This window comes from Acinetobacter colistiniresistens, from assembly GCF_000413935.1.
Lineage (GTDB): Bacteria > Pseudomonadota > Gammaproteobacteria > Pseudomonadales > Moraxellaceae > Acinetobacter > Acinetobacter colistiniresistens.
In genome coordinates, this window is record NZ_KE340381.1 from 1 (window position 1) to 199,143 (window position 199,143).

Sequence of the window (199,143 nt, forward strand, 5' to 3'; positions counted from 1 at the left end):
TTTGAGGGAGACGTTGTGCAGTCTGGACAAAAATATCGGTTAAAACTTCTTCCTGCAAAAACTCTGGGTGGTGTTTACCACGAATAATATTTTTTGCGCTCATCACACATTGATTCATTGTTATACTCTCTTTAATGCTCTGATTCAGCTAAAAGCGAATAGACTATTCGTATGAGCTGTAACTTAAAGAGAACAACTTAAAACAATATTAAAGCTCCAGATGGATATAAAAATTAAAACGTTAAGTGAACAGGTATGATCCGTTTTAACCATATTTCATCTAAATTATGAACAAATAACCCCATTTACGTTGGCCTGAGCTTTTGAATCTGATGCCACAATAGATTGTGCAATCGCATCGACAACTTTGTTCAATGATCCGCTTGCCGCACTGACAATATGCTGTATCTGATTTTGACCTGACAATATCGGTTGACTAAAACTCATACGACAAGCCAACTGCTGATTTTGATTTGAATTTGTATCTAGAGTGATATTAGGATCATTGCGCTTAATGATCCATGCCACCGAGACTTCCACATTTTTATTCGCCGCATCAGAAGCATTCACAATGTCAAAGTGGGAAAAGTCAGTCGCCACACGATAGGACACCTTCCCCCCCGTCATACCACTATTATAGCGATCAACTGCCCCTAGCTTTTGCTGTAAACCTGCTGATAAGTTATCTCTAAGCTCAGCACCGAGGGTCGAAGTCCATCGCTCGTTCTCTAAAATTCTCGATTTGCCCGCAGCGTCCTGCACCACGATTGACACCCGATCAATACGATCAGGTAGACCGACAGGTAGCACCTCAATCACACGAACCTTAGAGCTTGCCAAAGGTGAAACTTTACTTGCCAAAGTATAATAATTGGGTGTGGGCGTACTTGAACATGCGACAACGCCAATCATCGTCAGTACCACAGCTGAGGACTGTATCAATAATGGAAAACAGAACACACCTTTATTTTTTTTAATCATCATTTATTTGCCTCTGCTTTTTTGCCACGAATCAGTGACTCAGGATGTTGCTCAATATAATCTGCCATAAGCTGTAACGATGCTGCTGCTCGAGTCATTTGCTGTAAGGCTTTACGAACATCCTGCTGCATCGGTGCATCGCTAGAGAGAATCGACTCACTGGATTGCATGGTTTTACGCACATCATTCAAGGTTGCTTGCAAGTTTGGAGCAACCTTATCATCAAGCTGTTTCACCAACTTATCCGTAGACTCAATCGTTTTATTCATATTATTAAATGTCTTACGGATATCCTGACCGATTTCTTCTAATGGGAACTTACTGACTTTATCGGCGATCTGTGACACTTGTGCCTGTAAGCCGCTCAGCTCAGTTGCTGTAGTTGGAACTTCTGCACGTCCATCTGCTCGTATTTTTAAAGTCGCGAATTGTGCTTTTGGAAACTTATCAAAGGCAATGTAGTTTTGCCCAGTTAACAGATTTCCTGTGCGCATTTGTGCTCGCCATCCTTTAGTAATAAAGTATTTAAAAATTTCACCATCGGGATCTAACTCTTTGCCATGTGCCAAACGGGATGGATAAATAACCGCATCGACCCGCATACGTAGCTGCGTATAAGACCGATCAAATTCAACATTGATTGCTTTTACATTTCCAATCTCGATGCCCATGAAATCAATTGGTGCACCTGCACTAAGTCCGCGCAGTGATTGATCAAAGTACATGATAATTTGACGTGGTTTACCATCAGGCTCTTTCATAGCCTCTTTGCGAGAATCCGACAAGGTAAAATAACTATGATCTGGAGCGATACTACCCATTGAGTTGTCTGGATAGCCAAATGCAATTCCCCCTGCAACAATACTGGCAAGTGATTGAGTATCTAGGTTAAATCCAGAAGCATTTAAAGTCACATCTACCCCACTGGCTTGCCAGAACCGCGCATCTGTTGTTACGAACTTATCATATGGAGACTGGATAAAAGTTTGAAGTTCAACACTTTTCCCATCAGCAGCCAATTTATAGGCCGTAATCTGCCCAACATTAATTTTTCGATAGTAGATTGGTGCGCCAATATCCAGTGAACCCAGATCTTGAGCCTTCAAGAAAAAAACTTTACCAGGAATATCAGAAGACACTACGGGAGGAACTTCAAGCCCAGTAAACACTTCCTGTTTTTCCTCAGATTTGCCACCATCAACATCAATATATGCACCAGACAATAAGGTATCAATTCCGGAAATCCCACCAGTCCCAACCCGAGGTCTGACCACCCAGAAACGAGAATCTTTTGCTGCAAAATTACTGGCATCTTTACGTAATTCAATTTTAGCAATGATATGAGAACGATCATCAGAAAGGTCAATCTGGCGAACTAGACCAATATCCACCTGTTTATAGCGGACTGTGGTTTTACCTGCGACCAGACCTTCTGCAGTGCGGAAAGACACTTCAATGGTGGGTCCCGTGTCCAACACGGCTTTTGCTGCAAGCGAAAGTGCAATCAACAAGGCAATGAATGGAACCAGCCAAATCAGCGCAGGTCTTAAGCGCCCTTTCTTTTTTTCAGGTTCGGCAAAGACTGTATCATTCTGAGTTGACTCAGTTGCAGTCTGTTCCGAATCTTGGCTATTTTGCGTATTTTCTGACATAGTGATCATTCTTTTATGGGTCAAAAACAGGACTTTGTGCAATCTTAACTGTTCAATTGATGAATTGCCGTTCCTTTTGAGTGATGTACGGGTTGCTCATTGGTATGATGTGTCTTGAAGTAATTATCCCAGATAATTCTAGGATCAAAACTTAGTGATGCAAACATGGTTAAGACCACTACAGCGCCAAAAGCAACAGCGCCTGGTCCTGCCAAAATCGTCGCAAGTGACTGAATCTGGATCAGTGCCGTCAGTAGCGCGACAACAAATACATCGATCATCGACCAACGTCCAATAAATTCCACAATGCGATAGAGCAAGGCGCAATGTTCTGGAGAGAAATGCACTCTGGAAGCCGATTGCATATACACCGCGACGAGTAAAAACATCAGAATCAGCAACTTTAAAATTGGGATAAAAATACTGGCCATAAAAATCACCACCGAGACCAGATAATCCCCGTTTTGCCAGAAATAAATCACCCCACTAATAATGGTATCTTGCTGACGACCCAATAATGAATCCGTCACCGTCATCGGTAATACATTGGCTGGAATGTATAAAATTGCAGCGGCTATCACCAGCGCGAAAGTCCGGTTTAAACTTTGTGGTTTACGTGAATGTAAGGCACTACCACAGCGTACACAATGTGGATGTTCCCGAGCTTCTTGCTGTGCGGAGACTTGATTCAGCCGACCACAACAATGACATTGGATGAGCCCTAGATCTTTTGCTCTTTGATAGTTTTTAACCTGTAAATCTTGCGCTGGAAGATGCGGTGCAATAATCCCGATCTGATCGTCATTCGTGCTCATCCAAGACTCCTATCTACTTCATCCCAGAGATCTTTGATCTTGATCGAAGCAATATAGACCAAAAGTACGCTTAACAAGGTAAAGGCCCAGAGTGCGATGCCAGGAATAACCGTCACCATTCCTACCAGTTTAACCAAGGTCACCAAAACACCGATTAAGAAAACCTCAACCATTCCCCAGATTCGAAACAAGAATAGCGCTCTTAGCGCTAACCTCAGATATTGCGGACGTCGTTTCAATAAACCAATGAAGAACAGAACATAACTCAGTAATAACAGCTCAACCAAGGGAACAATAAATGTGGTGATCAAAATCAAGACCCCGACCAGAGCACGATCAATATGAAACATGGTCCATGCAGCGCCAATCAAGGTCGTTTGCGATGTATTACCTTGCAATTCAACAATCACGATCGGAAAGCTGTTCGCAATCACAAAAACAATCAATGCAGTCAATACCAAGGCCAGCAAAGATGAAAATGAGCGGCTTCGTCGATACAACTCTGCCCCACAACAGGTACAGTAAGCTCGCTCATTGGGTAAAAGATCGATCTTACGATAAATTGCGTCACATTCTTCACAGCCCGCCAATTCAGTTAAGATGACTTTTTGGCCCATTGCTAAAGGCTGATTATTTTTATTCGCCATGCAGTCATGCCCATTTCAAAGACTCGCTATGATTTTAAAAAAACCGACTTAAGTTCTGTTATACCGCTTATTTTTGTAAGCACAACGCATCATGGTCATTCTTACACAATATGTAAACAAATTATCTAAATCAATTCAGTGATCTAATCACACAAGTTTACTGATGAACACGATATTGTGCATCTCTGCGTACAATAAAAAAAACGAATAAAATTGCAAAATTGCCGCAATCTTACTCGTCTAGTTTTTTTTATATAATATTATGATTTAACTAATTTTTTCTTTATAAAACATATAATAGCTTGCATAGCAGGCGATAATGAACAAAATACAGCAGATAAAGCCAACCTGCATCGAAGGGTCTGTCACCATACTAATACAGGTAATCACACAAAATAGGCCACCTAAAATCGGTGTTAATGGAAATAATGGTGCAGCAAATTTAAGATCTTTCACCGTTTTGCCTGATTTAATCCACTGTCTGCGAAAATTAAATTGGCATACACAAATCGAAATCCACACCACCACCATCGTAAAGGCAGCAACCCCCAATAAATTCTTAAAAATTGTTTCAGGTGCAAAATGTTCCGATAATAGTCCCGGAATTGCGCCAAACATGGTCACCATAATCGCAACAATCGGTGTTCCAGAACGGGTTAATTTGGAGAAAACTTTCGGTAACTGATTCTTTGCCGAGAGTGACCACATCATACGTGATGCAGCAAATAAACCCGAGTTCGCTGCGGATAAAAGTGCCGTAATAATAACAAACCGAATGATATCTTCTGCATATGCGATGCCAATATAATTAAATACCGTAACGAATGGACTATTACTCACGCTATTTGAATTAAGGCCAGCCATTTCAAAAGGAAGTAGTGCACAGATCACCACTATGGTACCGACAAAGAAAATCAATAAACGCCAAATTGCAGCATTGATTGCCTTAGGTACCGTTTTCGCTGGCTCTTCGGCCTCACCCGCTGCAACCCCAATCAATTCAGTCCCCGAAAAGGCAAAATTGACAATCAACATAGTCGCAAAAATTGGAAAAATACCATGAGGAAACCAGCCATGTTCGGTGAGCTTACTAAATAATGGTGCTGACTCATGACCATGATAGGAAATAAAGCCAAAGATCGCAGCTAAGCCTAAACCAATAAAACAGATAATGGTCAGCACTTTGACCAAGGACAACCAGAATTCAGACTCAGCAAATAACCGAGTAGAACTGACATTCAAACTAAAGACCAAACCAGCAAACAGCAAAGTCCATGTCCACATGGAAACGGAAGGAAACCATTCCTGCATCAGCAATGCGGCAGCAGTAAATTCAGTCCCCAAAGTTGCCGTCCAAGTCAGCCAATACAACCAAGTAATCATATAGCCTGTGCCTGGTCCAATATAAGTTCTGGCATATTCACCGAATGAGCCTGAAACAGGCATATGTACGGCTAATTCACCCAAACATAACATGACCATATAGGCAATTACGCCACCCAGAAAATAGGAAATAATTGCACCAATGGGGCCCGCCTGAGAAATGACATCACCAGAACCTAAAAACAATCCGGTTCCAATTGCCCCACCCAATGAAATCATGACCAAATGACGTTTGGTCATGGCACGTTTTAAGGGTTTTCCAACCTCGGTCTCTGCACTGGAAATGCCCGATGCGCTGGTTACCTCTTGCTGCGGTACATATGATCCACTCAGGATTTCTCCTGATGAAAATGTCTTTTCATTATTGTTACTCATACACGGTCACTCCAAGTGTATATATGACAACCTATCCTTGCTATTTCACTTTGATAAAAAATGAATATCTAAACGATCTTATTTGACGCGTTTTGTTTTACTGAACATCCATATTCAAACTCCATTTATGTCGATTCCCTGTTGACCTCCACGCAGTGACCCTGCCGAGGTTTATACCATTTCTGTTAAAACTAACCCTGCCCGAAGCCCTGCTTTTACCTTCGGATTAGGAAATAAGATCCAGACCTGCTGATTGTGTGCCACATAATCGCCTGCCTGTTGCGTCGCAATCACTTGGTCTTTCTGAAAAGTTGAGAAATTCGGTGCATCAGCACTGAGGTGCAACTGAAAATCGTCACTTTGCTTTAAAATTGAATCCACCACCTTAAATTGGCGAATCGGACCTTTTTGCCGAACAGGCAATGCTTGATCCGACAACACGGCACGCAACATCTGATCAGTACTGGAAAATTCAGATAAATCATTGGCACCAAAGGGTTTCGCTTTCCCTAACTCCAAAGTACTACTCGCAGCCTGAAAGCGTTCAGTCGTAAAATGGGTAAAGGTTTTGCCTGCTGCATTGTGATAGACCAATGCATCCAGATCAGCAGCCTTAAGAGTTTGAATCAAAAAATCATCATAAGAATGTGTTTGGTAAGGGAATAAGGCAAATACTGGCAATAACGATGCGCGAATCGCAGTATGCAAATCATAATGATAGCGCTGTGCAACTGGATTGCTCTGCTGAAAAAACTGTGCTGTGACTTGCTCTAAATGTGCTGCTCGCTCAGTTTCCTGATCCTGAATTAAATGCTGATATGCACCACAGAACATGCGGTTCATATCATTCTCCAGATAACGTACCCCATGACGGATCGCCTCAGGATTACCCAAAACGAAAAGTACCTGTACCGCAAGTACTAAACGCTCAGCAAATAAGTCGTGAATGATCTGATCCAATAGCTCGATGGGTGCAGTTTCATTGCCATGAATGCCTGCCGAAAGTACGATGGTTTTTCCATAGCCAGTCTTGGGTGTACATTGCAATAGCCCTTCACCTAGCCACTGCCATGTAAATCCTGCTGTTTCACCTTGCATCTGCACAGGCATTTTCTGCGCGAGTGTCAACGCCAATAGATCAACCATGTACTTTCATCCTTAAAAGCTGTTATTTAATGTTTTATCTCTGGAAGTGATAAACCGAACCTAATGCCAAAATTTTTGTGAGCTCATCCAGTGCCGTACGGCTCTCAATCAATAAACTTGGATCAGCCAGATCATCCTGCGTTAACTCATCACGATAATGCTGATCCACCCACTGATTTAAGGTTTTGAACAAAGCATCATTCATAAACAAGTTCGGATTTACGGCATTCAGTTCAGCTTCATTCACAGCAACCCGCAATCTCAAACATGCTGGCCCACCGCCATTACGCATACTTTCACGCAAATCAAACACCTTGATGTCATCAATTGGCGTTCCCATTTGAATCATGTCAGTCAAATAGCTCCACACAGCTTGGTTGTGACGTGATTCTTCTGGTACCACAATGCTCATGCCACCATCAGCACGCGTTAAAATCTGGCTATTAAATAAATACGTTGAGACTGCATCTTCAACCGTCACACGATTGTCTGGCACTTCAATCGAAATAAACTCTTGCTCGATCCCTGCCATTTTTCTACGGATGTCATCCAAGGCCGCAGCCTGATTCAAAAATGCCTGTTGATGATGGAATAACACCTGCTGATTACTCACGGCGATCACATCGTTATGAAATACACCTTGATCAATCACATCTGGATTCTGCTGTATGAACACTGTGCGTTTCGCATCTAAACGATGTAAACGTGCAATTGCTTCACTTGCCTCACGGGTTTGACGCGCAGGAAATTTCTGCGGTGCAACCGTTCCACCTAGTTGCTGTTGTCCATAGACAAAAACCTGTACACCTGCCTGATCGTATGCGCCACCAAGACGGTTATGATTGGCTGCACCTTCATCCCCAAATAAAGCTGCTTCTGGCAAGGCTTCATGGTGCGCGAAATATACATCATTATTGAACATGGCTTGAAGAATACGGGTGGTCGTATGATGCTCAATTGATCGATGAAACTTATTATTTAAGTTTGCCGCAGTAAAATGCATACGCCCATCAGCACTATCTGCCGATGGAGACACCGTACATGAGTTGGCGGTCCACATCGATGATGCTGAACTCAGTGATGACAATAAGGCTGGCGCAGTACGCATGGCTTGGGTAATGACATCAATATCACTGCCCGTAAAGCCCAAACGGCGGAGCGTTGGCACATGTGGGCGCTCTTGCGGTGCGAACACACCTTGCTTGAGACCTAAATCCGCAAGCGCCTTCATTTTTTTCAAGCCTTGTTTTGCGGCTAATTTCGGATTTGATGCATTATTACGGTTTTTAGTCGATGCAACATTACCGAATGATAAGCCTGCATAATGGTGCGTCGGCCCAACCAAACCATCAAAATTGATTTCATAACCTGACATGTTCTTCTCCCTGTGTCCCGATACCCGCTGACTTACAGCACAATGCCCGGTGATAATTTTGAAGGTAAGCTAACGCCCTCACTTTCCAGTGATGCCATTGGCCACGCGCTATAATCTGCGGCATAGAAGGCACTGGCACGGTGGTTACCCGAAGCACCGACCCCACCAAAAGGTGCTGCACTTGAAGCACCTGTCAATGGCTTATTCCAGTTCACAATCCCCGCACGTGCCTCAATCAGTACACGCTCAAACAAATCACGATCAGATGAAACCAAACCTACGGCCAAACCAAAACGGGTGTTATTGGCAATATTCAAGGCTTCATCGAAACTGTTGTAGCGATAGATCGTAGTAAGTGGTCCAAAGTATTCATCATCAGGAATGGCATTGACTTGCGTTACATCTAAAATGCCAGCAGTGAGTAATGAGCTGTCTGCTTGTGGACGTGTCATTTCTAAGAGAGGTTTGGCACCCAGAGCAATCAATTTGCTTTGTGCCGCTAACATTTTTTCAGCCGCATGTGCAGAAATGACCCCACCCATAAACGGTTGTGGTTCAGCATTCCACGCACCCACCACCAGATTTTTAGCCACATCCACAAAACGTTGAATGAAGGCATCTCCATTGGCACCTTGCTTGACAATAATACGGCGCGCACAAGTACAACGTTGCCCCGCAGAAACAAAGGCGGACTGGATTGCTAAGTTCACTACGGCATCGATATCGCTGGCTTCATCAATGATCAGGGCATTATTACCGCCCATTTCCAAAGCAAGAATTTTTTCAGGCGCACCAGCCATTTGCTTATGCAAGTGATAACCCGTATTGGCACTGCCGGTAAACAGTAAACCATCAATGTGCTCAGCAGCCGCTAATGCCTCTCCGGTACTGCGTCCACCTTGTACAATATTCAGCACACCTTTTGGTAGACCTGCCTGTTGCCATAATTTTGCAGTTTCTTCAGCCGTCCAAGGGGTCAGTTCACTTGGCTTAAATACCACCGTATTACCCGCAATCAGTGCAGGAACAATATGACCATTGGGCAAATGACCCGGAAAGTTATAAGGACCAAATACCGCAAGTACACCGTGTGGACGATGACGTAAAGAAGCAATCCCGTCTGGCATTTCAGTTTCACTAAAACCCGTACGTTGATGATAGGCGCGAATCGAAATCGCCACTTTACCAACCATCGATTGCACTTCAGTCAAAGTTTCCCAAAGCGGTTTACTGGTTTCCTGACTAATCACTTCAGCCAATTGGGTTTTATTCTGTTCAAGTAAAGCAGCAAAACGTTCAATAATCGCAATACGATCTTCCAGTGCTAACCGAGCCCATGCCGGGAAAGCCTGTCTTGCTGCATCACATGCCTGATTCACATCAGCTTGGCTTGCTTCATGTCCCGCCCAAATTTGCTGATTGTTAACTGGGTTGGTTTTTTGAAATGCGGCTCCTTGTCCTTGGACCCAAGCACCATCAATCAATAATGTACCTTGTGACATTAGTTGTTCTCCATTTTTTCTAATGCTAAAACGCGCACTTCATCCTGTTCATTGACATTCAGAGCTTGAGCTTGTGCAACTGTTAATTGCAAAGTATCGCTCTCGCTGACTTTGTTCATAATCAGCAACACGCAGTAATCTTTATATTGGTCGTTGGCAACCAAGTAATGTGTTTCTGTCGTTTCAACTTGCTCAACAATGCTAACTTTGAGCAAACGGCTTTCATTCACTGCCCGTAAATCGGCAGTATTGGCTTCCAAGGTTGGACCTGCATCAAAAATATCGACATAGCCTTGATATTTAAGACCTTCTGACATCAACACCTTTGCTGCTGGCAGCGTATGTGGATGTACTTCTGCAATCACCCGACGAGCCTCTAAGCTCAGCAAGTCTACGTAGACGGGAAATCTTGGCATCAGTTCCGCAATAAAGACTTTCTGTCCAGTTCCACTTAAATAATCCGCAGCCGCAAAATCCATATTAAAAAATAGGTTGCCTAATGAATCCCAAAATGGTGAATGCCCATTTTGATCGGAAAAGCCCCGCATTTCGGCAATCAGTCTTTCTTCAAAAAAACTACGGAATGCTGCAATAAACAGAAAACGAATTTTAGATAAAAACTTACCGTTCTGATTTTTGCGATATTCAGGGTCAAGGAACAAAGTACACAGTTCACTACAGCCCGTATGGTCATTACTTAAAAACAAGGTGTCAAAAGCCTTATATACATTTAAAGCTTTAGAGGCGTGCACCTGCTTTGCCACACGAAAGTTGTAAAATGGCTCATTCAATCCAACAGCGACTTCAATTGCACTAACACCCACAATTTTGTGAATGCTGGTGTCTTCCAATACAAACAGATAACTTGCCTCACACTTTTCGGCTAAGCCATCCAAAGTGCGAGTGGTACGTGTAATACGTTCAGCCAAGATGTCTTTATTTGGGGGTAAGGAAGTCAGGCCAATGCCAGACTCCCCCGCTCGTTGCGCTAAACGATAAATATCATCTAAGTCCCGATGCGCTGCATGTCGAACAATCATCATGGGCAGATGCTCACGGCAGACTTAGAGACGTGCTAATGCACGGGTAAAACGGTTTAGACCTTCATCAATATCCTGTTGTGGAATGATCAGTGAAGGAGTAAAACGAACCACATCAGCACCCGCCACCAAAGCCAGTAATCCTTCTTCACCCGCCAGTGTGACGATATTTTTTGCTTTGCCTGCATGCTCATCTTTCAGCACACAGCCAATCAATAGACCTTGTCCACGGATTTCTTTGAACAACCCATATTCCGCATTGATTTTGTTTAGGGCATCAATGAAATATTGATGACGTTGCTTTACACCATCTAAAACTTCAGGCGTATTGATCAATTCAAATACCGCACCTGCCACCGCACAAGCCAATGGGTTACCACCATAGGTGGTCCCGTGATCGCCTACTGCATACATGTTGGCATAATGGTCTGTGGTGATCATTGCACCAATTGGAAAACCACCGCCCAATGCTTTTGCCGTAGTCAAAATGTCAGGAGTAACACCCGTGTTCATGTAGGCATATAAGGAACCTGTACGACCCACACCGGTTTGTACTTCATCAAAAATCAGTACCGCACCTTTTTCATCACAGAGTGCACGTAAACCTTTTAAGAACTCAATATCTGCTGGAAGAACACCACCTTCACCTTGAATCGGTTCTACAATCACCGCACAGGTATTGTCAGTAATCACGGCTTTCGCAGCTTCAAGATCATTAAAAGCAGTATGTTCAATGCCACCTGGTAATGGTGCAAAATCTTGAGAATATTTTGGCTGACCGCCCGCTGTTACGGTAAATAAGGTACGACCATGAAAGGCATTTTTAAAAGCTACGATCTGGTTCTTATTTGCATTGCCACTGAGTAAACCTACTTTACGCGCCAGTTTTAATGCGGCTTCATTGGCTTCGGCACCAGAATTACAGAAAAAGACCTTATCGGCAAAAGTGCTATCGACCAATTGCTTGGCAAGGCGTAATACTGGTTCATTGGTATAACCATTGCCGATATGCCATAATTTTTGCGCTTGCTCAGTCAGGGCTTTTACTGCAACAGGATGTGCATGGCCTAAAGCATTTACCGCGATCCCACCTGCAAAATCAATATATTCTTTATCGTTTTGATCCCACAGACGTGAACCTTCGCCACGCACTAAAATGAAATTTGCCGGGGCAAAAACGGGAACCATCCACTCATTAAAGTTGCTACGTGTAATTGCGACTTCGCTCATTTTATTTACTCACTTCCTGTTTAATCTTCAGGCTTATTGAATGCTCAACAAGCCCTTTACTTTCATTTTTTGAATTGCTTAACCTGGGAAAATACCGCGCTCTTTGCGCGCTTTCAGAATACGCTCACAGGCCAAGATATATGCTGCCGTCCGCAAGCTACATTCTTTCTGTGCTGCGGTATTCCATACATCAGCAATGGCTTGGATCATCAGTTTGTCTAGACGCTCATTGATCTCGTCTTCGCTCCAGAAGTAACTCGCCATATCTTGAACCCATTCAAAATAACTGACGGTTACACCACCTGCGTTACAGATCACATCAGGTACAACGGTAATGTCACGACTGACAAACACGTCATCGGCTTCTGGATAGGTTGGGCCGTTGGCACCTTCAAGTACGATTTTGGCTGTTAGTTTTTGTGCGCGTTCAACGGTAATCTGGCTTTCCAATGCTGCTGGAATCAGGATGTCCATCTCAACCGTCCAGAACTCTTCATCTGAAATCACGGTTGAATCCGCAAAGCCCATCACACCGCCTGTTTCAAGCACATGTTTTTGCAACGCTTTAACATCCAAACCTTCTGGATTAAAAATCGTGCCTGTATGGTCTTGTACCGCAACAATTTTTGCACCTGCATGGCTAAACAAATAAGCTGCTTCATTGCCCACGTTACCAAAGCCTTGTACAGCGACTTTGCTGCCTTCAACAGGTAATTTAATACGCTCTGCAACTTGCATACCGGTCACGAATACACCACGACCTGTGGCACGAACACGACCAAGTGAACCACCTAAATGTACTGGCTTTCCAGTCACTACACCTGTGACGGTATGACCTTTGATACTTGAATAGGTATCCATCATCCAGCCCATGATGTTGGCATTGGTGCCGACATCTGGCGCAGGAATATCAATTTGTGGACCAATAATTGGGCTGATTTCACTGGTAAAACGGCGGGTTAAACGCTCTAATTCACGTGGTGAAAGCTCTTTAGGATTCACGCGAATACCACCTTTAGCCCCACCAAATGGCAAGTTAAGCACCGCAGTTTTAATGGTCATCCATGCAGACAATGCCATGACTTCGTTTAATTCAACATCTTGGTGATAACGAATACCGCCTTTACCTGGACCACGTGATAAATTGTGTTGTACGCGGTAACCTTCAAAATGACGGATTGAGCCATCATCCATCACGATTGGTACATCGACAATCAGGGTACGTTTTGGCGTTTTCAGTGTGTTGACAAAGTTGCTGAGGTCGGCATCCAAATAAGGTGCCACTCGATCGACCTGAGTGAGAAAAGTTTGCCAAGCACTGCCATTTTGAGCCGCATATGATAAAGACATCATCTATTCCTTAATTAATCCATTGTCCCTGTTATTCACAGATTCCCTTTATTTCAGGGCATCCTACCCCATTCTCCCTGGTGTGCATTTTTGTGCTTTTTTGCAAAAGTAAAAATGCTTGGGGTGCTGTATAGTCATTATTATTAAGAATCAAATTGATTCACAAAATTTGTTATAATGATTAAAATGAATTATTTTTTATCACTTTGCTAATAGTAAATATCAAAATGAACAATATCGATCATATTATATTAGGATTACTCAAAGACAATGCACGGATGTCGATTACCGACTTAGCAGCAAAAACACGTGTGTCGCGTGCCACGGTACAAAAGCGAATTGAATACATGGAATCAACCGGTGTCATCACGGGTTATACGGTACGTTTCCGTCCAAATACCGAGAAGAATATTATCCGGGCCTGGATGAATATTATGGTGGAAGGTACACGGGCTCAGGCTGTTATTCGGGAGTTGCGCCTAGAGTCCGCTGTGGAACGTCTACATACCACCAATGGCAAGTGGGATCTGTTGGTGGAACTACAATCCGACAGCTTAGAGAATTTCGATAAAGCGTTGGAGCGAATCCGAAATATTTCAGGCATTTATAATAGTGAAACCAGCATTTTACTCTCCACCTACAAAACCTAAAAAAGGGACTCTATTCAGAGTCCCTTTTTTGCATCAGCTCATGGCTTAATAACCGACACGGCGATAACTACGATATTCAGGCGTCCAGAAATTATCTTCAATCGCTTGTTTCAGGACGTCATTGCTCAATGGCACTGCCAAACCATCAGCCATAGCCGCTTTTGCTACTTTAAAAGCAATAAATTTTGACACTTGTTGAATATCGTTGATATTCGGCAATAAGTCTGCTGCTGCATTGTTCAAACGTGGTGAACAATCGGCCAAGGCAGTACTTGCAGCCATCAACATCGAGTCACTGATATGGGTTGCGCCACATGCAATCACGCCTAAACCAATCCCTGGGAAAATATAGGAGTTATTACATTGGGCAATGCTATACACCTTGCCTTGGTAATAGACGGGTGCAAATGGACTGCCTGTTGCCACAATTGCAGCACCTTGAGTCCACTCAATGATATCTTTGGGTTGTGCTTCAACCTGTGAGGTCGGGTTCGACAATGGCAAGACAATCGGATGTTTATAATATTTGGCTAAGGTTTTAATCACATCTTCACTAAACAGGCCTGCCTGACCAGAAACGCCAATCAAGATACTCGGTTTGGCATTTTTCACCACATCCAATAAAGCGACATTGTCACCGCTATATTCCCAAGTCGCAATTGCATCGACAGGTGTTGCAAGTTTTTGTTGGAAGTCGAGTAAATTCGGTTGCTGATCTGTCATTAAGCCAAAACGATCCACCATAAAGATACGTGAACGTGCTTCATGATCACTCAGGCCTTCATCCATCATTTGTCTGACGATCTGTTCGGCAATCCCGCAACCTGCTGAACCTGCACCGACAAAAGTAACGGTTTGGTCTTTCAGTTGTTTGCCTTGCGCGCGTGATGCGGCAATCAAGGTCGCAACAGTCACTGCCGCAGTGCCCTGAATGTCATCATTGAAACAGCAAATTTTATCGCGGTATTGAGTCAATAAAGGCATGGCATTGGTTTGTGCAAAATCTTCGAACTGAATCAACACATCCGGCCAGCGTTGACGCACTGCCGTAATAATTTGCTCAACAAATTCATAATATTGCTCGCCACGAATACGTGGCTGTTTCCAACCCATATAGATTGGGTCATCCAGCAATTCTTGGTTATTGGTTCCGACATCAATGGTAATCGGCAAGGTATAGGCAGGACTAATCCCCCCACATGCGGTATAGAGCGACAATTTACCAATTGGAATGCCCATGCCACCAATACCCTGATCGCCAAGACCTAAAATACGCTCACCATCGGTAATCACAATCACCTTAACGTTTTTCTTATTCACATTATGGATAATTTGATCGATGTATTGACGTTCTGGATAGGAAATAAAAATACCACGATGGCGACGGTAGATATCCGAAAAGCGCTGACAAGCCTCACCAACGGTAGGCGTATAAATGATCGGCAGCATTTCATCTAAATGCTGACTCAATAAATTATAGAACAGCGTTTCATTGGTATCTTGAATATTTCGCAAATAAATATGCTTATTCAAGTCGCTATCGAATGAAAGGTACTGTTGATATGAACGTTGGGTCTGCTCTTCAATATTCTCAATATTGTAGGGAACGAGTCCATGTAAGTTAAAATTCTCGCGTTCTTCTTCAGAAAATGCAGAGCCTTTATTTAGCAGAGGGAGTTCTAAAAGAGCATTTCCAGCATAGTGAATATATAAAGGTTTTTTGGTTTTACTCGGGTTCACAGACATACCTGACTCTTTAGACTCTCTCTCAAATGTACGAAAAATGGATTGGCTGAAGCACTTTAAAAAAAGGCTTTGGCATGGGCAATAATTTACACCAATCGAAGCCCGAAGCCGAATAATCTGACGGTATGTAAAGTGATTCAACATTTAGTAAATAAATAGTAGTGCCTATTTTGGATCATTTTTTAATCTTCCATGCAACATTTTGAATTATTTTTGCGACATTGAGACTTTAGAATTGTAGTGAAATCGTTTGATACATGGTTTAACACAAATGAAAGCCTGACCCTCAGCCAGCATAGCCATTTATCCAACTTACTGTTTTGCTCTCTCCTGCTTTGTTATTATGCCCGCTTGTGTAATGAGCAAAATGATAGACCGATCAATAAAACAAGGTTCACAGCCATTAAACCCTCTAAAACACTACAAAATGGGACAATTTTTCTCAATCTCTTGCAAATAAGCCTCAATTTTATATGATTTTGAGTGAAAGCATTGCTCTCCCAATAACCTCCTTGTTTAACAGTGGGCAATGCCTTCACCCATAAAAATCAAACAGAGACGGAAATAACATTTACACCACCCAGATCAATTTCATACAACTGAGAAAGCAATAGGTTGTTAAAATATAAGGTTTTTATATAAAAAAATAAGCGTTATTCTTTTTCTAATATTCTTTATCTCAGCTTGTTCAGAAAAAATACCTGAGGTTAATGTTGAAAACTGCAAACGTGAAAACATTGTAAAGATCAAGAAAGAAGGTTGAGCTTAACCTTCTTTTATGCACCTTAAAGCCATGAAGTTACCTTCTTTTGAATACAGCCTCAATGATTGAGAGAGCAGCTCAAGCATTTTAAGCTTTCTTTTTTTTACTTTTCTTGCTAAAAAAACTCAAAGCATACGAATAATGGGTCGGGGTAATACGCTGAATCAAATCCAGAACTTTGGCATCATTACCAATCAAGATCCGCGCTTTATCCGCTTTCACTGCATCTAGAATGACTTTAGCCGCCTGCTCTGGTGGGGTTTTTAAGACTTTATTAAATGCCTGACTGGCCTTAGCTGGATTCATGCCTAAACTGCGAATACTGTCACTCATGCGGGCACTGTTGGCAATATTGGTGCGGATACCGCCTGGATGCACACAGGTTGCACTGAGGCCCTCATTTTGAAGTTTCAGCTCTTGTCTTAAAGATTCCGTAAAACCACGAACAGCAAATTTGGTCGCATTATAAGCGCTTTGCGTTGGCTGTGCGGTTAAACCAAACAGACTGGAAATGTTAATGATATGCCCTTCGCCACTTTGCTTGAGATAAGGCAAGAACTCTTTAGTGCCATAAACGACACCCCAAAAATTAATCTTGAAAATCCATTCCAGTTCTTCATAGCTCATGCCTTCCACCGTGCTGGCTAAGGCCACGCCTGCGTTATTGAAAATCAGGTTGATCTTGCCATGTGCCTTGAAGCTGTCTGCTGCCCAATGACGAACGGCCTGCTGATCTGATACATCCAACTGAGTCAAGCTAACTTTGACTGGATATTGCTGTACTAAAGCCTGTGTTTCTGCCAATCCTTTTTCATTGACATCACTTAAGGCTAAATGTGCCCCTTGCTGCGCCAATAAAATCGCCAGTTGTTGCCCAATTCCTGACCCTGCACCCGTAATTGCAGCGACTTTTTGATTAAAATTTTTCATGTGATGACTCTATTTTAAGTTGATAAAAATGAGCAGCGTTTTGTCTAAACATGGCATGTAAAGCCTGCTCACCGTAAGGACTTAACATTTGGATATAAGCTTGAATTAAGTCAACCAAAGCAACGTTGGGTTTATCCATCGGAAAATTAGAAGCAAACATAATGCGATTGATTCCAAAAACCTGAATCGCATGTTGCAGCATTGGATTTAGTAAATTGACAATTTCAGAGATTGTTGCCGTTCGCTGTTGCTGATAAAAGCGATGTCCAAGTACAGGCATCATCAAGCCTGATATTTTGGCATAGACATTTTTCTGCTCGGCGAGGCGTGCCAAATCCTGTTGCCATTGCTGAAAAATCGCCATCCGTTGTGCTGGCGTTTTTCCTGTACGTTTACCCACGGCGCCAAATAGTCCCGCAGGTGTTGCCAAATGGTCGACCACAATCCGTGTTTGAGGGAATTGCCGAGCCAAGGCTGTTATCTCGGATAATTGTGTTGAGTAGCCCCATGCATCAAAGGACAAATCCAGTCGTGCCAGTTGTTCAAAGCCTTTGAGAAATTTTTTGTGCTGATATAAATGCGGCCGATCACACCAACGATAAATACCAGTGTCCTCATGCCACGCTGCCATTTTTCGAATACCACGAAATAGCGGACTTGCCTCTTGATGTGCGTTAAGAATGTCTTTGAATTTCCGGTCTCGGGGATCCGCTGTTGCAACAATGGCACCGAGCTTTAAGCCTTGCGCTTTAAAGTCTAATTGCTGAATCCACTGGGTTTCTTCCACTACCCCAAAGCCTTTGTGATGATGCCAATTGGCTTCAACATGCACCACACGTTCCACTGAGAATGGCGCGCTGTCGGCGTGATAATTTTCAGGCAAATAAGGACTTAAAGCATATTGTGTGATTCCTAAACTTTCCAACAAGGGTTTAGGTTTGACCCAGCGAATGACTCGATCCATCGCAGCAGGATATTTCCCTAAAACTTTGACCAATAATGCTGCTGAATGAGGGGTGTGATAAGGGTCCCACTGATGAATATGAGGATCAATTATTGCAAAATCTAATCTTTTCATTTTTAGACTCTATGTCATTTTAAATATTGTACTTTGAGTTTTATGCATCCATGCTTCATCTTACTTATGTTCTCACTCATCCCGATCATTTAAGCCTACTGAACAAGTCATTATGCATAAAATGATTTATTTAAATATTGAACTATGAATGACATTCATTGCCATGTTCCGACAAAGCATAAATAATGAAATAATTATAATAAATTTTATAAGCTTACGAATATGTTCTTTTCAATAACGGCCCTCTTTTTTTCTTGAGTAAAAATAAAATCATTTTTTAAAAATAATGAACGCATTATCAATTGTTTAATTTTTTTCATTGCCTTACTGCGGCTTAAGTTCTTGTAAATGATTCTTATTTAAATATACTTAAGCACTTTCTATGGCCTTGCATATGTCGCCGTCTGCTTAAATGGCCATGCCTCTCCTGCCTCAACTTCATGTTCTGTATCGCTCAGGTATGCTTATGTCTGCTTTCTCCCCACGTAAAAATCTCATTACTGTTGAAATTTTAAAACATAGCAGTCCTTTGCTGTTATCTCTCCTTCCAGTTGCGTCATGGGCAGAAACGGCAGTGGTTCAACCCACGCAACTAGAGACCATTAGCGTGCAGGCTGAATCCAGCACAGGTTATATTGGATCACAATCAACATCGACCTTGAGAGGCAATCAAAAAAATCTGGAAAGTCCACAAACAGTCAACGTGGTGTCTAAGCAGTATGTGAAGGATTATATGCCTGCAAACTTAGACAATGCACTGACTCAAGTGAGTGGTATTACCCAAGGCAATACATTAGGGGGCACTCAAGATACCGTGATGAAACGCGGATTCGGCGATAATCGTGACGGTTCAATTACCGTCAATGGTATGCCGATTGTACAAGGTCGCACCATGAATGCCGCCGTTGAACAAGTTGAAGTGTTAAAAGGCCCAGCTTCTTTACTTTATGGCATCATGGACCCAGGGGGTGTGGTCAATGTTATTACTAAAAAACCTGAACGTACACAAAAAACCGAGCTTTCAGTTTATGGGTCAAGTTTTGCTGCCGGTAAAAATGGTTTAGGTGCCAGTCTGGATACCACGGGTGCAATTAATGACAGTAACTTTGCCTACCGCTTTATTGCAGATCATTCAGATGCGGACTACTGGCGTAATTTTGGCAATCTAAAGCAGACCTTGATCGCCCCATCCTTAGCTTGGGATAATGGCCAAACCAAAGTCAATCTCAGCTATCAGTATCGTGACTTTGATGTGCCCTTTGATCGTTCCACTATTTTTGATCCTAACACCAAGAAAGCCTTGCCGATCTCAAAATATCAACGCCTAGATGAAGCCTTTAACCAAATGAAAGGCGAAGCTCATCTGGCACAATTGCTGGTTGACCATCAAATTAATGATACTTGGTCAGCGCATTTGGGCTATAGCTATAACTATGAAACCTATGATGCCAACCAGTTACGTGTAACCAAGTTAAATACAGCCAATCATACGGTGACACGTCGTACCGATGCGACCTTAAATGCAGAAAGTGTCGATAGTAATGCCCAAGCCTATCTTAATGGCTCAGTCAATTTACTTGGCTTAAAGCATGATCTTCAAATTGGTTCAGATATCGAATACCGTAAATATTTCCGTCCAGATATGGTCCGTGGTGATACTTCAACTTTAGATTATTTAAATCCAAAGTTTGGTACTGTTGAAGCCTCTCGGAATATCGTGGCATCCGATAGCGACCAAACTGATAAACTACATACCTATGGTTTTTATCTACAAGATGCAATTCACTTAAATGATCAATGGATTGCAGTATTGGGTGGCCGTTACCTCAATTATCAACAGACTGCTGGGCGTGGCCGACCGTTTAAGGAAAACACCAACAGCAAAGATGATGCTTGGCTGCCCCATGCAGGTTTAGTTTACCAATGGAATGACCAGCTTTCCTTCTATGGCAGTTATACCGAATCACTTAAGCCATCGTCTTCTATCGCGCCTTTAGGTGGCAATGCAGTCATTGATGCAAACGTGAGTCCTGAACAAGCAAAATCCTATGAAATCGGTGCAAAATACCAACTCAATGATCGTATCAAAGCCAATTTTGCGCTCTATGATATAAAAAAACGTAATGTGCTCGCCAAAATAACCAACGCCGCAAAAGAAGTCGAACTGCACACCACAGGTGCCGTACGTTCTAAAGGTGCTGAACTCGACCTTACCGGCCGTCTGACCGATCAGCTTGATGCAACCCTGACCTATGCCTATACCGATGCCAAAGTCACTGAAGATGAAATTGGTCTACAAGGCAATCGTTTGAGTAATGTCGCACGAGATACTGCGTCGCTTGCTCTGGCCTATAATTATGGTGAACTTTATCAAGGCAACTTACGTTTAGGTCTCAGTGGTAATTATGTGGGTAAACGCGCAGGTGATTCAGAAAATACCTTTGATTTGCCTGAGTATACATTGGCGAATGCCTTTATCAGCTATGACACCACTATTGCCAAACAAGCAGTCAACTTCCAATTTAATTTAAATAATCTCTTTGACAAAACCTATTACACCGCCAGCGTCAATAATCTGGCCGTATCTCAAGGTGATTCTCGCCAAGCAGTATTGCGTGCAACCTTTAAATTCTAAAACATGACCTCAGCGCAGCAAATTCATTACTGCGCTTTTGAGATTAATATGAAAAAGCTAATTTCTATCATGGCGGTGATCATTGCATTCTGTGTATGGACATCCTCTATTTATGCCCAAACCCGAATTGCACTGGTTTCTCAGATCAATGGCGCATCCTCAGCCACAGATGTTGCGATTCAAAAATACTTACAGCACCAAGGCTATCAGGTTGAAATATTCGATCAATCGATTTCCCCTGACCGTTTAAAAAACACCGATCTGGTGCTGATCTCCTCAACGGTGGCTTCCAAAAATCTGCAATCAGGTTGGCGACAACTGCCGATTCCCCTGATGACATGGGAAAATGATTATCTGGATGATCTGGCCATGACTGGCAAACGAATCCATACCGATTTTGGCGAGGTTGAAAAAGAACGTTACTTATGGCTGGTCAATGCCCCACACCCCTTGTCTGCACAACTCTCGGCAGGGACGCATAATGTATACAAAGCACAAGCGCCAATGAGTTGGGGGAAACCTGGATTAGGTGCCACCATTATCGCGACCATTTATGGGCAACCTGAAAAAGTGGCAATCTGGGGCTATGAAAAAGGTGCAACCATGGACTATGAATCACTTGCCCCAGCAAAACGGCTAATGTTTTTTCTCAACAATGATACCTTTACCAATCTATCAGCAGAGGGTTTAAAACTGTTTGATGCCGCGATCCAATGGTCACTGAGGAAGTAAAAGCCCTGCTTAGATTTCAGTTTGCCAGAACTGGTGCAGTTAAACAGGCATCAGTTCAATCCGCTCCAAACCATAGATTTCACCAAAGATATCAATCCATCGGTCACTATCAAAAAAAGATATCGGTTAATCCCCGTTTATCATGTTCTGCTCTCATTCCATACCTTTGTCCTTAAAAGTATTTCTGCAAAAACTTTGGCATTTCATTTATTGTGAATACAAAACACCAATAATCTTTTGAGAAGATTTAGATAGTATAAAAAACACCCACCACCTAGCTCTTCATACCCTAAGACGTCCACGATTAAACACTGAAAATTCAATAAAATAGCATTTAGTTAGGAGATAAGTATGAGTACTCAACCCACCATTATTTTGGTACACGGTTTTTGGGGCGGTGCTGCCCACTGGACCAAAGTGATTACTGAATTGTCCCATCAAGGCTATCGTGCCTTACGTGCAGTCGAACTGCCACTCACCTCTCTTGCAGATGATGTTGAACGAACGCGAAAAATGATCGCCCAAGTTGAGGGTGATGTACTTCTGGTCGGCCATTCTTATGGGGGTGCCGTGATTACAGAAGCAGGCAACCACCCCAATGTCGTAGGTCTGGTTTATATAGCCGCTTTTGCACCAGATTATAATGAAAGTCCTGGCGCAATTACACAGCAACATTTACCCGTTGCTGCACCGAATTTAGCACCTGATAGCGATGGTTATCTCTGGTTAAAAGTGGATAAGTTTCACGAAAGTTTCTGTCAGGATTTAACTCAAGATGAAGGCTTTGCAATGGGGGTGACTCAAAAAGCGCCTTTAGCCAGTACCTTTGGCGATAACATTAGCAACCCAGCCTGGAAAACCAAGCCATCCTGGTATCAAATCTCTACACAAGATCGAATGATCAGCCCTGAAAATCAAGCCGTCATGTCCGATCGATTGAATGCAAAAAAAGTCATTTCGCTCAATGCCAGCCATGCTTCATTAGCTTCACAACCGAAAGAGGTCTCCGCCTTGATTACAGAAGCTGTGGCATTTCTAAGCAAATAAATGATCTGTGACAGAGGGAATAACAATTCCCGCTGTCATCTCTTCATTCAATTCTGTTTCAATAAGGCAGCACAGTCACGGTTACAGTAAATATTCCCAGATGATGTAGCCTAATCCGAATCCAATGAATGCATACAGTGTGATAATGAAGAACACAAAACTGGCATTATTCTTTTTTTTCAAAAAACTCATATCGGCACCTTTGGCTTTGCTCAACTCATATTGTTATAGTGCAATAAGATACAGAACAAAGAAAGACACAGAATTTTCTAAAAAAAATATAACAGATCAGCATAAAAATTTAGAATTGTTATGAAAAACAGCCCAGAATATGATTAAAGTATGAGTGATCTCACCCCTAATATATTGAGGACTGTTCTCGGTTGATCTCAACAGCTTAACAAATCAGCTGTTAAGGTGCGGATTTTCAAGTGGTAAATCATGCTCTAAATGTGCATCAAAAATATCGGTCAGCATGCTGTCATAACGTTTGGCATTGTATTGTAAAAGCCATTCTGCCTCTGCCTCTGTAATAAATCCAATTTCAACCGCATTGCTGATTCGCTCCTCAAAAGTCAGGCCGCTGAACTGATCTTTCGACTCGGCTTTTTTGAATTTATTCCACAGTGGTTGTCGCTGCAATAACATCTGAAAGGTCGATTCCATACGTCCCATCACATCATTGGCATCGGTATTATAGTAAACGTGTTGTTTCAATTGCTCACGGAATGCATGTTCTTGCATAATCAACTGAGCAACCTCCTGCTTTAATTGATCCGATGGTGCTGCAATTGGGCGGCCAAATGGAAAACAGATGAATCTCACCATGCAGGCAGCAAGTTTCATCGGGAAATTAGTATAAAAACCAAAGAAGGCTTCTTGCACTTGATATAACGCTTTATTTAACGCCAATTCGGCATGCTTCTGTTCAGCCTCAGTTCGTTGACCATGCTCATAGTATTTTAAGATTGCCGTTGCGATAAATAAATGTGCATGGATATCCGCCAAACGCCCAGACAGCATTTCTTTACGTTTTAAATCACCCGCTAGTATGCCCAGCGCCATGTCTGCCGTTAAGGCAAAATTAGCACTGAAACGGTTGATCTTGCTGTAATAAGGTTTAGAAAAATCATCAGCCTGTTGAGAGCCTGCATTGGAACCACCACTCATACCATAAACCAATGCTTTGGCAGCACGATTAAAAGTATACGCAAGATGTTTAAACAATAGGGGCGAAAATTGCTTGAACGCAGCGGCTTTCTCTTCAGATTGCAAGAGCTGTAATTCTTCAAATAAATAAGGGTGGCAGCGCATCGAGCCTTGACCAAAAATCATCAAAGAACGGGTCAGAATATTTGCCCCTTCCACTGTAATCGCCACCGGAATAGATTGATAAGTCAGCGCGAGGAAATTACGGGGGCCTAACTGAATTGCGCGACCACCAACCACATCCATGCCATGATTCACCACTTTGCGCATGGTTTCAGTCGCATAGTATTTGGCCATCGCCGTCATCACCGCAGGCGTTCCACCTTGGTTTAAACCACAAGTAACAAGATAGCGGAAGGACTCCAACATATAGGCATCACTGGCGATATCACTGGTTGCCTCTTGCACCCCTTCAAAATGCCCGACTGAGATTTTGAATTGTTGACGCACACTGGCAAATGCACCGACCAGTAAATAACTCATTTCCGCTCCTGCCGTTGCCAGAGCAGGCAATGAAATCCCCCGACCCACACCGAGACATTCCATCAGCATCCGCCAGCCTTTACCCGCATTTTGCTGTCCACCAATAATCCAGTCCAGTGGAATAAAAATATCACTGCCCTCAACCGTACCATTCATAAACGGCGCACCCGGATTATGGCGAGGCCCGATCTTGATTCCGTCATGATCCGCAGGAATCAGGGCGCAGGTAATGCCATATTCCACTTTAGCTTTATCCCCTAACAACCCATCTGGATCATACAGTTTAAACGCCAAACCAATGACAGTGGCAATCGGTGCAAGCGTAATCCAGCGCTTGGAGAAATTCATTTTTAAGCCTAATACTTCTTGCCCCTGATACTGTCCATAACAGACCACGCCAGTATCAGGAATTGCACCTGCATCCGAACCCGCTTCAGGGCTAGTCAAGCCAAAACAAGGGACTTCCGTCCCCTTTGCCAGCCCCGGTAAATAACGTTGTTTTTGCTCTTCTGTCCCATAGTGCAGCAGTAATTCACCCGGACCAAGTGAATTCGGTACCATACAGCTGACTGCTGCGGTGAGCGAGCGAGAAGCAATTTTGCTCATAATTCGACTTTGTGCAAAGGGCGTAAATTGCTTCCCACCAAATGACTTTGGAATAATCAGCCCTAAAAAACCTTGGTCTTTAATAAATTGCCAAACCTCAGGCGGCAGATCTTTTTCTTGATGATGGATCTGCCATTCATCCAACATTGAACAGAGTTGTTGGACCTCATTGTCCAAAAAGGCTTGTTCTTCTGTTGATAACATCGGATACGGATACTGATCAAACTTTTCCCAATCTGGCGCCCCCATAAAGAGCTCTTTTTCCCACCAGCTAGTGCCCGCCTCTAAAGCTTCTCTTTCTGTCGTACTCATACTCGGCATGGCTTTTGAGAGAATATTAAAGGCAGGTCGACTCACAAGTGCATCACGTAACGGCGCAATCAATATAATCACACTAGCGAGAATAATCGGCACACCCAATAACAGACTCCACGGTGTAATCAACACACTGCAGAGAACGGCGGCAACAATGGAAACAAGACAACCCACACTCCGATTGACTTCAAAATAAAAAACAGCCCATACCACAACGAGCTGAATCAATAGGCCAAGCAATATCAATAATACAATCATATTTGCTCCTTTATCTCAGACTGGGATGAAGATGAAATGAGAAAGATCTGAGTTGATTTATGAAAAAGTAATCGCTTAATAAAATAATAATGGTTGTTTTTTATTCTACATATCGACAATCTATTTGCTTGATTAACTACTAAAATTTACACAAAGGCATTCAGATGACACTGAAAATGAAAATCATTCACTCAATGAATCTATGACGAACGAACATGGGCAACAGAGCCATTATTAAGCCATGATCAATCAGCAGCGATGACCCGTTAAAGATGCCCCAACATCCTCGCGGTTGACTATCCATAAAATAAAAAAGGAGGAAACCCTGTTTCCCCCTTTTATTTAAGTACACTTCGATCTACTGACTTTAGATCAAGCTGATAATCAACAACAATCCGAACAACGTACTCACAATCATATTGGCCTGTAACAGCTTTTTAGGCTGATAGGTCAATAATAACCCCACCACTAAAGCAGCAAAGCTGATACAGCCTAACCATTCCGACAAGCCAACTGAAGCACCTTTAGCACAGATAATCAGCACCGCAGAAACAAGGAGAATAAGCCACCCTGCAACCTCAAACCGCCGACTGTTTTGAGCTGAAATCTGAGAACTAAAAATATCACGCTGATGCTTACTCATTGCACACGCCAGACTGGATAAACCTACCACTGCAATACACCACAACATCAATGCTGTCACTCTGCTTGCTCCTGTACAGGTTGAATCTTGGATTGTTTTTTCTGCTTGAGCGGCAAGCCTTGGTAACGCTTTAATTTATAGTATGCATAGATAAAAATCAGACCTAGCACGATGCACACCAGATCAAAACTGGCAATCATCCACTGCCCATGATAAATACTCATCCAAAGCGCCTGCCCACCTGTGAAGCCATTCAGGATCGGCATAAACAGGAACATTGCTGCAACCAAGGCCAATTGTTCCAGCCATGCTGAACGATGCGGCCGAATCACTGCATGAATAAGGCACAATAACCATGAAATAAAGAACACATTAATTTCGAGTGGCGAACGTTCTGCAAGTTGAGCAGGGATAAAACGGTTAGCAACAAAATAGGCTGCACAAGCAATCGGCAGGCCTGTGATTGCGGTAATATTCAGTACTTCAACCACGCGATGTCCGAACGGTTTATAACCGAGTTTTTGTACATCTGGAACGCGTTTCACCACCCATAAGATCAACCCCGAAGCGACCATCATCGTCCCGAGCACGCCAGATAAAAATAACAACCAACGTAAAACTGAATCCACACCACGTGCCATATGTAGCCATGTCACTAAGGTATAAATTGCTTTTGATACCGATTGGGCTGGCTTGGCTTCATCGATGAGCTGGCCTGTTACTGCATTAAACTTGAGTGAAGGAATACTTTCCCGATCCAGCAAAGTGCGGGTGTGGGTCGCGTTAAATTGAACATCCGCCTCAATAGTATTGGGCTGATTAATCCGAATCGATGCAATTGGATTTTTCCCCCAGTCTTGCTGAACCTGTTGGCTGAGTGTAATCAAATTAATCATTGGTGCAGTTGCAAGGACTGGCGCCGCTTGTCCAGAATCACGACGGCTGCCCTCTCGAGTCCCACGCTCATCTGCTAAAGCCTGTTTTTGTTTTTGTAACTCGAGTAAGCGTGCCTGCTCAAGTGTTTTAGCCACAGGTTCGTTTAAAACCCGATAAAAGCTTTGACTATTGCCATAATGACTGTTCATCGCCCATGGCATAAACAGAAACATCAGCAGTAACAGGCCACTGAAGGTAATCATCAGGTGAAAAGGTAAGGCAAAAACTGCCGTCGCATTATGTGCATCTAACCATGAACGCTGGCCTTTGGCCGGACGGAAGGTAAAGAAATCTTTGAAAATTTTTTTATGCGTGATAATCCCGCTGATAATGGCAACAAACATGAACAAAGTTGCAATACCGACGATCCAACGTCCCCAAATTCGTGGCATACCATAGAGTTCAAAATGGAAGCGGTATAAGAAACCTCCACCACGTGTTTCGCGGGCTTTAATTTCCTGTCCCGTTTGCGCATCTAAATAAATTTCCCCGCCACGACGGCGCCCCTCACCAGGCTTACGTACATTCAACATAATGGCAGGCTGTCGTTCATTGGCAAAACGAATATTCCAACTCTCGGCAGGTTGTCCCTTTTGATTTAAATAGTTCAGCGCATAACTCAATTGTTGCTGCTGTGAAGTGCTATTCACTGACTGATGCAGTTCAGGTTTCATCCAGACCGTGATTTCATTTTGAAAAAAACTGAGTGTTCCTGTCAGAAAAACAGCATACAACAACCATCCCAACAATAGGCTGGTCCACGTATGTAACCATGACATGGATTGGCGTGGGCCTTCATTTTTACCATCAACACGCATTACATCACCCTTTTAGAAACCAATACACCAATGTCATGACCAGACTTGGAATGATGACGCCCATCCAGACTTTCAAAGTCGAGCTCACCATAAACACCCAAATGAACACGGCACAATGGACTAAAAAAGCCACCATGGTTGCAGCAAAGACCGCATTGGCTTTTGATGGCTCTGTTGAAAACAACACACCGAGCAACATGGCGGTTATTGCTGCAAAGTAATAACCGCCAAAAATTGCGAGCACAAAACGTGAAAAAATCATCAATCGGTATTTAACCAATGATGATTGTCCAAGCTGCTTTTTTACGACCCTTTTAGTGGAAACCAAGGGCACAGATGCTTCAATAGCCATAGAAAAAATACCACGTAAGAGAATGATATAAACTGATCATCACCTCTTTTTAAGGAAGATAGAAAACAACGTTTAAGATTTTGGACAGTAGCGAACAGAGATACGCTCAGAGCGAATATGGGAAAATACTTAAAATCCCCCTTTAAACATATGGAAGACGCTTCAATTTAGTATTCGATGCCAGTCAGCTTAGTTTTCGCCTGCACTTATTTCCAAATGCATAAAAACCTTAAACAAATCTTAAAAACAGAAAATCATACAGATTACATAACAAAAATACAATGAAAGTGATAATTATTATCATTAATTTATTTTGGTTCTAATTCCCGAAGCCTTTACCGTCTAACGTTCTATTTTTAAATCTACTCAAGATAAGATTTTTTTCTTCACTTTGGACTTTGCAACTGCCTTGCTTGCTCCTCTCAAAAGGCCAATCCTATTCAAGAGCTGGAATAAGATTGACTCTCCGTTCTCTATAGAGATCTCAGGGTTAAAATTTATGTGTATACGTTGTCATGATTCGATTTTCAACAAAATCTGTGCCTGGATTGTTGCCCGCACCATATTGAATATCGGCTCGGATATGTCGCCATTCAAAGCCTAAGCCTTTTAGTTTACCTTCGGGTACGGTGTAATTGATGATCACATTCTTCTCAGTTTCTTTATTATCCTTAAAGCCTTCCCGATAGATTTCACTGCCATTTAAATAGCGTAAAGTCAGTTTTAACCCGGGGAGACCTTGCTCTTTAAAGTCATAACTATATAAAACATGCCAAGTGAACTCTTTGGCTTTGTAGAAAGCAATTGCAGACCAACTCTGTAAATAGGCTTGTGGAACATAACCATTCAACAAAGGAATATTATTCTCACCCATATGCTTTTGCAGACCAGTCAAAATGGTATGCGGTCCATTTTGCACACTGGCTTGCAGACCAATTGACTGGACATCAATATCACCAAAATAAGCCTCACCATCTTGTTTATAGTTAAAGTAGCGGGCATCCACTTTAAGCTTGCTTTTGTTGACCGTTTCCGTAAAGGCCGCACTCAAATATTGTTGTTGGTAAATATCTTCAAGCTGCCCAAACCAATATGAACCCGTCAACTGAGGGGTAAAATTATAATCTAGACCCAGAAAATTCAGCCCGTCACTTCTTTTGTTTGGGTCTGTCGAGTTGCCTAAGGTGAATTTTCGATATTCATCATCATCTCGGGCATTCACATGGGTAAAACGCCCTGCCGATACTTTTAAATTTTTGATGTCTTTGCTTTCTAGCATGGCACCTGCATAAGTAGTGACCAATTGCCGAGAATCATCAATAAACAGTACCGGTGTTTTTGGGAAAAGCTCACCGACTTTCAGTTCAGTATCGTGATATTTAAATTTCAAAGTCGCACCTAATTTTAAATAATCACGCTCCTGTCGACCTTGGTACTGATCATATTTAAATACGGTATCCAGACGTTCGTCATAGCGATCCGTTAAACGCAGCGCATATTGAAACCCCAGATCTAAACCGACTTGAATCGGGGTATCGGTATAACCAGATTCAAAGCGTCCTGTCATCGCCTGAGACCAACTGCCTAGATCTTTATTGGTTCCTTCAAAATCGCGTTCTAAATAAAAGTTGCGTAGATAAATGCTTTTTTCACTGTCTTCTAAAAAATCCGCATAAGCCGCATTGATATTAAGACAGCCAAACAGTGCGTACAGTGCCACGCGCTGTGCTTTATACAGCGTATCTGGTTTTAACATGGGAAATCCTTTCCTAAGTATTTGAAATTCTTATTCGTTCACGTCATGGGTACATCTGCACTCATCACCTCGACCACGCTTCCCGATACCTTTTAAAAACCTGCATAAATTCAGAAAGATATATTTGAGCAAATATTGGTCATGCTTTTATTATTTGAATTATTAATGTAATTTTCCATAGATAATGAAGTATATAGTTATACCTTTTAAGTCTGGTTTTAAGCCATTTTCACAAACATTAAAAAGCGATCATGATGACCGCTGATAAGTAAACTGAGTACTTCGAGTGGCTTAATCACCCTCTAGTTGGATCGGAATACCTTCCTCTTCAAATACCTGCTTAATGCATTCTAAAATCTGAGGTAGGTATGGACTCTGATCCATATTGCGCACCGCCAATGAGATCGGGGTATAAGCCTCCAAATCCAGAATGGGGATATACACCAGATTTTTCATGCCGATATCACTGGCACTTTCTGGAATCAGGCAAATGCCCTCACCTGAGGATACCAAACCAAGCGCCATATGAATTTCACGTACCTCAACCATGTCTTTAGGCACTAGACCTAAGTCGGTAAAAATCGACTGAATCAAAGTGGAAAAATTCGGTTTTTGGGTCGCGGGATAAGAAAAAATAGGTTCATCAATAATCTGGGACAGATAAATCCCCTGATCGATAAAACGGGTCAAATGATGGTTTTTATGAATGGCTAATTTAAGTTTTTCTTTACGCAATAAAATCCGTTTAATCGCAGGATCACTAATTCTTAAACGTCCAAAACCTAAATCGATTTTACCTAACTTTAATGCTTCGATCTGATCTTTGGTGCCATGTTCAATCAATTCCACCTGAATATCAGGATGATTTTGACGGAATAGATAAATCACTTGGGGTAACAGCGCATAAAGCAATGAGCTAACATAACCAATACGCACGATCTTGTTCACCGTGCTAATGCGTTTTGCCATGGAAGCCGCTTGAGCGGTATGGGTTAAAATCTGCACCGCATGCTGATAAAAGAACTGCCCCGCTTCTGTGGTTTTCACAGGTCGAGAACCACGTTCAAATAACAGAATCCCCAGTTCTTCTTCCAGCTTTTGGATCTGACGGCTTAATGGCGGTTGTGCAATGCATAACTTTTCTGCCGCTTTGGTAATGCTCTGTTCCTCAACCACCGTCACGAAATAACGAAGATGTCTTAATTCCATTTAATATACCTTTTAAGTATCTAAAAATACCAAATTCAGTCTAGTTCTAAATATTACATTAATTTAGGGTATGTAAATAGCTCAGGATCAAAGAAATACCCAAGATGTATAAATCCATAGAAACCCTACTTGTCGAGATTCCAACCATCCGTCCACATAAGATGGCGGTTGCAACCATGCAAACCCAAACCTTGGTCCTCATCAAAGTGACAACAGAGGATGGTTTGATTGGTTGGGGTGAAGCAACGACCATTGGTGGCTTGGGTTATGGCGATGAAAGTCCTGAAAGTGTCAAAACCAATATCGAGCATTACTTTTCGCCATTGTTAAAAACTTTGGACAGTTTTAATGTGGCTCAGACACTTCAGGCCATTCAAAATAGCATCAATGGTAACCGTTTTGCCAAATGCGCCATTCAAACGGCGCTACTGGATATTCAGGCGCAACGTTTAGGTTTACCGCTCAGTGAAGTATTAGGTGGACGCCTACGTGATAGTGTCTCTGTACTTTGGGTTTTGGCCTCTGGCAATACTGAAAAGGACATTGCTGAAGCAGAAAAGATGATTGCGTTAAAACGCCACAATGTGTTCAAGCTCAAAATCGGTTCCCGCCCAGTTGAGCAGGATGTTGAACATGTACTGGCAATTAAACAGGCATTGGGCGCAGATGTTTCGATTCGTGTTGACGTTAACCGTGCATGGTCTGAATTAAACGCGATTAAAGGGATTCAAATGCTTCAGGATGGTGGTATTGATCTGATCGAGCAACCGTGTGCAATTCACAATATTGACGCCATGCAACGCCTGACGCGCAAGTTCGATATTGCCATTATGGCGGATGAATCGTTAACCGGTCCGCAAAGTGCGTATCAACTGGCAAAAAGTAATGCCGCCTCAGTGTTTGCAGTAAAAATTGCCCAATCAGGTGGTCTGATTGAAGCCTGTGAAGTCGGAAAAATTGCCAATCTGGCAGGTATCGATCTTTACGGTGGCACCATGTTAGAAGGTCCAGTTGGCACCATCGCTTCCGCACATGCCTTCTCTACCTTTAGCAATTTAGCCGCTGGCACGGAACTGTTTGGTCCACTGTTGCTCACGGAAGAAATTTTAAAAACACCGCTTCAATATGGCAATTTTGAACTCAAAATTCCAACTGGCCCTGGTCTCGGTATTGAACTGGATGAAGACAAAATCGACAAGCTGCGTCGTCAATAATTCAAGGAGTTGCCATGCTTTTTCATGTACGAATGGATGTGAATATCCCGCTCGATATGCCAGTTGAACAGGCCAATCAAATTAAAGCTGTTGAAAAAGCCTATTCACAAGATTTACAGCGTCAGGGTAAATGGCGTCATATCTGGCGCATCACGGGGCAATACTCAAACATCAGTATCTTTGATGTGGACAGCAATGAAGAGCTGCACAATATTTTACAGGGTCTGCCGCTATATCCCTACATGAATATTGAAGTGATGGCGATGAATCGTCATCCATCAGCCATCCGCGAAGACGATAGCTAAAGATCACAACAGAATTTAAACAAGGAATGTGGCAAGCCAAGCAAGCAGCAAAACAGCAAGTCCGCGAGCCACCAAAAATTATCATACTTCAGGAGATTATGTATGAACCGTCAAGAAATCGATGCACTGGTTAAAAAAATGAATGTGGATACCGCGACAGGTGAAGTCAATCCACGTGTACAACAAATTGTGGTTCGTCTGCTCGGTGATCTGTTTCAGGCGATTGAAGATTTGGACATCTCGCAAAGCGAACTGTGGAAAGGTCTGGAATACTTTACCGATGCAGGCCAAGCCAATGAACTCGGTTTATTGGCAGCAGGCTTAGGTCTTGAGCATTATCTGGATTTACGTGCTGATGAAGCTGATGCCAAAGCAGGCATTACAGGTGGAACACCGCGTACCATTGAAGGTCCACTCTATGTGGCTGGTGCTCCTGAATCTGTCGGTTTTGCCCGTATGGATGACGGTTCTGAATCGGACAAAGTCGATACCTTATTCATCGAAGGTACAGTGACTGATCCTGAAGGTAATATAATCGAAGGCGCTAAAGTCGAAATTTGGCATGCCAACAGCCTAGGTAACTATTCATTCTTTGATAAGTCCCAATCTGACTTTAACTTACGCTGTACCATTTTATCGGATGCCGATGGTCACTATGTGGCACAGACTACTATGCCTGTCGGTTATGGCTGCCCGCCAGAAGGGACCACACAAGCAGTGCTGAACTTGCTCGGCCGTCATGGTAACCGCCCTTCTCATGTGCACTATTTTGTTTCTGCACCGGGTTATCGCAAATTAACCACGCAGTTCAATATCGAAGGTGATCAATACCTGTGGGATGATTTTGCATTTGCAACACGTGAAGGCTTGGTCGCAACTGCTGTTGATGTGACTGATGAAGCTGAACTTGCTCGTCGTGGTGTGAATAAGCCATTCAAACACATTACATTTAATGTGGAATTGGTAGCAGAAAAAACAGGTGCACCAAGCACTGAAGTTGACCGTCGTCGTGTCGGTGCTTAACTTCCCAAAATCACTGTGAGCTAGACCTTAGCTCACAGTTTTTAAATTTCTATGCATACCCGTTTATACAGCAATCTGTATGTATAGAAATTTAAAAACATGGATAAAAGGTTGGCCTTATGATTGATAAAAGTAAGCTCTCATTGACTGAGGTGCTGTCACAGATCAAGGATGGCGCCACCATCATGATTGGTGGCTTTGGCACCGCAGGACAACCCGCTGAATTGATTGATGGATTAATCGAACTTGGCATCAAGGACTTGGTCATCGTCAATAATAATGCCGGTAATGGCGATTATGGCTTGGCCAAACTGCTTAAAACAGGTGCGGTACGGAAAATCATCTGTTCCTTCCCGCGTCAGTCTGACTCTTGGGTCTTTGATGAGCTGTATCGTGCTGGCAAGATTGAACTGGAACTGGTGCCGCAAGGCAATCTGGCGTGCCGTATTCAAACTGCGGGGATGGGCTTAGGTGCGGTCTTCACGCCAACAGGCTTTGGTACCTTATTGGCGGAAGGCAAAGAAACCCGTCATATCGAGGGCAAAGACTATGTACTGGAATATCCGATCAAAGCCGACTTTGCCTTAATCAAAGCACACAAAGGCGACCGTTGGGGCAATCTGGTCTATAACAAATCTGCGCGTAACTTTGGTCCAATCATGGCGATGGCGGCGGATGTCACTATTGCTCAAGTGTCTGAATTAGTCGAACTCGGTCAACTTGATCCTGAACATATCATTACCCCAGGGATTTTTGTACAGCATGTGGTCGCTGTCGATGCAGCCAATGGCGCAGGAGCATAAACATGAGCTATCAAAAACTAAGTCGTGACCAGATTGCTGAACGTGTCGCACAAGACATTCCCGATGGGGCTTATGTCAATCTCGGCATTGGCCTGCCAACCAAGATTTCAAATTATCTTTCTGCGGATAAAGATGTATTCCTGCATTCGGAAAATGGCTTGCTGGCTTTCGGTCCACCGCCTGTCAAAGGTGAAGAAGATCCTGAGCTGATCAATGCAGGTAAAGAATATGTCACCATGCTGACGGGTGGTAGCTTTTTTCATCATGGTGATTCCTTTGCCATGATGCGTGGCGGTCATTTGGATATTGCAGTACTCGGTGCTTTCCAAGTGGCAGCTAATGGTGATCTGGCCAACTGGCATACTGGTGCAGCAGATGCCATTCCTGCGGTGGGTGGTGCGATGGATCTCGCTGTCGGTGCCAAGAAAGTATTTATCACCACCGATCACAACACCAAGCAAGGTGAACCGAAGATTGTTGAAACTCTTTCATATCCTGCAACAGGCTTGAAATGTGTCGATCGTATTTATACCGACCTGTGTGTGATTGATGTGACTGCTGACGGTTTAAAAGTGATTGAGAAAGTAGACGGTTTGAGCTTTGAGGAATTGCAAGCTTTGACGGGTGCGCAGTTGATTGATGCGACGTAAGGATAATGAATCCCTCCCAACCTCCCTTTAAAAAAGGGAGGAGTTCCCCTCTTTACAAAGAGGGGTTAGGGGGAGATTTTTAAGGATAAAAAGTAACAAAAATCCTTTGTTAGACTGATGGTATATCCATATACCACAGTCTAACGGGCGGCATCCATGCCGCCACCGCGAAACATTGAATGCTAAGGTTTAAATACAGCTTCTGCTTAGGAAGATTTAGACTTTTCACCTCATTGACTATCGTGACAGGCGACAGGGATGTCGCCCGTTGAACAGGGAGGCAAGGAAGCCTCCTCTGTTCAACAAAGGGTTTTGTCACTTTTGACAGGGCAAAAGTGAGGCGTTGCCTACACGAAATAAGAATGACTAAACCTGTAATTTGTGGCAGTGATCACAATAGCTTTAGAAATGGAAATGTAAGACTATGAAAAACGCTTATATCATCGATGCTATCCGTACCCCATTCGGTCGTTATGCGGGTGGATTAGCCCCTATACGTGCCGACGACTTGGGAGCGATTCCGATTCAGGCTTTGATACAACGTAACCCAAGTGTCGATTGGCAACACGTCGATGATGTGATCTATGGCTGTGCCAATCAGGCGGGTGAAGACAACCGCAATGTTGGACGTATGTCAGCGTTATTGGCAGGTTTGCCTTATCAAGTACCCGCCACCACAGTGAACCGTTTATGTGGTTCATCACTGGATGCGATTGCCATGGCTGCACGTGCCATTAAAGCCAATGAAGCTGATTTAATCATTGCGGGTGGTGTGGAAAGCATGAGCCGTGCACCCTATGTGATGGGCAAATCGGATAGTGCCTTTGGCCGTAGTCAAAAGATTGAAGACACCACCATGGGTTGGCGTTTTATCAATCCAAGACTGAAACAACTGTATGGTGTGGATAGCATGCCGCAAACCGCAGAAAACGTGGCGGAACAGTTCAACATTAATCGTGCCGATCAAGACCTGTTTGCGCTCAACAGCCAACAACGTACTGCAACGGCGCAAGCCAAAGGCTTCTTCAGCAATGAAATCGTGCCTGTGACGATTCCACAGCGTAAGGGTGATGCGATTGTGGTGGATCGCGATGAGCATCCACGTGCATCAACCACTTTGGAAGCCCTAACCAAACTTAAAGCTGTGGTGAAAGCCGAAGGGACTGTGACAGCAGGTAATGCCTCAGGGATTAATGATGGTGCTGCTGCCGTATTGATTGCTTCAGATGAAGCGGTGGAAAAATACCAGCTCAAACCCCGTGCCAAAATCATTGCTGCGACTACCGTTGGTGTTGAACCACGGATTATGGGTTTTGCGCCTGCACCTGCCATCAAGAAATTACTGAAACAGGCCAATCTCACGCTAGAACAAATGGACGTGATTGAACTGAATGAAGCTTTTGCAGCACAAGCTTTAGCAGTGACTCGTGATTTAGGCTTGAGTGATGATGATGCACGAATCAACCCGAATGGCGGTGCGATTGCTTTAGGTCATCCTTTGGGTGCTTCAGGTGCGCGTTTGGTGACAACGGCCTTGAATCAGCTTGAACAGATCAAGGGACGTTATGCTTTATGTTCAATGTGCATTGGTGTTGGTCAAGGCATTGCGCTGATTATTGAACGTATCGAACAGAATTAAGGAAGACACCTCATGCCCACTTTTCAATCCGCTGATGCGCAAATTAATTATCAAACCTTTGGCGATCCCAGCTCCCCTGCACTGCTGTTTTCCAACTCTTTGGGCACCAACTATGGCATGTGGCAAAAGCAGTTCAATGATTTTAAAGAACGATTTTATGTGATTTGTTATGACACACGCGGTCATGGTTCATCTTCGACGCCAACAGGCCCATATACCCTGCAGCAACTGGGTGAAGATGTGATTCGCCTACTTGATCATTTAAAGATTGAAAAAGCCAATTTCTGCGGTATTTCCATGGGGGGAATAACGGGGCAATGGCTAGCGATCCATTACCCAGAGCGTTTTCAGCGTGTGGTTGCGAGTAATACCGCTGCAAAAATTGGACAGGAACAAGCATGGCTGGATCGTGCCCAACTGGTTCGAAAGCAAGGTTTAGTTCCAATCGCTACCACAGCAGCTTCACGCTGGTTTACAGATCCCTTTATCCAAAGCCATCCTGCAATTGTCAATAACCTGTGTAACGACTTAAGTGCTGGCAGCGCGGACGGTTATGCTAATTGTTGTGAGGCTTTGGCTAAGGCGGATGTCCGTGATCAACTCAAAGACATCCACATTCCTGTTTTGATCATCGCTGGTGCACAAGACCCTGTGACTACCGTTGCCGATGGACAGTTTATGCAACAACAGATACCACAATCGCAACTGGTCGAAATCAATGCCTCACATATTTCAAATATTGAGCAAGCAGAAAGCTTCAATCATATTTTAAAAGACTTTCTGACTGACTAGCGGATAAATTGAAGCATTAAAAAAATGGCCATTTCAGGCCATTTTTTAGATCTGAGATAAAGTTAGTATCGAATCATCACTGATTTAAGTTCAGTATAATCTTCGATAAATGCATCAGAAAATTCACGGCCCAGACCTGACGCTTTCACCCCGCCAAAAGGCACAGATGGATCAAGGAAGGTATGCATATTGACCCAGACCGAACCCGCTTCAATTTGCGGGATCAGACGCAAAGCTTTGGCCAAATCATTGGTCCAGACACTTGCTGTTAAACCAAAACGGGAGTGATTCATCATCTGAATTAACTCGTCATCATTTTCAAAAGCAATCACATCCACCACAGGACCAAAAGTTTCTTCAATAAATAAAGGATCATCCACACCATGTACCTTTAATAATGTCGGCTCAACAAAATAACCCGTTCCTTGCAGAGCCTTACCGCCACAAATCACTTGCTTATTTTGATTGGCAAGGTCGAGATAATGTTTGACCTTGTCAAAGTGTGGCTTATTGGAAAGTGGTCCAAACATGCTCGACTCATCCAGTGGCGAACCAATTTTTATCTGTTGAATTGCTCCTGTCAGCTTTTCTACAAATTCATCATATTTGGACTGATGTATAAAGAAACGCTCAGGAGCTGCACAGACTTGCCCCTGATGTACGAAGGTTGCCTGTAACAAAGTTGGTAGGATTTCATCCAGATTAGCATCCGCAAGAATTGCTGCGGCATTTTTTCCACCGAGCTCCAGACTGACCCGAGTGAGGTCATTCTTCATCGCTTGTTGCCCAATCGCAATACCTGTAGGAACTGAACCCGTAAACGAGACTTTTTTTACTAAAGGCGAATTTATTAAGTGTTGTCCAGTCGCCCCTTTACCTGTGACTACATTAATCACCCCTGCTGGAATGCCTGCTTCAATTGCAAGTTCAGCCAAACGCAATAATGACAAAGTGGTAAATTCACTTGGTTTTAATACAATAGTACAACCCGTAGTTAATGCTGAACCTATTTTCCAGCATCCAATCATCAGAGAAAAATTCCATGGCACAATCCCGGCCACCACACCAACAGGTTGGCGCATGCTATAAGCGGTATATTTTTCACCCTGCATGGAGGGAATTGACGGTTGCATAGTCTGACCATTGATCTTGGTCGCCCAGCCTGCAAAATACCTTAAAAACACAACCGTTTGTGCCACTTCCAAATGTCGAGCCAGATGAATCAATTTGCCCGTAGTTAAGGTTTCCAGTTGCGCTAATTCTTCAGCATGTAATTCCACTAAATCGGCTAATTTATTCAGCCGCAGACCACGTTCATAGGGTGATGTATTGGCCCACGCATTTCGAAAAGCATCATCGGCACTCTGGACGGCCTTGGCAACTTCATTTTGAGTCGCCATCGCAATGCTTGATACAACTTGTTCAGTGGCTGGATTGACCAGCTCAATCCGTTCAGCTGTTTCTGCGACAGTCATTTTACCGCCAATAAAATGGCCATGTTGAAGTGCCATAAATTGCTGTACGCTAGCTAGAATTTGTACTTCACTCATTTTATCCTCCTCTTTTAATACCTACAGACAGCAATTAAGCAACTTGATTTAAAATAAAATCGGCACCACGCTCACCAATCATGATGGCAATAGCATTGGTATTTCCACTTGGCACCTGCGGACAGATTGAACAGTCGATGACGCGTAAATTTTGAAAGCCATGTACTTTAAGGGTCTGGTCTGTGACTGAATCTTTTGGTGTATTGCCCATTTTGCAGCTGCCTGCCGGGTGGTAAACGGTTTTAATGTTCTGGCACATCCAGGCCTCAATCGCTTCAATATCGTCAGGATCGGTATTTGCAGGTTCAATGACCGCTTGAACAATCGCTTTTAATGCAGGTTGCTGCAATAGACGTAATCCCGCCTGCACGGCGCGAATATTGGCATCAACATCCTCTGGATGACCTAAATAGTTAGGATCAATGATTGGTAAGGCATTCGGATCTTTGCTACTCAAGCGGACGCTACCACGTGCTTTGGGTTGTACATGTCCCACCTTAATCGTTAGACCATGTGCGTGTGCGGCTGCCTTCTCCCCAGGGGTATTATCAAAATTATCCAGTACAGGCAGAAAATGGAACTGTACATCTGGTCGACCATTGTCATGAGTATCGATAAAACCACCACCCTCTAGAACATTTGAAGTCAACACACCTGAGCAAGTGAATTGCCATTGCAAAAAGTTCCGCACCGCTTTTAAGCCCTGATCTTCTCCAAGCAAACTATTCTGGGTAGTGACTGTTGCATTCACAGACATGTGCAAATGATCATGGAAATTTTCACCCACAGGGAGGTCTTGAATACATTCAATCCCGAGTTCATCTAAATGTTGCTTCGGCCCAATCCCTGACAGTAATAAAACCTTAGGGCTGCCAATCGCCCCCGCACTGACAATCACTTCTTTACGTGCTTTTACAGTCACTGGGGCTTTGCCTGCAATGCTAAAAGTCACACCCGTGACTTGATCCGCGTGAATTTCGATTTTATGCACCAGTGCATTGGTCATAACCCTAAGATCTGGATGATGCTCAACGGATTTTAAATAGGTTTTTGAGGTACTGGCTCTTTCGCCATTCTGTGTGGTGGTCTGATAAAATCCAACACCGGCTTGGTTCCAACCATTGAAATCGTTGACATAGTGCAGGCCCATTTGCTGCCCTGCCTGAATACAAGCAAGGGTTAAAGGATGTCGGTAACGATTTTCACTGACCGCTAAGATGCCATTTTGACCATGATATTCATCGGCAAGACTTTCATTTTTTTCTGCTTTTTTAAAGAATGGCAGCACATCTTGATAGGACCAATTGCTGCATCCCCATTCCGATGCCCATAAATCATAGTCCTGACGCTGTCCACGGCAGTACACCATACCATTGACTGAGCTGCCACCACCCAAGACTTTGCCTTGTGCAAGAATCATTTCTCGCTGGTTGCAATGTTGTTGTGGAACCGTCATGTACGGCCACGATTTTTGTTGAAAGACTTTGATCACTGTTGCAGGAATAGTATGGAACAGGCTGCTATCCTTGCTCCCTGCTTCAAGCACCAATACTCGGCCTGCATTGGCTTGTAATAAACGTGCTGCAACCACACAACCGGCTGAACCCGCCCCAATAATGATATAGTCATATTCTGTGTTCATCATGCTTCCCTATGCTGCAAACTCCATGCCTAGGATTTGATCATCACTTACTGGTCTTGTTCTTGTTTAAACGTGACAGATATGATGCACAATTGTGACATGTGCAGCGTATTTAAAATAAATACCGTATTTAAATTTTCAGACGATATTGTTTAGGCGTCAGTCCAATCATCTTACGGAACAGTTTGGAAAAATGCGCACTATCACCAAAACCCCATTTCAAAGCAATTTCAGTAATCGACAGACTTTTATTTTTGTTATCTTTTAATTCATACTGAATTTTTTTGATGCGATGTGTTTGAATAAATTGATGTACAGACTGCTGCTGATGCTCAAATAAGCGATGTAACTGCCGCAGCGAAATGCCTAAATGATCCGCAATCATGGCGGCATTTAAGCTTTGTTTGCTTAGGTGTTCAAAGATAAATCGTTCTGCTTTTATCTTGAGATGATCGGCAATTTCAACATTTTTATAATTAATGGTTGGCTTAATCAGGGCAATCAAAGCATCTTCAAAAGCATTCTCATCCTCTTTTGCATACCAGAGTTCAATCTTTTCAGGTGACAGATTCTGCAGCATGCACTTCAATAAATGTCCACTCATATTCGAAGTAATCAATTTGCCAAAATGATCAACCGTAATACCTTGTCTGAACAATTTCTCCCGTGACAAATGAACCGATACATGGCTAAACAAGCCTTGTGGATACATATCAATCGTTTCGTCCGGATCAAGTAATGCAACGTCCCCTTCATTTAGCTGAATGCTTTGGTCTTTATATGCAATGCGCATCTTGCCTGTGTATTGGATCAGTAAGAAACATAAACGGTCTTGGACTCGATCAGGCATTCCACTTTTTCTAGAAATATGGCTGGCTGAACCGTACCGGGTTTGTCGGAGACTTTTTTATTTAAGTTAAGCCACCTGACCTAACGGGTTAATCTTATCATAGTACATTGCTTCAAACTCAAAAGGCGATACATAACCCAGTGCACTGTGTACACGCTTTTTATTGAACCAATCTACCCAGTTTAGTGTCGCAAGTTGTACATCTGCTAAACCTTGCCAATCTGCTTTTAAATATTCAATCACCTCTGTTTTGTATAAGCCATTCACCGTTTCAGCCAGAGCATTATCGTATGAATCACCCGTTGTACCGACTGATGCTCGTAAATTTGCTGCTTCTAAACGATTGGTATAGCGAATGGAAAGATATTGCACACCTCTGTCGGAATGATGAATCACATTCTTTGGCATGCCTCGATCATGCAATGCTTGCTCTAATGCATCAAGCACCATATCTGTATTCATCCGTGTAGATACTTTCCATCCAACAATTGCTCGTGAGAACACATCAATAACAAATGCGGTATATACCCAGCCTGAATGAGTTTGAATATACGTAAAGTCACCCACCCATAGTTGGTTTGGATGATCAGCATTAAAATTACGTTTCACTAAATCATCTGCCCGTTTTTGGTCATCTCGGTTACGGGTGGTTTGTTTATTCTTACCACGCCAAACACCTTGTATACCTAGCTTTTGCATCAATCGAGCAACTGTACAACGTGCAATAACATAACCCTCACGTTTCAATTTTTGCCAAACTTTACGTACACCATATCGACCTGAACTTTCTTTCCAAATTCGTTTAATTTGTTCAGCATGATACTCATCATGTAGATCTCGTTTCGCTCGATGTTCTGGATTGTCAGTGAGATCTAAAGTTCGGTAATAGGTTGAAGGTGCAATCGGTAAAATTCTACAAATCGCTTCAACACCATATCGATCTTTATTGTTATGGATAAAATCCACCATTATTTGTGTGGGCGGTCGAGCTCCGCCTGGGCGAAAAAAGCGGCTGCTTTACGTAGAATTTCATTGGCACGTTTTAATTCTTTAATTTCACGTTCCATTTGCTTCATTTTTTCTTGGTCAGATATCTGTTGTACTTTGGCAGGATTTAGTTGATCCAGATGCTTTAAATACCAAACACGCAATGTTTCAGGAGTACAACCGATTTTAGGAGCAATAGCTGTGATTGCTGCCCAAGTAGAAGGATAATCTTTTTCAGATTCAATTAGTAATTGAACCGCTCTTTCTCTAATTTCGGGGGTATAGTTTGGTTTTGTCATCGGGATAGTCTCTCAGAATATTGACTCTCCGACAAACCCGGTACGGTTCAGGCATTACTTTTGATAAATGCCACCTCAGTCTCGCCCAGTAAAAAAGACTTTACCTCGCCAATAAATAAATTACCGTGTTTGTCAAAAGTCGTCTCAAAATCACCACAAACCTTTTGAATACATTCGGTCCACTGCAACATTTCATTTTTTTGGTCTTGATTCATATCCATTTCCCTCGGATAGATCGATTTAATCCTTTGCGTAATTACACTGATCTCACTTTTCGTTCAGTTAAAATATAAGGGCCCCCCCCCAACAGCGACCGACAAATTCATGTACAAATTTGCCGGTAACTGGAAGCTTAGATAATCCCTGCAATATCCTTCAAAATTTTAATGAAAATCTCTTTTTCTTGTTCAGGATATTTTTCAAACACCTCATTTTGATGGCTATCCGCGATATCAAAGAGATAATGTGCGGTTTTCTTACCCTTTTCAGTGAGTTTAAAAAAGCCATCAGTTTCGATCAGCAAACCATCTTTTTTCAGAATCGATGCAGCCTGCTCCACTTCCCGCATTGGCATGGCAATATCACGCGGTAAATCTGCTTTATTAGATGCAGTACCACTCCCCAGTACCAGTAATAAACGCGCTTCACTGGTGCGGAATCCTGTCACTAGCTGCTTTGGAATATAATCAGTTTGATAGAACTTAAATGCACGACTCATCAAATAACAGACATTGCTATATAAATGGCCCTGATGCATTTCACCAATATCTTCAGTTTGCACCGTGTCTTTTAACTGCAATAACGGATGTGGAATCACCCCCGAATAGGCCCCTTGGTGATACACCAGCGGACTACGCCCTTCATCACGGAAGCGCACCACTTTACCAATAATGATCCAGTGATCACCGCCTTCAATCACCTCATGGCGTTCACATTCAAATACTGCTGAACAGTGGTCTAAAATCGGGGCTTGTCCTGAACCTGTTTGATAACTGGTGCCTTCATATTTATCAATATTACGGCGTGAAAATTTATTGGATAGCTCAATTTGTGAGCCTGATAAGATGTTGACTGCAAAATGCGTCGCTTGCTCAAACACAGGGAAACTGGACGAATTCTTATCAATACTCCATAAGATCAACGGTGGATCTAGAGACACTGAATTAAAACTATTGGCGGTCACCCCGACCTTTTCACCCTGTTCATTTTGCGCAGTCACAATGGTGACACCTGTGGCAAAATTGCCCAAAGCACGTCTGAACTGCATTGGATCTATTGTGATTTCATCCATTGATTTTAGTGAATTCATTCTTCTCTCCTGAATCTTTTATCCTGTTTCTGGCCGATATTGGATAGCGATTTATCCTGATTAAATCGCTTAAATATCCAGTACCAATCGTGCTGACTTAGAACGTGAACAGCACACCAATATCTGCTCATTACTGGCTTTTTCTTCATCGGTAAAATACACATCACGATGATCAGGTTCGCCTTCGATCACATCGCACATACAGGTACCGCAAACGCCTTGTTCACAGGACATTTCAATCTCAATGCCTTCACGTGCCAACGCCTGTAAAATGGTTTCTTCGACATCAACCAAAATGATCTTGCCACTTTGCTGAGCCACCACCTCAAAAGCATCGCCGCCAGTTTCCACCTCAACCTGAAAATATTCCTTATGAATCTGCTGTTCAGAGAAGTTCTGTGTCAGGGCTAAATTGATCACCCAATCCATAAAACCATTGGGGCCACAGGTATAAATATGGCTGTCTGGATCAATGTCCTGGATGGCGGATTGGAAAAACTCGCGGTGACTGGCCCCTTCCGATTTAAAATGGAAAGTGGTGAAAGGCGCTAAGATGCCATGTTTAATTTCATCGACAAAAGCACAACGTTCTGGACTTGCACCGCAGTAATGCAGTTCAAAAGAAGCCCCTTCCTGCGCCAATTGATAGGCCATGCTAATCAGTGGAGTAATCCCGATCCCCCCACCTACTAATACCGCATGTTTGGATTTGACCAGTGGAAACAGATTTTTCGGTTCGCTGACCTGAATCTGCATGCCATCTTTTAAATCATCAAATGCCGACACTGAACCACCACGTGATTCAGGATCGCGTAAAATCCCAAGTCGGAACGTCCCGACATCATTTGGGTTCTGACACAATGAGTACTGCCGCACCATGCCATTGGGCAGGTGCACGTCGATATGCGCACCTGCTTCAATTTTGGGTAATACGGTCGAATTTGCAGATTCAAACTCCATGACTGCAACATTCCCACCTTCGATATGACGGTTTTTTACCACCACATTATAAAGTATCGTCATGATTTCTCTCCCTGATATGCATCTCGCCGAAGGCTTAACGCATAAATAATCCACCGTTAATATCCCATGTTGCCCCAGTCACGAAAGCTGCACTTGGGCTGGCCAATAGCGCACAGGTTTCCGCAATAAATTCCATGCTGCCTAATGCTTTGACGGGGATATTTTGAATAAATTGCGCCATTTTCTCGTCAGAGACCACGCTATGTACAATCGATGATTCCATCGGTCCTGGGGCAATCGCATTCACCGTCACGCCTTTGGCTGCAAACTCCTTGGCAAAGATTTTGGTCAGGGTAATAATTGCGCCTTTGGTGGACGCATAATGTGCACCCGTTGCAGTCCCACCATTTTGTCCAGCCAAAGACGCCATATTGACGATACGGCCATAGCCTTGATCGGCCATATATTTGCCAATAATCTGGCAAGACTGGAACGTGCCACGCTGATTCACTTGCGTGATCATGTCAAAATCCGCAGCACTAATCTCTAAAACAGGGGTTGCCTTGGTCATGGTGGCATTGTTAATCAACACATCCAGTTTTGAGAATGTCTGCTGAATCCACTGCACTGCAGCATGAAAATCGGCTTCAACCGAAATATCTAGTTTTAAAGCAGACATATTCTGTGCATGTGGACTACGTGCTTTGGCCTGCTCAGCCTTTTCCAAAGTACTGGCAGACAGGATCACCTGATGTCCCTGTGCTGCAAAATACTCAGCAATGACATTCCCTAAACCCGAAGCGGCACCTGTGACTAATACAACCTGTTTCATTTTTTGCTCCTAGAGAATGTAGCTGATACCCGCCAAGGTATCGGTTGAGTTAACTAAATTGATAATTTTACGATTGATCTTAAAGCCTTGTTCCGCATCACGAACCAAATGGAAAGTTACATCAGCGGTATAGTGTTTTAGATTTTCTTTACGGAATTCACGCAAGTTCTGTGCACAACGTAGAATGATTTCACCATCTTGATCTTTGACAATACGAATACGCGAAACACTGCGTACCGTATTGGCTTTGGGCGCAGTTGAAATCGCTTCGCCATTTTCCAGACGCTGTACCCGTAACTTACGCATATGATGGTCGTCATAGGCATAGTTCAAATTATTTTCATAATCAGTCAGTTTTGGATCAATCGGAATGATATACACCCCTTTTTCATTCCACAGATCCAGCCAAGTATCATGCTCAGAATGGTCCAGCATATCGGCTTCTGCCCAGATAAAAGCGGTCACTTCATTCAGTAAATTTAAATCGATTTTCATGGCGCTCTCCTTAAGCCGTCATCATCTTTTTCCACTGCTGATAGGCAGCGCGCATCCCCGTTTCGGCACTGACATCGCTCTTTAAGCCATCTTCAGTTTTGACTTCGCCTGGCAAGCCGCGATTGAGCATGATCCACAGATCATTGCCCGCATTGGCACCGTGTTGCACACGCTCCCACGCTTCCGAATCATCTGGCGTACCAAAACCAAATGGGCCTTGGAAATGTTCATGCAGACGCAAGCGATATTGGTTGGCAATTTGTGGACCGCCATCCATCGTAATGACGGAATGGTGAATCTCAGTTTCATTGACGGAAATCGGTTGCATCACACGGAAAAACGCCATTGAACAGGCAATGTTCGGGAACAGATTCAGGTTGAAACCAGAACCACCGACTGCACGGACGATACGACGTACTTCCAGTTCTTCATGTCCTTCATCACGTAAGGCTTGTGCCAAGTCTTCAAAACGTTCCTGAATCGGACGCTCCATTAATTCTTCATCCAGATCAACCAGTTCAGGAATCATCACCATGACACTGTGACCATTGCCGAGGTCTTCGACATAGCCTGGCTGATTTTCAAAGTTAAACAGTTCTTCGGTTTTTTCATCGACTGAACTTAAGAATGACTTGTGTACCAATGGGAAATGATAAGCATCGGTGGTATTTTCCAACTGGATTTTCCAGTTACCTGGAAAGCGGAAACGGTGCTCACCCAAGACTTTAATGGGATAACCCGCGCCTTGTTTCATAAACAAGTCGATCCATTTTTTCGCAGCACCCAAGAAATCATCTAAAGGCTCAATATCCTGTTTAAAGGTGGCGAAAATCATGCCGTTGTATTCTTCTACCCGTAGGCTAATCAATGGAAACTCTGATTTATCCAGACATTCGCCATAGCTTTCAGGTGAAGGCACACCACGTAATGAACCATCTAATGCATAGCTCCAGCCATGATAGGGACAGACAAAACTGTTGGTTTTACCTTTTTTATGTTCACACACTGTTGCCGCACGATGGCGACAACGATTCAACAAGACATGCACTTTCTTCTTGCGATCACGTACCACCACCACAGGTTGCTTACCAATATTGATGGTTTTATAGCTGCCTGCATCTGGGATTTCACTGGCATGTGCCACCCACACCCATGTGCTGTAATAAATCTTTTCCATCTCATCTTCAAAGATTTTTTCATCTTTATACAGTGAGGTATGCGCACGATCACTTTGCACTAAGCTACTGTAATCCATCTCAATATTCTGCATTGGAATAATACTGCTGTTCATATCCACGATCCTTTTCGGTCTATCCATTGGTTATTGCTGAGACGGCACTGGCAATACGGCTGTGCTGTCCCAGTGAGATACAGGGCGACTAAAAATATTTTCAGTCTGAAAATGTTTGATCTTCCAACGTCCATCCTGTTGCTGTTTAAACTGCACTGTGAGTTTGGCGGCATTTAAATGGCTACGCCCATCACGGAAAGTTGAGGTCTGCAACATCATCCAACTGGCATTGGCTTGATCGGCTTCGATATACATTTGTTCTGAACTGACAAAATGCGCATTCATGACAAAATGTGATTGCTGTTGGGTATAACTTTTGAACATGTCATAAATGGCTTGCCAAGACGCATAACGGCCAAAAGACTGGGCATATTTCTTGCCAATGCCTTCCCAAATGCTGTCTTGATCAAATAAATCCATCAATTCATTCAGGTCGGTATCAGCATTCAAGGCATCACAAATTTCCATATAACGATTGATGCAGTTACGGATCGCATTTTGAGCTTCAAGCTGTTGCAAGCGTTGTAACAGTTCCGTTATATCCATTGGCGCATTCATGTCATTCATCCTTGTTGCCGCACGAGTTGATAAAATCTGGCTTATAAATAACCGGGTGCCGGCTTCATACCGAAGCTGACCAGTCCAGCATTTTGCAAAGTGGCATCGCCCATAAAGGCATGCTGGGTCACTACATTGGTATCATTCACAAAACGGCTAAACGGGTTTTGGGTATAAATCGCGGTCATCCCTGCCAACATCTGGATTTTACGGGTGACACGTGCACAAACCCGTGCCACATGGGTACAAGACAAACGCATATCACTGATCTGTTCTGCTGTTGGCGTACGTCCTGCCAGTACTTCATTCCAGACGATCTGCATGGTGTCATAGAACCAGACACGAGCAGCCTTAAACTCGGCTTCAGCTTGGGCAAATTCATATTGGGTCACTGGACGGTTGGCAATTTCCGCGCCACCCGTAATTGAAGACTTGCCCGGTGCCAGTTTTTGAAATTCCTCGATCGCTGCGGCTGCGACACCAATCCCCACCACAGTTAAGACCTGAGTTGCTAAAGACAGTGATGGGTATTTAAAAAATGGCTCAGGCAGTTTTGAAGGTTCACCACGAACAAAAGTCCATTCCTTCGCTACCAGCACCTCTTTCACCACCAGATCATGACTGCCTGTACCCTTCAGACCAACCGTATCCCAAGTCATATCAATCTGTGCTTTATTGGCTGGCATCACCGCCATGCGCGGCAAGCCTTGGGCTTCATTGTCTTTTTGCGGGGAAATCCCGACACCGACAATATCTGCACCCATACAGCCACTGGAAAATTTCCAGCGTCCGCTCACCACCACGCCATCATCAGTAATTTCGGCAGGTTGTGGTGGGAAAATCCCGCCTGCAAACACGATGTCTGGACTGTCTTTATACAGTTGCGCAAGCGTTGCTTCTGGCAAACTGCCTAAATAGGCTGGACTCATACCAAAACTTGCGACCCAACCCACGGAACCATCAGCTTTGGACAGTTGCTCGATCAATTCACAAAACTGTTTCGGTGACCATTCATTGCCACCAAAACGCTTAGGTACCAAAGCTCGATAGACGCCAACCTGTTTCAGCTTTTCAATCATGTCTTGACTGACATATGCTTGGTTATCGAACTCTCCCGTACAGGCACGTTCACGAATTTCCTGACATAAGCTCTCTAAGTCGATTGTGTTGCTGTCCATTACACATTCCTTTATCGCTAAATGATTCATTCCCTAATTCCTTGTCATTTATTTATTGCGCTGCACTCACGATATATGTCGCAACAGCACACAGATATTCATCGGCATTGTGTTTTGCCACGATTTGTAAACCCACAGGTAAACCTTCATTGGTTTGCAGTGGGATTGAAATCGCAGGGTGTCCAGAAAGATTAAAAGGCCGAACCAGACCGGTGAGATTTAAAAAAGCCACCGTATTTTCAGCCTCTGCGACCTTAGGCGGTAACTGCGGTAAAGTCGGTAAAATCAAAGCGTCGTATTGATCGAGCAAGGCATCAATCTCAGCAGTGAAACTTGCTTTTACCTGCTCAGCCTGCTCGACTTGCGCCAAAGTGGTAGCAGCGGCCTTGAGTAAACGGGCATTAACATCTGTGCCAAGTAAGCCTGTTTGGGTTAACTCGCCATAGGCCTGCCAGTTTTCGTAATTGATGATCTGCATGCCTGCATCAAACGCAGCGTCAAAACCTTTAACCGTCACATGGGTGGGTTGTAAATCAGCCTGAGCAAGATAGTGTTGGATGCACTTAGCCACAGTAGAATCCGCTTGCACATCCAGCCAAGCCAGTTTCGGTGCCTGAGTCAATGCGGCATGTTGCTGGAACGTTGGATCGATGATCTGCATTGCGGTTTCAATCATCTCGATTGAATTTGCAAAAGGACCAACACAGTCAAGTGAACTGGTTGCTGGGTGTACGCCTGCACGGCTGACACGCCCAAAGGTCGGCTTTAAACCGTAAATACCACAACAGGCTGCGGGCATACGAATAGAACCACCGGTATCGGTGCCTAATGTGAAATCCGCCAGACCTGCTGCAACTGCCGCTGCCGAACCACTCGAAGAACCACCCGGAATCAGTTCCGGATATTTCGGATTCGTGGCCGTACCAAACACATGGTTAATGCCTGTGATGCCAAAAGCCAGTTCATGCAGATTGGTCTTGGCGGTAATTTGGCAATCCGCAGCGAGAATTCGATCCACCACGTCCGCATTTGTGCTTGCAGGTTGGCTTTGCATCAAAGCTTTACTGCCTGCCATGGTCTGCATGCCTTGAATATCGATAGAATCCTTGACCATGACTTTCAAAGCACCTGCACCTTTTTGTACCTCTTGTACAATAATATTCATTCACTTTTCCATGTATTTTTATACTTAATATAAATATCGGAAAAAGTAATGTAATTGTCAAGTATTTTTAGATACGAAGAATCAAGAAAATGTTTCTAATTTTTGTATAATGCTGAATGTCCATTTTTATAAAAGTAATGACTTGGCTATGCTTACTCATTTAGAACAATTTCTACCCAACAATGAACCGAGCAGCTTACAAAGCTATCCTTTTTTCTGGATCTCGCAAGTGAATGGGAAATACACGCAGCTTATTGAAAAATCAATTAAAAAATTAGGCATCGACAATACTCGTCGTAAAATTATTTTAAGTACCAATGCGCTGCAACAAGCCAGTATTACCGAGATTGCCAACCTCTCTACCCTCAAGCTGACCACGGCAACCAAAGCCATTTATCGTCTGGTTGAAGATGATATCGTGCAGGTGTTCTCCTCAGAGTCAGATGAACGCATCTCAATGGTGAAACTCACTGACAAAGGTAAAGAGATGGTTGAGCAAATTAACCAGATCAGTCAGGTGACCTTATCTGGGATTCTGAATGCCTTTGACGATGCTGAACTGCACCAGCTCAACGGTCAATTGAAAAAGCTATTTGATTTAATGCCCTCAAGTTAAGGCAACAACAAAAGCCCATGTCTATGCAGAGATGGGCAAAACTTCGGATCGAGCCGGTTGCTGATTTAAAATATTGGCTTTAAGGAAGAAGTAACAGTGAACGAAGAAGTTATCGAGAGAATCTCAACCACACAGCATTCAGTCTCATCACAAGTAATCAAAGCTCAACAGAATTTGCTCGAAACAACTGAATTCTTGAAGCGGATATCATCCAAAAAGAACGGAAAAAGGAAATGCAACAGCCCCAACCTAAGCAGGATCGGGGTATAAATTTTGGCTGGTAATTATGTATGGCTATCGCCCTGTGTTCAGATCATATAAGAAAATACCAGATTCGGTTTGAGCCAGTAAATGCTATTTTATAATTTCTCTGACTTTTTCACAGTCTGTTTCATATCCGTTAAGGGGTAAACTATTTAGCATCGTTTCAAACTGTTTCTTTTTCTGTTGATCATTTGAGTTGATCATTGATTTTGATTGATTAGAAAGAGAAGCTAGTGCTTCTGAATAACATAAATTCAAGCCGAAAGAATTGAATATACTTCCTAAATAGGCTGCCATAATAATCAAAAAAAGAAAAATAGTTGCAAATAAAAAAACTCTTAAATACTTCATATTTATAAACCTTATCTTAAAAATCCGAATAGAACCTGTAAAAAAGTCATTGTAAATATAAATGATAATTTCATGGATTAAACTCCAGTAGGCTATTTGGAGTTTTACTACCTTGAGGAATATCTATTGATTTTGCTCTATTCCGCCACATAATAATTTCAGTATCAATAGGAAAAGGCGAAATTGAAGGGATTAGTGCTGATCTGACATTACCTTTATCTAATGCCTTTTGAGTCCTCGTTGCACATGTGTCTTTAAGTGCATTTATTGGATCCTTTAATGGATTAGGTAATTTACTTGGATCATATTTTAATAATTCTTTAATCATCTCAGCTTCTTGCTGTGGTGTTGTATTTAAAATATAAATTGTTGAATTTCTATAAGATGATTGTTTTGAAATGTAGTCAGTGAAGCTCTCTCTATAATTATTTTGAGTCCCTGAACTAAATATCCCCTGCCCAGTAAAGCCAATAGCAACATGACCAAATGGATTTGAACCAGTAGCATGTCCAACTACTACAGCCGTTCTTAACCCCATAGGATCCACATTATTAATCGGATTATTACCCGATATGCATAGGTATTTAAACCGCCAGCCAGCCCAATCGGATCACTTTGAGTGTATCGCCCTATGTTTGGATCATAGTAACGATTCCAGTTGTACCATAGCGAACTTTCCTCATCAAAATATTGGCCTGGGAAGCCGAGGTTGAACGCACCTATCGTCTCATTGGTTATGGTTCGCCCGAAACTATTATTTTGGGCTTTCCATACGATGGCTTGATATGGATTTGTGATGAATTCAGCACGACCGAGATGGTCATTGTGAATAAAATTCACTGTACTATTTCTAACCACACCGACAGGTTCACCGTTAAACCAAATATAGACACTGCCAAGACTACCAACTTGCCATGTTTCTGCTATTAAACGATGGAGTTGCAGTCACAGTAATTGTTGGTAATGTACCTGAGTTGAAAGACCTTTTACCCGCTTCACAGGCCCCCATAGTGATAGAACTGCTGCACATACCGACAATAATTTTTTTAGGATATAAGATTGGGACAAGGGAAGATCTCTAGGTATTCCGCAGAGCCAAAATATTAAACGGAGGTTTAAGCTGATTTACAGCAATCCGATCTGAAAAGGTCTGCAAAACCTGTTGCTTATAAGCAGCGATATCAACTTGCTGATAATTATAAAAACCCTGCTTTTCACGCAAGCCATTGCGTTGCTGTCGCATATTCTCGGCAATAATTTCAGGGGTTCGATAACGTTCGCCTAACTCTTTTTGTAAATATTGCGAGGCATAGTACAGGATATCGCCACCACCCCAATCAATAAATTCCAGTAAGCCCAATACCGAAAAGCGCAAACCAAAACCTGTCCGAATCGCGATATCAATATCCTCAGCCGAGGCTACACCTTCTTCCACCATCCGTGCCGCTTCGTTCATTGCCAAGGCCTGAATCCGTGGCACGATATAGCCCGCTTTGGCATGACACACCACAGGGACTTTCCCGATCAACTGTAAAAAGCTTTTCAGTTGCGCAACCACGCGCTCTGAAGTTTGCTCAGAACGACTTAATTCCACCAGTGGAATGAGATAGGCAGGATTGAGCCAGTGCGCATTCAACACCCGTTCTGGATGAGAAATCATGTGCGCAATATCCGTAACCAGAAAAGTAGAGGTGGTCGATGCCACAATACAGCGAGATGAAATGAATTGATCCAGCCAAGCAAATACGCCCTGTTTGACTGGTTTCACTTCTGGGACGGCTTCCATTACAAGCTCACAGCCCGCTAAGCGCTGTACAGAGCCAGCCCGACTCAGAATCGTAATCTGATCCAGAATAAAAAGCTGTTGTTCAGGCTGAATAAATTGAATCTGTTCAAGTAACCCTAACTCCTGCTGCAAATCAGCTTGAATCTGGCTCTGATATTGCCCGAACTCAACTTCACTGCGCTCTCTGGCATCAATCAAATTGAACCGTACCGGGTTTGTCGGAGACTTTTTTATTTAAGTTAAGCCACCTGACCTAACGGGTTAATCTTATCATAGTACATTGCTTCAAACTCAAAAGGCGATACATAACCCAGTGCACTGTGTACACGCTTTTTATTGAACCAATCTACCCAGTTTAGTGTCGCAAGTTGTACATCTGCTAAACCTTGCCAATCTGCTTTTAAATATTCAATCACCTCTGTTTTGTATAAGCCATTCACCGTTTCAGCCAGAGCATTATCGTATGAATCACCCGTTGTACCGACTGATGCTCGTAAATTTGCTGCTTCTAAACGATTGGTATAGCGAATGGAAAGATATTGCACACCTCTGTCGGAATGATGAATCACATTCTTTGGCATGCCTCGATCATGCAATGCTTGCTCTAATGCATCAAGCACCATATCTGTATTCATCCGTGTAGATACTTTCCATCCAACAATTGCTCGTGAGAACACATCAATAACAAATGCGGTATATACCCAGCCTGAATGAGTTTGAATATACGTAAAGTCACCCACCCATAGTTGGTTTGGATGATCAGCATTAAAATTACGTTTCACTAAATCATCTGCCCGTTTTTGGTCATCTCGGTTACGGGTGGTTTGTTTATTCTTACCACGCCAAACACCTTGTATACCTAGCTTTTGCATCAATCGAGCAACTGTACAACGTGCAATAACATAACCCTCACGTTTCAATTTTTGCCAAACTTTACGTACACCATATCGACCTGAACTTTCTTTCCAAATTCGTTTAATTTGTTCAGCATGATACTCATCATGTAGATCTCGTTTCGCTCGATGTTCTGGATTGTCAGTGAGATCTAAAGTTCGGTAATAGGTTGAAGGTGCAATCGGTAAAATTCTACAAATCGCTTCAACACCATATCGATCTTTATTGTTATGGATAAAATCCACCATTATTTGTGTGGGCGGTCGAGCTCCGCCTGGGCGAAAAAAGCGGCTGCTTTACGTAGAATTTCATTGGCACGTTTTAATTCTTTAATTTCACGTTCCATTTGCTTCATTTTTTCTTGGTCAGATATCTGTTGTACTTTGGCAGGATTTAGTTGATCCAGATGCTTTAAATACCAAACACGCAATGTTTCAGGAGTACAACCGATTTTAGGAGCAATAGCTGTGATTGCTGCCCAAGTAGAAGGATAATCTTTTTCAGATTCAATTAGTAATTGAACCGCTCTTTCTCTAATTTCGGGGGTATAGTTTGGTTTTGTCATCGGGATAGTCTCTCAGAATATTGACTCTCCGACAAACCCGGTACGGTTCAAATCAACTTTCAGTCCTGCATAGGCAAAGGCTATCGCAATCGCTTTGCCCATTCGCCCAGCACCCAATACCGCAACCTGTTTAATTGTGCTCATCCTAGACCCCTTGCTGCAAAATCACGTGCAACTCGGCTTTGCTTTTATTGGCAAGCCCTAGACTTTCAAAAGTCCGACCCTGCTGATATAAGTCTTTGTCAGTCACCGCAGAAGCAATATTTAATAATCCTTCCGCTACAGGGGTCGCGACACCCACCCAGCGCCCGACCGAAACCAGAAAGGATAGACCCAGTCGAGTATCTTCCAGCATATAACGATGTGTCTGTAAGTTGATGTCCTCACGCCAGTCACCACTATCAGTTAATTTGCCATGTGCACCGCGTCCATACATCCATTCCTCACCTTCACCTTCTTTGTTGTAGTGATCGGCTAAAGGGAAATGCGGTGCAGCATAGCCAAGTGCTTCCCGAACTTGCATACGTTCTGAATCCAACTGATTGGTGACACGGCGGATTGAGGGCTGTGTACCCTCATGATGAATATCCCAAGCTTCAAAATGCTCTAGCGGTCCAGCATTCATTAGAATCAACGGTGGATGAATAATTGGCCCTGCATTCATCAAAGCACCGCTGAGGCTGTCTTCAATCGGTTCTACACTTGGATAAGCCTGTTTGATAACTTGAAATGCATGTTCAGACAAGGCACTTGGAAAAACCCCTGTCGGTAAACGGGTCGCATAACCACTGACCACAATCTGATTGACCCCATGCTTACGCACCAAATAAGGTAAGGTTCCAGTTTCGGCAAAAGCCATTTTGGCATTGTTACCTGCCTCGCGCATGGCTTTGGCAAAGATAAAGCTGCCAAAGGTTGCAGGTGGTAAATACACCACTTGCCCTGCTTGAAAAAACGGCGCCGCCTGCTTGGCCAAGTCCTGATGCGTGGTGGCAGGCAAAGGAATAATGACCAGCTCCGCATGCTGAATGGCTTTTTCTAAATGATCTGATAGCTTGATCTGGCTGTTTTCAAAGCCAACACTCACTGAGCGCTCACCCTGATAATCTTTGATCTTGAGTTCACCTGTTGCAGCTAATTGTTGCAAGGCTTCACGGTCACGACGCCATAACACCACGTCGTGACCTTTTTCTGCCATTTCGACTGCTGCGGCATAACATCCGTGCCCACCACCGAGTACTGTAATTTTCATGTGCGTTCCTGCTGATTGATTTTCAATTCAGCATAAAAGAGACCACAGCTTGTAGCTTATCCAAATACGCAAGCATTATTCCATTTACGCACGCATTTGGCTGACTGGCACAGCATCTTTTTTTAGGGTGTACGATGGCAAGCAACCAAAGCGCTTTTTATACAGCGTCGAGAAATGCCCAAAACTTTGGATACCATGATCCAGTAAAATATCGGTGACCGTTTCATGAGATGATGCGTGCTGCAAAGCCAAATGTACCCGTTCCAAGCGCTGCTCACGGATATATTCCACTGGGGTTTGCTGTAAATACTGACTAAAGCCTTTTTGCAAAGTTCGTACCGACACATCGCAATACTGACCTAGGTCAGACAATGAAATGGCCTGTTGTACATGTTCCCGAATATATTGCTGTGCCTTTTGAAGATAACTTGGTAGCAGTTGTTGCCGCTGTGCATTCAAGCGTTCGGTATAATTATTTGGAATTTTCAGCAAAATGAGCTCAATCAAATACTGGCTAAAACTGGCTGAAATAAAACTCCAGTTCTGAATATGATAATAGGCATGACACAGATAATTCAGCGTTTCAATGATCGCATCCATCCCTTCCGCACTACATGACAAAGATGGATCAAAACGCAGGGGGTCTTGGCTACAATGCCCCAACATGTTAAACAACTGGGTTTCGATATCCTGCTGTGCCAATTTTAAAATAATATTGCGGCAATGCTGATTAGTAATGATCTGCTGTCGCGTATGTGGATGGGTCACTGACATCACCCCAACCGATTGCAGGATTTTGTGCTGATCGAATCCAATCTGGCATTGTCCTTCCAGTGTGATTCGAAATAAATAAAAGTCGGCACCATCTTCAATATTGATCATGACGGGCGCACTATATTTCAAGTCATACAATGCACCACGACCAAAACTAAAACCGTTTAATCGGGTATTTAATGGCTCATGTGTCTCGACATCAAAGCGATGCGGGCAGAGGTAATGACTGATTCGATCTTTAATGGTTTGATAATCATTAGATTTAAATAACAACAACTCATCCAGATAATGCAGATGATCCAATTTCAAAGTTGTTTGCATCATTTCACTCCCTTGTGATGAATCAATCAAAGTAAGCACAAAGCCCATTACAATGAATGGGCCTGTGATCTACTCATTGCAGCATCAAATCAAGATGCATGTTCCTGCTGCATACTGTCACTAAATGCCTGACAGCCTTTTTTCAATAGAATAAAGGCCAGCACACAGGAAATCGTGCCCACAATCGACAGTGACATCCCGACCATGAGTGGATTTTCAAACACCTTATCGGTAATGAGTGCTACTAATGTGGTGCCAATTCCAACGGCAACCAGATTACTGATCAGTAAAAACACTGCAGAGATTTGTGCACGTAACTGGTTCGGTGCCAACATTTGCATAGCCGTGGTTGAAATCGGCATCGGGAATGAAGCAAAGAACATCGCAGGTACGAGGAAAACCACTGATAGCCATAGTTCATTGACTTGAGTAAAGATCATGATTGGTAAAATTAACCCGATAATGCCAATCACACCTGTAATCATCGGCGCATCCTTACGGCCTTTTTGAATAAACCAGTCATTCAGCCAGCCTGCACAAAACACACCCAGAATATTAGCCACCAATAACACGCTACCCAGCATATAACCCGCTTCGGTCGGTGTTAAACCAAACTTACGCATATAGAACGCAGGCGACCAGCTGATCAGGCAATACAACGCCATCGCGTAAAAAGTAAAACCTAAGTAGTGACATTTGAAGGTGCGACCATGTTTTTTAATAAACTTGAAGGCATCCTTCATACTGGTCTTTTCTACTTGCCCCTGTGCATTGAGACGCTGACCTTTACGTTGTGGTTCTCTCACGGTGAGTAAAACCAATAGACCAATAAAGACACCCGGTAGACCCACAATAATAAAGGCCGCTTGCCATGCCTTAAGCGCACCAAAAACCGGAACCATGATGCTATCCATATTTTTCAGTAAGCCAATCACATAACCACCGACCAGAAAAGCAATCCCGCCGCCGACAAAAGAACCAATTGAATACACCGCGACAGCACGCCCAAGCTTATCCTTACTAAACATATCGCTGAACATAGAATAGGCGGCTGGAGATAAAGCAGCTTCACCTACTCCCACTCCCATGCGACTTAAAAACAGTTGGATAAAATTCTTACTCAGACCACAGAATGCTGTTGCAATACTCCAAAACACCACCCCGATGGCAATAATTTTTGGACGTGAAAAACGATCAGCCAAATAAGCCAGAGGTAAGCCCATAAAGGCATAAAACAGTGAGAAAGCCAAACCGTGTAATAAACTAAACTGCGTGTCTGAAAGCCCGAGATCTGCTTTAATTGGCTCAATCATCAGCGCCAGTATTTGCCGATCAATAAATGAAAAGATATAAGCCAGCATGCAGAGCAAAACCACATACCATGCATAGAGATTTGATTGAGCTTGTTTCGGCTCAGTTGAATGCGTATCCATTGTTCTTCCTTGTCCATGCCATTTTTCTAATGCGTCTTCTTATTGGAGACAACATGACCAGAATCCATTTCTGCTCTGTCTTCAACAAGGTAAATCATCCCTCTCTATATTTATTATTTTTACATGTAATTTTCCATAATATTTAAGGTATATAGTCATACCTTTTTTGAGCTATGGTTTTTGGCTATTATTTTCTGGCACTCAAAATACAATTTAAGCCTATGATAAAACAAATATTTCTTATATTATCTCGCTAAACTCAACTTTAGTTCTAGCCATTCAGTAAATAATTTAATTTAAAATTATATTGAATTTTACATTTATTTTTGGTTTAAAATAAACTCAGTATATTCTTAATGGAAATGAATATGGCCCTTGTAAAAGAACAAGCAATCGAAAGCATTCATAGCATGCACGTGCTGATTGAAAACATTTTTAGTGGCAAACATGCTGAACAAGACCTACCCCGACTGATCGCCTATTTTGCTGATCATTTTGAAATGGTCGGTGCGGCAGGCAAGCGTATTTCACTCGAACAAGTAAAAGGCTTATTTGCCAATAATCAGGGCAAAATGCCCGATATCCAGATTGAAATCTATGACGAACAGGTCTTGATGCAAAAGCCCGATACAATTGTTTTGACCTATACAGAAAAGCATACCAAAGCCTCTGGTGTTCTGATTCGACGCTCATGCGCACTCATTGAAGAGATTGATGGCAAAATGCTGTGGAGTTATCTGCAAGAAACCTTCTTGCCATAAAACCACGCCCTGCTTGTCGCAGCTGACTCAATATGACATCCAAACGCCGTACTGAGTCTTCAGCTCGATTATTGATTTAATTTTTGCGCTAGCCATGCAATAAAATCATTCATTTTTTGATGGTGAATATGTTCTTTATTCGGGATGTAATAGCAGAGATCAGATTGAATTGACTGGGTCTGACATTGCTGGATCTGTTGCTGTTTCAGTAATCGGTTCATCAAGGTACTAGAAGCAAATACCCAGCCATTTCCTGCCAATGCCTCCTGAATGCCAAATAGCTCTTGATCAAAGCTTTTCACCACAATCTTCGATAAGGCGATACCATTTTGCCTACACCATTGTTCTAAGGGTGGTGCGGCCAAAGCTTTATTTTTCCAAGCCGTGGTAAAAACAACAAGTGGCGCATCATTCGCGTTTAACAGATCGATCTGCTGTCTGCCGTATAGATTAAATGTTTCGTAGCGAATAATTTCAGACGCTGGAACAGCCGCGATATTGCCCAACCGAATCGATAAATGATAGAGCTGATTGTCTAATGCTTCCCCTGTGGAAACTTCAACCGAAAGCTCTGGACGGTGTTCTGAAAATTCATGCAATGCCGGAATTAAAATCAGTGCTGCCAATGAAGAGGTAGTACTTATGCGAATCGCATGGCTGACCCGCCCCAGCTCATCTACAGCATCCTCAATTGTCCTGAATCCTGCAGAAATTTGCTTTGCTAATCTCTCTCCGACTTCTGTGAGTACAATTTTTCTGACTTCTCTGTGGAATAAATCCACATTGAACCGCGCTTCAAGATTCGCAATATGATGCGAAATTGCTGTCGGTGTCAGAGCAAGTTCTTCAGCCGCCAATTTAAAACTGCCTAAACGGGCAGCTGATTCAAATGCTTTTAATGCTGGTAATGAAACTTGCATTGTTCACTCCCCAAAACATATAGATGAAATAAAATCATCTATAACTGTAATTTACTCGTTTGTCGAGGGTGATTTTTAATTTCAAAATGAGTGCTTGTTTAACGCCTAAAGGTCATTTTAAATGAGCACAATATTACATATCGATGCCAGTATTCGTAACATAACCAATCCAAACCCAAGTCATAATTCTATTTCAAAGAATATTGCCCATCGCTTTATCCAGACTTTGGAAAAACATTCCCTTATAGATGAATATATCTATCGTGATATCGGTATTAATCCACCACCTTTTATTACTCAAGCCTGGATGGGAGCAGTATTTACACCAGAAGAAAAAAGAACCACTGAACAAAAGGAACTCTTAACGCTTTCAGATCAACTGATTGCTGAAATTGTCGTGGCTGACCTGATTGTCATTTCCTCACCGATGTACAACTATGGCATGCCTGCTCAGTTAAAAGCATGGTTTGATCAAATCGCCCGAGTGAATAAGACCTTTGATTTTGATCTTTCGCGGGGCGATTTCCCATTACAACCGCTTTTATCAGGCAAAACGCTGGTCATTATTAGCTCTAGTGGGGAATTCGGTTTTGAAAAAGGTGGGATTAGAGAACAAATGAGTCATCTGATTCCACACCTATATACGCTCAGCAAATATTTAGGTGTAGAAAAAATCTATGAAATTGCAGCTGAATATCAGGAATTTGCCGATGATCGGCATCTAAAGTCCGTAGCAGATGCTTATCTAAAGGCTGAAGAGCTGGCTTTGCAACTCAGCCATTTTTCACATAAAACAGTCGAATTGAAGAAAGCCATTCATACTTAATCTGCTTAATGCTTCCTCATAAGGATTTGATCTTGAAGAATAAGCAATCCCATTCCACCTTATTCTTCTTAACTCAATTAAGCTCAACTACAGCAGACGCTAATGATAGAAAAATTCATCATCTGGATCGCAGAGCAACGCAAAAAGCATTTACATGAACTATAAATACTTATGTCATTGTTCCGCTAAAATCGAAACTGAAAAGCGATGTCTCAAATTTATCTCCTCGAAAGCATCGCTGCTTCCAAAAGCTGATATGGGCTCATGCTTCCGCTTGAGCACAGTCAACTGGGTTACTCAATAAAGAAAGACAGGATAGATCGTTTTATGGAAAAACCAATCGAATGCCCTAAATGTGGTTCGACTGAAATTGAAACACGTAATCATGACAAATTACTGAGAACAACAGGTGGCGTGTTACTGATGGCCGCAGGAACAACAGCTGGGACTGTTGGTGGTGCAGCAAGTGGTGCTTCTGTTGGCGCAGCGATTGGCACCGTTGCTGGTCCTTTAGGTGTAATTGTTGGTGGAACAGTTGGAACCTTTGTCGGTGCGATCAGCGCAGGAATTACTGGTGGTGTTGTGGGTAATATTTTTGGGAAAAAGGCAGGCGTCATGGTCGACAAGAATATTTTTCAGGATTACCGCTGCCTGAAATGTAACTATCGTTTTAAACAAAAAAAATAATCCCCCACTGTTCAATTCAGGTCTGGAAAATACGTTTTTCAGGCCTTTTCCAAAATCTAAGCAAACCATATCTTCCCTAAATCAAAAGCAATCAGAGCACGTAAAATTGATGGTTCAAGCATTCTCGAGAGCAAAAAAAAATCCCAAACTCTTGGGGAAGAGTATGGGACTACGATATTACTATCGTGAATAGTGTTATTTATATCACACATCCAATTAAAAAACATAGAACAAATCACAAAAACAATACATAACTGTCTATCCAACAGTTCAAGAAGAGTAAGCCAAACTCCGTCTAACGCTAGAATTTGAATCTTTAATGTGATTTTAAAGCATTGGTTTTGTGTTCCTGCATCGGGCTTTCATAAGTGGTTTGAGCAATCGGTGATACACGCCAAACCGTATTCCCAACATCATCAGCCACTAAAAGCGCACCCGAAAAATCGATTGCAACACCAACTGGTCGTCCATAGGCTTGTCCTTTGTCACTTAAAAAACCTGTCAACACATCTTGCGGTTCACCATCAGGTTGACCACTTCTAAACGGCACAAAAATCACCTTATAGCCACTATGCGGTTTACGGTTCCATGAACCATGTTGACCAATGAATGCCCCACCTCGATACTGTGGCATCAATTCAGTCGCATAAAATGCTAAACCTAAAGATGCGGTATGATTGCCCAATGCATAGTCAGGTTTAAGTGCGCGAGCCACCCTTTCAGGATTTTGTGGTTTTACCCGTGTATCGATATGCTGTCCATAATAACTATAGGGCCAGCCATAAAATCCACCATCCTTAACTGAAGTCATATAGTCAGGTACTAAGTCATTGCCCAATTCATCACGCTCATTCACAACCGTCCAAAGCTGGCCGCCTTGAGGTTGCCAGCCCATACCATTCGGGTTACGCAAACCTGTAGCAAAAGGTCGAGCTTTAGCTGTCGCAATATCAAACTCCAGAATCTGTGCCCTGCCAACCTCTTTGTCTAATCCGTTCTCAGCCACGTTACTATTTGAACCCACCGAAATATATAGCTTTGTCCCTGCTGGATTTACAATTACATTTTTGGTCCAATGATGATTGAGTTTGCCTGCAGGAAGATCCAAAACTTTTGTGCCCTGCGCCGTAATCTTAGTTACACCATCCTGATAAGGAAAACGCAGGAGTACATCTGTATTCGCCACGTAAAGTGCATTGCCGACCAAAGCCATCCCAAAAGGAGAATTCAAATTCTCCAGAAAGATGCTATTGGTATCTGCAATCCCATCACCATTGGTATCACGCAGTAAACGAATACGATTGGCGCTTGGAAAAGATGCCCCTGCGCGTTGCATCACCTTTTTCGCAATTTTGCCACGAATCCCTTTGCTATCATCAGGCTTAGGCGGTGCATCGGTTTCAGCTACCAACACATCACCATTTGGTAATACATAGAGCCAACGTGGATGATCTAGCCCTTGGGCGTATGCCTGAACTTTTAAACCTTCTGCTGGCGTCGGCATCACACCCTTCGGCCAACCTGCAGCTGGGGCAATATTGACAGTCGGCACTAAACTCGATTGAGGTTCTGGCAATACCGGTTGAGGGCCATAACTTGCTGTAATGGGATACTGAGATGATGCGGTACACCCCGAAAAAGTCAGCACAAGACTTGAAGCTAAAATAGAATAGATAAATCGAATCAACATCATGAATCGCCCTTTATTTTTATCACGCGTACCAGAATAATTCGATGTAAGATAGATAAATAGTAGATTTGCTTAACAGATTGTCTCTTGGGTAAATCAACTATGTTCTGTACCTTCATGTACTCCTCCCAATTTACCATCATCAGATGATAGAGGAAAAAATATCAATATTATTTTAAGGCCACTGCAATATTCTGAAATTGACCTGATCTGGCAACAGATTAGCCGGCGCGAACTGATCACACAAAACTATATAAAGCAGTCTTTGCAATTAGAAGACTGTTTTTATGACGTACAACAATGGGATGATTACCATCTCCAATACGATCCGCCTAAATTAAAACAACTCTATCAGCAAAAAGCCGAATTGATAGGCGCCTTTGATTTAAATGGACAAATGCTGGGGATCTCTGCAGTCTCGAATCAAATCATTCACGACTATCCAGATGCCAAACTATTGCATTACTTTTATGTCGATGCCGATCATCAAGGTCAAGGGATCGGTACACAGTTAATGCAAGCTGCAAAAACATCTGCAAATTGCCTCGGGGCAAAGCAGTTATATATTTCAGCGACACCCAGCAAGAGAACCGTCGATTTTTATATGAAATACGGCGCTCGACTGTTAGACCATCCAGATCAGCAGTTGTGGCAATTGGAGCCCGAAGATATTCATTTACTTTGTGAAATTTAAGCCGAATAAAACTCAATAAATAGCCCCCTATTCATTGAGTTTTCATATTTTATTAAGTCTTTAAGGCACGCGCTTCTGCAATATTATGCTGCTCTACCAACGTCCGAATGGTATATTCATGATTGGTTTTCTGGTCACAGGCAAACTCACATTTTTGATCCAACGGCAATGCACTGCCACCAAGTAGTGGACAGCCTGCAAACAGCTCCGCTACCCAATCAACAAAGACTCTGACTTTTTGAGATAAATGACGACTCTGTAAATACACCACAGAAATCGGCATTGGTGCAGGCGTCCATTTTGGCAACACTTCTTTTAAGGTTCCTGCCTCGAAATGATTGGTCAACATATAACGTGGGCCTTGAATCAAACCAAAGCCTTGCAAGGCCAAGTCGATATAAGCATCGCCATCATTGACCGAAACCTGTCCGTTAACACTAACACTTTGGATCAGGTCATCGACCACAAAATCCCAGTCAAAGTTGCGCCCCGTACGACTGGAAAAGAAATGAATGGCTTGATGATTTTTTTGTAGATCCTCAAGCGTCTTCGGTTCACCATATTTTTCTAAATAGCATGCCGATGCCGCTGTTGCACACTGAAACGTACCAATACGGCGGGCAATTAAGCTCGAGTCCTGTAGTTCTCCCACCCGAATCGCGCAATCTACCGCCTCACCGACCAAGTCCACAGGACGATCATTCATGCCTATGACCAAATCAATATCGGGATAGCGGTTATGAAACTCTCTTAACCTTGGAATTAAAATCAAACGACCAATCGACACAGGCACATCAATGCGTAAACGCCCTCGTGGACCTCGTTCCTCATCATGAAAGGATGCCTCAATATCTTCAACGTCCGCCAGAATTCTCAGGCTACGGTCATAATAGACGGCACCATCTGGCGTTAAACTGAGCTTACGGGTGGTTCGATTCAGTAAGCGAACCTGTAAATGTTTTTCTAAACCCTGAATAGTCGTAGTCACCGAAGCACGCGGTAGTCCCAGACTATCAGCAGCCAAGCTAAAGCTGTTGGTTTCAACCACTTTATTAAAGACTCTCATTGCATGAAATAGATCCACAGGCCCACTCCTGAATTGATGTGTTTTTTCAGTTCGACACAACAATTATTATAAAAATACGAATAGTGTTATCAAATTTAGTATATTTATTCGTAATTGACAAACTTTTATGCTCCTTTCATCCCATAAACCTGTTTCTCCCATACAGACCACAACAAAAAGTCTGAAAACAGGGATTCAAATAACCAGGAGCATCCCATGTCACTTTCTCGCAAACAGCTGACGCTGTCTGCCGTCATTCTTGCTATTTTTGCAACGGGTGGCTGTTTTATTCTCTTCCAAGAAAATGCAGATGCCAAAGCCACCCCAACAGCAGCTGCACCTTCTGCCGCAACCGTTGATGTCGCCAGTGTCATCAGTCAGACCATTACCGACTGGCAAGAATATTCAGGACGGCTTGAAGCCATTGATCAAGTTGATGTTCGACCCCAAGTTTCAGGCAAACTCATTGCCGTTCACTTCAAAGATGGTAGCTTGGTCAACAAAGGAGATTTATTATTCACCATTGACCCGCGTCCTTTTGAGGCAGAGCTGAATCGAGCCAAAGCGCAATTGGCTTCTGCTGAAGCACAAGTCACTTACTCTTCAGCAAACTTAGGCCGTAACCAGCGCTTAATTCAAAGTAACGCGATTGCCCATCAAGAGCTTGATCAAGCGGAAAATGAAGCACGCTCAGCCAATGCCAACTTGCAAGCCGCTAAAGCTGCAGTGGAAACTGCCCGTTTAAATCTGGAATACACTCGTATTACCGCCCCTGTCAGTGGCCGTATTTCCCGTGCCGAAGTCACGGTGGGTAACGTGGTTTCAGCAGGCAATGGCGCACAGGTACTGACCAGTTTGGTTTCGGTGTCACGTCTGTATGCATCTTTCGATGTTGATGAACAAACCTATCTAAAATACATCAGCAATCAACGCAATTCAGCTCAAGTTCCTGTCTATTTAGGTCTTGCCAATGAATCTGGTTTTAGCCGGGAAGGTTATATCAGTTCGATCGACAATAATTTAAATACCACCTCAGGCACCATCCGTGTCCGCGCCACCTTTGATAATCCCAAAGGGGTGATGCTCCCTGGGCTGTATGCCCGCATTCGTCTTGGCGGTGGGCAACCTCGCTCAGCAATTCTGATCACCCCAACGGCGATTGGTGTCGATCAGGACAAACGTTTTGTTGTGGTGGTCGATGCGAAAAACCAAACCGCATATCGTGAAGTAAAATTGGGCGCACAACAAGACGGTCTACAAATCATCAATAGCGGTCTGCAAGTGGGTGACCGCATCGTGGTCAATGGGTTGCAACGTATTCGTCCGGGTGATCCAGTCAGTCCACATCTCGTGCCTATGCCGAATCCTCAAATCATCACCGATAACACAGCACAACAACCTCAGCCTACAGAAAAAACCCCAACTTCGGCAAAAGGTTAATCCGCATGAATATTTCTAAATTTTTTATTGATCGCCCGATCTTTGCTGGGGTGCTGTCCGTCCTGATTCTATTGGCGGGCTTACTCTCTGTTTTCCAACTGCCCATTTCTGAATATCCAGAGGTGGTGCCTCCCTCTGTCGTGGTACGTGCCCAATATCCGGGTGCTAACCCTAAAGTGATCGCTGAAACCGTTGCCTCTCCATTGGAAGAATCCATCAATGGTGTAGAGAACATGCTGTATATGCAGTCTCAAGCCAATAGCGATGGCAACCTGACCATTACCGTCAATTTCAAGCTCGGCATTGATCCCGACAAAGCACAGCAACTGGTTCAAAACCGAGTTTCTCAAGCTTTGCCGCGTTTGCCCGAAGATGTACAACGTCTCGGTGTGACCACGCTAAAAAGCTCACCAACCTTGACCATGGTGGTGCACCTCACCTCACCCGATAATCGTTATGACATGACTTACTTGCGTAACTATGCCGTACTCAATGTCAAAGACCGTCTGGCACGCCTGCAAGGTGTGGGTGAAGTCGGCCTGTTCGGTTCAGGCGATTACGCCATGCGGGTATGGTTAGATCCACAAAAAGTGGCTCAACGCAATCTCACTGCGACTGAAATTGTCAATGCGATTCGTGAACAGAATATTCAAGTTGCCGCAGGAACCATCGGTGCTGCGCCAAACAATTCACCCTTACAGCTCTCGGTGAATGCGCAAGGTCGTTTAAGTACCGAACAGGAATTTGCCGATATTATTTTAAAAACGGCAGCAGATGGTGCGGTGACGCGACTCGGTGATGTCGCGCGTGTTGAACTGGCCGCTTCGCAATATGGTTTACGTTCATTACTGGACAATAAACAGGCCGTGGCGATTCCAATTTTCCAAGCACCGGGGGCCAATGCCTTACAGGTCTCTGACCAAGTGCGTAGCACCATGGCGGAACTGTCCAAAGATTTCCCAGCATCCATTAAATACGACATCGTTTACGACCCGACCCAATTCGTACGCTCAAGTATCAAAGCGGTGATTCATACCCTGCTTGAAGCGATTGCACTGGTGGTTGTGGTGGTGATCCTGTTCTTACAAACATGGCGCGCCTCAATTATTCCGTTACTAGCCGTGCCTGTTTCAATCATTGGCACCTTCGCCTTGATGCTGGCCTTTGGTTATTCCATCAATGCCCTGTCACTGTTCGGGATGGTGCTCGCCATCGGGATCGTGGTCGATGATGCCATCGTGGTGGTGGAAAATGTCGAGCGAAATATTGAAGCAGGACTTAGTCCACGAGATGCGACTTACCGTGCCATGCGTGAAGTCAGTGGACCGATCATTGCCATTGCCTTGACCTTGGTTGCTGTGTTCGTCCCGCTGGCCTTTATGACAGGCTTAACAGGGCAATTCTATAAGCAATTCGCCATGACCATTGCCATCTCCACCGTGATTTCAGCCTTCAACTCACTCACTTTGTCACCTGCTTTGGCCGCCATGTTGCTAAAAGGTCATGATGCCAAACCTGACTTCCTAACCCGCGTAATGAACCGTGTTTTCGGACGCTTCTTCGCCCTGTTTAACCGCGTATTCTCACGTGCATCGGATCAATATGGTCGTGGCGTCAGTCGGGTGATTTCCCATAAAGCTTCAGCGATGGGTGTTTATGCAGCTTTACTTGGGCTAACGATTGGTATTTCTTATATCGTTCCGGGTGGCTTTGTGCCCGCACAAGATAAGCAATACCTGATCAGCTTTGCCCAATTACCGAATGGTGCCTCACTGGATCGAACCGAAACCGTGATTCGTAAAATGAGTGATGCGGCACTGAAACAACCCGGCGTAGAAAGTGCGGTGGCCTTCCCGGGTTTATCGATTAATGGCTTTACTAACAGTTCCAGCGCAGGGATTGTCTTTGTCACCTTAAAACCATTTGCGGAACGTAAAGCTGCCGATCTTTCTGCCAATGCCATTGCAGGTGCTTTGAATCAGAAATACGCCGCGATTCAAGATGCTTATATTGCAGTATTTCCACCACCACCGGTAATGGGTCTCGGCACCATGGGCGGCTTTAAACTGCAGCTCGAAGATCGTGGTGCTTTAGGCTATGCCGAGTTAAATAATGCAGCACAATCCTTTATGAAAGCGGCACAATCTGCACCTGAATTGGGGCCGATGTTCTCCAGCTATCAAATCAATGTACCGCAATTGAATGTTGATCTGGATCGGGTCAAAGCCAAGCAGCAAGGCGTTGCGGTGACCGATGTATTTAATACCATGCAGATTTACCTCGGTTCACAATATGTGAATGACTTTAACCGCTTTGGCCGTGTCTATCAGGTACGTGCTCAAGCTGATGCACCGTTCCGCGCCAATCCTGAAGATATTCTACAGCTTAAAACCCGTAACAATGCAGGGCAAATGGTGCCACTGTCTTCTCTGGTTAATGTCACTCAAACCTATGGCCCAGAGATGGTGGTGCGCTATAACGGTTATACCGCTGCCGATATTAACGGTGGTCCTGCACCGGGTTATTCATCTAGCCAAGCCGAAGCTGCGGTTGAACGCATTGCCGCTGAAACCTTACCACGTGGCGTGAAGTTCGAATGGACCGATCTGACCTATCAAAAAATCTTGGCAGGTAATGCAGGATTGTGGGTGTTCCCGATCAGTGTATTGTTAGTATTCTTGGTTTTAGCCGCACAATATGAAAGCCTGACCTTGCCATTGGCTGTGATTCTGATTGTCCCGATGGGTATCTTGGCTGCACTAACTGGGGTTTGGCTCACAGGCGGCGATAACAACATCTTTACCCAAATCGGCTTGATGGTACTGGTCGGGCTGGCCTGTAAGAATGCCATCTTGATCGTCGAATTTGCCCGAGAACTGGAAATGCAAGGTGCGACCGCATTCAATGCTGCGGTTGAAGCTAGCCGACTACGTTTACGTCCGATCCTAATGACTTCCATCGCCTTCATTATGGGGGTGGTTCCACTGGTCACATCAACAGGTGCGGGTGCTGAAATGCGTCATGCCATGGGGGTTGCGGTGTTCTTTGGCATGATTGGGGTTACCTTCTTTGGTTTATTCCTGACCCCTGCCTTCTATGTGTTGATTCGTACCCTGAACAGCAAACATAAACTGCATTCGGCAGCTGTGCATGAAGCACCACTGCACAGTTCACACGATCACTGAGGAGCAGGATATGACAGGATTCAAACCACACTGGATACTCTCCTCTCTGATGGGAAGCCTGCTGCTTGCAGGCTGCTCATTGGCACCTGAATATCAGCCTGCCAAGGTGGTTATTCCACTGCAATTTAAGGAAGCGGATACCCAATTGAATGATCCCAACTGGAGCGTCGCACAACCTGCCGATGCGCAGTCTCGCGGTGAATGGTGGCGGATTTTTAATGATCCGCAATTGAATGATCTGGAACAACAAGCCATTGCGGGGAACCAGAATTTAAAGGCCGCAGCAGCCAATATTCAGGCCTCACGCGCTTTAAGGTCTGCTGCACAAGCTGAACGCTTACCCAGTATTGGGGCAGGTTTTGGGCCCACCCGTCAGAAGCCCTCACCCGCTTCTTTAGGACTTGATTCGGATGCATCCACATCTGCACGTACCTTATGGCGGGCACAAGCCAATGTCTCTTATGAACTGGACCTATTTGGACGGATTGCCAGTAGTGTCAATGCGGCAACCGCAGATGTACAGCAACAGGAAGCCTTGTATCATTCTGCACTGTTAGCCTTGCAAGCTGATGTGGCACAGGCTTACTTTCTGATTCGTCAATTCGATGCTGAGCAAGCCATCTATGCACAAAACATCAAGTTACTGACTGATAATCAAAATTTGATTCAAGCACGTTATCGCAATGGTCTCGTCAGTGATCTAGATGTTTCTCGTGCGCAAACGGAACTCTCGACCGCCCAAAGCACTGCACTCAGCATTACACGGAATCGTGCCAGTACCGAACATGCATTGGCCGTATTACTCGGCAAACCACCTGCTGAATTTAGCTTAGCGATTCAACCATTGTCTGCTACTGCGATTCGCCTGCCTGCGGGTTTGCCTTCGAGCTTGCTTGAACGTCGTCCTGATATCGCTGCCGCAGAACGCGCTATGGCCGCCGATAATGCACGCATCGGTATTGCACGTGCTGCCTTTATCCCAAAACTTGATCTCACAGGTGCGCTGGGTTATGAATCTGCAAGTTTAGGAGATTTGGGTAAATGGTCGAGTCGAACTTTTTTACTCGGCCCTGTTGCGGGCACAATTTTATCCTTACCGCTATTTGACGGTGGGCAACGTAAAGCAGGCGTAGCTCAAGCGCGTGCAGGCTATGAACAAAGTGTCGCCAATTATCGGCAGACCGTGCTGAATGCTTTCCGTGAGGTTGAAAATGGTTTGTCTGATCAGCGTATTCTGGATCAGCAAATACAGGCTCAGGGCCAAGCACTTGCTTCATCCCGACATGCCAATCAGCTCTCACATTTGCGTTATCGTGAAGGCAGCATTAGTTATCTGGATGTGATTGATTCGGATCGGAGTATCTTGCAACAAGAGCAATTGGCTGCACAGCTTCATGGCAGTCGGATGATTGCCAGTGTAGATCTTATTCGGGCTTTAGGTGGTGGATGGCATACAGGGCAAGTGGAACTTGTAAGGCAATAAAGTAGATTTAAAAAAGACTTAGTTAGAGCAATAAATTAAAGCCTCATCCAGTATGGGGCTTTAATTCAATTGTTATTTTTCAATATGTCTAATCCATTGCACGATATCTTTTGGATAAAATAAATACTTATGTAAAGAAGTATCATCCAAGTCAAACATGTACACTAAAAAAGCGGCCTCAAATGCCCAATATCCTACATATGAAAAACCATTATCTAAATCTAAGTGACTATTATACCAAAGCTTATTTTTATGAATCCCATACCAATCTGATAAATAATTATCTAGTACTTCAAGAGCATGCGCTTTATCATCTTTATCTAAAACATTATCTATCACATCGCATAAATGAGAGTAATCATAACTGTAAACTCCATCTTTATTTGTATCGGGATGCTTAAAGTCTAAAATTTTGAAAAATTTATTTATTACCTTATCCTCTCCTGATTGGTCTTCATTTCCTCCATTGATTCGCTCTTTTATAGTTGGCAGCATTTTTTTCTGATTAAGTAAAACAGCCAAACTAATCATTGATAATGCAATAAAACCACCTTCACCATTAATAACTGATGGCTTTACTGTTCCTTTAAAAACTGCTAATGCTTCTGCTTGTTTCGTATAACCAGCTACTATATCTTCAAATGAAGAAATAAGCTCTTCTATAGGTTCTCCAGACGTATACCTTAAAAGAAGTAAATCCCAATATGTAAGTGTAATGGATTGCCATCTAGATGCCTCGCCAGAATTATATTCATCATCTTCATATGCATCACTTTCTAGATATAAAGGAATTCCTTCCTCATGATATTCCTTCGATTTTATAAAATATCTCTCTGTTATAAAAAGCTGTCTTTTCTTATTTTCAAAATCCATATTTATTCCAAACAAATAATGCCCCATAGGGCACTATTCTTATTCCACTAAATACCAAATCGTCAATCCCCATGAATTGTTTTTAATCTCAGGCATCGTTTCGCCTTGCTTAAAATGACGCTTTTCCATATTATTAGCGGGACTATACCAGTCGCCTGTTTTTGGGCAATTTTCACCAGCTTCACATCTAAGCTGATTTCCTTGCTTATTGCTTACATCATTTGCTAATGGTACAAAAGTCCTCGCAAATTGAACTAAATCTTTAGGATAATATAAATATTGATGAAGACTGCTATCGTCTTCAATTTCTAATAAGTAGACTGCTGCACCCGCTTCGAAAGCCCAATACCCAAAATATCCGTCATCACTTAAATGACTATCATGCCAAGGAGCTGCTGATAAATCCTTATACCATTTTTTTAGAAAACCATTTAATAAGTTTAATGCTTGTATTTTATTAGGTTCACTTAATGCATCAGCAAAAAGACCGTAACATCCAGAAACACAATCATCAGTTTCATACCGCTCTAACTCTTTAGAGTAATTAAGAAGCTCTTCTATATTGAAATCAATACCTGCATTTTCCTCATCCTCACCATCAACTAAACGAGCAACTCTTGGTAATAAATCCTGTCGATGCAATAAATAACATAAGCTTATTAGCCATAAATAAGGACAATACCCATCAAAAGATCTTATTGGAAATGCCATTTCATTTGGATCACCGCTATTTTGTAATAATTCCTTTAAATAATTTTCATAAGCAACAACTACATTTTCTAATGCATAGCGTAAACTTTCAATAGACTCACCAGCGGTATATGACAATATAAAATTATTAAATGTCCCTTCAGCTATACCAAACCACATTGATAAATGCCATCCAACATCAGCACCTTCTGATTTACTCAAATTATCTTTTTGCCTTTGCATTACACGCAAAGTTAAATCCCTAGTGCCATGAAAATTTGCTTCCGTCAAAAACTGTTGTCTTCTTTCAGTCAAAAAACTCATAAAAAATACCTTTATCTAATTATTTTATCGCGTGATTTGTCAAAAACTTTTGCCTTATTGTCTGCCTCTTTTGCTATGACAATATGTCTACATTCCTTTTACTTAGATGCTTATGAATATTCATTTGTTAACTAATTGAACTGGTTCCTCCACCATATTCTTAGATTACTTAGTAGAATTAAAAAAACCATCCAAATGAGGATGGCTTTTTCTCAAATGATTCAATCATTGCTCTCTATATCTAAATACCAAATGGTTTCACCCCAAGGATTATTCGGAATTTCAGGCATTGTTTCACCTTGATCAAAATGACGTTTTTCCATATTAATTGCTGGACTCCACCAATCTCCTGACCTAGGGCAGATTTCTCCAACTCTACATTTTAATTGCCCATATTGTATTTCATCATTATCTGGATGATTAATTCTATCCCATGTTTTTCCATCAAATCGAATCAATTGCTTATAGCTAAGTACCCAAAGAACTCCATCTTTTTCCTCAACAGAGATGACCCCTTGTATATCACTTAACTCAGGAACGATGGAATAATCAGAATCTGCATATACATATAGTCCCTGCTCTGAAGCTATATATAGCCTCTTGATAAAATGCTGCATTATAAAAAGTTGAATTTATACTTATATTTTTTAGATTTTTAAATCCATCGTCTATATTGCCTTTCAAAAGTGTGCCGTATTGGCCGGAAATTAAGATATTTTTTCCATCAGGACATAATGTAATTCGGTGTAAAGAGGACGGAGTAATTCTTTTTACTTCCAGCCATTCAAAACCATTAAAGAATGCGATAAAGCCATCATCACCCTGTGTACCACACACATATAAGTTACTGTTATTAAAACCATTTATATCATAAAAACATCTATTAAAAGATAAATCATTTTCATATTCTAAAAAGGATAAATCTGGATTTTTCAATTCAATTGGGTCTTCTTCTAATCCTACTCCAATAGATTTCCATTCATTTTGGTTATTCTTATAAACTTGACTTCCATCTCCACAAGCATAAAGATCACCATTGATTACACGAATATGATTAAATTGCCCATAAATTTTTTCCTCTAATTTATATCTAATTTCTTGATGCTCATTATTATTTTGTTGAAATATCCCTACATCCCCCTCTTGATCAAGCGAAATAATGGAAGGTTCACCCTCTCTATTTTGGTAAGCAACTGAAATAACTTTCCATCCTTCCAAATTCAAACATGACCAGTTTTGCTGTTCTAAATGTTTATAAATAATTGTTTTACTAAACCGATCCCATGTATCCAATTCATCAATATTTGCTGATAAACAGAATCTATGGGCACTAATAGCGCATCCAGAAATAAAAGTAATAGGATTTTTCATGTATTTTATCTATTAATTATGATCATTACTCACAATCAAACTGCCAATATACTTCGCCCCAATCCTGATTTTTAATTTCAGGCAACACATCTCCTTGTTTAAAGTATCGGCGAGAATTTTCCTGAGAAACAGTAAACCAATATCCTGATTTTGGACAAATTTCCCCTGCTTTTACCGATTCCTGCTTTATAGAATCTTGACTTACTAATTCGTCAACATTGTATGAAACGCCATAGAGTGCAGTAGAAAGATCTCCAAAATCTCTTAGATGAAGTGGCGTTACCTGCTTTAATAATTTCATGTGGACTGGTAAATTAACTTTTGCCAAATGGCTTAAAGACTCTTCACCACCTAAAGCAAGTGCAGGCTCAAAAGTATACATTTCATCTGCCTTTAAAACACCAAGTTTTTTCACCGCACGATCAAATAACTTTTTCCCATTTTTATCAATATGATCTAATGAGTCTTTATCTGAATAGAAAAAAAATAGATCCCCATAGAATTCTGCGGTTTCCGTTTTTTCCTCGGTATCATGTAAAATACCTTCAATCGGCTTTATATAATATCTATAAAAATTATTTTCGCCCCAGAGTAATAATTCACCAAAAGCTGAGCGTGCCAATACATAATAAACATCATCATCGACTAAAGGTGTATCTTCCAACCAATCATAAATGACTTCTTCATAATCATCAGGATTTGTAATCCAATAGAGTCCATTTAAATACCCAGCAAAACCAATAACTCGCCACTGCTCCAAGATACTTTCAGGTAGTTTGCCACGATATTTTTTTATAAGCTCATCTGTTACCTCAACTTTATCAATTGGCTCACCAAACATCTCTCTAAAATCTTTTTCATAATCAGGGTGTAACATATTATTAAGCTCTCTTATTTACAACGCTTTAATTCAACATCCATAGCATCTTTACCCATTCCTTTGGCTTTAGCTTGTGCCGCAGCAGCATCCATGCTTGCTAGACGCTTATGAGCATTCATTTGCGATCCAATTGAACGGTTTACACCTCCATATCCAAAATCGTCCAGTGTTGGTGGATTTTTCGGGTCATATTTGACATCAAAACCGCCTAATTGCATATCTGGATTATGTAATACATCCAATCCCTCAAGAGTCTTATTAGCATTATCTTCTGCTAAGGTTCTCATTTTTGCAGGAGATAATCCAGGTTGTTCTTTTGCTAATTTACCCATTTCAGAGGCCCTTAATTGTCTACGCATATCCTCACGGATTTTCTGCTGTTCTGGACCTGTACCCGCCCTTTTATACTTTTTATAAATATCACGATTTTTTTCATATTCATCTACTGTAAGTCGATTTAATCCTTCTTCTTGCCGTTTTAATTGACGATCAAACTCAGCATCTAATTCTGTTTGTGATTTACCAGTCTTTTTCCCCCAACTATTTTTCAACCCTTTTTTAGGCTCCAAACATGGTTCTACTACATGCTTAGGTTTCATTTTTCTTGGAGGCGGTGGTGCTTCTTTCTTTTGTCGATGAGTTGTTTCCGTTTTCTTACCTGAACCAACATTCGTCTCATAACGCCCTGTTGGAGTATTATGTCTACCTGCATTTCCAGCCCCTGCCATCGCTAGTGGTGGCTGAGGTAAGATACTTGCCATTGCTCTTTCTACTTCATCACATAGCTTATCAATATACTGCTTAATCGTTTTAAGAATGTGGTTCAGGGTTGCTTGGAATCGAACCAAGGCATTTCTTAAAGCACCATTAAATTTCTTTAAGCACTCATTAATCACGGTCAAAATACGATTGATATTATTTTTTAATGCATTGTAGGCTCTAGTTGCCATCGCCTTCCAAGGCTTAGATCTTAACCATGCCTCTGGTGCTTTGCCCCAAGGACAATTCACCTTAAATTTACTAAGTAGCTCTTCATAGTGCTCCATAGTTTTAAATAACTTTATTTTGGAGAAATCCTTTGCTTTCCTTAACTGAACAACAGACTTAATAGCAGAACCTACCTCTGGAATCACTCCAATAGAAGTAAGTGCAAGTGCCATATAGTTCTCAGTGTTTCTACTTTTTTCATCAGATAAGGTAATACTATTCGCAATTAAATCACGAACATCACATACCTGATCAACAACAGGAATTAAACTGATTAAGCCACCAACTATTAACTGAGACATCGACGGACTTTTATTAAAATCCCCTTGTAACATCCCCCATAGCCAACTACTCTTTTCTAAAATAATTTGGCTACTATTGTAACTTGTCACGCTCTGGTTATATTGAGACTGTCCAATATAAAATAACGCTGTTTTCCACCAAGGCCACTTAGGATCAGGTTTACTAGTGTCATATGCCATATAGCGACTATATTGAGCAGGATTATCGTTCAAGTATTTGGCTAATTTTTCTGCTCCATACCAAAATTCTTTCTGAATTTCAGTAGAACGTTTAGCTATTTGATTCCAGAATTGTTGGTTTTGAGGATTTGGCATTTTCTTCTCTCGTTTTTATTCTTTACTACTATCTGAATCAGAATCTAAAAACCAATCATCAACTTCTGCAGACGGATATTCATCCTTACTTTGGTCTTCTCCATACTGTATTTTGGCTTTACCTGCTGGAACGCCACTCACCACAGCTTTACCTAATGCATCTAATTTTCCTTTTCGTATAGATCCATCTGAAAGTAAAACTTCAAAATCAGCACCTTTAACAGGTGAACCATCACTATGTAAATATTCCAGAACTAAATCATCAGGTTTTAGATTCATCATAGGTAAATGAGGCAATACTGAATTAGCTTTCGCCCCCCCCATAAATAAATGCTGCCCCGCTTTCACCTCAAACTTTCCACCTGTGGTCGGAAAAATCCCTGAACCATTCAGCTTGAGTTGCGAACCTTGCGCGGTAAATACAATTTCTTTAGGGCTGGTGATCTCAATGCGATCTTCGGTCGAAATGAACCGTACCGGGTTTGTCGGAGACTTTTTTATTTAAGTTAAGCCACCTGACCTAACGGGTTAATCTTATCATAGTACATTGCTTCAAACTCAAAAGGCGATACATAACCCAGTGCACTGTGTACACGCTTTTTATTGAACCAATCTACCCAGTTTAGTGTCGCAAGTTGTACATCTGCTAAACCTTGCCAATCTGCTTTTAAATATTCAATCACCTCTGTTTTGTATAAGCCATTCACCGTTTCAGCCAGAGCATTATCGTATGAATCACCCGTTGTACCGACTGATGCTCGTAAATTTGCTGCTTCTAAACGATTGGTATAGCGAATGGAAAGATATTGCACACCTCTGTCGGAATGATGAATCACATTCTTTGGCATGCCTCGATCATGCAATGCTTGCTCTAATGCATCAAGCACCATATCTGTATTCATCCGTGTAGATACTTTCCATCCAACAATTGCTCGTGAGAACACATCAATAACAAATGCGGTATATACCCAGCCTGAATGAGTTTGAATATACGTAAAGTCACCCACCCATAGTTGGTTTGGATGATCAGCATTAAAATTACGTTTCACTAAATCATCTGCCCGTTTTTGGTCATCTCGGTTACGGGTGGTTTGTTTATTCTTACCACGCCAAACACCTTGTATACCTAGCTTTTGCATCAATCGAGCAACTGTACAACGTGCAATAACATAACCCTCACGTTTCAATTTTTGCCAAACTTTACGTACACCATATCGACCTGAACTTTCTTTCCAAATTCGTTTAATTTGTTCAGCATGATACTCATCATGTAGATCTCGTTTCGCTCGATGTTCTGGATTGTCAGTGAGATCTAAAGTTCGGTAATAGGTTGAAGGTGCAATCGGTAAAATTCTACAAATCGCTTCAACACCATATCGATCTTTATTGTTATGGATAAAATCCACCATTATTTGTGTGGGCGGTCGAGCTCCGCCTGGGCGAAAAAAGCGGCTGCTTTACGTAGAATTTCATTGGCACGTTTTAATTCTTTAATTTCACGTTCCATTTGCTTCATTTTTTCTTGGTCAGATATCTGTTGTACTTTGGCAGGATTTAGTTGATCCAGATGCTTTAAATACCAAACACGCAATGTTTCAGGAGTACAACCGATTTTAGGAGCAATAGCTGTGATTGCTGCCCAAGTAGAAGGATAATCTTTTTCAGATTCAATTAGTAATTGAACCGCTCTTTCTCTAATTTCGGGGGTATAGTTTGGTTTTGTCATCGGGATAGTCTCTCAGAATATTGACTCTCCGACAAACCCGGTACGGTTCAAAATGATCTGAATCCCTTGCTTGGCGAGCAAATCTATTCCATCCGATTGAGCATGCACTTCAAACTTACCTTTGGCAGCCACCTGCTTGATGCCATTCTGTGCTGCAAACAGGCTGACCCTGTTCTGTACATGGGCAACTAGATTCTTTTGCGTACTCAGGTTAATACTATCGCCTGCAATCTGATTGATTTGCCCATCTGCAGACACATGAATATCTTCATTACTGCTTAAACCAATGCCTGCAGGCGAATGAAGTAACAACAACGCTTTATTAAATTTGGCAATCTTTGCCTCAATCTGTTCTGCAAATTGTTTTAACTGTTCTAAAGATTCAATTTCATCCGTTTGTTGATTCTTGGCAACTTCACTTAAAGCCTTGGCATTGTTCTGATTGCATTCTAGCTGTTGCTTGGCGGGTTCTGCATCAAGATGCTCACCTTGCGCCTGATCCTGCTTTTGTGTACTAAGCAATAAGCCTTGCCCTGCACGCACTGCACCCCATTGGTCTGTGCGCAATTCAAAACCTTCACCACGATCTTCACTTTCAGCTTTATCTTTGGGATGGCTGAGTTTACCAAGATTCAGTTGAGTGGCAGCATGGCTGCTTTGTAGTTGTGCACTGATCTGCCCCGTAGTGTCATCAAAACGAAGTTGGTTAAAGCCTTCACCTTGATATTCTTTGGATTTGATGCCTGCCAGTTTTTTGGTATCAGGCAACATACCTGCATGGTCAAACTTGGTCGGGCTGCGCTGTGCTTCATGAATCCGCCCAAGCACATAAGGACGGTCAATATCGCCATCAAAGAAATCAATCACCACGATTTCACCAATCCTAGGCAAGAATCGTGCACCGTAGCCCTCACCTGCCCACGGCGTTAATACATCGACCCAAGCAGAATCGGTATCGTTGTCATTAGCACCTGCACCACCATCATGACTGTGGTCATCTGCTCGGGTAAACAGGAAGCGAACTTTAATCCGTCCCCATTCATCCACATAAATTTCGTCACCGCTTGGCCCCACCACTTTGGCGCGTTGCGGATGTGCCGCAGGTCGATGTTGTAACGGGTTATATTCAGGCACCAGACCAATATTGCGTCGTTGTAATATCAATTGATTGGCTTGGCGTTCATCCGAAACCGCATGCTGAAAAGGGCTGCTTTGCCAATTGCTTTGTTGAAGCAAAGCTGCGACTTGATCCGTTAAATCTTTAGGTAGATTATTTTGGTTATAGAACGTTTTTGAACTGATTAGAAACTCTTTATCTGCACCATCATGCTGATCAATTTCAGGATGTTCATTCAGTTCAAACCAATAGCCCACTGGAGTATCGCGAACAGTCGATGTCGCAACAAACTGCTTGGCTTGCGAATCATAATACTGGCTCAGGTTCTGATTCAGTTTTTCAATTTGAGCATTGCCCGCTTTGGTCGCGCCATCCTCGCCTTTTAAATCCTGAATCCAGGCAGGTGAAAAATGCCACGCCTGTTCTAAAGCAAGCTGTTGGTTATCGTGTTGATCGCTCTGATAATGTTTACTCTGAACACTGCCAGCCCCTTCTTCTTGTTCTAAAGCATCCGCTTGCCAACGCTGTACATGTACCGCACTTGGTTGCAGGGAACGCTGTGCCACAAATGCAGTGATGCTATCTTGTATTTCAGTCGCACTACTACGATGAAAACGAATATTACGGCGCTCTAGGGCCTGATATTGATTATTGTCATCAATGAGTCTGAGTTTCTGCGGCTGAATCTGTTCACTTGAACTGGATACTTTCAGCTGTGCTTCATCAATTAAAGTGCTAATGCCTTCCGAAGCCAAAAGCCTTTGAATAAAGTCGAAATCCCGTTCATTATGTTGCATGATGAACGGCCTGACATCGTAGTCCTGAGTAAGTCCGCTTTTATCGAGAGTCAGACTGGAAGCAAATAAGGGACTCCGTTGCTGCCATTCAGAAAAAATAGTCTGCACAACATCCACGACAGATTTCGCCATAAAAACACGGCTGTTACGACGATGCTTCCACAAGGCGGTCGGGTCTTGTACACCTAAACGATAAATGGTCAGCGAACCATCACTGGCCCCAATATCAGCGTGGGTAATAATACCTGAGATACGTGTCAGCTCCGCTTTATCGGTCACGATATCAATGGCCACCTGACTGCCAATAAAACTTTTTAAAGGAATGACCGCATTGGTCGAAAGACAGAGTAATTGTAGATCAATACCATGATTGAGCTGATGCAGACCATCAATACGTTGTAAGAAAACTTGATTATTTAAAGATGTGTTGGAAAATTGGGCGTGAATCGCACGCTTTTGCGCTGTCAGGCCCAAACTCTCTAGAGCTTGAAAGATATTATTCGCCATCTTTTTTTATAGATTATCTACTTAAATTTAGCGCATTTTACTCAAAATATCGTGTTACTGTCCATACAGAACCGTCTTTTTATGACAATTTACGTCACATTTCTTGTTGGATTTATTTCATCTAATCCTATTAAATCCAGTGATGTATTTAAGTGCTATCCGATTTAGGCGAATAATCAATCTCATTCCCGCTCTAAAATACGCGGACCCGAACCCTCTTCTGCCAGAATATCTTCTGGATTACGCAAACGACATTGCTCCAGAGACAAACAACCACAGCCAATGCACCAATCCATTTCATCCCTTAAACGAGTCAACTTCTGAATCCGCTCATCCAAGTCCTTACGCCAACAGGTCGATAATTCTGCCCACTGCTCAGCCGTTAACTTACTGCCTATCGGGTAGACACTCAACGCTTTTTTAATCTCCTCCAATGAAATGCCAACTTTTTGCGCGACTTTAATAATTCCGATATAGCGCAGCACAGCCAAAGGATAACGACGTTGATTGCCATTGGTGCGAATACTTTTAATCAGTCCTTTGGCTTCATAAAAATGTAGGGTAGAAACCGCGATACCACTCCGTTTGGCCACTTCCCCAACGGTTAGCATTCGATTGATATCAATTTTTCGTTCGAGTGTCATGGATGAATATCTCAAGATTACTTTAGGTTTTATAGTTCACAGCAACGTGATTTGTCAATTTGATCCCGAACATTATGCTAAAAGAGTAAGAATAAAAATTAAAAAAAACAAATAAATAAATCCACATCAATTACGCGCGATCTCATTTTCAACATCTCCTTTTCCACGTTTTAATTTTCCAATACAACCCATTGACCTCAATATAACTTGAGGTTTTAGACTGCTTGGCACTGCATTACTCAATGCAATTAAGCAATTCATTTTTAATGTTTTTCAGCAGTCAGTCTGAATCTATTCAGGAAATACGCCTATGCCGTACTTCATTAAATCAAGTTTGGAAAGCCAATGGTTATGGCGCATTAGTCGGTGTTGTATGGCACTGTTATTTTTTAGCTCAGGGCTTAGCAAAGTGCTTGATGTCAACGCAGGCTTTCAAGAAATGCAAGCGGCAGGTTTAGAACCTGCATGGCTGTTTAATTATGCATCTGCACTGATTTTACTGGCGGGTGCTTATAGCATTTTGTTTGATCGTCATCTTTGGTTAGGCGCAGCACTACTGTCTATCTTTTTAGCACTGACCATCGTGATTGTGCATACGTTTTGGAATATGTCAGGGGCACAGGCAAACATCTCGCTGTATTTTGCACTTGAACATATTTCGGTGATTGGGGGCTTAATCGGTATTGCGATTGCCAGCCATTTTCGTCAACAGCTTCAAGACGTTGGAGTAATCGCATGAAAACCAAACTGCGTATCGTGCTGATCACCAGCATTTTAATCGTTATTGCTGTAGCTGCTTATTTTTATTTTAAATCCCGCACAGCAGAAAATGCTTCCAGCTATCGCTATCCACCGGTCAAGGTCGCGCTGACTACCGTCAAACAACAACTCACGCCCCGTATTCTATCCAGTATTGGTGAGTTAGAAGCAGTACGGCAAGTACAAGTGTCTGCAGAAACCACAGGCGTGACTGAACAGATTTATTTTCAATCAGGACAATACGTCAAAAAGGGACAATTACTGGTTCAACTAAAAACCAATGTCGAGCAAGGCAATTTAGGGCGGCTACAAGCCAAACTCAAACAGGCCGAAATGGCCTATCACCGCACCCAACAACTGATTGATAGCAATGCCATTTCACGTGCGGAAATGGATACGGCATTGGCCGATCGAGATATGACCCGTGCTGAAATCCAGCAACTGCAAGCCCTGATCCAACAAAAATCCATTCGCGCGCCCTTTTCTGGTGTGATCGGAATTCGCCAAGTACATCAAGGGCAATATCTGGAAGCAGGTAGTAGTATTGCCAATCTGGTCGACACCCAACAACTGCTTGCCAATTTCACATTGGATGAACAACTGGTGGCACGATTAAAAGTAGGCCAAGCGGTACAACTGAAAATAGATGCCTTTCCTGAACAAAGTTTTTCTGCCGTGGTGAGTGCGATTGATCCGATGGTGAGTAAATCCAGAACCATGATGGGACAGGCACTGCTCAATAATCAGCATCAACAGCTAAAACCAGGCATGTACGCAAAACTGGAAATACAGGAAGCCAATTTACCGAGTCTGGTGATCCCTGAAACAGCGATTACTTATACCGCCTATGGCAATACCGTGTTTCTGGTTAAAAATGACCATAACAGTTTGACAGTTCAGCGTGTTGCGGTCGAACTCGGTGAACGCCATCAAGGTTGGGTTGAAGTGCAGTCTGGTCTAAAAGCAGGTGACCAAGTGGTGGTTTCAGGTCAAGTTCGACTCAGTGATGGTATGCAGGTTGAACCCACAGAAAATACCTTGCAGCAGTCGCCCTCCTCCCCAAGCAAAGCCAAAGTGTAAGGGGACGTACAGATGAAATTTACCGATCTTTTTGTAAAACGCCCAGTACTGGCACTGGTGGTCAGTACCCTAATTTTGTTGGCGGGTCTATTCTCCCTGAATAAATTGCCAATTCGCCAGTATCCCTTACTGGAAAGTTCAACCATCAGTATCAGCACCGAATATCCGGGTGCTTCGGCTGAGCTGATGCAAGGTTTTGTCACACAACCGATTGCCCAAGCAGTCTCTTCGGTTGAAGGCATTGATTACCTCAGTTCGTCCTCAGTACAAGGTCGCAGCGTGATTACCTTGCGTATGCAACTCAACCGAGATTCCACTCAAGCCCTGACCGAGGTCATGGCTAAGGTCAATCAAGTTCGCTACAAATTGCCCGAACAGGCATTCGACCCTGTGATTGAACGCTCCTCTGGTGAGTCAACCGATGTGGCCTATATCGGCTTTTCCAGTGAACAGCTGTCTATGCCCGAGCTGACGGACTATCTGTCCCGAGTGGTTGAACCGATGCTATCCACCATTGAAGGTGTGGCAAAAGTACAAACCTACGGCAGCCAGCGTCTGGCGATGCGGATCTGGCTAGATGCAGACCGCTTGGCCAGTCGGGGGGTCACTGCGGCCGATGTCGCCAATGCGATTCGTCAAAATAATTACCAAGCCGCGCCTGGTCAAATCAAAGGTGAATTGGTGGTTTCCAATGTCAATGTGTCAACCGAGCTGACCAGTATTCAGGATTTTAAAAATCTGGTCATTCGCAATGATGGTCAGAACCTGATTCGTTTGCAGGATGTCGCCACGGTAGAACTTGGTGCAGCATCCACCGAAACCAGTGCCTCTATGGATGGTCAAGCTGCAATTTTCATTGGTTTACAGGCCACCCCAACAGGCAATCCACTGGTGATTGTACAAGGCATCAAAGATAAATTACCTGAGATCCAGAAAACCTTACCCCCTAGTGTCAAAGCCAATCTGGCTTATGAAACGGCACGTTTTATTGATGCTTCGATTGATGAAGTGCTGCATACCTTTATCGAAGCCCTGATTATTGTCATTGCTGTGATCTATCTCTGTCTTGGTTCGCTGCGTAGTGTCTTGATTCCTGTGGTGACAATTCCACTGTCAATGCTTGGCGCTTTAGGCTTGATGCTGATTTTTGGCTTTAGTATTAACTTACTGACCTTATTGGCGATGGTACTGGCAATTGGATTGGTGGTGGATGATGCGATTGTGGTGGTGGAGAATGTACACCGTCATATTGAAGAAGGCTTGTCACCTATTGCTGCCGCACTGGTGGGTGCACGCGAAGTGGCAGGTCCCGTGATCGCCATGACCATTACTCTTGCTGCCGTCTATGCACCAATTGGTCTGATGGGCGGACTAACGGGTTCATTATTTAAGGAGTTTGCCTTAACACTCGCAGGTGCTGTTCTGGTTTCTGGACTTATTGCCCTGACGCTCTCCCCAGTCATGAGTTCCTATCTGCTGCAATCCAAGCAGGACGAAGGCCGCATGGCCAAAGCCGCAGAATGGTTTTTTGAACGCTTGACCCACGCGTACCATAACCTATTGCAATTTTCATTGCAGCATCGCTGGATTACCGTGGTCTTTGCCGTTGCTGTTTTTGCCAGCCTGCCTCTGCTCTACCAACTGCCACAGAAAGAGTTGGCGCCACTGGAAGATCAAGCCAGTGTCCTCACTGCAATTAAAGCACCTCAGCATGCCAACCTGAACTACGCCGAACATTTCAATGCTGAATTGGATAAAGTGTTCTGGACGCTACCTGAAACCAGTACCACTTGGATTATTAATGGAACCGATGGCCCAGCAGCCAGTTTTGGCGGCACGACCTTATCCACTTGGGCTGAACGTAACCGTTCTGCAGATGAGATTCAACAGGAACTACAAAGCAAGGTGGGCGCTGTAGAAGGAAGCAGTATTTTTGTCTTCCAAAATCCAGCCTTGCCCGGTTCAACAGGTGGGCTGCCTATTCAGATGGTGCTGCGTAGTGCGCAAGACTATGCCACCATTTATCAAACCATGGAAAATATCAAACAAAAAGCCCGTGAAAGTGGTCTGTTTGTGGTGGTAGACAGTGATCTGGATTTCAATAATCCGATGCTGAAAATTGAAGTCGATCGTGCCAAGGCCAATAGCTTGGGCATTCGGATGCAGGATATTGGCGAAGCGCTCGCCACGCTCGTGGGTGAAAACTATGTCAATCGTTTCAGTATGCTGGGCCGTGCTTATGACGTGATTCCGCAAAGTATCAAAAACCAGCGTCTGACTGCGCAAGCATTGACCCAGCAATTTGTACGCACCGATCAAGGAATACTGATTCCCCTATCTACAGTTGTACATTTAAATGAAACCGTTGAACCGAATAAGCTGACCCAGTTTAACCAACAAAATGCAGCAACCTTCCAAGCCATTCCTGCACCTGGGGTTTCACTCGGTCAAGCCTTGGCCTTCCTTGAACAAGTCACAGCCGAGTTGCCCACAGGTTTCAGTCATGACTGGCAAGCCGATGCCCGTCAATATATGCAGGAAGGCAATACCTTGTTATTTGCATTTTTGGCTGCATTGGTGGTGATTTATCTGGTCTTGGCCGCGCAATATGAAAGTCTGGTCGACCCGTTCATTATCTTAATTACCGTGCCCCTGTCGATTTGCGGTGCTTTGATTCCTTTGGCTTTAGGTTATGCCACTGTCAATATCTACACCCAAATTGGTCTGGTGACCCTGATTGGTCTGATTAGTAAACATGGCATTCTCATGGTTGAATTTGCCAATGAATTGCAACTACATGAAGGGTTGGATAAACGTGCCGCCATTCTCAAAGCAGCACAAATTCGCTTACGCCCGATTCTGATGACCACGGCAGCGATGGTATTTGGTCTTGTTCCACTGCTGTTTGCCACTGGTGCAGGTGCACATAGCCGTTTTGGTCTTGGTGTCGTGATCGTGTGCGGCATGTTGATTGGTACCTTCTTTACCCTGTTTGTATTGCCCACCATTTATAGCCTACTGGCACGTCAACATAATCAAAGTTCTGCCCGTGTACAGGAACTGCAGAAAATTGATGCGATGGAGTCTCAAGCATGAATAACAATCAAGCCTTAGCCAGAACCTCTCAGCATCATTCATCTAAGCCGATGATAAGCACTGGACTCATCATGGCGGCTTTGGCTCTGTCACTCAGTGGTTGCCAAAACCTTCAACCACCACCACCCATCGTCAGTGCCGATATTCCGAACAGTTATGACTATTCGATTCAAGGCAATTCCATTGCATCCCAAGGCTATCAACAGTTTCTTGCCGATCCACGTTTAGTGCACGTGATTGAACTAGCCCTCAGTCATAATCGTGATTTACGTAGCGCAAGCCTGAATATTCAACGGGCACAGCAATACTATCAGATCAGGAAAAATGATCAGTTTCCGATGATTGCTGGTCGTGCAGAGCTACTTCGCCAAGTCTCCCCGACACTTAACCCCAACAATCCCAGTTCAAGCATTCAAGTCGGCTTAGGCCTTACCGCTTATGAACTGGATTTTTGGGGACGGGTTCGCAATCTGAAAGAAGCAGCACTGGATCGTTATTTAGCAACCCAAAGTGCGCGTGATGCCATGCAAATCAGTTTGGTCAGTCAAGTCAGCCAAGCATGGTTAGATTATGCCTTTAGCAATGCGCAGCTCAAACTTGCTCAACAAACCCTTGCGGCACAATTGAATGCTTACCAGCTCAATCAAAAGCGTTTCAATGCTGGCACGGACAGTGAAATTCCCTTGCGTCAGGCACAGATATCGGTCGAAACTGCACGTCATGATGTGGCCAACTCTCAAACTCAGCTTGCACAGGCACAGAACTTACTTAACTTGTTGGTCGGTCAGCCGCTTCCAGTGCATCTCTTGCCACAACAACCGGTTCAAAACATCAGCACTAACGCAGTTTTAAGCACAGGTTTAAGCAGTGATTTACTGAATAACCGCCCTGACCTCAAACTGGCTGAATATCAATTGCACGAAGCAGGTGCCAATATTTCGGTTGCCAAAGCGGCACTATTTCCCAGCATTCGTTTAACGGGTTCAGCAGGCTATGCATCGACTCAACTCAGTGATCTGTTTAAATCAGGTCATGCGGTTTGGTCGATTAGCCCTAGTCTGGATCTGCCAATCTTTGACTGGGGCACCCGTCAGGCCAATCTTAAAATTTCAAAAATCGAGCAGCAAATTGCGCTGTCGAATTATGAAAAATCCATTCAATCGGCATTTAGAGAAGTCAATGACAGCCTTGCCACACATGCCTATATGGATGAACGGATTTCAGCACAACGGCGTTTGGTCAATGCGACACAAACCACCTATCGGCTCTCAAACACCCGTTTTCGTGCAGGGATTGATAGCTATTTAAGTGTCTTGGATGCACAACGCGCTCATTATGCGGCTGAGCAAAGTTTACTAGTGCTAGAACAGGCACGGCTCAACAATCAGATTGAACTCTATAAAGTCTTGGGTGGAGGTCTCGCACAACAATAACGATAGGATGTTTCAAGGGTAGCTTAGGCTATTCTTGAAACACTATATATGTTCTCAAATAAGCAACATGTTTAAGCGTTGGCCTGAATAAAAATGTGCAGTAAAGTGATGCGTTTTAAATCTGTTCGAGTGACATGCTTGTTTTTATTTTTAAAATGATGATGGCTTTAATCTCAATCAAAAATATAGGCTTTAAAATTAAAATGAACCGTTGTTAAAAATTTAAGTTAAAAGCTAAACCATTATTTCTCCTTGATTAAGACCTTCTGAATAAAGCTCCCAATTTCATCTAGGGCCTGTTCAGACTTGTGAATAAAGCGATTAAACATCTGGAAGTTATGCCACATATTTTCATAAACATGCAGACTCACCTGCACACCCGATTGCTGGGCACGCTCAGCTAAATGGCTCGCATCATCGACCAAGATTTCCTCACTGCCGGCTTGAATCAACATCGGTGGAAGACCGCTTAAATCAGCAAAAATAGGCGAAATACGTGGATCATTACATGCTAATTGCCCGCGATATCCATCCCCACCACGTTTTAAGGCATAGGCGCGAATCATTGGATCTCGTTTGGCATTGTTATAAACAGAAGCCGAACTTAAGCTGATATCGACATAAGGCGAGATCATCACAATTCCAGCAGGTAAAGCATCTCCTACCGATTTCAGTTCAACGGCTAAAGCTAAGGCCAAAGCACAACCACCAGAGTCTCCGCCTAAAATAATCTGTTCAGGTTTCCAGCCATCATTCAATAAATGTTGATAGACCGACTTCACATCCTCCAATGCCGCTGGGTAAGGATGTTCAGGCGCACGTCGATAATCCAGCATATACACTTTTACCCCGCCCCGTGCAGCGAACTCGGTCGATAAAGCGCGATGTGTTCGAGACGAACCTGCAAAGAATGCCCCACCATGACAGTGTAAGAGTACCCCTTGTGCTTCATTTTCAGGTGTTGCCACTTCGGCGAACACAATACGTTGGTCCAGTGCATCTCTCAATTTAATCTGTTTGACCCAAACATCGGCTCTAGGTTTAAAAATAGTTGAGCCGACTTCCATGGCAGTACGCAAAACTGGAAAAGGCAAAGCCAAACCACTGGCCAGTTTAAAACTCAGTCGTAAACCTATTTTCAGACCTGTTTCCATTATTTTTTGCTGCATCATGTGCTCCTATTCATGACATCATCGATGTCATCATTTAACTGGCTTTTTGATCAGTTTCAGACTCAGCAAAGCCAAGTACATAATCATTAAGATCACAATGCGCTAAGCGAGATCGCATTTCAAAAGTCGTCCACGGCCATAAAGTACTGTTACGTCCATTACGATCGATAAAATAGCTGCTGCATCCACCAGTATTCCAGACCGTATTTTTTAATGCTGCTTGGATTTCATCATTGTACTGTTCCAATACCTCAGCACGAATTTCAATGGTTTCAATCTGCTGCGTCTGTACCTTCTTCAGCATGTCCAAGATATACGCCAATTGCGCCTCAATGATAATCAGTGCAGATGAACTCACGGCAATATTAGGACCAAACATCACAAAGGCATTTGGACAGCCTTCAACCACGGTGCCGAGATAACCTTTAGCACTGCCCTGCCAGACTTCGTCCATACTTTTGCCATGCTTATTGCGAATCTGCTTGGCAATCGGTGGATTACTCACTTCAAAACCTGTACCAAAAATAATCGCATCGACCTCATGTTGCGATCCATCACTGGCGATTAGCGTATTGCCACGCACTTCTTCTACCCCACAGCGCAACACCTCGACATTCGGCTTTGCCAATGCGGGATACCATTGATTAGACTGTAAGACGCGTTTGCAGCCAATGGTAAAATCAGGCAGCAGTTTTGCTCGTAACTCGGGATCTTTCACCCCTAAACGAATATTCAATTTGGCTAAGCGTTCAATCTGGCTGACCAATTTTGGATGGTGCATACTGGAATTTAACGATTCAAATACGCCATAAACCCCATAACGGGTTAAACGCTGTGTGATGGGAAGTACTTTAAACAGTGCCTGCGCAAGCTTGGGTAGGCTTTGATCCATTTTTGGCAATACCCATTGTGGGGTACGCTGCAATAAAGTGAGTTTCTCCACTTGAGCTTGAATCTCAGGTACAAACTGAATTGCCGAAGCGCCTGCACCGACAACGGCAACTTTTTTTCCATTTAAGTCAACATCATGATTCCATTCTGCCGAGTGGAACTGAACCCCTTTAAAGGTCTCCAAACCTTTAATTTTCGGCAATACAGGCTGATGCATTGGCCCACCCGCCATAATTGCAAAACGGGCGTGGATGAAACCTTGATTGGTTTTCACCACCCAATATTTGGCCTGATCATCCCAAGCACTTTCCAGCATTTCATAGCCAAAACGTACATACTTTTTCACATCAAATTGCTGTGCAACATTTTGTATATAGGTCTTAATTTCTTGCTGCTGTGCAAACACCCGACTCCATTGTGGATTCGGTGCAAAAGAATAGGAATACAACGCTGATGGCACATCACAAGCACACCCCGGATAGGTATTGGCACGCCAGACACCACCAATTTCATCGGCTTTTTCCAAGACCACAAAATCCGTGAAACCCGCTTGTTGTAATTTGATCGCGGCGCCAATCCCTGCAAAGCCAGCCCCGATAATCACCACATGAAATTTTTCTATTTGAGCCATAAGTGCTTATCCTTATTTTGATTGCGCCAATTGGTTTAAACGCTGGGTATAGGACTTTCGATCATTCTGATCAAGACCTTTTAAAATTCGATCATCCCCGATGAATTTACGAAACCCTGTATTCAACCAATGCGGTACTAATCCATAGGCTTTCGGACTATGGGTTAAATAATTCGGCACCGCAACTTCAGCCAGATTATGCGCTACTACTTTGATAATCGCATTCGCTACATCTTGCGGTTCTACGGTCGGAATCGGCAAACTGTCTCCTGTTCCAGAGGACAATTCAGTTAAGACCTTGGACGGTAACACTGCTGATAAACCAATCGGCGTGTCTCTGAGTTCCTGTTGCATTGAAGCAGTGAGCCCAACCACTGCAAATTTAGTTGCACAATAAATACTGGCACCCGGAATCGGATATTTACCTGCCAGAGAAGCGACATTGACGATATGCCCCGTTTGTCGCTCCAGCATTTTGGGCAATACCGCTTTCATGCCATGAATCACACCACGTAAGTTGATATCAATTTGCGCATCAGTGATGGCTTGGCTTTCCTCGACCATCGCCCCCATTGGCATAATGCCAGCGTTATTGACCAAGATATCTACGGGGCCCAATTGCTTTTCAATCTGCACAATCAAGTCATGAAATGAGTTCTGTGACCGTACATCCAAATAGCCGCCAAAGCCTTGCACTTTGATGGCGGCTTGTTGCGCCAACTCTAGATCAATATCACCAATCGCCACTTTGGCACCGAGTTTTCTAAAGGCAACGGCTGTGGCTAAGCCAATCCCTCGTCCACCACCTGTGATGAGTACAACTTTGTTTAAAAAACTGTATTTTATTCCCATGTGCAGTTCCTTTTATTAGTCAAAAAATCACCAATTCGGAACATAATGTCATTTACGGAATGATGTGTCAATTTTCTTAAATTTTGTTTTATCGTATTTCCGATAAAGTTCTGATAAAATTTTTAGCATGAATGATCAAACAACTCTCTCGCGTGCTGAACGCCAACGTATTCAATTACAAGCAGAAATTATTGAAGCTGCTTTTTTGGAATTTTCTGAACGCGGTTATCATCAAACTGCGATCTCTGACATTGCCAAAAGACTGGGGATTGGTCATGGCACTTTCTATCGTCATTTTGAGAATAAAAGAGATATTCTGGACAAAGTCATTGTCGATACCATGTTTAAAATTACAGCTTTATTGGCCGATGAAAATGCGCCAGATGCAGTATCGACCTTAGACGCCTATCGAACGCAATGTGAAAGGATTTCCAGTAAATTTCAGGAATTTGCCAAAGATAATCCACGCGCTGTGCGCTTAATTCTGCTCGAAGCCACTTCAATTGATAAAGAAATGACAGCACAGGTGCATAACCTGCTACACCTCGGTGGCTTACTTACCGCAGACTATTTAAAAAATGGCGTGAAATGCGGTTATTTAAAAGCGGATCTGGATACCGAAATGACCGGACATGCCATCGTCGGGATGATTATCGCGGGTGCATTTAAGTTCTTATCCGCACCTGCTGATTCTGATGTGCTCAAAAAATATAGCGATGCCGCGATTCAAATGATGATGGCAGGCATCGCCTAAATTGAAATAAGATTTATCGGCTAAGTCAGCTTAAACTCAGGCATATTGTTTAAATAAGCCAGTGCTTGTGCTGTTGAGCCTTCATTTAATGGACTATGCTTCGGGTTAAAATAGCGTAAACAGGCACGCACAATATAGCTTGCTTGAGGTACACGATCCTGTCTCGCCGCACGGAAATAATCTTTATAGCGAAAACGATGCGGTAATTGAGGATCTTTTGCGACGAGGGTTTCCACAGCAATATAGGCCAAGACAATAAATAAAGGAAAAGTAAAAACCGCCGCGCCTGCTCTTAATACAAGATTATTACTCAAGTGCCGAAACATCGCGTCGGCCACTTCACGATGTTCGACTTCTTCTGCACCATGCCATTGCAATAAACGCAACATTTGTTGATCAACAGGTGCTTGCTGTAGTCCCTCAGCATTGAGTACCCAATGCCCCAGCACACCGGTTAAATGCTCTGCCGCTGCGACCATGGCAAGGCGTGTGTTTAGCCACATGGATTTTAATCGAGCTTGCTTTAATTCATAACCCAAGGGTTTAGAGCCAAGTAGGTCATTAAAGATCCAGCTCATCATTTTGCTATACTGGCTTAAATCAATCCCTAATGCTTCGATATGCCGCGTGCCCAAGGTATGTCCATAACTATGTGCCCCTTCCTGTTTAATAAAAGCCATCACAGCTGCTTTTAATTGTTGATCTTGAACGAAAGGCAGCGCATCTCTGAAGGTCTGACAGAACCAGCGTTCTGGTGCAGGTGTAATCGGATTAATCACATTGAGCATCTGCGATGCCAAAGGATCGTCATAAATCCAGTGGCTCGGTGTTGCTGCAAAATCAAATACAGGGCGTCGAGGAATAATTGAATGGGTTTCCTTAATTAAACCGTTCATAAGTTAGCTCCTTGTCCAAAAGACTTTGATCACTAATCCTGTGTCAAAATATTGAATCCCATACGCGGACCAAAAGCCAATACGGTTCGGATCAGCCCTTTAATCGCTTTCGGTTTTTGTCCATTACTGATACGACGGAATTGAGCGGCATGCCAAGCCAGTTGAAGATAGGCATCGACGGGCTTATAGCCAAGTGCTGGAATTTTTGCAGCTTCTGCAACTGATTTTCCTGCCAAGAGCTGCTTGGCTAGATCAGGCTGTAAAGCAAATGGTCGAGCAAGTCCCACTACATCTACAGTGCCATCAGCCACAATACGATTCATCAGCTCGACATTGCGTAGCCCACCCGTGAGCATCAAGGGTAATCTGCTGTGTTGGCGCAAAGCGCTGGCATAATCAAGAAAGTAGGCATCACGCTGAGCCTGACGCTCAGGTGCATATCCCAGTTGAGCGGGTGACTCATAATTCCCACCTGACACTTCCAGTAAATCAATCCCTTCAGCTTCCAAGGCCAAGGCAATCTGCACAGATTCTTCCTGACTCAAGCCCCCTTTTTGGAAATCGGCAGAATTCAGTTTGACACTGATAATTTTATTTTTACCAATGACTTGACGCACAGCCAGAACCGTTTCAATCAAAATACGGCGGCGATTTTCTGGGCTTCCACCCCATTGATCGCTACGGGTATTCGCCAAAGGGGATAAGAATTGCGACAACAAATAGCCATGGGCGGCATGGACTTGTACCCCATCAAAACCTGCTTTCACAGCAAGTGCTGCCGTCGTTGCAAAACGCTGAATTTGTTCCAGTATTTCTGTTTCAGACATCGCACGTGGCACGCGAATCAGATTCATTGCAGGCAAATCCAGCCCCACCGCTGAGGGTGCGATCGGCTTTTTTAATAAGGGTAAAACCGCAACACGACCGGGGTGGTTAATTTGCATAATAATCTTGCTGCCATTGGCCTGTGCTGCTTGGGCCCAAAGTTTATGCGCTTGCAAGAATTGCTCGTCTTCCAACACCACATTTCGTGGCTCAACAAAGGCACGATGATCAATCATCACATTGCCAGTGATTAACAGACCTGTTCCACCTCTGGCCCATGCGGCATAAAGCTGCTGTATATCTGTGGTGGGCGAGCCATGTCGATCTGCCAATTGTTCACTCATGGCCGACTTTGCAATTCGGTTTGGGACACTGATGCCACATGCCAACTGCAATGGTTGTTGTAAAGCAGAATTTGAGGATACTGATACTGTCATTTTCATTGTTCCTAAATTATTAATCTATAGCTAAGCAGTACGATGCTGGTCTGACCCAGTGCGCTGCCAGAAGCTCATGCTAAATATTGCTGTTTAAGCCGATTCACTTGATCACGGTTGTCATGCTGCCAAGGATGAAAATCTGCTGAGAAAAAGTCGAGGTATGGCCTGCTTATCCTTCTGATTAAACCTTTTCGTCCAAACAGATAATGAAGCCCTTGATATAGCCCTTTTAAATCGCCTTGTTTGCCTGAATGTTGCAACAGCTCGATGGTTCCGCGGGTGGTGATCATCACAAAAGAAAGTGTTGTTTCCAGCATCACCAACCTTAGGAAATAAGGTCGATTGACCAAACTTTGATACACATCAAAGGCCACCGCTTTGTGTTCGGTTTCTTCAATGGCATGCCATGCCCAGATTTTTCTCACCTGCGCATTAAATAAAGCCAAATCTTCAGGTGCAGTCGCGATAAAATAATCTGCAAGAATTGCCGTTAGATGCTCCATGCATACCGTACACGCCAACTGATGCGCAGGAGAAAATTGTGTTTGCATCAAACGATTCATCTTTTTAAATCGCTTATAAATTCGATCGACTGGATAACCCTTTTTCAACATCATGGCATTCAATCCATCATGTTCTTTACCGTGATGTGCTTCTTGACCAATAAAGGCACGCACTTGTTTCAGTAAGACAGGATCTTTGATCTGTGATTGATAAAGCCGCACGCTATGAATAAACTGCTGCTCTCCATCAGGAAATGCACTGGATAAAGCAGTCAGTAACAGGGTGAGTAAAGGATTCTGGTGAAACCAAAATTCTGGAATTTCATCTGAAAAAGAAAAATCCATGTTACGTACTTGGATCTCAATCGAAGCAGAAACCTGACGATAGTCAACAACCATCGGCATTGAAGAAACAGCAACAAAACTCATCACGTCGCCCTCAGCTATAAAACACGCGGATTAAATTGGCGCAGTAAAAATAATGGGGTGCGTAACCGTGGAATCTGAATCGGTGGAATAAGACCACCTGATAAGTCCACCCGATGTAAGCGTGCATCCACCACCGTGCCTAAGCCCATTTCATGCAAAGGATCATTCACCGTACCGGTAAAGCGTAATTTCATTTCAACACGACGTACTTCAACAGGATGTTCTTTAGGAGTGAATCGTACTTCTCGGGGTAAACCTAAGCCTAAACCGCCTGTAATATTGCGATGCGGTAAACCTAAAATGGGGGGTGCGTCCTTTATTAGCTCACCCAGTTTGGCTTCCATTTCAATCAAGACCGTTCCACGGCGTGATGCTTGGCTGATAATCCGTGAACCATCATTGTCCCAACTGATTTCCCCGATTTTTTTCGGATAGCCCAGCAATTCCCGCCCTATAATCATGGCGCGATCATCATCCAAAATCATCCACGGGCAAAAGATGCCTGTTTTATTGCCGATCTGAATATGCACAAATAAACCTGCCTCGTGGTACGCCCCCGTATAGACATTTTCTGGAAAATAGGCACAAAACAAATCCGCTCTGGCGGGTTTGGCCAGCTTCATGCCAGCAGGTAACCAACGGGCCATCGCCTTTTCATTCACCTCGACCACCGCAGTTAAATATTGCGCATTGTGATAGAGCTTATTGCCTAAATTGGCGAGACCAATAGGTGTGCGTAGGTCATTTATCAACTGTCTCATGCTTTTAACCTCGAAAAGACCTGCTTTAATATCGGTAATAGGATGATGCGCGGGGTATAGCGTCCTCCAAGAGTCTGGGCTTGGGCAAGCCATCCAGGAATCACAATTCGACGATTGCAAGCCATGCCTTGAATCGCTTCTTTGGCAACACGTTCTGCCGACACCCAGACTAGATTGCCTCCAATGCCGTCAATTTTGCTGATGCCTGCCACTTCATTGAACCCTGTTTTGGTTGGACCCGGTGCCAATAAGGTACAGCTCACGCCCGTGCCGCTCAGCTCACTATGCAGTGATTCGGCAAAAGAGTTGGCAAAAGCTTTGCTTGCGGCATAAGTTGCGTTGGCTGGTGTCGGTTGATGACCCGAGGTCGAACCCACAATCAGAATTGCACCTGTTCGACGCTGAATCATTCTCGGCAATACCGCTAAAGTCAGATCCTGCACCGCCACCGTATTCACTTCGGTCTGTTCACGCTCCCGATCCGCATCCAACTCATGCAAACGCCCGAAAGTGGCAAAGCCTGCGTTATTGCATAACACCGCCACATTGATCTGCTCTAACTCTTTGCGGAAAGTGGTTCTATCTTGGCGATCCGCAAGATCACAAGGACGTAAACCAACCTCTACTCCATGTTTTTCACGTAGATGACTGGCAAGTGCTTCTAATTTATCGACACGTCGGGCAACCAAAATAAGTGAATAGCCTCGTGCTGCAAATTGTTTTGCCAGTGCTTCTCCAATACCCGAAGAAGCACCGGTAATCACAACTGGGGAATCTTTTAAAGGGGGCGCTAAACTCATCATCCATACTCAGTTCAATACAATGTCCTCAGTATTGAGCAGCGAGAACTTGAGCGTGAGCGGTAATTCAGCCATACTGCTAATCATTTTCGGCCAAATTAAAACAAGAAATGAAAGATCCCTATGGCTTATCCAAAGCGACTATCCCGATTTCTTATGCGCATTTATTATTAGAAATCATGGTCGAAAAAGGTTGTTCTGCCTCGGAAATACTGCATCAAAGCAAAATCCCAGCCGCGCTTCTGCATCATGTCGATGCCCGTATCACCCCGATTCAGTGGTCAAAATTGGCATGGGTCAGCTTAAACTTGGCTCAGGATTGTGGGCTTGGATATGAATATGGTCTCAAACTCCGCCTGACCGCGCATGGCGCCATGGGCTTTGCACTGATGAGTAGCCCAACCTTGGGCCATGCAATTAGCTTAGCTACTCAGTTTTTTAATATGCGGCTCAAAGATTACCGAATTGATTGTTATGAACAAGCCCCGCAGTCCATTATTCAAATTCAGCAGACCCATCCCGTGGTCAGTCAGCACCCTACACAGGCAGAGATCCTAAGACGTTTTTTTTATGAATGTTTGATGATTGGTATTATCCAAACAGGCCGAAGCTTAACAGATCACCGTTTTGCCGATGTTGAACTGTGGGTAGATTGGCCCGAACCATCCTATCATGCCAGATTTCAAGCGCAACTTCCCCCGATCCACTTTAATCAGGCGCAAAATCAAGTGCGCTATCCAAGCTCAGTACTCAACCATGCCACCAAAATGGCAGATTCCACTGCTTTTCAACAGGCTTTAGCGCAATGTGAAGCTGAACAAATCCTCTTTTCCGAAACCATTCAAGATATTGGCTTACGTGTTAAAACAGAATTAGTTCTCACGCCACAAAAAGGTTATCCAAGTCTAGATCAAGTTGCGGAACGTATGCATATGTCGAGTCGCACCTTACGACGACATCTGGATGAAGCTGGTTATTCTTATCTGGGCCTATTAGATGAAATGAGATATCAGGAAGCACAAAAACTTCTACATAACAATCATATGGAAATACAGGATATTGCGCTGTACTTAGGCTATCTACAGCCTGCCAACTTTGCCCGTGCCTTTAAAAAATGGAGTGGTGTAACACCGAGCCAATTTCGTCAAACCCAACTATAGAACACCAACAAGTGCAGTCAGGTCGATCAATCTCGACCTGACTTGAACATAGTTATTTTACAGCCGCTTGTATCAAGCCTTTTAACTGCTCAATTTCAGCCCCTGTTGCACTTTGCAAAGGCGGTCTTGGTGAACCAACCGAGAAGCCCAGTAAATTGAGTCCCGATTTCACTGTTTTCGGTAAGCCCCCTTTGACAATGAAGCTCAGAACAGGTAATTGCTGATAAAATATCGCCTGCGCCTTTGACAGATCACCCTGTTGAATCGCTTGATATAATTGCTTTGGCAGATCGCCGAGTAAATTCGGCGCTGCCGTACACCATCCTGCCGCCCCAGCGCAAAAGGCTTCCAATGCTAAGGGATTAGAACCGTTATAAAATGGCAACTGACCCTGCGTTAAAGCATGAAATTTATGCATGCGCTGAATATCACCTGTACTATCTTTGACCATGCAAATATTATCGATCTCGTTAAACATCTTCACAATCAATTCAGGTGACATATCAATCCCACTGGTGGCTGGATTGTTATAGACCATAATCGGCAACTTTACGGATGCAGCAATCTGCTGATAATAATCATAGATTTCTTGATCAGTGAGTTTCCAATAAGACACTGGAATCACCATAATCACATCTGCACCCAATTCCTCTGCTTTCTTGGCTTTTTGGATCGCCATTGCAGTGGTCAGTTCAGAAATTCCAACAATCACGGGAACACGCTGATTCACCACCTCAATGGTAGTTTGCGCCACCTGTTGCCACTCTTGCCACGACAAATAAGCACTTTCACCTGCACTGCCCAAAGGTGCAATTGCATCACATTGTGATTCAAGCAATGCATTTAGACTGATCGTTAGGGCCTCAAGATCAAGTTGTTGCCCGTCCGCTTTAAATGGCGTGACGGGATAAGCAATAATGCCTTCAATTTTCATGTGATTTACTCCTCAATACAATCTTGATGGTTTTTCAACGCCTTACGTGCGTAGTAGGCAAAATTGACTTTGTTGCGCTTATCAGTAGACAACCAGTCATGTGCTTCTTTTGCCAGTTCATGTGGAATCGGCTGGATTTGACCTGCTGACATCGCTAATAGTTGCAAACGTGCAGCACGTTCAATCAGCAGAGCTAAATTACAGGCTTCTTCAATGCTCTTGCCGGCCACCAATTGACCATGATGAGACAACAATACCGCCCGATTTTTTCCTAAAGCTTCGGAAATAAAAATGCCTTCCTCATTGCCGACTGGCACCCCCGGCCATTCACCGACAAAAGAGCAATCCTCATACAAGGCACAGGTATCCATTTGCGAAATGGCCAGTGGCACACGTAGCATCGATAAGGCTGCAATATGAGTAGGATGAGTATGGATGATGCAATTCACTTCAGGATGTTGCTGATAAATCCAAGTATGAAAACGGTTGGCTGGGTTGGCCATGCCTTGCTGATCTAAAGGTTTGAGGTCTTGATCGACCACCAATAAATTGGCTGCGGTAATTTCGTCAAAGCCCAAACCAAAACGCTGTGTGATAAAGGTATTTTCTTGTTCGGCACGACAGGTAATTTGCCCCGCCAAGCCTGCATCATGGCCATGATCAAATAAAATACGACAAGTTAAAGCCAACTTCTGTCGATCCGTATAACTGACCTCTTGGATCAAATTCATATTCTGCTGCGCAGTTTGCATCAATTGCTGTTTGCTGAGTAATGCGGTTTGCATAAGACCACCTCGCTACGGTTGATTTGTGGATGGGACAGATGCAGAATACGAAGTCAGTGGGTGAGTTAAAATATCCAGTTTATAAAACTTATATGGTCCAGATCAGCATGCAGCAGCCATGGAAGATTCGTCTTCATCTTGAAGAGCGAGAAGAAAAAACCATCTTTCTCAAGTTGGCCAATCAGATTATTGAAGAGATTCTGTCTGGACGGCTCAGCTCAGGTTCACGTCTGTCTGGCTCCCGCTCGCTTGCGGATGAATTAAAGATTAATCGTAAAACCGTACAGTCGGTTTATGAAGATTTAGAAGCACAAGGTTGGCTGATCTCAAAACCAAGACAAGGCACCTTTGTGGCAGAGAATTTGCCTGAGTTAAAACATAAAAAGAGCAATGCTGCGCTAGAACTTAATCCGCCACCGAGTACAGCAAGCCCAATACCAATCAAAAATGATGGCATTCCAGATACGCGTCTGATTCCTTATGAATTATTTTCCCGTGCCTATCGGCATGCCTTGATTCAAGTGACCCGTTCTCAAATCATGGGCTATGGCGACCCACAAGGCAGTATTGAGTTACGTCAGGCATTGCTGCAAATGCTGTCGATGGAACGCTTTATTAAAACCAGCATCGACAATATTGGTGTGGTTCGCGGCAGCCAAATGGGGATTTTTTTAGCGGCTCGTGTTCTGGCTGGGCAATCTGCTCAACGCAAGGTGATTGTGGTCGAGCAATGGTCTTATCCACCTGCGATTGAAACTTTTTTATCGTATCATTATCACATCGTTCGAGTTGGGCTGGATCAACATGGTCTTGATATTGCGCATCTTGAAGAACTACTAAAAAAATATGATGTGGCTGCAATCTATACCACCCCTCATCATCAATATCCAACCACCGTGACCATGGCGATGGATCGGCGCTTAAAATTATTGGAACTCTCCAAAAGCTTTGATTTTTATATTATTGAAGATGACTACGATCACGAGTTTCATTATGACAGCCGTCCGATTCCACCGCTGATCAGTTTGCCGCATGCAGAAAAAGTCATTCATATTGGTTCACTGTCCAAAGTGTTTGCGCCGAGTTTAAGGATTGGCTATGTGGTCGCCAATCGAGACATCATCCAAGCCATGAATCAGGAGATTCTGTTGATTGATAAACAAGGCAATATCATCACTGAATTGGCGATGGCAGAACTGATGCAACAAGGTGAAATTAAGCGTCATATCCGCAAGATGCGCAAAATTTATCAACTACGGCGTGATTTTGCGGTGAATCGCTTCCAAGCGGTATTTAAAGATCAAGTAGACATTAGCCCTCCTCAGGGAGGCATGGCGCTATGGGTCAAATTCAAATTTCCCTATCGCGCTGAATATAATGAGCTTCTGAATCAGTTGCATATTGATGCTGAAGCGCATTTTGCGGCTGAAGGCAAAGCATCAAATCAGCATTTTCATATCCGTTTTGGCTATGCCGCCATCAATGAAACTGAAATTTCAAACATCATCAGCCTGCTCTATACTGCATTTCAGCCCCAAGATTGAATGCGCATGATTTTATAATCCTAAGCGTAACTCCTGACTCCATGTCGATTTGGGTTGTTGATACAGATGCCAACAGGTCTGTTGTAGCGATTGCATCAACGCATGGTTGGTACTTTGCCAATGTGACAGCGCACAATAGACCACGTGAATTCCCTTCGGCTGAAACTCTCGCGCCAAGGATTGAGCCAAGGCTCGAATACTGGCAGATAGGCTTTGACTAAATAAATCCCGCTCAGATTGAACAGGCTGCTGTTGCCCTAAAAAAATCAAAGTCCCTTGCTGTTTAGGCAGCATCTGTCGAATCACAGCTTGGGCAATACTCACCGCGGTTAAGCCCGTGTTTTGCCAATAGGACTCAAGCTGTGCAGCGGACAATGCATGGCTATTTTCAGGCAGCACAAAGTCAGGTTGGAAAATACATAAATCGACAAAATGCCCTGTTGTTTGAATCTGTTGCATGCATTTTTTTAGCGCACTCGCATCCAGTAAATTCAGTCGTACACGAATCCACTTCTGTGCTTGAACCTCAAGCTGTGGCTGTGTTTGGGTCACATCATGCTGAAGTTGATAAACAGGTATCTCAGGGCTAAAAAGCGGGCTTAACGCCTGCACATCATTGCCCACGATCACCGCACAGCCCTGCATTTTTTGTTGGGCTTTCAACCAGTGTGGCAGCAACTTACTCATCTTAGAATTTCTCCTGATAAGGACGTAAATCCAGTTCATGCGTCCATAAATCAACATTTTGCTGATAGAGCATCCAGTAATTTTCAGCAATTGCCTCAATATTTAAACCACCCGTACCACGAGTTAACCGCACCAGCCGTCCCAAGCCCCATAAGGCTTTATTGACACGATCACCATCGACCATGCCATCCACGACCACATGCGCCACATGGATATTTTGCGGGCGATAGAGTTCAGCCAAATTCAAGGCATAGCTTCTCAGCGCAGACTTGCCCATGGTAAATGCTGCAAAAAACGGTTTCCCCCGCAATGAGGCACTGGCACCCGTAAAAATCAAGGTGCCCTGCTGCTGCTTTTGAAAGATGGCCAAACTACGCTGCGCCACCAACACCGCAGATAAAAAGGTGGAACGCCACATTTGGCTAAAAAACTTCAGGCTACTCTGTAAAAAGATCGAAGGAATATTACCACCCACATTATGAATCACCGCGGCCAATGCTTCTGGCTGATCGTTTAAATGATCAAATAAGGTCTGCAGCTGCTGCTCGTTTTCAGCATCCAGCGCATAAGCCACCGCCTGCCCACCTTGACGATGAATTGCCGCTGCCACCTTTTCAACCTTATTTAAGCTTCGTCCCACCACATAAACTTTGAATTGTTCCTGAGCAAAACGGCGACAGACAGCTGCACCAATCCCTTGCTCGGCACCCACGCCAACCACCGCAACAATCGCTGTCGGCTGCACTATATCTTGATTCGACCGATTCATAATTGCTGTATCCAATGCTGAATATGCGGATAACTGTTAATTTTAGGTCCCCAGATTTTATTGGTACGTACTACCTCTAACAGTTGTGAACCTACTGCAATATCGGCAATGGTTTTGCTCTCACCGACGAGCCAGCCCGTTTGGCCCAATACCAACTCAATGCGCTCTAAATGCCGAGTAAATTCTGCCTCGATATCCGCCTTCGCCATTCGTCCTGTGCCTTGCATCTTCACTTGCAGATTCAGCGCGGCTTTAAGCAAAGGTTTCATTAATACAATCTCATGCTTGGGACGACCTTCCGCACTAATCGCGACCGCATGATTCAAGGCATCGGCATCACTAACACGGAAATACACCTCATAGAAATATAACAATTCGTCCGACCAGTCTTCCCACAATTCCACATAGGCTTTTTGCAGCGGATCCGTAGGATATAAACGGAGCAACTCTGGATAAGTATCATCTAGATAACGAGCAATTTTAGTACTGTCCTGAATACGTTGTCCGTTGATATCCAGCACAGGAACTTTGCCGACTTTACTGAGTCCTGGGACTTTAGCCCCCAATACGCCGTTATAATTCACGGTTTCAAATGTAATGCCTTTAAACTGCAGCATCCGCGCAACTTTCTTGCAGAACGGTGAAATTTCCCATTGATGTAAGACCACTGTACTCATTGTTATATTTCCATCTTTTATTGAATTGATCTGGATGATAAGCCAGCAACGCAAAGCCAGCTCAACTTATCTTACAGATATTTATCCCTTTGGTGATGTGTAAGCCCGGGTGATTTTTTTCGCGCCGATTAATGAATAAAAGTCGATTGTTCTGGCGATAAACCAATTTTGATTTTGGTTTTTGCCACAATATCTGACTCATCGGTATCATTGGGATGGAAGTCACGACGATAATAAGAGAAAAATTGTGGCACCAGTTTGCGATAGGCCTGCACGGTAAAGCCTGCAAATTTAGCCCACGATTTCAGATTGAGTAATTGCTTATCTCTGGACATCAACACCACTTGGTAAACATTCGAAAAGGTTGTAATGAGGACCAAACTCAAACTAAAAATTGCGACGCGTGGGATATAGGCATCCAAACCTTTGCCATAGAGATATTCATACATATCATAGGCAACCGCTTTGTGTTCGGTTTCTTCCACACTGTGCCACAGCCATAAATTGCGAATGGTGGTATCAGTCATTAATTCATTGACGTTTTTCATCATCTCCACCACCAGCACGGCGGTGTAATGTTCCAAGCCAACCGTCACCAAGAGATTCCACTTTTTCGGGAAAGTTCGTTCAATCGCTTTGAGGATGATACCTGTCACTTTTTCCAGTGATTCAGGATCTAGGCCATATTGTTGTGCGCTGACATGAAAGGCATGATGTTCTTTGGAATGCATCGCTTCCTGACCAATAAATGCGCCAATATCACGATCCAGTTGCGGGTTACTTTTGACTTGATCACGTAAAGCCCTGACTGAACGCACAAAGTAAGACTCTCCTTCTGGAAATAGGGTGGAAAGACCTGTGAAATAATGGGTAAAACTTGGCTCATTATTAAACCAGTATTTAGGCATATCCTGAAATTCATAATCCATACGGCGGACTGGAAATGATGCAGGTATCTTTTGCTTTGATTTTTCTTTTAACGCTGACGCAGACATAACTCACCTCAAGAATAGATCTCAGAATATTAAGTTCTAAAAAAGAACTTAATTGGAAAATATAGCTGCTATGATAAGTTGTCAATAAAGCGGATATCTTAATCGTTCAAGTTGTCCTAAAATGACAGCCTGCTTCCTGTAAAGACATATAGATGGTATTGCGATGAAATGGCATGAACTCGGTGAAATGAATTGTCCAATTGCACGGACTTTATCAATTTTTGGTGACCGTTGGACCCTGCTGATTATTCGTAATGCCTTTATGAAAACGCGTCGTTTTGATGATTTTCAAAAACAGTTGGGCATCACCCGTCATTTGCTGACCGAGCGTATTAACCGTTTGGTAGAGCACAAGATTTTTGAAAAGGTGCTCTATCATGAAGCTCCAAAGCGCTATGAATATAAGCTGACTGAAAAAGGCTTAGCGCTGTACCCGATTATTGTCACTATGAGTACATGGGGCAATATCTGGCAGAATGAAAATAAGCAATTTCCTGAGTTGCGCTATCTGCATAAAAGCTGTGGGCAACTGACCAGTCCAAGTCTAACCTGTGATTGCTGCAAGCAGCCTCTTGATGCCAGACAGATGTCGCCTGTTTATGTTACGGGTGAGGATGGGGAATAACATATTCCCCTTCACTTTATATTGAAACTCAGCTCTAATAAGTTCTCAGCTCAATCAAATATATAATTTCTGCAAAGCCCTTTACTGGATATTTCCTAAAACTAGCTAATTTAAAAAGTTCAAATCATGACGTTTTTATTTCAATAGTTTTTTTAACAATATAACCACCTATGAGTCTATAAACTATAAGAAGAAAATCCCACATAATTTTAGCCTTTAAAAATCAACCATATTTAATATACAATATGACCAGCATTTAAAAACCATGCCTTTATCACCTCTATCAGAATAGAATCTTTAGATTTCAAATTCTTTGTAAGCTTTCACTTTATAGTTATTAATAATTCTTGAAGCGGTTCAAAAGTAATTTCAATCACGAGGGAAAAGTAGTATTTAGTTTTTCATGTCACTGTATTATTTTCATTTTATTACTTATAATTCTTTGAATGTTTTTTTACTACCATTTATTGATGCAGTAGCTATGTGATTACCTTTATTTTATAACAGATTAGATTATAAGATCGCTGAGGACCCACACTCCAGAAGCTAAAAAAATTTCCAGCTAACCATTATAAATAATGATATTTTAATTTAAAAAAATTTCAAACCCATTTTTATTGAGTTTTTTCAAATTGTATCACAAACACAATAATTAATCAAAAAATTTATATTTTCAAACAAAATAAGATATTTTTTAATTTATAAAAAAATCTCTAGACAATTTTAAATCACTCAGTTAAGGTGTGGCATTTTAAATATTAGAGAATGGGGAAATATGAAAAAATTATTAACAATTGGATTAATTCTTGTTTTGGCCGGTTGTAGCAAAACAATTACACCAGAAAAAACTACGGCTGATGCAGAAGTACAGATGCCAACCGGAAACCCAACTCCATTCCCAATTGAAGGAGCTGATAAACTTGCAGAAGATTGTAATGAAGTGGCAAGTTTAGCTAAATCAATAATGCAATTACGTCAAGAGAATAAGAATTCTAAGGCAGCATATAAAACGGCTAATGATCAAGGATATGCTAATGGTAAACTAAGCCAACTTGAACATGAATATGTTAATCAGATGTTGGAGTTCGCTTGGGAAAGTTCAGTAGGTGAAACGGAAAAGATTAAGGAAGAACGTGCCAAAACATTTGGTCAATTGAACTTAATGATGTGCGAAGCGGCTAGAAAATAGTACAACGTATGAATTTAATTAAAATTTTATTATCTGTCCTGTTTTACTTTGCAGTGACAACGGTTCAGGCAGCTAATCAAGCATGTTTAGAACATGCAAACGTGGCTGGAGAAGTTATGGGATGGCGGACTACAGGTAAAACATTGAAGGAAAGTCGGGAAAATCTAGACATTGTATATGGAATGGGGCGACTTTCTGCACAAAATTACCGCTATTATAACTCATTGTTAACAATGGCTTACCAGGAGAAAATGGGTAAAAGCAAAGCCGAAAAGAAAGAGCTTATTAAAAGCTTTGTGAAAAAGCATTATGATATTTGTATGACTATTAACTCTTAGATAGGTAAACAAAGGAATTCATTAAATAACACCAAGTAAATGGTTTTGGCTTAAGTTATATGAAGCCAGATTTTTATCTTACTCTTAGATAATAGTATCTGTTGCGCTGAATAGCCCTACAAAAAATTTTAGGGGCAATTAATACAAGGAGCGTACACAGAAATCAACACTATACTTAGGCATATTATAAAGTTATGTATAGGTATAAAAAAGCCCTAACTATTGCCGTTAGGGCTTTCCATTTTATATGCTGACATATAAATTTAAATAGTTGGTGGAGATGGCGTCAGTTGAACTAGATCAACAACATACTGTTTTATTTAAATTTTATTTTTATACAACTTAAATTTACCCAATTTTGACCCTTTGCCTTTCAGACTAGCCTGAGTATTGGGTAAGTCGGGGGTATCCTAATTGGGCTCTGATCTTGTCTCATCCATATTAGGCTCTTATCAATCCTATTTTAAAGTTAGCATTGCCATATCTCTGTTCTGATATACATGAGCTTACGCTTTTTGATACCCCCTTCGCCTTTATGTGTATCAATCTGTTGGGTCGATCTACTTAATTCCTGCAGGATGATACCTTTTCATAAAATTAATTCATTATTGTAGAATGAGGCATAGTTGCTTTGGGTAGGCTGATGTTCCCCAAGGTAAATTAATGGTAGATATAAAAAATTTACTTTGAAAAAATAGTGTAGATGAATTCCTTTCTTTAAATTGAGTTCATAATTATTATAAAAACCAATAGTTGTAGGGCAGCTAGCCCACCCTACAACTGTTTAAATATTAATAAATAATTGCCTGATTCAGCGTTAAATCTGCTATCGACAATGAATCAGCTTGGTTAGTAAATATTAGAAGATCTTTCGAAATTTCAGCTGGCTGATTACGGGCACTCAATGTATTAGTTTTTGCACTAGCATCATAAATAATCTCGATATAGTCAGAAAGATTGGTCTTAGTTGCTTGACTATCTAATATTTGAGACAAATCAATCTGATCTTCTGCCACATTAAAATCACTTAAATAATCCATAGCTGTTTCACCAGAAGTATTTAACAACAGTTGCAAAATATCATTGCCTTCATTTAAGACAAATAATTCACTCACTGCCGCATCACTACTCAATATATCATCCCCTAAATCACCAACTAAAATACTAGTAACTTCATCTTCTGCATTGACAGGATGACGGTTCACATCAAACACCTGATAAATCTGGTGCGAAGAAATACTGCCACCTGTTTCGAAATTGAAAGATTCAACCTCATGCGCCCCCCCAAGGAAGAAGTCTTTCACTGTAACCTTATTACTATCACTGCCATCCACCTTAAGGATTAGATCATCACCCGATTTTGTTAAATAGTTACCCACCTGATTAAAAGTAATTTCATTACCAAACACGACCTGATCTGTACCCAGCTTTTCATCAATAACCATGACACCAGAACTATAATTATAAGTGGTGTTAAATTCATCAAAATCCGTATTTTCAGGTAGTGTATTTTTCAACGCACTTTGTTGTGGCATGGTGATTCCAAACGCCCCAAAAATCTGTTCAGCAGTAATTTTCCCACCTGTCTCAAACTGGAATATTTCGACCAGATATTGACCTGCCAGAAAGAAATTCTTGACCGTAACTTTATTGGTATTGCTACCATTCACTTTCAGAATCAGGTCGTCACCTGATTTAGTCAAATAACTTCCTACCTGATTAAAGGTAATACCATTTTTAAAAATGACCTTATCAATGCCTGAATGTTCAGTAATGGTTAAAGCACCTGTGGTGTAGTTATAGACTGTATCACCGGCCACATCACTGGAGCCTTGATTACCTCCGCCTGTCGATGGCAAGCTTAAACCAAACGCCCCAAAAACTTGCTCTGCTGTTAAATTACCCCCTGTCTCAAATTCAAAATTCTCAACCAGATAATTTCCTGCCAGAAAGAAGTTTTTCACTGTGACTTTATTGGTGTTGCTACCATTCACTTTGAGAATGAGGTCATCACCTGATTTGGTCAGATAGTTACCCACCTGGCTAAAATTGATGCCATTTTTAAAGATGATTTTATCATTGCCCGACTGTTCGGTAATAGTCAATTCGCCAGAGCTATAGTTATAAGTTGTATCTCCCACAGGATTTGCTGGTGTTGATGTTTCTCCTGATGGAATTGTGAGTCCAAATGCACCAAAGATTTGTTCAGCCGTCAGTTGTCCACCTGTTTCAAACTGCAAGATTTCTACCAAATATTGACCAGCCTTAAAGAAATTTTTGATAGTGACCGTATTTGTATTGCTACCGTTTACTTTTAAGATCAGGTCATCACCTAATTTCGTCAGATAGTTTCCAACTTGACTAAATGTGATGCCATTTTTAAAGATAACTTTATCATTACCTGATTGCTCCGTAATAGTCATAGCACCAGAGCTATATAGATAAATGGTGTCACCAGCTGGATCAGATGAACCACCAGAGGAAGCATTGACCTTAACTGCAATCTGAGCCGCTGTAATAGTATAGCCACCATTCGGCTGCACACTGCTAATTGCTTTCTCCCCCCCCAGAAAATGGTCCTTAACTCGAATTGACTGATTTGAGTTGTTATCAATGGTGACTATCAGATCGTTATTTTCTTTTGTGAATATAATTCGATCTTCAGTAATACCCTTGTCCATTAGCCAAAGAACATCATTTCCCCCACCTGTCTGATCAATGGTATCTACTCCATCAGCTAAGTAGTAAAAATACTTATCATCACCTACACCACCATCCAGATAATCATTACCTGCACCACCGATCAATGTATCATTCCCTGAACCACCATAAATATGGTCATCACCTGCTCCACCGTCCAGATAGTCATTACCCCCACCGCCTTCAACGCGGTCATTTCCTGTCTGCGCCCAAATGGTGTCGTTACCCTCTAACCCTTCAATTAAATCGTTCTGTTCTGTTCCATACAATGTTTCTGATGAAGGTGTACCATCAATAAGATGATCGTATAAACCATTATACGATCGTAGTCTGATAATATTTGCGATATCCAAATTACTAAATAGATTATTACTACCTTCAAACTCTATACCAGCTATGCTTTGCTCTCCACCAAGATAATAATCTTTGATTAGAATTCCAGTCTCAGAATTATTGTTGAATATCAAAAAAAGATCATTATTATTCCGAACAAACTCAACATCGTCCAGCACTATACCAGATAAATGGATAATGTCATGACCACCGCCCGTCTGATTGATAGTATCAAAGCCATCTCCAATATTATAATAATAATGATCATTACCTAACCCACCAATATATGTATCAGTCCCTTCTCCACCATACATATGAACATCCATATCATGGGCAATAATAATATCATTGCCCATTCCACCATAGGTATTGGCAGATTGATATTTGATATAGACCGTATCATCACCGTCTCCCCCATAAATATTATCTTGGGGATAATTAGAAGAATTCATTATTAAGTTTTGATCATTGGGGTCATAGTTATAAATAATATCATTGCCGATACCACCATACACCTCATCTATCGCGGAAATATCATTGGCTACAATATAGTCATTTCCTTCTTCACCATACACACGACTTGCCCCAGAACCAGTATAGATATGGTCATCACCAGCCCCCGCATAAATATGGTCTCCATCAAAATGATGTGCGGTTACACCATAAATAATGTCATTTCCAGCGCCATAGACTGACTTAACCACTCCCTGATCAAAAATATCTGCCATGGACAATGTCGTACTTAGAAACTGGTAACCACTACCACCACTATAATTTACCTTAAGATTTTGACCATTATTAATAGACACGTCTAATTTCTTAATATTCTCAAAATCTTGATAGTTATAAATATCTTTAAAATAAAATAAAACATCACCCGAACTATATTTAGTTCGTGCCTCACCATATATATTACTATAACTTGATGAGTCCTGATCCAGAACAAACCTAAGATCACCCAACAATGCATCATATTCTATCGTGAAATTTCTACTAGTATCTTTAGTAAAGTTATAATATTGAATATTATTGATTGTATACTGAAAACTGCCATTAAGTGGATATACAAAATCACTAATATGATCACCTGCCCTTACCGAATAAAATGGAATCATCGATAGGCTAATCCGACCTTGATAATCCTCATCAACGATTAAGGTATTTCTGGAACCATCAGCAATACTATAGTTATCATAACCTAAACCACCATAAAGCATATGATGATCACCTTCAAGTACCCTTAAATAATCATCACCAATACCACCATAGATTTCTGTATAATATCCTCCTACACTAAGGGAATCATTACCCTCACCACCATAGAGACGAGAGTTTGAGGTATTTTTGACTTCAATTTCATCATCACCATCGCCAGCATAAATCTCATATTGACCATCAATTGCATTAACATAGTCATTTCCTGCAAGTGTATCTATAATATAATTATTCTCCCCCTTGATATAAATAACATCACTTTGCACAGTTCCATTTTTAACAATATTAACAATATCATTAAAGTTTAATAATAAGTTGTTTTTAGCAACATTAAATAAATCAATAGAATTAGATGTATTGATATATGAATAGAGGTCAGCAGAGAAGAATGACTCAATAGTTAAAATATCTGTAGTATTTTTTACTTTTATCAGTAAGTTTTTGGCTTCATTTTTATCCCTTACAAATTGAATATCTTCTATATCTATTTGATTAAAAACAACCTGGCTTGTTTCCTCACTCACTTTAGCATCAATAATCCTATCCTGCCCAAAACCTGAATCGAAAATGTAAATATCACTTCCACCACCACCATATAGAGTATCATCTCCCCCACCCCCAATTAAAATATCCTTGCCAACTCCACCATAGAGATGATCATTGTCAGAACCTCCGTCTAGATAATCATTCCCATCACCGCCCTCTAGAATATCATCACCATCTCCACCATATAAATGATCATTCTGATTATGACCAATTATATAGTCATTTCCAGCCAACCCATAAAGTGTATGTTCTTCACCATAAAATCCAACAATTACATCATCATCTGCGGTCGGCTTAAGTAGCTGTTGCTTAATATCTTCCTTGTCCCAGATTACACCACTCTGAAACTCAAGATAGTCTTTCCTTATAACTGTATTAATATCACTAAAATAGCGTTCCAGTATTAAGCTATCATTATTACTCTTAATTTTTATCAGCAAGTCATTATCCTGCCTATAAACACTAATATCCTCTGGATTCAAATTTATAAACTGTACCTTATTTTTCTCACTGGAGTACCTAACAAGATCATGACCATAATTCAACCCAAAAACAAAGATATTTTCTCCATTTCCACCATCCAAAATATCATCCCCTGCACCTCCATCTAATAAATCATGGTCAGCACCACCATAAAGCTCATCATGACCAGTACCACCATAGAGCCTATCATCACCAACTCCCCCATAAATTTTATCATTACCTCCCTCTCCATAAATCCTGTTATTCCCAAGATTCATTTCAATAATATCATCATCATTTGTTCCAATATAACTAACATCTGAACTTAATAATTTATTTTTAAACTCTTCCAAACTATAGTTTTTATTATTAATTTCAAAAAATGAAAACTTATCTATATCAATCTTAATTATATTTTCCTTATAATAAATCCCACCTTCTCTATAAAATAAATAGCTTTCATCTAGGCTAAAGTTAAACTTTATTGTATTCTCTGTATTGATCTCTATAATTTCATCTTGTCCAAATTTTTCATTAAAGATATAAATATCCCGTCCTAAACCACCTTGTAATATATTATTTTTTTCATTTGAAACCAGTGTATCATCACCTGTCCCACCTATTGCATTCTCTATGGTTGTACCATATCCAATAAAGCTTTGTCCCTCCGCCAAAATACTTTGGTTCTTTTGACCAACATAACTCCAGCCACCCGCATTCAGATCTAGGTAAATATTTTCGACCTGTTGTGAAGCATCAAAGGTATCAATACCATTACCATCCCAAATATACTTATCAAGAAAGGTATAGCTATTATTTTCTGCACGTATATTTTTATTGACCCCATACAAATAGTGTAATGCTGCTATATCATATATTTTTAATTCTGTATCATTTACACCATTAGAGCTATACGACATAATCGTATTGTTTTGGGTGTTCTCCAGTTCTGGTAATACGGGTGCTTCAAAAGGATGTTTCAGCCCCAAAGCATGACCAATTTCATGCAGTAAGACTTCAAAACCATCTTGTCCCTCATCGAATGAGTTTGCAGTGTCAAAGTAAGCCGAGTTTAAATGGATTTTCCCATTATATGCACTGGCATATCCTGCCGCAGCACCCGCATCAGCTTCAGTTAAATCATCTAAATAGAATTTAAGATCAGCTATACCTGTTTCTGATCGAATAAATGTAATATTTAATATTTGAGAGAATTTATTAAGCGCACTTTCTATGGCTTGCATTTGCTGGGTATAAAAAGGTTGGCTACCTGAAGCGCTATTTACAGGAAAAGAAAATGTGAGAATTTCCTTTCCTTGTGCGGCAATATAATCTCTGGTTACAAGCGCATCTACAAAATAAGCCACGTTTTCCAAAGGTTCAGGTGGTAACTCATTGTCTTCTGGAGGGGGGGCCATTTGCATGATTTGATCAGTATCCCAAACTGTTCCATCTTCAAAACGCACTTGCGAGATTTCAATCTGTTCAAATAGTTCCTGATTTTCTAGATAAGTATTTTTACTGGTATTTCTAACTTTATAATAATCTCTGACCGTTACTTGATCATCTATGCCATATTTGATCACCAAGTTAAAACCATCACGAATAACACTACGAGTTTGGCTTGGATCAAATGTAAAATAAATAAAATTTTGATAATTGAGTGCAGCTAAATCTGAGACCTCTTCTACAATGGTGTCTTTTCCATCGCCAATTGAAAAAATATATACATCTGAACCACGACCTCCATAAAGGAAATCATCCCCTGTATCGCCATACAGGATATCATCTCCATCACCACCATATAAATGATCTACTCCACTGCCACCAAATAGAATATCATTATTCTCTTTACCGTAGAGTTTATCATCCTCAGTTCCACCAAAGAGAATATCATCTCCCATCCCACCATCTAAGTGGTCTTTTCCTTGGTCACCAAAGAGAATATCATCTCCATCGCCACCATAAGTAAAGTCTCCATCATCCCCACCATAAATTATGTCATTTCCACCATTGCCCCGAATTGTATCCCCACCTTTTCCACCATAAATCAGGTCATCACCATATCGAGATGAATCAGTCGATTCTGGAGGTGCATTGGTTCCACTTAGATTTGGTAGATCACCAATGATGTTATCTTCTCCATCTCCACCATAGATGACATCTGACTCATACCCACCCATCATGGTATCATTATCGGCTCCACCATAGAGGTAGTCCCGACCAGCCCCACCATACAAATAATCAACACCTGCACCACCAAACAGATAATCGCTTCCCCCCATACCTAGGAGATAATCACTCTCTGTTCCACCATAAAGCTGATCAACACTGCCTGAACCAAAGATAAAATCCTGCCCCGATCCGCCATAGACAATATCCGCTCCTAATTGACCACCCTCATCTTTTTCTGGCAATAAAGCTAAAACAGTCCCTAATTCAATCTGTTTATTATTAACCGTTGCCGACAGATTGATATGTGGAAATAACGATGTACCATAGTAATAAACATATGATTTTGATTCTTCGCTATAGATTGGCACATAGTTAAAGTCAAGTTGCCACTCTCTATTGACAGACTGCAAAATATACTCAGCATCTAAGTTATATTGACCGGCAAAGACACTTGCACGAATTGCCCCATTTCCTGCACTGAGGATTAAATCATTTCCCTGCCCTCCGTAAATAATATCTTTTCCTGCTCCTCCCATAATAATATCGGCATCATCCCCTCCATCAATAAAGTCATCTCCATCACCACCAGTAATATAGTCCTTACCAGCTCCCCCCAAGAGTATGTCGGCTTCATATGTGGTACTTCCACTGATATAATCATTACCCGCTCCACCATTAACCTTATTTTGGTTATAGGCAATATTATTCCCACCTGTTAGCATTGGTAAATTTTCTAAGGATGGATCAGGGCTAGTTAGGATATTACTAAAACTCAACCCCATATCTCCATTATTTTTCCAACCATCTACATAAATTGTATTTTTCTCATCACCATCCTTGTGAATGCTTATTATTTTCTTATCATCCTCTTCACCCAGTTTTCTTATAATATATTGACCGTCCTGACTTCGCCATGCCTTAATCTCATAATCATATTCACCAGCAACGAGTTGTTGTGAGTTTATTAATATTTCACCCAAACCATCTATAATAAGACTTGTTTCACTTCCAGAACCAGGTGAAAAATAAAATTTATATATATCTAAACCACTTTCCCCCTCCAAAATATTTACACCAGCGCCACCCTGAATAATATCAGCACTTTTCCCACCATAAATAAGGTCATTCCCCTCTCCACCTTTTATTTTAGCCGATTCTGCACCAGCATAGATAATATCATTACCACTTGCACCATTAAGTTCATCTGGTAATGAGTTAGTATTATTTTTATCAGCATAAATAATATCGTTACCACCACCACCATCTGCTTTTAACTGCCCTTGACCTCCAACAATAATATCATTGCCATTTCCACCATAGAGTTCATCATTATCTAGACCACCATTAAGGTAGTCATTTCCATCTCCACCATAGAGATAGTCATTGTCTGCATTACCAAGTAGTACATCATTATGGTTTCCACCATACAAATGATCGTCTCCATCCCCCCCATATAGAATATCCTGACCTGCCGCACCAAACATGGTGTCTTTTCCAGCATATCCATATGCGGTGTTTATACTTCCGTTATCACTTAATTCAACATTAATGTAGTCATTCACATCTAGAGAGAAAACTCTTTTTCCTGTATAAATTCGATCATTACCATAGCTGCCATAAATTACGTCATTCCCCTCCCCACCGATTAATGTATTTCTACTTGTGTCAAACTGAGAAAATTGCTCAAAATCACTTTTAGTGCCTAAAAAGTACATATCTAATTCTTTGTTATACCGATCACCACTATTTCCAGCAATTAAGATATCATTTCCATCCCCACCATCGAGCGTATCATTACCGTCACCACCTGCTAAACGGTCATTTCCATTTCCACCATGCAGGAAATCATTATCTTCACCTCCATAAAGATAATCCTGACCAGCTCCACCATATAAAAGATCATTGCCTTTTTCACCATATAGGCGATTTGTTGTTCCAGCATCAGCTAGATCATTTTCCACATCTCCTGCATAAAGGTGATCATCATCATTTCCACCATAGAGAGTATCTGAACCGCTCCCTCCATAAAGTTTATCTTGCCCTTCACCGCCAATTAAAGTATCACTGCCCTGACCACCATATAGATAATCATTATCTTCCCCACCATCAATATAATCACCACCTTTACCTCCATATAAGTAGTCATTGCCACTTAGACCATGAAGACGATCTCCATATGCACTTCCAGTAAAATTATCATTTTTGCTTTCAACAGGCTTTGTTGCACAAAGATTTGAAATGCAAAGCGCCCCTAATTGAGCCAAATTTAAGGCGTAACTTGGGTAAGTGGTCGACCTAATTCCGTAAATCTGTTAAGGACTGCTACACGTGCATGGATCTCATTCACTTGGCTATCAAAACTCCTTGCACTGAGTTTATCGCCTAATAATTTGATGCAATGCATCTTAGTTTCAACCAAACTTCGACGATGATAGCCTGACCATTTTTTCCATAGTGTCCTGCCTAAACGTTTAATTGTTCTAAGTAATTCATTTCGCTCTAGCGAGCTACTCTTTGTATCTTTCCATGGTTTCGCATTTTTTCTAGGTGGAATCACCGCATGCGCTTGCCGATCTGCAATGACCTGACGGCATTGCTTGGTGTCATAAGCTCCATCGGTATAAACACAGTTAATCTGCTCATCTTGTGGAATCTGATTAAGTAAATCACCAAGCACCTGTGAATCACTGACATTATTGGTTGTAAGCTGAACTGCTCGTATTTGTAGGGTTTTAGCATCTATACCAATATGAAGTTTACGCCATTGGCGACGATATTCAGGTCCATGTTTCTTGCATTTCCATTCGCCCTCACCTAGAAACTTCATGCCTGTAGAGTCCATGAGTAGATGCAGCCCATCGCTACTTTTTTGGTAGCTGATTACAATATCAATATGCTTTTGTCTTCTACAAAGCGTGGTGTAATCTGGAGCTATCCAATTTAATCCGCAAAGTTTAATCAGACTTTGCACAAAGCCAGTGACCATACGTAAAGACAGACGGAATAAGGATTTAATCATTAAGCAGCATTGGATGGCTGCGTCGGAGTAGGTTTGATTTCGCCCTTGTTTGCCTTTTGATGGCGCATACCATTGCGTAGCAGGATCAAACCAAATGGCAATATTTCCGCGACTCATGAGTGCTCGGTTATATGCGGACCAATTGGTTGTGCGGTAGATTTTGTGTGTAGGCTTCTTCATTTGAAAATTATATCGCTGAAAAACCCTTTACAGATAGGTTTGTGCAACAAAGCCATTGGGAGTTAATACTTTGTGACATTCGTCCAGAATTACTTTCTCCTCTTGTCGAAAAACTTCCTAAAAGTCTAGCAACTACACAACGCTTAGATTTATATGACAAGGAAAATTTACGGGAAGTAATTAAAGGAGCTCATTTAGTTGTACTTGGAGCTGGACCATATATTCGAACTTCAGCACCAGTCATCGAAGCTTGCCTTGAAGCAAAAATACCGTATTTAGATTTTGATGATGACGTTGAAAGTACAGAACATGCACTTGCACTGCATGAAAAAGCGAAAGCAGCTGGTATTCCAATATATGTAGGTTGTGGCGCTTCTCCTGGTATGTCTAATGTTTTGGTTGTTGATGCAGCAAATCAGTTAGATACAGTTGAAAATATTGATTGTTGTTGGCTCGTAGGTGATGAACGTCCAGGTATTGGTCGAGCAGTGCTAGAGCATTTCCTACATATTACTGCTGGTGATTGTTTGACATGGGAAGATGGAAAACGAGTAAATCATGAAACATTCGTTGAAATTGGTTACGCTCCTTTAGGTGAAGGTCAAGACGAAGTACTTTTGTATGAAACTGCTCATCCAGAACCAATTACTTTGCCACGTAAATATCCAAATGCTAAACGTATCCGCTGCCTAGGTGGTCTTGATCCAGCACCATTTAACGGTCTTGGACGTGGCGTTGGGTTAGCTGTTCATAATGGAGAAATGACAGTTAAAGAAGGCGTCGATTTCCTTGAAGATCTACTCAATAAAAAATTAGGTTCAGTTAAAGGTTGGAAAGCTGCTATAAGCGGTATGATGGGCCAAGTCAAACGTAAAGAATCGACCTTTGCTGCGATGGTAGAGTTTCTTACAAAATCTGCGATCGGTCAGACTTATCAATACAGAGGCGGTTTATTAGCAAGAGTATCTGGTACAAAAAATGGTAGGCCTGCTGTCGCAATACGTCGATCAATAACTGCAAAACAAGATCCATATTTATTTAAAGATATGGCAGCAATTACAGGTACAGCTTGTGCAGCCTTTATGGTTCTAGCTCTGGACGAAAGCGGGAAACGAAGTGGTGCTTTTGCGCCAGAAGATTGGGCTGAGCCAGAAGCTTTCTATAATGCACTTGAACGTGTAGGTACACCACGCGCTGAAATCGTGGAGAGTGTACTATGAACAAGTATGATTATGATGTAGCAGTGATTGGTGCTGGATGTGCAGGTGTCGTTGCAGCGCGCGACTTAAGCAATGCTGGTCATACGGTTGTATTATTAGAGGCGCGTGACCGTATTGGTGGGCGAACTTTTACTGGTGAAGCATTTGGTCGACAAGTTGAATTTGGTGGTGGTTATGCGCACTGGACTCAACCCTATATTTGGCGAGAACTGCAACGCTATGGTATTGGCTTAAACCCTCCTACAGAAGTTGATAAAACAGTTTGGTTTGCTGACGGTAAGCTACATACTGGCACACAAGCTGAATATGCAGCCGTTGCCGAACCATTACTGACACTTTTCTTTAATGATGCTCGTCAATGGTTCCCTCTTCCATATGATATAAATGCTATCGATACCAGTGACCTTGAGAGACAAACCTTAGGAGATCGACTTAACGCCTTAAATTTATCAACTTATGAACGTGACGTTTTAGATGGATTGTTATCGACTCTAGTTTATTCTTGGGATGAACAAGGCGTCGCTCAAATCTTATTCTGGGCAGCTACATATTTTGGAAATTGGGGGGCATTTTTCGAAGTCGCAGGTTCTTGGCCAATTGCAGGCGGCACACAAAAACTGGTAAGAGCTATTCACAATGATTCAGGTGCTGAATTACGACTTTCTTCACCAGTTGCAACCATAGATGATCAAGGTGATCAACTTGTAATTACGACCCAATCTGGTGAAAAGGTTGTGTCAAAAAAAGTCCTCGTTGCCGTTCCATTAAATGTTTTATCTGATATCAAAATTACACCTGAAGTTAATCAATCTGTTCAAAATATGATTGATGTAAAACATCCAATGCGTACCGCTAAATTATGGGCACGTGTCCGTGGAAAGATCGAGCCTTTTATTGCATTCGCACCTGTTGAGCAAAACCCAATTAATACCATTCGTGTTGAATATGAACATGGAGATGATTCACTTTTAGTATGTTTTGTTTCTGATGAATCAACTATTGATGTGAATGATGTTGAAGCTGTTCAAAAATCTTTACGGATGTTTAATCCAGACATTGAAGTACTTGAAGTCGCGTCGCATAACTGGGCCACTGATCCTTTTGCGCAAGGAACTTGGGTACATCATCGCCCTGGGAATTTAACGGGCGCTGTTCCACTTCTACACAAACCTCATGGAAACATCTATTTTGCTGGTGGCGATATAGCAGCAATGACCATGGGCGGGATCGAGGGCGCCTTACAGTCTGGTATTGAAACTGCGGCAAACATAAGTCATGCAATGACTAAAAAATTAGCGGAGTAAATATCATGGACAAGAAAAATGATTTTAATCAATCTTTGGATGTAGAAACACTTATCATTGGCGCAGGGATTGCGGGTATTAGTGCGGCATACCATCTAAAGAAAAATCGCCCTAATTCGAGTTTTTTAATTCTTGAAGGCCGAGAACAAATTGGTGGTACTTGGAGTTTCTTTCGCTATCCTGGTATTCGCTCAGATTCAGATATGCAATCTTTTGCTTTTGGCTTTAAACCATGGACTCAAAATAAGACTTTTGGTAGTGCGCAAATGATCTGTGATTATTTGCAGGAAACCATTACAGAAAATGGTATCGACAAACATATCCAATTTGGCAGCTATGTAACCAGTGCAGAGTTTTCATCGGATGAGGGGCTTTGGACTGTTAAAGTCAAACAAAAAGATCAAAAAAACTTAGTTACCTTACGCTCTCGTTTCTTACTTATGGGCACAGGTTATTATGACTATAATAATGGTTATACCCCTGAATTTAAGGGAATAGAAGAGTTTAAGGGGCAAATCGTCCATCCTCAACACTGGCCCAAAAATCTGAACTATTCAGGTAAAAAAGTTGTGGTGATCGGTAGTGGTGCAACAGCAGTGACCTTAATCCCTGCTATGGCAAATGATGTTGGACATATCACCATGCTGCAACGATCACCTAGTTATGTCATTGCGATGCCAAGTGTCGATCCTATTGCCGTTGCTCTAAATAAAGTACTTTCCCCTCAACGTGCTTATGAAATTATTCGAAAGAAAAATATTGCACTGAGTCGGGGGGTGTTTAATTTAAGTCGCCGTTTTCCTGATGTGATGCGTCGCTTATTAATCGCAGATGTACGACGCAGATTACCTAAAGGCTTTGATGTCGATACTCATTTTTCGCCTAAATACAATCCATGGGATGAGCGTCTATGCGTAGTTCCAGATGGAGATATGTTTAAAGCTATTTCAGCAGGAAAAGCTTCTGTCGTTACTGACCATATCGAACGCTTTACCAAAGAAGGCATATTGTTGAAGTCTGGAAAAGTTCTAGAAGCAGACATCATTATTACTGCAACAGGTTTAAATATGCTGGCATTCAGCAAGATTCAACTTACTGTCGATGGTAAAAATATCAATTATCCAGATACCACCATCTATAAATCCATGATGCTATCTGATATCCCTAATTTTGCATTTGCATTTGGCTATACCAATATCGCATGGACACTAAAAGTAGATCTCGTCTGGAAGCATTTCTGCCATATGCTTGACTATATGGATGAGAACAAATACGGAACATTCACCCCTGTTATTCATAATAAAGACATGAAACGTGTTCCTTTTGTTGATTTGAGTCCAGGATATGTTCAACGTGGTTTAGCACAGTTCCCTATGGCTGGAACTGAAGGAAATTGGACGCTTCAACACGATTACAAATTTGATTTAGAGCGGCTGACTAACGATTCTGTGGTTGATAAAGCATTACAGTTCACCGATATTCGGCCCAAGAAAAAGTTGACTGTCGTTACAGAATCATCTTCAGAACAATTGAAGATCAAAGCGTAATATTGCATTCAAAATTCCAGTCTCTTATTTAAACCAAACCTAAAAGTTTAGATGAGAGACTAAAATAGATTGGGTAAACATTATGGAAAATATTAAATTTACCAGTAAAGGAATTACATGTTCAGCATGGTATATCCCGACTACATCGGATAAATATAGAAATTCACGAGGACGACCATGCATTATCATGGCAAATGGCTTTGGGGGCACAAAAGATACTGGTTTGTTACATTTTGCAGAGCCATTGAGTAAAGCGGGCTTTGATACATTTATATTTGATTATCGTGGGTTTGGAGAGTCTGGTGGTTTTCCAAGACAGAACGTTTCCTATAAAAATCAACGTGAGGACTATCATGCAGCAATTGCAGCTGTACGAAGTTTACCGAATATAGATCGAAATCGTATAGCGCTTTGGGGGACATCTTATTCTGGTGGGCATGTTATGGTCGTTGCTGCCCAAGACAAAAAAATATCCGCTGTGGTATCCATGAATCCTGCAACTGATGGCTTAGCAGCCCTTTCACAAATCTATCGTTATGGCGGTTTAAAACAATTAACTGTTGCAATTGGACATGGTCTAAAAGATTTAGCTTATTCACTGCTCAGTCAAAAATCTCACCTTATTCCAATCGTAGGGCAACCTAATACTGCTGCAATGATTAGCACACCAGGCGCAGAAGCAGGATATAAATTAATGGCCGGTCCAACTTGGCGAAATGAAGTTTGTGCCCGTACAGCTTTAGAAGTTGCGAGAAATCGACCGATTACTTTCGCTCACCAGATATTATGTCCTTTACTTGTACAAGTAGGCTCAAATGATCAAGTAGCTCCGCCCGATGCTGCCCGTAAGTCCGCTAATTTAGCAAATGGACAAACTAAACTACTAGAATATCCAATAGACCATTTTGATTTTTACATTGGGTCGTGGCAAAAAAAATTGCTTGAAGATCAGCTTAATTTCTTACATAAGGTCCTTAGCTCTAGAAAAACTAGAGCTAATCAATCCCAAACACCCTAATAGGAATACATTAGATTACTAAAAGTTTTTGAATAATTTTGAAAGCCCTAAATTTTAGGGCTTCATCATATTAATTCAAAGCCTGAACCAACTGCTGCAACCCTTTCTGAATATCCTGAACATGAGTTAAATCATTAGGTTGCTGATGGTGCTCTGACTTACGCTCACCAAGAACAGTAAAGCGTATGTTCCAGTATTTTTGCCCTGATGGCGTTACGAGAAGTGATAGACCGTTCTCATCCGAAAGGCGATATCGTTTTTCTTTTGACTGTGCTTTTCTGCATTCTATATCAGTAAGCTTCATCTGTATTTACCCTTTATCTAGACTAAAAATAATTGGGTAAATTTTCCCAATAATTACCCACAGAAGACAAAAATAAGGTCAAATCAAGTCGGATGATATCGGACAAACAGGCAAATAAAAAAGCCTTTAAGCATTGAACTTAAAGGCTTTTTTATATCGGATCGAACAATCCCGAATAATATTTTGGTGGAGATGGCGGGAGTCGAACCCGCGTCCGCCAGCACTACGCCCGAGAATACTACATGCTTAGATATCGTCTACTATTTTAACTCTTTGTGACCCGACGAACAGGGTACAAATCGCGATCCTCTAAATTTAGTACAAAGCCCCGAGGCTTGGCTTTATACGGACTTGTGTGCGTGCGCTTCAGTCGGGTTCACTGACCACAAGTATTCAGTGAAGCGGACAAGCTGCCCTTAGGCAGCTAGAGCGTATGATTCGTCGTTTGCGACTAAAAAATGCAAATTTGATTTACGAGAGGAAATGCGCTCTCGGCATGCATCTATGAGTTTCATTACCAGCGTCGAAGCCAGAAACATCCCCAAAGTACAGCGCAATCATAGCATAGATGACTAAAATTTAAATGTTAATTTGTCATCATCGTGCAAAATATGCGCTTCTAAGCTTATATTGTTGCTGGACTTGGCTTTTCAAGACCTGAATTAAAAGAAGTTGCCACAAAGATAGCATTCTCAATATGAACTTATAATGCACCATTACCTAACACAATGCCCTCACGGCGTGGGTCTACTCCACCAGCATATTTGCTTTGCTTATCAATTTTGACTTTCATAATCGTGGCAATACCACTGGTTTGTGCCGTATTGGAAATACCATGCCCTTTTGCTTTTAAACCATCAATCAGTTCCAGCAAGGACAACTGGTCATTTGAGCTATCAATATTGGTATTTGGGTTATTGGTTGCACCGAAGTTCACCAGCGAAGTCGCCTGCTGTGCATTCAGGTTCCAGTCCAATGCCCCAACCAAGGTTTTAACGACATATTGAATAATGGTGCCGCCACCCGGTGAACCTGTTGCCATATAGAACTCATCAGCTGTGGTTCCTTTAAATACTAAAGTGGGCGCCATGGTACTACGTGGACGTTTGCCCCCTTCGACCCGATTGGCCAACAAGGCTCCTGTTTGATCGACAGGGTTGGCACTAAAGTCGGTTAGCTGATTGGATAACAAGAAACCGTCGACCATATGGAATGACCCCATGCTTGATTCGACTGTCGATGTCATGGATACCACGTTGCCATAGGCATCGACGATGGTGAACTGTGTGGTGCCATGCTCAACCGTCTTATCGATGCCCGCATTTGAGTCGAATTGACCTGCTTGCGCCACGCCCATACTTTGATCTGGATTGATCAATGCGGCCCGTTGCTTTAAATAGTTTTTATCAAGCAAACTGGCAATGCCCTTCGCAGGTAATGAAACGAAGTCAGTATCTGCTACATATTTATCACGATCTGCATAGGCCAAGCGCTCTGTCTCAGAAACTAAATGTACGCCCATGACATCGGGTATTCCGCCTTCATTTTCTGGATGTTTCGGTGGATATTTGCTCATCTCGAAGTTTTCTAAAATACCCAACGTTTGCGCAACTGCAATTCCACCTGAGGATGGTGGTGGCATGGTACAAACATAATAACGGTCACGGTAAGTCGTACAGATTGGCGTGCGTTTTTTAACCTGATAATTCGATAAATCCTGTAAAGTCATCAAGCTTGGGGTAATCGGTGTACGGGCGGCATCATCCCCGATTGTTTGTCCAGCTTTTGCCACGATATTCTGCGCCATCGGCCCACTGTACATGGCTTTTGCACCTTGGCTTGCCAGTGCTTCCAGCGTTTTGGCATAGGCTTTATTGGTCATGGTTTCACCGACTTTTCTCGGTGTACCATCTGGGTAGAAATAAGTCGCTACCGCATTGGCATCCAGTGCCAAATGGTCGGCATTACTTGCAATGGCATCGGCCAGACGCCCCGGAATGCGAAAACCGTGATCAGCCAGATCAATGGCTTGATTAAAAAGCTGATCCCATTTCAGTTTGCCATGCTCCTGCTGAGCCTGTTCCAGTAACCGCATCACCCCAGGAACCCCGATCGAACGTCCGCTACGGCGGGTACTTGGTACAGGGGCTGGAGATTCTGGATCATGTATATCCTGTCGAATCAGATAGTATTCATTGGCTGCGGCAGGCGCAGTTTCTCGCCCGTCATAAGCTGTGACCGTTTTGCTTTTGGCATCGTAATACATCATAAAGCCACTGCCTGCGATAGTACTGGATTGTGGCTCAACCAGTCCCAATACCGCCTGTACCGCAACGGCCGCATCAACGGCACTGCCACCCGCTTTTAAAATCTCGCATCCCGCCTTTACTGCCAATGGCGTGTTCGCGACCACCATATATTTATCGGTATATTTAACCGTATTGTTTAATCGATAACCTGATGCACCTTCGGGGGCCGCTGGATCACCATTCTGATCTGAACCCACCACCACACTGGAACCATCCTGTGCCAGTTTGCTACAGCTCGTTGAATCTTGGTCAATAATTAAATTGGAATTTGATGGGTGATTGCTATTGGAGTCATTGCCCGATTGATCTGATGAGGAATTATTTCCACATCCTTGTAATATGCCAACAGCCAATAGACTACTGAACAAAAATGAATATCTATGATTCACGTGATAACTCCACTATATCGATCGACCTATCCATGCAATTGTCATGCAAGCGTCTTTATTTTTAGGTACAAATGTTTTTTAATCTTTGATAAAAAATAACTTTTAGTCATCTCTAATAATTTTGGGCCTTCAACCCTGAGCCCACCAATGTCCCTCCTTGTTTGACCATGTCGTCCTTTTGAACTTTCAGCCCGATTCTGGCACGTATTTCTGGTATAAAAACAGGCAAAATCTAACAATTCCTAGCCAAGACACTATTTTTATACATAAAAAAGCATCTCCTAAGAGATGCTTTTTTTCTTCAAAATATCTAGTGCGTTGGCATGCCACCCGTATTGCCTTTCGGCTTTGGACTCATCCAGATCAAGGCACTGGCAAACACAAAGACGATCGCCAACAGCATAAACACATGATTGGCAGACATGGTAATGGCTTCTTTATCGACCAGATTCGAAATCACAGCGAGTGTCGCATCAGATGAGAACCCATTCTGCAATAGCGTATTTTGTACTTCTTGCGGATGCAAATTACTTACCATTTCACTACGCGCCACTTTGGCATGATCATCCCAAATCGTGACTGCAATTGATGCACCAATCGCCCCTGCCATGGTTCTCAAGAAGTTCATCAAACCTGCAGCCGAGGCCATTTCCTGTGGCAACACCGAACCCATTGCAATATTCGACAGTGGAATAAAGAAGAATGGCACGGCAAAGCCCTGCAAGATTTGAGGCCATGCCAAAGACATAAAGTCAGCATCCGTCACCCAGAAAGCGCGCATTAAAGTCACGACACCCAGCAAGGCTAAACCAAAACTGGCCAAGGCACGCGGGTCATATTTGGTTGACAACTTGGCCACAATCGGGGACATGGTCAGACTGCCAAAACCCATGGTCGCGGTTAGATAGCCTGCCCATGTGGCGGTATAACCCAAATTAATCTGCAGCCACTGTGGAATCAGCACAATACTGCCAAAGAAGGAACCGAAGCCAAAAGCCAGCGCCAATACGGACACGGCGAAGCCCCGATGTCGGAACACATGCAAATTCACCACGGGATGCTTTTCGGTCAGCTCCCAGATCATAAACACAATAAAACCAACCACGGCAATTAAAGCCAGCATGATTATACTGCTGCTGTTAAACCAGTCCCGTTCATGTCCCAAATCGAGCATCAATTGCAGTGCGCCAATCCAGAGCACCAACAACCCCAAACCAATCGCATCAATCCGCAGTTTTTCAGTTTTGGTTTCAGCCACAGATAACAAACGTATCGCAGCTAAAACACAGAAAATCCCCACTGGAATATTGATAAAGAAAATCCAGTGCCAAGAGAGATTGTCACTGATTAATCCACCAAGAATTGGCCCTAAAATTGGCCCGATCACCGTGGTCATCGCCCAGAGACCCATCGCCTGTGCATGCTTTTCAGGTGGGAAAATCCGCATCAATAAGGTTTGGCTGAGTGGCATGAGTGGACCACCACACAGGCCTTGTCCGATACGGAAAAACACCAGCATTTCTAACGAGGTGGCAAGACCACATAAAAAAGAAAAGATGGTAAAACCAATCAGACCAAAAACAAACACGCGCACTGTGCCAAAGCGTCCTGCAAGCCATCCGGTTAAAGGTACACAAATCGCTTCTGCAACGGCGTAGGAGGTAATAACCCATGTCCCTTGTGAACTGGAAACTGCGAGATTACCCGTAATATGAGGCACAGATACGTTGGCAATGGTGGTATCCAGGACCACCATAAAATTAGAAAGGGCGATGACAAATGCTGCAAGCAGTAAACGCCCGCCACTGAGTTCTGCAAAAGGGTTTTGCGTTTTCATGGCTGATTACTTCGATGCGAGATCAATATCCGCTTGCATCGACAGCCCCACACGCAATGGATGTTGTGCAAGTTCTTTCGGATCAAGGCTGATACGTACAGGTAAACGCTGTACCACTTTAATCCAGTTACCTGTGGCATTTTGTGCAGGAATCAAGGCAAATGCCGCCCCTGTACCACCAGAAAAACCTTGTACTACGCCGTGATAAACCACATCATCGCCATACAAATCAGAGCGTAAAGTGACTTTTTGTCCGGCTTTGACTTTCGCCAATTGGCTTTCTTTATAGTTGGCATCGACATACAGCGCAGACACTGGGACTACCGACATCATTACCGTACCCGGCGCAACGCGTTGTCCAATCTGGATATTACGACGCGCGATCACGCCATCGATAGGTGCTCGAATTACCGTACGTTCTAGATCCAGTGCAGCTTGTTCCACATGCGCTTTCGCCACCAATACATCAGGAGTCGATGCTTCATTGAAACCTTGAATCAAGGCATCGTTGGCGGCCAATGTACTTTCCGCAGCTTTACGGCTCGAAGAGGCTTGCGCCAAACCAGCTTGTGCTAATTCCAGACTGGCTTTTGCCGTAGAAACCGCACTTTGTGCCTTACTCAATTCCTCTTTAGAAATCGCGCCAGATACAGCCAGCTCATTACGACGATTTAACTCCAGCGCAGCACGATCATAGTCCGCTTGCGCCTTGCTTACTTGTGCTTGTGCACTGGTGATTTCATCATTACGTACCACCACTTGAGAGTTCAAAGAACTGCTATTGGCCTGACTTTGTTTGTATTGACGCTGCGCCTTGGCAAGTTCTGCCTGCGCCTGTGCCAATTGAATCTTGGCATCACGCTCATCAATACGCACCAATACATCGCCCTGTTTGACCTGTTGCGTCTCTTTCACCAATACGTCAGCGACCTGCCCACTGACCATCGAGGTAATCTGTGCAGTTTCTGCACCGACATAGGCATTGTCAGTACTGACTGAATGATTGAAGAACAGTGCCCAAATACCGTACAGGATTGCAGCAAGAATGAGAATGAGTGCGAAAAATCCGAGAAACTTTTTACGTTTTGCTTTCATTGCATCATCTGATGCCGAGTCTGAAGCAACATCCTGAGGCTTGGCTTGGGCGTCGGTCATAGGTTATTCCTGAAAATTAAAGAGACTTTTTAACTTTTGGTTTAATCAGCCGATCAGTTTATTTTTAAAAACTTAACTGAATGTTAAAACCCAAAGTGCAAAATGGCAGCAAAATATTATTTGGCATTTTAACGATAAAAAATCATATTACGAGAATAAAAAAAATAACTGATGCGTTCAATTATTAATTAATGATATTTTTTCAAATAGACTCACTGTACACGTCTTTCCAAATAACCAAACCCCTATCAGCTCTTGGTTTAAGGTTTAATCGCGCGTGTTGCCAAAAACGTTGGCATGAATTGATCGACTAAAAAACGTGGCTGCGGTTGATCATCTTCATAAAAGCTCTGAAGCAGAAAGCCTGCGGCCAACTGTCCCTGAATTAAATCAGTGAGGCTATGCCCAAACACCACTGTCTCTCCACGTTGTAACTTGGCATTGAGCGCGTCCGTACTCAGATCCTGAAGATCAGAATAAGGTAATGTATACATCGGATGAATCAATCCTTGCTTGGCATATTCAGGATTACGATCTGAAATAAAAACCACAGGATTATAAAAACTGGCGATCAGAATCCCTTGAGGTTTTAAGACTCGATAACACTCCCTCCAGACTGCTTGAACATCCGCAACATAGAGGTTTGAAATGGGTTGGATGATCAGGTCAAATTCAGCATTGTGAAAGGCATGCAAATCACACATATTTCCCTGTACAGTCTTGAGATGCAGTCCTTCACGCTCAGCCACCATGCGATCTTGCTGTAGTTGCTGATCGGAAAGATCAAACACCGTGACATTCGCACCCGCAGCTGCCAAGACAGGTGCTTGTTGACCACCTGCAGAGGCTAAACACAGAATGTTTTTTCCGACAATCTCACCAAGCCAAGCTTTGGCTAATGGCCGTGGGGTAATATGCACGTCCCAGTCGCCCTGACGGGCTGCAGTGATGAGTTCATGACTGACCGGACGTGACCATGGTTGCTGCTGTTGCGCCTGCCTATCCCAAGCTACTCGATTATGCTTAAGAAAATCAAAATGATGCTTCAGATGGGACACAACAGCTCCTTTTTCTAGCTGAATCACGTATTCGTTAGGATAGAAATACGATATCAACTCTGAAAAAGGAAGTAGAGTTAAAGACAGAAGCTGCTGCTAAACAGACAGCCTGAATGTTGAGCACGCCTTAGTAAGCATAAGAAGCAATTGCTGTTGCAATGGGCTTGTCTTCATCATTGACCATGGTCATGCGCATGGTGCAACCTTTACGACCTAAACGTAGCGTTTCGGCACGAGCAATGAAGTACTTACCGCGCCCAGGGGCCAAATAATCGACACGCATGTCTACAGTAGCCAAACGGGATACTTTCTTGATGGTGTCAGGCAGATCTTCTGGCGTGGCACGGAGATAGAGTTGCTCCATTGCCGCAACACCCCCAATACTGTCCAGAATCGTGGCGGCGACCCCCCCATGTAAAATCTGAAATGCAACATTTCCCACCAGTTCGGGTTGCATCTCCACATAGGCTTCAATCTGGCCATCAACCACCCGCATCACCATGCCACTGTATTTAAAAAATGGACAGGCATTGAATGCTTTACATAATTGCTTCGAGACCACTTGGTGATCTGCCTTTGCACCTAACTGAATATTTCCGGTCCAGTTTCTCTTTACATCATTCATACGCGGCCTACACTCAACGGAAAGAATAACTTTCCATTCTTTTGCACAAATCTAAAAATATGGGGCTACAATAGCGGGGTTTGTAATTGAGTGATGTCGCTGAACTCTCCCCTAGCATGGCTGAATCACTTAATTATTCCTATAGTGTAATACTGAACATCGAGATTGTTATGACTTATACGTTCAATCGTCCAGCTTTTCCTGCGACTCGCATGCGCCGTATCCGTAAAAATGACCAACTACGTGCCATGGTCAGCGAAACACATCTGACAACGGATCATTTGATTTATCCAGTGTTTGTATTACCAGGACAACAACAGACCCAAGACATTCCAAGCATGCCCAATGTGCAACGCTTGTCCGCAGATTTATTGCTTAAAAAAGCAGAAACATTACTTGAACTCGGCGTTTCAAAACTGGCTTTATTCCCAGTCACCCCTCAACAAGATAAGAGCTTAACTGCAGAAGCCGCTTGGCATGAAGATGGCTTGGTACAAACCACTTGCCGTCTCCTTAAAAAAGAATTACCCGAGATGGTCTTGATTACCGATGGTGCACTTGATCCTTATACCACTCATGGTCAAGACGGTATTATTGATGACACGGGTTATGTACTCAATGACGAAACCGTTGAATGCTTAGTAAAACAGGCGCTAAGCCATGCTGCGGCAGGTGCAGATGTGATTGCACCAAGTGACATGATGGATGGCCGTATCGGTGCGATTCGCCAAGCACTTGAACAAAATGATTTTATCTACACCAACATCATGGCCTATTCAGCCAAATATGCTTCTAGCTTCTACGGTCCATTCCGTGATGCGGTGGGTTCTGCCAGCAACCTGAAAGGCGGCAATAAATACAATTACCAAATGGATATTGGCAACCGTGCTGAAGCACTGCATGAAATTGCACTGGATCTACAAGAAGGTGCGGATATGGTGATTGTTAAACCGGGTATGCCTTATCTGGATGTAGTGCGTGAAGTCAAAGATACCTTTGGTGTGCCAACCTTTATCTATCAAGTCAGTGGAGAATACGCCATGCTTGCAGGTGCAATTCAAAATGGCTGGCTATCTGACAGCGTGATCTTAGAATCATTATTGTGTTGCCGTCGTGCTGGTGCAGATGGGATCTGGACGTATTTTGCGGAAGATGCAGCCCGTAAATTAAAAGAGATGAAATAATTTCCTTTAATTTAAAATGTTCTAAAATTTGATACGCGGAAATGTCATCTGCAACCTGAACGAGGGTTAATAAAGCAAAGCTTTGTCCGAGTGTAAGACAAACGCAGTGTGTAGTTTATATCGAAAGATAGCCATGATCTTAAGTCTTGCAGATGACAATGCCTTCGCTTACTTTGGGCAAAACCAAAGTAAGCCCAGCTGAAAGCTAATCCTAAAATAGATTGAGAACTCGGCAAGACTCTGCCGCGTATTTATTCTGAGTAATTTAGATCGAATTTGGGTGCTCATCCAAATTAAGCAAATAAAACTGGTTTAACATGCATATTGCCATCATTGGTGCGGGTATTAGTGGCTTAATGTCAGCATTGGAACTTGCTGAACAAGGCTGCTCTGTCGATATTTTTGACCAACAACAAGCAGGCCAAGCCGCCTCATGGGCAGGTGGAGGTATCCTCTCGCCGATGTATCCTTGGCGTTATGCGCCCGAAGTCAATCAGTTGGCTCAATATGGCAAGCCCCTCTACCACGCCTGGAATGAAAAACTATTGCCTATCACAGGGATTGATTTTCAAATCCATGATACAGGCATGCTGATTTTTGATCAGGATGATTTTGAAATTGGCTTGAATTATGCCACTCGATATCAAGAGCCGATGCAACACTGCGAGCAACTGAATCGCGTCCAGCTGCAACAGGTCAACCCGCATATTTCAGCACAATTCCAACACGCGATTTATTTCCCACACCTGTCCAATGTCCGTAATCCACGTTTATTACAATCATTAATTTGCTATTTAAAACAACATCCGGCTGTACGTTTCTTTGAACATTGTCCTGTAGAAAAGTTAATGATTCAGAATAAGAAAGTGCTCGGAATTGAAACCGAAGATGGTCAGAAATTCAACGCAGATCAGGTGGTGATTAGCTCGGGTGCTTGGAGTCAACATTGGGCGCATCAATTACAATGCAATATCCCTGTACATCCCGTCCAAGGGCAAATGTTGTTATTTAAAGCCCCCGAAAACTGGCTACCCACCATGTGCATGAATCGGGTGATGTACCTGATTCCACGCCAAGATGGTCATATCGTCTGTGGTTCAAGTATGGCGGATACAGGTTTTAGCACTATGGTTGATGAACAGACCCAGCAAGATATTCTCACAGCCTGTTTAGAGATGGTGCCTGAGCTTGAACAATTCCCCATCGTAAAACGTTGGGCTGGCTTGCGTCCAAGTTCACCCCACGGCATTCCCTATATTGGCGCAATGCCTGAACTGGAAAATCTCTGGGCTAATTTTGGACACTTCCGCAATGGGCTATGCATGGGCGCTGGTTCGGCGCGTTTGCTGCGTCAACTCATTTTAGGACAAGAGACATTGGTTGACCCAATAGCTTACTCGCCCAGACAGCTCAAGCAATCAAGTATTCTGGTTTAAAACATCTTCTTTGCCATTCGCTGTGCTTGCGGCCCATAAAACCAATAAGTAATTAAAAATAGCGGCACGGCAATCACAAACCACATCGCCAATACAGTCAGCAAAAATTGTGGTTGTTTCAGATAAAGTAAGAAGTTCTGCCAAACTTCGGGATCTTTACGTGCAAAAATAAACAGACCCAGTAGCAAGCCACATGCGTTATAGCCCCAAAAGATCAGACTAAATCCGATGCTTAAACGTTTCCTTTCCTGTGGCGTCGGTGCACGGCGCTGTTTCTTCAAAAATTTGAATAAAATAACAATGATAGCAATTAAATAAGGAATCGCAGTCAACACGCTACCAATACTATTGGGTAAAATAGCCGCCAGCACACCTGCCAACAAGGTCGCAGTAAAACAAATTATAAAAAACCAGATATAGTACAAACGTAACGAAATCATAAAGATAAACCTAATTAGACTGGCTTTAGAAAATAATTATAAATTTTTTTCACTTTTTTTTCATTTTTATGTCAACCAATCCTCAACCAGTGTCGTTATATAAGATATAAGGTCGCAGCAACCGATTGGACATTGCACGGCATCCGCAATGTTTTCGGTGACCTTTCATTATGACTCTCCATCTTTCGCAATGGTTGTGTTAGCAGCCAGAACCATTGAAAAAGATTTTGACCGACGATTTATCATCACTCGAATCGTCGGTTTTTATTTGCCTAAAATTTGTATGCTAAAACGTATCAGCAACATACATTTTCATCAATTTACCCTCATCATCTTTAACCCTTGTTAAAAATACCCAACCGCATTTTTCATAGAAATCATCTAGGTCTGTGACCAGATACAGCTTTTCAAACCCTAAGTTTTTCATTTCCGCACGTGCGAAGTCCAACAGTTGCCTTGCAATATTCTGTTTCCGATAAGCCTCTTCAACAAATAGCGCACATAGATTGGGGCTAATATCTTTGCGATCATGAAAATCATTCTCGATCACCCCAGTACCAGCAATGATTTGCTGCTGTTCATTTAGAATCACATACCACTGTGGAATTCCTTCTGGCTGTTCAATCGAGGTTTTTATGCTGTCTCGATAGGCCTCAACAGGAATTCCCCATTGATCTGAAAACCAATGCGCAGCCTGCGCTAAAAGCTCTGGTGTATTGACCAGTTTAATGATATTCATCAATTTCAACCTCATCTCTTTAATCAAGATTAAATGAATAAATTACATTCTTTCAATCAAGTACGCGGCCTGAGGAATCTACTTACATAAATCGTTATCTATAACCTCCCCGATCTATTTAGAATAATTTCTAGACAATAACTACAAAAGGATAGCCGCCATGAACAGTATTATTTATTTTGAAATCCAGTCATCAAATCCACAACGTGATATTCATTTTTATCAATCCATTTTTGGCTGGAAATTTGAAAAAGTGCACGACTTACCGATCGAGTACTATCGAATTGCCACAGAGGGGATTTACGGCGGTTTACTGCAACGTCCTGTAGCAACACCAGCAACAGGATGTGGAACCAATGCTTTTACCTGTAGCATCGAGGTAGAAAGTTTCGATGCTACCACAGCTCAAATTCTAAGCTTGGGTGGGAGTATCGCCATGGAAAAATTTGCGATCCCGAACCGCTGTTGGCAAGGTTATTTCATCGACCTCGATCATAATACCTTTGGGATTTGCGAAATCGACGAACATGCTCAATAAACCACTGTGCTTACACAAAGGTCTGTCATTTACCGCCCCTTAAACTGCGGTGGGCGTTTTTCTAACATGGCGCGAACCCCTTCTTGAGCATCTTCAGATACAAACAGTGGCATTAAATAATTGTTCATTTTTTCAAATGCAACTGTTTGCCCTTCCACGACTGCATCTGTTGCAGAAGCCAATAACGCCTGTACAGCCAATGGTGCAGAAACACAGATTTCTTTAGCAATTTCCAAGGCACGTTCAAGTTGCTGCCCTGACTCCACCACCTCCGAGACGAGGTTTAGTTCATAGGCCGTTTTGCTATTAAACGTTTTACCCGTCAATAAATAAGGCATCGCCTTTTGCCAACCTGCAGCCTGCACGAAACGAACAGTCGCACCACCAAATGGCATGATGCCGCGTAATACTTCCAACTGACCAAAGACCGTATTTTCACTGGCAATCACCACATCGGCATTCAGCATTAACTCCACCCCAGCGGTATAGCAGATCCCTTGTACTGCCACAATGACTGGTTTAGTCCGATGCCGACCACCTGTTCCCCACGGATTCACCTGATCTGCTGCAAAATTAAAAATGCCTTGTGAAATTTTAGACTGTAATTCCACCAGATCTAGGCCCGCGGTAAAATGATCACCATGCGCAAAAATCACGGCGCAACGCAATTCAGCATTGTTTTCATATTCTGTTAAAGCAAGGGATAAATCCTGAATCATATGGCTATCGAAAGCATTGCGCTTTGCGACTCGATCCAAGCCAATCAACATGATGTGATCAATAATTTCGCGGCTTACTTGACCTAAGCTCATTCTATATTCCTCATTGTTAAAATAATGCTATGGAGCCCAAACTAGAGCATCGCTTAAAAATGATCAAGCGGCATCTTGTAGTGCTTTTTCTACTGAGCAAGACGCTCCCTTCGCCCTAAATACGTGCTACCTTATTCGGGTTTATTTTATTTTTAGATTCATTTATGACCGTGCGTTTTTTTCATACGTCTGATTGGCATTTGGGGCAGTTTTTTTATAATCATTCCCGCCACTACGAACATGAACAATTTCTGGCATGGTTACTTGAGCAAATCAAAGCAAAACAACCACATGCCTTATTGATTGCGGGCGATATTTTTGATGTGATTAATCCCAGCTCACAGGCACAAAAACAACTGTATCAGTTCCTTGCCGATGCTCATGAGCTTGCCCCACACATGCAAACCTTGATGATTGCAGGCAATCACGACTCGGGTTATCGCATTGAACAGGTTGAGCCTCTTTTAGAAAAATATAATGCCAAAACCGTTGGGGTGATTCGTTGGAATCAAGATAAGACCCTCGATTTAGAACGTTTAATTTTGCCGATTTATGATGAGCAAAAACAGATTATGGCGTGGTGTATTGCCCTGCCATTTCTACGTTCAGCTGAAATCACAGGCTTTAATGAACACACCACCAACAGTCAAAATGCGATTGCTTATTTACATCAACAGTTAATCGAAGAAGCCAAACGCCGTAAAACCGATGATCAGGCCTTAATTCTAATGTCACATGCGCATATGCAAGGTGGAGAAACTTCGGACTCAGAACGGCCGATTATCATTGGTAATGAAGAAGCATTGTCTACAGCACTGTTCGACGACAGTATTGATTATGTGGCGCTGGGACATTTGCATAAACCACAAAAGGTACAGCATCCACATATTCGTTATAGCGGTTCACCTATTCCTCTGTCATTTAGTGAAATCAAATATAATCACCAAGTGGTTGAAGTGACGATTGACCCTAAAAAAAGTGAAGACGCGTTTAGCTTTGAAGCTCTGCCAATACCCCGAAGTATTCAACTACATAAAATTAAAGATGAACTCAGCGCAGTCATGCAACGCCTGCGCAATCTGCCAAATGAACCGATCGAAAATCTCGAGCATCGTGAATATGTCGATATCGAATATCATACCGCGACCCCACCACAACCCAATTTACGACAACAGTTTGAAGATGCCTTGCCGAAAGATCGTTATCGGCTGGTGCGCATTTCCAGACAATATCTCTCCAATGAAAGCACTGCCGAGCACAAGCAAAGTATTAGTTTAGAACCACCGACACCCGAAAAACTATTTCAGCAAATTTGGGAGAAAAAGGGCTATCACGCCGATGATGAAGTCACCAAAGACTTTATGAGTTTGGTCGCAGAAGCGCAAAAGCAACTTGAAGATGATCAGACTGTTTAAGGACCTGCCATGAAAATTTTATCAATTCGACTGAAAAATTTGGCATCTCTGGCAGATGAGCATTTTATTGATTTTGAAACTGAGCCTTTGGCCAGTGCTGGACTGATTGCCATTGTTGGAAAAACCGGCGCGGGTAAATCCACGATTTTAGATGCCATGTGTCTGGCGTTATTTAATAAAATTCCTCGCCTCAAAGAGAGTGACGGTAAGCTGTTAGATGTCGATGGTTCTGAACTGCTAACCAACTCCCCTTTAACGGTTCTACGTCGCGGTACAGGACATGGTTTTGCCGAACTGTGTTTTGTGGCGCAAGACCAAAAACATTACCTTGCACGTTGGGAAATTAAACGCGCCCGTGAAAATGCCAGTGGCAAACTGCAAAGTGTACAACGCTCACTCAAATGCCTGACCGATGGTGTGGTCGTTGCAGACAAAAGCAAAGCAGTTGAAGCACATATTCAACAGATTACCCAACTCAGCTTTGAACAATTTACCCGTGCAGTATTGCTCGCTCAATCTGAAGTCACCGCATTTTTAAAAGCACGCGATAATGAGCGTGGTGAATTACTCGAATATCTGACCAACTCCAGTATTTTTGCCAAAATTGGACAACTGGCTTTTGAAAAGACCCGTGAAATCAGCAACCAGCGCAAGCAATTGGAAAATGTGCTCGGTCATATTGAAATCCGTTCAGATGAAGAAGTTGCCGAATTACAGGCTCAATTCCAGCAGATACAACAACGGGTTCAACAGTTGGAAGCCGACAAAGTTCAGCTCAATCAACAGCAACAATGGTTTGAACAGCAACAGAAACTTCAAACTGAAATCACACTGAAACAGCAACAGCATGACATTCAAATTCAAGCACATGATGCATTAGCAGCAGATCGCAATCGACTCAGCCAACTCGAAACCTTTTCAGGTATTCGTCCGATTGTGTTCCAACAGCAACAACTGGAAAAAGCACTACAACAGCTTGAGCCGCAGATTCAACATAAGCAGCAGCACTTTACGACGTTAAGCACTCAATTTGAGCAAGAAAAAACAGCTTATACCCAAGCTGAAACGGCCTTACAGCAATTTCAAAGCTTTGAACAAAACCATCAGCATGAACTCACTCAAGTGCGTAAATATGTACAGGAACGTGAATATATTGCCGATGAATATAAGAAAACCAAAGTCCGCTTAAACCAAAACGAAGCGCAACAACAACCATTGCTTGAGCAACAACAGCAGTTTGAACAAAGTCGCCACAGTCTATCCATACAACAACAAAGCTGCTCTGATCAGCTGCAACAGAGCGCACAATTCTCCACTTTAGATAAAGGCTTGAATGCACATATTCAGCAACTCAAGCAATTTATTCAGCAATACCAAAAAGTCGAACAGAATTTAGGTTCGATTCAACAGGCACAATCCAAGCTTGAACAAGATCAGATCGTGTTGAATGAGCTGATTCAAAAATTTGGTCCACCACAACAGATTGAAAACCAAATTGAGCAGAAACAAAAACTCAGAGAGCAACAACAAGCTCGACTAAATCAACTGGATCTGATTCAACAAAAATTACAGCATTATTTTGAACTTAAAAAAGAGTACGAAGCACTGACTCAGCAGCTCAGTACCACACAGCAACAATATCAGCAGGTGGAACAACAACTGCAAACAAGTGAAGTCGAATTCCAATCTGCCAAGAATGAACGGGAAAAATTACAGCAAATATTGCAACAACAACGCTTATTGCATGCTGAAAATATCGAACATCTGCGTGCTGAACTCAAACACGGCGAAGCTTGTCTGGTCTGTGGCAGCACCGAACATCCCTATCGAGATGATGCCAGTCAGCTCTCTAAAGCCTTGTATGAGCTGCAACAACAGCAAGAGCAACAGGCCATTCAACAAGAACAACACTGTTTTCAGCTTTGGCAAAACACACAGCAGAAATTTACCCAGATTCGTACCGAACTAACCCAATTGCAATCTGCCATGCAACAAGCGGATGATAAATTCAAGCTGCAATATCAGGAATTAGTCAAACATGCAGCACAGTTCGACATCCCGTTAGATTTAACTCAGCCACATGCGGAAGTGATCACAACTCAACAGCAATGCATCAATGAGACAATCCAGTTCAAACAGCAGGTCGAACTTGAGTTACAGCAACTGCATCAGGCCAATAAAGATCACTATAACCTGAACCAAACCATTCAAAATACCCGCTATCAACTCGAAAGCGTACAGCAGTTACAACAACAGATTCAGCATGTTGTAGATTGCCTAACGCGTGATGAACAAAGCCTATGGCAGCAACAAACCTTAGGCTATGCCCAACAACTCGCGCAGCGTTTGCAGCAACGTGCCCAACAACTTGAACAAGCTGAAACACTCAGCAAACAACAACAGCAGCTTGAACAGCAACTGAATTTATTAAAGTCCAATTTAGTCGGTTTACTGACTCAACATACCGAGTTTAACCAACAACTTAAAGATATCGAAGTTAAAGGCAAACACAATACCGAGTCAGCACATCAGCTGATTGTGGCCATGACCGGTTTAACTGAACTCAAAGCCAATGAATGGTTAAATCAGCATGATCAACAGCGTCAGCAACTACAGCATCAATATCAGCAGATCAAGCAAGCTTTTGAACAGGCTCGTCTAAGTTTCGAACAGCAGAAAAATGAACTGGAGCAGCTTAAAGCCCAGCAACAGCAGCAACAAACTAGCCTTGTCCAATCCAAAACTGAAATTCGAGCATGGCTCAGCCAGCATCCTGAGTTTGAAGAACATCTATTCGCGGATTTACTTGCCATTCGTACTGAGCAAGAACAGCAGATTCGAACAGCGCTACACAATGCAGATCGCTTACTCAATGAGGCTGCCTCTGCACTCAAAACACTGCAACAGCAATTAGAGGTTCATCAGCAACAACAACCGCACATTGAACAAACACAGTTGCTTGAGCACATCCGTCTCAATCATGAACAGTTGCAACAACACGCTGAACAACGTGATCAGTTCAAACTGAAATTGGAAGTCCATCAACAAAATGTCGCCAAACAAAAGCAGTTTGCCGATCAAATCCAACAGATTCAGCAGCAGGAACACCGCTGGAATAAAATTTCCAGTTTGATTGGTGATTCTAAAGGCAAGGATTTCCGTGATTTAGCCCAGCAATATAATCTGGATATTCTGCTTGAATATGCCAACCAGCAACTCAGCATGTTGTCACAGCGTTATACCTTAAAACGTTTGGATAACTCCCTCAGCCTAGCCATCATTGACCATGATATGGATGGAGAAACCCGTTCAGTGGCTTCATTGTCTGGCGGTGAGTCTTTCCTGACAGCCCTTGCGATTTCTTTGGCGATTGCCAATATGGCATCTGGTTCTATGAAAATCGAATCACTGTTTATTGATGAAGGTTTTGGAACGCTGGATGCCTCTTCGCTACATATGGTGATGAATGCCTTGGATCAGCTGCAAAGCCAAGGACGCAAAGTCATCCTCATTTCACATATTCAGGAGATGCACGAACGGATTCCTGTGCAGATTCAGGTACAGCCTGTAGGGTCAGGTTCGAGTCGAATTGAGGTGGTTGGGTAAATAAAACTGAATGCATAGAATCAACAGCTTCGGTTCATCCGAGGTTGAAATCTTGGCTCGCAAGTAATGTTGAGAATATTGAATGATATATTTTCATAGGGAGTACTTTGTCTTCCCTATGAAAATATAAGGCAATCATGCGCTCTTAGTGAATACACAACACCACAACGGCAAAACCTAAACAATATAGGCCAAACAAATGCCAACGGCCATGCTCTAACCAAGAAGAGAGCCATTTCAATGCAAGCAGACCAGCACCAAAGCTAAAACACATTCCAAGCAAACTTGGAGTAATGACATGTGATAATTGCCCACTCGCAACAGCCTGACCACCTTGGGCGTGAACTAAACGATACAGCTCTTTTAAAATAACGGCTGGGGTTAATACCACCGCCAGCGCAAAACTAAATTCTTCTGCTCTCTGACGCGATACCCCCAAGAATAAACCCGTCGAAATCGTCGCACCCGAGCGGGAAAAACCACGAAAAGGCAAACAAAGTGCCTGTACGGCACCAATAATCGAAGCACTACGTAAATTGATATTGCCTTGCTGTCCGCGATCTAAGCGCGATGATAAAATAATCAGTATCCCTGCTGCGGCAAGCGCGGCTGCCATTAATTTTGAATTACTAAACAGATGTTCAATCTCAAAACTACTCGCCCCACCAAAAAATACGTGTTTAATCAAAGCTTGCAATGCTAGACCCAATACACCCGTAATCAGTGTTGCTAGCACAACATACCATGCCTGACGTTTAAAACTTTCCCATGAAGAAAAATAGGTGTCTTTCCATGACTTCCAGAAGTAGACAATAACCGCAAACATTGTACCTGTATGCAACATGACCAGCAGGAAGGTCATATCAGGTGCAGAAGGATCATAGCCCATGAGTTTTTCAGCTAAAATCACATGTGCCGAGCTAGAAACAGGCAATAATTCAGCGAAGCCCTGAATGATCGCCAGAATAAAAACATGTAATAAATCCATACATTACAAACTCAAATATTAAAATATTTGCGTTATAAATGAGGAAAATTAAGCTTAAATTAATTGATTACAGATTCACCACAAAATACCCGACCCAAAGCAGAAATTATTATTTCTTTAGTACTTCTCTCGCTCCAAATAAGGCTGTTCCAACTCTGACCATGGTTGAACCCGCCGCAATCGCAGCGTCCAGATCAGCCGACATGCCCATACTCAGGGTATCCCAATCTTGCGGCTGTACATGTTGAGCTTTTACTTGTTCAAATAAAGCTTTAGCCTCAGCAAATGCAGCATGATTCTCGGGTGTAGGAATCACCATCAAGCCACGTAAACGTAGATTGGGAAGTTGACTAATTCGCTGAACCAGCTCTGCAACCTCTTCTGGCTGACAACCATCTTTAGAATCCTGTCCATCGATATTCACTTGTAAACAAAGATTCAGAGGTTTTTGCTGTTCTGACCGTTGGCTGGATAACCGTTCGGCAATAATCAAACGATCAACCCCATGAACCCAATCAAATTTTTCTGCCAAAAGTTTGGTTTTATTGCGTTGCACATGACCAATAAAATGCCATTCGATCTCTAAATCTTGCAGTTCCTCAATTTTTTCTAGTGCTTCTTGCAAATAATTTTCACCAAAACAATGCTGTCCAACTGCATACATCGCTCGAAGACTAGTGCTTGGGTGTGTCTTTGAAACAGCCAACAACTGCACTGTTGCAGGATCTCGTTGCACATGCTGACAGGCCTGTTCTATTTGATTTAAAACAGATTGACGGGATTGTTGCGATTGATTCATTGACACAGTTCTCATTTACGAAATCTTTTTTTGCTCAGACATTCTTTCAGGTGTTGGTATGCCTGCATGAAAGCCTTATATTATTCTACAAAATAATGAGACATTTTAGTTTGTTTCGGGGAAATTATGGATATTACAGAATTACTCGCCTTTTCAGTTAAAAACGGTGCTTCAGATTTACACCTTTCAGCGGGTATGCCTCCTATGATTCGTGTAGATGGTGAAGTCCGCCGTATTAACTTGCCAGCACTGGAACATAAAGATGTACACCGCTTGGTGTATGACATTATGAATGATAAACAACGTCGTGATTTTGAAGAAGATCTAGAAACTGACTTTTCATTTGAAGTTCCCAATATTGCACGTTTCCGTGTCAACGCATTTAACCAAAACCGTGGTGCAGGCGCAGTTTTCCGTACCATTCCATCAAAAGTTTTAACCATGGAAGATTTGGGTCTAGGCTCAATTTTCAAAGAAATTTGTGACTATCCACGTGGCATTGTGCTGGTGACTGGTCCAACGGGTTCAGGTAAATCCACCACCCTTGCAGCGATGATCGACTATATCAATGAAAATCGTTATGACCATATTTTAACAGTTGAAGATCCAATCGAATTTGTTCATCAATCAAAGAAATGTCTGATCAACCAGCGTGAAGTACACCGTGATACACATGGCTTTAACGCAGCACTCCGCTCAGCGCTACGTGAAGACCCAGACATCATTCTGGTCGGTGAGATGCGTGACTTGGAAACCATCCGCTTGGCACTCACAGCCGCGGAAACAGGTCACTTGGTGTTTGGGACACTACATACCACCTCTGCGGCAAAAACCATTGACCGTGTCATCGACGTATTCCCCGCTGAGGAAAAAGACATGGTGCGCGCCATGTTGTCTGAATCCTTGCAAGCTGTGATTTCACAGACATTATTGAAAAAGAATGGTGGTGGCCGTGTGGCTGCACATGAAATTATGATTGGAATTCCGGCCATTCGTAACCTTGTGCGCGAAAACAAAGTCGCGCAAATGTATTCAGCCATCCAGACAGGTGCCAACTACGGCATGAGCACCTTGGACCAAAGCTTGAAAACACTAGTGTCTAAAGGTTTAATCAGCCCACAAACAGCACGTACTGTAGCCAAGCAACCTGAATCATTCCTATAAAAATAAATGGATTAGAGAAATATCATGGATTTTAATGATTTACTCAATTTGATGATTCAACAAAATGCATCAGACTTGTTTGTCACTGCAGATGTTGAACCTTCAATGAAAATTAACGGGCAAATTGTGCCGGTTTCAAAAAGCAAGCTTTCAGGGGAAATTGTCGGTCAATTGGTGCAATCCATTATGACCGATAAACAGCGTAAAGAATTTGCCGAGACACGTGAATGTAACTTCGCGATTATGAACCGTGAAAAGACGGCACGTTTCCGTGTCAGTGCCTTTCAGCAACGTGATATGCCAGGTATGGTACTGCGTAAGATCGAAACCCATATTCCAAGCATGGATGATCTGAAACTACCAGAAGTGCTAAAAGAACTGGCCATGACCAAACGTGGCATTATTATCTTTGTCGGCGCAACAGGTACTGGTAAATCGACCTCTTTGGCTTCCATGATTGGTTACCGCAATCAAAACTCGAAGGGTCATATCATCACCATTGAAGACCCGATCGAATTTGTACATCAACATGCAGGCTGTATTGTCACGCAACGTGAAGTTGGGATTGATACCGATTCATTCGAAATCGCGCTGAAGAATACACTACGTCAGGCACCGGATGTGATCTTGATTGGTGAGATCCGTTCTCGCGAAACCATGGACTATGCTATCGCCTTCGCAGAAACAGGTCACTTGGTCCTCGCCACCCTGCATGCCAACAACGCCAACCAAGCTCTCGATCGTATCATCCACTTCTTTGAAGCAGACCGTCATAGCCAACTGTATATGGACCTGTCGCTGAACTTAAAAGCACTCGTCGCGCAGCAACTGATTCCAACCCCAGATGGGAATTCACGTCGCGCTGCGATTGAGATTTTGATTAATACACCACTTTTGGCGGATTATATCCGTAAGGGCGAAATTCATGAGATTAAAGATCTAATGAAACGTTCACGTGAGTTGGGCATGCAAACCTTTGACCAAGCCTTATTCGATCTGTATAAGGCAGGCCAGATTACCTATAAAGATGCATTAAAGCATGCTGACTCACCAAACGATCTACGCCTCACCATCAAACTGTCAGAAGAAGGCGCAGACCAGTTATTAAGTGCTAGCCGCAATATCACTTTCGATGGCCAGTAATTCAAATTAAGCCATTAAAAAAAGGGAAGGTTTTTGTAACCTTCCCTTTTTATTTGTTCACTTTTGGTGAACTTCTTGCTTTTAACGCAAGAGCACTTATTTTTTACGATAAGCCTCTTGGCATTCTGCATCACTACAGTAACCGTATAGGTTTAAAGAGTGTCCAGTTAGGGCAAAGCCATGTTGGTCTGCAACTGAATGTTGCTCTTTCTCGATAATATCATTTGTAAATTCAACAACTTTGTTACAGTTCAAGCATACAAGGTGATCATGGTGATCTTCCTGCATGATTTCAAAAACCGAATGATTGTTTTCAAAATGATGACGCTGAATAATACCTGCAGCTTCGAATTGTGTTAACACACGGTAAACCGTCGCTAAGCCAACATCTTCGCCCTGCTCGAGCAAAGTTTTATAAATATCTTCAGCACTTAAATGATGTTGTTTTGAATTTTCTAATAATTCCAAAATCTTAATACGAGGAAGGGTAACTTTAAGTCCAGCTTTGCGTAAGTCTTGATTGGAAATCGGCATAAAAAAAGGTCTCTCAACAAATCTTAAGTTGGAATAGGCAATAGAGTTTAGATGCAGTATGATCTATCCTTGAACCAAATGCATCATCATTTATCAGGATAGTGTAGCAAAATGCAAAAAATCATGCTGGCGTTGTTCGTCACTTCAGTACTTAGCGGTTGTTCAGTCTTTGGTGTTTATAAAGTCGATATTCCACAAGGAACACCATTAACCAAAGCACAAGCTTCTCAAGTACAAGTGGGCATGAGCTTTCAGCAAGTCCGTTTCTTGCTTGGCAGCCCAACGGTTACAGATCCATTGAATCCACAACGTTGGGACTACATCTACAACTATATCCCAGGCACTTATGCGAAAAAAGCAAAAATACCTGCAGCACATGGTCAACATTTAAAAATTTATTTTGATGCGAATGGTAACGTAGAACGTATAGAAGGCTTAGATACGATTCCAGAATCACAACCTGGTTTACCGGCATCAAAAGAAGCCATTTTGACTGCGCCACCACTATAACGGCTTTCCCGTAAAAAGAAACCCCTCATCGAGTCAATCGTGAGGGGTTTCTTTTATGAACTTGATGGTCTAAAACGATTACCTTTGATAAAACGTCCGACTGGGTTCTTAGCGGCCCGATTACGACGAATATCTTTCGGATTGATGGTTAAAGCACGGTAGATCTCTACTCGGTCGCCTGCCTGAAGCACGGTATCGGTTTCAATTTTGCTGCCAAACACACCCAAATGTACAACTTCTGGCAATGTAATCTGTTCAGCTAGACCACTCGCTTCAATTGCCTGCTGTGCGGTCATACCTTCACGAAATGCAACAGCAAGATGAAACTGCTGCTCAGGCGTTGCAAAAGCCACCCAAACTTGTTTTGTTAGTTCCATTAGAGTATTTGTCCAACCACCGCAACGATTGCGATCATGATTGAGAGTGGTAGCACTAAACGTACCGCAATACGCCATACGTTATAGAACAGCTCATTACTAAAACCCATGGCTTTACGAAGATGACTGATCTTCATAATCCACCCCGCAAATACGGCATAAATCAGACAAATCACTAATCCCCATAACATCAACAAGGTATTAAAAATTTGTTCAACTTGTGGCGCTGCCCACACAGCAATTGCTGCAAGCAGGATTGCCCATTGCACCACTATCGCGAGCTGGCGTTGTGCTAATTGTTCTTTTGCAAACTGAATCAGTAATGCAGCAGACATAATTGCTGCAAAAACCCAAGCCAAAGCAGGAAGTTGAGCCTGAACAGAAAAGAAACCAAATGCAATCACTGCGAGTAACTGAGCCACCCAGATCGGTAAAACCGCTGTTGTTGCCGCATTCTGTTGTTTTACCGCAGGTAAACTGCTTTGCCAATATAGGCCTAAGCCCAAACCACTTGCGACCAAAGCCAATACCGTGGCATTACCCCACTCTTTGAACTCGACACCCGTCCAGTGCCAAGCTTGTAAATGTGTTCCCATCACATTGGCAAGCACAAATGCAGCAAGTACGCCGATGGTTGTGAGTCCAATTAAAATCTGACGAGGAATAAAAGAGAGTCCAACTGCGACAATGGCAAAGATTGCAAAAAGCGCCTGATTCGGTAAATCGAGGCTAAGTTGCTGTGTAACGACATGCGTTGCAGTCGTCAACACACTACCTGCAAAAAAAGGTACGAATACAACGGCCAACCATCCTACAATACGCCATCTTGGTGAAGCATCTGCATCACGAGTTAAGCCCGAAAGTGCTTGTAACGCAGTAGTCTGTGAACGCTTTGCTAAAGCAATTTCAAGATAACCAATGGGTAATGCCAATAAAATCATGGTTCCCAACCACAGTAACCAGAAATCAAATTGACGGTCAATCTGGATACCCACAGTCGGAGCCAATGTGGTAATCATGACAAAAGATAGGCAAAACGCCATCACTGGAGCCAACCAGCGTGACAGAGTTGTGTCCTGCATAATGCATTCCTTGAAAAATCTTTGAACTCATTGCGCTTTATGGAGTTTGCAATGAAATATTCAATCTATTTTGCCTTTCTCACGCCTGAAAATCAAAACAAAAGATATCGAAAGAAAAAAGCAAATCACCGGTTAAGATGATTTGCTGCGCACCAGTTATTATTTTATTCATTAGACCCCCTGTATATCACTCATACCAACCTTATTATTTTTCATAACAAGGAGTCTTTTTTTATTATCTTATTATTATGAGAAGAAACGAGCGAACCAGTTTTTCCCTTTTTTCTTTTCATTTTCTTTAATGATTCCAATCATATTTTCTTTCACCGCACCAACATAATCTGCATCATCATGGCGGATATGGTTAATCAACCATTTTGAAAGAGCTTCATGCAGTTCACTATCAATTTCCTGCCCCAGCTCAAAACGTTGACGATAGGTCTCGATCTTTTTGATAAATAAATCATGCACTCGCTTGTGTGGTACACGATATTTATAGTTTGCTTCTTCCTGCAAACTTTCTTCAAAGGTAAAATGTGATTGGGTATAATCAATAATATTATCTAAAATACCTTTTAATTTGGCGCGATCATCACCTTCATTTAATTCATCAATTTCATTAATATAATCTAGAATACGACGATGCTGATCATCGATCACCTCGATTCCTGTATTATATTCGACAGACCATTTCATACCCATATCGAACCCCAAACCATATTTGATTTATTGAATAAGAATATAATATCGATAATGCAATTAAATAAAAACGCAGCATTTTTGTCAGGTTTTAAATATTTACACATAAAACAAATTAAACTATTGTTTTATATTTAATTAAATATTTTAACCAATCAAAACACTCAAGTATTTTTTAACCAACAAGAAAAAATATCTATCTAATTTTATTGAAGTAACTAAAGAATATAAGGAATACCCCATTAAAAGATATATCTAATATATATATTTATATTGTCTTTTGATCTATTAATACTGGTCTGCTTTGGTTACTCGTTTTAATGCAGGATTTTGCGCCTCGCGTATTAAGCGCTCCACACGAGTTAATGCCTGTAAAATGGGCTGACCATGCTGAAATAAAATCATTTCCCCTGCTTGGTAAGCAGTCCACGCCTCATTATGTGTTAAAGGCTCAGTCGTGATCACAGCAACCCGATCTTCTGGCGTGGTAACTTCACTAAAATCCACTTTAACGTCGAGATCAATCAAATGTGCGTGCTGGAATGGGTACTCGCGTACAAGCCAATGCAACTTGGTGGTGGCATAACTAAATAAAGCTTTACCATTCGACAGGCAGAAATTAAATGTGCCATGTTCTGCAATCTGTGGTGCAATACGCTGTAAAAGTGCAAAAATCTCTTCCAAACTTGGCTCGGTATAGCCAAATGCTTGCACAAATTGATCCAGTAAATAACAGAATGCAAGCTCACTATCTGTATTGCCTACTGGCTCAAAACGACCGCTCAACTCAGGTTTAAAGTCATGCAAATCACCATTGTGGGCAAAAATCCAATGTCTGCCCCAAAGCTCGCGTAAAAAAGGATGTGAGTTTTCAAGGTTAATTTTGCCTTGTGTCGCTTTACGGATATGCGCGATGACATTACGTGATTTAATTGGATAATTACGAATTAAATCAGCAATAGGTGATTCAACCGCAGATTGATTATCCACGAATAAGCGGCAGGCTTTATCTTCGAAAAAAGCAATTCCAAAGCCGTCACAATGATCAGAGGTTACCCCTGCCCGTTGTGAAAACCCACGGAAAGAAAAGGTAATATCTGTCGGGGTGGCGCAATTCATTCCTAATAGCTGGCACATATCTTTAAACTAGCAAACATCTAAGCCTATTGTGCATGAGGGATAGATACCTTGTAAATCTGAATATGTGCTCACTATTAGACTAAGAGTGATATAGTGCTAGCGCTGCACCATTTTGTTCATCACAAAAGAGGTCGCAATCTTATTCACTTCTAGGAAAACAAAATAATCCAAGCATTTAAAATTTTCGTCATAAAATGCTTGTTTTGATAGTTTCGATTGCATTCCAAGATAGGTCTGAAACAGTTTTGGCATGCGTTCATCTTGCGGGAAACTATAGTCAGGACGTTCTGGTTCAAAGCTACGTTTTGAACGAATATCAATTGTCTGATGATCACCCAACTGTTGAATTTGACGATGGGTGTAATAGGCACGAGCCAAGTTATCGTCTAAATGAATACTGACGCAGCCCATTAAATATTTGGCACGCATGGACCAGAGTACTTTAGGAACCAAGTTTAACCAGAGCATGGAAAGTGCCTTCCCAGAACGGAATTTGGGATGTACACAGGTTCGTCCAATTTCGAGAATACTTGGTAAATGAGAAAACTGAGGAACGATTTCAAATTCTTTTGCGCTGTAACTTTGCCCAATTTCATAGCCCTGAAACAGTTTTAGTCGCGTATAAGCAACAATTTCACCAGTCCATTTTTCTCGCAAAACTGCATGCTCACAACCGAAATCATAAAGATCCTGATCTAAACCGTCTTCAAAGTGCATGCCAAATTGGTGACTAAATTGTGTTGCTCTAAAACGTTGTACTTCTTGTAATTCTTTTAAATTATCCACCCATTCAAAACGGAATTGATTTTGAGCTGGTTTGTGGCGTAAAGGTAAAGTCAATGTCTGGCGATATTGATTTAATTTTTCTAGCATAATGAAAGCTCCTTATGGCTAGATTCACCTTAAAGCGCTTAAATGACATTGCGATGACTAAAACATGAACAACTGATGACCAAAAAAGAGACCTCTCAAGGTCTCCTTTAAAATCAATAGAATGAATTAATGTTTGCCACGGTTGGTAATCAATGTACCGACACCATGATCGGTAAAGATTTCTAACAAACTGGCATGCGGTACACGGCCATCCACAATATGCGCGCTGACCACCCCACCTTTAACAGCATCCAGTGCACAACCTACTTTTGGAATCATGCCACCATAAATCACGCCAGTTTCAATCAAACGATCAACTTCTTGCGTGCTTAAACCCGTCAATAAGTTTTTATTTTCGTCCAATACACCGGTGATATTGGTCAGTAGAATCAACTTTTCTGCACCTAACGCTTCTGCAACTTTTCCAGCCACAAGATCTGCATTGATATTATAAGTATTCCCTTCCTCGTCTACACCAAGAGGGGCAATCACAGGGATAAAATCGCTTTGCGTGAACATTTCCAAAACGTCGGTTTTCACACCAGTCACTTCACCGACCATACCCAAATCAATTTGTGAAACAGAGCCATCGGCTTCCTGTTTTTCCATCAATAGTTTACGAGCACGTAATAAGTTTCCGTCTTTGCCGGTTAAACCAATGGCACGCCCACCATGCTTATTAATTAGATTAACAATCGATTTATTAACACTGCCACCCAACACCATTTCAACCACTTCCATGGTGGCTTGATCGGTTACACGCATGCCATCGATACGGGCAGACTCTTGACCAAGACGTTTCAACAATGAATCCACTTGTGGACCACCGCCATGTACAACAATTGGATTTAAGCCAACAGTTTTTAACAACACGATATCACGAGCAAAGGAGCTTTCCAGCTCTGGGTCTGTCATTGCATTACCACCATATTTTACAACCAGCGTTTTTCCTGTAAAACGTTGGATATACGGCAAAGCTTCGATCAAAATTTTTGCTTTATCAATGCCGATATGCTCATGTGGCATGCGTCTCTCCTTAATAGGTCTGTGCGAGTTCTTGTGCAATCTGCGGATATTGGTCTTGTAGCATAACCACAAATTTCTGACGAATTTCAATTAATCGATTTTGATTATCTGCATCAAAACGGACGGTAAAATATTCACCCGTATTGGATGCTCGAATAATGCCAAATCCATCGTCAAAATCAAGTCTTACCCCATCAATTTTACTTAAACGCGCACCTAAACGATGACTTAAGATTTCAATATCATTTAAAACCTGTTGAGGATTGGCATCATGGGTATTGATATAAGTATCTTCTGTACAGCAACGCTCTGGGTAAATGCTTAATAACTCAGATAGGCTGGCTGCCCCAGATTGAGCGAGATATTCCATCACCCGTAATGCTGCATAAAGCCCATCATCATAGCCAAAGCCACGCCCATCATTAAAGACGTAATGGCCTGCATACTCACCACCAAATACGGCTGTGCCTTTAGATTGAGACAGATAGGTACGCAAGAAACTACTACCTGTACGGATCATTTTAGCTCGCCCTTCCAAACGCTGTACCGTATCGGCAACTAACCGAGAACACTTCACATCAAACACAATTTCTTTATGTGGATGTTGCTGTAAACACATTTGTGCAAATAAAGACAATAAACGATCAGGACTAATAATATGTGCATTTTCATCCAGTAAAACCACGCGATCACCGTCACCATCCAAAGCAATGCCGATATCTGCTTTTTCAGCAAGAATGGCAGCCTGTAACTTGGTTAAATGCTCAGCATGTGACGGATCTGGTGCATGATCTGGGAAATGCCCATCGGCGTCGCAACGCAACGCAATCACTGTACATCCCAGTTTTTCCAAAACCAGTTTGGCACAACGCCCTGCTGAACCGTTCAATCCATCTAAAACTACTTTTAATGGACGCACTAGCTGAATATCAGTCAGTAAGGAATGTTGATACTGTAAACAATATTCAGGAACAATCTGGTGTGCTGTATTTTCTAAAGAGAAAGTATCTTCACGCTGTATTAAAGCGATTTGTGCAAACTGCCCAACTTGTTGAATGGTTTCTGGTGTTGGCGGTTCACCTTTTAAAATCCATTTAATACCATTATCAGACTTCGGGTTATGACTGGCGGTCACCATCATACCGTTACCACCAAAATCACGAGCAACAAAATACATCATGGGCGTTGAACAACAACCGATATTAATCACCTCTAAACCCTGTTGCTCAAAGATCTGCTGAATGATACTGGCATAAACTGGGCTACTTAAGCGTGCGTCATAACCAATCACGACCTGTGTTTGTTCAGCTTTTTGATATTGTGCAACTAAAGCATAAGCAATCGAGCGAATAATATTAGGTGTCAAATTCGTTAGTTTTCCGCGTATATCATAAGCACGGAAAATATTCAGAGGAAATGTCTGTTTTATATTCACTATAAGCCCCTATTTTTATAATCTTTTGATCCATAAAAAACGCAGAAACTATTAAGAAATTAATTCACCCTTATTCAGAAAAATTAAAATAATTAATCTGCTGCTTTGTAATATATATCGGAGCAACAATCAATATGAAAAATGCAACGTTTTTCAGCAAAACATTGCATTTAAAATGATAATGACTGAAAAGCTTATTGTTTTCCAGTATGGCCAAAACCACCCGCACCACGCTCAGTTGCCACAAATTCATTTACTTGTTCAAACTCAGCCTGAACGACAGGAACCAATACATATTGTGCTAAACGTTCACCTGGTTCTAAACGGAAGGTATTCTGCCCACGGTTCCAGACTGAAACCATCAACTCACCTTGATAATCAGAATCAATTAGGCCAACCAAATTACCTAATACAATACCATGTTTATGACCTAGACCTGAGCGAGGTAAAATCAAACCCGCAAAATTTGGATCTTCAATATAAATCGCCAAGCCCGTTTTCACTAAAACAGTTTCGCCCGCAGCAATTTCAATCGCTTCATCTAAACATGCACGCAAATCTAGACCTGCAGAACCCGTTGTCGCATAAGAAGGCAAAGCCCACTCTTGACCTAAACGTGCATCTAATACTTTAACTTGGACTTTCATTACAACTTCCTACTTACAATCTATTAACGTTTCAATAATGCTTTTAAATTGGCGAGATACTGCTGTGCCTGCTCTTTCGGATCAACATTCGGTGCCAATTTCTTTTTACGGCCATGCCATTCCAAATCATCTTGTGGCATCTCATCCAAGAAACGGCTTGGCGTCATTTGACGCATTTGCCCACCATTCTTACGCTGCTCCGCCAAGGTCAAGGTCAGGCCCTGACGTGCGCGGGTAATGCCTACATACATCAAACGGCGCTCTTCTTCGATAGTTTCCGATGCAATCGAGTTTTTATGTGGAAGTAGTTCTTCTTCCAAACCGATCATATATACATACGGAAACTCTAGCCCTTTTGCTGCGTGTAGGGTTAATAAGTTCACCTTATCGGTGTCTTCTTCTTCCTGTTGCTGCTCAAGCATATCCAGCAACACCAACTTACGAATCACACTCTCAATATTCTTCTCATCCACATCATCGGTACGATTCAGTAGATTTTGAATACTGCTATATAAACTTTCGATACTGTCGAGTTTGGTTTTTTCTTGCGCAGGCGTAGCGGCTTGTTCGCGGATATAGTCGATATAGCCTGCTTCATTGATCATTTGACGAACTTTCGGCATCGGCTCATCGTCATCCAGCAGTTCGCGCGTAAAGGTTGCGATAAAATCAGCAAACTCATGTAATTGTGTGGCAGCTTTCTTTGGCAACACCATGCTTAAGCGCTGATCTGAAGATGCGGTTAATAAAGACAAGGTATTTTCTTGGGCAAATAAACCGAGTTTTTCTAAAGTTACCGGGCCAATCGCACGTTTGGGTGTATTAATAATACGCAAGAATGCACTGTCATCTTCTGGGTTAATGATCAGGCGCAAATAACTCATCACGTCTTTAATTTCAGCGCGTGCGAAGAATGACTGACCACCAGACAATTTATACGGGATCTGCATCTGACGCAGCTGCGTCTCGATTACACGTGCTTGGAAGTTCCCTCGATACAACACTGCATAATCTTTCCAGTTTTTACCATTCATTAACTTATGCGTAATCAGGTCTTTCACTACACGTTCTGCTTCATCGTCATCATTTAGACAGGTAATGACCCGAATAGTTTCACCATGCCCTTTATCACTCCACAATTTCTTATCGAAGATATGCGGATTATTTTCAATTACGGCATTGGCTGCTTTTAAGATACGACTGGTTGAACGGTAGTTTTGCTCAAGTTTAATGACTTTGAGATTATGGAAGTCATCCTTCAATAAAGCCATGTTTTCAGGCTTTGCACCACGCCATGCATAAATCGACTGGTCATCATCACCTACGGCGGTGAACTGCCCCATCACGCCAACCAACAGCTTCACCAAAGTATATTGCGCAGTATTGGTATCCTGATATTCATCGACCAGTAAATAGCGAACACGGTTTTGCCATTTGTCACGTACTTCAGCATTTTCCTGAAGCAAACGCGTTGGCATCACGATCAAGTCATCAAAGTCTACCGCGTTATAGGCCCGTAAATTCCGTTCATAAAGCTGATAAAGATGTGCAAACTGGACATCTTCAACCGTTTCACAAGTTGAATGGGCTTGTTCTGGAACGATAAGATCGTTTTTCCAATCTGAAATTTTCTTCATGGCCTTGGCAAGAAGCTCTTTACTCTCAGCCCCTGACAAGTTATCACGCTGCATCAAATCCATCAGGATTCGCTTACAGTCATCGGCATCTAAAATAGAAAAGTTGTTTTTAAGTGGCAAATGTTTTAATTCAAGGCGAAGTAAATTCAAACCAAAGGTATGGAAGGTCGAAACCGAAAGTCCTTTTGCCTCTTCACGTGACAGCAATTTCCCCACACGCTCTTTCATTTCACGCGCAGCCTTATTGGTAAAGGTCATTGCAGTAATACGATAGGCTGGAATCCCGCATTGTTGCACCAAGAAAGCCACTTTTCGGGTGATTACAGAAGTTTTACCTGAACCTGCACCTGCAAGTACCAACAATGGCCCCTGAACATATTTCATTGCTTCAAGTTGCTTGTCATTGAGTTGACTGGCAGATGACATGGGTTATACCTCTCTCGTTTCCGAGCCTGATTTTTCGAGCACAATTATAGACATCTCTGTTTTATAATCCCAATAGTAAATCTAGGGATATGTATAAATTATGATGTTTCAATTTTATAATCACGACACAGTTTGTCGTAAGCTTTAGCATGCAATAAAAAAACCACCCGAAGGTGGTTTTTTAGAAATCAGTAAAAATTACTGTTTCGCATAAATGCTGATTTCTACACGACGGTTTTGCTCTTTACCAGCAGCAGTTGTGTTTGATGCGATTGGGTTTGCTGAACCTAAACCTTGAGCATCAATACGGCTACCAGGAATACCTTGACCTGCTAAATAGTTTTTAACAGATTGAGCACGTGCTTGAGATAATGGAAGGTTGATTGAATCATTACCTGTGTTATCGGTATAACCCGTTACAAGGATCGCGCTCTTGTTATCTTCAGCTAAAGTTTGCGCTACTTTGTTTAAAGTACCGTAAAAGTTAGGTTTGATGTTTGATTTGTTGGTATCAAACGTGATGCTACCTGGCATAATTAACTGAACAGAACCATCTGGATTACGGCCAACTTCTACGCCAGTACCAACCATTTGTTCACGTAACTTTTTCTCTTTATTATCAAGATACAAGCCACTTGCACCACCAAGAACCGCACCAATTGCCATCGCACGGTTATTTTGCGAGCTGCTACCGTTACCAATACCTTTAGAAATACCGTAACCTAAGGCTGTACCAAGTACTGCGCCCATTGCAGCTTTGTCATATTCAAAACCGTTACCGCCATTTCCCGTAGTTTGGCAACCAGAAAGAACCAAACCAGCCCCTACGAGTGTTGAAATTACTAATGCACGCATTGCGTAGCTCCTGTCTATGTATTTTGTTGTCTGCACAAATAATGAATGAGAAAATTCAGCTAGACCATTGATATTTTGTTAATAATAAACAGTTTATTTGTATTTTTGTAATATTTTGATGCATTTTACTTGATTGCAGCAACACAATTTCTTCAACATTACTCAGATCTCACTCCCAAACAAAAATTGAGACATATATCACAAAACTAAAATCGTTTGAATTTTAAACACGGCATCATAATTCGTGCTGCCCTTTCAGTTATTAAAATCAGCTTATCGGGCGAATATATAAAAAATGTCAATATCTTAAAATATACAGTTGTATTTCAACATCTGTTGTTTATAGTTGGAACATCTCTTTTTTCAAACATATGCACTCAAGGCTGAATTTATGGCTACCGTGAATAAAAAAGCATCCCTATTGCAAAAAGTCAGTAAAGGATTAACCGTTAGTTCAGTAATTACTGGAAGTACCTTTTTTCATGGTCCACCTGTACTTGCTTTAGGTTTAACCAAAATATTCAAAAAATCTGCAAAAGTCGATGAAACCAATATTCAAATTACCAACAGTTGGTTAGGCGTTAATAACTGGTTAATTGACCATGTATTGCCCGACTTACACTGGGACATCAGTATTGATGAGCAGCTCGATCTTAATTTACAAGGTCGATATATGATGATCTGTAATCATCAAAGTTGGGTAGATACCACCGTAAATCAGTATTTTGGTCTAACCCGCATGCCCTTGACGCGTTTCTTTACCAAGTGGGAACTGATTTTCATTCCATTTGTAGGACAAGCGTTCAAAATCTTAGGCTTCCCGATGATGAAACGTCATAGCAAAGAACAGATTGCCCAAAATCCAGAACTGAAGTCGCGTGATATGCTGGAAGCACGTAAAGCCTGTGAACAATTACTCAGCCAGCCATTTACTTTATTAAACTATTTGGAAGGCACTCGATTTACCCCTGAAAAACATGCTGCACAGCAATCCCCTTTCCAAAATCTGCTCAAACCTAAAGCAGGTGGTTTAGCCTTGGCGCTTAATATTCTGGGGGATCAAATTGATGCTCTAGTCGATATGACCATTGTTTATCCTGACGGTGCACCAGGTTATGGTGAATTTTGGCTTGGAGATGTCTCCCGTATTGCGGTAGATTTACGTAAAATCGATATTCCCAAATGGGTCATTGGCGGTAATTATGAAGATGATCCTATTTATCGTGAACGCTTCCAAAAATGGGTTGATCAGATCTGGACTGAAAAGGACCAGTTGATTACACAAATGAAAGCCAAGTATCATCAATAATCTCTTCAGGGATTGAGTACAAACATGACCGAGCAAGACTCAGGAAAAAACTCTAAATATAGCTATGTTAATCCGAACAGCCCGTTCTTTAAGCTGTTCCTCGTCTATGACATTTTCATGGTCTTTATTATTGTTTTTAATTTGTTCTGCTTAGGCATGAACTTTTTCCTGATGAGCAATATCGGCGCCTGGTTTTTTAATACCATTCATTTGACCAATGTACTGGAGCTCTATCGAACCCATTTACATCCATGGGTCATTACCACAGAAGCTTGGTTCATTATCTTCTTGATTGTAGAGCTCGGCGTACGCTGGTTTTTATCAATTGTACAAAAGCATCATGCACGATGGTGGTTTTTCCCTTTTATACATTGGTACGAGATCATTGCGATTATTCCGCATTTCCGTTTTTTACGATTATTTCGGGCTGGGATTATCGCTTATCGCTTGCATGAATTAGGGTATAAAGTGATCCCCGAAGGGATGCGCACCAAAGCTATTTTCTATTATCGCGTGGTGATGGAGGAGCTATCTGACCGTGTTGTCATCACCGTGATCGATGGTGTTCGACACGAGCTTGAAACCAGTTCCAGTCATAAAAAAATTATTCATGATTTAGTTGACCATCATCGCCAGCTCTTTACGGTGACGCTCGCCTCAATGTTACAGGAGTCGCTTGCCAGTGCGTTACAACAGCAACAACCAATGATTACTCAAAAAGTTGGTATCATTGTTAACCAAGCCATTGAAGATACCCCTGAACTAACGCAATTGCTGCGCTTGATCCCAATTGTAGGTGGACGAATCGAACAACAAATCCAAAGCATTGGTCAACGCCTAGGGGAAAATATTAGTGCCGGCCTGATGGAACCATTTACAGCCGGTTCAACAGAAAGACCCAATGAGAATTATCAGTTCATTGCGCAAAAAGTGAGTGAGTTAAATATCGACAATCAATATCTGGAAGAACTGGTTGAGTCGGTGGTCTACGAAAGCCTAGAAGCCATTCGAAAACAGGTCAAAGTCAAACAATGGCAGCAAACTTTGCAAGAATCTGATCAATTGGATAAAAAAGCGGAATGATTACAAGAAAAATTACCAATCAAGCTAGAGAATTGGTGTAATTTGTTCTAGCATTTGCTTTTATTTACAACTGCTTTAACACAATAGAGCGCTTAAAAAGCCCTGAAGGATAAATTATGGCTGACATACGGATTACGGGCAGAATGGTCAATTTTAGTCGACTGACTTTCGACACCAATGACCATAATGCAATCCGCCAGCAACTTAGCAATACCCTGAACGAAGGTTCTTATACTGGAACACTGGTCATTATCGACAGTACTGTTGAACAAGAACTGATTGCGCTCATTCAACTACTCATTGATTTAGGCCTACAGCCGATGGCCGTTATTGATGGTATTTTGGGTGATGAAGCTCGTGCCATTCAATTCCCTGTGCTGCCAACAGATCAGCCCTTGCAGCGTATCAAAGCTTCAAAAGAGCAAGTGGTTGAGCATGCGCCTGCAAAAACAGTGGATAACTCTGCAATACAAACACCACAAAAAAACACATCGAATGCGTATATCACCTCTTATCATGATGAGATTTTGCGTACGGGCCAATGTTTGGTACAAGATCAAGGCGATATCATCTTAAATGCCGGCATGAATAGTGGATCAGAAGTCATTGCATCTGGAAATATTCACATTTATGGCAATGCTCGTGGTAGAGTCATTGCAGGTGCAGGTGGGCAAGCTGCGGCACGTATTTTCTGCCACTCGCTAGAAGCAGAATTAATTTCGATTGCAGGAACCTATTGTGTTGCAGATGATATTCCCAAAGATATGATCAAAAAGCCTGTACATATTTATTTAAATAACAAGCAAGAACTTGAATTTGAAGCCTTGCAGTTTTAATTTATTTAATTGAGTTTTAAGCACCAAATAAGCCCTTTTAGGGGCGTATGACCATAAATAGGAGTGGATTCGGTGGCCAAAATTGTTGTCGTAACGTCAGGCAAAGGTGGTGTAGGTAAAACTACAACAAGCGCATCTTTTGCAACAGGTTTAGCCCTACGTGGTCATAAAACTGTTGTAATTGATTTCGATGTAGGTTTACGTAACCTAGATTTGATTATGGGCTGCGAACGCCGCGTTGTTTATGATTTCGTCAATGTCATTAATAATGAAGCACGCTTACAACAAGCGCTGATCCGTGATAAAGATATTGAAAACTTATATATTCTCCCTGCATCACAAACCCGTGATAAAGATGCCTTGAGCGATGAAGGTGTTGCACGTGTGATTGATGAACTTTCTCAAGAGTTCGATTACATTATCTGTGACTCACCAGCAGGGATTGAACGTGGTGCGATTTTAGCCATGTATCATGCGGATGAAGCCATCATTGTCACCAACCCTGAAATTTCATCAGTACGTGACTCTGACCGCATTATTGGCATGCTTGATAGCAAGACCAAGAAAGTTGAACAAAACGAAGGTCGTATCCGTAAGCATCTATGTATCACACGTTTCAACCCTGAACGTGCAGATCGTCAAGAAATGCTTACGATTGATGATATCTCTAAAGATATTTTACGAGTGCCGACATTGGGTGTCATTCCTGAGTGTCCAAGCGTGCTTCAAGCATCAAACGAAGGTAAGCCAGTAATTCTGTACGCAGAAGAAAAAGCTGGACAAGCTTATGATGACTTGGTAGCTCGTTTCCTTGGTGAAGAGCGTCCTTATCGACACATTGCAGTACAGCCAAAAGGTTGGTTAGCTAGACTATTTGGAGCGTAATTATGGCAGGATTCTGGAGTAAACTTTTTAGCAGTGATGAAAAACCATCAAGTGCACAAACTGCCAAAGATCGTTTAAAGGTGATTGTTGCCTCTGAACAAGGTTTAGGTCGTCGCCTAGGCCAAGACAAAATCGACCAGATGAAAAAAGAAATCATGCAGGTAGTGAGTCGTTATGTTCGTGGTGTGGATGAACAGCATATTCAAATGCAGGTTCGTTCAGAAGCAAATATCGAAATGTTAGAAATGAATATCAATTTACCTGAAGATCGATAGAAGTTTTTTCATTAGCGATTTTTCGCAAATAAAGGCAAAATACGCGGGTGGATCTGGAAAGCATGGCTTTCCCCCACTTCAAGGATTTTGCCTTTATTATTTTATAAGACTGAGGAGATTGTCATGGCATTATCACAGCCAGCAACTTTCAATGAAGAATGGTCAGATGAGCGTGTGTTTGCCTACCTTAACCAACTTCCTCCCACTGGCGTCAATGCTGACTTTCATGTGCTTTATCATGCCTTCAAACATATGCGTCCAAATGACTATGAACGCTTAATTACTCAGTTTTTGGCCGATGGCCGTGACTTGAATGCCACCAACCCAGAAGGTCAGCGCATTCATGATGTGATTGCACAGTTCCCACGTCAAAAAGATGGTTTCCTAGAAGTATTGGCAAAATTTGCTTAATGACTATCTAGAATAAAGCCACATAATTTATGCGTCTTATATAATAAGTTTAAATTATGTGGCTTTATCTAAAACCATCTAACTTTTTGTAATTTATTAAATTTCAAATAAAACCAATACAATTTTATTTTCCAGCAACCTATTTGCTAATAAAGACAATGACCAACACGAACAATCATTTAATTGAATCACCTCCAATAAAACACCATCTTGCTGATCTGAAAATTATCAGTATGAAGCAGTTTATTATCTTATCCATCACTTCATTTGGTTTGTATCAAATTTGGTGGATGTTTAAAGCATGGCGTTTTTTTGCGATCAAAGATAATTTAAATATTATGCCTGCCGCGCGTGCCATCTTTTCAATTTTCTTTTTATATTTGCTGTTTAGCAAGATTCAGAGCTATGCTCAAGAAAATGGCTATACACGGTCATTTTCATCAGCATGGATGTTCGTTGGCTATCTACTCATAATATTTGCCTACTATCTGCCTGATCCTTATTGGTTGATTACCTTATTCGATTTCATTTTCTTAATCCCTGCTTTTGTCGCATTTAATTATGCCAAAATCCAATCCACAGACCTTAATGCAATTCGCCAAGAAACACTCGGGGCTGGACATATCATTGTCGTTGCAATTGGTTCTTTGTGTTGGTTATTAATCCTGATTGGTCTTTTTACTCGGGTCTAATCAAACCCGAATTCTTCTACAAATAAAAAAGCCTCTAATCATAGAGGCTTTTTTATTTGACTTTCCTGATTAAACCAGAATATCCCGTTTACCATTGGCGCCCATTGAGCTGACAATGCCATTCTCTTCCATCTGGTCAATAATGCGTGCCGCACGGTTATAGCCCAAACTAAATTTACGCTGCAGCGACGAGGTGGATGCCTTACGGGTTTCCAGCACAAAGGAAACACATTGGTCATACAACGCATCTCGGCTTGGGTCACCATCGCCATCTTCAAAGCCACGTGAGCTTGGCTCTTCATCAAATGGCGTCAGGATCTCATCGACATAATCCGGCTCACCACGTTCACGCCAAGCATCACAAATACGGTTGACTTCATCATCACTAATAAATGCGCCATGGACACGCTCAGGCTCGATTTTACCCGGCCCTAAGAACAACATATCACCATGACCGAGTAAGTCTTCTGCACCACCTGCATCGAGAATGGTACGCGAGTCAATTTTACTGTTTACGCGTAAAGCAACGCGGGTTGGAATATTGGCTTTAATCAAACCTGTAATCACGTCAACCGAAGGACGTTGCGTTGCAAGCAGTAAGTGAATTCCTGCTGCACGCGATTTCTGTGCCAAACGGGTAATCATTTCTTCGGCTTTTTTACCGACCTGCATGATCATGTCGGCAAACTCATCCGCAACAATCACAATCGATGGTAATGGTGCCAAACGCGGTGCACGTTCACCCACAACAGAATCACTGGCTTTCCATGTAGGATCAATTAAATCCTCACCATTGGCAATCGCCTCTTCGACCTTACGGTTATAGTCACTGAGTTTACGAATTTTCAGGAATGACATCAGTTTATAACGGCGTTCCATCTCATTCACACACCAGTTTAATGCACTGACTGCATCTTTCATGTCAGTGACTACAGGCGTTAATAAGTGTGGAATATCGTTATAGTTAGCCAATTCGAGCTGTTTCGGATCGATTAGAATCAAACGTAACTGATCAGGTGTGTACTTCAATAACATCGAAAGGATCATCGAGTTGACTGCAACCGACTTACCAGAACCTGTGGTCCCAGCAACCAGCATATGTGGCGCTTTACCGAGGTCAGTAATGACAGGATTACCTGAAATGTCTTTACCCATCGCCATAGAGAGCAAACCCGCAGGGTCTTCAAAAGCTGGCGTTTTCAATAACTCAATCAACCGTACCATTTCACGGCTACTGTTCGGCACTTCAATCCCGATATATGGTTTTCCTGCAATCACTTCAACTACACGAACAGATGCCATCGACATTGAACGTGCCAGATCGCGTGAAATATTGGTCACTTTAGAGGCTTTTACGCCCGGTGCAAGATCGAGTTCAAAGCGTGTTACGACGGGTCCTGGCTGGGCTTCGACCACCTGAGCTTTCACATTAAACTCTTGTAGTTTGATCTCTAAAAGCTCAGAAAGGCGCGCGAGTTGCTCAGCGGTAAAATTGACCTTTTTGTTTGGATCAACTTCATCCAGCAATTCCAGACCCGGTAAAGTCGATAGATCACGGCGTTTTTGCGCGACTTGCATGGCACGTGACATTGGACGACCAAACGCATCCGTTAACGGAGCATCCAGATCAAAATCTTCTTCGAGATCTAAATCCGCATCTGGATCTGCTTTACCCGCAGTTTCTTGCCATGCCTCAATAAAGGCTTCTTTAGACAACGTTTCTTTTGGCGCAGCAGCGACCTCAATCGGTGCTTTTACAAAAGCAGAGGATTGGGCATAACTGGTACTACGAGGAGGTGCCTGTTCGCGCTCTTCCTCAACCATAAGATCACTAAAGTCATCCATATCCTGTCCTGCAGTGCCATGCGTTTCTTCTGGAACAGGATGTATTGTATTTTGCGCTGGGGCAATATAGGGCTGCTCAGCTACAGGTCTTGCAGACTCAGTGATGAGTGCTTCGATATCTGACTCAAATCCAATATCATCCCCACGCGTAGAAGGATGAGAGGGCTGCTCTTGCGTAAATGGCGTATGTAGATCCGTTGCAGTCTTGCTATTCGGTACAGCAGCCAATAACTCATCAAAGATTTGATCATCGTTCCAATCTAGATGACTGTGATTGGCTGTTTGGGTTGTTGCTACGTGTGCAGCAGGGGCTGTGAACTGGGCAGAAGCATTGGCAGAATCATCCGCAGCTCTTAACAATGCATCAATCTCTTGTTTATGGCTGGCATCATCACGCTGTAAGGCACGCCATACTTCACCCGTTTGGACCAGACGTTGACTTTCATTTTCAAACTGATGTGCACGTTGTAAGGTCTGTTCAAACGCGTCTTCTTGCGGAGCCGTTTGAGGTTGGGTACTGCCCTGTTGTTCTTTCGCAACCACATCAGCAAATAATTTTTCCGCCATCAACTGATGATGTGAATCATCAATTTTAATCAGTTTTGCCTGAACCTGATTGGCTTTAGGCGCATCCATCTCTGGTGCAGAGTCCGAATCTTTTACTGCTTTATTTTTGATTGCTGCTGTTTCAGAAGCTGCCAGTTGCTCGGTCAGATCATACGCAGACTCATGCTGAGGTACATTTTTATAGAATAAATCTTGTAGATAAGCAGGTGTATTTTTCAATGTTGCCCAAGTTTTGTTCCACTGAATCCCAAAAGCCAAGGTCAATAATAGAATACTAAACGCGAATAAAAACAGTGTTGCACCATAAATGGTCAACAAATGCGATAAGCTTTGCCCCAACTCATAACCAATGATCCCGCCTGCCGCATTATCCAAAGTATCAGCGGGTGTATTCCAATGCAGATACAACAAGCTGGAAATTGAAAGAATCAAGAAAAACTGGGCCGCATAACGAAATGGACGATTGAGAAAGCTTCTCGGCCACCACACTTGAATGGCTTCAATAAACAAGAAAATCGGGATAAGTAAACTTGCCCACCCCAGAAAACCGAACAGTAAGTCTGCGATCCAAGCACCTGCTACACCACTTGCGTTTGAGACCTGTTGGGTATCACTGGAAATATGCATCCAGCCCGGATCAAACGGCGTATAGGTTACTGTGGCAAGAAATAAATAAATGCCAAAAGAAATTAAAAATAATGTCATTAAAAAGCGTTGTGCATAAACACTTGACACCGCAGTCATATACAGTCCTGTAACCCAATTCGTTATTTGTTGGTATCTTTTAAGGCCTAAATTACCTTAATCAATAAGTTTTATATTATGCACTCGTTCTTACAAAAAAGATGCACGATTGTTTACTGTTGTTGTTAACATCCTGCACGGATATAGTTCAATTCGATTGAGTTAATCAATATTATCCCGATCGATTTACCCCACTCCGCGCTGGATTCACGTATAATTTTAGCAGTTTCAATATAAAAAGGATGTTCTTTAATGAGCGCTCGTCACTCACGATTAATTATTTTGGGTTCTGGTCCTGCAGGCTATAGCGCAGCAGTATATGCAGCACGTGCTAACCTCAAGCCAACACTGATTGCAGGTTTGCAACTCGGTGGTCAATTAACAACGACCACTGAAGTTGACAACTGGCCAGGTGACCCAGAAGGATTAACGGGGCCTGTACTGATGGAACGTATGCAAGCTCACGCAGAACGTTTCGGTACAGAAATCGTCTACGATCATATCAATGAAGTAGATCTTAACACTCGCCCATTCGTGCTCAAAGGCGATATGGAAGAGTACACATGTGATGCGCTGATTATTGCAACAGGTGCGACAGCACAGTATTTAGGTCTTGAGTCAGAAGCCGCATTTATGGGTCAAGGTGTGAGCGCATGTGCAACCTGTGATGGCTTCTTCTATAAGAACCAAAATGTCATGGTTGTCGGTGGTGGTAATACCGCAGTTGAAGAAGCACTTTATCTTTCTAATATTGCAGCGCATGTCACACTGGTTCATCGCCGTGACAGCTTACGCTCAGAAAAGATTTTGCAAGACCATCTTTTTGCCAAAGAAAAAGAAGGCAAAATCAGCATTATCTGGAATCATCAAGTCGATGAAGTATTGGGTGATAAAACTGGCGTAACCGCTGTTCGCATCAAGTCTACCCAAGATGCAAGCACGCAGGATGTTCAAGTTCAGGGCTTGTTTGTTGCGATTGGACATAAACCGAATACAGGTATGTTTGATGGTCAATTAAATCTACGTGATGGTTATATTCAGGTACATAGCGGTACTGCGGGCAATGCCACTGCGGCCTCTGTTGAAGGCGTTTTTGCTGCGGGTGATGTTGCTGATAGTATCTACCGTCAGGCCATTACTTCTGCAGGATCAGGCTGTATGGCGGCTTTAGATGCAGAGAAATATCTCGATAATCTAAACTAATTAGGCCAATATCGAAAAACCACCAATCTTTGGTGGTTTTTTTATGCCAGTATCCATACAATCAAAAAATTGACGACTTTTTACACATACCAGCAATCAGCCTTTTAGGATATATCAATGACAACGACCTGGACGAATGGCTACCAAACGGAAGTGAACTATACCTACGGTTATTATCGAGACCTCAGCCCGAATTTCCAAAAGTTTTGCTTACTCTTGAACGGTATCGATAGCCCGGACTTTCAGGAAAATCATCATCATTGCGAACTGGGCTTTGGTCAGGGCGTCAGCATTAATATTCATGCAACCTCGAATGAAGCAGCATTTTATGGGACGGACTTCAACCCAGCCCACGCAGCTCATGCCAACCAGCTGGCTGAACAAAGCAAGACCGAACACTATTTCTATGACGACAGCTTTGAAGAATTACTGAATCGTTCCGACTTACCCATGTTTGACTCTATTAGCTTGCATGGAATCTGGAGTTGGATCAGCTATGAGAATCAACACATTATTCTTAAATTTATCCGTAAGTTTCTAAAGCCCAATGGTATTGTTTACATCAGCTATAACTGTGTTACGGGTTGGGCAGCCAATATGCCAATTCGTGAGTTGTTCCATAGTCACTTCAAGTTCAATAGTAAAAGTACCAATCCACTGCAAAAGGTCAATGAAGCACTGAGCTTTAGTGAGGATTTACTACAACAAAACCCTATTTTTGCCCAACGCAACCCCAATGCATTGCAAAAAGTCGCCGATTTAAAACAACAAAACCCCAATTATTTGATTCACGAATATCTAAACCAAGACTGGCAATGTTTTTCCTTTCAGCAGATTGTCCGAATTCTGGATGAAATCAAACTGTCTTATGCAGGCTCAACCGATTTAAGTACGCACTTAGATAATATTAATTTTTCTGAGCAACACCAAGCCTTTCTAAATGCCATTGAACATCCCATTTTCAAAGAACAATGCCGTGACTATTTTGCCAATACCCAATTTAGACGCGATCTGTTTATTCGAGGGAAAAATAATTTAACCCCGTTACAAACACAAGAACGACTGCGTAAAACTGCCTTTGTATTACTTACGGCCAAGGAACAACTTCCAACCAGTATCAGTGGCCTGCTAGGAACATTCAATCTCATTGAAGAAATTTATCAGCCTATTGGCGATAAATTTGCTCAGGAAAACTATCGCCCACTGACCATTGCTGAATTAGAGCAAAGTCTTCCTCAGCTCAATTATGCAAAAATTCTCAATGCCTTGGTCATTCTCTCGCATCTCGGACTGGCCCAACCCTGCCAAAGCTTAGAGCCAAAGCAGCAGACGTTGGAGCAATGCCACCGTTTGAATCATTATTTACTGCAACAAGCCAGCTTTCATCAAAACTATAATGTGTTGATTAGCCCAATTACGGGTATCGGTTTAGCAACAGAACATTTCCATCAATTGTTTTATCGCGCACATTTTGTTGAAGGTCTAAAGTCTGCGAGCGAATTTGCCCATTACGTGCAGGATGTGCTGAATCAACTCAATTGGTTAGTTTTGAACAGTGAAGGGAAAACTGTATCGGACCAAGAGAAAAGCCTCGAAATTATTCAAGGCAAAGCACAATTGTTCTTGGACAGCAAAAAACTCCATATTGCCAAACAGCTGCGCTTATTTAGTTAAACCCGACATGGGAATGGCAATAACGAAGATTGCCATTCCTGACAACTTCAGTTAGCTTAGAATGATTGTTATTTACTTTTTGTGCTATGCAACTGCTTCCGCCCTCACACTATATTTTCCCCAATCCAGTTGAAGCTGATCCCGAAGGTCAAGGATTTATCTGTATTGGAGCCGATCTGTCGCCCTCCACTTTATTTGAAGCTTATACACATGGATTATTTCCTTGGTTTAATGAAAATGAACCGATTTGCTGGTGGAGTCCCGAGCCACGGTGCATTATCGAACCTCACACCTACAAACCAAGTAAATCCTTAATCCGGAATATGAAAAAGCATGATTATAGAATCAGTGTCAATCATGCTTTTGAACAAGTGATTCGCTCATGCTCCATGCCACGTAGCTATGCCAATGAGACCTGGATTAGTGAAGATATCATTGAAGGCTATTGTGCATTATTCCAAGCGGGTTATGCTTATAGTATTGAGGTATGGAACCAAGATAAACTGGTCGGTGGCTTATATGGTGTCACGATCGGCAAAGGTTGCTTCGGTGAGTCCATGTTTAGCACTGAAACTGATGTTTCTAAAATGGCATTTTATGCCTTGATGTTAATTGGACAAGAAAATCAGTTGCCTTGGATTGATTGCCAATTGGTCAATGATCACCTTCTGAGCCTTGGTGCCCGTACACTTTCTCGCCAAGACTATCTTAAATCGTTACAAGATGTAATTATTGCCCCCTCTATCAATTGGAAAAGTTATCAAGAACGTGTATTTTCAAGTAAAACAATAGCAGTTTTTGCAAAATTAGACGGTTAACGGATTAACACCTTGGAGGGACAGATTAATGAAATCATATCAACCCAAGTCCCTTTTAAATGACTTACAGTACTATATTACGCCGCCACATGATTGCAGTTATCTCGATAACAAATCGGCACGGATGGTGTTTTTAGATCCAATTCACCGTATTGATGTGGTGACCTTGTCAGAACTTTCTCGTGTCGGTTTTCGTCGTAGCGGCGATTTTGTCTATCGTCCAGAATGTCATCTGTGTCGCCAGTGTTTATCCTGTCGTGTTCCTGTTCAAGAATTTAAAATGAACAGCAGCCAAAAAAAGGCATGGAAACGCAATCAAGATTTGCAAATGAGTATTTTGCCAACGTCGCAAGCGACTCAGCAGCATTATGATCTGTACGAACGCTATATCAATGAACGTCATGCCGATGGCGATATGTACCCAGCCAGCCTAGACCAGTTTGAAAAATTTCTGGTACATAGCTGCACAGAAAGCTTCTTTATAGAATTATGGAAAGATCAAAAACTGATTGGGGTTTCAACCTGCGATTTAATGGATGATGGCCTTTCAGCGGTTTATACCTTTTTTGATCCAAATGAACAACGTCGCTCACTCGGTGTTTTCGCGATTCTCAAACAAATCGAATATGTACGCACACTAAACTTAGATTATCTCTACTTAGGCTATTGGGTACCACATTCACCTAAAATGAATTATAAATCGCAATATACCCCACTGGAGTTATTGCTCGATGGACAATGGCGTCGACTCAATCGCCCACTCTCAGACCATGAGATCCATCAGCTGGGAAATTCATTGATGAGTACGCTACCCTCAGAGTGGAATAATTTAATTATTAAATAACGCAGCAAAATCATCGGTGCATGTTTTGACCATAATCACAGCATGCTCTCTTGAGCCATCCGTATTGGGATAATAATTTTTGCGTAAGTCAATTTGATGAAAACCGGTTTTTTCATACAAACCAATGGCGGCTGTATTACTTTCACGGACTTCTAAAAAAATCTGGATCGGATGGTTTTTTAATTGCTGAATAGAATCATCCAACAAGGTATATCCGAGCCCCTTCCCTTGTTGACTTGGGTGAATTGCCATTAATAATAAATTTGCCTCATCCAAGACTGGCTGCAAAATACAAAAACCCACCACCTGATTGGCCTGCTCATAAACCGTACATTGATATGAAGCTAAAGACTCCTGAAACTGTTGTTTGCTCCAAGGATGGGTTTGTACCAAACGCTCAATTGCAGCAACACTATCCAAATCGCTTTCCTGCATCAATCGAATCACGATCTATCACTCTATAAAAATACTGCTACAGATTATCGGCAATTTAAAACAAAATTTGAATAAAAAAATGGGCAGTTTTTGCTGCCCATTGAAGTTAACTCAAATTAAACCCCAGTTCAGCTCGCCATTTATTCAACAACTCAGTGGTATCCTGATCATTTGGATGAAACTTAGGTCTTAAAAAATCTAATAAAGTTGGGATTTGACGTACCATAAACCCTTTATAGCCATACATAAATTTGATCATATATTTGCTATCACGCCACGTCAGCTTGCCATCGGTTTGGAGTAGTTTTGCAGTGAAATAAGATTGGGTAATAAAGATTAACCCCATTGCAATGATGAGAGCCAGTGAACGCATAAAATAGGCTTTAGGGCCTTGTCCATACATGGCTTGATAAACATCAAAAGCAACTGCTTTGTGTTCATTCTCTTCTACCGCATGCCACATCCATAAATGGTACATGGTTTCATCCATAAACATGGCTTGTATATCTGGATTGCTTAATAATTCTTCAGCAATCGTAGAAGTAAAATGCTCTAACGCACAGGTCCCTGTTAATCCAATCATTTCTTTGCTAAAACCAAAAGGTTTTAATATTTTTGAGGCAATACCAATGGTTCTGTTAATTAAACGTCCAGTTTGTCCTTCCATTTCACGTACTTTATAACCATACGCTTCAGCCGAAGCATTAAAAGCCAAATGCTCTTTGGAGTGCATCGCTTCTTGACCAATAAAGGCGCTGATTTCTTTCTGTAATCGAGGATCAGCCAATTGAGGTTCATTACGTACTGCACGGGTACTATTCACAAAGAACTGCTCACCTTCTGGAAATAAAGCTGAAAGTGCAGTCATAAAATGTGTGAGTGCTGCGTCACCATTGGCCCAATAACGTGGCACTTCACCGAATTCAAAATCCATGCGGCGTACAGGGAAACTGGCGCCAGCCCGGTTTGAAATATTGACTTTAGCATTCATACCTTGTTCTCCTATCCGATGAATATTCTTGCTTGATTCTTTTCTATACTTTATTTATACGCCCTTTTTAGCGCATGAAATAAGTGCAGATAAGGTCAGAAAAACATCATCTGAGGACATCTGAATCTGTTTAAAATCTTGTATAAAATGAAAGATTAAAATAAAAAAGGAACAATATTTATTGTCCCTTTTCAGGAGTAACGAGGTCAAAATAAGGAAAGTTTACAGACCCAATTTTGCTTTCCAATCCTGCAATAATTGCACGGTATCTAAATCATTGGGATGGAAGCCAGGCTTGAAGTAGGCCAACATTTCCCCCGCCATCCCAGAAATAATCCCTTTCGATGGACTATAGGCATATTGATAAATCATCCCGAGCTCTTTAAGATTTAATTTTCCATCATCTTTCAATAATTTTATAACGAATGAAGATTGGGTCAGGAAAATCGCAACCATTGCCACAACAAGTGCAGTATTACGGAGTGCATACGCCTTCACACCACGTCCAAAAATTTCTTCATACACGTCATAAGCCACCGCTTTATGTTCATTTTCTTCTACTGCATGCCATAACCACATATATTCCATGGTCTTATCTTGCATCAATGCTTGAATATGCGGATTACGCAGCAGCTCCGAAGCAATCGTTGCAGTAAAGTGCTCCAGTGCCGTTGTTGCTGTCAAATCCACCATTTCTTGAGTCATACCGAAAGGCTTGACTAATTTAGCAAACAGCTTACGTCCTGTTTGAATCACGACACCTGTTCTTCTTTCCAAAGTCTCAACATCATGCCCATATTTTTGAGCTGAAGCATTGAAGTTAACATGCTCTTGGGTATGCATGGCTTCTTGACCAATAAAAGCACTGATTTCTTTTTGTAGTTCCTGATTATCTTTAATGGCTGGGTGATAACGCACAGCACGTACTGAATCAATAAACAGTTTTTCACCGTCTGGGAACAATGCAGATAAACCTGTCATAAAATGAGTTAAACCAGCAGAACCGCTCACCCAATATTCTGGAACCTGATCAAAATCAAAATTCATACGACGTACTGGGAAACTTGCACCTGCACGATTCGAAACATTTACTTTAGCATTCATGCTGCCTACTCCTTTTCAGTGAAATATCGCCACTGAGCATTTTGTTCGTTTTCTTGAGTTTTATATTACGTTTTTATACGAATCAAATAAGTGCAGTTTAGGACAGCGTATTATCAGTTTAGGACATGAGGAGGAAATTTTAATTAAGTATTAAAATTTTCGACGCAAGAGAAAAAAGAAAACCAATGAAACTACTTTTCTGACGTAAAAGGAAATTTTAATTGAAGACTAGAATTTCGACATAAGAAAAGAAATACAAAAACAATAGGCATAAAAAAACACCCCAAAGGGGTGTTTTTTTATCACTCTAAGCGATTATGCAGTTACTTTAGCAACAACACCAGCGCCTACAGTACGACCACCTTCACGGATCGCAAAACGTAGACCTGGGTCCATTGCGATCGGGTGGATTAACTCTACTGACATTTCTACGTTGTCACCAGGCATAACCATTTCAACGCCATCTTGTAATTTGATCGCGCCAGTTACGTCAGTTGTACGGAAGTAGAACTGTGGACGGTAACCGTTAAGGAATGGAGTGTGACGACCACCTTCTTCTTTAGAAAGTACGTATACTTCTGCATCGAATTTAGTGTGCGGCTTGATTGTACCTGGTTTAGCAAGTACTTGACCACGTTGTACGTCTTCACGCTTAGTACCACGAAGAAGAACACCACAGTTCTCGCCTGCACGACCTTCGTCAAGCAATTTACGGAACATTTCTACGCCAGTTACAGTTGTCTTAACCGTATCTTTGATACCTACGATTTCAACTTCTTCACCAACTTTTACGATACCCGCTTCTACACGACCAGTTACAACTGTACCACGGCCTGAAATAGAGAATACGTCTTCGATTGGCATCAAGAATGCTTTGTCGATCGCACGTTCTGGTTCTGGAATGTAAGAATCAAGTGCAGCAACTAAGTCGATTACAGCTTTCTCGCCATAAGGACCATCGTTACCGTTTAATGCTTGAAGCGCTGAACCACGGATGATTGGAGTGTCATCACCTGGGAAGTCATAAGTAGAAAGAAGTTCACGAACTTCCATTTCTACTAATTCAAGTAATTCTTCATCATCAACAAGGTCACACTTGTTCAAGAATACGATGATGTAAGGTACACCAACCTGACGTGAAAGAAGGATGTGTTCACGAGTCTGTGGCATTGGACCATCAGTCGCAGCACATACAAGGATCGCGCCGTCCATCTGAGCAGCACCAGTAATCATGTTTTTAACATAATCGGCGTGGCCCGGGCAGTCTACGTGAGCGTAGTGACGGATTGGAGAATCGTATTCTACGTGTGAAGTATTAATGGTAATACCACGTGCTTTTTCTTCAGGAGCTGAGTCGATTTGTGAGTAATCTTTCGCTTCACCGCCGTAAGTTTTTGCACAGATAGTTGCAATCGCAGCAGTTAAAGTTGTTTTACCATGGTCAACGTGACCAATTGTACCCACGTTTACGTGTGGTTTATTACGTTCAAACTTGGCTTTAGCCATGATGATCTTCCTTTATAAACTGCTCATGAGGGTCGCCCATGAGCACTTGGTTTTTAACTAAATTTTAGTTGGGTAATATAGTAATCGAAAGATTACTCGTCGTCACCTTTTTTACCGCCAGCTTGGAACTTAGCGATGATGCCTTCAGCCACGTTACGTGGAGTTTCAGCGTATTTAGCGAATTCCATAGAATAAGTCGCACGACCTTGAGACATAGAACGCATTTGAGTCGCGTAACCAAACATCTCAGCCAATGGAACTTCTGCTTTAATTGCTTTTGTTCCACCAGGAAGATCGTCCATACCTTGAACCATACCACGACGACGGTTTAAGTCACCCATGATATCGCCCATGTAGTCTTCTGGAGTTTCAACTTCAACTTTCATGATTGGTTCAAGAAGGATAGGATCTGCTTTCATGAAACCGTCACGGAAAGCGTATGAACCAGCCATTTTGAACGACAATTCATCAGAGTCGACATCGTGGTAAGAACCATCGAATAATGTCGCTTTGATACCCACAACAGGGTAACCAGCCAATACACCATTCTTCATACGTTCTTGAATACCTTTATCAACCGCACCAAAGAATTCTTTAGGTACAGTACCGCCGACAACTTCTTCAGCGAATTCGTATTCTTTACCAGCTTCTTCAACATCCATAGGTTCTAAACGAACATATACATGACCGAATTTACCTTTACCACCTGTTTGACGAACAAACTTACCTTCTTGTTCAACAGACTTTTTGATCGTTTCACGGTAAGCAACCATTGGTTTACCAATGTTCGCTTCAACACCGAATTCACGCTTCATACGGTCAACGATGATGTCAAGGTGAAGCTCACCCATACCAGCAATAATTGTTTGACCAGATTCTTCGTCTGTACGAACGCGGAACGATGGATCTTCTTTCGCCAAACGACCTAAAGCAATTGACATTTTTTCTTGGTCAGCTTTAGTTTTTGGTTCAACAGCCAATGAAATTACTGGCTCTGGGAATTCCATACGCTCAAGGGTAATGATGTTTTTCTCATCACATAATGTATCACCCGTCGTAACGTCTTTAAGACCTACACACGCTGCGATATCACCTGCACGGATTTCATCAAGATCTTGACGTTCGTTCGCATGCATTTGCACGATACGACCGATACGTTCACGCTTAGATTTAACTGGGTTATAAACCGGATCACCTTGTTTAAGAACACCAGAATAAACACGTACGAAGGTTAAGTTACCTACGAACTTATCGTTCATGATTTTGAACGCAAGTGCAGAGAACGGCGCTTCGTCAGATGCTTCACGAGATGCTTTAGTTTCATCTTTGTCGTCAAGAATACCTTCAATTGCTTTAACTTCTGTTGGAGAAGGCAAGAATTGAATTACAGCATCCAACATACGTTGAACACCTTTGTTCTTGAACGCTGAACCACAAAGCATAACTTGGATTTCAGACGCCAATGTACGTGAACGAAGACCAGCGATGATTTCTTCTTTAGAAAGATCACCTTCTTCTAAGTACTTGTCCATTAACTCTTCAGATGCTTCAGCCGCAGCTTCAACCATCTTAGTACGCCATTCTTGAGAAGTCTCAACGAGGTCAGCAGGAATATCACCGTATTCGAACTTCATACCTTGAGATGCTTCATCCCAGATAATCGCTTTCATTTCGATAAGGTCAACAACACCTGTAAATGTATCTTCTGCACCGATTGGCACAACGATAGGTACAGGATTACCACCTAAACGAGTTTTAACTTGCTCAACAGCACGGAAGAAGTTTGCACCAGTACGGTCCATCTTGTTCACGAATGCTAAACGAGGCACTTTATATTTGTTCGCTTGACGCCATACAGTTTCAGACTGAGGCTGTACACCACCAACTGCACAGTAAACCATGCACGCACCGTCAAGAACACGCATAGAACGTTCAACTTCGATTGTGAAGTCTACGTGTCCCGGTGTATCAATTACGTTGATACGGTGTTGTTGGAATTGGTTAGCCATACCAGACCAGAAACAAGTTGTAGCAGCAGAGGTAATTGTAATACCACGCTCTTGCTCTTGTTCCATCCAGTCCATTGTTGCTGCACCATCGTGTACTTCACCAATTTTGTGAGATACACCTGTGTAGAACAAAATACGTTCAGTTGTAGTTGTTTTACCTGCGTCAATGTGCGCAGAAATACCGATGTTACGGTAATTACTAATTGGGGTTTGGCGAGCCATGATGTCTACATTCCTAAATGTTATATTTAAAACAGGACGCATCAATTAAATTGATGCGCGCGAATATCCATGCAGGCAACTTAAATACCCGCAAAGCCCCCACTTTGGTAAAGAGCGATGTTGAATCGTGCTGCGGTACGCATGAATATTCTCCTGATTAGGGACTGTTTTATCCGCTTAGAAACGGTAGTGAGAGAAGGCTTTGTTGGCTTCAGCCATACGATGCACGTCTTCACGTTTTTTGATCGCTGCACCTTTACCTTCAGCTGCATCAAGCAACTCACCAGCAAGACGTAAAGCCATCGTTTTTTCAGAACGCTTAGCAGCAGCATCTACTAACCAACGCATAGCTAGAGCAGTACGACGGGATGGGCGTACTTCCATAGGTACTTGATAAGTAGCACCACCAACACGGCGTGCTTTTACTTCAACCATAGGACGAACTTTTTCAAGAGTAGTCTCGAAAAATTCAACTGGGTCTACTTTGTTTTTTTCTTGAACGCGGTCTAAAGCACCGTAAACGATACTTTCAGCAATAGATTTTTTACCATCTTGCATTACGTGGTTCATGAATTTAGCGATTGTTTGGCTGCTAAATTTTGGATCTGGAAGGATCTCACGAGCAGCGACTACGCGACGTCTTGGCATTTTAATACACCTAATAATATGACACTTCAGGATAATCCAGCAGTTTGTACAAGTGTCATGTACACGACGCTGGCCTTACTATACGTCGCTTGAATTACAAATCTATGAAGAATTCAAACAAGCGAAACGCTAAAGGGTTGTTTGGGCTAGTTTCCTAGAATTACTTCTTAGGACGCTTAGCACCGTATTTAGAACGTGACTGGTTACGATCTTTAACGCCAGCACAGTCTAAAGAACCACGAACGGTATGGTAACGTACACCTGGTAAGTCTTTAACACGACCACCACGGATAAGAACAACACTGTGCTCTTGTAAGTTATGACCTTCACCACCGATATAGCTAGATACTTCAAAACCTGAAGTTAAGCGAACACGGCAAACCTTACGCATTGCTGAGTTAGGTTTTTTAGGTGTAGTAGTATAAACACGTGTACATACACCACGACGTTGTGGACAAGCCTTCAACGCAGGAACTTTTGATTTTTCAATCAAAGTCGTACGACCCTTACGGATCAACTGATTTGTTGTTGCCATTTGGCAATTCTCCCGTTATTAAACAACCTTAAAAAAAGAAAAGAACCTCTTTTTAAGGGCACATAATTGTAAGCTAAGAAGTAAAAATGGTCAACATTGTTAGTGCTGACCATTTCTTGGCTTTGTTGTGTTTTGATATCTAAAATTGCATACAACGCTTAGCTAGGTTTTGTTGATGCAGGTTCGATATCAAGTGCTTTCGTTTCTGTACCCATTTCAGCGCCCTCTTCAACCGACAAGTTCTCTTGCTGCTTTAGCGCAGGCTGCTGTTCGGTATGCGGATGCTCAACGACATGCTGCTCTGCTAATTGCTGAATTCCCTCTTCAACCTTGTCACCCACAGAACCCTTAGCAGCCGTATTTTCTTTCGTTTGAACAGTCACTTTGGTATTCACATTATTCTGTTGCTCTGAGGTGGCGTTATTGCCTTCAACTGCCGCAGAACTTAATAAACGCGGACTCGCTTTTTTCAACAGTTGTTCTGCTTTGAAATAAGCCTCTAAAGGTGAAATTTTTTCATTGGGATGTTCATTGATATAAAATCGGGCTGCACCAAAAATCGCCTGAGATTTATGGCCAACATCATCCAATAATCTCCAACTATAGAAACCACCCAGTGCTGCACCCGCAATCGGGGTCAATTTCCCAATTACCGATGCTTGCGGAATACGATTGAGCCAGTTCCATTTAAACTGACCATTTTCATCTACCAACCACTTTTTCACCAGTTCAATATCATTGTTTGAACCAAGCAGTTGCTGGAATTGCTGTAAATCATGGGTTTCCAACATGGATTGCAATGCTTTTAAGGCGACGAGCAAAGTCTGTTTTTCCGCAACCAAACTTAAGTCAATTTCTTTAAAGACAAAGGCAACGATCTCTTGATCTGCATCTTCAGTTAAATCAAAACCGTGCGAACGCCCTGTCTGATATATGGTTCTCAAAGCCAGTACGATTGAAGCTGGGATATCAATCGCCGCACCCCACACCCCTGTAGCACCTGTAATTGCACCCTGCGCTGCTGCGAGTAATTTATTTTGCTCAATTAGTGCCTGGCTTAAACGTTGTGAACGCCCCGTATCCTGAGTCAGCTCAATAATATCTTTCACCCCGGCTTCTTCCAGAATTTTTTCTGTTAAGGAGCTATTCGAACTAAACTCATTCAACCATTGAAATAAATAGTCAGACACCTTCTCTCCTAAATCTGGAGATACAAATGAAGCGACGTTATTGACTCGGTTGTAATGGCGACCTAACAGCTGATGCGACAGTTTTGGGAATTGTTGGCGTAACATTTGTTGAGGATTTTCATATTTCTCCACTTCAAACGGACTTTTGAAACGGGCTTTGCCTTCAACAATATTGGATGAGTTTGCCAATTCCGCACCCGATGTCGTTGGAGCCACTTGCAGTTTTTGTAATTCTGAACTGAGCTTTTTAGCCACTCCAAAGGCTTGTGCAAATAAACCTGAAGATTGCTTGTTTTTAGATTTTGTCATCAAGTACCTCTGTTGTGTAATCTGTGCATCTCTAAGTAAATACTAGGTTGAATGCAGATTTATCTCAACTTTTATCTGTGTACTTTCATTACGTTTCGTCACAACAGCAGCAATATTTACGAATATTTACACAACTGGAAATAGTCATAAAATTTGCCATAAGAAATAAAAAACCTTTCTGCTATTATGGTGTCATTCACTCATAAGCCATTTTAATCGTTATTTTCTCCTGATTTGTATTCGTAGCGAGATGCGCAAGGCTTAGTATTATCAGAAAAGGGATCTGTAAATGAAACGTGTTGTAATCACTGGTATGGGCATTAACTCATGTATCGGTAACTCTTTAGAAGAGGTCACTCATTCTTTAAAAAATGGAATCTCAGGAACACGTTTAAACCCTACTTATGCAGAATTGAATTTCAAAAGCCATGTCAGCGCAGCTGCTGAACAGGATTTTGATGGCATTGACCGCAAACTCAAACGCTTTATGGGCGTATGTGCAATGTATGCTTACAACGCAGCAGTTGCAGCAGTAGAACATGCCGGACTTAAACAAGAAGATTTGGCCAACAATCCTCGCTACGGTATCGCGGGTGGTAGTGGTGGGAACTCAACAGCTTCTGTTGCCGAAATGGTGAAATTATTAGAAGAAAAAGGCGCACGTAAAATCGGTCCGTTCTTTGTTCCTCGTAATATGAGTAACACCATTACCGCAAACGTAGGTGTTGCTTTTAAACTTCAAGGGATCGCTCATTCGATTACCAGCGCATGTGCAACGTCTGCCGATGCCATTGGTTATGCCTACAACCTGATCCAACTGGGTAAACAAGATCTAATGCTTGCCGGTGGCGGTGAAGAAGACCATTGGTCACAAAGCTTGTTGTTTGATGCGATGGGTGCCTTATGTTCAAAATACAACGACTCACCTGAAACTGCCTCACGCCCATATTCAAAAGATCGTGATGGCTTCGTCATTGCAGGTGGTGGTGGTTTCGTGGTGCTTGAATCACTCGAACATGCGCAAGCTCGTGGTGCCAACATTTTAGCTGAAGTGATTGGCTATGCTGCAAATAGTGATGGTGCAGACATGGTTGCACCAAGTGGTGAAGGTGCAACACGTTGTATCATCATGGCCTTGGACGAAGCTAAACAGCATGGTGTAGAGCAGATCGACTATGTCAACACGCATGGTACATCTACACCTGCAGGCGACGTGACTGAGCTTAAAGCTATGGAGCGTGCATTTGGTGAAGGTCAGGTTCCGCCACTCAGCTCAACCAAATCAATGACAGGTCATAGTCTTGGTGCCGCGGGTGTACAGGAAGCCATCTATTCGGTATTGATGATGCAAAATGACTTTATTGCACCCAATATCAACGTGACCGAGCTGGATGAAGGTGCGCAAGGTTTCGATATTGTACTTGAAAAACGTGATGCAAAACTGAATACTGTCATGAGTAACAGTTTTGGCTTTGGCGGCGTAAATGCTTGCCTTATTTTCAAGAAGTGGGATGCCTAATCCCACTGAGTAGGATGATCAATGGATGCACCTTCTGATGCTTTTTTGTGGGTAAAAGCATTACATATTATTGCCGTGGTGTGTTGGTTCGCTGCTTTGTTCTATCTACCACGTCTTTTTGTTTACCACGCCATGAGCGAAGATGCCGTCAGTCATCAACGCTTTGAAGTGATGGAACGCAAGTTGTATCGCGGGATTATGTGGCCATCTATGATTGCCACACTCATTACCGCCCACTTTCTGGTTGACTGGGGTGATGCAACCCGACATTACCATGAGGCATTATGGTTCTATCTCAAAGTCGGCTTGGTAGGTCTGTTAGTGATTTACCATTTTGTCTGTGGTTATTACCGTAAAAAACTGATTGGCAATGCGCACTATAAATCGCATAAGTTCTGGCGTTTCTTCAATGAAATGCCAACCCTGATCTTGTTTGCGGTGGTGATTTTAGTCGTGGTCAAACCTCAGTTTTAACTCAACAGCACTGTTCTTTTTCTAATGCTGTAGCTTAGACTACAGCATTAACCCCAATCCAAACTACAAACAGCTTATCCCCTTCAAGTTTAAAGACACTTGCTGAAAGTGAGTCTCTTTTTTTGTTTTAAAATTACGATAGCTTGCGCCATAAAGAATATAGCCTTGTGACACAAAGGTATATTGCCCCGTTACTTTGCCATCAATCAGCTCATTCATGGTTTTATAAACCTCAGGCTGAGCAAACTTCTCTACCTCAACTTCCTCAATATGGACTGGCACAGAAAGCTTGATATTTTTGAGATAGGGATAATACTTAATCGACTGTATCTTTTGATATTCTGGTGAAACCAATAAAATTGATTTTTTGCCATCAGCAAAACAGTAATATTCATTACTTGCATAGGCCTGTACGCACACAGATAAAAATAGACACATCAAAACAGTTTTTTTCATCTTTCTTTGCTCAACCAAGGATTGATCTGTGTATAGATATTCTGACAATCAGATCATAAATATTGCTTTATTCTTAACGGCACTTTATTTGATAAGCCTGACTTTTTCATTTGATCTGCATAGATCATGTAATTTTTTCTGGCTTGACCTAGATTTTTTAAAGCAAAATAGACATCCGCTCGATTTAAATAAGCCACGGTCCGATTCGGATCCAACGTTATCACATGCTTTAACAACCTCAAGGAATCATCATAGTAGCCCATTTGATAGAGAAAAAATGCAGCATCATTTAGCTCAACTGCATCCTGTTTTTGATAAGTCGATAATTGGCAGTCAATGCTTTTAATAATTTGCCTGATCTCTGATACTTCACTTTTATGGACCTGTTTTAATTGTTCCGAAGGTAAATAAGGAAAATACTCAACTCCGTCTTTGCCACCACCAATATCGGCCATCCATAGCGGCGTTTTACTCTTTTTATCCCATTGCCCACTACAACTATTTGAAATCAGACTCGGTATCGTATCTAAAATCACTTTCCGGTTATTATCGACTACAAAACACTGTGTCATTTCGGTTTCAAATCGATCCAAGACTGCTGAATAGTGATATTGATGATTTTGATAAGAATCAATGATTGGAAGGACAAGCTTGGAATGACCATTCAACTCCACTAAGGGAAAACCCGTACAATTTTTATAATGCTTGATATCTAAATCCGCATAAGACGCACTGCTCATCCAGCAGAGTGAAAAAAAACATTGATTGAATGCTTCACATATCAAAATTCATCCTTCCTACGGCGTATTTTTGTTCTAAAATAAACGGTATATCTCAGTTTTTAATACTTAAAGCTTAAATGATCAAAGCATTTCCAGCATTTATACAAAGATTAAAAGCCCGCTTTATTTCCAGCTTAATCTTTTATCTCAAAATGAATCAATTCCAATATCGTGGTTTGACGTCTGGTGAAATCGAAATGGCGTGTCGCGTCTTTGGTCATTTAATTGATTATACAAAAGTCAAAATCTTTAACATCCCCTACTTACCTTGGCAACCTGTCAATATTTTTATGGCACCGAATGGCAACCTGTTCGTTCATCAAAAATATTTCAGTTCGGACTACTCAACCTGCTCCCTCTCCTTGCAAGGAATTTTTATTCACGAACTGGCGCATGTTTTACAGTTTCAACAACACACACATGTGATTGTCAAAGGTGCAATCCTTCAGGCAGGCTATTACCTCAGCTTTAAACAATATAACCCTTATCAATATCACTTGATCCAAGGTAAAGCGTTTTCTAGTTATAACATTGAGCAGCAGGGTGATATTGCACGCGATATTTTTTTGAACAGGATTCCCAATATTATCCTCAAAAACTAAAAAGCCCCGTAATTTATATTTACAGGGCTTTTTAAGTAAGTAATTCACACTGGAACTTATGCAGCAGTGCCTTTACCCGTTTCAATTGGGTGTTCATGACTATCATCCATATCAGTCGTAAATTCTACACGCATCGCATCCTTAACAATGGTTCCTATACGCCCAACACCAATAGCTAAACCCAAGGCGATTACAGGCAATAAAATCGTTGAAGTCATAATTTCGTACCTCTTTATTTAAATGACTATTTAACAAATCAGCTTAAGCTTGCTGGTCTTGCTCACGGAACATGACTGTACCAATACGACCAACAACCACTGCTAAACCAAACGCAACCACAGGAAATAATAAAACTGACATCTTCTTTACCTCATCAATCCATACATCAAAATTGAATGATCAATTAAACTTGTTGATCTTTTTCTTGGAACATTACGGTGCCTACACGGCCAACGACAACAGCCAATCCAAAAGCAATCACAGGAAATAATAAAACTGACATTATTGTTACCTCTTTATTTTCGTGTTTGAGTACACTGGATCTACATCAAAGTGTACGCTTGTTCACATTAATTAGGATAATAGCAGTGCACAAATGTGCACTCAAGTGTCGTAAAGATATTCCCGACAAACGGTATAAAAAACACTCAAATCATATATAAACCCATGAATACGCTATATTTTTAAAAAAGTACAAGTGTTTCACTCATTCCCATACAATAAAAAATATAGAAAGTGATTATTTTTTCTCAAGTTTTTGTAATATCCACAACTGTTGTAATCGATACGTCATACCCAGATGTAAAAATGGTATGAAAAAAACTTGCTATGATGCTATTCAATTTATTCACAATTACGCACCATAATCACGCAAATATTGAGAAATGTTGCTGTTTTATACAGAAAAACTTGTTATTTTTACGCAGAAAAATGCGCATTTAGTATATATTAGTAAACTTGTCATTTTTCTTTAAGATATAAAATGTTTGGCGCCATGATATACACTTGTTTTTAATAACTATACCCATATAAATCAGAAACTTGTATATCAGAACTTGTTAAAACTCAGGACTAGGTTTGAATGAAAAATTTTAAAGTTGCCCTTGCTCAATTCTCTCCGCACATTGGCAATATTGATGCAAATACTCAAAAGATGGTTGAGCAAGCAAATTTAGCGAAACAACAACAGGCTGATTTGATCATCTTCCCAGAGCTTTCTACGATAGGTTATCCTGCTGAAGACTTATTACTTCGCCCAAATCTACAAAAACGCACTCAAAAAGCGTTTGCTCAACTCAGCGAAGTCAAAGATATCCTCATGGTGTTCGGTTTTGTGCACCAAACTGAGGACGGTCATCGCTATAACTCTGCCGCAGTAATGAAAGACGGGCAGGTTTTAGGGGTTTATAACAAACACAACTTGCCTAACTATGGCGTGTTTGATGAAAAGCGTTACTTCCAAGAAGGCCATCAACACCTTGTGTTTGAATATTTAGGTCACAAGTTCGGTGTGCTAATTTGCGAAGATGTCTGGTCATTGAATACTGTCAAACAACTCAGTCAACTGAATGTTGAAACGGTACTGGTCTTAAATGCTTCACCTTATGAAGTAGGTAAACCGCAACATCGTATCCAGACCTTAAATGAACTGGCAAAACAGTTGAATCTCAATCTGATCTACGTCAACCAAGTCGGTGGACAAGATGATTTGATTTTTGATGGTTCAAGTTTTGTCAGCAATCATGATGGTCAATTGGCATTACAAATTCCAAGCTTCCAAGAAGCTTTGGCTTATGCTGAATACGATACTGAGCAAAAGCAATACAAAACAACTGATTCGATTCCAGCCTTAGAAACTTTTGCTGAAATTTACCAAGCGCTGGTCATGGCAACACGTGATTATGTACAGCGCTCAGGTTTCCCTGGTGTGATTCTAGGCTTATCTGGTGGGATCGACTCTGCTTTGACCCTAGCCATTGCAGTTGATGCAATTGGTGCTGAGAAAGTCCAAGCCGTGATGATGCCATATACCTACACCTCACAAATGAGTGTCGAAGATGCGACTCAACAAGCCCGTCGCATGGGCGTGACTTTTGGTATTGCAGAAATTCACCCGATCGTGAATAGCTTCATGCAAACCTTGTTCCCATTCTTTGGTAACTCGCCTGCTGATGCGACAGAAGAAAACTTACAAGCGCGTACTCGCGGTACTTTATTGATGGGTTTATCGAATAAGTTTGGTAACCTCGTGCTTTCTACTGGCAACAAGTCTGAAATCTCAGTAGGTTATTGCACCTTGTATGGTGACATGGTCGGTGGTTTCTCTGTACTCAAAGATGTGTATAAAACCATTGTATTTGAACTGGCAAAATACCGTAATACGCTAGAAGAAACGCCTGTAATTCCAGAGCGTGTGATTACACGTCCGCCATCGGCAGAACTTCGTCCAGATCAAAAAGACCAAGATTCCCTACCTGCGTATGATGTACTTGATGCCATCTTATATGCTTATATTGAGGAAGATCTCAGCCAAGCAGACATTATCGCCAAAGGCTACGAAGCCGAAGTGGTCGAGAAAGTCATTCGCCTGGTTGATCGTAATGAATACAAGCGTCGTCAGGGCGCGATTGGGCCACGTATTAGTTCGCGTGCCTTCAGTCGCGAACGACGCTATCCTATCGTCAACGGATGGACCGCGAATGACTGAAAAAATTGTTTCTGAAAAGTCACAATTACTTGCTCAAGCAATGATGCTTGAGCAAGTTTCATTTTACAAAAACCAACTTAGCACTCAACTCTCCGCTGATTTCTTTCAGCAATTTATTCAACTGTTTCTTCAACATGCACCCAATATTCAACTCAAAGAAGTGGTTGAACTCGCGCAAATTCAGGCTGTGGTTAAACGCTATGCTTTTGAAATGCAACTTGGTGCAGGCCTATTAGAATTTATTGGGGAAATTGCTCAAAGACTGCATGTCTTTTCATTACAATCCTCGGCACAATTACAAGATGTATTTTCCGACCACCAGTTTGAAATGTGGCTGTCCAAGTTTTTAGAGCTGGAAAATATCCGCCATTATTTAAATCAATTTTTAAAAGATAGCCCTTCTATTCAGCAACTGTGCCAATACATTGCCACCACAACACTACAAAATAAATTACCAAAACTGTTTGCTCAATCGAATGAAGAACGTATTTCTGAAAGTAAATATGAATGGCAACATAAGCTCAGAAGCTTCTCACATCGCCAGCAACAACGGATTGAACAAAAAATTGAAGAGAGTATTGGTCGCTTCATTCAAGAACAATTAGTCGATCTCAGCCTACTTTCTGATGATGATCTTGAGAGTCTGGCCCGCAATATCTGGGATGATAATAAAGCTCAGCCCCTATCCGAATACACCAAACAAGTGACACCACTAGATGTGGAAGAATTCTTTGTCATGATTTATGAGTACTGGAAAGAATTACGCCAGTCCACTTTCATACAGGATTTAATCTTATACGGTGTTAAAGTGTTTTATGACTTCTATAAAGATGAAAGCCTAGCCGATGTGTTCGCGGCAATTGGCTTAGAAGAAACCGACCTGCTAAATGAAGCCGTACGATTCTATCCCAAAGTTGTAAAAGCATTAGATGAGCACGGCGTATTAGAACCGATCATTACTTTGATCCTCAAACCGTTCTATGAAAGCCCACAAACCCTAGCCGCCATCGAAAAGCATCTATAAAAAATAAAGCCTGTAAATGAATAACTCATTTACAGGCTTTTGCATGTCTGATGCATTATTTTTTTCGAGCAAAATCCAGATAAAAAGAAACCACGCAGGAGCGTGGTTTTTAAAATGGTGGCTATGACGAGACTTGAACTTGTGACCCCCGCATTATGAGTGCGGTGCTCTAACCAACTGAGCTACATAGCCGTAAACTGTGTGCGCATTATCTAGTGTTCCGCATAATGGGTCAAGTCTATCGCCTTGAAAATATAGAACATATGAACAGTTTTTAGGCTTTTAATCTTTAATTGATCAAATTTCAACACATCTATACTTCAACCACGAAATTTAGTCATGATCGGGCTTTGATTTGAATAAAAATAACCAGAAAACTTCGCATCAAAAAGATTGTTTTGAAGATTATAAAAACTACAGATAAAAAGAGACCACGCAGGAGCGTGGTCTATAAAATGGTGGCTATGACGAGACTTGAACTTGTGACCCCCGCATTATGAGTGCGGTGCTCTAACCAACTGAGCTACATAGCCGAAAACTGTGGGCGCATTATCTTAACTTTCAATACACACGTCAAGCACAATTTTAAAAAATTTGAGAAGTGAGCCTATAAGCCGGGTTCTGTCGAGGACGATCATTCCTCTAGGCGTACAATCACTCATACGCTCAAGCGACCTACCCGAATCCAGCACGGGCCGTGCCTCAGGATTCCTATTTGGTCTTGCTTCTGGTGGGGTTTACCTTGCCGTGAACTGTTACCAGACACGCGGTGCGCTCTTACCGCACCCTTTCACCCTTACCTCACGAATGAGGCGGTCTACTCTCTGCTGCACTTGCCGTCGACTTTCGCCGCCCAGGCGTTACCTGGCACCATGCCCTATGAAGCCCGGACTTTCCTCCCCTGTTTCAGTCACGGAGACCTCCACAGCAGCGACCGTCCGGCCCACTTCGTGGCGCATCTTATCAAAGTTCGCCGTTAATTGCTCGTATTTTTTTGCGCAGTCAATTTTTTGTATTTCGCCATCAGATCATCATGCGATTCGACATGTTGCGGATCGAGCGGAATACAATCAACGGGGCAAAACAACTGACACTGTGGTTGATCATGATGACCAATGCATTCTGTACAGAGTGCAGGATCAATCTCATAAATCAGCTCACCCATATAGATGGCTTCATTGGGACATACAGGTTCACAGACATCACAGTTAATGCATTCATCTGTAATATATAAGGACACGCTACCAACCTTGTTGATGTTTACGTTCAAAGGCCTCAACCACAACGGCAGGCACAAATTTGGTCACATCACCTTTTAAACGAGCAATTTCTCTCACCAACGTAGAGGAGATAAATGAATATTGCTCAGATGGAGTTAAAAATACTGATTCAAAATGTGGATCAAGCTGACGGTTCATATTGGCCAGTTGAAATTCATATTCAAAATCTGAGATTGCTCTTAAACCACGGAGTACCGCTGTTGCATGCTGTTCACGGAAGAAATTGACCAATAGGCCATCAAAGCCAACAAATTCGACATTGTTCAAATGGCTCAATGATGCTTTTGCTAATTCAACACGCTCTTCTAAACTAAACACTGGATTTTTATGATGACCAATCGCAATTGCAACCACAACTTCATCAAACATTTTTGATGCTCTTGCAACCAAATCGACATGTCCATTGGTTATTGGATCGAAAGTCCCCGGATAAATCACACGTGTTTTAGACATGCGGTGTACTCTAGTTAATGAGATAAGGCGTGTATTTTAACAAATGCTGGCTCTAAATGCGAAATTCCTAAACATTGGAAAAAGGTTGCGTTTTACGGCACAATAGAGCCAATTGTGGAAGTTTAAATTATGGCGCAAGCAACAGTTGTAAAAAAACATAATGGTGGCACGATTGCTCAAAATAAAAGAGCGCGCCACGATTACTTTATCGAAGAAAAATTTGAAGCAGGCATGTCCCTACAAGGTTGGGAAGTAAAATCTCTGCGCGCTGGGCGTATGAGCTTAACTGAAAGCTATGTCATTTTTAAAAATGGTGAAGCTTTTTTACTTGGTTCACAAATTCAACCCTTATTGTCTGCCTCAACCCATGTGGTTCCAGAAGCAACGCGGACGCGTAAATTGCTACTTTCTCGTCGTGAGTTGGAAAAGCTTTTGGGTGCAGTCAATCAAAAAGGTTATTCATGCGTACCTTTGGCATGTTATTGGAAAGGCCATTTGGTCAAACTCGAAATTGCCTTAGTTAAAGGTAAGCAATTACATGACAAGCGTGCCACTGAAAAAGACCGTGACTGGCAACGTGATAAATCGCGTATGCTGCATAAGTAATAAAAAAACCTCCAATTGGAGGTTTTTTTATTATGCTTAATTAAATAGAAATATGTTTTAACCGTAACTCGGCCAAATATTTCCCAAACTTGCGCGCAGTTTCCAGATCTCCTTCAGGTGGAGTGACTTCTACACTGGCATTGTCAGACTGGGTCATCAATCCTAAAAAGCTCGACATACGGTTAATATCCGAAGGACTTCGTCCTGTCGGCATAAAAGGTAAGCCTGCCCATAACATGCCGTGCTGCATCGCAAATAAATTAATCTGTTGTAATACTGCCAGTTTATCACCACTGAGACCACCGCCATTGGTGAAACCCGCTGCCAGCTTACCTTGCCAGCTCCGCGCCAACCAACGTTTAGACGAGTCTTCCATAAACTGTTTTAAAGCTGAGGTTAAACTTCCCATATAGGTGGGACAACCCATTACAATCACATCGGCCTGATCGAGCAAATCCCATTGTGGCGCAGCCACAGAGAGTAGATGCACTTCAGCACCCGCCTGCTCTGCCCCCTGAGCAATGTATTGCGCAACTTTGGCCGTATGTCCATAAGGACTATGATAAACCACACAAACTTTAACTTGGGAACTTACTTGCTCAATCACAGACATGGAGAATTTGAAAACCAATGAATTGGATCAAGTTTAACATTTTTAAATGCCACAAGGCGAATCAAGCATACCAAGCGTGCTTTTATTGCATAAACACCAAACTCGCCATCCGTCCCGTTTTGGCATCACGGCGATAAGAGAAATAGTCTTGGGTCTGTTGATACGAACATTGATCACCACCTAAAACAGTCTCGACGCCTAAACGATTGAGAATAAAACGAGCGATTGCATATAAGTCAGCTTGGTATTTACCCTCCACTTGACCTGTAATAAATGCCGAAGCTAATTCAGGATATTTGTCACAGAAAGCCGCTTTCACTTCGGCACCGACTTCAAAGCAGGGTTGGCTAATGGCCGCACCTAACCATGCCCATGTTGGTTGAGATTGCATTTCAGCCACTGTATTTTCAATAATCCCATTGGCCAAGCCACGCCAACCAGCATGTAGGTTGGCAACTTCCGTCCCTTCGGCATTGCCCAACACCACAGGCAAGCAATCAGCCGTCATCATCATTAAGGCATGGCCTGCTTTTTGGGTGACCAGACCATCGCCTTCAAGGGCAATAAATGGAATCTGTTCATTGACGGTATGGCAAATGGTGCTATGTGTTTGCGTCATCCATGTGATTTTATCTACACCGAATGTAGATAACTCATTCAGCAATAACATGCGATGTTGCTGAACACGTTGCGCATCATCATTGACATGCAAAGCCAAATTAAATCCTGATAGATTCTGATTCGATGTTGTAATGCTCTGAGGATGTTCAATCCGCGTTTGTGCTACATAGACCCCTTTCGGTAGACCTTGTACAAATTCCATAAATATCTCCTAAGCTATATTTTCTACCGTCAACCTCTCCCTAACCCTCGCCTAAAAGGTGAGGGAATTTAAGGTACTCTAAGACATTGAATTCAAGAAAATCTACCTCCGTTTAAGGAAGGAGATTTAGAGAGGTAAAGCTTTACTTAATAGGCTTCATTTTCACTACGTAGGACTTCAACCAATTGGGTAAAGTCTTCTGGCCATGGTGCTTCAAACATCATTTCTTCACCTGTACGTGGATGAACCAGCCCCAACTTCGCGGCATGCAATGCCTGTCGCTTAAAGCTACGCAACATATCCGTTAATTTTTCTGAAGCGCCTGCAGGGAAACGTACACGGTTGACATATACAGGATCGCCCACCAAACCATGACCTAGATAACTAAAATGTACACGGATCTGATGAGTACGGCCTGTTTCCAGCTGTGCCTGAACGCGAGTAAAGTCACGGAAGCGTTCTTTTACATTGTAATGTGTTACCGCATCACGTCCGCCCGGTAAAATCGCCATTTTGATACGATCCACAGGATGACGTTTGATCGGTTCATCAATGGTGCCACCCGCAATGATGTTGCCATAGGCAATCAAATCATAAACACGGTAAACCGTTTTCTTAGCCAATTGCTTACTGAGTGAGAATTGTGCTTCAAGATTTTTTGCAACCACCAGTAAACCACTGGTGTCTTTATCAATACGATGCACCAAGCCAGCACGAGACAGCTCGGCCAGTTTAGGTGCATGATAAAGCAAGGCATTCACTAAAGTTCCTGTTGGATTCCCCGCACCAGGATGAACCACCATGCCTACTTCTTTATTGATGACAATAATATCGTCATCTTCATAAACAATATTCAATGGAATATTTTCAGGCTGGCTTGAAGTTTGTGCTTCAAGTTCAACATCGAGTGTTAATAACTCATTTCCTTCACAACGGTACTTTGGCTTAACAATGTTACCATTTACCAACAGATGGCCATCTTTCATCCATTGCTTGAGTTTTTCACGAGAAAATTCGCTCCAAACCAATGCAGCAACCTGATCAATACGTTGACCTAAATAGTTTTCATCAAGTTGAATTTGCAACGATAAACGTGTTGCAGTTGAGTCGGAATTATGATTATCTGCATCGACAGAATCTTCGAGTAAGAAATCTGTTTCAGAGAAGTTTGAATTGGAAGATTGTGCTGAAGTCATTTGATGATCGGTACAAAAATGGTTTAATAGCACCATTGTAGCTCATTGCCCAGAATAACAGAGGAGTTTTTATGTCGCTACCACGTTATAAAATTACGGTGCTTGCACTATCTTTAGGTGTAGCGTCTGCATTTGTGGGCTGTAGCAGCAATCCAAGTAAGAAAGAAGTGGTTGATAAAGGACCACAATCAAGTGAACAAGTTTATTATGACAAAGCCTTAAAATCGCTTGAGCGTAATCAATATACCGATGCGGTTAAATCACTTGAAGCTTTAGATACGTATTATCCTACTGGGCAATATACACAACAAGCTCAACTTGAGCTTCTCTACGCGAAATTCAAGCAAAAAGACTATGAAGGTACGATTGCGCTGGCTGATCGTTTCATTCGTTTAAATCCGCAGCACCCAAATGTTGATTATGCCTACTATGTTCGCGGCGTAGCCAATATGGAACTAAATTATGACAGCTTGATTCGTTATACGTCATTGCAACAATCTCATCGTGATGTGAGCTATGTCAAACTGGCCTACCAAAACTTTGTAGACCTGATTCGCCGTTTCCCGAGCAGCCAATATTCAGTCGATGCGGCACAGCGCATGAAATTTATTGGTCAGGAACTTGCTGAAAGTGAAATGAATGCTGCACGTTTCAACATCGAGCGTAAAGCGTGGTTGGCTGCGGCGGAACGTGCGCAATGGGTGATTGAACACTATCCGCAAACACCACAAACGCCAGAAGCTTTAGCAACCTTGGCTTATAGCTATCAAAAATTGGGCGATCAAGCGACCTCTCAACAATATATTGAGATTTTAAAACTTAATTATCCAAACTTGGTCAAATCAAATGGTGAAGTGAATTTACGTGCAGCACGTAAAGAAGGTAGCTGGGTCAATCGTGCAACTTTAGGTTTGCTGGGCCGCGAATCAAAAACGGTACAAACCAAGGCGGAAACAGCAAGCACTCCTGAACAGCGCAGTTTAACCAACCGCTTAAGCTTTGGTTTACTGGACAAACCAGAAACAGAGCAAGTTGCACCTGTTGCTGCACCAGAAACATCTGCTCCAGCCACTGCCAACAAACCAAGCTGGAAAAACCGTTTAAGTTTTGGTCTGTTAGATAAACCTGAAGCAAATAACTCATCGGAGAATGATGCTGCAAACTAATTTGCAATCATCTGATACATCAAACAGGCAAGTCTTCCTTGCCTGTTTTTTATTTTATGCAACAATGATTCCTGACATTTTTGCAATGCAACAATGTGCTACTCCCCGTCTTAAATGGTTAAATACATATGGCAATTCCACAACATACGATTGATCAAATTTTAGATCGAACCGACATTGTCGATTTGATCGGTCAACGTGTGAAGTTAAAAAAGACGGGACGTACTTATTCGGGTTGTTGCCCATTCCATCAGGAAAAATCGCCCTCTTTTCATGTTTATCGTGATAAGCAGTACTTTCACTGCTTCGGTTGTCAGGCCAACGGCAATGCCATTCGTTTCTTGATGGATATTGATGGCCGTAACTTTGTCGATGTGATGAAAGAGCTGTCGAATAAAACCGGCATCGAGTTACCTAAAGATAATCAAGACAATAAAAAGCTATCCTATAAACGCAGTCCTCAACAAGTGGCAGCACCTCAAGCAATAGCCAAACCTGCCACAGAGAATCCTGCGCCACCAGCAACTACAACCGATGAATTCATCGACGGGCATTTTGTCGATATGGATCGTTATATGGATGATCCTTTTGCCCAGTTCGATCCTTCTTTCAGTATTGTGGATGAGCAGGTACAGGAAGGCAATCTCTACGATCTGTTGGAAAATGTGGCTCAGTTTTATGAGCGTCAACTGCCCAATAGCCAAAAAGCGCAAAACTATTTCAAACAGCGTGGCTTATCCACCCAGACCATTCAATTTTGGCGTTTGGGTTATGCCCCTGAAGACTGGCAACATTTAGAAAAAGCTTTTCCGCAAGATATTGAAGGTTTAAAACAACTTGGCCTGATCCGTTCCAGTGACAGTGGTCGAGACTTCGATTTGCTGCGTGAACGGGTGATTTTCCCGATTCGTGACCATAAAGGTCGTGTGGTCGGCTTTGGTGGTCGTGCCTTAAATGATGAGATCAAACCCAAATATATCAACTCACCTGACTCGGAAGTATTCCACAAAAACCAACTCCTGTATGGACTATACGAAGGCCGTAAACTCAAAGCCAATGACTGGTTAATGGTTGAAGGCTATATGGATGTGATTGCCTTACAGCAATATGGGATTAATGGCGCTGTGGCAACGCTGGGAACCGCCAGTAATGCCGATCATTTAACCACCCTGTTTAAACAAAATTCTCGAATTACCATTGCCTTTGATGGGGATGCTGCAGGTCAAAAAGCGGCACGTCGCACCTTGGAAATTGCCCTGCCATTACTCAATGATGGTCGTGAATTAAAATTCTTTGTGCTTCCCAATGAACATGATCCTGACTCTCTCATTCGTCGAGAAGGTTTAGAAAACTTCCAAAAATTATTACAACAGGCGCCGCTCCTGTCAGACTTTGTATTTGCACACTTGACTGGACAACATGATGTTAGTACCCCCGAAGGCAAAAGCTTGGTCATGGGTGAACTACGCGAATTAACCGAACTGTTGCCCAAACACGGCTCATTTCGTTATTTGCTGAGCCAGTCTTTCCGAGAAAAACTCGGTCTAGGCAAACGCTTTACCCCACAAATCAGCCATGATGCCTCATTGTCTTTTAACATTCAGACCAAAGATGAAGATTTTGCAGTGGCAATTTTAATGCACCATCCCTTCCTCTATATCCATTTTGAAGAACTTCGTGCGGTGATCGACCAAAATGAGCTGTTGGCCAAGATTCTGGCGGCACTAAACATTGTGTTTGATGACTTACCTGATGATCAGGAATTGGCGACCTATTATGTACTCGGTGCATGTAGCAGTTATAGCCATGAACTGGCAGATATCATGCAACGAACCAATATTCAATCACTAACCCAAGCACCTGAAATTGCAGATAAACTGGCGAAAGAATATGCGTTGGGATTGCAAGAAAAGTATTTACGCTTAAAGCTCAAATCGCCAATTTCTTTGATTGAGTCACGTAATTTACGTCAACAACTAAATGAATTAACCAAACAGATTAGTTTGCGTTTATTGTCTTGATGACCATTACTGGCGTGGCTTACGCTCATGTTCAAACACATCTTGCAGATGTTGCTGTAGCCATTCAAAATAATCTGGATTTTCAGCTTTAGCGGCTTCTCTGAGTAAAATCGAAGTGGGATGCATCAGTTTTTGCGTCAGACGATGCGCAAACTCTTGCATCACCTGCTCTGCATCATGACCATGTTGCAATGATTCCAAAGCATGTGCCAACTCTTTTTGGCTGACTTCTTCACTGTGCTGACGATAAGCCTGAATGGTACCACTGGCCTCTTTAACCTTTTGCTGGGTCATCAATTGGGTTGCCAATTGATTGACCATGATTTCAGCTTCAACCGCTGCCTGACGACGTTGTGCCAGATTCTCATCAATCACGCTTTGTAAGTCATCAACACCATACAAATAGACGTTGTCCAATGATTCCACTTTCGGATCGATATCACGTGGAACGGCTAAATCGACCATCAACATCTGCTGATAACGGCGTTTTTTCAGGGCAACTTTAACGTCTGAATATTCAATCACTTGATGCAAACTACCTGTACAACTAGAGACCACATCCGCTCGATGCAAATTTTGTGGAAGTTCAGCAAAAGGAATGATTTCAACCTCAACCTGATGGGCAATTTCTTGCGCCAATAGATCAGCACGTTCACGACTACGGTTACAAATCAGAATTTTTGCTACGCCCATTTCTGCCAAATGTTTAGCAACCAGACTGTTCATTTCGCCTGCTGCAACCACCATCACCGTCAGTTTTTCGGTATGGCTAAACACTTGTGATGCCAATTGCGCAACGGCATACCCCATTGAAACAGCATGACTGCCCACCGAAGTTTCGGAGCGGACACGCTTCGCTGCATAAAAGGCATATTCAAAAACACTGTTCAGTTCAGGTGAAACAGTTTCTGCATCTTTGGACAAGGCCAAGGCGCTTTTAACCTGACCTAAAATTTGCGGCTCACCCAGCATTAGCGAATCCAAACCACTGGCTACACGCATCAAATGTGTAACCGCTTGGGCATTCTCGTAACGATAAACATGATGAATTAACTGTTTTACATCAATATTATTCACGTGGGCCAGCCAATTCAGAACGCTCTCAGCATCTTCTGTCATGGCATACACTTCGGTACGGTTGCAAGTAGACACCACCACCAAATCATTCAGCGATGAATGTTGGTTTTGTTCAAGCAATAGCGCAGCTAATCGCTCTGCGTTGAAAGCAATTTGTTCACGAAGTTCAACAGAAGCTGTTTGATGGTTGACGCCCAATGCAAAGAAAGACATATCAGATCATCATTTCGCTAAATTTATGTTATTGTGCAACATCGGTGTCATAAAAAGCATTACTTTGGATCAATAAAAATTGCGTCAGCTATATCGCCGTACCCTTTTTAGCGGCAAGACGATTAGACGGTATTCTACCACAATCTTGTTGTTAGGTAGCATGAGCTCTTATGTCTCTGCACAAGCAATACACGACATGTATGCAGAGAAGAGCTTTGAGCATGCCCTGCAACAGAGCATGGTCGCTGAATTTTCCCTTGCTTATGATGATATTGCAACAGCACTACACAATTATACTGTACTTGCGATTCGCAGCAATTCAACCACGATTAAACAGCGTGCTTTAGATATCGCTCTAGAATACAATGACTTACAATCAGCATTAAACATTGCCACACATTGGGTCGAACAGGAACCCAAAGATGTTCCTGCGCTGTTTTATTTATCGCATATTGCACTTAAAACTCATGAATATGAGTTGGCAGCAAAGACATTAGATAAAATTTTAAATATTGATCCAACTGCTGATCTCGAGGAGATTTTGGTTGGGATTGCCCCTGAACAAGCCCAAGATCGGGAAATTCTGCTGAATGCACTGCGCGCCAGTGAAGAACGAAACAACCCTTCCATTCTGGCCTTGATTGCAGGTTTAGAAGCCCAAGATGGTTTATATGAACAGGCACTGAATAATATCAATCAAGCCTTACGCAAACGTTCAAAATCCACTAGTTTTATTTTAATGAAAGCCAATCTCCTGATGGCTCTGCGTAATGATGAGGAAACCAAAAAATGGTTTGCTCAAGCAAGTCGCAAAAACAAGGGCAATGTGGATGTTCGAATGGCAGAAGCACGTTATTACATTCAAATTAACCAGCAGCAAGAAGCCTTAGATAAACTAGAAGAAATCATCAAGGATCATCCCAAGGCCGAAGAAGCCCTGTTTATTGCTGGTTTGACCAGCATTGATTTAAAGCAATACGAAAAAGCTGAACAATATTTAGTTGATTTGCGTTCCTCGGCAAAATATCAGAATGAAGCCTATTACTATCTAGCGATTAATGCGCAACGCAAACAGCATTATGAAACTGCCAAAGCCTATTATCGTCTGGTCGATGGTAGTCTCTATATCGTGTCCCGCCGCAATATGATTTCAATTTTTGAAAAACAGGGACAGTTAAATGATGCTTTACGCTTCTTAACGCAGGAACGGGTCAACTATCCACAACATGCGAGCTTCTTGTATCAGGCACAGGCTGATATTTTAAAGAAGATGGATAATAAAAAGGCTGCTTTAGCACTATTAGATGAAGCAATTAAAAGCTTGCCGGATGACCCTGAATTAATTTATGCCGAGGTATTGTTACTCGATCCTTATACAGATCGGGATAAATTAGACAAAACCTTAAAGCAGCTTTTAGCCATTGAACCAAACAGTCCGACCTATCTGAATGCTTATGCGTATACATTGGCGCTGCAAAACCGCCGTCTCAAAGAAGCCCGCAAGTACGCAGAACTGGCACTCGACTATGCGCCTGAGCAAGCCTCTATTCTCGATACATTAGGTTATATTGCCTTCCTGCAAAATGATTTTGATACCGCCGCCAAAGTCTTAGGGCAAGCCTATTCATTAAGTGAAAACGTCAATATCGGGATTCGTTATGCCAAAGCCTTGTATATGCAAGGCGCACTCACGCAATTTAGCGAGGTGTTACAGCAATTAAAACAAAAACATGCCAATGCCCCACAATTACAACAACTCGATAGCTTAATCTTACCCATCACCGTAAAAAAGAGTTAAACCATGCACTTGTTTTCAAAGTTATGCATCACCGTATGTAGCAGCAGTATTTTATTGTTAACAGGCTGCCAACATCTGAGCCAGCCCAATAAAGTGCTGGTCTCACCACAAGTACAAGATGAAAATAACTTTAGCTTACAAGGCAAAATCGGTGTCCGTACCCCACAACAATCCGGTAGTGCTTTTTTTACATGGGTACAGCAACAACAACAATTTGATATTGAGCTGACGGGCATTTTAGGCGTAGGTAAAACCCAAATTGAAGGCAGATCTGGTCAAGTCACTTTAAATAGCGCCAAAACGGGCTTGATTACCGCCGAAACCCCAGAGGAATTACTTGAAAAAGCCACCGGTTGGCAAGCCCCAATTATGCATCTTGCCTACTGGGTACAAGCCAAGCCAGCCACTCAAAATGCACAAATTAGCAAAGATGAAAACAATCGCCTGAAACAACTGATTGAAGATGGCTGGACTGTTGATTTTAGTTATAACGATGCGCAAAACCTCCCGAATAAACTTTTGTTGAAGCAAGCGCTTGCAGATGGCAAAGAAAACCGTATTACAATGGTCATTCAAAACCGATAATTTAGATTCTTTTATGATTAGAGTGCCTTCCCCAGCCAAATTGAATTTATTTCTACATATCACAGGCCGTCGTGACAATGGTTATCATGAGTTACAAACCATTTTTCAACTGATTGATTTATATGACTGGATGACTTTTGAGCCATGTTCAGAAGAACATATTCAAATTGAAGGGCTGGTAGAAGTACAGATCGAACAGAACTTGATCTATCGTGCAGCACAACTACTCAAGCCACATGCAAAAAAAATCTGTGGCTTGAAGATTAAAATTGAGAAAAATATTCCAATGGGCGCAGGTCTCGGTGGTGGTTCATCCAATGCCGCCACCACCTTGATCGTACTCAACCAACTCTGGCAATGCGATCTAAATGAACAGCAATTGGCCGATTATGGATTGCAGCTAGGTGCTGATGTTCCCATCTTTGTTTTAGGCCGAAATGCATGGGCCGAAGGCATCGGTGAACATTTATCATTCATAGACTTAGCTCAAAAAAAATTCATAATCTTAAAACCTGACTGTTTTATCAGCACTCAACAGCTTTTTTCGCAAAAAACATTGACAAGAGATTCTAAGATCACTACATTTTGCGCCTATCAGATAGAACCTTCTAATTTTGGAAATAACTTTGAACCTCTGGCTCGACAGTTATACCCTGAAGTAGAAGAAGCAATGCAGTATTTAGATCAGTTTGGTCTAGCAAAGCTTACAGGTACAGGTGCTTGTGTTTTTACTGAAGTAACCGATGAAATGGATACAGAGCAAATTTTGCAAAACGCGCCTTGTAAAGCTTACTTGGTCAACAGTTTAGCAGAATCACCTCTAAGACATTTTAAAGTTACCTGTTAGGGGCGTCGCCAAGTGGTAAGGCACCGGGTTTTGATCTCGGCATCCGTTGGTTCGAATCCAGCCGCCCCTGCCAATTCATCTGTAGATATATG

At 42.3% G+C, this 199,143-nt stretch carries 170 protein-coding genes, 3 tRNA genes, 2 other RNA genes, 6 pseudogenes and 3 other annotated features; of the genes and pseudogenes, 65 read left to right on the plus strand and 116 right to left on the minus strand.

Annotated elements, in window-relative coordinates:
• Positions 1-285: 285 nt before the first annotated feature.
• The 11 genes from F907_RS05395 to F907_RS05345 form a co-directional block, all read right to left on the minus strand.
• A complete protein-coding gene (locus tag F907_RS05395; protein ID WP_016652740.1) occupies positions 286-984 on the minus strand; it encodes a PqiC family protein in 699 nt (232 codons plus the stop codon).
• Positions 981-2,633 carry a PqiB family protein gene (locus tag F907_RS05390; protein ID WP_016652741.1) on the minus strand — a complete coding sequence of 551 codons (1,653 nt, stop codon included), beginning with the start codon at positions 2,631-2,633 and terminating at the stop codon, positions 981-983. The genes F907_RS05395 and F907_RS05390 overlap by 4 nt, the downstream gene beginning before the upstream one ends.
• Positions 2,634-2,677: 44 nt before the next feature.
• Positions 2,678-3,448, minus strand: coding sequence for a paraquat-inducible protein A (locus F907_RS05385; RefSeq protein WP_005273714.1), 771 nt, complete (start codon positions 3,446-3,448; stop codon positions 2,678-2,680).
• Positions 3,445-4,095 carry a paraquat-inducible protein A gene (locus F907_RS05380; protein ID WP_016652742.1) on the minus strand — a complete coding sequence of 217 codons (651 nt, stop codon included), beginning with the start codon at positions 4,093-4,095 and terminating at the stop codon, positions 3,445-3,447. The genes F907_RS05385 and F907_RS05380 overlap by 4 nt, the downstream gene beginning before the upstream one ends.
• Positions 4,096-4,362: 267 nt before the next feature.
• On the minus strand, positions 4,363-5,853 hold the full coding sequence (locus F907_RS05375) for an amino acid permease (protein ID WP_016652743.1): 1,491 nt from the start codon (positions 5,851-5,853) through the stop codon (positions 4,363-4,365).
• Between the two features lie 171 nt (positions 5,854-6,024).
• The gene (gene astE / locus F907_RS05370; protein ID WP_016652744.1) at positions 6,025-6,999 is read right to left on the minus strand and encodes a succinylglutamate desuccinylase; all 975 of its coding nucleotides are present in this window, start codon (positions 6,997-6,999) and stop codon (positions 6,025-6,027) included.
• 34 nt (positions 7,000-7,033) lie between these two features.
• Positions 7,034-8,374 (minus strand): N-succinylarginine dihydrolase, encoded by a 1,341-nt coding sequence (astB, locus tag F907_RS05365; RefSeq protein ID WP_016652745.1) that lies wholly within the window; start codon positions 8,372-8,374, stop codon positions 7,034-7,036.
• Between the two features lie 32 nt (positions 8,375-8,406).
• Positions 8,407-9,876: a succinylglutamate-semialdehyde dehydrogenase gene (gene astD / locus F907_RS05360; RefSeq protein WP_016652746.1), complete on the minus strand. Its 1,470-nt coding sequence runs from the start codon at positions 9,874-9,876 to the stop codon at positions 8,407-8,409.
• Positions 9,876-10,919 carry an arginine N-succinyltransferase gene (astA, locus tag F907_RS05355; protein ID WP_005273701.1) on the minus strand — a complete coding sequence of 348 codons (1,044 nt, stop codon included), beginning with the start codon at positions 10,917-10,919 and terminating at the stop codon, positions 9,876-9,878. Before astA ends, astD begins: the two co-directional genes overlap by 1 nt.
• 21 nt (positions 10,920-10,940) lie before the next feature.
• Positions 10,941-12,146, minus strand: a complete 1,206-nt coding sequence (locus F907_RS05350; protein WP_005273697.1) for an aspartate aminotransferase family protein — start codon at positions 12,144-12,146, stop codon at positions 10,941-10,943.
• A gap of 78 nt (positions 12,147-12,224) precedes the next feature.
• A complete protein-coding gene (locus F907_RS05345) occupies positions 12,225-13,499 on the minus strand; it encodes a Glu/Leu/Phe/Val family dehydrogenase (protein ID WP_111804960.1) in 1,275 nt (424 codons plus the stop codon).
• 224 nt (positions 13,500-13,723) lie between these two features.
• Here F907_RS05345 and F907_RS05340 point away from each other — a divergent pair, with 224 nt between their 5' ends.
• The gene (locus tag F907_RS05340) at positions 13,724-14,146 is read left to right on the plus strand and encodes an Lrp/AsnC family transcriptional regulator (RefSeq protein WP_016652748.1); all 423 of its coding nucleotides are present in this window, start codon (positions 13,724-13,726) and stop codon (positions 14,144-14,146) included.
• Between the two features lie 45 nt (positions 14,147-14,191).
• On the opposite strand, the gene F907_RS05335 is transcribed toward F907_RS05340, so the two are convergent.
• The gene (locus F907_RS05335) at positions 14,192-15,892 is read right to left on the minus strand and encodes an NAD-dependent malic enzyme (RefSeq protein ID WP_016652749.1); all 1,701 of its coding nucleotides are present in this window, start codon (positions 15,890-15,892) and stop codon (positions 14,192-14,194) included.
• Positions 15,893-16,568: 676 nt separating this feature from the next.
• Here F907_RS05335 and trbK point away from each other — a divergent pair.
• Positions 16,569-16,655, plus strand: a complete 87-nt coding sequence (trbK, locus tag F907_RS19265; protein WP_228129559.1) for an entry exclusion lipoprotein TrbK — start codon at positions 16,569-16,571, stop codon at positions 16,653-16,655.
• Between the two features lie 87 nt (positions 16,656-16,742).
• On the opposite strand, the gene F907_RS05330 is transcribed toward trbK, so the two are convergent.
• Both F907_RS05330 and F907_RS05325 read right to left on the minus strand, forming a co-directional pair.
• Positions 16,743-17,585, minus strand: coding sequence for an SDR family NAD(P)-dependent oxidoreductase (locus tag F907_RS05330; protein ID WP_016652750.1), 843 nt, complete (start codon positions 17,583-17,585; stop codon positions 16,743-16,745).
• Entirely contained in the window at positions 17,572-18,663 is a 1,092-nt protein-coding gene (locus F907_RS05325; RefSeq protein ID WP_016652751.1) for an amidohydrolase family protein, read from the minus strand. Before F907_RS05325 ends, F907_RS05330 begins: the two co-directional genes overlap by 14 nt.
• Positions 18,664-19,129: 466 nt before the next feature.
• On the opposite strand from F907_RS05325, the gene F907_RS05320 reads away from it, so the two are divergent.
• From F907_RS05320 to F907_RS05310, 3 genes are all read left to right on the plus strand, one after another.
• Positions 19,130-21,298: a TonB-dependent siderophore receptor gene (locus tag F907_RS05320; RefSeq protein WP_016652752.1), complete on the plus strand. Its 2,169-nt coding sequence runs from the start codon at positions 19,130-19,132 to the stop codon at positions 21,296-21,298.
• Between the two features lie 48 nt (positions 21,299-21,346).
• Positions 21,347-22,030, plus strand: a complete 684-nt coding sequence (locus F907_RS05315) for a hypothetical protein (RefSeq protein ID WP_016652753.1) — start codon at positions 21,347-21,349, stop codon at positions 22,028-22,030.
• 351 nt (positions 22,031-22,381) lie between these two features.
• Positions 22,382-23,077 (plus strand): alpha/beta hydrolase, encoded by a 696-nt coding sequence (locus F907_RS05310; protein WP_016652754.1) that lies wholly within the window; start codon positions 22,382-22,384, stop codon positions 23,075-23,077.
• A gap of 81 nt (positions 23,078-23,158) precedes the next feature.
• Here F907_RS05310 and F907_RS18955 read toward each other — a convergent pair whose 3' ends face one another.
• The 7 genes from F907_RS18955 to catM all read right to left on the minus strand — a co-directional run bounded on the left by F907_RS18955 (position 23,159) and on the right by catM (position 31,662).
• Positions 23,159-23,269 (minus strand): hypothetical protein, encoded by a 111-nt coding sequence (locus F907_RS18955; protein WP_085942243.1) that lies wholly within the window; start codon positions 23,267-23,269, stop codon positions 23,159-23,161.
• Positions 23,270-23,482: 213 nt separating this feature from the next.
• Positions 23,483-25,948 (minus strand): acyl-CoA dehydrogenase, encoded by a 2,466-nt coding sequence (locus tag F907_RS05305; RefSeq protein WP_016652755.1) that lies wholly within the window; start codon positions 25,946-25,948, stop codon positions 23,483-23,485.
• Between the two features lie 367 nt (positions 25,949-26,315).
• Positions 26,316-26,651, minus strand: a complete 336-nt coding sequence (locus tag F907_RS05300) for a DUF3325 domain-containing protein (RefSeq protein ID WP_005273646.1) — start codon at positions 26,649-26,651, stop codon at positions 26,316-26,318.
• Positions 26,648-28,345 carry a PepSY-associated TM helix domain-containing protein gene (locus F907_RS05295; RefSeq protein WP_016652756.1) on the minus strand — a complete coding sequence of 566 codons (1,698 nt, stop codon included), beginning with the start codon at positions 28,343-28,345 and terminating at the stop codon, positions 26,648-26,650. The genes F907_RS05300 and F907_RS05295 overlap by 4 nt, the downstream gene beginning before the upstream one ends.
• Before the next feature lie 4 nt (positions 28,346-28,349).
• The gene (locus tag F907_RS0118100; RefSeq protein ID WP_032862278.1) at positions 28,350-28,697 is read right to left on the minus strand and encodes a DUF3649 domain-containing protein; all 348 of its coding nucleotides are present in this window, start codon (positions 28,695-28,697) and stop codon (positions 28,350-28,352) included.
• A gap of 490 nt (positions 28,698-29,187) precedes the next feature.
• Complete coding sequence (locus F907_RS05290; RefSeq protein WP_016652758.1) at positions 29,188-30,453, minus strand: OprD family outer membrane porin; 1,266 nt, start codon at positions 30,451-30,453, stop codon at positions 29,188-29,190.
• A gap of 291 nt (positions 30,454-30,744) precedes the next feature.
• Positions 30,745-31,662: a cis,cis-muconate-binding transcription regulator CatM gene (gene catM, locus F907_RS05285; RefSeq protein WP_004654826.1), complete on the minus strand. Its 918-nt coding sequence runs from the start codon at positions 31,660-31,662 to the stop codon at positions 30,745-30,747.
• Between the two features lie 104 nt (positions 31,663-31,766).
• On the opposite strand from catM, the gene F907_RS05280 reads away from it, so the two are divergent.
• The 7 genes from F907_RS05280 to pcaD all read left to right on the plus strand — a co-directional run bounded on the left by F907_RS05280 (position 31,767) and on the right by pcaD (position 38,088).
• Positions 31,767-32,876: a muconate/chloromuconate family cycloisomerase gene (locus F907_RS05280; protein ID WP_016652759.1), complete on the plus strand. Its 1,110-nt coding sequence runs from the start codon at positions 31,767-31,769 to the stop codon at positions 32,874-32,876.
• 14 nt (positions 32,877-32,890) lie between these two features.
• Entirely contained in the window at positions 32,891-33,181 is a 291-nt protein-coding gene (gene catC, locus F907_RS05275) for a muconolactone Delta-isomerase (RefSeq protein ID WP_004654828.1), read from the plus strand.
• 102 nt (positions 33,182-33,283) lie between these two features.
• Positions 33,284-34,204, plus strand: coding sequence for a catechol 1,2-dioxygenase (catA, locus tag F907_RS05270; protein ID WP_016652760.1), 921 nt, complete (start codon positions 33,284-33,286; stop codon positions 34,202-34,204).
• A 119-nt stretch (positions 34,205-34,323) separates the two neighbouring features.
• Positions 34,324-35,007 carry a 3-oxoacid CoA-transferase subunit A gene (locus F907_RS05265; protein WP_016652761.1) on the plus strand — a complete coding sequence of 228 codons (684 nt, stop codon included), beginning with the start codon at positions 34,324-34,326 and terminating at the stop codon, positions 35,005-35,007.
• A gap of 2 nt (positions 35,008-35,009) precedes the next feature.
• Positions 35,010-35,657, plus strand: a complete 648-nt coding sequence (locus F907_RS05260) for a 3-oxoacid CoA-transferase subunit B (protein ID WP_016652762.1) — start codon at positions 35,010-35,012, stop codon at positions 35,655-35,657.
• A gap of 424 nt (positions 35,658-36,081) precedes the next feature.
• Positions 36,082-37,296 carry a 3-oxoadipyl-CoA thiolase gene (pcaF, locus tag F907_RS05255; RefSeq protein ID WP_016652763.1) on the plus strand — a complete coding sequence of 405 codons (1,215 nt, stop codon included), beginning with the start codon at positions 36,082-36,084 and terminating at the stop codon, positions 37,294-37,296.
• A gap of 12 nt (positions 37,297-37,308) precedes the next feature.
• The gene (gene pcaD / locus F907_RS05250; RefSeq protein WP_016652764.1) at positions 37,309-38,088 is read left to right on the plus strand and encodes a 3-oxoadipate enol-lactonase; all 780 of its coding nucleotides are present in this window, start codon (positions 37,309-37,311) and stop codon (positions 38,086-38,088) included.
• A 62-nt stretch (positions 38,089-38,150) separates the two neighbouring features.
• Here pcaD and F907_RS05245 read toward each other — a convergent pair whose 3' ends face one another.
• The 13 genes and pseudogenes from F907_RS05245 to F907_RS05185 all read right to left on the minus strand — a co-directional run bounded on the left by F907_RS05245 (position 38,151) and on the right by F907_RS05185 (position 51,207).
• Entirely contained in the window at positions 38,151-39,638 is a 1,488-nt protein-coding gene (locus tag F907_RS05245; RefSeq protein WP_016652765.1) for an aldehyde dehydrogenase family protein, read from the minus strand.
• Between the two features lie 34 nt (positions 39,639-39,672).
• Positions 39,673-41,280 (minus strand): GMC family oxidoreductase, encoded by a 1,608-nt coding sequence (locus F907_RS05240; protein ID WP_032862322.1) that lies wholly within the window; start codon positions 41,278-41,280, stop codon positions 39,673-39,675.
• A 130-nt stretch (positions 41,281-41,410) separates the two neighbouring features.
• Positions 41,411-42,160, minus strand: a pseudogene (feaR, locus tag F907_RS05235) (transcriptional regulator FeaR); the annotation flags it as partial.
• Positions 42,161-42,196: 36 nt separating this feature from the next.
• A protein-coding gene (locus F907_RS05230; RefSeq protein ID WP_087486619.1) for an IS3-like element ISAba19 family transposase occupies positions 42,197-43,416 on the minus strand; the annotation gives its coding sequence in 2 pieces (ribosomal slippage) (positions 42,197-43,140 and positions 43,140-43,416; 1,221 coding nt in all).
• Positions 43,025-43,141: a sequence feature (AL1L pseudoknot), on the minus strand. It overlaps the preceding gene by 117 nt.
• 50 nt (positions 43,417-43,466) lie before the next feature.
• A pseudogene (locus F907_RS18795) lies at positions 43,467-43,631 on the minus strand (transcriptional regulator FeaR); the annotation flags it as partial.
• Between the two features lie 137 nt (positions 43,632-43,768).
• Positions 43,769-44,725 (minus strand): p-hydroxyphenylacetate 3-hydroxylase reductase component, encoded by a 957-nt coding sequence (locus tag F907_RS05220; protein ID WP_016652769.1) that lies wholly within the window; start codon positions 44,723-44,725, stop codon positions 43,769-43,771.
• Positions 44,726-44,794: 69 nt separating this feature from the next.
• Positions 44,795-45,748 carry a PDR/VanB family oxidoreductase gene (locus F907_RS05215; protein WP_016652770.1) on the minus strand — a complete coding sequence of 318 codons (954 nt, stop codon included), beginning with the start codon at positions 45,746-45,748 and terminating at the stop codon, positions 44,795-44,797.
• 34 nt (positions 45,749-45,782) lie between these two features.
• Positions 45,783-46,520, minus strand: a complete 738-nt coding sequence (locus tag F907_RS05210; RefSeq protein ID WP_016652771.1) for an SDR family NAD(P)-dependent oxidoreductase — start codon at positions 46,518-46,520, stop codon at positions 45,783-45,785.
• Between the two features lie 9 nt (positions 46,521-46,529).
• Entirely contained in the window at positions 46,530-47,015 is a 486-nt protein-coding gene (locus F907_RS05205) for an aromatic-ring-hydroxylating dioxygenase subunit beta (protein ID WP_005238964.1), read from the minus strand.
• 10 nt (positions 47,016-47,025) lie between these two features.
• A complete protein-coding gene (locus F907_RS05200; RefSeq protein ID WP_016652772.1) occupies positions 47,026-48,306 on the minus strand; it encodes an aromatic ring-hydroxylating oxygenase subunit alpha in 1,281 nt (426 codons plus the stop codon).
• A 30-nt stretch (positions 48,307-48,336) separates the two neighbouring features.
• Positions 48,337-48,864 (minus strand): nuclear transport factor 2 family protein, encoded by a 528-nt coding sequence (locus F907_RS05195; RefSeq protein ID WP_016652773.1) that lies wholly within the window; start codon positions 48,862-48,864, stop codon positions 48,337-48,339.
• Positions 48,865-48,905: 41 nt separating this feature from the next.
• Positions 48,906-50,042 (minus strand): acyl-CoA dehydrogenase family protein, encoded by a 1,137-nt coding sequence (locus F907_RS05190; RefSeq protein WP_373866226.1) that lies wholly within the window; start codon positions 50,040-50,042, stop codon positions 48,906-48,908.
• Between the two features lie 52 nt (positions 50,043-50,094).
• Positions 50,095-51,207 carry an amidase gene (locus F907_RS05185; RefSeq protein WP_016652775.1) on the minus strand — a complete coding sequence of 371 codons (1,113 nt, stop codon included), beginning with the start codon at positions 51,205-51,207 and terminating at the stop codon, positions 50,095-50,097.
• Positions 51,208-51,355: 148 nt separating this feature from the next.
• Between F907_RS05185 and F907_RS05180 the strand changes: the two genes are divergently transcribed.
• Positions 51,356-51,823, plus strand: a complete 468-nt coding sequence (locus F907_RS05180; protein ID WP_010589967.1) for a MarR family winged helix-turn-helix transcriptional regulator — start codon at positions 51,356-51,358, stop codon at positions 51,821-51,823.
• Between the two features lie 354 nt (positions 51,824-52,177).
• Here F907_RS05180 and F907_RS05175 read toward each other — a convergent pair whose 3' ends face one another.
• From F907_RS05175 to F907_RS05140, 9 genes and pseudogenes are all read right to left on the minus strand, one after another.
• Entirely contained in the window at positions 52,178-52,438 is a 261-nt protein-coding gene (locus tag F907_RS05175) for a hypothetical protein (protein WP_016652776.1), read from the minus strand.
• 70 nt (positions 52,439-52,508) lie between these two features.
• Positions 52,509-52,976, minus strand: coding sequence for a hypothetical protein (locus F907_RS19270; protein WP_016652777.1), 468 nt, complete (start codon positions 52,974-52,976; stop codon positions 52,509-52,511).
• On the minus strand, positions 52,967-53,296 hold the full coding sequence (locus F907_RS19400) for an RHS repeat-associated core domain-containing protein (RefSeq protein WP_308464233.1): 330 nt from the start codon (positions 53,294-53,296) through the stop codon (positions 52,967-52,969). Before F907_RS19400 ends, F907_RS19270 begins: the two co-directional genes overlap by 10 nt.
• Before the next feature lie 220 nt (positions 53,297-53,516).
• Positions 53,517-54,422: a 3-hydroxyacyl-CoA dehydrogenase NAD-binding domain-containing protein gene (locus F907_RS05165; protein ID WP_016652778.1), complete on the minus strand. Its 906-nt coding sequence runs from the start codon at positions 54,420-54,422 to the stop codon at positions 53,517-53,519.
• Positions 54,423-54,463: 41 nt separating this feature from the next.
• Positions 54,464-55,683, minus strand: a protein-coding gene (locus F907_RS05160; RefSeq protein ID WP_087486619.1) for an IS3-like element ISAba19 family transposase whose coding sequence is annotated in 2 segments (ribosomal slippage) — positions 54,464-55,407 and positions 55,407-55,683 — 1,221 coding nt in all. Because the reading frame shifts where the segments join, the coding sequence is not laid out codon by codon here.
• Positions 55,292-55,408: a sequence feature (AL1L pseudoknot), on the minus strand. Its footprint overlaps the gene before it by 117 nt.
• Positions 55,684-55,731: 48 nt before the next feature.
• A pseudogene (locus F907_RS18555) lies at positions 55,732-55,827 on the minus strand (3-hydroxyacyl-CoA dehydrogenase NAD-binding domain-containing protein); the annotation flags it as partial.
• 1 nt (position 55,828) lies between these two features.
• Complete coding sequence (locus tag F907_RS05150) at positions 55,829-56,935, minus strand: NAD/NADP-dependent octopine/nopaline dehydrogenase family protein (RefSeq protein WP_016652780.1); 1,107 nt, start codon at positions 56,933-56,935, stop codon at positions 55,829-55,831.
• An 84-nt stretch (positions 56,936-57,019) separates the two neighbouring features.
• Positions 57,020-58,030: an AraC family transcriptional regulator gene (locus F907_RS05145; protein ID WP_016652781.1), complete on the minus strand. Its 1,011-nt coding sequence runs from the start codon at positions 58,028-58,030 to the stop codon at positions 57,020-57,022.
• Between the two features lie 89 nt (positions 58,031-58,119).
• On the minus strand, positions 58,120-59,463 hold the full coding sequence (locus F907_RS05140; protein ID WP_016652782.1) for a spinster family MFS transporter: 1,344 nt from the start codon (positions 59,461-59,463) through the stop codon (positions 58,120-58,122).
• A gap of 368 nt (positions 59,464-59,831) precedes the next feature.
• Here F907_RS05140 and F907_RS05135 point away from each other — a divergent pair, with 368 nt between their 5' ends.
• Positions 59,832-60,224, plus strand: coding sequence for a DUF4440 domain-containing protein (locus F907_RS05135; RefSeq protein WP_016652783.1), 393 nt, complete (start codon positions 59,832-59,834; stop codon positions 60,222-60,224).
• Between the two features lie 68 nt (positions 60,225-60,292).
• Here the strand turns inward: F907_RS05135 and F907_RS05130 are convergent, their stop codons facing one another.
• Complete coding sequence (locus F907_RS05130; protein WP_016652784.1) at positions 60,293-61,144, minus strand: LysR family transcriptional regulator; 852 nt, start codon at positions 61,142-61,144, stop codon at positions 60,293-60,295.
• 121 nt (positions 61,145-61,265) lie between these two features.
• Here F907_RS05130 and F907_RS05125 point away from each other — a divergent pair, with 121 nt between their 5' ends.
• Positions 61,266-61,970: an FMN-dependent NADH-azoreductase gene (locus tag F907_RS05125; RefSeq protein ID WP_016652785.1), complete on the plus strand. Its 705-nt coding sequence runs from the start codon at positions 61,266-61,268 to the stop codon at positions 61,968-61,970.
• 327 nt (positions 61,971-62,297) lie between these two features.
• Positions 62,298-62,657, plus strand: coding sequence for a C1 domain-containing protein (locus tag F907_RS05120; protein WP_005273589.1), 360 nt, complete (start codon positions 62,298-62,300; stop codon positions 62,655-62,657).
• A gap of 316 nt (positions 62,658-62,973) precedes the next feature.
• Here F907_RS05120 and F907_RS05115 read toward each other — a convergent pair whose 3' ends face one another.
• Positions 62,974-64,347 carry a PQQ-dependent sugar dehydrogenase gene (locus F907_RS05115; protein ID WP_032862283.1) on the minus strand — a complete coding sequence of 458 codons (1,374 nt, stop codon included), beginning with the start codon at positions 64,345-64,347 and terminating at the stop codon, positions 62,974-62,976.
• 169 nt (positions 64,348-64,516) lie between these two features.
• On the opposite strand from F907_RS05115, the gene F907_RS05110 reads away from it, so the two are divergent.
• Entirely contained in the window at positions 64,517-65,041 is a 525-nt protein-coding gene (locus F907_RS05110) for a GNAT family N-acetyltransferase (RefSeq protein ID WP_032862285.1), read from the plus strand.
• A 52-nt stretch (positions 65,042-65,093) separates the two neighbouring features.
• Here the strand turns inward: F907_RS05110 and F907_RS05105 are convergent, their stop codons facing one another.
• Positions 65,094-66,125, minus strand: coding sequence for a LysR family transcriptional regulator (locus F907_RS05105; RefSeq protein ID WP_016652788.1), 1,032 nt, complete (start codon positions 66,123-66,125; stop codon positions 65,094-65,096).
• A gap of 198 nt (positions 66,126-66,323) precedes the next feature.
• Between F907_RS05105 and F907_RS05100 the strand changes: the two genes are divergently transcribed.
• Genes F907_RS05100 through F907_RS05090 form a run of 3 tightly spaced genes read left to right on the plus strand, consistent with a single transcriptional unit; the run spans position 66,324 to position 72,215 of the window.
• On the plus strand, positions 66,324-67,547 hold the full coding sequence (locus F907_RS05100) for an efflux RND transporter periplasmic adaptor subunit (RefSeq protein WP_016652789.1): 1,224 nt from the start codon (positions 66,324-66,326) through the stop codon (positions 67,545-67,547).
• A gap of 5 nt (positions 67,548-67,552) precedes the next feature.
• Positions 67,553-70,732 (plus strand): multidrug efflux RND transporter permease subunit AdeG, encoded by a 3,180-nt coding sequence (adeG, locus tag F907_RS05095; protein WP_016652790.1) that lies wholly within the window; start codon positions 67,553-67,555, stop codon positions 70,730-70,732.
• Positions 70,733-70,742: 10 nt separating this feature from the next.
• Positions 70,743-72,215, plus strand: coding sequence for an efflux transporter outer membrane subunit (locus F907_RS05090; RefSeq protein ID WP_016652791.1), 1,473 nt, complete (start codon positions 70,743-70,745; stop codon positions 72,213-72,215).
• 72 nt (positions 72,216-72,287) lie between these two features.
• Here F907_RS05090 and F907_RS05085 read toward each other — a convergent pair whose 3' ends face one another.
• The 10 genes and pseudogenes from F907_RS05085 to soxR all read right to left on the minus strand — a co-directional run bounded on the left by F907_RS05085 (position 72,288) and on the right by soxR (position 82,748).
• Positions 72,288-73,088, minus strand: coding sequence for a PoNe immunity protein domain-containing protein (locus tag F907_RS05085; protein WP_016652792.1), 801 nt, complete (start codon positions 73,086-73,088; stop codon positions 72,288-72,290).
• A gap of 39 nt (positions 73,089-73,127) precedes the next feature.
• Positions 73,128-74,102, minus strand: a complete 975-nt coding sequence (locus F907_RS05080) for a PoNe immunity protein domain-containing protein (RefSeq protein WP_016652793.1) — start codon at positions 74,100-74,102, stop codon at positions 73,128-73,130.
• A 221-nt stretch (positions 74,103-74,323) separates the two neighbouring features.
• Positions 74,324-74,482: pseudogene (locus tag F907_RS19280) on the minus strand (hypothetical protein); the annotation flags it as partial.
• A gap of 169 nt (positions 74,483-74,651) precedes the next feature.
• Positions 74,652-75,473, minus strand: a complete 822-nt coding sequence (locus F907_RS0118110; protein ID WP_016652794.1) for a hypothetical protein — start codon at positions 75,471-75,473, stop codon at positions 74,652-74,654.
• A gap of 25 nt (positions 75,474-75,498) precedes the next feature.
• The gene (locus F907_RS05075; protein ID WP_016652795.1) at positions 75,499-76,350 is read right to left on the minus strand and encodes a type VI secretion system immunity protein, TaeI family; all 852 of its coding nucleotides are present in this window, start codon (positions 76,348-76,350) and stop codon (positions 75,499-75,501) included.
• A 14-nt stretch (positions 76,351-76,364) separates the two neighbouring features.
• A complete protein-coding gene (gene tafE, locus F907_RS05070; protein ID WP_016652796.1) occupies positions 76,365-77,957 on the minus strand; it encodes a type VI secretion system effector DNase TafE in 1,593 nt (530 codons plus the stop codon).
• A gap of 15 nt (positions 77,958-77,972) precedes the next feature.
• A pseudogene (locus F907_RS05065) lies at positions 77,973-78,434 on the minus strand (DUF2345 domain-containing protein); the annotation flags it as partial.
• 29 nt (positions 78,435-78,463) lie between these two features.
• A protein-coding gene (locus F907_RS05060; protein WP_087486619.1) for an IS3-like element ISAba19 family transposase occupies positions 78,464-79,683 on the minus strand; the annotation gives its coding sequence in 2 pieces (ribosomal slippage) (positions 78,464-79,407 and positions 79,407-79,683; 1,221 coding nt in all).
• Positions 79,292-79,408: a sequence feature (AL1L pseudoknot), on the minus strand. Its footprint overlaps the gene before it by 117 nt.
• Positions 79,684-79,695: 12 nt before the next feature.
• Positions 79,696-82,104, minus strand: coding sequence for a type VI secretion system Vgr family protein (locus tag F907_RS05050; RefSeq protein ID WP_016652798.1), 2,409 nt, complete (start codon positions 82,102-82,104; stop codon positions 79,696-79,698).
• A 182-nt stretch (positions 82,105-82,286) separates the two neighbouring features.
• A complete protein-coding gene (gene soxR / locus F907_RS05045; RefSeq protein WP_016652799.1) occupies positions 82,287-82,748 on the minus strand; it encodes a redox-sensitive transcriptional activator SoxR in 462 nt (153 codons plus the stop codon).
• Positions 82,749-83,058: 310 nt separating this feature from the next.
• Between soxR and F907_RS05040 the strand changes: the two genes are divergently transcribed.
• Genes F907_RS05040 through adeC form a run of 4 tightly spaced genes read left to right on the plus strand, consistent with a single transcriptional unit; the run spans position 83,059 to position 89,116 of the window.
• A complete protein-coding gene (locus F907_RS05040) occupies positions 83,059-83,487 on the plus strand; it encodes a DoxX family protein (protein ID WP_016652800.1) in 429 nt (142 codons plus the stop codon).
• Positions 83,484-84,587 (plus strand): efflux RND transporter periplasmic adaptor subunit, encoded by a 1,104-nt coding sequence (locus F907_RS05035; protein WP_016652801.1) that lies wholly within the window; start codon positions 83,484-83,486, stop codon positions 84,585-84,587. The genes F907_RS05040 and F907_RS05035 overlap by 4 nt, the downstream gene beginning before the upstream one ends.
• A 12-nt stretch (positions 84,588-84,599) precedes the next feature.
• Positions 84,600-87,683, plus strand: coding sequence for a MexW/MexI family multidrug efflux RND transporter permease subunit (locus tag F907_RS05030; protein ID WP_016652802.1), 3,084 nt, complete (start codon positions 84,600-84,602; stop codon positions 87,681-87,683).
• Entirely contained in the window at positions 87,680-89,116 is a 1,437-nt protein-coding gene (gene adeC / locus F907_RS05025) for an AdeC/AdeK/OprM family multidrug efflux complex outer membrane factor (protein ID WP_016652803.1), read from the plus strand. Before F907_RS05030 ends, adeC begins: the two co-directional genes overlap by 4 nt.
• A 242-nt stretch (positions 89,117-89,358) precedes the next feature.
• On the opposite strand, the gene F907_RS05020 is transcribed toward adeC, so the two are convergent.
• The 3 genes from F907_RS05020 to F907_RS05010 are packed head-to-tail and all read right to left on the minus strand — an operon-like array spanning position 89,359 to position 92,662.
• The gene (locus F907_RS05020) at positions 89,359-90,285 is read right to left on the minus strand and encodes an alpha/beta hydrolase (protein WP_016652804.1); all 927 of its coding nucleotides are present in this window, start codon (positions 90,283-90,285) and stop codon (positions 89,359-89,361) included.
• 37 nt (positions 90,286-90,322) lie between these two features.
• Positions 90,323-91,810, minus strand: a complete 1,488-nt coding sequence (locus tag F907_RS05015) for a flavin-containing monooxygenase (protein ID WP_016652805.1) — start codon at positions 91,808-91,810, stop codon at positions 90,323-90,325.
• Between the two features lie 12 nt (positions 91,811-91,822).
• Complete coding sequence (locus tag F907_RS05010) at positions 91,823-92,662, minus strand: SDR family oxidoreductase (RefSeq protein WP_016652806.1); 840 nt, start codon at positions 92,660-92,662, stop codon at positions 91,823-91,825.
• A 127-nt stretch (positions 92,663-92,789) separates the two neighbouring features.
• Here F907_RS05010 and F907_RS05005 point away from each other — a divergent pair, with 127 nt between their 5' ends.
• Complete coding sequence (locus tag F907_RS05005) at positions 92,790-93,416, plus strand: TetR/AcrR family transcriptional regulator (protein WP_016652807.1); 627 nt, start codon at positions 92,790-92,792, stop codon at positions 93,414-93,416.
• A 20-nt stretch (positions 93,417-93,436) separates the two neighbouring features.
• Here the strand turns inward: F907_RS05005 and F907_RS05000 are convergent, their stop codons facing one another.
• The 5 genes from F907_RS05000 to F907_RS04980 form a co-directional block, all read right to left on the minus strand.
• Complete coding sequence (locus tag F907_RS05000) at positions 93,437-94,312, minus strand: metal-dependent hydrolase (RefSeq protein WP_016652808.1); 876 nt, start codon at positions 94,310-94,312, stop codon at positions 93,437-93,439.
• A gap of 32 nt (positions 94,313-94,344) precedes the next feature.
• Positions 94,345-95,574: an NADH:flavin oxidoreductase/NADH oxidase family protein gene (locus F907_RS04995; protein ID WP_016652809.1), complete on the minus strand. Its 1,230-nt coding sequence runs from the start codon at positions 95,572-95,574 to the stop codon at positions 94,345-94,347.
• 74 nt (positions 95,575-95,648) lie between these two features.
• Positions 95,649-96,509, minus strand: coding sequence for a metal-dependent hydrolase (locus F907_RS04990; protein ID WP_016652810.1), 861 nt, complete (start codon positions 96,507-96,509; stop codon positions 95,649-95,651).
• A 14-nt stretch (positions 96,510-96,523) separates the two neighbouring features.
• Positions 96,524-97,270, minus strand: a complete 747-nt coding sequence (locus F907_RS04985) for an acetoacetate decarboxylase family protein (RefSeq protein WP_016652811.1) — start codon at positions 97,268-97,270, stop codon at positions 96,524-96,526.
• Positions 97,267-98,070 (minus strand): SDR family NAD(P)-dependent oxidoreductase, encoded by an 804-nt coding sequence (locus tag F907_RS04980; RefSeq protein WP_016652812.1) that lies wholly within the window; start codon positions 98,068-98,070, stop codon positions 97,267-97,269. The genes F907_RS04985 and F907_RS04980 overlap by 4 nt, the downstream gene beginning before the upstream one ends.
• Positions 98,071-98,180: 110 nt before the next feature.
• On the opposite strand from F907_RS04980, the gene F907_RS04975 reads away from it, so the two are divergent.
• On the plus strand, positions 98,181-99,230 hold the full coding sequence (locus tag F907_RS04975) for an AraC family transcriptional regulator (protein WP_016652813.1): 1,050 nt from the start codon (positions 98,181-98,183) through the stop codon (positions 99,228-99,230).
• A 52-nt stretch (positions 99,231-99,282) separates the two neighbouring features.
• Here the strand turns inward: F907_RS04975 and F907_RS04970 are convergent, their stop codons facing one another.
• On the minus strand, positions 99,283-100,164 hold the full coding sequence (locus tag F907_RS04970) for a dihydrodipicolinate synthase family protein (RefSeq protein WP_016652814.1): 882 nt from the start codon (positions 100,162-100,164) through the stop codon (positions 99,283-99,285).
• A gap of 5 nt (positions 100,165-100,169) precedes the next feature.
• Entirely contained in the window at positions 100,170-100,949 is a 780-nt protein-coding gene (locus tag F907_RS04965; protein WP_005273522.1) for an aldolase, read from the minus strand.
• A gap of 38 nt (positions 100,950-100,987) precedes the next feature.
• Here F907_RS04965 and pdxR point away from each other — a divergent pair, with 38 nt between their 5' ends.
• A complete protein-coding gene (gene pdxR / locus F907_RS04960; RefSeq protein ID WP_016652815.1) occupies positions 100,988-102,493 on the plus strand; it encodes a MocR-like pyridoxine biosynthesis transcription factor PdxR in 1,506 nt (501 codons plus the stop codon).
• A 12-nt stretch (positions 102,494-102,505) separates the two neighbouring features.
• On the opposite strand, the gene F907_RS04955 is transcribed toward pdxR, so the two are convergent.
• The 4 genes from F907_RS04955 to F907_RS04940 form a co-directional block, all read right to left on the minus strand.
• Positions 102,506-103,180 carry a Rossmann-fold NAD(P)-binding domain-containing protein gene (locus tag F907_RS04955; protein WP_016652816.1) on the minus strand — a complete coding sequence of 225 codons (675 nt, stop codon included), beginning with the start codon at positions 103,178-103,180 and terminating at the stop codon, positions 102,506-102,508.
• A 1-nt stretch (position 103,181) separates the two neighbouring features.
• Positions 103,182-103,949 carry an SDR family NAD(P)-dependent oxidoreductase gene (locus F907_RS04950; RefSeq protein ID WP_016652817.1) on the minus strand — a complete coding sequence of 256 codons (768 nt, stop codon included), beginning with the start codon at positions 103,947-103,949 and terminating at the stop codon, positions 103,182-103,184.
• On the minus strand, positions 103,946-104,626 hold the full coding sequence (locus tag F907_RS04945; RefSeq protein ID WP_016652818.1) for a glutathione S-transferase family protein: 681 nt from the start codon (positions 104,624-104,626) through the stop codon (positions 103,946-103,948). Before F907_RS04945 ends, F907_RS04950 begins: the two co-directional genes overlap by 4 nt.
• Before the next feature lie 128 nt (positions 104,627-104,754).
• On the minus strand, positions 104,755-105,621 hold the full coding sequence (locus F907_RS04940; protein WP_016652819.1) for a metal-dependent hydrolase: 867 nt from the start codon (positions 105,619-105,621) through the stop codon (positions 104,755-104,757).
• A 163-nt stretch (positions 105,622-105,784) separates the two neighbouring features.
• On the opposite strand from F907_RS04940, the gene F907_RS04935 reads away from it, so the two are divergent.
• The 3 genes from F907_RS04935 (at position 105,785) to F907_RS04925 (ending at position 107,773) form a co-directional block, all read left to right on the plus strand.
• Positions 105,785-106,246: a winged helix-turn-helix transcriptional regulator gene (locus tag F907_RS04935; RefSeq protein ID WP_016652820.1), complete on the plus strand. Its 462-nt coding sequence runs from the start codon at positions 105,785-105,787 to the stop codon at positions 106,244-106,246.
• A 775-nt stretch (positions 106,247-107,021) separates the two neighbouring features.
• Positions 107,022-107,435 (plus strand): hypothetical protein, encoded by a 414-nt coding sequence (locus F907_RS04930; RefSeq protein ID WP_016652821.1) that lies wholly within the window; start codon positions 107,022-107,024, stop codon positions 107,433-107,435.
• 8 nt (positions 107,436-107,443) lie between these two features.
• Positions 107,444-107,773, plus strand: coding sequence for a hypothetical protein (locus F907_RS04925; protein ID WP_016652822.1), 330 nt, complete (start codon positions 107,444-107,446; stop codon positions 107,771-107,773).
• 791 nt (positions 107,774-108,564) lie between these two features.
• Here the strand turns inward: F907_RS04925 and F907_RS19405 are convergent.
• Positions 108,565-117,468, minus strand: coding sequence for a calcium-binding protein (locus F907_RS19405; RefSeq protein WP_016652823.1), 8,904 nt, complete (start codon positions 117,466-117,468; stop codon positions 108,565-108,567).
• Positions 117,469-117,470: 2 nt separating this feature from the next.
• Complete coding sequence (locus F907_RS04915; protein ID WP_081402442.1) at positions 117,471-118,403, minus strand: IS5 family transposase; 933 nt, start codon at positions 118,401-118,403, stop codon at positions 117,471-117,473.
• Between the two features lie 53 nt (positions 118,404-118,456).
• On the opposite strand from F907_RS04915, the pseudogene F907_RS04910 reads away from it, so the two are divergent.
• The 4 genes and pseudogenes from F907_RS04910 to F907_RS04895 all read left to right on the plus strand — a co-directional run.
• A pseudogene (locus F907_RS04910) lies at positions 118,457-119,623 on the plus strand (saccharopine dehydrogenase family protein); the annotation flags it as partial.
• Complete coding sequence (locus F907_RS04905) at positions 119,620-120,927, plus strand: flavin monoamine oxidase family protein (protein ID WP_016652825.1); 1,308 nt, start codon at positions 119,620-119,622, stop codon at positions 120,925-120,927. The pseudogene F907_RS04910 and the gene F907_RS04905, both read left to right, overlap by 4 nt.
• Positions 120,928-120,932: 5 nt before the next feature.
• Positions 120,933-122,474, plus strand: coding sequence for a flavin-containing monooxygenase (locus tag F907_RS04900; RefSeq protein ID WP_016652826.1), 1,542 nt, complete (start codon positions 120,933-120,935; stop codon positions 122,472-122,474).
• 82 nt (positions 122,475-122,556) lie between these two features.
• Positions 122,557-123,492 carry an alpha/beta hydrolase gene (locus F907_RS04895; protein WP_016652827.1) on the plus strand — a complete coding sequence of 312 codons (936 nt, stop codon included), beginning with the start codon at positions 122,557-122,559 and terminating at the stop codon, positions 123,490-123,492.
• A gap of 70 nt (positions 123,493-123,562) precedes the next feature.
• Here F907_RS04895 and F907_RS04890 read toward each other — a convergent pair whose 3' ends face one another.
• The 7 genes from F907_RS04890 to F907_RS04865 all read right to left on the minus strand — a co-directional run bounded on the left by F907_RS04890 (position 123,563) and on the right by F907_RS04865 (position 131,169).
• A complete protein-coding gene (locus F907_RS04890) occupies positions 123,563-123,796 on the minus strand; it encodes an Arm DNA-binding domain-containing protein (protein ID WP_016652828.1) in 234 nt (77 codons plus the stop codon).
• A 184-nt stretch (positions 123,797-123,980) separates the two neighbouring features.
• Positions 123,981-124,339: a transfer-messenger RNA gene (gene ssrA, locus F907_RS18560) on the minus strand.
• A gap of 160 nt (positions 124,340-124,499) precedes the next feature.
• On the minus strand, positions 124,500-126,494 hold the full coding sequence (gene ggt, locus F907_RS04885; protein WP_016652829.1) for a gamma-glutamyltransferase: 1,995 nt from the start codon (positions 126,492-126,494) through the stop codon (positions 124,500-124,502).
• 310 nt (positions 126,495-126,804) lie between these two features.
• Complete coding sequence (locus tag F907_RS04880; protein WP_016652830.1) at positions 126,805-128,331, minus strand: DHA2 family efflux MFS transporter permease subunit; 1,527 nt, start codon at positions 128,329-128,331, stop codon at positions 126,805-126,807.
• Between the two features lie 6 nt (positions 128,332-128,337).
• Complete coding sequence (locus F907_RS04875) at positions 128,338-129,486, minus strand: HlyD family efflux transporter periplasmic adaptor subunit (RefSeq protein ID WP_005273417.1); 1,149 nt, start codon at positions 129,484-129,486, stop codon at positions 128,338-128,340.
• Between the two features lie 260 nt (positions 129,487-129,746).
• Positions 129,747-130,544: a class I SAM-dependent methyltransferase gene (locus F907_RS04870; protein WP_016652831.1), complete on the minus strand. Its 798-nt coding sequence runs from the start codon at positions 130,542-130,544 to the stop codon at positions 129,747-129,749.
• 127 nt (positions 130,545-130,671) lie between these two features.
• A complete protein-coding gene (locus F907_RS04865) occupies positions 130,672-131,169 on the minus strand; it encodes a thioesterase family protein (protein WP_005273414.1) in 498 nt (165 codons plus the stop codon).
• Positions 131,170-131,339: 170 nt separating this feature from the next.
• Between F907_RS04865 and hemB the strand changes: the two genes are divergently transcribed.
• Positions 131,340-132,353, plus strand: a complete 1,014-nt coding sequence (hemB, locus tag F907_RS04860; protein ID WP_016652832.1) for a porphobilinogen synthase — start codon at positions 131,340-131,342, stop codon at positions 132,351-132,353.
• 317 nt (positions 132,354-132,670) lie between these two features.
• Entirely contained in the window at positions 132,671-133,789 is a 1,119-nt protein-coding gene (gene thiO / locus F907_RS04855; RefSeq protein ID WP_016652833.1) for a glycine oxidase ThiO, read from the plus strand.
• Here the strand turns inward: thiO and F907_RS04850 are convergent.
• Together F907_RS04850 and F907_RS04845 are read right to left on the minus strand one after the other, a co-directional pair.
• The gene (locus F907_RS04850) at positions 133,786-134,229 is read right to left on the minus strand and encodes an ABZJ_00895 family protein (RefSeq protein WP_016652834.1); all 444 of its coding nucleotides are present in this window, start codon (positions 134,227-134,229) and stop codon (positions 133,786-133,788) included. The genes thiO and F907_RS04850 overlap by 4 nt on opposite strands.
• A gap of 286 nt (positions 134,230-134,515) precedes the next feature.
• Positions 134,516-134,968 (minus strand): GNAT family N-acetyltransferase, encoded by a 453-nt coding sequence (locus F907_RS04845; RefSeq protein ID WP_016652835.1) that lies wholly within the window; start codon positions 134,966-134,968, stop codon positions 134,516-134,518.
• Positions 134,969-135,128: 160 nt separating this feature from the next.
• On the opposite strand from F907_RS04845, the gene F907_RS04840 reads away from it, so the two are divergent.
• Positions 135,129-135,506, plus strand: coding sequence for a VOC family protein (locus F907_RS04840; RefSeq protein ID WP_016652836.1), 378 nt, complete (start codon positions 135,129-135,131; stop codon positions 135,504-135,506).
• Positions 135,507-135,535: 29 nt separating this feature from the next.
• On the opposite strand, the gene F907_RS04835 is transcribed toward F907_RS04840, so the two are convergent.
• On the minus strand, positions 135,536-136,318 hold the full coding sequence (locus tag F907_RS04835) for a crotonase/enoyl-CoA hydratase family protein (protein WP_016652837.1): 783 nt from the start codon (positions 136,316-136,318) through the stop codon (positions 135,536-135,538).
• Positions 136,319-136,482: 164 nt separating this feature from the next.
• Between F907_RS04835 and F907_RS04830 the strand changes: the two genes are divergently transcribed.
• Together F907_RS04830 and F907_RS04825 are read left to right on the plus strand one after the other, a co-directional pair.
• Positions 136,483-137,733 carry an exonuclease SbcCD subunit D gene (locus tag F907_RS04830; protein ID WP_016652838.1) on the plus strand — a complete coding sequence of 417 codons (1,251 nt, stop codon included), beginning with the start codon at positions 136,483-136,485 and terminating at the stop codon, positions 137,731-137,733.
• 9 nt (positions 137,734-137,742) lie between these two features.
• Positions 137,743-141,339: an AAA family ATPase gene (locus F907_RS04825; RefSeq protein ID WP_016652839.1), complete on the plus strand. Its 3,597-nt coding sequence runs from the start codon at positions 137,743-137,745 to the stop codon at positions 141,337-141,339.
• Positions 141,340-141,484: 145 nt separating this feature from the next.
• Here the strand turns inward: F907_RS04825 and F907_RS04820 are convergent, their stop codons facing one another.
• Positions 141,485-142,327, minus strand: coding sequence for an undecaprenyl-diphosphate phosphatase (locus F907_RS04820; protein ID WP_016652840.1), 843 nt, complete (start codon positions 142,325-142,327; stop codon positions 141,485-141,487).
• 109 nt (positions 142,328-142,436) lie between these two features.
• Positions 142,437-143,126, minus strand: a complete 690-nt coding sequence (locus tag F907_RS04815) for a YggS family pyridoxal phosphate-dependent enzyme (protein WP_016652841.1) — start codon at positions 143,124-143,126, stop codon at positions 142,437-142,439.
• A 126-nt stretch (positions 143,127-143,252) separates the two neighbouring features.
• Here F907_RS04815 and F907_RS04810 point away from each other — a divergent pair, with 126 nt between their 5' ends.
• Together F907_RS04810 and F907_RS04805 are read left to right on the plus strand one after the other, a co-directional pair.
• Positions 143,253-144,290: a type IV pilus twitching motility protein PilT gene (locus tag F907_RS04810; RefSeq protein ID WP_005273397.1), complete on the plus strand. Its 1,038-nt coding sequence runs from the start codon at positions 143,253-143,255 to the stop codon at positions 144,288-144,290.
• A 24-nt stretch (positions 144,291-144,314) separates the two neighbouring features.
• Positions 144,315-145,433 (plus strand): PilT/PilU family type 4a pilus ATPase, encoded by a 1,119-nt coding sequence (locus F907_RS04805; RefSeq protein ID WP_005239193.1) that lies wholly within the window; start codon positions 144,315-144,317, stop codon positions 145,431-145,433.
• A gap of 96 nt (positions 145,434-145,529) precedes the next feature.
• Here the strand turns inward: F907_RS04805 and fur are convergent, their stop codons facing one another.
• Complete coding sequence (gene fur / locus F907_RS04800) at positions 145,530-145,967, minus strand: ferric iron uptake transcriptional regulator (protein ID WP_005239195.1); 438 nt, start codon at positions 145,965-145,967, stop codon at positions 145,530-145,532.
• A 111-nt stretch (positions 145,968-146,078) separates the two neighbouring features.
• Between fur and F907_RS04795 the strand changes: the two genes are divergently transcribed.
• On the plus strand, positions 146,079-146,477 hold the full coding sequence (locus F907_RS04795) for an outer membrane protein assembly factor BamE (RefSeq protein WP_005273396.1): 399 nt from the start codon (positions 146,079-146,081) through the stop codon (positions 146,475-146,477).
• A 53-nt stretch (positions 146,478-146,530) separates the two neighbouring features.
• Here the strand turns inward: F907_RS04795 and F907_RS04790 are convergent, their stop codons facing one another.
• From F907_RS04790 to F907_RS04745, 10 genes are all read right to left on the minus strand, one after another.
• On the minus strand, positions 146,531-146,854 hold the full coding sequence (locus F907_RS04790; protein ID WP_016652842.1) for an RnfH family protein: 324 nt from the start codon (positions 146,852-146,854) through the stop codon (positions 146,531-146,533).
• Entirely contained in the window at positions 146,854-147,936 is a 1,083-nt protein-coding gene (locus F907_RS04785) for an SLC5/6 family protein (RefSeq protein WP_016652843.1), read from the minus strand. The genes F907_RS04790 and F907_RS04785 overlap by 1 nt, the downstream gene beginning before the upstream one ends.
• 246 nt (positions 147,937-148,182) lie before the next feature.
• Positions 148,183-148,638, minus strand: coding sequence for a bacteriohemerythrin (locus F907_RS04780; protein ID WP_005239202.1), 456 nt, complete (start codon positions 148,636-148,638; stop codon positions 148,183-148,185).
• Positions 148,639-148,923: 285 nt separating this feature from the next.
• Positions 148,924-149,772, minus strand: coding sequence for a class II glutamine amidotransferase (locus F907_RS04775; protein WP_032862290.1), 849 nt, complete (start codon positions 149,770-149,772; stop codon positions 148,924-148,926).
• 99 nt (positions 149,773-149,871) lie between these two features.
• The gene (locus tag F907_RS04770) at positions 149,872-150,648 is read right to left on the minus strand and encodes a GNAT family N-acetyltransferase (RefSeq protein ID WP_016652844.1); all 777 of its coding nucleotides are present in this window, start codon (positions 150,646-150,648) and stop codon (positions 149,872-149,874) included.
• A gap of 126 nt (positions 150,649-150,774) precedes the next feature.
• Complete coding sequence (argB, locus tag F907_RS04765) at positions 150,775-151,674, minus strand: acetylglutamate kinase (protein ID WP_016652845.1); 900 nt, start codon at positions 151,672-151,674, stop codon at positions 150,775-150,777.
• Positions 151,675-151,684: 10 nt separating this feature from the next.
• Positions 151,685-153,109, minus strand: coding sequence for a phosphomannomutase/phosphoglucomutase (locus F907_RS04760; RefSeq protein WP_016652846.1), 1,425 nt, complete (start codon positions 153,107-153,109; stop codon positions 151,685-151,687).
• A 194-nt stretch (positions 153,110-153,303) separates the two neighbouring features.
• Positions 153,304-153,756, minus strand: coding sequence for a dUTP diphosphatase (gene dut / locus F907_RS04755; RefSeq protein WP_005239211.1), 453 nt, complete (start codon positions 153,754-153,756; stop codon positions 153,304-153,306).
• A 23-nt stretch (positions 153,757-153,779) separates the two neighbouring features.
• Positions 153,780-155,819, minus strand: coding sequence for a DNA helicase Rep (gene rep / locus F907_RS04750; RefSeq protein WP_004655168.1), 2,040 nt, complete (start codon positions 155,817-155,819; stop codon positions 153,780-153,782).
• A gap of 198 nt (positions 155,820-156,017) precedes the next feature.
• Positions 156,018-156,674 carry a YiaD family glycine zipper/OmpA-like lipoprotein gene (locus tag F907_RS04745; protein ID WP_016652847.1) on the minus strand — a complete coding sequence of 219 codons (657 nt, stop codon included), beginning with the start codon at positions 156,672-156,674 and terminating at the stop codon, positions 156,018-156,020.
• Positions 156,675-157,065: 391 nt separating this feature from the next.
• Here F907_RS04745 and F907_RS04740 point away from each other — a divergent pair, with 391 nt between their 5' ends.
• The 7 genes from F907_RS04740 (at position 157,066) to F907_RS04710 (ending at position 162,165) form a co-directional block, all read left to right on the plus strand.
• The gene (locus tag F907_RS04740) at positions 157,066-157,983 is read left to right on the plus strand and encodes an acyltransferase (protein WP_005273380.1); all 918 of its coding nucleotides are present in this window, start codon (positions 157,066-157,068) and stop codon (positions 157,981-157,983) included.
• Positions 157,984-158,007: 24 nt separating this feature from the next.
• The gene (locus F907_RS04735) at positions 158,008-159,066 is read left to right on the plus strand and encodes a hypothetical protein (protein ID WP_016652848.1); all 1,059 of its coding nucleotides are present in this window, start codon (positions 158,008-158,010) and stop codon (positions 159,064-159,066) included.
• Between the two features lie 116 nt (positions 159,067-159,182).
• Positions 159,183-159,902 carry a septum site-determining protein MinC gene (gene minC / locus F907_RS04730; protein ID WP_016652849.1) on the plus strand — a complete coding sequence of 240 codons (720 nt, stop codon included), beginning with the start codon at positions 159,183-159,185 and terminating at the stop codon, positions 159,900-159,902.
• A 72-nt stretch (positions 159,903-159,974) separates the two neighbouring features.
• Positions 159,975-160,787: a septum site-determining protein MinD gene (gene minD, locus F907_RS04725; protein WP_004655179.1), complete on the plus strand. Its 813-nt coding sequence runs from the start codon at positions 159,975-159,977 to the stop codon at positions 160,785-160,787.
• A 2-nt stretch (positions 160,788-160,789) separates the two neighbouring features.
• Positions 160,790-161,062, plus strand: coding sequence for a cell division topological specificity factor MinE (gene minE / locus F907_RS04720; RefSeq protein WP_004655180.1), 273 nt, complete (start codon positions 160,790-160,792; stop codon positions 161,060-161,062).
• Between the two features lie 123 nt (positions 161,063-161,185).
• Entirely contained in the window at positions 161,186-161,473 is a 288-nt protein-coding gene (locus tag F907_RS04715; RefSeq protein WP_005150979.1) for a PA4642 family protein, read from the plus strand.
• 158 nt (positions 161,474-161,631) lie between these two features.
• Entirely contained in the window at positions 161,632-162,165 is a 534-nt protein-coding gene (locus F907_RS04710) for a hypothetical protein (RefSeq protein ID WP_016652850.1), read from the plus strand.
• Positions 162,166-162,234: 69 nt separating this feature from the next.
• On the opposite strand, the gene F907_RS04705 is transcribed toward F907_RS04710, so the two are convergent.
• On the minus strand, positions 162,235-165,321 hold the full coding sequence (locus F907_RS04705) for a DNA translocase FtsK (RefSeq protein WP_016652851.1): 3,087 nt from the start codon (positions 165,319-165,321) through the stop codon (positions 162,235-162,237).
• Between the two features lie 252 nt (positions 165,322-165,573).
• Between F907_RS04705 and trxB the strand changes: the two genes are divergently transcribed.
• The 4 genes from trxB to F907_RS04685 all read left to right on the plus strand — a co-directional run bounded on the left by trxB (position 165,574) and on the right by F907_RS04685 (position 169,860).
• On the plus strand, positions 165,574-166,524 hold the full coding sequence (trxB, locus tag F907_RS04700; protein ID WP_005273370.1) for a thioredoxin-disulfide reductase: 951 nt from the start codon (positions 165,574-165,576) through the stop codon (positions 166,522-166,524).
• 117 nt (positions 166,525-166,641) lie between these two features.
• Positions 166,642-168,198 (plus strand): methyltransferase regulatory domain-containing protein, encoded by a 1,557-nt coding sequence (locus F907_RS04695; RefSeq protein WP_016652852.1) that lies wholly within the window; start codon positions 166,642-166,644, stop codon positions 168,196-168,198.
• An 86-nt stretch (positions 168,199-168,284) separates the two neighbouring features.
• Positions 168,285-169,016: a leucyl/phenylalanyl-tRNA--protein transferase gene (aat, locus tag F907_RS04690; RefSeq protein ID WP_016652853.1), complete on the plus strand. Its 732-nt coding sequence runs from the start codon at positions 168,285-168,287 to the stop codon at positions 169,014-169,016.
• 28 nt (positions 169,017-169,044) lie between these two features.
• On the plus strand, positions 169,045-169,860 hold the full coding sequence (locus F907_RS04685; protein ID WP_016652854.1) for an arginyltransferase: 816 nt from the start codon (positions 169,045-169,047) through the stop codon (positions 169,858-169,860).
• On the opposite strand, the gene rimI is transcribed toward F907_RS04685, so the two are convergent.
• The 8 genes from rimI to F907_RS04645 all read right to left on the minus strand — a co-directional run bounded on the left by rimI (position 169,846) and on the right by F907_RS04645 (position 178,809).
• On the minus strand, positions 169,846-170,307 hold the full coding sequence (rimI, locus tag F907_RS04680) for a ribosomal protein S18-alanine N-acetyltransferase (protein WP_171068387.1): 462 nt from the start codon (positions 170,305-170,307) through the stop codon (positions 169,846-169,848). The two genes, F907_RS04685 and rimI, sit on opposite strands and share 15 nt — an antisense overlap.
• Before the next feature lie 94 nt (positions 170,308-170,401).
• On the minus strand, positions 170,402-171,286 hold the full coding sequence (locus tag F907_RS04675) for a metal-dependent hydrolase (RefSeq protein WP_005273361.1): 885 nt from the start codon (positions 171,284-171,286) through the stop codon (positions 170,402-170,404).
• A gap of 222 nt (positions 171,287-171,508) precedes the next feature.
• Entirely contained in the window at positions 171,509-172,390 is an 882-nt protein-coding gene (locus tag F907_RS04670) for a metal-dependent hydrolase (protein ID WP_016652856.1), read from the minus strand.
• Positions 172,391-172,705: 315 nt separating this feature from the next.
• Complete coding sequence (tuf, locus tag F907_RS04665; RefSeq protein ID WP_004802222.1) at positions 172,706-173,896, minus strand: elongation factor Tu; 1,191 nt, start codon at positions 173,894-173,896, stop codon at positions 172,706-172,708.
• Between the two features lie 92 nt (positions 173,897-173,988).
• Complete coding sequence (gene fusA / locus F907_RS04660; RefSeq protein WP_005239239.1) at positions 173,989-176,127, minus strand: elongation factor G; 2,139 nt, start codon at positions 176,125-176,127, stop codon at positions 173,989-173,991.
• A gap of 177 nt (positions 176,128-176,304) precedes the next feature.
• Complete coding sequence (rpsG, locus tag F907_RS04655; protein WP_004655203.1) at positions 176,305-176,775, minus strand: 30S ribosomal protein S7; 471 nt, start codon at positions 176,773-176,775, stop codon at positions 176,305-176,307.
• Positions 176,776-176,935: 160 nt separating this feature from the next.
• On the minus strand, positions 176,936-177,310 hold the full coding sequence (gene rpsL, locus F907_RS04650; RefSeq protein WP_004638184.1) for a 30S ribosomal protein S12: 375 nt from the start codon (positions 177,308-177,310) through the stop codon (positions 176,936-176,938).
• Between the two features lie 158 nt (positions 177,311-177,468).
• Positions 177,469-178,809 (minus strand): EcsC family protein, encoded by a 1,341-nt coding sequence (locus F907_RS04645; protein ID WP_016652857.1) that lies wholly within the window; start codon positions 178,807-178,809, stop codon positions 177,469-177,471.
• 289 nt (positions 178,810-179,098) lie between these two features.
• On the opposite strand from F907_RS04645, the gene F907_RS04640 reads away from it, so the two are divergent.
• A complete protein-coding gene (locus F907_RS04640) occupies positions 179,099-180,328 on the plus strand; it encodes a beta-ketoacyl-ACP synthase II (RefSeq protein ID WP_005273351.1) in 1,230 nt (409 codons plus the stop codon).
• Between the two features lie 21 nt (positions 180,329-180,349).
• The gene (hemJ, locus tag F907_RS04635) at positions 180,350-180,802 is read left to right on the plus strand and encodes a protoporphyrinogen oxidase HemJ (RefSeq protein WP_004655209.1); all 453 of its coding nucleotides are present in this window, start codon (positions 180,350-180,352) and stop codon (positions 180,800-180,802) included.
• Positions 180,803-180,865: 63 nt separating this feature from the next.
• Here hemJ and F907_RS04630 read toward each other — a convergent pair whose 3' ends face one another.
• Together F907_RS04630 and F907_RS04625 are read right to left on the minus strand one after the other, a co-directional pair.
• Positions 180,866-181,258, minus strand: coding sequence for a hypothetical protein (locus F907_RS04630; RefSeq protein WP_016652858.1), 393 nt, complete (start codon positions 181,256-181,258; stop codon positions 180,866-180,868).
• A 53-nt stretch (positions 181,259-181,311) separates the two neighbouring features.
• Entirely contained in the window at positions 181,312-181,998 is a 687-nt protein-coding gene (locus tag F907_RS04625; protein ID WP_016652859.1) for a tetratricopeptide repeat protein, read from the minus strand.
• Positions 181,999-182,117: 119 nt separating this feature from the next.
• On the opposite strand from F907_RS04625, the gene F907_RS04620 reads away from it, so the two are divergent.
• Positions 182,118-182,642, plus strand: coding sequence for a hypothetical protein (locus F907_RS04620; RefSeq protein WP_016652860.1), 525 nt, complete (start codon positions 182,118-182,120; stop codon positions 182,640-182,642).
• Positions 182,643-182,698: 56 nt separating this feature from the next.
• Here the strand turns inward: F907_RS04620 and F907_RS19045 are convergent, their stop codons facing one another.
• A complete protein-coding gene (locus F907_RS19045; RefSeq protein ID WP_005239251.1) occupies positions 182,699-182,860 on the minus strand; it encodes a hypothetical protein in 162 nt (53 codons plus the stop codon).
• A gap of 863 nt (positions 182,861-183,723) precedes the next feature.
• Between F907_RS19045 and F907_RS04615 the strand changes: the two genes are divergently transcribed.
• The gene (locus tag F907_RS04615) at positions 183,724-185,349 is read left to right on the plus strand and encodes an NAD+ synthase (protein ID WP_016652861.1); all 1,626 of its coding nucleotides are present in this window, start codon (positions 183,724-183,726) and stop codon (positions 185,347-185,349) included.
• Entirely contained in the window at positions 185,342-186,373 is a 1,032-nt protein-coding gene (locus F907_RS04610) for a hypothetical protein (RefSeq protein ID WP_016652862.1), read from the plus strand. The genes F907_RS04615 and F907_RS04610 overlap by 8 nt, the downstream gene beginning before the upstream one ends.
• A gap of 115 nt (positions 186,374-186,488) precedes the next feature.
• Here the strand turns inward: F907_RS04610 and F907_RS04605 are convergent.
• The 5 genes from F907_RS04605 to coaD all read right to left on the minus strand — a co-directional run bounded on the left by F907_RS04605 (position 186,489) and on the right by coaD (position 188,106).
• Positions 186,489-186,565: transfer RNA gene (locus F907_RS04605), tRNA-Met, on the minus strand.
• Positions 186,566-186,829: 264 nt separating this feature from the next.
• Positions 186,830-186,906, minus strand: a tRNA-Met gene (locus tag F907_RS04600).
• 61 nt (positions 186,907-186,967) lie between these two features.
• Positions 186,968-187,323: RNase P RNA component class A (gene rnpB / locus F907_RS18270), an RNA gene on the minus strand.
• A gap of 26 nt (positions 187,324-187,349) precedes the next feature.
• Positions 187,350-187,613, minus strand: a complete 264-nt coding sequence (locus tag F907_RS04595; protein ID WP_004655229.1) for a YfhL family 4Fe-4S dicluster ferredoxin — start codon at positions 187,611-187,613, stop codon at positions 187,350-187,352.
• Between the two features lies 1 nt (position 187,614).
• Entirely contained in the window at positions 187,615-188,106 is a 492-nt protein-coding gene (gene coaD, locus F907_RS04590; protein WP_005273330.1) for a pantetheine-phosphate adenylyltransferase, read from the minus strand.
• A 129-nt stretch (positions 188,107-188,235) separates the two neighbouring features.
• Between coaD and smpB the strand changes: the two genes are divergently transcribed.
• Positions 188,236-188,712, plus strand: coding sequence for an SsrA-binding protein SmpB (gene smpB / locus F907_RS04585; RefSeq protein WP_005273327.1), 477 nt, complete (start codon positions 188,236-188,238; stop codon positions 188,710-188,712).
• A gap of 40 nt (positions 188,713-188,752) precedes the next feature.
• Here the strand turns inward: smpB and F907_RS04580 are convergent, their stop codons facing one another.
• From F907_RS04580 to rluD, 3 genes are all read right to left on the minus strand, one after another.
• Entirely contained in the window at positions 188,753-189,325 is a 573-nt protein-coding gene (locus F907_RS04580; protein WP_016652863.1) for a flavodoxin family protein, read from the minus strand.
• 82 nt (positions 189,326-189,407) lie between these two features.
• A complete protein-coding gene (gene pgeF / locus F907_RS04575; RefSeq protein ID WP_016652864.1) occupies positions 189,408-190,148 on the minus strand; it encodes a peptidoglycan editing factor PgeF in 741 nt (246 codons plus the stop codon).
• Between the two features lie 146 nt (positions 190,149-190,294).
• Positions 190,295-191,344, minus strand: coding sequence for a 23S rRNA pseudouridine(1911/1915/1917) synthase RluD (gene rluD / locus F907_RS04570; RefSeq protein ID WP_010590145.1), 1,050 nt, complete (start codon positions 191,342-191,344; stop codon positions 190,295-190,297).
• A gap of 71 nt (positions 191,345-191,415) precedes the next feature.
• Here rluD and F907_RS04565 point away from each other — a divergent pair, with 71 nt between their 5' ends.
• Together F907_RS04565 and F907_RS04560 are read left to right on the plus strand one after the other, a co-directional pair.
• Positions 191,416-192,510, plus strand: a complete 1,095-nt coding sequence (locus F907_RS04565) for an outer membrane protein assembly factor BamD (protein ID WP_016652865.1) — start codon at positions 191,416-191,418, stop codon at positions 192,508-192,510.
• Between the two features lie 128 nt (positions 192,511-192,638).
• A complete protein-coding gene (locus F907_RS04560) occupies positions 192,639-194,531 on the plus strand; it encodes a DNA primase (RefSeq protein WP_016652866.1) in 1,893 nt (630 codons plus the stop codon).
• A 6-nt stretch (positions 194,532-194,537) separates the two neighbouring features.
• Here F907_RS04560 and hemA read toward each other — a convergent pair whose 3' ends face one another.
• A complete protein-coding gene (gene hemA / locus F907_RS04555) occupies positions 194,538-195,821 on the minus strand; it encodes a glutamyl-tRNA reductase (RefSeq protein ID WP_016652867.1) in 1,284 nt (427 codons plus the stop codon).
• 79 nt (positions 195,822-195,900) lie between these two features.
• Here hemA and F907_RS04550 point away from each other — a divergent pair, with 79 nt between their 5' ends.
• The 4 genes from F907_RS04550 (at position 195,901) to F907_RS04535 (ending at position 199,124) form a co-directional block, all read left to right on the plus strand.
• Complete coding sequence (locus F907_RS04550) at positions 195,901-197,619, plus strand: tetratricopeptide repeat protein (protein ID WP_016652868.1); 1,719 nt, start codon at positions 195,901-195,903, stop codon at positions 197,617-197,619.
• Between the two features lie 3 nt (positions 197,620-197,622).
• Complete coding sequence (gene lolB / locus F907_RS04545; protein WP_016652869.1) at positions 197,623-198,204, plus strand: lipoprotein insertase outer membrane protein LolB; 582 nt, start codon at positions 197,623-197,625, stop codon at positions 198,202-198,204.
• A gap of 13 nt (positions 198,205-198,217) precedes the next feature.
• A complete protein-coding gene (ispE, locus tag F907_RS04540; protein ID WP_032862335.1) occupies positions 198,218-199,051 on the plus strand; it encodes a 4-(cytidine 5'-diphospho)-2-C-methyl-D-erythritol kinase in 834 nt (277 codons plus the stop codon).
• Positions 199,050-199,124 (plus strand) — tRNA-Gln (locus F907_RS04535). Before ispE ends, F907_RS04535 begins: the two co-directional genes overlap by 2 nt.
• The last annotated feature ends 19 nt before the right edge of the window (positions 199,125-199,143 follow it).

What these genes read in the sequence shown, in the direction of transcription:
- F907_RS05395 (WP_016652740.1), bottom strand. Translation starts at nt 984, where the DNA reads ATGATGATTAAAAAAAATAAAGGTGTGTTCTGTTTTCCATTATTGATA.
- F907_RS05390 (WP_016652741.1), bottom strand. Translation starts at nt 2,633, where the DNA reads ATGTCAGAAAATACGCAAAATAGCCAAGATTCGGAACAGACTGCAACT.
- F907_RS05385 (WP_005273714.1), bottom strand. Translation starts at nt 3,448, where the DNA reads ATGAGCACGAATGACGATCAGATCGGGATTATTGCACCGCATCTTCCA.
- F907_RS05380 (WP_016652742.1), bottom strand. Translation starts at nt 4,095, where the DNA reads ATGGCGAATAAAAATAATCAGCCTTTAGCAATGGGCCAAAAAGTCATC.
- F907_RS05375 (WP_016652743.1), bottom strand. Translation starts at nt 5,853, where the DNA reads ATGAGTAACAATAATGAAAAGACATTTTCATCAGGAGAAATCCTGAGT.
- astE (WP_016652744.1), bottom strand. Translation starts at nt 6,999, where the DNA reads ATGGTTGATCTATTGGCGTTGACACTCGCGCAGAAAATGCCTGTGCAG.
- astB (WP_016652745.1), bottom strand. Translation starts at nt 8,374, where the DNA reads ATGTCAGGTTATGAAATCAATTTTGATGGTTTGGTTGGGCCGACGCAC.
- astD (WP_016652746.1), bottom strand. Translation starts at nt 9,876, where the DNA reads ATGTCACAAGGTACATTATTGATTGATGGTGCTTGGGTCCAAGGACAA.
- astA (WP_005273701.1), bottom strand. Translation starts at nt 10,919, where the DNA reads ATGATGATTGTTCGACATGCAGCGCATCGGGACTTAGATGATATTTAT.
- F907_RS05350 (WP_005273697.1), bottom strand. Translation starts at nt 12,146, where the DNA reads ATGAGCGAAGTCGCAATTACACGTAGCAACTTTAATGAGTGGATGGTT.
- F907_RS05345 (WP_111804960.1), bottom strand. Translation starts at nt 13,499, where the DNA reads ATGATGTCTTTATCATATGCGGCTCAAAATGGCAGTGCTTGGCAAACT.
- F907_RS05340 (WP_016652748.1), top strand. Translation starts at nt 13,724, where the DNA reads ATGAACAATATCGATCATATTATATTAGGATTACTCAAAGACAATGCA.
- F907_RS05335 (WP_016652749.1), bottom strand. Translation starts at nt 15,892, where the DNA reads ATGTCTGTGAACCCGAGTAAAACCAAAAAACCTTTATATATTCACTAT.
- F907_RS05330 (WP_016652750.1), bottom strand. Translation starts at nt 17,585, where the DNA reads ATGAAAAATTTTAATCAAAAAGTCGCTGCAATTACGGGTGCAGGGTCA.
- F907_RS05325 (WP_016652751.1), bottom strand. Translation starts at nt 18,663, where the DNA reads ATGAAAAGATTAGATTTTGCAATAATTGATCCTCATATTCATCAGTGG.
- F907_RS05320 (WP_016652752.1), top strand. Translation starts at nt 19,130, where the DNA reads ATGTCTGCTTTCTCCCCACGTAAAAATCTCATTACTGTTGAAATTTTA.
- F907_RS05315 (WP_016652753.1), top strand. Translation starts at nt 21,347, where the DNA reads ATGAAAAAGCTAATTTCTATCATGGCGGTGATCATTGCATTCTGTGTA.
- F907_RS05310 (WP_016652754.1), top strand. Translation starts at nt 22,382, where the DNA reads ATGAGTACTCAACCCACCATTATTTTGGTACACGGTTTTTGGGGCGGT.
- F907_RS18955 (WP_085942243.1), bottom strand. Translation starts at nt 23,269, where the DNA reads ATGAGTTTTTTGAAAAAAAAGAATAATGCCAGTTTTGTGTTCTTCATT.
- F907_RS05305 (WP_016652755.1), bottom strand. Translation starts at nt 25,948, where the DNA reads ATGATTGTATTATTGATATTGCTTGGCCTATTGATTCAGCTCGTTGTG.
- F907_RS05295 (WP_016652756.1), bottom strand. Translation starts at nt 28,345, where the DNA reads ATGCGTGTTGATGGTAAAAATGAAGGCCCACGCCAATCCATGTCATGG.
- F907_RS0118100 (WP_032862278.1), bottom strand. Translation starts at nt 28,697, where the DNA reads ATGGCTATTGAAGCATCTGTGCCCTTGGTTTCCACTAAAAGGGTCGTA.
- F907_RS05290 (WP_016652758.1), bottom strand. Translation starts at nt 30,453, where the DNA reads ATGTTAAAACCAGATACGCTGTATAAAGCACAGCGCGTGGCACTGTAC.
- catM (WP_004654826.1), bottom strand. Translation starts at nt 31,662, where the DNA reads ATGGAATTAAGACATCTTCGTTATTTCGTGACGGTGGTTGAGGAACAG.
- F907_RS05280 (WP_016652759.1), top strand. Translation starts at nt 31,767, where the DNA reads ATGTATAAATCCATAGAAACCCTACTTGTCGAGATTCCAACCATCCGT.
- catC (WP_004654828.1), top strand. Translation starts at nt 32,891, where the DNA reads ATGCTTTTTCATGTACGAATGGATGTGAATATCCCGCTCGATATGCCA.
- catA (WP_016652760.1), top strand. Translation starts at nt 33,284, where the DNA reads ATGAACCGTCAAGAAATCGATGCACTGGTTAAAAAAATGAATGTGGAT.
- F907_RS05265 (WP_016652761.1), top strand. Translation starts at nt 34,324, where the DNA reads ATGATTGATAAAAGTAAGCTCTCATTGACTGAGGTGCTGTCACAGATC.
- F907_RS05260 (WP_016652762.1), top strand. Translation starts at nt 35,010, where the DNA reads ATGAGCTATCAAAAACTAAGTCGTGACCAGATTGCTGAACGTGTCGCA.
- pcaF (WP_016652763.1), top strand. Translation starts at nt 36,082, where the DNA reads ATGAAAAACGCTTATATCATCGATGCTATCCGTACCCCATTCGGTCGT.
- pcaD (WP_016652764.1), top strand. Translation starts at nt 37,309, where the DNA reads ATGCCCACTTTTCAATCCGCTGATGCGCAAATTAATTATCAAACCTTT.
- F907_RS05245 (WP_016652765.1), bottom strand. Translation starts at nt 39,638, where the DNA reads ATGAGTGAAGTACAAATTCTAGCTAGCGTACAGCAATTTATGGCACTT.
- F907_RS05240 (WP_032862322.1), bottom strand. Translation starts at nt 41,280, where the DNA reads ATGAACACAGAATATGACTATATCATTATTGGGGCGGGTTCAGCCGGT.
- F907_RS05220 (WP_016652769.1), bottom strand. Translation starts at nt 44,725, where the DNA reads ATGAATTCACTAAAATCAATGGATGAAATCACAATAGATCCAATGCAG.
- F907_RS05215 (WP_016652770.1), bottom strand. Translation starts at nt 45,748, where the DNA reads ATGACGATACTTTATAATGTGGTGGTAAAAAACCGTCATATCGAAGGT.
- F907_RS05210 (WP_016652771.1), bottom strand. Translation starts at nt 46,520, where the DNA reads ATGAAACAGGTTGTATTAGTCACAGGTGCCGCTTCGGGTTTAGGGAAT.
- F907_RS05205 (WP_005238964.1), bottom strand. Translation starts at nt 47,015, where the DNA reads ATGAAAATCGATTTAAATTTACTGAATGAAGTGACCGCTTTTATCTGG.
- F907_RS05200 (WP_016652772.1), bottom strand. Translation starts at nt 48,306, where the DNA reads ATGAACAGCAGTATTATTCCAATGCAGAATATTGAGATGGATTACAGT.
- F907_RS05195 (WP_016652773.1), bottom strand. Translation starts at nt 48,864, where the DNA reads ATGAATGCGCCAATGGATATAACGGAACTGTTACAACGCTTGCAACAG.
- F907_RS05190 (WP_373866226.1), bottom strand. Translation starts at nt 50,042, where the DNA reads ATGGACAGCAACACAATCGACTTAGAGAGCTTATGTCAGGAAATTCGT.
- F907_RS05185 (WP_016652775.1), bottom strand. Translation starts at nt 51,207, where the DNA reads ATGAATATTATTGTACAAGAGGTACAAAAAGGTGCAGGTGCTTTGAAA.
- F907_RS05180 (WP_010589967.1), top strand. Translation starts at nt 51,356, where the DNA reads ATGCTTACTCATTTAGAACAATTTCTACCCAACAATGAACCGAGCAGC.
- F907_RS05175 (WP_016652776.1), bottom strand. Translation starts at nt 52,438, where the DNA reads ATGAAGTATTTAAGAGTTTTTTTATTTGCAACTATTTTTCTTTTTTTG.
- F907_RS19270 (WP_016652777.1), bottom strand. Translation starts at nt 52,976, where the DNA reads ATGGGGTTAAGAACGGCTGTAGTAGTTGGACATGCTACTGGTTCAAAT.
- F907_RS05150 (WP_016652780.1), bottom strand. Translation starts at nt 56,935, where the DNA reads ATGAAAATTACAGTACTCGGTGGTGGGCACGGATGTTATGCCGCAGCA.
- F907_RS05145 (WP_016652781.1), bottom strand. Translation starts at nt 58,030, where the DNA reads ATGCAAACAACTTTGAAATTGGATCATCTGCATTATCTGGATGAGTTG.
- F907_RS05140 (WP_016652782.1), bottom strand. Translation starts at nt 59,463, where the DNA reads ATGGATACGCATTCAACTGAGCCGAAACAAGCTCAATCAAATCTCTAT.
- F907_RS05135 (WP_016652783.1), top strand. Translation starts at nt 59,832, where the DNA reads ATGGCCCTTGTAAAAGAACAAGCAATCGAAAGCATTCATAGCATGCAC.
- F907_RS05130 (WP_016652784.1), bottom strand. Translation starts at nt 61,144, where the DNA reads ATGCAAGTTTCATTACCAGCATTAAAAGCATTTGAATCAGCTGCCCGT.
- F907_RS05125 (WP_016652785.1), top strand. Translation starts at nt 61,266, where the DNA reads ATGAGCACAATATTACATATCGATGCCAGTATTCGTAACATAACCAAT.
- F907_RS05120 (WP_005273589.1), top strand. Translation starts at nt 62,298, where the DNA reads ATGGAAAAACCAATCGAATGCCCTAAATGTGGTTCGACTGAAATTGAA.
- F907_RS05115 (WP_032862283.1), bottom strand. Translation starts at nt 64,347, where the DNA reads ATGTTGATTCGATTTATCTATTCTATTTTAGCTTCAAGTCTTGTGCTG.
- F907_RS05100 (WP_016652789.1), top strand. Translation starts at nt 66,324, where the DNA reads ATGTCACTTTCTCGCAAACAGCTGACGCTGTCTGCCGTCATTCTTGCT.
- adeG (WP_016652790.1), top strand. Translation starts at nt 67,553, where the DNA reads ATGAATATTTCTAAATTTTTTATTGATCGCCCGATCTTTGCTGGGGTG.
- F907_RS05090 (WP_016652791.1), top strand. Translation starts at nt 70,743, where the DNA reads ATGACAGGATTCAAACCACACTGGATACTCTCCTCTCTGATGGGAAGC.
- F907_RS05085 (WP_016652792.1), bottom strand. Translation starts at nt 73,088, where the DNA reads ATGGATTTTGAAAATAAGAAAAGACAGCTTTTTATAACAGAGAGATAT.
- F907_RS05080 (WP_016652793.1), bottom strand. Translation starts at nt 74,102, where the DNA reads ATGAGTTTTTTGACTGAAAGAAGACAACAGTTTTTGACGGAAGCAAAT.
- F907_RS0118110 (WP_016652794.1), bottom strand. Translation starts at nt 75,473, where the DNA reads ATGAAAAATCCTATTACTTTTATTTCTGGATGCGCTATTAGTGCCCAT.
- F907_RS05075 (WP_016652795.1), bottom strand. Translation starts at nt 76,350, where the DNA reads ATGTTACACCCTGATTATGAAAAAGATTTTAGAGAGATGTTTGGTGAG.
- tafE (WP_016652796.1), bottom strand. Translation starts at nt 77,957, where the DNA reads ATGCCAAATCCTCAAAACCAACAATTCTGGAATCAAATAGCTAAACGT.
- F907_RS05050 (WP_016652798.1), bottom strand. Translation starts at nt 82,104, where the DNA reads ATGGCGAATAATATCTTTCAAGCTCTAGAGAGTTTGGGCCTGACAGCG.
- soxR (WP_016652799.1), bottom strand. Translation starts at nt 82,748, where the DNA reads ATGACACTCGAACGAAAAATTGATATCAATCGAATGCTAACCGTTGGG.
- F907_RS05040 (WP_016652800.1), top strand. Translation starts at nt 83,059, where the DNA reads ATGCCGTACTTCATTAAATCAAGTTTGGAAAGCCAATGGTTATGGCGC.
- F907_RS05035 (WP_016652801.1), top strand. Translation starts at nt 83,484, where the DNA reads ATGAAAACCAAACTGCGTATCGTGCTGATCACCAGCATTTTAATCGTT.
- F907_RS05030 (WP_016652802.1), top strand. Translation starts at nt 84,600, where the DNA reads ATGAAATTTACCGATCTTTTTGTAAAACGCCCAGTACTGGCACTGGTG.
- adeC (WP_016652803.1), top strand. Translation starts at nt 87,680, where the DNA reads ATGAATAACAATCAAGCCTTAGCCAGAACCTCTCAGCATCATTCATCT.
- F907_RS05020 (WP_016652804.1), bottom strand. Translation starts at nt 90,285, where the DNA reads ATGCAGCAAAAAATAATGGAAACAGGTCTGAAAATAGGTTTACGACTG.
- F907_RS05015 (WP_016652805.1), bottom strand. Translation starts at nt 91,810, where the DNA reads ATGGCTCAAATAGAAAAATTTCATGTGGTGATTATCGGGGCTGGCTTT.
- F907_RS05010 (WP_016652806.1), bottom strand. Translation starts at nt 92,662, where the DNA reads ATGGGAATAAAATACAGTTTTTTAAACAAAGTTGTACTCATCACAGGT.
- F907_RS05005 (WP_016652807.1), top strand. Translation starts at nt 92,790, where the DNA reads ATGAATGATCAAACAACTCTCTCGCGTGCTGAACGCCAACGTATTCAA.
- F907_RS05000 (WP_016652808.1), bottom strand. Translation starts at nt 94,312, where the DNA reads ATGAACGGTTTAATTAAGGAAACCCATTCAATTATTCCTCGACGCCCT.
- F907_RS04995 (WP_016652809.1), bottom strand. Translation starts at nt 95,574, where the DNA reads ATGACAGTATCAGTATCCTCAAATTCTGCTTTACAACAACCATTGCAG.
- F907_RS04990 (WP_016652810.1), bottom strand. Translation starts at nt 96,509, where the DNA reads ATGAGTTTTGTTGCTGTTTCTTCAATGCCGATGGTTGTTGACTATCGT.
- F907_RS04985 (WP_016652811.1), bottom strand. Translation starts at nt 97,270, where the DNA reads ATGAGACAGTTGATAAATGACCTACGCACACCTATTGGTCTCGCCAAT.
- F907_RS04980 (WP_016652812.1), bottom strand. Translation starts at nt 98,070, where the DNA reads ATGAGTTTAGCGCCCCCTTTAAAAGATTCCCCAGTTGTGATTACCGGT.
- F907_RS04975 (WP_016652813.1), top strand. Translation starts at nt 98,181, where the DNA reads ATGAAAGATCCCTATGGCTTATCCAAAGCGACTATCCCGATTTCTTAT.
- F907_RS04970 (WP_016652814.1), bottom strand. Translation starts at nt 100,164, where the DNA reads ATGAAAATTGAAGGCATTATTGCTTATCCCGTCACGCCATTTAAAGCG.
- F907_RS04965 (WP_005273522.1), bottom strand. Translation starts at nt 100,949, where the DNA reads ATGCAAACCGCATTACTCAGCAAACAGCAATTGATGCAAACTGCGCAG.
- pdxR (WP_016652815.1), top strand. Translation starts at nt 100,988, where the DNA reads ATGCAGAATACGAAGTCAGTGGGTGAGTTAAAATATCCAGTTTATAAA.
- F907_RS04955 (WP_016652816.1), bottom strand. Translation starts at nt 103,180, where the DNA reads ATGAGTAAGTTGCTGCCACACTGGTTGAAAGCCCAACAAAAAATGCAG.
- F907_RS04950 (WP_016652817.1), bottom strand. Translation starts at nt 103,949, where the DNA reads ATGAATCGGTCGAATCAAGATATAGTGCAGCCGACAGCGATTGTTGCG.
- F907_RS04945 (WP_016652818.1), bottom strand. Translation starts at nt 104,626, where the DNA reads ATGAGTACAGTGGTCTTACATCAATGGGAAATTTCACCGTTCTGCAAG.
- F907_RS04940 (WP_016652819.1), bottom strand. Translation starts at nt 105,621, where the DNA reads ATGTCTGCGTCAGCGTTAAAAGAAAAATCAAAGCAAAAGATACCTGCA.
- F907_RS04935 (WP_016652820.1), top strand. Translation starts at nt 105,785, where the DNA reads ATGAAATGGCATGAACTCGGTGAAATGAATTGTCCAATTGCACGGACT.
- F907_RS04930 (WP_016652821.1), top strand. Translation starts at nt 107,022, where the DNA reads ATGAAAAAATTATTAACAATTGGATTAATTCTTGTTTTGGCCGGTTGT.
- F907_RS04925 (WP_016652822.1), top strand. Translation starts at nt 107,444, where the DNA reads ATGAATTTAATTAAAATTTTATTATCTGTCCTGTTTTACTTTGCAGTG.
- F907_RS04915 (WP_081402442.1), bottom strand. Translation starts at nt 118,403, where the DNA reads ATGAAGAAGCCTACACACAAAATCTACCGCACAACCAATTGGTCCGCA.
- F907_RS04905 (WP_016652825.1), top strand. Translation starts at nt 119,620, where the DNA reads ATGAACAAGTATGATTATGATGTAGCAGTGATTGGTGCTGGATGTGCA.
- F907_RS04900 (WP_016652826.1), top strand. Translation starts at nt 120,933, where the DNA reads ATGGACAAGAAAAATGATTTTAATCAATCTTTGGATGTAGAAACACTT.
- F907_RS04895 (WP_016652827.1), top strand. Translation starts at nt 122,557, where the DNA reads ATGGAAAATATTAAATTTACCAGTAAAGGAATTACATGTTCAGCATGG.
- F907_RS04890 (WP_016652828.1), bottom strand. Translation starts at nt 123,796, where the DNA reads ATGAAGCTTACTGATATAGAATGCAGAAAAGCACAGTCAAAAGAAAAA.
- F907_RS04880 (WP_016652830.1), bottom strand. Translation starts at nt 128,331, where the DNA reads ATGAAAACGCAAAACCCTTTTGCAGAACTCAGTGGCGGGCGTTTACTG.
- F907_RS04875 (WP_005273417.1), bottom strand. Translation starts at nt 129,486, where the DNA reads ATGACCGACGCCCAAGCCAAGCCTCAGGATGTTGCTTCAGACTCGGCA.
- F907_RS04865 (WP_005273414.1), bottom strand. Translation starts at nt 131,169, where the DNA reads ATGAATGATGTAAAGAGAAACTGGACCGGAAATATTCAGTTAGGTGCA.
- hemB (WP_016652832.1), top strand. Translation starts at nt 131,340, where the DNA reads ATGACTTATACGTTCAATCGTCCAGCTTTTCCTGCGACTCGCATGCGC.
- thiO (WP_016652833.1), top strand. Translation starts at nt 132,671, where the DNA reads ATGCATATTGCCATCATTGGTGCGGGTATTAGTGGCTTAATGTCAGCA.
- F907_RS04850 (WP_016652834.1), bottom strand. Translation starts at nt 134,229, where the DNA reads ATGATTTCGTTACGTTTGTACTATATCTGGTTTTTTATAATTTGTTTT.
- F907_RS04845 (WP_016652835.1), bottom strand. Translation starts at nt 134,968, where the DNA reads ATGAATATCATTAAACTGGTCAATACACCAGAGCTTTTAGCGCAGGCT.
- F907_RS04840 (WP_016652836.1), top strand. Translation starts at nt 135,129, where the DNA reads ATGAACAGTATTATTTATTTTGAAATCCAGTCATCAAATCCACAACGT.
- F907_RS04835 (WP_016652837.1), bottom strand. Translation starts at nt 136,318, where the DNA reads ATGAGCTTAGGTCAAGTAAGCCGCGAAATTATTGATCACATCATGTTG.
- F907_RS04830 (WP_016652838.1), top strand. Translation starts at nt 136,483, where the DNA reads ATGACCGTGCGTTTTTTTCATACGTCTGATTGGCATTTGGGGCAGTTT.
- F907_RS04825 (WP_016652839.1), top strand. Translation starts at nt 137,743, where the DNA reads ATGAAAATTTTATCAATTCGACTGAAAAATTTGGCATCTCTGGCAGAT.
- F907_RS04820 (WP_016652840.1), bottom strand. Translation starts at nt 142,327, where the DNA reads ATGGATTTATTACATGTTTTTATTCTGGCGATCATTCAGGGCTTCGCT.
- F907_RS04815 (WP_016652841.1), bottom strand. Translation starts at nt 143,126, where the DNA reads ATGAATCAATCGCAACAATCCCGTCAATCTGTTTTAAATCAAATAGAA.
- F907_RS04810 (WP_005273397.1), top strand. Translation starts at nt 143,253, where the DNA reads ATGGATATTACAGAATTACTCGCCTTTTCAGTTAAAAACGGTGCTTCA.
- F907_RS04805 (WP_005239193.1), top strand. Translation starts at nt 144,315, where the DNA reads ATGGATTTTAATGATTTACTCAATTTGATGATTCAACAAAATGCATCA.
- fur (WP_005239195.1), bottom strand. Translation starts at nt 145,967, where the DNA reads ATGCCGATTTCCAATCAAGACTTACGCAAAGCTGGACTTAAAGTTACC.
- F907_RS04795 (WP_005273396.1), top strand. Translation starts at nt 146,079, where the DNA reads ATGCAAAAAATCATGCTGGCGTTGTTCGTCACTTCAGTACTTAGCGGT.
- F907_RS04790 (WP_016652842.1), bottom strand. Translation starts at nt 146,854, where the DNA reads ATGGAACTAACAAAACAAGTTTGGGTGGCTTTTGCAACGCCTGAGCAG.
- F907_RS04785 (WP_016652843.1), bottom strand. Translation starts at nt 147,936, where the DNA reads ATGCAGGACACAACTCTGTCACGCTGGTTGGCTCCAGTGATGGCGTTT.
- F907_RS04780 (WP_005239202.1), bottom strand. Translation starts at nt 148,638, where the DNA reads ATGGGTATGAAATGGTCTGTCGAATATAATACAGGAATCGAGGTGATC.
- F907_RS04775 (WP_032862290.1), bottom strand. Translation starts at nt 149,772, where the DNA reads ATGTGCCAGCTATTAGGAATGAATTGCGCCACCCCGACAGATATTACC.
- F907_RS04770 (WP_016652844.1), bottom strand. Translation starts at nt 150,648, where the DNA reads ATGCTAGAAAAATTAAATCAATATCGCCAGACATTGACTTTACCTTTA.
- argB (WP_016652845.1), bottom strand. Translation starts at nt 151,674, where the DNA reads ATGCCACATGAGCATATCGGCATTGATAAAGCAAAAATTTTGATCGAA.
- dut (WP_005239211.1), bottom strand. Translation starts at nt 153,756, where the DNA reads ATGAAAGTCCAAGTTAAAGTATTAGATGCACGTTTAGGTCAAGAGTGG.
- rep (WP_004655168.1), bottom strand. Translation starts at nt 155,819, where the DNA reads ATGTCATCTGCCAGTCAACTCAATGACAAGCAACTTGAAGCAATGAAA.
- F907_RS04745 (WP_016652847.1), bottom strand. Translation starts at nt 156,674, where the DNA reads ATGCGTGCATTAGTAATTTCAACACTCGTAGGGGCTGGTTTGGTTCTT.
- F907_RS04740 (WP_005273380.1), top strand. Translation starts at nt 157,066, where the DNA reads ATGGCTACCGTGAATAAAAAAGCATCCCTATTGCAAAAAGTCAGTAAA.
- F907_RS04735 (WP_016652848.1), top strand. Translation starts at nt 158,008, where the DNA reads ATGACCGAGCAAGACTCAGGAAAAAACTCTAAATATAGCTATGTTAAT.
- minC (WP_016652849.1), top strand. Translation starts at nt 159,183, where the DNA reads ATGGCTGACATACGGATTACGGGCAGAATGGTCAATTTTAGTCGACTG.
- minE (WP_004655180.1), top strand. Translation starts at nt 160,790, where the DNA reads ATGGCAGGATTCTGGAGTAAACTTTTTAGCAGTGATGAAAAACCATCA.
- F907_RS04715 (WP_005150979.1), top strand. Translation starts at nt 161,186, where the DNA reads ATGGCATTATCACAGCCAGCAACTTTCAATGAAGAATGGTCAGATGAG.
- F907_RS04710 (WP_016652850.1), top strand. Translation starts at nt 161,632, where the DNA reads ATGACCAACACGAACAATCATTTAATTGAATCACCTCCAATAAAACAC.
- F907_RS04705 (WP_016652851.1), bottom strand. Translation starts at nt 165,321, where the DNA reads ATGACTGCGGTGTCAAGTGTTTATGCACAACGCTTTTTAATGACATTA.
- trxB (WP_005273370.1), top strand. Translation starts at nt 165,574, where the DNA reads ATGAGCGCTCGTCACTCACGATTAATTATTTTGGGTTCTGGTCCTGCA.
- F907_RS04695 (WP_016652852.1), top strand. Translation starts at nt 166,642, where the DNA reads ATGACAACGACCTGGACGAATGGCTACCAAACGGAAGTGAACTATACC.
- aat (WP_016652853.1), top strand. Translation starts at nt 168,285, where the DNA reads ATGCAACTGCTTCCGCCCTCACACTATATTTTCCCCAATCCAGTTGAA.
- F907_RS04685 (WP_016652854.1), top strand. Translation starts at nt 169,045, where the DNA reads ATGAAATCATATCAACCCAAGTCCCTTTTAAATGACTTACAGTACTAT.
- F907_RS04675 (WP_005273361.1), bottom strand. Translation starts at nt 171,286, where the DNA reads ATGAATGCTAAAGTCAATATTTCAAACCGGGCTGGCGCCAGTTTCCCT.
- F907_RS04670 (WP_016652856.1), bottom strand. Translation starts at nt 172,390, where the DNA reads ATGAATGCTAAAGTAAATGTTTCGAATCGTGCAGGTGCAAGTTTCCCA.
- tuf (WP_004802222.1), bottom strand. Translation starts at nt 173,896, where the DNA reads ATGGCTAAAGCCAAGTTTGAACGTAATAAACCACACGTAAACGTGGGT.
- fusA (WP_005239239.1), bottom strand. Translation starts at nt 176,127, where the DNA reads ATGGCTCGCCAAACCCCAATTAGTAATTACCGTAACATCGGTATTTCT.
- rpsG (WP_004655203.1), bottom strand. Translation starts at nt 176,775, where the DNA reads ATGCCAAGACGTCGCGTAGTCGCTGCTCGTGAGATCCTTCCAGATCCA.
- rpsL (WP_004638184.1), bottom strand. Translation starts at nt 177,310, where the DNA reads ATGGCAACAACAAATCAGTTGATCCGTAAGGGTCGTACGACTTTGATT.
- F907_RS04645 (WP_016652857.1), bottom strand. Translation starts at nt 178,809, where the DNA reads ATGACAAAATCTAAAAACAAGCAATCTTCAGGTTTATTTGCACAAGCC.
- F907_RS04640 (WP_005273351.1), top strand. Translation starts at nt 179,099, where the DNA reads ATGAAACGTGTTGTAATCACTGGTATGGGCATTAACTCATGTATCGGT.
- hemJ (WP_004655209.1), top strand. Translation starts at nt 180,350, where the DNA reads ATGGATGCACCTTCTGATGCTTTTTTGTGGGTAAAAGCATTACATATT.
- F907_RS04630 (WP_016652858.1), bottom strand. Translation starts at nt 181,258, where the DNA reads ATGAAAAAAACTGTTTTGATGTGTCTATTTTTATCTGTGTGCGTACAG.
- F907_RS04625 (WP_016652859.1), bottom strand. Translation starts at nt 181,998, where the DNA reads ATGAGCAGTGCGTCTTATGCGGATTTAGATATCAAGCATTATAAAAAT.
- F907_RS04620 (WP_016652860.1), top strand. Translation starts at nt 182,118, where the DNA reads ATGATCAAAGCATTTCCAGCATTTATACAAAGATTAAAAGCCCGCTTT.
- F907_RS19045 (WP_005239251.1), bottom strand. Translation starts at nt 182,860, where the DNA reads ATGACTTCAACGATTTTATTGCCTGTAATCGCCTTGGGTTTAGCTATT.
- F907_RS04615 (WP_016652861.1), top strand. Translation starts at nt 183,724, where the DNA reads ATGAAAAATTTTAAAGTTGCCCTTGCTCAATTCTCTCCGCACATTGGC.
- F907_RS04610 (WP_016652862.1), top strand. Translation starts at nt 185,342, where the DNA reads ATGACTGAAAAAATTGTTTCTGAAAAGTCACAATTACTTGCTCAAGCA.
- coaD (WP_005273330.1), bottom strand. Translation starts at nt 188,106, where the DNA reads ATGTCTAAAACACGTGTGATTTATCCGGGGACTTTCGATCCAATAACC.
- smpB (WP_005273327.1), top strand. Translation starts at nt 188,236, where the DNA reads ATGGCGCAAGCAACAGTTGTAAAAAAACATAATGGTGGCACGATTGCT.
- F907_RS04580 (WP_016652863.1), bottom strand. Translation starts at nt 189,325, where the DNA reads ATGTCTGTGATTGAGCAAGTAAGTTCCCAAGTTAAAGTTTGTGTGGTT.
- pgeF (WP_016652864.1), bottom strand. Translation starts at nt 190,148, where the DNA reads ATGGAATTTGTACAAGGTCTACCGAAAGGGGTCTATGTAGCACAAACG.
- rluD (WP_010590145.1), bottom strand. Translation starts at nt 191,344, where the DNA reads ATGACTTCAGCACAATCTTCCAATTCAAACTTCTCTGAAACAGATTTC.
- F907_RS04565 (WP_016652865.1), top strand. Translation starts at nt 191,416, where the DNA reads ATGTCGCTACCACGTTATAAAATTACGGTGCTTGCACTATCTTTAGGT.
- F907_RS04560 (WP_016652866.1), top strand. Translation starts at nt 192,639, where the DNA reads ATGGCAATTCCACAACATACGATTGATCAAATTTTAGATCGAACCGAC.
- hemA (WP_016652867.1), bottom strand. Translation starts at nt 195,821, where the DNA reads ATGTCTTTCTTTGCATTGGGCGTCAACCATCAAACAGCTTCTGTTGAA.
- lolB (WP_016652869.1), top strand. Translation starts at nt 197,623, where the DNA reads ATGCACTTGTTTTCAAAGTTATGCATCACCGTATGTAGCAGCAGTATT.
- ispE (WP_032862335.1), top strand. Translation starts at nt 198,218, where the DNA reads ATGATTAGAGTGCCTTCCCCAGCCAAATTGAATTTATTTCTACATATC.